The sequence below is a fragment of the Halostagnicola alkaliphila genome (assembly GCF_055379965.1).
In genome coordinates, this window is record NZ_AP043826.1 from 834,946 (window position 1) to 1,061,372 (window position 226,427).

At 59.6% G+C, this 226,427-nt stretch carries 208 protein-coding genes, 8 tRNA genes, 1 other RNA gene and 5 pseudogenes (2 of these 222 only partly in view); 114 read left to right on the forward strand and 108 right to left on the reverse strand.

Annotated features, from left to right (window positions below):
* The 3 genes from ACZ5C7_RS09300 to ACZ5C7_RS09310 all read left to right on the forward strand — a co-directional run.
* On the forward strand, positions 1-143 hold the end of the coding sequence (locus ACZ5C7_RS09300) for a hypothetical protein (protein ID WP_464376043.1). The gene continues 616 nt to the left of window position 1, outside the view; 143 of the gene's 759 nt are visible here — the last part of the coding sequence; its start codon lies off the left edge, out of view; it ends in the stop codon at positions 141-143.
* A gap of 434 nt (positions 144-577) precedes the next feature.
* Complete coding sequence (locus ACZ5C7_RS09305) at positions 578-1,015, forward strand: hypothetical protein (protein ID WP_464376044.1); 438 nt, start codon at positions 578-580, stop codon at positions 1,013-1,015.
* A 107-nt stretch (positions 1,016-1,122) separates the two neighbouring features.
* Positions 1,123-1,950 carry an IS5 family transposase gene (locus ACZ5C7_RS09310; protein WP_464376045.1) on the forward strand — a complete coding sequence of 276 codons (828 nt, stop codon included), beginning with the start codon at positions 1,123-1,125 and terminating at the stop codon, positions 1,948-1,950.
* A 90-nt stretch (positions 1,951-2,040) separates the two neighbouring features.
* Here ACZ5C7_RS09310 and ACZ5C7_RS09315 read toward each other — a convergent pair whose 3' ends face one another.
* From ACZ5C7_RS09315 to ACZ5C7_RS09325, 3 genes are all read right to left on the reverse strand, one after another.
* The gene (locus tag ACZ5C7_RS09315) at positions 2,041-2,334 is read right to left on the reverse strand and encodes a hypothetical protein (protein ID WP_464376046.1); all 294 of its coding nucleotides are present in this window, start codon (positions 2,332-2,334) and stop codon (positions 2,041-2,043) included.
* A gap of 14 nt (positions 2,335-2,348) precedes the next feature.
* Positions 2,349-2,528 carry a hypothetical protein gene (locus ACZ5C7_RS09320; protein WP_464376047.1) on the reverse strand — a complete coding sequence of 60 codons (180 nt, stop codon included), beginning with the start codon at positions 2,526-2,528 and terminating at the stop codon, positions 2,349-2,351.
* Positions 2,529-3,323: 795 nt separating this feature from the next.
* Positions 3,324-3,614, reverse strand: coding sequence for a DUF7692 domain-containing protein (locus tag ACZ5C7_RS09325; protein ID WP_464376048.1), 291 nt, complete (start codon positions 3,612-3,614; stop codon positions 3,324-3,326).
* A gap of 428 nt (positions 3,615-4,042) precedes the next feature.
* On the opposite strand from ACZ5C7_RS09325, the gene ACZ5C7_RS09330 reads away from it, so the two are divergent.
* Together ACZ5C7_RS09330 and ACZ5C7_RS09335 are read left to right on the forward strand one after the other, a co-directional pair.
* Positions 4,043-4,873, forward strand: a complete 831-nt coding sequence (locus tag ACZ5C7_RS09330; RefSeq protein ID WP_464376049.1) for an IS5 family transposase — start codon at positions 4,043-4,045, stop codon at positions 4,871-4,873.
* A 341-nt stretch (positions 4,874-5,214) separates the two neighbouring features.
* Positions 5,215-5,385: a hypothetical protein gene (locus tag ACZ5C7_RS09335; RefSeq protein ID WP_464376050.1), complete on the forward strand. Its 171-nt coding sequence runs from the start codon at positions 5,215-5,217 to the stop codon at positions 5,383-5,385.
* Positions 5,386-5,501: 116 nt separating this feature from the next.
* Here ACZ5C7_RS09335 and ACZ5C7_RS09340 read toward each other — a convergent pair.
* Positions 5,502-5,666, reverse strand: a pseudogene (locus ACZ5C7_RS09340) (VOC family protein); the annotation flags it as partial.
* A 234-nt stretch (positions 5,667-5,900) separates the two neighbouring features.
* Here ACZ5C7_RS09340 and ACZ5C7_RS09345 point away from each other — a divergent pair.
* A pseudogene (locus ACZ5C7_RS09345) lies at positions 5,901-6,534 on the forward strand (IS6 family transposase).
* A gap of 258 nt (positions 6,535-6,792) precedes the next feature.
* On the opposite strand, the gene ACZ5C7_RS09350 reads toward ACZ5C7_RS09345, so the two are convergent.
* Both ACZ5C7_RS09350 and ACZ5C7_RS09355 read right to left on the reverse strand, forming a co-directional pair.
* On the reverse strand, positions 6,793-7,926 hold the full coding sequence (locus ACZ5C7_RS09350; RefSeq protein WP_464378422.1) for a citrate synthase: 1,134 nt from the start codon (positions 7,924-7,926) through the stop codon (positions 6,793-6,795).
* A 242-nt stretch (positions 7,927-8,168) separates the two neighbouring features.
* Positions 8,169-9,614 (reverse strand): citrate/2-methylcitrate synthase, encoded by a 1,446-nt coding sequence (locus tag ACZ5C7_RS09355; protein ID WP_464376051.1) that lies wholly within the window; start codon positions 9,612-9,614, stop codon positions 8,169-8,171.
* Between the two features lie 163 nt (positions 9,615-9,777).
* Here ACZ5C7_RS09355 and ACZ5C7_RS09360 point away from each other — a divergent pair, with 163 nt between their 5' ends.
* Positions 9,778-10,437, forward strand: a complete 660-nt coding sequence (locus ACZ5C7_RS09360; protein ID WP_464376052.1) for a Cdc6/Cdc18 family protein — start codon at positions 9,778-9,780, stop codon at positions 10,435-10,437.
* A gap of 141 nt (positions 10,438-10,578) precedes the next feature.
* Positions 10,579-10,863, forward strand: coding sequence for a hypothetical protein (locus ACZ5C7_RS09365; RefSeq protein ID WP_464376053.1), 285 nt, complete (start codon positions 10,579-10,581; stop codon positions 10,861-10,863).
* A 5-nt stretch (positions 10,864-10,868) separates the two neighbouring features.
* On the opposite strand, the gene ACZ5C7_RS09370 is transcribed toward ACZ5C7_RS09365, so the two are convergent.
* Positions 10,869-11,135: a transcriptional regulator gene (locus tag ACZ5C7_RS09370; RefSeq protein WP_464376054.1), complete on the reverse strand. Its 267-nt coding sequence runs from the start codon at positions 11,133-11,135 to the stop codon at positions 10,869-10,871.
* A 234-nt stretch (positions 11,136-11,369) separates the two neighbouring features.
* Here ACZ5C7_RS09370 and ACZ5C7_RS09375 point away from each other — a divergent pair, with 234 nt between their 5' ends.
* The 6 genes from ACZ5C7_RS09375 to ACZ5C7_RS09400 all read left to right on the forward strand — a co-directional run bounded on the left by ACZ5C7_RS09375 (position 11,370) and on the right by ACZ5C7_RS09400 (position 16,634).
* Positions 11,370-11,792 carry a PadR family transcriptional regulator gene (locus ACZ5C7_RS09375; protein WP_464376055.1) on the forward strand — a complete coding sequence of 141 codons (423 nt, stop codon included), beginning with the start codon at positions 11,370-11,372 and terminating at the stop codon, positions 11,790-11,792.
* Positions 11,789-12,106, forward strand: coding sequence for a hypothetical protein (locus ACZ5C7_RS09380; RefSeq protein ID WP_464376056.1), 318 nt, complete (start codon positions 11,789-11,791; stop codon positions 12,104-12,106). The genes ACZ5C7_RS09375 and ACZ5C7_RS09380 overlap by 4 nt, the downstream gene beginning before the upstream one ends.
* A 14-nt stretch (positions 12,107-12,120) precedes the next feature.
* Positions 12,121-13,125: a tyrosine-type recombinase/integrase gene (locus tag ACZ5C7_RS09385; protein WP_464376057.1), complete on the forward strand. Its 1,005-nt coding sequence runs from the start codon at positions 12,121-12,123 to the stop codon at positions 13,123-13,125.
* A gap of 573 nt (positions 13,126-13,698) precedes the next feature.
* On the forward strand, positions 13,699-14,568 hold the full coding sequence (locus ACZ5C7_RS09390) for a lamin tail domain-containing protein (RefSeq protein ID WP_464376058.1): 870 nt from the start codon (positions 13,699-13,701) through the stop codon (positions 14,566-14,568).
* Positions 14,569-15,383: 815 nt separating this feature from the next.
* Positions 15,384-16,280, forward strand: a complete 897-nt coding sequence (locus ACZ5C7_RS09395; protein ID WP_464376059.1) for a universal stress protein — start codon at positions 15,384-15,386, stop codon at positions 16,278-16,280.
* A 123-nt stretch (positions 16,281-16,403) separates the two neighbouring features.
* Entirely contained in the window at positions 16,404-16,634 is a 231-nt protein-coding gene (locus ACZ5C7_RS09400; protein ID WP_464376060.1) for an Lrp/AsnC ligand binding domain-containing protein, read from the forward strand.
* A 25-nt stretch (positions 16,635-16,659) separates the two neighbouring features.
* On the opposite strand, the gene ACZ5C7_RS09405 is transcribed toward ACZ5C7_RS09400, so the two are convergent.
* Together ACZ5C7_RS09405 and ACZ5C7_RS09410 are read right to left on the reverse strand one after the other, a co-directional pair.
* A complete protein-coding gene (locus ACZ5C7_RS09405) occupies positions 16,660-17,547 on the reverse strand; it encodes a VOC family protein (protein WP_464376061.1) in 888 nt (295 codons plus the stop codon).
* A gap of 209 nt (positions 17,548-17,756) precedes the next feature.
* Positions 17,757-18,845 (reverse strand): S1C family serine protease, encoded by a 1,089-nt coding sequence (locus tag ACZ5C7_RS09410; RefSeq protein ID WP_464376062.1) that lies wholly within the window; start codon positions 18,843-18,845, stop codon positions 17,757-17,759.
* 153 nt (positions 18,846-18,998) lie between these two features.
* Between ACZ5C7_RS09410 and ACZ5C7_RS09415 the strand changes: the two genes are divergently transcribed.
* On the forward strand, positions 18,999-19,964 hold the full coding sequence (locus ACZ5C7_RS09415) for a metallophosphoesterase family protein (protein WP_464378423.1): 966 nt from the start codon (positions 18,999-19,001) through the stop codon (positions 19,962-19,964).
* 198 nt (positions 19,965-20,162) lie between these two features.
* Here the strand turns inward: ACZ5C7_RS09415 and ACZ5C7_RS09420 are convergent, their stop codons facing one another.
* Positions 20,163-20,924, reverse strand: a complete 762-nt coding sequence (locus ACZ5C7_RS09420) for an IclR family transcriptional regulator (RefSeq protein WP_464376063.1) — start codon at positions 20,922-20,924, stop codon at positions 20,163-20,165.
* Positions 20,925-21,070: 146 nt separating this feature from the next.
* Positions 21,071-22,234 (reverse strand): acyl-CoA dehydrogenase family protein, encoded by a 1,164-nt coding sequence (locus tag ACZ5C7_RS09425; RefSeq protein ID WP_464376064.1) that lies wholly within the window; start codon positions 22,232-22,234, stop codon positions 21,071-21,073.
* A gap of 249 nt (positions 22,235-22,483) precedes the next feature.
* Between ACZ5C7_RS09425 and ACZ5C7_RS09430 the strand changes: the two genes are divergently transcribed.
* From ACZ5C7_RS09430 to ACZ5C7_RS09455, 6 genes are all read left to right on the forward strand, one after another.
* Positions 22,484-23,455, forward strand: coding sequence for a TAXI family TRAP transporter solute-binding subunit (locus tag ACZ5C7_RS09430; RefSeq protein WP_464376065.1), 972 nt, complete (start codon positions 22,484-22,486; stop codon positions 23,453-23,455).
* Positions 23,456-23,463: 8 nt separating this feature from the next.
* Positions 23,464-25,698: a TRAP transporter permease gene (locus ACZ5C7_RS09435; RefSeq protein WP_464376066.1), complete on the forward strand. Its 2,235-nt coding sequence runs from the start codon at positions 23,464-23,466 to the stop codon at positions 25,696-25,698.
* Positions 25,699-25,854: 156 nt separating this feature from the next.
* Positions 25,855-27,477, forward strand: coding sequence for an AMP-binding protein (locus tag ACZ5C7_RS09440; RefSeq protein WP_464376067.1), 1,623 nt, complete (start codon positions 25,855-25,857; stop codon positions 27,475-27,477).
* 56 nt (positions 27,478-27,533) lie between these two features.
* On the forward strand, positions 27,534-28,673 hold the full coding sequence (locus ACZ5C7_RS09445; protein ID WP_464376068.1) for an acyl-CoA dehydrogenase family protein: 1,140 nt from the start codon (positions 27,534-27,536) through the stop codon (positions 28,671-28,673).
* A 108-nt stretch (positions 28,674-28,781) separates the two neighbouring features.
* Positions 28,782-30,449 (forward strand): thiamine pyrophosphate-binding protein, encoded by a 1,668-nt coding sequence (locus tag ACZ5C7_RS09450; RefSeq protein ID WP_464376069.1) that lies wholly within the window; start codon positions 28,782-28,784, stop codon positions 30,447-30,449.
* A gap of 93 nt (positions 30,450-30,542) precedes the next feature.
* Positions 30,543-31,433 carry a 3-hydroxyacyl-CoA dehydrogenase family protein gene (locus ACZ5C7_RS09455; protein WP_464376070.1) on the forward strand — a complete coding sequence of 297 codons (891 nt, stop codon included), beginning with the start codon at positions 30,543-30,545 and terminating at the stop codon, positions 31,431-31,433.
* Between the two features lie 616 nt (positions 31,434-32,049).
* Here the strand turns inward: ACZ5C7_RS09455 and ACZ5C7_RS09460 are convergent.
* From ACZ5C7_RS09460 to ACZ5C7_RS09505, 10 genes are all read right to left on the reverse strand, one after another.
* Complete coding sequence (locus ACZ5C7_RS09460) at positions 32,050-32,256, reverse strand: hypothetical protein (protein WP_464376071.1); 207 nt, start codon at positions 32,254-32,256, stop codon at positions 32,050-32,052.
* Between the two features lie 408 nt (positions 32,257-32,664).
* Positions 32,665-34,152, reverse strand: a complete 1,488-nt coding sequence (locus tag ACZ5C7_RS09465; RefSeq protein WP_464376072.1) for a VWA domain-containing protein — start codon at positions 34,150-34,152, stop codon at positions 32,665-32,667.
* Positions 34,149-35,084: an AAA family ATPase gene (locus ACZ5C7_RS09470; protein WP_464376073.1), complete on the reverse strand. Its 936-nt coding sequence runs from the start codon at positions 35,082-35,084 to the stop codon at positions 34,149-34,151. Before ACZ5C7_RS09470 ends, ACZ5C7_RS09465 begins: the two co-directional genes overlap by 4 nt.
* 217 nt (positions 35,085-35,301) lie before the next feature.
* The gene (locus tag ACZ5C7_RS09475; RefSeq protein ID WP_464376074.1) at positions 35,302-35,739 is read right to left on the reverse strand and encodes an SRPBCC family protein; all 438 of its coding nucleotides are present in this window, start codon (positions 35,737-35,739) and stop codon (positions 35,302-35,304) included.
* Between the two features lie 124 nt (positions 35,740-35,863).
* A complete protein-coding gene (locus ACZ5C7_RS09480; protein ID WP_464376075.1) occupies positions 35,864-36,535 on the reverse strand; it encodes a cyclase family protein in 672 nt (223 codons plus the stop codon).
* Positions 36,532-37,572 (reverse strand): xanthine dehydrogenase family protein molybdopterin-binding subunit, encoded by a 1,041-nt coding sequence (locus tag ACZ5C7_RS09485; RefSeq protein ID WP_464376076.1) that lies wholly within the window; start codon positions 37,570-37,572, stop codon positions 36,532-36,534. The genes ACZ5C7_RS09480 and ACZ5C7_RS09485 overlap by 4 nt, the downstream gene beginning before the upstream one ends.
* The gene (locus ACZ5C7_RS09490) at positions 37,565-38,914 is read right to left on the reverse strand and encodes a xanthine dehydrogenase family protein molybdopterin-binding subunit (protein WP_464376077.1); all 1,350 of its coding nucleotides are present in this window, start codon (positions 38,912-38,914) and stop codon (positions 37,565-37,567) included. The genes ACZ5C7_RS09485 and ACZ5C7_RS09490 overlap by 8 nt, the downstream gene beginning before the upstream one ends.
* On the reverse strand, positions 38,911-39,402 hold the full coding sequence (locus ACZ5C7_RS09495) for a (2Fe-2S)-binding protein (RefSeq protein WP_464376078.1): 492 nt from the start codon (positions 39,400-39,402) through the stop codon (positions 38,911-38,913). The genes ACZ5C7_RS09490 and ACZ5C7_RS09495 overlap by 4 nt, the downstream gene beginning before the upstream one ends.
* Positions 39,399-40,244 (reverse strand): FAD binding domain-containing protein, encoded by an 846-nt coding sequence (locus tag ACZ5C7_RS09500; RefSeq protein ID WP_464376079.1) that lies wholly within the window; start codon positions 40,242-40,244, stop codon positions 39,399-39,401. The genes ACZ5C7_RS09495 and ACZ5C7_RS09500 overlap by 4 nt, the downstream gene beginning before the upstream one ends.
* Positions 40,245-40,437: 193 nt before the next feature.
* Positions 40,438-40,860 carry a RidA family protein gene (locus ACZ5C7_RS09505; protein ID WP_464376080.1) on the reverse strand — a complete coding sequence of 141 codons (423 nt, stop codon included), beginning with the start codon at positions 40,858-40,860 and terminating at the stop codon, positions 40,438-40,440.
* A gap of 197 nt (positions 40,861-41,057) precedes the next feature.
* On the opposite strand from ACZ5C7_RS09505, the gene ACZ5C7_RS09510 reads away from it, so the two are divergent.
* From ACZ5C7_RS09510 to ACZ5C7_RS09540, 7 genes are all read left to right on the forward strand, one after another.
* The gene (locus tag ACZ5C7_RS09510; RefSeq protein WP_464376081.1) at positions 41,058-42,023 is read left to right on the forward strand and encodes a sugar phosphate isomerase/epimerase family protein; all 966 of its coding nucleotides are present in this window, start codon (positions 41,058-41,060) and stop codon (positions 42,021-42,023) included.
* Between the two features lie 943 nt (positions 42,024-42,966).
* A complete protein-coding gene (locus ACZ5C7_RS09515; RefSeq protein ID WP_464376082.1) occupies positions 42,967-47,040 on the forward strand; it encodes a PVC-type heme-binding CxxCH protein in 4,074 nt (1,357 codons plus the stop codon).
* Between the two features lie 205 nt (positions 47,041-47,245).
* A complete protein-coding gene (locus ACZ5C7_RS09520; protein ID WP_464376083.1) occupies positions 47,246-48,574 on the forward strand; it encodes an ABC transporter substrate-binding protein in 1,329 nt (442 codons plus the stop codon).
* A 44-nt stretch (positions 48,575-48,618) separates the two neighbouring features.
* The gene (locus ACZ5C7_RS09525) at positions 48,619-49,545 is read left to right on the forward strand and encodes a branched-chain amino acid ABC transporter permease (RefSeq protein ID WP_464376084.1); all 927 of its coding nucleotides are present in this window, start codon (positions 48,619-48,621) and stop codon (positions 49,543-49,545) included.
* Positions 49,542-50,642, forward strand: coding sequence for a branched-chain amino acid ABC transporter permease (locus tag ACZ5C7_RS09530; RefSeq protein ID WP_464376085.1), 1,101 nt, complete (start codon positions 49,542-49,544; stop codon positions 50,640-50,642). Before ACZ5C7_RS09525 ends, ACZ5C7_RS09530 begins: the two co-directional genes overlap by 4 nt.
* Positions 50,639-51,397 carry an ABC transporter ATP-binding protein gene (locus ACZ5C7_RS09535; RefSeq protein WP_464376086.1) on the forward strand — a complete coding sequence of 253 codons (759 nt, stop codon included), beginning with the start codon at positions 50,639-50,641 and terminating at the stop codon, positions 51,395-51,397. The genes ACZ5C7_RS09530 and ACZ5C7_RS09535 overlap by 4 nt, the downstream gene beginning before the upstream one ends.
* Positions 51,394-52,143, forward strand: a complete 750-nt coding sequence (locus ACZ5C7_RS09540; protein ID WP_464376087.1) for an ABC transporter ATP-binding protein — start codon at positions 51,394-51,396, stop codon at positions 52,141-52,143. The genes ACZ5C7_RS09535 and ACZ5C7_RS09540 overlap by 4 nt, the downstream gene beginning before the upstream one ends.
* Positions 52,144-52,248: 105 nt before the next feature.
* Here the strand turns inward: ACZ5C7_RS09540 and ACZ5C7_RS09545 are convergent, their stop codons facing one another.
* A complete protein-coding gene (locus tag ACZ5C7_RS09545; protein ID WP_464376088.1) occupies positions 52,249-55,245 on the reverse strand; it encodes an FAD-binding and (Fe-S)-binding domain-containing protein in 2,997 nt (998 codons plus the stop codon).
* Positions 55,246-55,526: 281 nt separating this feature from the next.
* On the opposite strand from ACZ5C7_RS09545, the gene ACZ5C7_RS09550 reads away from it, so the two are divergent.
* Positions 55,527-55,895 carry a VOC family protein gene (locus ACZ5C7_RS09550; RefSeq protein WP_464376089.1) on the forward strand — a complete coding sequence of 123 codons (369 nt, stop codon included), beginning with the start codon at positions 55,527-55,529 and terminating at the stop codon, positions 55,893-55,895.
* A gap of 89 nt (positions 55,896-55,984) precedes the next feature.
* Here ACZ5C7_RS09550 and ACZ5C7_RS09555 read toward each other — a convergent pair whose 3' ends face one another.
* On the reverse strand, positions 55,985-56,896 hold the full coding sequence (locus ACZ5C7_RS09555) for an HpcH/HpaI aldolase/citrate lyase family protein (RefSeq protein WP_464376090.1): 912 nt from the start codon (positions 56,894-56,896) through the stop codon (positions 55,985-55,987).
* A gap of 792 nt (positions 56,897-57,688) precedes the next feature.
* Here ACZ5C7_RS09555 and ACZ5C7_RS09560 point away from each other — a divergent pair.
* A complete protein-coding gene (locus ACZ5C7_RS09560) occupies positions 57,689-58,450 on the forward strand; it encodes an IclR family transcriptional regulator (RefSeq protein ID WP_464376091.1) in 762 nt (253 codons plus the stop codon).
* 94 nt (positions 58,451-58,544) lie between these two features.
* Here ACZ5C7_RS09560 and ACZ5C7_RS09565 read toward each other — a convergent pair whose 3' ends face one another.
* Positions 58,545-59,771 (reverse strand): Tm-1-like ATP-binding domain-containing protein, encoded by a 1,227-nt coding sequence (locus tag ACZ5C7_RS09565; protein WP_464376092.1) that lies wholly within the window; start codon positions 59,769-59,771, stop codon positions 58,545-58,547.
* Position 59,772: 1 nt separating this feature from the next.
* Positions 59,773-60,606 carry a phosphoenolpyruvate hydrolase family protein gene (locus tag ACZ5C7_RS09570; protein WP_464376093.1) on the reverse strand — a complete coding sequence of 278 codons (834 nt, stop codon included), beginning with the start codon at positions 60,604-60,606 and terminating at the stop codon, positions 59,773-59,775.
* 255 nt (positions 60,607-60,861) lie between these two features.
* Here ACZ5C7_RS09570 and ACZ5C7_RS09575 point away from each other — a divergent pair, with 255 nt between their 5' ends.
* On the forward strand, positions 60,862-61,275 hold the full coding sequence (locus ACZ5C7_RS09575) for a cupin domain-containing protein (protein ID WP_464376094.1): 414 nt from the start codon (positions 60,862-60,864) through the stop codon (positions 61,273-61,275).
* A 283-nt stretch (positions 61,276-61,558) separates the two neighbouring features.
* Here the strand turns inward: ACZ5C7_RS09575 and ACZ5C7_RS09580 are convergent, their stop codons facing one another.
* Entirely contained in the window at positions 61,559-63,358 is a 1,800-nt protein-coding gene (locus ACZ5C7_RS09580; RefSeq protein ID WP_464376095.1) for a multicopper oxidase domain-containing protein, read from the reverse strand.
* Positions 63,359-64,682: 1,324 nt separating this feature from the next.
* A pseudogene (locus ACZ5C7_RS09585) lies at positions 64,683-65,135 on the reverse strand (helix-turn-helix domain-containing protein); the annotation flags it as partial.
* A gap of 791 nt (positions 65,136-65,926) precedes the next feature.
* Here ACZ5C7_RS09585 and ACZ5C7_RS09590 point away from each other — a divergent pair.
* A complete protein-coding gene (locus ACZ5C7_RS09590) occupies positions 65,927-66,940 on the forward strand; it encodes a tyrosine-type recombinase/integrase (protein ID WP_464376096.1) in 1,014 nt (337 codons plus the stop codon).
* Positions 66,941-67,427: 487 nt separating this feature from the next.
* Here ACZ5C7_RS09590 and ACZ5C7_RS09595 read toward each other — a convergent pair.
* A pseudogene (locus tag ACZ5C7_RS09595) lies at positions 67,428-67,565 on the reverse strand (IS1595 family transposase); the annotation flags it as partial.
* A 153-nt stretch (positions 67,566-67,718) separates the two neighbouring features.
* On the opposite strand from ACZ5C7_RS09595, the gene ACZ5C7_RS09600 reads away from it, so the two are divergent.
* From ACZ5C7_RS09600 to ACZ5C7_RS09615, 4 genes are all read left to right on the forward strand, one after another.
* Positions 67,719-68,570 carry an ArsR/SmtB family transcription factor gene (locus tag ACZ5C7_RS09600; RefSeq protein ID WP_464376097.1) on the forward strand — a complete coding sequence of 284 codons (852 nt, stop codon included), beginning with the start codon at positions 67,719-67,721 and terminating at the stop codon, positions 68,568-68,570.
* 446 nt (positions 68,571-69,016) lie between these two features.
* Positions 69,017-69,712, forward strand: coding sequence for a class I SAM-dependent methyltransferase (locus tag ACZ5C7_RS09605; RefSeq protein ID WP_464376098.1), 696 nt, complete (start codon positions 69,017-69,019; stop codon positions 69,710-69,712).
* A gap of 1 nt (position 69,713) precedes the next feature.
* Positions 69,714-71,432 (forward strand): serine hydrolase domain-containing protein, encoded by a 1,719-nt coding sequence (locus tag ACZ5C7_RS09610; protein ID WP_464376099.1) that lies wholly within the window; start codon positions 69,714-69,716, stop codon positions 71,430-71,432.
* Positions 71,429-71,833, forward strand: a complete 405-nt coding sequence (locus ACZ5C7_RS09615) for a hypothetical protein (RefSeq protein ID WP_464376100.1) — start codon at positions 71,429-71,431, stop codon at positions 71,831-71,833. The genes ACZ5C7_RS09610 and ACZ5C7_RS09615 overlap by 4 nt, the downstream gene beginning before the upstream one ends.
* A 379-nt stretch (positions 71,834-72,212) precedes the next feature.
* Here the strand turns inward: ACZ5C7_RS09615 and ACZ5C7_RS09620 are convergent, their stop codons facing one another.
* The 5 genes from ACZ5C7_RS09620 to ACZ5C7_RS09640 form a co-directional block, all read right to left on the reverse strand.
* On the reverse strand, positions 72,213-72,641 hold the full coding sequence (locus ACZ5C7_RS09620; RefSeq protein ID WP_464376101.1) for a hypothetical protein: 429 nt from the start codon (positions 72,639-72,641) through the stop codon (positions 72,213-72,215).
* A gap of 1 nt (position 72,642) precedes the next feature.
* Positions 72,643-74,037, reverse strand: a complete 1,395-nt coding sequence (locus ACZ5C7_RS09625; protein ID WP_464376102.1) for a multicopper oxidase family protein — start codon at positions 74,035-74,037, stop codon at positions 72,643-72,645.
* A 273-nt stretch (positions 74,038-74,310) separates the two neighbouring features.
* A complete protein-coding gene (locus tag ACZ5C7_RS09630; protein WP_464376103.1) occupies positions 74,311-75,219 on the reverse strand; it encodes an ABC transporter ATP-binding protein in 909 nt (302 codons plus the stop codon).
* A 2-nt stretch (positions 75,220-75,221) separates the two neighbouring features.
* On the reverse strand, positions 75,222-76,070 hold the full coding sequence (locus tag ACZ5C7_RS09635; RefSeq protein WP_464378424.1) for an ABC transporter permease: 849 nt from the start codon (positions 76,068-76,070) through the stop codon (positions 75,222-75,224).
* A gap of 127 nt (positions 76,071-76,197) precedes the next feature.
* On the reverse strand, positions 76,198-77,070 hold the full coding sequence (locus tag ACZ5C7_RS09640) for a CPBP family intramembrane glutamic endopeptidase (RefSeq protein ID WP_464376104.1): 873 nt from the start codon (positions 77,068-77,070) through the stop codon (positions 76,198-76,200).
* Between the two features lie 202 nt (positions 77,071-77,272).
* Between ACZ5C7_RS09640 and ACZ5C7_RS09645 the strand changes: the two genes are divergently transcribed.
* Positions 77,273-77,683 carry a hypothetical protein gene (locus ACZ5C7_RS09645; protein ID WP_464376105.1) on the forward strand — a complete coding sequence of 137 codons (411 nt, stop codon included), beginning with the start codon at positions 77,273-77,275 and terminating at the stop codon, positions 77,681-77,683.
* A 75-nt stretch (positions 77,684-77,758) separates the two neighbouring features.
* Here ACZ5C7_RS09645 and ACZ5C7_RS09650 read toward each other — a convergent pair whose 3' ends face one another.
* The 8 genes from ACZ5C7_RS09650 to ACZ5C7_RS09685 form a co-directional block, all read right to left on the reverse strand.
* Positions 77,759-78,364, reverse strand: a complete 606-nt coding sequence (locus ACZ5C7_RS09650; protein WP_464376106.1) for a helix-turn-helix domain-containing protein — start codon at positions 78,362-78,364, stop codon at positions 77,759-77,761.
* Positions 78,365-78,478: 114 nt separating this feature from the next.
* Positions 78,479-79,714 carry an FAD-dependent oxidoreductase gene (locus tag ACZ5C7_RS09655; RefSeq protein ID WP_464376107.1) on the reverse strand — a complete coding sequence of 412 codons (1,236 nt, stop codon included), beginning with the start codon at positions 79,712-79,714 and terminating at the stop codon, positions 78,479-78,481.
* 304 nt (positions 79,715-80,018) lie between these two features.
* Positions 80,019-80,126: transfer RNA gene (locus ACZ5C7_RS09660), tRNA-Ile, on the reverse strand.
* A gap of 105 nt (positions 80,127-80,231) precedes the next feature.
* Positions 80,232-81,209, reverse strand: a complete 978-nt coding sequence (locus tag ACZ5C7_RS09665; protein ID WP_464376108.1) for a PGF-CTERM sorting domain-containing protein — start codon at positions 81,207-81,209, stop codon at positions 80,232-80,234.
* A 362-nt stretch (positions 81,210-81,571) separates the two neighbouring features.
* A complete protein-coding gene (locus ACZ5C7_RS09670; protein ID WP_464376109.1) occupies positions 81,572-82,474 on the reverse strand; it encodes a DUF7283 family protein in 903 nt (300 codons plus the stop codon).
* A gap of 138 nt (positions 82,475-82,612) precedes the next feature.
* A complete protein-coding gene (locus ACZ5C7_RS09675) occupies positions 82,613-84,319 on the reverse strand; it encodes a secretion system protein (RefSeq protein ID WP_464378425.1) in 1,707 nt (568 codons plus the stop codon).
* Positions 84,320-84,326: 7 nt separating this feature from the next.
* Positions 84,327-86,267: an ATPase, T2SS/T4P/T4SS family gene (locus ACZ5C7_RS09680; protein ID WP_464376110.1), complete on the reverse strand. Its 1,941-nt coding sequence runs from the start codon at positions 86,265-86,267 to the stop codon at positions 84,327-84,329.
* A 50-nt stretch (positions 86,268-86,317) separates the two neighbouring features.
* The gene (locus ACZ5C7_RS09685; protein WP_464376111.1) at positions 86,318-86,782 is read right to left on the reverse strand and encodes a DUF7311 family protein; all 465 of its coding nucleotides are present in this window, start codon (positions 86,780-86,782) and stop codon (positions 86,318-86,320) included.
* Between the two features lie 160 nt (positions 86,783-86,942).
* Here ACZ5C7_RS09685 and ACZ5C7_RS09690 point away from each other — a divergent pair, with 160 nt between their 5' ends.
* The 4 genes from ACZ5C7_RS09690 to ACZ5C7_RS09705 all read left to right on the forward strand — a co-directional run bounded on the left by ACZ5C7_RS09690 (position 86,943) and on the right by ACZ5C7_RS09705 (position 93,036).
* Complete coding sequence (locus tag ACZ5C7_RS09690; RefSeq protein WP_464376112.1) at positions 86,943-87,998, forward strand: ATP-binding protein; 1,056 nt, start codon at positions 86,943-86,945, stop codon at positions 87,996-87,998.
* A 411-nt stretch (positions 87,999-88,409) separates the two neighbouring features.
* A complete protein-coding gene (locus ACZ5C7_RS09695; RefSeq protein WP_464376113.1) occupies positions 88,410-88,877 on the forward strand; it encodes a DUF7285 family protein in 468 nt (155 codons plus the stop codon).
* Positions 88,877-89,941 carry a DUF7284 family protein gene (locus ACZ5C7_RS09700; RefSeq protein ID WP_464376114.1) on the forward strand — a complete coding sequence of 355 codons (1,065 nt, stop codon included), beginning with the start codon at positions 88,877-88,879 and terminating at the stop codon, positions 89,939-89,941. Before ACZ5C7_RS09695 ends, ACZ5C7_RS09700 begins: the two co-directional genes overlap by 1 nt.
* Positions 89,938-93,036, forward strand: a complete 3,099-nt coding sequence (locus ACZ5C7_RS09705; RefSeq protein WP_464376115.1) for a DUF7286 family protein — start codon at positions 89,938-89,940, stop codon at positions 93,034-93,036. The genes ACZ5C7_RS09700 and ACZ5C7_RS09705 overlap by 4 nt, the downstream gene beginning before the upstream one ends.
* Before the next feature lie 220 nt (positions 93,037-93,256).
* On the opposite strand, the gene ACZ5C7_RS09710 is transcribed toward ACZ5C7_RS09705, so the two are convergent.
* Positions 93,257-94,474: an outer membrane protein assembly factor BamB family protein gene (locus ACZ5C7_RS09710; protein ID WP_464376116.1), complete on the reverse strand. Its 1,218-nt coding sequence runs from the start codon at positions 94,472-94,474 to the stop codon at positions 93,257-93,259.
* 265 nt (positions 94,475-94,739) lie between these two features.
* Positions 94,740-94,934 (reverse strand): cold-shock protein, encoded by a 195-nt coding sequence (locus ACZ5C7_RS09715; protein WP_283834922.1) that lies wholly within the window; start codon positions 94,932-94,934, stop codon positions 94,740-94,742.
* A 306-nt stretch (positions 94,935-95,240) separates the two neighbouring features.
* On the opposite strand from ACZ5C7_RS09715, the gene ACZ5C7_RS09720 reads away from it, so the two are divergent.
* The 3 genes from ACZ5C7_RS09720 to ACZ5C7_RS09730 all read left to right on the forward strand — a co-directional run bounded on the left by ACZ5C7_RS09720 (position 95,241) and on the right by ACZ5C7_RS09730 (position 98,557).
* The gene (locus tag ACZ5C7_RS09720; RefSeq protein ID WP_464376117.1) at positions 95,241-95,963 is read left to right on the forward strand and encodes a queuosine precursor transporter; all 723 of its coding nucleotides are present in this window, start codon (positions 95,241-95,243) and stop codon (positions 95,961-95,963) included.
* Between the two features lie 92 nt (positions 95,964-96,055).
* Positions 96,056-97,153, forward strand: coding sequence for an aminopeptidase (locus ACZ5C7_RS09725; RefSeq protein ID WP_464376118.1), 1,098 nt, complete (start codon positions 96,056-96,058; stop codon positions 97,151-97,153).
* Between the two features lie 789 nt (positions 97,154-97,942).
* Positions 97,943-98,557, forward strand: coding sequence for a DUF309 domain-containing protein (locus tag ACZ5C7_RS09730; RefSeq protein WP_464376119.1), 615 nt, complete (start codon positions 97,943-97,945; stop codon positions 98,555-98,557).
* Positions 98,558-98,605: 48 nt separating this feature from the next.
* Here the strand turns inward: ACZ5C7_RS09730 and ACZ5C7_RS09735 are convergent, their stop codons facing one another.
* Both ACZ5C7_RS09735 and azf read right to left on the reverse strand, forming a co-directional pair.
* Positions 98,606-98,911: a hypothetical protein gene (locus ACZ5C7_RS09735; protein ID WP_464376120.1), complete on the reverse strand. Its 306-nt coding sequence runs from the start codon at positions 98,909-98,911 to the stop codon at positions 98,606-98,608.
* Between the two features lie 213 nt (positions 98,912-99,124).
* The gene (gene azf, locus ACZ5C7_RS09740) at positions 99,125-99,868 is read right to left on the reverse strand and encodes an NAD-dependent glucose-6-phosphate dehydrogenase Azf (RefSeq protein ID WP_464376121.1); all 744 of its coding nucleotides are present in this window, start codon (positions 99,866-99,868) and stop codon (positions 99,125-99,127) included.
* 164 nt (positions 99,869-100,032) lie between these two features.
* On the opposite strand from azf, the gene ACZ5C7_RS09745 reads away from it, so the two are divergent.
* Both ACZ5C7_RS09745 and ACZ5C7_RS09750 read left to right on the forward strand, forming a co-directional pair.
* Positions 100,033-100,416, forward strand: coding sequence for a dihydroneopterin aldolase family protein (locus ACZ5C7_RS09745; protein WP_464376122.1), 384 nt, complete (start codon positions 100,033-100,035; stop codon positions 100,414-100,416).
* Between the two features lie 156 nt (positions 100,417-100,572).
* Entirely contained in the window at positions 100,573-100,989 is a 417-nt protein-coding gene (locus ACZ5C7_RS09750; RefSeq protein WP_464376123.1) for a DUF5790 family protein, read from the forward strand.
* A gap of 146 nt (positions 100,990-101,135) precedes the next feature.
* Here ACZ5C7_RS09750 and ACZ5C7_RS09755 read toward each other — a convergent pair whose 3' ends face one another.
* On the reverse strand, positions 101,136-101,891 hold the full coding sequence (locus ACZ5C7_RS09755; RefSeq protein ID WP_464376124.1) for a creatininase family protein: 756 nt from the start codon (positions 101,889-101,891) through the stop codon (positions 101,136-101,138).
* A 143-nt stretch (positions 101,892-102,034) separates the two neighbouring features.
* Between ACZ5C7_RS09755 and ACZ5C7_RS09760 the strand changes: the two genes are divergently transcribed.
* Positions 102,035-102,379, forward strand: a complete 345-nt coding sequence (locus ACZ5C7_RS09760; protein ID WP_464376125.1) for a DUF5789 family protein — start codon at positions 102,035-102,037, stop codon at positions 102,377-102,379.
* Between the two features lie 120 nt (positions 102,380-102,499).
* On the opposite strand, the gene ACZ5C7_RS09765 is transcribed toward ACZ5C7_RS09760, so the two are convergent.
* Positions 102,500-104,509 carry an ABC transporter ATP-binding protein gene (locus tag ACZ5C7_RS09765; RefSeq protein WP_464376126.1) on the reverse strand — a complete coding sequence of 670 codons (2,010 nt, stop codon included), beginning with the start codon at positions 104,507-104,509 and terminating at the stop codon, positions 102,500-102,502.
* A gap of 92 nt (positions 104,510-104,601) precedes the next feature.
* Complete coding sequence (locus ACZ5C7_RS09770) at positions 104,602-105,093, reverse strand: DUF192 domain-containing protein (RefSeq protein WP_464376127.1); 492 nt, start codon at positions 105,091-105,093, stop codon at positions 104,602-104,604.
* 62 nt (positions 105,094-105,155) lie between these two features.
* Between ACZ5C7_RS09770 and ACZ5C7_RS09775 the strand changes: the two genes are divergently transcribed.
* Positions 105,156-105,229 (forward strand) — tRNA-Val (locus ACZ5C7_RS09775).
* 271 nt (positions 105,230-105,500) lie between these two features.
* Positions 105,501-105,670: pseudogene (locus ACZ5C7_RS09780) on the forward strand (IS4 family transposase); the annotation flags it as partial.
* A 580-nt stretch (positions 105,671-106,250) separates the two neighbouring features.
* Here the strand turns inward: ACZ5C7_RS09780 and ACZ5C7_RS09785 are convergent.
* Entirely contained in the window at positions 106,251-106,697 is a 447-nt protein-coding gene (locus ACZ5C7_RS09785; protein ID WP_464376128.1) for a DUF7344 domain-containing protein, read from the reverse strand.
* A gap of 208 nt (positions 106,698-106,905) precedes the next feature.
* On the opposite strand from ACZ5C7_RS09785, the gene ACZ5C7_RS09790 reads away from it, so the two are divergent.
* The 4 genes from ACZ5C7_RS09790 (at position 106,906) to ACZ5C7_RS09805 (ending at position 110,730) form a co-directional block, all read left to right on the forward strand.
* Positions 106,906-106,979: transfer RNA gene (locus ACZ5C7_RS09790), tRNA-Phe, on the forward strand.
* A gap of 662 nt (positions 106,980-107,641) precedes the next feature.
* Positions 107,642-108,763, forward strand: coding sequence for an ABC transporter ATP-binding protein (locus tag ACZ5C7_RS09795; RefSeq protein ID WP_464376129.1), 1,122 nt, complete (start codon positions 107,642-107,644; stop codon positions 108,761-108,763).
* 23 nt (positions 108,764-108,786) lie between these two features.
* On the forward strand, positions 108,787-109,746 hold the full coding sequence (locus ACZ5C7_RS09800; protein WP_464376130.1) for a carbohydrate ABC transporter permease: 960 nt from the start codon (positions 108,787-108,789) through the stop codon (positions 109,744-109,746).
* A 6-nt stretch (positions 109,747-109,752) separates the two neighbouring features.
* A complete protein-coding gene (locus ACZ5C7_RS09805; protein ID WP_464376131.1) occupies positions 109,753-110,730 on the forward strand; it encodes a carbohydrate ABC transporter permease in 978 nt (325 codons plus the stop codon).
* Between the two features lie 45 nt (positions 110,731-110,775).
* Here ACZ5C7_RS09805 and ACZ5C7_RS09810 read toward each other — a convergent pair whose 3' ends face one another.
* The 3 genes from ACZ5C7_RS09810 to ACZ5C7_RS09820 form a co-directional block, all read right to left on the reverse strand.
* Entirely contained in the window at positions 110,776-111,135 is a 360-nt protein-coding gene (locus ACZ5C7_RS09810; protein WP_464376132.1) for a hypothetical protein, read from the reverse strand.
* 4 nt (positions 111,136-111,139) lie between these two features.
* The gene (locus ACZ5C7_RS09815; RefSeq protein WP_464376133.1) at positions 111,140-112,393 is read right to left on the reverse strand and encodes an ABC transporter substrate-binding protein; all 1,254 of its coding nucleotides are present in this window, start codon (positions 112,391-112,393) and stop codon (positions 111,140-111,142) included.
* 344 nt (positions 112,394-112,737) lie between these two features.
* The gene (locus ACZ5C7_RS09820) at positions 112,738-113,493 is read right to left on the reverse strand and encodes a hypothetical protein (protein ID WP_464376134.1); all 756 of its coding nucleotides are present in this window, start codon (positions 113,491-113,493) and stop codon (positions 112,738-112,740) included.
* A 745-nt stretch (positions 113,494-114,238) separates the two neighbouring features.
* On the opposite strand from ACZ5C7_RS09820, the gene ACZ5C7_RS09825 reads away from it, so the two are divergent.
* Positions 114,239-114,637 carry a hypothetical protein gene (locus ACZ5C7_RS09825; RefSeq protein ID WP_464376135.1) on the forward strand — a complete coding sequence of 133 codons (399 nt, stop codon included), beginning with the start codon at positions 114,239-114,241 and terminating at the stop codon, positions 114,635-114,637.
* 331 nt (positions 114,638-114,968) lie between these two features.
* Here ACZ5C7_RS09825 and ACZ5C7_RS09830 read toward each other — a convergent pair whose 3' ends face one another.
* Entirely contained in the window at positions 114,969-115,544 is a 576-nt protein-coding gene (locus ACZ5C7_RS09830; protein WP_464376136.1) for a carboxymuconolactone decarboxylase family protein, read from the reverse strand.
* 370 nt (positions 115,545-115,914) lie between these two features.
* Between ACZ5C7_RS09830 and ACZ5C7_RS09835 the strand changes: the two genes are divergently transcribed.
* From ACZ5C7_RS09835 to ACZ5C7_RS09850, 4 genes are all read left to right on the forward strand, one after another.
* Positions 115,915-116,835, forward strand: a complete 921-nt coding sequence (locus tag ACZ5C7_RS09835) for a DMT family transporter (protein WP_464376137.1) — start codon at positions 115,915-115,917, stop codon at positions 116,833-116,835.
* A gap of 49 nt (positions 116,836-116,884) precedes the next feature.
* Complete coding sequence (locus ACZ5C7_RS09840; protein ID WP_464376138.1) at positions 116,885-117,676, forward strand: HFX_2341 family transcriptional regulator domain-containing protein; 792 nt, start codon at positions 116,885-116,887, stop codon at positions 117,674-117,676.
* Between the two features lie 259 nt (positions 117,677-117,935).
* A complete protein-coding gene (locus ACZ5C7_RS09845; RefSeq protein ID WP_464376139.1) occupies positions 117,936-118,742 on the forward strand; it encodes a DNA-directed RNA polymerase subunit epsilon in 807 nt (268 codons plus the stop codon).
* A gap of 189 nt (positions 118,743-118,931) precedes the next feature.
* Positions 118,932-119,558, forward strand: coding sequence for a DsbA family oxidoreductase (locus ACZ5C7_RS09850; protein WP_464376140.1), 627 nt, complete (start codon positions 118,932-118,934; stop codon positions 119,556-119,558).
* A gap of 28 nt (positions 119,559-119,586) precedes the next feature.
* Here ACZ5C7_RS09850 and ACZ5C7_RS09855 read toward each other — a convergent pair whose 3' ends face one another.
* Positions 119,587-120,429: an NAD(+)/NADH kinase gene (locus tag ACZ5C7_RS09855; RefSeq protein ID WP_464376141.1), complete on the reverse strand. Its 843-nt coding sequence runs from the start codon at positions 120,427-120,429 to the stop codon at positions 119,587-119,589.
* 238 nt (positions 120,430-120,667) lie between these two features.
* Here ACZ5C7_RS09855 and ACZ5C7_RS09860 point away from each other — a divergent pair, with 238 nt between their 5' ends.
* From ACZ5C7_RS09860 to ACZ5C7_RS09870, 3 genes are all read left to right on the forward strand, one after another.
* On the forward strand, positions 120,668-120,913 hold the full coding sequence (locus ACZ5C7_RS09860) for an amphi-Trp domain-containing protein (protein WP_464376142.1): 246 nt from the start codon (positions 120,668-120,670) through the stop codon (positions 120,911-120,913).
* Between the two features lie 107 nt (positions 120,914-121,020).
* Entirely contained in the window at positions 121,021-121,449 is a 429-nt protein-coding gene (locus ACZ5C7_RS09865) for a universal stress protein (protein WP_464376143.1), read from the forward strand.
* 95 nt (positions 121,450-121,544) lie between these two features.
* Positions 121,545-122,849 (forward strand): YrzE family protein, encoded by a 1,305-nt coding sequence (locus ACZ5C7_RS09870; RefSeq protein WP_464376144.1) that lies wholly within the window; start codon positions 121,545-121,547, stop codon positions 122,847-122,849.
* Positions 122,850-123,056: 207 nt separating this feature from the next.
* Here ACZ5C7_RS09870 and ACZ5C7_RS09875 read toward each other — a convergent pair whose 3' ends face one another.
* Together ACZ5C7_RS09875 and ACZ5C7_RS09880 are read right to left on the reverse strand one after the other, a co-directional pair.
* Positions 123,057-123,710, reverse strand: coding sequence for an HVO_0476 family zinc finger protein (locus ACZ5C7_RS09875; RefSeq protein ID WP_464376145.1), 654 nt, complete (start codon positions 123,708-123,710; stop codon positions 123,057-123,059).
* A 178-nt stretch (positions 123,711-123,888) separates the two neighbouring features.
* Complete coding sequence (locus tag ACZ5C7_RS09880) at positions 123,889-124,845, reverse strand: aminopeptidase (RefSeq protein WP_464376146.1); 957 nt, start codon at positions 124,843-124,845, stop codon at positions 123,889-123,891.
* Between the two features lie 271 nt (positions 124,846-125,116).
* On the opposite strand from ACZ5C7_RS09880, the gene ACZ5C7_RS09885 reads away from it, so the two are divergent.
* Together ACZ5C7_RS09885 and ACZ5C7_RS09890 are read left to right on the forward strand one after the other, a co-directional pair.
* Positions 125,117-126,130: a type II glyceraldehyde-3-phosphate dehydrogenase gene (locus ACZ5C7_RS09885; RefSeq protein ID WP_464376147.1), complete on the forward strand. Its 1,014-nt coding sequence runs from the start codon at positions 125,117-125,119 to the stop codon at positions 126,128-126,130.
* Between the two features lie 72 nt (positions 126,131-126,202).
* Positions 126,203-126,598 (forward strand): Hsp20/alpha crystallin family protein, encoded by a 396-nt coding sequence (locus ACZ5C7_RS09890; protein ID WP_464376148.1) that lies wholly within the window; start codon positions 126,203-126,205, stop codon positions 126,596-126,598.
* Between the two features lie 80 nt (positions 126,599-126,678).
* On the opposite strand, the gene ACZ5C7_RS09895 is transcribed toward ACZ5C7_RS09890, so the two are convergent.
* From ACZ5C7_RS09895 to ACZ5C7_RS09905, 3 genes are all read right to left on the reverse strand, one after another.
* Positions 126,679-127,566 (reverse strand): ATP-grasp domain-containing protein, encoded by an 888-nt coding sequence (locus tag ACZ5C7_RS09895; RefSeq protein WP_464376149.1) that lies wholly within the window; start codon positions 127,564-127,566, stop codon positions 126,679-126,681.
* A gap of 144 nt (positions 127,567-127,710) precedes the next feature.
* Positions 127,711-128,241 carry a 50S ribosomal protein L16 gene (locus ACZ5C7_RS09900; protein ID WP_464376150.1) on the reverse strand — a complete coding sequence of 177 codons (531 nt, stop codon included), beginning with the start codon at positions 128,239-128,241 and terminating at the stop codon, positions 127,711-127,713.
* A 292-nt stretch (positions 128,242-128,533) separates the two neighbouring features.
* The gene (locus ACZ5C7_RS09905) at positions 128,534-128,770 is read right to left on the reverse strand and encodes a MarR family transcriptional regulator (protein WP_464376151.1); all 237 of its coding nucleotides are present in this window, start codon (positions 128,768-128,770) and stop codon (positions 128,534-128,536) included.
* Positions 128,771-129,222: 452 nt separating this feature from the next.
* On the opposite strand from ACZ5C7_RS09905, the gene ACZ5C7_RS09910 reads away from it, so the two are divergent.
* Positions 129,223-130,509 (forward strand): site-2 protease family protein, encoded by a 1,287-nt coding sequence (locus tag ACZ5C7_RS09910; RefSeq protein ID WP_464376152.1) that lies wholly within the window; start codon positions 129,223-129,225, stop codon positions 130,507-130,509.
* A 3-nt stretch (positions 130,510-130,512) separates the two neighbouring features.
* Here the strand turns inward: ACZ5C7_RS09910 and ACZ5C7_RS09915 are convergent, their stop codons facing one another.
* Entirely contained in the window at positions 130,513-131,592 is a 1,080-nt protein-coding gene (locus ACZ5C7_RS09915) for a Vms1/Ankzf1 family peptidyl-tRNA hydrolase (RefSeq protein WP_464378426.1), read from the reverse strand.
* A 449-nt stretch (positions 131,593-132,041) separates the two neighbouring features.
* Between ACZ5C7_RS09915 and ACZ5C7_RS09920 the strand changes: the two genes are divergently transcribed.
* On the forward strand, positions 132,042-133,391 hold the full coding sequence (locus tag ACZ5C7_RS09920) for an MFS transporter (RefSeq protein WP_464376153.1): 1,350 nt from the start codon (positions 132,042-132,044) through the stop codon (positions 133,389-133,391).
* A gap of 355 nt (positions 133,392-133,746) precedes the next feature.
* Here ACZ5C7_RS09920 and ACZ5C7_RS09925 read toward each other — a convergent pair.
* Positions 133,747-133,819, reverse strand: a tRNA-His gene (locus tag ACZ5C7_RS09925).
* Between the two features lie 140 nt (positions 133,820-133,959).
* Here ACZ5C7_RS09925 and ACZ5C7_RS09930 point away from each other — a divergent pair.
* Positions 133,960-134,415 carry a DUF5814 domain-containing protein gene (locus ACZ5C7_RS09930; protein WP_464376154.1) on the forward strand — a complete coding sequence of 152 codons (456 nt, stop codon included), beginning with the start codon at positions 133,960-133,962 and terminating at the stop codon, positions 134,413-134,415.
* 117 nt (positions 134,416-134,532) lie between these two features.
* Here the strand turns inward: ACZ5C7_RS09930 and ACZ5C7_RS09935 are convergent, their stop codons facing one another.
* From ACZ5C7_RS09935 to ACZ5C7_RS09950, 4 genes are all read right to left on the reverse strand, one after another.
* Positions 134,533-135,807 (reverse strand): RNA-guided endonuclease InsQ/TnpB family protein, encoded by a 1,275-nt coding sequence (locus ACZ5C7_RS09935; RefSeq protein ID WP_464376155.1) that lies wholly within the window; start codon positions 135,805-135,807, stop codon positions 134,533-134,535.
* A 176-nt stretch (positions 135,808-135,983) separates the two neighbouring features.
* Positions 135,984-136,388, reverse strand: a complete 405-nt coding sequence (locus ACZ5C7_RS09940) for a DUF8146 domain-containing protein (protein ID WP_464376156.1) — start codon at positions 136,386-136,388, stop codon at positions 135,984-135,986.
* A gap of 139 nt (positions 136,389-136,527) precedes the next feature.
* Positions 136,528-137,154 (reverse strand): RPA family protein, encoded by a 627-nt coding sequence (locus tag ACZ5C7_RS09945; protein WP_464376157.1) that lies wholly within the window; start codon positions 137,152-137,154, stop codon positions 136,528-136,530.
* A 1-nt stretch (position 137,155) separates the two neighbouring features.
* Positions 137,156-138,085, reverse strand: coding sequence for a replication factor A (locus ACZ5C7_RS09950; RefSeq protein WP_464376158.1), 930 nt, complete (start codon positions 138,083-138,085; stop codon positions 137,156-137,158).
* Between the two features lie 155 nt (positions 138,086-138,240).
* Here ACZ5C7_RS09950 and ACZ5C7_RS09955 point away from each other — a divergent pair, with 155 nt between their 5' ends.
* On the forward strand, positions 138,241-138,552 hold the full coding sequence (locus ACZ5C7_RS09955) for a DUF7091 family protein (protein ID WP_464378427.1): 312 nt from the start codon (positions 138,241-138,243) through the stop codon (positions 138,550-138,552).
* A gap of 123 nt (positions 138,553-138,675) precedes the next feature.
* Here ACZ5C7_RS09955 and ACZ5C7_RS09960 read toward each other — a convergent pair whose 3' ends face one another.
* The 6 genes from ACZ5C7_RS09960 to ACZ5C7_RS09985 all read right to left on the reverse strand — a co-directional run bounded on the left by ACZ5C7_RS09960 (position 138,676) and on the right by ACZ5C7_RS09985 (position 143,063).
* On the reverse strand, positions 138,676-139,863 hold the full coding sequence (locus ACZ5C7_RS09960; RefSeq protein WP_464376159.1) for an MFS transporter: 1,188 nt from the start codon (positions 139,861-139,863) through the stop codon (positions 138,676-138,678).
* Positions 139,864-139,997: 134 nt separating this feature from the next.
* Positions 139,998-140,234: a CDGSH iron-sulfur domain-containing protein gene (locus ACZ5C7_RS09965; RefSeq protein WP_464376160.1), complete on the reverse strand. Its 237-nt coding sequence runs from the start codon at positions 140,232-140,234 to the stop codon at positions 139,998-140,000.
* 75 nt (positions 140,235-140,309) lie between these two features.
* Positions 140,310-141,104 (reverse strand): YqcI/YcgG family protein, encoded by a 795-nt coding sequence (locus ACZ5C7_RS09970; protein ID WP_464376161.1) that lies wholly within the window; start codon positions 141,102-141,104, stop codon positions 140,310-140,312.
* Between the two features lie 199 nt (positions 141,105-141,303).
* Complete coding sequence (locus ACZ5C7_RS09975; RefSeq protein WP_464376162.1) at positions 141,304-141,768, reverse strand: MOSC domain-containing protein; 465 nt, start codon at positions 141,766-141,768, stop codon at positions 141,304-141,306.
* A gap of 95 nt (positions 141,769-141,863) precedes the next feature.
* Positions 141,864-142,421 (reverse strand): DUF7978 family protein, encoded by a 558-nt coding sequence (locus ACZ5C7_RS09980; protein WP_464376163.1) that lies wholly within the window; start codon positions 142,419-142,421, stop codon positions 141,864-141,866.
* Positions 142,422-142,502: 81 nt separating this feature from the next.
* Positions 142,503-143,063 carry a DUF7978 family protein gene (locus tag ACZ5C7_RS09985; RefSeq protein WP_464376164.1) on the reverse strand — a complete coding sequence of 187 codons (561 nt, stop codon included), beginning with the start codon at positions 143,061-143,063 and terminating at the stop codon, positions 142,503-142,505.
* 341 nt (positions 143,064-143,404) lie between these two features.
* On the opposite strand from ACZ5C7_RS09985, the gene ACZ5C7_RS09990 reads away from it, so the two are divergent.
* The 5 genes from ACZ5C7_RS09990 (at position 143,405) to ACZ5C7_RS10010 (ending at position 147,257) form a co-directional block, all read left to right on the forward strand.
* Positions 143,405-143,782, forward strand: coding sequence for a hypothetical protein (locus tag ACZ5C7_RS09990; RefSeq protein ID WP_464376165.1), 378 nt, complete (start codon positions 143,405-143,407; stop codon positions 143,780-143,782).
* A 102-nt stretch (positions 143,783-143,884) separates the two neighbouring features.
* A complete protein-coding gene (locus ACZ5C7_RS09995) occupies positions 143,885-146,092 on the forward strand; it encodes a bacterio-opsin activator domain-containing protein (protein ID WP_464376166.1) in 2,208 nt (735 codons plus the stop codon).
* Positions 146,093-146,243: 151 nt separating this feature from the next.
* Complete coding sequence (locus tag ACZ5C7_RS10000) at positions 146,244-146,546, forward strand: HalOD1 output domain-containing protein (RefSeq protein WP_464376167.1); 303 nt, start codon at positions 146,244-146,246, stop codon at positions 146,544-146,546.
* Between the two features lie 7 nt (positions 146,547-146,553).
* Complete coding sequence (locus ACZ5C7_RS10005) at positions 146,554-146,730, forward strand: DUF7576 family protein (protein ID WP_464376168.1); 177 nt, start codon at positions 146,554-146,556, stop codon at positions 146,728-146,730.
* 125 nt (positions 146,731-146,855) lie between these two features.
* Complete coding sequence (locus ACZ5C7_RS10010; RefSeq protein WP_464376169.1) at positions 146,856-147,257, forward strand: hypothetical protein; 402 nt, start codon at positions 146,856-146,858, stop codon at positions 147,255-147,257.
* A gap of 322 nt (positions 147,258-147,579) precedes the next feature.
* Here ACZ5C7_RS10010 and ACZ5C7_RS10015 read toward each other — a convergent pair.
* A tRNA-Thr gene (locus tag ACZ5C7_RS10015) sits at positions 147,580-147,651 on the reverse strand.
* A gap of 145 nt (positions 147,652-147,796) precedes the next feature.
* On the reverse strand, positions 147,797-148,465 hold the full coding sequence (locus ACZ5C7_RS10020; protein WP_464376170.1) for a DUF7114 family protein: 669 nt from the start codon (positions 148,463-148,465) through the stop codon (positions 147,797-147,799).
* A gap of 60 nt (positions 148,466-148,525) precedes the next feature.
* On the opposite strand from ACZ5C7_RS10020, the gene ACZ5C7_RS10025 reads away from it, so the two are divergent.
* A complete protein-coding gene (locus ACZ5C7_RS10025; protein ID WP_464376171.1) occupies positions 148,526-149,224 on the forward strand; it encodes an enoyl-CoA hydratase/isomerase family protein in 699 nt (232 codons plus the stop codon).
* A 58-nt stretch (positions 149,225-149,282) separates the two neighbouring features.
* On the opposite strand, the gene ACZ5C7_RS10030 is transcribed toward ACZ5C7_RS10025, so the two are convergent.
* The 3 genes from ACZ5C7_RS10030 to ACZ5C7_RS10040 all read right to left on the reverse strand — a co-directional run bounded on the left by ACZ5C7_RS10030 (position 149,283) and on the right by ACZ5C7_RS10040 (position 150,959).
* On the reverse strand, positions 149,283-150,077 hold the full coding sequence (locus tag ACZ5C7_RS10030) for an NAD+ synthase (protein ID WP_464376172.1): 795 nt from the start codon (positions 150,075-150,077) through the stop codon (positions 149,283-149,285).
* Positions 150,078-150,186: 109 nt separating this feature from the next.
* The gene (crcB, locus tag ACZ5C7_RS10035) at positions 150,187-150,573 is read right to left on the reverse strand and encodes a fluoride efflux transporter CrcB (protein ID WP_464376173.1); all 387 of its coding nucleotides are present in this window, start codon (positions 150,571-150,573) and stop codon (positions 150,187-150,189) included.
* Positions 150,570-150,959: a fluoride efflux transporter FluC gene (locus ACZ5C7_RS10040; RefSeq protein WP_464376174.1), complete on the reverse strand. Its 390-nt coding sequence runs from the start codon at positions 150,957-150,959 to the stop codon at positions 150,570-150,572. The genes crcB and ACZ5C7_RS10040 overlap by 4 nt, the downstream gene beginning before the upstream one ends.
* 249 nt (positions 150,960-151,208) lie before the next feature.
* On the opposite strand from ACZ5C7_RS10040, the gene ACZ5C7_RS10045 reads away from it, so the two are divergent.
* Positions 151,209-152,129, forward strand: a complete 921-nt coding sequence (locus ACZ5C7_RS10045; protein ID WP_464376175.1) for a cation diffusion facilitator family transporter — start codon at positions 151,209-151,211, stop codon at positions 152,127-152,129.
* A gap of 21 nt (positions 152,130-152,150) precedes the next feature.
* On the opposite strand, the gene ACZ5C7_RS10050 is transcribed toward ACZ5C7_RS10045, so the two are convergent.
* Positions 152,151-152,726, reverse strand: a complete 576-nt coding sequence (locus ACZ5C7_RS10050; protein ID WP_464376176.1) for a cysteine hydrolase family protein — start codon at positions 152,724-152,726, stop codon at positions 152,151-152,153.
* Positions 152,727-152,847: 121 nt separating this feature from the next.
* On the opposite strand from ACZ5C7_RS10050, the gene ACZ5C7_RS10055 reads away from it, so the two are divergent.
* The 3 genes from ACZ5C7_RS10055 (at position 152,848) to ACZ5C7_RS10065 (ending at position 157,339) form a co-directional block, all read left to right on the forward strand.
* Positions 152,848-154,500: an Hvo_1808 family surface protein gene (locus ACZ5C7_RS10055; RefSeq protein ID WP_464376177.1), complete on the forward strand. Its 1,653-nt coding sequence runs from the start codon at positions 152,848-152,850 to the stop codon at positions 154,498-154,500.
* On the forward strand, positions 154,497-156,053 hold the full coding sequence (locus tag ACZ5C7_RS10060; protein ID WP_464376178.1) for an Hvo_1808 family surface protein: 1,557 nt from the start codon (positions 154,497-154,499) through the stop codon (positions 156,051-156,053). Before ACZ5C7_RS10055 ends, ACZ5C7_RS10060 begins: the two co-directional genes overlap by 4 nt.
* Positions 156,054-156,178: 125 nt before the next feature.
* Positions 156,179-157,339: a nicotinate phosphoribosyltransferase gene (locus tag ACZ5C7_RS10065; RefSeq protein ID WP_464376179.1), complete on the forward strand. Its 1,161-nt coding sequence runs from the start codon at positions 156,179-156,181 to the stop codon at positions 157,337-157,339.
* Between the two features lie 137 nt (positions 157,340-157,476).
* Here the strand turns inward: ACZ5C7_RS10065 and ACZ5C7_RS10070 are convergent, their stop codons facing one another.
* Positions 157,477-158,079, reverse strand: coding sequence for a TIGR00296 family protein (locus tag ACZ5C7_RS10070; protein ID WP_464376180.1), 603 nt, complete (start codon positions 158,077-158,079; stop codon positions 157,477-157,479).
* Positions 158,080-158,181: 102 nt separating this feature from the next.
* On the opposite strand from ACZ5C7_RS10070, the gene rnpB reads away from it, so the two are divergent.
* An RNA gene (gene rnpB / locus ACZ5C7_RS10075) (RNase P RNA component) lies at positions 158,182-158,618 on the forward strand.
* A gap of 74 nt (positions 158,619-158,692) precedes the next feature.
* Here rnpB and ACZ5C7_RS10080 read toward each other — a convergent pair.
* The 3 genes from ACZ5C7_RS10080 to ACZ5C7_RS10090 form a co-directional block, all read right to left on the reverse strand.
* Entirely contained in the window at positions 158,693-159,595 is a 903-nt protein-coding gene (locus tag ACZ5C7_RS10080; protein WP_464376181.1) for an esterase/lipase family protein, read from the reverse strand.
* Between the two features lie 275 nt (positions 159,596-159,870).
* The gene (locus ACZ5C7_RS10085; protein ID WP_464376182.1) at positions 159,871-161,070 is read right to left on the reverse strand and encodes a type I restriction enzyme HsdR N-terminal domain-containing protein; all 1,200 of its coding nucleotides are present in this window, start codon (positions 161,068-161,070) and stop codon (positions 159,871-159,873) included.
* A gap of 981 nt (positions 161,071-162,051) precedes the next feature.
* Positions 162,052-162,124, reverse strand: a tRNA-Arg gene (locus ACZ5C7_RS10090).
* A 292-nt stretch (positions 162,125-162,416) separates the two neighbouring features.
* Between ACZ5C7_RS10090 and ACZ5C7_RS10095 the strand changes: the two genes are divergently transcribed.
* From ACZ5C7_RS10095 to ACZ5C7_RS10105, 3 genes are all read left to right on the forward strand, one after another.
* Positions 162,417-163,865 carry a single-stranded DNA binding protein gene (locus tag ACZ5C7_RS10095; RefSeq protein ID WP_464376183.1) on the forward strand — a complete coding sequence of 483 codons (1,449 nt, stop codon included), beginning with the start codon at positions 162,417-162,419 and terminating at the stop codon, positions 163,863-163,865.
* Positions 163,866-163,929: 64 nt separating this feature from the next.
* A complete protein-coding gene (locus ACZ5C7_RS10100) occupies positions 163,930-164,361 on the forward strand; it encodes a histone (protein WP_464376184.1) in 432 nt (143 codons plus the stop codon).
* Positions 164,362-164,364: 3 nt separating this feature from the next.
* Positions 164,365-165,378, forward strand: a complete 1,014-nt coding sequence (locus ACZ5C7_RS10105; RefSeq protein ID WP_464376185.1) for a histone deacetylase family protein — start codon at positions 164,365-164,367, stop codon at positions 165,376-165,378.
* Between the two features lie 91 nt (positions 165,379-165,469).
* Here the strand turns inward: ACZ5C7_RS10105 and ACZ5C7_RS10110 are convergent, their stop codons facing one another.
* Together ACZ5C7_RS10110 and cca are read right to left on the reverse strand one after the other, a co-directional pair.
* Positions 165,470-165,928: a DUF4395 domain-containing protein gene (locus ACZ5C7_RS10110; RefSeq protein ID WP_464376186.1), complete on the reverse strand. Its 459-nt coding sequence runs from the start codon at positions 165,926-165,928 to the stop codon at positions 165,470-165,472.
* Between the two features lie 44 nt (positions 165,929-165,972).
* Positions 165,973-167,475, reverse strand: a complete 1,503-nt coding sequence (gene cca / locus ACZ5C7_RS10115) for a CCA tRNA nucleotidyltransferase (RefSeq protein WP_464376187.1) — start codon at positions 167,473-167,475, stop codon at positions 165,973-165,975.
* Positions 167,476-167,570: 95 nt separating this feature from the next.
* Between cca and ACZ5C7_RS10120 the strand changes: the two genes are divergently transcribed.
* The 3 genes from ACZ5C7_RS10120 to ACZ5C7_RS10130 all read left to right on the forward strand — a co-directional run bounded on the left by ACZ5C7_RS10120 (position 167,571) and on the right by ACZ5C7_RS10130 (position 171,408).
* A tRNA-Asn gene (locus ACZ5C7_RS10120) sits at positions 167,571-167,674 on the forward strand.
* A 392-nt stretch (positions 167,675-168,066) separates the two neighbouring features.
* The gene (locus tag ACZ5C7_RS10125; RefSeq protein WP_464376188.1) at positions 168,067-170,100 is read left to right on the forward strand and encodes a copper resistance CopC/CopD family protein; all 2,034 of its coding nucleotides are present in this window, start codon (positions 168,067-168,069) and stop codon (positions 170,098-170,100) included.
* A gap of 96 nt (positions 170,101-170,196) precedes the next feature.
* Positions 170,197-171,408: a YncE family protein gene (locus ACZ5C7_RS10130; protein WP_464376189.1), complete on the forward strand. Its 1,212-nt coding sequence runs from the start codon at positions 170,197-170,199 to the stop codon at positions 171,406-171,408.
* Between the two features lie 153 nt (positions 171,409-171,561).
* On the opposite strand, the gene ACZ5C7_RS10135 is transcribed toward ACZ5C7_RS10130, so the two are convergent.
* Both ACZ5C7_RS10135 and ACZ5C7_RS10140 read right to left on the reverse strand, forming a co-directional pair.
* On the reverse strand, positions 171,562-172,842 hold the full coding sequence (locus tag ACZ5C7_RS10135; protein WP_464376190.1) for a cation:proton antiporter: 1,281 nt from the start codon (positions 172,840-172,842) through the stop codon (positions 171,562-171,564).
* A 122-nt stretch (positions 172,843-172,964) separates the two neighbouring features.
* Positions 172,965-173,399, reverse strand: a complete 435-nt coding sequence (locus tag ACZ5C7_RS10140) for a CopG family ribbon-helix-helix protein (protein ID WP_464376191.1) — start codon at positions 173,397-173,399, stop codon at positions 172,965-172,967.
* 102 nt (positions 173,400-173,501) lie between these two features.
* On the opposite strand from ACZ5C7_RS10140, the gene ACZ5C7_RS10145 reads away from it, so the two are divergent.
* From ACZ5C7_RS10145 to ACZ5C7_RS10160, 4 genes are all read left to right on the forward strand, one after another.
* Positions 173,502-174,710, forward strand: a complete 1,209-nt coding sequence (locus tag ACZ5C7_RS10145) for a GTP-binding protein (protein ID WP_464376192.1) — start codon at positions 173,502-173,504, stop codon at positions 174,708-174,710.
* Positions 174,711-176,024 (forward strand): CobW family GTP-binding protein, encoded by a 1,314-nt coding sequence (locus ACZ5C7_RS10150; RefSeq protein WP_464376193.1) that lies wholly within the window; start codon positions 174,711-174,713, stop codon positions 176,022-176,024.
* A 72-nt stretch (positions 176,025-176,096) separates the two neighbouring features.
* The gene (locus tag ACZ5C7_RS10155) at positions 176,097-176,594 is read left to right on the forward strand and encodes a TspO/MBR family protein (RefSeq protein WP_464376194.1); all 498 of its coding nucleotides are present in this window, start codon (positions 176,097-176,099) and stop codon (positions 176,592-176,594) included.
* 149 nt (positions 176,595-176,743) lie between these two features.
* Positions 176,744-178,381, forward strand: a complete 1,638-nt coding sequence (locus ACZ5C7_RS10160; protein ID WP_464376195.1) for a hypothetical protein — start codon at positions 176,744-176,746, stop codon at positions 178,379-178,381.
* Between the two features lie 129 nt (positions 178,382-178,510).
* On the opposite strand, the gene ACZ5C7_RS10165 is transcribed toward ACZ5C7_RS10160, so the two are convergent.
* From ACZ5C7_RS10165 to ACZ5C7_RS10195, 7 genes are all read right to left on the reverse strand, one after another.
* Positions 178,511-180,190 carry an aldehyde ferredoxin oxidoreductase family protein gene (locus tag ACZ5C7_RS10165; RefSeq protein ID WP_464376196.1) on the reverse strand — a complete coding sequence of 560 codons (1,680 nt, stop codon included), beginning with the start codon at positions 180,188-180,190 and terminating at the stop codon, positions 178,511-178,513.
* Between the two features lie 91 nt (positions 180,191-180,281).
* On the reverse strand, positions 180,282-180,590 hold the full coding sequence (locus ACZ5C7_RS10170) for a HalOD1 output domain-containing protein (protein ID WP_464376197.1): 309 nt from the start codon (positions 180,588-180,590) through the stop codon (positions 180,282-180,284).
* 122 nt (positions 180,591-180,712) lie between these two features.
* Positions 180,713-181,381, reverse strand: a complete 669-nt coding sequence (locus ACZ5C7_RS10175) for a helix-turn-helix domain-containing protein (RefSeq protein WP_464376198.1) — start codon at positions 181,379-181,381, stop codon at positions 180,713-180,715.
* A 146-nt stretch (positions 181,382-181,527) separates the two neighbouring features.
* Positions 181,528-183,486 (reverse strand): AMP-dependent synthetase/ligase, encoded by a 1,959-nt coding sequence (locus tag ACZ5C7_RS10180; RefSeq protein ID WP_464376199.1) that lies wholly within the window; start codon positions 183,484-183,486, stop codon positions 181,528-181,530.
* Positions 183,487-183,731: 245 nt separating this feature from the next.
* Positions 183,732-184,652: an MBL fold metallo-hydrolase gene (locus ACZ5C7_RS10185; protein ID WP_464376200.1), complete on the reverse strand. Its 921-nt coding sequence runs from the start codon at positions 184,650-184,652 to the stop codon at positions 183,732-183,734.
* Between the two features lie 60 nt (positions 184,653-184,712).
* Complete coding sequence (locus ACZ5C7_RS10190; protein ID WP_464376201.1) at positions 184,713-184,928, reverse strand: hypothetical protein; 216 nt, start codon at positions 184,926-184,928, stop codon at positions 184,713-184,715.
* A gap of 70 nt (positions 184,929-184,998) precedes the next feature.
* On the reverse strand, positions 184,999-185,682 hold the full coding sequence (locus tag ACZ5C7_RS10195; protein WP_464376202.1) for a helix-turn-helix domain-containing protein: 684 nt from the start codon (positions 185,680-185,682) through the stop codon (positions 184,999-185,001).
* Between the two features lie 156 nt (positions 185,683-185,838).
* Between ACZ5C7_RS10195 and ACZ5C7_RS10200 the strand changes: the two genes are divergently transcribed.
* Positions 185,839-186,381 (forward strand): DUF7529 family protein, encoded by a 543-nt coding sequence (locus ACZ5C7_RS10200; protein WP_464376203.1) that lies wholly within the window; start codon positions 185,839-185,841, stop codon positions 186,379-186,381.
* A gap of 50 nt (positions 186,382-186,431) precedes the next feature.
* Here ACZ5C7_RS10200 and ACZ5C7_RS10205 read toward each other — a convergent pair whose 3' ends face one another.
* Entirely contained in the window at positions 186,432-187,196 is a 765-nt protein-coding gene (locus ACZ5C7_RS10205; RefSeq protein ID WP_464376204.1) for a DUF5806 family protein, read from the reverse strand.
* A gap of 183 nt (positions 187,197-187,379) precedes the next feature.
* Between ACZ5C7_RS10205 and ACZ5C7_RS10210 the strand changes: the two genes are divergently transcribed.
* The 5 genes from ACZ5C7_RS10210 (at position 187,380) to ACZ5C7_RS10230 (ending at position 190,697) form a co-directional block, all read left to right on the forward strand.
* Positions 187,380-187,949: a cupredoxin domain-containing protein gene (locus tag ACZ5C7_RS10210; protein WP_464376205.1), complete on the forward strand. Its 570-nt coding sequence runs from the start codon at positions 187,380-187,382 to the stop codon at positions 187,947-187,949.
* A 103-nt stretch (positions 187,950-188,052) separates the two neighbouring features.
* Entirely contained in the window at positions 188,053-189,189 is a 1,137-nt protein-coding gene (locus ACZ5C7_RS10215) for a thiolase family protein (RefSeq protein WP_464376206.1), read from the forward strand.
* A 201-nt stretch (positions 189,190-189,390) separates the two neighbouring features.
* On the forward strand, positions 189,391-189,723 hold the full coding sequence (locus ACZ5C7_RS10220; protein WP_464376207.1) for a hypothetical protein: 333 nt from the start codon (positions 189,391-189,393) through the stop codon (positions 189,721-189,723).
* A gap of 63 nt (positions 189,724-189,786) precedes the next feature.
* Positions 189,787-190,395: a MogA/MoaB family molybdenum cofactor biosynthesis protein gene (locus ACZ5C7_RS10225; RefSeq protein WP_464376208.1), complete on the forward strand. Its 609-nt coding sequence runs from the start codon at positions 189,787-189,789 to the stop codon at positions 190,393-190,395.
* Between the two features lie 98 nt (positions 190,396-190,493).
* Positions 190,494-190,697 (forward strand): hypothetical protein, encoded by a 204-nt coding sequence (locus tag ACZ5C7_RS10230; RefSeq protein WP_464376209.1) that lies wholly within the window; start codon positions 190,494-190,496, stop codon positions 190,695-190,697.
* Positions 190,698-190,712: 15 nt separating this feature from the next.
* Here ACZ5C7_RS10230 and ACZ5C7_RS10235 read toward each other — a convergent pair whose 3' ends face one another.
* On the reverse strand, positions 190,713-191,153 hold the full coding sequence (locus ACZ5C7_RS10235; protein ID WP_464378428.1) for a PaaI family thioesterase: 441 nt from the start codon (positions 191,151-191,153) through the stop codon (positions 190,713-190,715).
* 278 nt (positions 191,154-191,431) lie between these two features.
* Between ACZ5C7_RS10235 and ACZ5C7_RS10240 the strand changes: the two genes are divergently transcribed.
* Both ACZ5C7_RS10240 and ACZ5C7_RS10245 read left to right on the forward strand, forming a co-directional pair.
* Positions 191,432-192,475, forward strand: coding sequence for a phosphatase PAP2 family protein (locus tag ACZ5C7_RS10240; protein ID WP_464376210.1), 1,044 nt, complete (start codon positions 191,432-191,434; stop codon positions 192,473-192,475).
* Positions 192,476-192,546: 71 nt separating this feature from the next.
* The gene (locus ACZ5C7_RS10245; RefSeq protein ID WP_464376211.1) at positions 192,547-193,191 is read left to right on the forward strand and encodes an SDR family oxidoreductase; all 645 of its coding nucleotides are present in this window, start codon (positions 192,547-192,549) and stop codon (positions 193,189-193,191) included.
* 54 nt (positions 193,192-193,245) lie between these two features.
* On the opposite strand, the gene ACZ5C7_RS10250 is transcribed toward ACZ5C7_RS10245, so the two are convergent.
* The gene (locus tag ACZ5C7_RS10250) at positions 193,246-194,181 is read right to left on the reverse strand and encodes a DUF8155 domain-containing protein (RefSeq protein ID WP_464376212.1); all 936 of its coding nucleotides are present in this window, start codon (positions 194,179-194,181) and stop codon (positions 193,246-193,248) included.
* Positions 194,182-194,256: 75 nt separating this feature from the next.
* Here ACZ5C7_RS10250 and ACZ5C7_RS10255 point away from each other — a divergent pair, with 75 nt between their 5' ends.
* From ACZ5C7_RS10255 to ACZ5C7_RS10265, 3 genes are all read left to right on the forward strand, one after another.
* Positions 194,257-194,997, forward strand: a complete 741-nt coding sequence (locus ACZ5C7_RS10255) for a lipoyl protein ligase domain-containing protein (RefSeq protein ID WP_464378429.1) — start codon at positions 194,257-194,259, stop codon at positions 194,995-194,997.
* A 66-nt stretch (positions 194,998-195,063) separates the two neighbouring features.
* Complete coding sequence (locus ACZ5C7_RS10260) at positions 195,064-198,192, forward strand: FAD-binding and (Fe-S)-binding domain-containing protein (RefSeq protein WP_464376213.1); 3,129 nt, start codon at positions 195,064-195,066, stop codon at positions 198,190-198,192.
* Between the two features lie 223 nt (positions 198,193-198,415).
* The gene (locus tag ACZ5C7_RS10265; RefSeq protein ID WP_076581923.1) at positions 198,416-198,622 is read left to right on the forward strand and encodes a cold-shock protein; all 207 of its coding nucleotides are present in this window, start codon (positions 198,416-198,418) and stop codon (positions 198,620-198,622) included.
* A gap of 229 nt (positions 198,623-198,851) precedes the next feature.
* On the opposite strand, the gene ahbB is transcribed toward ACZ5C7_RS10265, so the two are convergent.
* Positions 198,852-199,919: a siroheme decarboxylase subunit beta gene (ahbB, locus tag ACZ5C7_RS10270; protein WP_464376214.1), complete on the reverse strand. Its 1,068-nt coding sequence runs from the start codon at positions 199,917-199,919 to the stop codon at positions 198,852-198,854.
* 168 nt (positions 199,920-200,087) lie between these two features.
* On the opposite strand from ahbB, the gene ACZ5C7_RS10275 reads away from it, so the two are divergent.
* The 3 genes from ACZ5C7_RS10275 to ACZ5C7_RS10285 all read left to right on the forward strand — a co-directional run bounded on the left by ACZ5C7_RS10275 (position 200,088) and on the right by ACZ5C7_RS10285 (position 202,924).
* Positions 200,088-201,158 (forward strand): anthranilate phosphoribosyltransferase, encoded by a 1,071-nt coding sequence (locus ACZ5C7_RS10275; protein WP_464376215.1) that lies wholly within the window; start codon positions 200,088-200,090, stop codon positions 201,156-201,158.
* Between the two features lie 230 nt (positions 201,159-201,388).
* On the forward strand, positions 201,389-202,150 hold the full coding sequence (locus ACZ5C7_RS10280; protein WP_464376216.1) for an SDR family NAD(P)-dependent oxidoreductase: 762 nt from the start codon (positions 201,389-201,391) through the stop codon (positions 202,148-202,150).
* A gap of 54 nt (positions 202,151-202,204) precedes the next feature.
* The gene (locus tag ACZ5C7_RS10285; RefSeq protein WP_464376217.1) at positions 202,205-202,924 is read left to right on the forward strand and encodes a hypothetical protein; all 720 of its coding nucleotides are present in this window, start codon (positions 202,205-202,207) and stop codon (positions 202,922-202,924) included.
* Between the two features lie 39 nt (positions 202,925-202,963).
* Here the strand turns inward: ACZ5C7_RS10285 and ACZ5C7_RS10290 are convergent, their stop codons facing one another.
* Positions 202,964-203,950, reverse strand: a complete 987-nt coding sequence (locus ACZ5C7_RS10290) for a succinylglutamate desuccinylase/aspartoacylase family protein (protein WP_464376218.1) — start codon at positions 203,948-203,950, stop codon at positions 202,964-202,966.
* A 94-nt stretch (positions 203,951-204,044) separates the two neighbouring features.
* Here ACZ5C7_RS10290 and ACZ5C7_RS10295 point away from each other — a divergent pair, with 94 nt between their 5' ends.
* Positions 204,045-204,563, forward strand: coding sequence for a peptidylprolyl isomerase (locus ACZ5C7_RS10295; RefSeq protein ID WP_464376219.1), 519 nt, complete (start codon positions 204,045-204,047; stop codon positions 204,561-204,563).
* Between the two features lie 274 nt (positions 204,564-204,837).
* Positions 204,838-205,407 carry a peptidylprolyl isomerase gene (locus ACZ5C7_RS10300; RefSeq protein ID WP_464378430.1) on the forward strand — a complete coding sequence of 190 codons (570 nt, stop codon included), beginning with the start codon at positions 204,838-204,840 and terminating at the stop codon, positions 205,405-205,407.
* A 194-nt stretch (positions 205,408-205,601) separates the two neighbouring features.
* Here ACZ5C7_RS10300 and ACZ5C7_RS10305 read toward each other — a convergent pair whose 3' ends face one another.
* Positions 205,602-206,375, reverse strand: coding sequence for a hypothetical protein (locus ACZ5C7_RS10305; protein ID WP_464376220.1), 774 nt, complete (start codon positions 206,373-206,375; stop codon positions 205,602-205,604).
* Between the two features lie 185 nt (positions 206,376-206,560).
* Here ACZ5C7_RS10305 and ACZ5C7_RS10310 point away from each other — a divergent pair, with 185 nt between their 5' ends.
* From ACZ5C7_RS10310 to ACZ5C7_RS10320, 3 genes are all read left to right on the forward strand, one after another.
* On the forward strand, positions 206,561-206,899 hold the full coding sequence (locus ACZ5C7_RS10310) for a ferredoxin (protein WP_464376221.1): 339 nt from the start codon (positions 206,561-206,563) through the stop codon (positions 206,897-206,899).
* A 410-nt stretch (positions 206,900-207,309) separates the two neighbouring features.
* Positions 207,310-207,393, forward strand: a tRNA-Leu gene (locus ACZ5C7_RS10315).
* A 229-nt stretch (positions 207,394-207,622) separates the two neighbouring features.
* Positions 207,623-208,606 carry a DUF7972 family membrane protein gene (locus tag ACZ5C7_RS10320; RefSeq protein WP_464376222.1) on the forward strand — a complete coding sequence of 328 codons (984 nt, stop codon included), beginning with the start codon at positions 207,623-207,625 and terminating at the stop codon, positions 208,604-208,606.
* Positions 208,607-208,679: 73 nt separating this feature from the next.
* Here ACZ5C7_RS10320 and ACZ5C7_RS10325 read toward each other — a convergent pair whose 3' ends face one another.
* The 4 genes from ACZ5C7_RS10325 to nadA form a co-directional block, all read right to left on the reverse strand.
* Positions 208,680-209,108, reverse strand: coding sequence for a hypothetical protein (locus tag ACZ5C7_RS10325; protein WP_464376223.1), 429 nt, complete (start codon positions 209,106-209,108; stop codon positions 208,680-208,682).
* Between the two features lie 64 nt (positions 209,109-209,172).
* Positions 209,173-209,988 carry a carboxylating nicotinate-nucleotide diphosphorylase gene (nadC, locus tag ACZ5C7_RS10330; protein WP_464376224.1) on the reverse strand — a complete coding sequence of 272 codons (816 nt, stop codon included), beginning with the start codon at positions 209,986-209,988 and terminating at the stop codon, positions 209,173-209,175.
* 15 nt (positions 209,989-210,003) lie between these two features.
* Positions 210,004-211,671 carry an L-aspartate oxidase gene (locus ACZ5C7_RS10335; protein WP_464376225.1) on the reverse strand — a complete coding sequence of 556 codons (1,668 nt, stop codon included), beginning with the start codon at positions 211,669-211,671 and terminating at the stop codon, positions 210,004-210,006.
* A gap of 2 nt (positions 211,672-211,673) precedes the next feature.
* The gene (nadA, locus tag ACZ5C7_RS10340; protein WP_464376226.1) at positions 211,674-212,807 is read right to left on the reverse strand and encodes a quinolinate synthase NadA; all 1,134 of its coding nucleotides are present in this window, start codon (positions 212,805-212,807) and stop codon (positions 211,674-211,676) included.
* A gap of 192 nt (positions 212,808-212,999) precedes the next feature.
* Here nadA and gfo6 point away from each other — a divergent pair, with 192 nt between their 5' ends.
* On the forward strand, positions 213,000-214,073 hold the full coding sequence (gene gfo6 / locus ACZ5C7_RS10345) for a D-xylose 1-dehydrogenase Gfo6 (protein WP_464376227.1): 1,074 nt from the start codon (positions 213,000-213,002) through the stop codon (positions 214,071-214,073).
* A gap of 72 nt (positions 214,074-214,145) precedes the next feature.
* Here the strand turns inward: gfo6 and ACZ5C7_RS10350 are convergent, their stop codons facing one another.
* On the reverse strand, positions 214,146-215,129 hold the full coding sequence (locus tag ACZ5C7_RS10350; RefSeq protein WP_464376228.1) for an LLM class flavin-dependent oxidoreductase: 984 nt from the start codon (positions 215,127-215,129) through the stop codon (positions 214,146-214,148).
* A gap of 198 nt (positions 215,130-215,327) precedes the next feature.
* On the opposite strand from ACZ5C7_RS10350, the gene ACZ5C7_RS10355 reads away from it, so the two are divergent.
* On the forward strand, positions 215,328-215,486 hold the full coding sequence (locus ACZ5C7_RS10355; protein WP_464376229.1) for a hypothetical protein: 159 nt from the start codon (positions 215,328-215,330) through the stop codon (positions 215,484-215,486).
* 290 nt (positions 215,487-215,776) lie between these two features.
* On the forward strand, positions 215,777-217,342 hold the full coding sequence (locus tag ACZ5C7_RS10360) for a methyl-accepting chemotaxis protein (RefSeq protein ID WP_464376230.1): 1,566 nt from the start codon (positions 215,777-215,779) through the stop codon (positions 217,340-217,342).
* A 288-nt stretch (positions 217,343-217,630) separates the two neighbouring features.
* On the opposite strand, the gene ACZ5C7_RS10365 is transcribed toward ACZ5C7_RS10360, so the two are convergent.
* Positions 217,631-219,388, reverse strand: coding sequence for an outer membrane protein assembly factor BamB family protein (locus ACZ5C7_RS10365; protein WP_464376231.1), 1,758 nt, complete (start codon positions 219,386-219,388; stop codon positions 217,631-217,633).
* Between the two features lie 233 nt (positions 219,389-219,621).
* Complete coding sequence (locus tag ACZ5C7_RS10370; protein WP_464376232.1) at positions 219,622-221,187, reverse strand: amidohydrolase; 1,566 nt, start codon at positions 221,185-221,187, stop codon at positions 219,622-219,624.
* A 137-nt stretch (positions 221,188-221,324) separates the two neighbouring features.
* Between ACZ5C7_RS10370 and hmgA the strand changes: the two genes are divergently transcribed.
* On the forward strand, positions 221,325-222,584 hold the full coding sequence (hmgA, locus tag ACZ5C7_RS10375) for a hydroxymethylglutaryl-CoA reductase (NADPH) (RefSeq protein WP_464376233.1): 1,260 nt from the start codon (positions 221,325-221,327) through the stop codon (positions 222,582-222,584).
* 288 nt (positions 222,585-222,872) lie between these two features.
* Positions 222,873-223,061 (forward strand): hypothetical protein, encoded by a 189-nt coding sequence (locus tag ACZ5C7_RS10380; protein WP_464376234.1) that lies wholly within the window; start codon positions 222,873-222,875, stop codon positions 223,059-223,061.
* On the opposite strand, the gene ACZ5C7_RS10385 is transcribed toward ACZ5C7_RS10380, so the two are convergent.
* The 3 genes from ACZ5C7_RS10385 to ACZ5C7_RS10395 form a co-directional block, all read right to left on the reverse strand.
* A complete protein-coding gene (locus ACZ5C7_RS10385) occupies positions 223,058-223,423 on the reverse strand; it encodes a hypothetical protein (RefSeq protein WP_464376235.1) in 366 nt (121 codons plus the stop codon). The genes ACZ5C7_RS10380 and ACZ5C7_RS10385 overlap by 4 nt on opposite strands.
* 225 nt (positions 223,424-223,648) lie before the next feature.
* Positions 223,649-223,792, reverse strand: coding sequence for a hypothetical protein (locus tag ACZ5C7_RS10390; RefSeq protein ID WP_464376236.1), 144 nt, complete (start codon positions 223,790-223,792; stop codon positions 223,649-223,651).
* Between the two features lie 68 nt (positions 223,793-223,860).
* Positions 223,861-224,385: a DUF5817 domain-containing protein gene (locus tag ACZ5C7_RS10395; protein ID WP_464376237.1), complete on the reverse strand. Its 525-nt coding sequence runs from the start codon at positions 224,383-224,385 to the stop codon at positions 223,861-223,863.
* 454 nt (positions 224,386-224,839) lie between these two features.
* Between ACZ5C7_RS10395 and ACZ5C7_RS10400 the strand changes: the two genes are divergently transcribed.
* Both ACZ5C7_RS10400 and ACZ5C7_RS10405 read left to right on the forward strand, forming a co-directional pair.
* A complete protein-coding gene (locus tag ACZ5C7_RS10400; RefSeq protein WP_464376238.1) occupies positions 224,840-226,195 on the forward strand; it encodes an NRAMP family divalent metal transporter in 1,356 nt (451 codons plus the stop codon).
* A 56-nt stretch (positions 226,196-226,251) separates the two neighbouring features.
* Positions 226,252-226,427 carry the start of an SDR family NAD(P)-dependent oxidoreductase gene (locus ACZ5C7_RS10405; protein ID WP_464376239.1) on the forward strand. The gene runs 559 nt beyond the window's last position, so the window shows 176 of its 735 coding nt (coding positions 1-176); it begins with the start codon at positions 226,252-226,254; its stop codon lies off the right edge, out of view.

The following is a 226,427-nucleotide window of genomic DNA, read 5'->3' on the forward strand; positions in this document are numbered from 1 at the left end:
TTGGAGTGTTGAAAGAGTACGAACGTGCGCTTCAACACACACCGATTCCAAATTTACTTGAGGAAGAGTTTGAGACGACTGCTGAACAGGCATACTTTGTTTTCCCGTACGAAGTCCCGGTCTTTCTCCACGAGTATCTTTGAGGTGCCCGACTTTCCCGAATGTCGGCCAACAATTGCCCCTAAGGGGGCAGGGTAATCTTGCGGCGCGCAGAGCGCGCGCCGCGCTCGAGGAAAGACGAATCTGCAGAAACCACGCGGCTGAGTGCTCGAGAGAGACTGTTTCAGATGGTGGGACCGTGATAACAGGGGCTAGCGGAGAGCCTTAGGACGGGAGAAATTAGGGGCGATCGAGGGCATTACAGCGATCTGTAGATAGTAATACGGATTATTTACTTAAAGTGTACTATAAAAAGTGCACCGAATACAGGGGAGTTACACGTCGTTTGTCTATATTAAACGGTGTATGTGATTGTGGTTATTTAATAGATGGTAGTCGAGAGAGATGTACCAAATACAGGAGATCATATATTATTGTTATGGATAGAACCAATAGGATTGAGTGAACATGAACACATATGGAATACTATTTCGAAAACAACGATCCTATAGCAAACACTAGCACCAATGAAGCCGATATAACGATGAGTTACATGGATAGAGGAGCGGAGCATGGAATGGGTCAGTACACCTTTTCACGCTATGTCCGGGCAAATATAGTGGATGATGACGATGACGAAGACGTTGTAATCGAAATTAATGCAATCGACAACTGCAATGGTGGTATGTTCGCAATCGGGGACATTTTGACGAATGCACCAGGAGGAACCCATATTGAATTCACCGACACGATACGTGTCCCCGTAAAGGAGATAGAAGACAGAAAGTTTGAAGACACAGTTGATATCCGCTCTCTATCGGATCTTGTGATTCAAGATATTAAAGAATGGAGCAACAAAACCGCATTTAAATCAGAGCCAAAACCTATCCCTGAAAAGTTTAAACTTGATCTATAGATGATGCAGAATTGGTTATTACTTTAACCGGCTCTGGTGAATCGCCATACTGCGTCGGCTTCGACCGTTAGAACTAGGAAGATGAAGCGGGAAACCGCCGATGCTCTATGTCGAAGATCTCCCGCTTCACGAGCAAAGTGGTTCAGTTAGCTAAAAATGCTGTTGGTGGTCGAGGCGAAGTCGCCGCCCCCGAAGGGGGTGGCGGCTTCGCCGATTACGCTGTTGTGTCGCTGCACTGTCTGCGGGTTTACCTAGAGAAATCGTATCGAGAAGCGCTAGATTTGCTGAGCGAGATGCCACATATTCTCGGGGAGATCGGCCTTGAACCGTCCGATCTCCCCGACCACTCCACGCTAGTCAAGTGGTTTGATAAGATTAAGACAGCACTCTGGCGAGTGCTACTGCGCCTGTCGGCGCAGTTGCACGAGCCGAGCGGACACGCCGCCATCGACGCGACGTTTTTCGACCGCGAAAACGCGAGCAAACACTACTGCCGTCGGACGAATTACCGCGTGCAGACGCTCAAAACAACAGCTCTCGTCGATACAGAAACCCAAGCCATTCTGGACGTTCACTGTACGACAGAGAAACGCCACGACACACAGCTCGGCTGGCAGGTCGCCCGCCGCAACGCGGGCGACCTCGCCAGCCTCGCCGCCGACAAAGGCTACGATTGGATGGAATTACGCGAAAAGCTCCGCGACAATGGCGTGAGACCGTTGATCAAGCATCGTGAGTTCCGGCCCATCGATCACGCGCACAACGCGCGGATCGATGGACCTCGCTACCGGCAACGAGCGATGTGTGAGACCGTCTTCTCGACGATCAAGCGCACGCTCGGCGACGCCGTGCGTGCGCGATCCTGGTACGGTGAATTTCGTGAACTCGTCCTGATGTGTACGGTTCATAACATCAAGCAGGCGGTGAAACAGTGAAATAACGCTCCGTCTGGCGATTCACCACGGCCCTTTAACCTATATCCTTGGGGACCAATACTGAAGAAAGAGTTTGGCTACTCTCGACTGCTATTGTTCGAGATAGCCGTGCTGTTCACACCAGTCGTCGAGATCGTCGTACACGGCATCCTGATCGTGGACAGAGCCTTTACTAAGCATTCGGTAGCCGTCTCGCCGTTCGTTTTCGACGACCGCGAAGGCGTTTTTCTCCGTGAGCAAGAAGAACGCCGGAATCACCGGAGAGGTGCTCCCATTGGCGTACCTCGAGGCAACGACTTCGGGATGAAGTTCGCGAATCACGTTCGATCGGCTGAAGTGATCTGCCATGACGGGCGTAAGCGGATGTGGGATTGAGTTGATCATATTTGAATAGATCCTCAGAGATTGTCCGGGTCAACTTGTCGTACTAAATACTCGCCCTCGTCAACGCGATCGATCGTCACGTACGCGTTCAGAACTTCGCCGTCCGAACTAACCATTCCATCGCGGCGAAGATCGTCTTTTGGGAGTGTGACGCCGCCAGAGCCGTCAATATCTCTGATTTTTCGAATTGCCATGCTGTAACTGACCGGAGTAACCACCCCAGTGTTAAAAGGTGGTGTTGGCACAGGGGTTTGGTAACCGAAACCACCCTGTTATTCTCCGTAAACGGGCTCAACATACATCCACAGTATTCATTGAGTAGATCGGAAACCAGATACCTCTCTGAATTTTTAAACAAGGGGTAGTATTCCGATTGCAAAACAAATCCTGGATCGTGGCTCACTCTGGCTGATCGGCGAAATACGCGCGCACGTATTCAGATAGGAGCGGACCCCTCCCCCCGGGTATGTGCGTACACATTATACGCAAACGCACAGACGCATAGAACCAGTCAACTCCCATAAATGAAGGCAGGATATCGGCTTTGTAATCTTGGAGAATGCTGTTATCAGGTCGGTGTCAACGTGAGTTTGATTATCCGCTGTTGTGGACTGCAGGTGCCTCGTTCAGAAAGCACGGTTGATATGAGAATCTGTAATGAGTAGTATTCTCGATGTCGTCCGCGCGACAGGCGCGGACGTAGAGGCGTAAGGCGGGTGACGTGCAGGCGTCGTATGCGCATCGTGTAGGCGACAGACGCGTACGTGTGGGCGTCGTGTACGCATCGTGCAGGCGATGGGCGGGCGACGTATACCCGTCGGGCGGACGTTAGGCGTAGGCGTTGCGTGCGCATCGTACGGGCGGAAGAACGCGTTGTGCGGGCGTCGTGTGCATATCACGTGGGTAACGTACAGGTGCGCGGACACGTCGTGTAGGCGTCGTCCGGGTGATGCGCAGGTGTACGTCCGCATCACGCGCAACGTCGAGAGTTAGCCGGTCGGTGTTTCGGTGACGATCTCAGTCTCGACGTTGAAAGAGACTTTCCCACCAGAAAGTGTGTTTGCGATCTCCTGGCGTTGCTCGAGCGTGAGATCGGATCGCTCGAGAACTGTTTCAATTCGCTCGACCAGCTCGACAATATCGTGACAGACGAAGGCAACAGAGTCAGATCGATTGCGGTCGTAGAAGTCTGCGGCTTTTTGAATTTGATCGTAGCGCCATGCATTCCCGTCATCGGTTCGGATACGAACGGAGCCAGGAACGGAGTGGTTTCGAGCCATGTTCGTGAACACGAGTCGGATATCCTAGTTTTTTCGGGTGAGCGAAACGGCTTCTGTATATAAAGAGGGTGTTGGGGTGGCCGGTGATCGGCGCGGTCGGTGTCGCGATTGTGCTCGCGATCGGCGAAATATGAACACGCGCTGACTCAGTTCGTGTTCATATTCGGGAAATCGTTTCTCGAGACGTGCGACCCCTTACCGCCGTGGCCTCTTTTGCCGTGTGTTTGTGTGGTTAGTCTAAGTACCTCACAAAGCGTCCTCAGCTAACTGACGTTGAAACGCGGGTTCACTGACGAACTAGAGACGGACATGTGTTCCGAGGATTCAGTACTACGACCATACGTTCTATAGGGCTGTGTTGAATCACTAGGCGGCGTCGGGATAGGTCGGTAAATCAAAGGAGTTGAAGCGGGAGACTGCGAGTGTCTATGACGCAAATTTCCCGCTTCATTGGGGAAGTTGTGCCGGTCGCTCAAAACGTTACTGGCGATGGAGGCGAATCCGCCGCCCCGGAAGGAGGCGGCGGATTCGCCGACTATGCCCTCGTTTCACTCCACTGTCTGCGGATTTACCTCGATACATCCTATCGGATGACGATCGACCTGCTCAAAGAGATGCCACAAATAACCGGGGAGATTGGCCTCAGCGCGGCCAATCTCCCCAGTCCATCCACGTTGTGTAAAGCGTTCGACCGGATCAGTATGAGCGTCTGTCGAGTGCTGCTGCGCCAGTCGGCGCAGCTGCACGATCCCTCGAAACACGGCGCTATCGACGCCACATTCTACGAACGATCAGCCGCGAGCCGCCACTACTGCCAGCGAATCAGCTACCGCGTCCAGAAGCTCAAAGTCACGAAACTCGTCGATACAGAGTCGCAAGCCGTCCTCGACATCCACTGCTCGACGAACCGTGAGGGAAGCGACGCAGACCTCGCCGAGCAGATCGCCCGCCGAAACGCGGGCGATCTGCGGTCACTGGCCGCCGATAAGGGCTACGACAAGCAATCGCTCCGCGAAGCACTCCGTGAACTCGGCATCAGACCGCTGATCAAGCATCGCATCTTCGCTCCGTACGACCACGCGCACAACGCCAGAATCGACGAAGAACGCTACAACCAGCGCTCGATGACCGAAACGGTGAATTCGGCTGTCAAGCGCTCGCTCGGCTTCGCCGTGCGAGCGCGATCCTGGTTTCGTGAGTTTCGAGAAATCGCCCTGATGTGTGTCGTCTACAACATCAAGCGTGCCGTCAAACAGTGAATTCCGATGCCGTATGGCGATTCAACACGGCCTTCTATAGGGATCAGCGTAGATATTCGGGGTTCCCACGAGGAAAACGATGCACTAGGAGAACCACAGGACAAAAGAGCATATAAACCGTTCTACAGATCCCCATAGTTTGAGCGGTTGGATCGGCGCGGTAGAATGTATTGGTTCGTGGGTTACGCATTTTCGGTCGAGTTCAGAACCTCTAGGTAGTGTGGAGGGTGTCATAGAACGGGTCTCACACCGACTATGTAGGCACCAGATTCGATAAGTACAGGAGAACCACGTATCATTTTATCTGTACACTTATCTCCCCGAAAATCGAAGGAGAACATATGTCCGAAGAAGAAAATGACCAGTTGGATTCAAACAAGATGGGTGCAGGGATAGCGGTCGGGCTTGCAATGGGAGCCGCTTTTGGAGTTATGATGGACAATATCGGAATGGGGATCGCTATCGGCATGGCAATCGGTGTCGCTTTCGGTGCAGCATGGAGTCAAGCGTAGGGAGATACCACGCCAATTCGTATCTTGATGCTACGTTAGGTTCGCACACCTACTTATCGGCCAATTCATCGTAGAAGTAGGTGTAATCAAATCGTGGGAAGACTTCTATGACACCCTCAGTGTGGGTTGTACATAATGCCCAGAATATTCCCAAATGGATCGGCCACGGAAGCAGTGATGAACCCCTCCTCGCGGTCTGTAGGTGGCTGATACTCTTTTGCACCCATTGACAGCAGCTTCTCGAATGTTGCTGTCACATCGTCGACGTGCCAGTATATGACAGCACCGCCCGGGTCTGTTGCCGACCCTCGGGCGCGTAGCTGCTGTTGATCACGCCCAGCTCGTGCTGGTAGTCACCGAGGCGAAACTCTATATTCCGGCGGCCTCCCCTTTGGGCGCTCGAAGTATGGGTTGATGCCCAGTAGGTCAGTGTACCACTTCTTGGCCGCCGCCATATCATCGGCGGTGTTCAGATAAGGTTGAAGGAGTGAGGCGTGGCGTTTTCGAAGTGTTCTATGCCAGAAAACGCACGCTCAGTCATAGTATCAGCCAGTTCGACTTGGACTTTGTGGAGCGTGAAGCAACACCGCGACTGTTGATGAAGCTCAGTATTCAGCTCCATCTTGCTGAGCTCTCGCTTTCAAATACTGTTCGAATTCTCGAGATATTAGGTGTTGAACGAGCTCGATCGACCGTTCATAACTGGGTTCATAAATCCGATCTACAGCCCGATTCCTGCCAAAGTCCGGATCACGTCGCGGTTGACGAGACAGTGATACGACTCAACGATGAGCAGTACTGGCTGTATACTGCTGTCGATCCAGAGTCGAAAAATCACTCCATACAAAGCTCGAGCCGATTAGAACCAAGGTTGTCGCAAATTTGTTCGTCACGGAACTGCGCGAGAAACACGACGTCGATGATGCCGTGTTTCTCGTTGATGGCGACAAGGCACTGAACTATGCCTGTCAACGACATGATCTCGATTTCAGATACGAACAACATGGAAATCGGAATAGCGTCGAACGTGTCTTTCGAGAGGTAAAGCGGAGATCTTCCTCATTTTCAAACTTCTTCAGCACCGCTCACGCAGAAACTTTCAATCAGTGGCTCAAATCATTCGCTTTCGCATGGAATCAGCTTATCTGAACACGACCGGTTCGATAGCTCTGGCCCGTCACTTCCCGATAGAGGAATAGTTTGAGCATTCCATGGAACTGGTATGGGGCAGGATGCCAGTCTAGGTAACCATCAGTGAGTTTGTCGAACGGCCCGTCAAGAGAACTAAGCCCTCCCCGAGGGTACGCTGCTTGCGGAGATGGCTACGGAGCTCAATTCCAACGATGTATGCATCAGTCAGATAGCTCGCTCGGAGGATCATTTGTCTATTAAATGGTGTGATGTTAGCTAGCGGTTATCTGCTGGAGTCCAGGACCGGTCATGGTCACCAACGTAGATAGACACAGGGCGAATTATCTTGTTATCTGCTGTCTGCTCAAGGCAATGAGCCACCCAACCACCGACTCGTGACACGGCGAAGGTGGTCGTAAACAACTCCTGTGGGATGCCAACTCCATACAGAAGCACAGCCGTGTAGAACTCAACGTTTGTTTCGAGTTTTCGGTCGGGCTTGTAGTCAGCCAGTTGACTGACTGCAGTCTCTTCGAATTCTTCGACAAATCCGAAGAACGCTCTGTCACCCGTTCCAGAATAGAACCGTTCAGCGGCGCGGGAGAGGACCTCTGCACGTGGATCGCGCGTGCGATATACTCGGTGTCCAAAGCCCATAAGCCGCTCACCGGAATCGAGTTTCTCCTGCACATAACCCTCGGAGTCGCCAGATTCGTGAACTGCGAGGAGCATCTCCAAAACCGGTCCAGGCGCTCCACCGTGAAGCGGTCCCTTTAGTGACCCTACTGAACCCGTTACTGCTGAAATGAGGTCTGAATCGGACGACGCGATAGACCGAGCGACGAAGGTGGATGCGTTCAATCCGTGGTCAACAACCGTATTAAGGTAGGTTTCGAGCCCTCTCACCGCTGCAGGGTCGGGCTCTTCGCCGGACAGCATATAGAGGTAGTTCGCGGTGTGGCCGAGATCGTCGCGTGGATCCACCGGCTCTTCACCCGAGCGATATCGCCAATAGGTCGTGACGATAGTTGGGATCACACTCACCAGTCGCTTGGCGTGGTCCGCCGATTCCGTCAAGTCGAAACCAAGATTGGCTGCGGCCACACCCATTCGCAGAGCATCCATCGCATCCGCGTTTTCTCGTGCCGCTTGTCGAAGTACCTGTTTGACTTCCCCGGAGATTTTCCGATAACCAGCGAGTTCCGTGCAGAACGATTCGAGTTCCGATTTAGTTGGAAGTCGGCCGTTAAACAACAGGAAAACGCTTTCCTCGTAGATCGCGTTTTTGGCAAGTTCCCCAATAGGGTATCCCCCGATGATGAGTTCACCAGCCATGCCGTCGATAGTACTGAGCTGTGTTTCCACGACAGCGATGTCTTCTAATCCTCGGTGGAGTTCTTGGTCAACCATGCTAATCCGTATAGAGAGAAGGAAGAACTGGAGATAGGGCTTTGGAGAAGACCATTTCTCCTCCAATGCCAATCACCATCCAACACAGGAACATGATCAGGCATTGATTGATTGTTCTCGTGGTTCCCTATCCCTTCAGAAGATGGTCAGAGACAATTTTATCGGGGTTTTCGAGCAGTTATCAGGCTATGAAATAGTCTCAATACTACAGGGTAAATCTGCTTCCCCCATCCATGATTCATCTATCCGATTGTTTGTGCGAGCAATTGATCGTCATCAACGAGCATCTCAACGATTTTCCGACCCGTATCAGACAATGAATAACCAGCATCTGTATTCGTGATATAGATGCTACGAAGTTTTCGGAGATGATAGTTGAACCGTCCCTTATCCTCGATCGAACTCTGCGCTCGAATCGACGAGTACGAAAGTGGCTTCGCTGACTCATACAGAATCAATAACAGCTCCAACCGATCGGGTTCTGAAAGAGTGCCAAGAGTTGAGGAAATCCCTTTCAGACGGTTGGATGAAGGCGGACTCGAATCGCCAGCGACGTATCTATCCGAGCTCGAAATCCACGACCGTTCCTCTGGACCGATGTATCGCGTCCGAGGACGAAGTAGTGTCTCGCTTTCGAGCTGTTCGATATAATGAGCCATCCAGCCGGGGGAGCGTCCGATAGCGAAGATCGCGGTGAACAATTCCGGTGGAATGTCAAGTTCGTAAAGGAGAACTGCCGCGTAGTAATCGACGGTTGCGTGCATTTGTCGTTTGGGATAGTGTTCAGTGAAATACTCCTCAGCGGCGGCTTCAAGCTGTTGTGCGTTCTTAAGCAACGATGTTGAATCTTGCTTCTCGCCAACGCGTTCTGCCGCTTGTTCGATGATTTTCGCTCGCGGGTCTCGGGTATTATAGAGAATATGGCCGAATCCGGGCAACGACCTGTCGTCTTCCAGTCGCTCTCGAACATACGTTGTGGGATCCATCCCGTCATCAAGGCCAGTGAGCATCTCAAAAATTCGTTCGAGTGCTCCACCGTGTCGTGGTCCCTTGAGTGCCCCTACGGAACCGGTGGCCGCCGAAAGTGGATCGGACCCGGTTGATCCGATAATCCGAGCGGCGAACGTCGAGGCATTAAGCCCATGTTCGATAATAGTTGTCAGATACGTCTCTAGCTTTTCCACAATCGATTCAGCTGGTTCTACCCCAGAGAGCATATATAAAAAATTCTCTGTGTGAGTTAGGTCGTCACGTGGCGGTATGGGTTCTAACCCTCGCCGATACCGCCAGTAGGCAGCGATGATTGTCGGGCATATTGCGACGACGCGTCGGGTAGCCATGAGGGTGTCCTCACTATCAAAATAGAGGTTCCCCGCTGCCAGCCCCATCCGGAGTACGTCTATTGCCGGTACACCTTCTTCTGCTCCTGCCTGAATCAGACTATAGACATTCTCTGTGAGGCTTCGAGCGGACGAGAGTTCGTTCGTGAACTCAGTTAACTCTTTGTCGGTTGGGAGTCGCCCGTTGAACAACAACCACGCTACCTCTTCATAGGCCGCATTCTCAGCAAGGTCTTCGATTGAGAACCCCTGGATTCGCAATTCGCCGGTGTCGCTGTCGATTTCGCTGAGGCCAGTCTCAGCGACTGCGGTGAAGGAGAGACCAGGATCGAAGACGGAGGGAGACACAGTGTCTTAGATATTTCCACACGTCATCAACAGTGTTACGGAGGAAGTCCCCCTGCATATCAGATAGAGGGAATCAACTTTACTGGAAAAGCCTCGACTGAGGTCGGGCGAAATGAGACATCGTTAGGTGTAGCCGTCATTTTCCTCGTCGGGGTCTCCTCCGGTGAACTGCTCGCCGACGAGTGCGTTCATTGATCGACTCCGCGAAAGCGATCGGCGCGTCGTGGCGGTTATCGACGAGGTCGACGTGCTCGAGGACGACACAACACTCCAGGCGCTCTACGACGTGCCGAACGTGACGATCGTCGCAATCACGATCAACGAGGACGATCTATTCGCACACATCGATAGTCGGGTCAGTAGTCGACTCCGGAGTGCTGGGACGATCCGGCTTGCGCGATTCACGCACGCGCAATTGGTCGACATCCTCCGGGCTCGTATTCGAGCTGGACTACGACCGGGAACGATCAGTAGCGAGGCGATCGGGATCCTCCGGAGTGGTGCACGATCGGTCTCGAGGGACGACGACCGATCACAGATCGTTCCCAGTGTCGTCGACGAGATCCGCGCCGCTGCACTCGAGGAAATTCAACTCGAGCGCGTCGAAGACCTTGGGACGCACAAACGGCTACTGTACGATATCATCGAAGCCGCGAGAGAGGTTCCCACAACTGAGTTGCATGGGACGTACGAAGAACGGGCGCAGAATCCGAAGGCGAAAAGCACCCGTCGACGCTACCTATCGAATCTCGAGGAGAAGTACGGACTGATCGAATCGAGCGGAAACGGAAAGGGGAAGGTCTACGCCATCCCCGAGTTTTGAGTTTTCCGCTCATTTTGGCGGTTTTCCGCTCTCCGGAATAGAGCGTTTCTCTGTATTGATATCGGCCTCGAGAGCCGATATTGATTGTTTTCCGTTCATCTCCGCTCTGGGCTTATCTACACCACGGATCACCGCTCGAGTATGTCGATTCGAACAATTGACTCGAGCGCGACAGAACCGCGGTTACGAACTGAACTGAACGACGGCCGCTCTATCGACGTGGAGATCACCGGCTCCCCGGATAACAAGCGGCGGATCGATATCCGCATCGAGCACGGGCGACACTGGGTGTTTGCGGTACAGGATCAGACCGCTGGCTTGCTCTTGACGCTCAACGAGAACAGCCAGCGGACCGACCACGAATTGCCATCGTGGATTGAACCGATGCTACAGCGGCTGGGTCTCAAAGGGGTTGAGAAACCGTGAGTGGATTAGTGCTCTCCCGGCTCGAGGTCGCTGGCGTCGAGATCTCCAGCAAGATATCGTTCGCCTGGGTCAGCAATTTCGTAGTAACCCCGTTCAACTCGAGTAGCAAAGCCATAGTCAACGAGGACAGTCAGACGGCGAGTGACCTCCTCTCGACTCCGATCAATATTCTTCGCGATTACTGCTGGCGACAAAATCATGTCCGACGATTGCAGTGCTTCGAGAATTCTCTCGTCGGTGGGCATCTGCATCCAATCGCCGGGATAACGCATGGTTATAGGAAGCTAAAGGAAGGCAATACGGGTATCGATACACTATATGGTTGTCAATTATCATTGAGCCATATCTCAACGACTAGTGAGAGAATTTATTACGATGGACTCGAGAGTGATCAGGTAACGCGAGTTTCACGCGGGTCTGACTGTCCGTCGGACCCATTTGGAAAATGCGGTCCGGTGCTAGGGACACCGGGTCCGCGCGGCTCGCGTAGGATTGGTACGCAAGCCATGTACGACGACAGCACGCGGGGTATTGAATGCCCCGAACGACCAGCGGAATCGACGACAACTAACCAGCGACTTCTCGCCGACGGCGGCAGTACGTGGGGGAACCTTTCCGGATTCCAGCGCGATTGCCTCGAGACGATCGCCCGGCTCGAGCGCAACGACGAGACACCGTACGGTCTCGAGATCAAACGCCAGCTCGAGCCCCAGCACGGCGAGGTGAACCACGGGCGGCTGTACCCGAACCTCGATAAACTCGTTCAGCTCGAACTCGTCGAGAAGTCTGAACTCGACAAGCGCACGAACGAGTACGCGCTGACACGCGACGGGCGCGGGCTCTTAATCCAGCGCGTCGAGCGCATGGCGGCCGCGTGCGGTATGACAACCGCTGTTGCCGACGATTCCAACGCGGGTGATCGCGAATGATCGACATCGACGAACTCTCCGACGAGGAAGTCGAGGCGGTCGTCAACACGCGCGGGTTCCAGAAGATGCTCGCCTACCGGCGGCTTTCGGACGGAATCGAAGTACTCGAGGACGAAGACCAAATTTTCGAGTCGATGGTCTCGTCGATCACGAAACAGCATTCGCAGGTTCGGTCGGAAGACAGCACTCGAGAGTTCTTCCGGCTGTTCCGTGACGAAGTGGAGACGTTCACCGAAGGACTCGCCGACGAGGAAAACGGCGCGGACCAGGGCGATCTCGAAGACCTCTACGTCGACGATGGTGATCTCGAGTGATCACACCGAAGGAAATGACGCCACGCGAGGCATGGCACCGATATCTCGATGGGCGGCGCACGGAGCTCACTGAAGAGACGGCGTCGACGTACCACTACCGACTGAAGCTGTTCGTCGAGTGGTGCGAAGAAAAAGAGATTGAGAACGTATCGGAGTTTGACGGGTGGTTGCTCGATCAATACAAGAGTGCCCGCGCTGGCCAAGGTCTCGCTGCGACGACGCTCCACAACGAGATGGAGACTATCGAGAAGTTCGTGGAGTATCTCGAGCGGATCGAAGCCGTCGACGATGGTCTCACGGACCGGGTAAATATCCCTACAGTCCCTGACGATCAAAAATCTCGAGAAACGAAACTCGACCCCGATCGTGCACTCGCGCTTATCCGGCACTACCGCTCGAGCGAGCAAGCAGGTTGGCGCACTCACGCATTGCTCGAGGTCGCGTGGCATACGGGCGCGCGTTTGGGAGGACTCCGATCGTTAGACTTGCGGGACTTTGACGCCAGTGAACAGACCATCGAATTCGTTCATAGGGCGGAGACTGATACGCCGTTGAAGAACAAGCAGAACGGGGAACGGATTGTGGGGGTACGAGACGGTGTCGCGAAGGCATTGCGGAAGTTCATCCAGACTGAGCGGTTGAACAAGCACGACGATCATGGTCGACAGCCACTCTTTGCATCTCTCCAGGGTCGGCCATCGACGAACACGATGCGTGCCTGGATGTACATCGCGACGTTCCCCTGTGTTCACGGTCCGTGTCCTCACGGACACGATCTCGAAACCTGCGAGTTTCGAAGCCATACGCACGCGAGCAAGTGTCCATCATCGCGTGCACCGCATCACGTTCGGACAGGGTCGATCACTTGGCACCGTGATTGCGGCGTGCCTCGGGAAGTGACGGCCGATCGCGTGAACGCTTCGCAGGACGTGATTGACCAGTACTACGACAAGGCGACCAAGCGCGAGCGGATGGAGCATCGGCGACGACCACACCTCGAGAAACTTGAAATCGAATGAGAGACATGTACACGAAATTAAGAATTTTGACCGTAGCGCAGTCCGTCGATTATGGGTCTAGATCAATGCCGGGCGATCCCATGTTACTTTGCGCCGAACAAACCGTGAGGCGCAACTTCATTATATCGACTGGATTTAAATTACGCGAGCCGCAGCCCGGGAAGCGAACGAAGTGAGCGACCCGGAACGTCTCGAGGTGGTCAAATCCGGTCGATCCCACTCACTTCTGTCGCGAGCAAATCCGCGAGCGATGAATGCGTGCTGATCGACCGGATTTGAGGGAGACCGCACACGACACCGTCGCGCCGAAGCGGGAGCAACGGTGTCGTTCGTAGCCGTCGTCCGAATCAGGGGAACACTTCGATCAAGTCCCTGTCCATCAACAGCAACGAGCGAACTCCTCGTTACTGGAAGTTACGACTGGATAGGATGAGCGTCCCGACGAAGAATTTCGTCGAGTCGCCAACAGCAGTCGGCCCATCTTACGGTCTCATACCGTGTTGGATGTTGAGTCCTTGATTAAATACACGCCAGTTCACAAATAATATATATGATGGATGAGTAGAAATAGGTATGAAGATAAATCGACGGAAGTTCGTTGCTGGAGCTGGAACAGCAATTGGTGGAGCTGCTTTCAGTACAACAGCGCTCGCGGAGTCGATTCCAGTCAAGATCGCGGAGGTATACCCAGTCGAGGACGTCGTCATCCTCGAAAACACAGGCGATGAGGACGTTGATCTCGGCGGGTATGTGATGGACTGGAAGTACGGAAGCGATCCAGAGCAAGTTGACGAGATCCCGTCAGGGACCACAATCGGTGCTGGCGAGCAGCTGTCAATCTGGTCGGGCTTTCAACCGACGCAGGTCTCGGATGTCGAGGCTGACGTCCAACTTGACGATTACGGCAACGGTCGTATCAACGCGGAAGAGGTTGATAGCGTCGCACTACTGATTCCCGCTGGTGATGTCGTTGATCAAACTGAGGATACGATCAATGGTGATCGGGTTTACGACGCTAACGACTACAACGACGATGATAGCGAGGCTGATCCAGAGCTCGTCGACATCGAATTCGAATACAAATATAGGGCCGATAATTTTAGGGAAGATGACATCGACCTTGAATCGAAGCTTGAAGTCTCATCGGCTGAGTACTTCGTTAAAGAAAACGTGGATCCTTATTTCGAGTCATCTCCTGACTCCGGCTGGGTCACGTTCGATGTCGTGAACCTGACCGACGACGAAGAGATAACGATACGCCTCTTCAGTATCGTGATGAGCGATGACGGGGAAATTGAGTCCACGCGTGAGGTCGAAGAGACTATCGAGCCAGGAGACACAATCTCTGTACGTCAATGGTTCTCACGAGCCATCGATGCAGACAGGGGTGAGGTCAGAGCGAGGGCAACTCGCATTGGTGATTGTAAGAGGAGGATCCGATAGACGACGTCCATGATGAACCGGACAAGGACGCAGACAACGGTGACGACGAGTTGGGTGACGAGGATGACGAGTCGGGGTCGGGAGACGACGATCATCTCGAAGACTGCTAATACGTAGCTACTCAAGTTGATTCAGTTCGCCTTTTGTTTTTACCGTTTGAATGAGGGTTTCATAGCTGTGCGCTCGAAGTTTGGATTCAGCGAGCAATCGATCACGTGGCTGATTCGAAAGTCAGCACGCCGACACTCGAGGGTAAGTTGGGATGGCTTCAAGGGAAGTTCGGTACGATCGACATGGCGGATGAAGACGATGGTTGTGGATAATGATAAGAAAAAATTCAAAACTTAATATCTGTTTATACAGGCCGTGATGTGGATCCCCCGTTGTCTCGAATCTTTTCAGGCTATCTAGAAGTAGCTTGGAATTTGGATGGATACGTTATTATTACGATTCTATGAGAAAATAATCGATTATATTGTATATATTGTGTACAAATGTCGGAATGGGGCGAATCATTGATGGCAGTCAACCTTTTTCATCCGATCCAGGTCATCGTTGTACCATAGTACGGCTTCGCCTATCGAAGCGTGCTATTAGGTGCTTCCGTCACTCGAGACGAGCACTCCTGTTCAGCGTGTATCCTCTCGGATAAACCATCAACCAATCTTTCGGCATCCATTTTGGACCGATATCCGGTCTTTAAACACATATCGGGTTTATTATATATTGGTCCACTGATCCTCCCTTTGTGTGAGGGAGATCTGAACGGTAACTTATACCAAATCTATTCAGTACTACACGTCGTGGTCTCGAGTATGTCCCAGCCAACAACGAACCGACCGGTCCTCGTTGCGGTTGGTTCTCCCTCTCACGTCGAGCAACTGGTCCGAACGGCCGGCGATCTCGCCAGGCTCGAGGATGGCGTCGTTCGAATCGTTTCGATCACCGTCAAACCCCACAGTTCGCCGTTTTCGCTGTACACGGACGAGACGATCATCGAGGAGTACCCCGGAAACAGTCGGGAGATCCTCGAGCGGGCGATCGAAGTGGCACCCGAAGACGTGGCGGTCGAAAGCGAGGTAATCGTCGCTCGCTCGGTCGTCGAGGGAATCATGTCGGCGGTGACGGATTCGCAGGCGCATGCACTCGTCGCCGGATGGCGAGAGCGTCGGGGCCGAACGAACGCCGTCCTCGGAACGACGGTCGACCAGCTGATCGAGCGCGTTCCCTGCGATCTCTACGTCGAGCGGATCGGTCACGAAGCAGACGGTGTCGATTCGATCCTCTTCCCGGTCGCTGGCGGGCCCCACGTCGGACCGGCGGCGAAAGTGGCGACGGCTATCGCGGCCGCCAACGACGCGTCTATCACGGTTCTCTCGGTCGCCGACACCGATAGCGGTCCCGAAATTGCTCGCGGCTACGTTACCGATGCGGAATTCGCACTCGAGGAGACGGCTACCCCGTCCGTTCAAATCGATGCCAGGGTCGAGCAGGGGGAAGACGTTACGGACGTAATCGTCGGAAACGTTCCCGATCACGACGTCCTCGTGTTCGGCGCGACTCGCCAGAGCGCGCTCCACCGTCGATTCGTGGGGTCGATTCCGCGGGCAGTGGTCCGGCGAACCGACCAAACGGTGATCCTCTCTCGGGCCGGCGATGCGGTAGATGGGCCGGTTCTCCGGCAATTTCGGCAGTTCCTGACACCGTCGTAGTGAAAAGCCGTTCTGGTACCGGGAAACCGTCTGGTGCTACCGACGACGGTGCTCCCGTCGAATTGAGCGGACGAGTAACGGAACCCTCGAGAGTAATGGGGGTCGAGCGCGTCCCTTCGGATAATGGTACAGACTTACACACTCCTCGCGTGCGCTGCTGGAACGGCTGAACGGGTATGCAGGGACCTCTCCGAGGTTGATGGTGTGGCCGGGGCGCACGTCGTCGCCGGCGATTTCGACGTGATCCTCGAACTCGACGGACCGGACGTGCAGTCGTTACTCGCACTCCTCAGCACGGAAATTCGTGCTCGCGAGGGTGTCGGGACGACGAGAACGTACGTCTGCCTGGATTGAGGTCGTCGATGGATCGGGCGAGCTTTCAGGTCGACGAGTCGGTTTCGTTCTCGAGCCGAACGCGGACTTCGATTCCGTCCGGATCGGTGACATCGAACCCGTTGTCGTACGCCGAGACGGTTTTGTCGGTAGCGAGCACTCGGTCACGAACCGTCGTCAACGCCGATTCGTCCGGAACGAGGACTTCGAACCAGCCTAACCCACATCCCGAGGCGGGAGCCGACCGCCGGTTCCAGGTGTTCACGGCGACGTGGTGGTGGTATCCGCCCGCAGCGAAAAACAGTACCGAGGGGGTTGGATCGACCGCGATCTCGAAGCCGAGTTCGTCTTCGTAGAACGCGCGAGCATCGTCGATAGCGGTCACTTCGAGGTGGATGTGGCCTACCGTCGTCTCCGGATCGATTACGTTCTCGAATTCGGTGTGGTCCCCTTCCGGCACTCCGCTCGAGGCCGCTACTACCGACTCGAGGTCGAGCGGTTTCGATCCCATTTGAATCGTTCCATCGCTCGTCGGCCACCGGTCTCGCGATCGGTCGCGGTAGATCTCAACGCCGTTGCCCGCGGGGTCGGTGAGGTAGAGCGCTTCGCTGACGTCGTGGTCGGATGCCCCCTCGAGGCTCCACTGCGCTCGGATTCGTTTCAGCGCTTCACCCAATGCAGATCGAGACGAGACTCTGAACGCAGTGTGATAGAGACCGGCTTCCGCTCGGTCGCGCGGGGCGGCGTTTCGCTCTTCGTCTATTACGAGCAACGTCTGTCCACCGGCACCGAGTGTCGTTTTTTCGGAGTCCCGGGAATGCACCTCGAGTCCGACGACATCTCGGTAGAAGTCGACCAGTTCCGGGCGGTCGGACGCGAGAAGCGAAACCCGTCCGATCTGCGTGCCGGATGGAAGCGCGCTGGCCCGTGTCATACCCGATTTTAGGGAGCGCCACTTGTAAGTATACCCATGTTATGAATCCTCATCGATCGTCGGTGCCATGAAATCGACTGTTTCGGACCGCGGCTAGATATCGGACACCGAACGAAAGCGATAATCTCCGCGTCGTTCGTACTGCTTCCCATTACAATCATATCTGCGTAACAGTCCTCGAGACTGTCCTTGCAGACGTGCGGTCCCGTTCACGGTTCGTCTCGAGTCGCGAGCGTCACCTCGAGTTCGGTTCGCTCGCCGTCGCGAATAACTTCGATGCTGATCGTTTCATCGGGCGACGTCTCGAGTGCGAGCTGTGCGGACAGGAGGTCCTGGTTCGGTATCTCCGCATCGGCGAGTTCGACGATCACGTCGCCACCGACGGGAACGAATTCGTCCTCGACGAGCGCCGTCTGGTCGGCCGCTTCGAACACGCCGTCGGCGGGAGAGCCGGGGGCGATTTCGGCGACCAGAACGCCGCCCGGTTCGTCGATGTTATTCGCTTCTGCGATGCGGGGTGTCAGCGGGACGACGCTGACGCCCAGATACGGATGATCGTAGGTCCCATCCTCGATCAGTGATGGGACGACCCGCTCGGCGAGCGGCGTCGAGATCGCAAAACCGATATTCAGCCCCGGTCCGGCACCCGCGAAGACGACCCCGACGACATCCCCCTCGAGCGTGACGAGCGGGCCGCCGCTGTTCCCCGGATTCACCGGAGCATCGGTCTGAATCGCCGCCGGAATGCTGAACCCGGTCGGACTGGGGAGCGAGCGGTTGATCCCGCTCACGATCCCTTGCGACGCCGACGCATCGAGTCCGAGCGGGTTGCCCAGTGCGACGACTTCTTGTCCGATATCCGGAGTCGCTTCGGCGACGGACAACGATTCGACATAGCCGGGCAACTCGTCCGCCTCCAGAACCGCCAGATCGCTATAGGGATCGGCTCCGACGACCGACGCCCGCCGCCAATCCTCCTCGACGAACTGGATATCGAGTTCGTCGGCGGTGCTGACGACGTGTTCGTTCGTAACGATGTACTCGTCCTCGTATACGAACCCCGATCCAATCCCGTCCTCTTGATCGGTTCCTGAGGCCTGAACGAGAACCACGCCGTCGATCGCCTCCTCGTAGAGCGTCGCGTACTCGCTCTCCTCGGGCGCGTCTTCCTGATCAGCCGAGTCATCGTCGTCGCCGTCGTCTTGAGCGGCACCGCTCAGGCTAGCGAAACTTCCGGTAGCGATCGTTCCACCGAACAATTTCACAACCGTTCGCCGTGTCGCTCGTGGCTGTTTCATAGTCCATTGTCCACCACAAACTGTTTAAAATGCCGTTCTACAGAATTGACCGGTTCCGTGACCGACGGGTTCCTGATCCGAAGCGACCGCCGTCGCGTGCTGATAGCGATCGGGGGAGCTTTACACCGCTCGAGCCCGTCAATCGGTTCGAAGATGCCCCGACCGCACGCCGGCCAACTCCTCGCACGCCTCGAGCGACCGACGACGACCGACCCGACGACGCTCGCAGTGCTTTCGGACGTTCACCTCGCGACGGACGCCTCCGGAACGTGGAAAGTGCTTCATCGAACGGAACGTCACCTTCGAGCCGTCGTCGAGTGCGTAAACGACCGAACTATCGACGGCGTCGTCGTCGCGGGGGACCTCTCGCGGGACGGAACGCCCGAACAGTTCGATCGCTTCGACGAACTCGTCGATTTCGACCCGCCGATGGTCGCGGTCCCCGGTAACCACGACTTGCCGACGACGTTCGACGACCACGAATCGGCGTCGATCGAGGCGTTCGAACGCCGATACACGCCGGAAGGATTACCGTTTCGGACCCGATTCGGCGATCTCGAGGTGATCGGGCTCAACAGCCACGCCGCAAGACCAGCCGTACCTGCAGAGACGTGGGACGGGCGTATTAGCGCCGAGCAGTTGATGTGGCTCGACGAGACGCTCGCCGACGTCGACACCGACTCGACGGTCGTCACGGTTCATCACAATCTCCCTGCGACGGGCGACCTGTACGAGCGCTACCGAGCCGAACTGCCGGTCGGCGGATCCGTGCCCGGCTTTTCGAATCCGGAGCCGCTGGTCGAACTGCTCGCGTCCCGCGACGTGGGACTCGTGGTAACCGGCCACCTCCACTTCCCCGCAATCGAAGAAACGAACGGCGTTCGTGAACTCACGGTCCCTGCGGTATCGTCGTTTCCGCACGCGCTGTTGGTCCTCGAAATCGACGAGCGCGGGACGACCGTCCGATCCGTTCCGTTGACCGACGGCGACGGCATGGTCGAGTCGATCGCGCACGGATACGAAAAGGACCGCGTGTTGCTGTCGGCGGCCCAACTCGGCACGTTTCCGCTCGTGGACGAGTTCGAATCTGAGCTTGAACCCGCATTCGAATCCGAGTAACTCGTTTCGCCGGGTGGAACGTTCTGCTCATCGACATCTCCTCGGGGACATTTTCAATTTCGGCTCCAGAATCGATCGTTTCGACGGCCACGGATACGGCGCTCGGTAATATCGGGCCGCCTGCGTCGCGTCTGTCGTCCGTTTTTCGTCGAACAGCCGCGTTTCATTCCCCGGAACTCGCGCTTATGATGGTAGCGCTCAGTTGTACGCCAACGTCACTCGAATCTCTCCCGCTTTGTCCCGAAGTCGACTCGGCAGGTCCTCGTGTACGTATTCCTCCCCGAACCGGCTCGTCGGGCCGAACACGCCGAGCCCGCCGAGACATTCGTCGTCCGGCGTGTACACCGGAACGGCGACGCCGGCGAGCCCGTCCATATACTCCTGTTCGTTGACCGCATAGCCCCGGTCGCGAATCGTCTCGAGTTCCTCGAACAGCGCTTCGGGGTCCGTAACCGTGTTGTCGGTGTGTTTCTCGAGCCCGGTTTCCTCGACGTATTCCTCGATTTCGTCGTCCGATTTCGCCGCGAGGATCGTCTTTCCGCAGGCGAGTGAATGCAGCGGCCGACGTTTCCCGATCATGGGATTCGAGATGTCACCGGTCCTGTGGACGTAGACGCCTTCTCCCTGTTCTTCGACGAGCAACAGTGCGCGCTCGTCGGTTTCTTGCCCGAGCTCGAACACCTTCTCCTTGGCCGCGGTGTAGCCAACCTCTCGAGTTCGGGCCTGTTCGCTGAACTCGAGGAACCGAAAACTGAGGTACTGTTCGCCGTCGATATCGACGACGTATCCGAGTGAGTTCAGCGTTTTCACGTGCCGGAAGACGGTGCTCTTGGGAAGGTCCGTTCGCCCGGCGAGTTCGCTGATCGTCGATCCGTCGTGGTCGCGAAGGGTCTCGAGTATCGTGAACGTCCTGTGAGTCGTCTCGATCCCGCCGTCCTCGTCGTTCTGGCTGTCGTTCATACCATTCGTTTCAGCGTATTTTCCAATCAATGTTCCGGAGAGTGAAACGGCAGGGGTGCGCTGGAGCAAAACGACCGAGGAAGACGGGAAATACGATCGAGGAAGACGGAGTGGAGTGCTCGGTGAACCCCCGTTTCACTTTCCGTTCACTTATAGGCCGGAATTCCGGTCAACTCCTCGCCGAGGACGAGCGTGTGAATGTCGTGAGTGCCCTCGTAGGTGTATACCGTCTCGAGGTTAGCCATGTGACGCATCGGCGAGTAATCGGTGGTAATGCCGTTCCCGCCGAGCATCTCGCGGGCGATTCGAGACTGATCGCGGGCTGCGCGGACGTTGTTTCGCTTGGCCATCGAGACGTGGGCCGGACGCATGTCGCCGCGTTCTTTCAGCTTCGCGAGCCGATGGGCGAGGAGTTGCGCGAGCGTGATCTGGGTCGACATCTCCGCCAGCTTCCGTTGTTGGAGCTGAAACTGCGCGATCGGGCCGCCGAACTGCTCGCGGTCGGTCGCGTACTGCCGTGCGACCTCGAAACAGTCTCGAGCCGCGCCGACGGCTCCCCAGGCGATGCCGAATCGAGCCTGGGTCAGACACGAGAGCGGCCCTTTCATCCCCTCGACGCCGGGGAGAACGTTCGCTTCCGGGACGAAGACGTCGTTCAGGCCGATTTCGCCCGTGATCGAGGCCCGAAGCGAGAGCTTCTCGGAGATCTTGTTGGTGCTAACGCCGTCTCGGTCCGTTTCGACGAGAAAGCCCCGGACGGGGTTGTCCTCGACAGAGCGGTCTCGCGCCCAGACGACGGCGACGTCGGCGATGGGCGAGTTCGTGATCCACGTTTTCGAGCCGTCGAGCCGGAAGCCGTCGTCAGTCCGCTCAGCGGTCGTTTCCATCGCCGTCGGGTTCGATCCGTGTTCGGGTTCGGTGAGCCCGAAACAGCCGACCGCCTCGCCCGTTCCGAGTTTCGGGAGCCATTCGTCTTTCTGCGCTTCGCTCCCGTAGGCGTGAATGGGATACATGACTAAGGCCCCCTGTACGGAGGCCATGGATCGAAGCCCCGAGTCTCCGGCCTCGAGTTCCTGCATCAACAGCCCGTAGGCCGTTTCGGAGACGTTCGGCGAGCCGTATCCCTCGAGGTTAGGAGCGTAAAATCCCATCTCTCCCATCTTCGGGATCAGCTCTTTCGGAAACGTGCCGGCTTCGAAGTGCTCGCCGATTTCGGGTTTGACGTGTTCCTCGACGAACTCTCTGGCCGTATCCCGGATCATCCGTTCTTCCTGATCGAGATCTTCCTCGAGGCTGACGAAATCCAGCATACGTGATAACATTCAAACAGCGCTATAGGCATTGCGGTCGCTATTGTTATCGACGGCGCACTGGTCGTTTCGTTAGCCGAATTGTTCTCCGCTCACCACTGCGTCGGATGAATCCGAACCTGCCGAAACTGCCCGTCGATCGTATCGTTCTCTTCGAGAACAGAAGTATTATATGAACGTCGTATGCAATGGTATGACATGGCGAATGGAAGAACCACCAGCAATAGAGGTAGGTCACGTCGATCGCTAATGGCCACAGCCGGTCTAACTGCGGCGACGGCACTCGCCGGCTGTCTCGGCGGGGACGACGACGCGATTCGGATGCGGACGTCGCAATCGACGACGACGGCATACAACGCGAACGAGGCGCTGGCAACGTCGATGAACGGTGCGACGGACGAGTTCACCGTAGACGCACAGACGAGCGACGGAACGGAAGCCAATATCGGCTCGCTCATGAACGAGGAATCGGAGATGGTCTACATCCAGAACTGGTCCGCTCGAGAGGCTAGCGAAGGCGAGGGAGCGTACGACGAGGTCGACTTCGAGCTGACGCAGGTGTTTCACTTCTATAATCTCCCGTGGTTCTTCGTTACGGCAAACGAAGAGATGGAAACGATTTCGGACATCACCGAGGAGATGGAACTCTCCCCGACGCCGGAAGGATCCGGAACGGCACCGGCGCTCGAGAGCGCACTCGAACACGCACTCGACGGCTACGAACGAGTCAGTCACGGCTACGGCGATCAGGGTGGGGCGATGAACGAGGGTCGCCTCGACGTCGGCGTCGGGACGTACATGAACTACGAATTCGTCCCCGGCTGGATGCAGGAGATGATGGGAACCGTCGATCTTCGAATTCTCGGGATCGACGACGACGTGCTCGAAGCGTGGGAGGATGACGACGACCTCCTCGTCGAGTCGTTCGACGGCGACGAGATCGAGGAAGCCGACTACGCGCCGGCGGAAGTCCACACTCCGGCGTTCGAGTACAATTTCGTCTGTCGAGGCGATCTCGATTACGATACCGTCTACGAGTTCCTCGAGGTGATGCACGACCAGCGAGACGACCTCGACCACGACTTGCTGGAGTCGTTTCAGGACGAAGCGTTCTGGTACGAAAGCCTGTACGACGATATCCCGGTCCACGCCGCCGCGGCGGATTTCTACGATGACATCGGCCTCTGGGACGACCGCTTCGAACGCGCAGACGAACCGTAGTGGTTGCCATGCAGCCACTCGCCTCTCCTTCGCGACGGCTCGCGGCGCTTGGGTCCCGGATCAGGGCGCGGTTCACGATCCGATCGATCCTGAACGGTGCCGTCTCCGTGCTTGCGGTCTCGTTTACGCTCTATACGATCTACTACGCGTACACGCTCATGTGGGTCCAGTTGCGGTACTCGAATACCTTTCTCGGCCTCGGTTTAGCTCTCTTTTATCTCGAGGCGGTTCGCTCGCAGTACGAAGCCCGACTCGAGTCTGACACGAGCGGAGGAAACGACGGTAACGAAACTCGGCTCGACCGGGTAAAGCGCGCGTATACGCGTCTCGATCCGTTCGTTGCGTTGTCTGGTGCGGTTCTGGCGCTCGTTGCAACCGGCTACATCGAATACCACTTCGATCGGCTCGATCAGGACGTCCACCTCGCGGGATTTACGTCGGTCGATATTCTCGTGGGATCGATACTGATTCTCCTCGCAATCGATGCGACGCGACGAGCGTTCGGGAACGTCATCGCGGGCGTCGCGGTGGCGTCGGTCGTTTACGCTCACGACGTTGTCGGGCCGATGATGCCCGGCGTCTTCTATCATTCCGGATTCGATTGGAATCGGATCGTTCGCGAAGGGGCGATTAGTCTCAGCGGCGTCTACGACAGCACGCTGATGGGGATCGGGTCGACCTGGGTCGCGATATTCATCATGTTCGCCGGTATCGCCAAAGGGTACGGCCTGATGGATTTCGTGCTCGATGTCGGCCGTGAGCTTGGGAAAAGTCTCCGAACCGGCGTCGTCCAGATCGCGGTCGTCTCGAGTATGATCATGGGATCGATCACCGGAAGTGCGGCTGCCAACACGGCGACAACGGGGAGTTTTACGATTCCAATGTTAAAAGAGCAAGGCGTCAGGGACGATTTCGCCGCCGCGATAGAGGCGGTCGCCTCGGCCGGCGGACAGATGTTGCCGCCGGTGATGGGCGTCGCGGCGTTTCTGATGGTCGATATGATCGGTATCAGCTACGTCGAGGTGATTCAGGCGGGCGTCATCCCCGCAGCGCTGTTTTACTTTAGCGTCTGCGTCGCGGTTCACTTCTCGGTTCTCAAGTTTGGGTGGACCTCGCCGAACACGGGATCGTTCGACGCTCGAATGCTTCTTCGAGGCGTCCACTTTGCCGTCCCCCTCGTGGTGTTACTCGTCGCCCTCGTCGTGTTGCAGTACACACCGCTGTACGCCGGGTTGTACGCGATCGGTACGATCGTCCTCGTCGGATCGGTGAAAACGATCGTCGTGGATTGCTATAGCTACGTTAGCAATTTGGGTGCCGAACGTTCCGGAAAAGCCGGTGAAGCTTCCGAAAGAGCTGGTGAATCCGTCGAGGATCGGTCGCCGCCGCTCGAGGAGCGCTCCGGTACTCGATCCAGCATTCGGGGCCGCGTCAGCTCGCTGGTGGATTCTCCAAATCCAGCAGTTGAAACCCTCAAAACCTTATTTACGCAGCTTTTCGTCGGCTTGAAGAAGGGCGGTCTCGAGATGGCACCGCTGGTGGGCGTGCTCGCGGCGATGGGGCTCATCGTCGAGATGCTGACTGAGACGGGACTCGCCCAGAGCGTGAGTACGAATCTCGTCGGACTCGGCGGCGGCGTGTTGATCGTCGTTCTGGTACTGGCGATGATCGCGAGTATCATGTTCGGCCTCGGAATGCCGACACCCGCGGCGTACGTTCTCGTCGTTCTGTTAGTCGCGCCCGGTATCACCGAAATGGGGGTCCCGGAACTGACGACTCACATGTTCGTCTTCTACTTCGCGATGCTCTCCGCGATCACGCCCCCGGTCGCGATTTCCGTCGCTATCGGTTCCCGTATCGCCGGGACGAGCTTCGTCACCGCCTGCGTGCAGGCGCTTCGAATCGGCGCACCGGGCTTTCTGATCCCGTTTGCCTTCGTCACAAACAATAGTCTCATCACCTGGACGCGGGCGACGGCGATCACGTTCCCGGTCGTCCTCGCGGGAACGGTCGCGCTTATCGTGGCGACGGTCGGGTTCGACGGCGCTCGAGACCTCTCGTTTCCGGTTCGAACGCTCTACGGTATCGCCGCGTTCGGTGCGATGTTCGGATCGGTCGTCCACATCGGCGTCCAGATCGTCGCGGCCGCCGCTATCGTCGGCGCGCTCGTTCACGCGAAATTCGTCGTCGGCTACGATTTCGGCTCTCGGACGAACCCGGAGGAGCCGACCGCGGCCGAGTGAGCGACCGTTTCGCGACTGAGTGAACGACCGCTTCGCGTCCGATCGGCGTGTGCGGGTCAGCAACCGCTCGATTTCACGGTCGACCGCCGACTTCGAATCGGTTTCCGATCGCGAGTAACAATTCTTTTGTAATATTCGTGCTATTCTCACGCAAGGATGACGAATCTCGTTACTGACGTCGCAGCGACCGTCGAATCGGTACCCGAGTCGGTCGCAATCGCGTTCGATGGGACGGAACTAACCTACGAACAGTTCTGGCAGCGGGCGGGACAGTTTGCGCGGGCCCTCGAGAACCGCGGAATCGGCGAAGGTGATCGCGTCGGGATCTATCTCCCGAACCTTCCGCAGTTCGTGACAGCGTTCTACGGAACGCTTCGCGCCGGCGCCGTTGTCGTCCCGATGAACCCGCAGTACAAGGCTCGCGAGATCAGCCACCTGCTCGCCGACAGCGGCGCGAAGGCAGTCGTGAGCCTCGCGAGCAACGTTCCCGAAATAACCGAGGTGATTGACGACACCGATATCCGAGACGTCGTCAGCGTCGGTGGCGTCGCCGACGATGTTGATCCGATCCCGTTCGAAAACTTTCTCACCGAAGACGCCCTCGAAATCGTCGACCGTGCCGACGACGATATCGCGGTTCAACCCTACACCTCGGGTACGACGGGGACGCCGAAGGGCGTCCTCTTGACCCATCACAATTTGGCGTGGACGACGCGAGCGAACGCCGACGTGCCGCCGGGCGGGTTCCAGTCTTCGGATCGACTGATCGGGACGCTCCCGCTGTTTCACATCTATGGGATGTCCGTCGTCATGAACGGCACGATGTATAGCGGCGGGACTTACTACCCCGTCCCGGAGTGGGACGCTCCGACCGTAATGAACCTGATCGACGCCGAAGCGATCACGGTTATGTTCGGCGTTCCCGCGATGTTCAACGATATGATCAACCAGCCCGACGCCGAAACGGGAAACTTCGCTTCGCTCCGGTTCGTCAACTCCGGCGGCTCGAGTCTTCCCCTCGAGGTGCTTGAGCGCTTCGAGGACCTGTTCGAGACCCAACTCAACGAGGGGTACGGGCTCACCGAGACGAGTCCGGTTACCCACGCGAACCTTCCGGATGCGCGTCGAAAGGGGAGTATCGGGAAGCCGCTCGAGGGCGTCGACGCGAAAATCGTCGATAGCGCGGAACGGAATTCCGCTGACCGTTCGGACGGCGACGAGCCGTCCGAAGACGGACCCTTCGAGGAGATTCCACCGGTCGAAGCAGGTCCCATCGACGAGAGCGACGAATCCGTCTCGCTCGACGAAATAACGGGCGAACTCGTCGTCTCGGGGCCGAACGTCATGAAAGGGTACTACGAGTTGCCCGAAGCGAACGAGAGAGCGTTCACCGAGGCGGACGGCACTCGGTGGTTCCACACGGGTGACATCGGATATCGCGACGAAGACGACTTCTTCTACGTCGTCGACCGAGAAAAGCATATGATCGTCACCGGCGGCTACAACGTCTACCCGCGTGAGATCGAGGAGTTGCTCTTCGAGCACGAGGCCGTCGCCGACGCGGCCGTCGTCGGCGTGGACGACGACCGCCGCGGCGAAACCGTCAAGGCGCTGGTGGTCCCTGCCCCCGACGCCGAGTCGACGCCCGCGGAGATCAAAGCGTACTGCCTTGAGGCACTCGCCGCGTACAAACACCCTCGAGAGGTCCGGTTCGTCGAGGAATTGCCGCGAACGACCACTGGAAAAGTCCAGAAGTTCAAGCTTCGAGACGACGCGTAACCGTGGGTGAAACCGACTAACAAAGCTTTTTTCTCGGCCGGAACGTAACGAAACGCATGGCATTCCAGCTGAGTGACCAGCATCGCGCAATCCGCGATGCCGTTCGCGAGTTCGGCGAGAACAAGATCGAACCGGTCGCCGAGGAGTACGACCGAGAACAAACGTATCCCGAGGAAATCCGCAAGGAGGCGGCGAAATACGATTTCGTCGCGCCGAACATTCCGATCGACTACGGCGGTGCGGGTATGGACAAGCTCTCGAGCGTCCTCGTCACCGAGGAACTCTGGCGGGCCGATCCCGGAATCGGCTCCGCGGTCGGTAGCGCGGGTTTCGGGACGGACATGATCATCGAGTTCGGCGAGGAGTGGATGAAAGAAGAGTGGTTGCCGAAAATCGCGGCGGGCGAAACGGCTTCGGCCTCCGCGATCAGCGAACCCGCACACGGCTCGAACGTCGCCGGCATCGAGACCGTCGCCGAGAAAGAAGGTGACGAGTACGTTCTTAACGGCAACAAGATGTGGATCACGAACGGGACCGTCGCCGACGTCGCCGTCGTGATGGCGAAGACGAGTCCCGACGAGGGCCACCGCGGAATCACCGCTTTCCTCGTCCCGACCGACTCGGACGGGCTCTCCGCCGAAAAGATCACCAACAAACTCGGGATTCACGCGTCGGACCTCGCCGAACTGGTCCTCGACGACGTTCGGGTCCCCGAGGAGAACGTCATCGGCGACGTCGACGAGGGATTCTACCAGCTGATGGAGTTTTTCGCCTCCGGTCGAACCAGCGTCGCCGCCCAGGCCGTCGGTGCCGCACAGGGCGCGCTCGATTCGGCCCTCGAGTACGCGGACGAACGCGAGCAGTTCGACCAACCGATCGCGGACTTCCAGGCGATTCAGCACAAACTCGCCGAGATGGCGACCAACGTCGAGGCCGCCCGCTCGCTCACCTACCGCGCGGCGACCGCCGTCGAGGAGAACGATCAGGACACCGCCGCTCAGTTCTCGAGCATGGCGAAGCTGTTCGCGAGCGAACGCGCGGTCGACGTCGCCGACGAGGCGATCCAGGTCCACGGCGGCTCCGGCTACGTCTCCGATTATCCCGCCGAGCGATACTACCGAGACGCCCGGATCACGAAAATCTACGAGGGGACCTCCGAAATCCAGAAGAACATCATCTCCGACCAGCTTCTGTAGCTCGGTTGATTCCCAGGTCCGAGCAGTTGCTGTCGACTCGAGGCCGCTCTTCCTCGTACTGGGTCACTCGGCAGAGACGCTAAGTGGTTCGTTCACAAGGGTAGACGTATGAACGTCAGTCGAGCCGTCGTCGATCGCCTGGTCGCGAACGGGGTCGATACCGTCTTCGGTATCCCCGGCAAGCAGACGCTTCCACTGAACGAGACGATCGACGGCCGGGACGATATTCGCTTCGTGATGGCCCGACACGAAACCGCGGTTACCCACCAGGCGTGGGGGTACGCGGAGGCGGGCGGCGACCTCGCCGCGACCGTCGTCGTCCCCGGACCGGGCGATATGAACGCCATGAATGGCTTGAAAAACGCGTTCAACGACTGCACGCCCCTGATTCACTTCGCCGTCGAGACGGGCCCCGAACTGCGAGGGGGCGACGGAATCCACGAGACGCCACCGGACACGTACGATACCGTCGTCAAAGCGAACGTCTTGGTCGACCAGCCGGAAAGTACGGCGGCCGTCGTCGAAGAAGCCATCGCGATCGCGATGACGCCGCCGTACGGCCCGGTCCGAGTCGGTATCCCGAAACCGTTTCTTCCGCAGGACGTTCCGGTCGCAACGCCCGGCGAGTACAGTCGCGAGCATCTCGAGGGCGTTTCCGAGTCCGATATCGAGGCCGCACGGAACGCGCTCGGAGAGAGCCAGTCGCCGGTTATCCTCGCCGGCGGCGGCGTTCGGACGGCGAACGCGAGTCAGGAACTCAAGCGCGTCGCGGAGATTCTCGATGCGCCGGCCGTCACCACCTACAAAGGAAAGGGCGTTGTCCCCGAGGACTGGGAATTTTCCGCGGGAACGCTTTCCGGGAGCGCGTCTCCAGAACTGCTCGAGTGCCTCGCGGCGGCCGACGCAGTGCTCGCGGTCGGCACGGACCTCGATGCACACGCGACTCGAGGGTGGAGCGTCGACCTTCCCGACACCATCGTCCACGTCACGCTCGATCCCGGCGATCTGGGCAACGGGTACGAACCGACGGTGGGGATCGTTGCCGACGCGACCGTCGCGCTCTCGGAACTCGCCGGGGCTCTCGAGGGGAGCGAGTTCGTCGGAACGCGCGTGGAGACGGCCGAGGCGAGCCGGAGCGGCGCGGAACGTGCAACCGCGGTTCGAGAGGCGACGAGCGATTGGATCGACGAACTTCGCGTATCGACGCCGCCGCTGACGTCGGTAAGTGCACTCGAGGCCGTCAGGAGTGCCGTTCCGCGGGAGGCCGTCGTGACGGCTGACGCCGGCGGTTCTCGCGTCTGGGCTCTCAACGTGTTCGAGGCGTACGGCCCTCGATCGTACGTCAACCCCGGCTCGTGGGCGTCGATGGGACTCGCGCTTCCGTCGGGAATCGGTGCACAACTCTCGAACCCCGAGGGGGACGTCGTCGTGTTGATCGGCGACGGCGGCCTCATGATGTGCGTTCACGAACTTCATACTGCCGTCGCCGAGGAACTCCCGATCACCGTCGTCGTGTTCAGAAACGAAGATTACGCGATCATCAGCGAGGAAGCCGGTCGATCGTACGGACTCGAGGACGACGCGTACGCCTGGCCCGACGCGCCGATCGATTTCGTCTCGCTGGCGAACAGTCTCGGAATGACCGCTCGCCGCGCAGAGACGCCGGCGGAGATTCGAACGGCGGTCGCCGACTCCGTTAACGCGGACGAACCGACGCTCGTCGAGGTTCCAACCGACCCGCGGGAACCGCAAGCGAGCGAGTGGATGGCCGAATGAGTGTGGCGGTTATCGGGCAAGAATAGGCCGCATCACCGCTCTATCAACTCGAGAAGGAGAACGTTTTTGATCGTGCTCCGAGTCCACGTCCACATGAAAATCGCTGTGCTCGGAGCCGGGAGTATGGGCCACGGAATCGCGCAGGTCTCGGCGATGGCGGGCCACGAGGCCGTCCTCAGGGACATCAAACCGGAATTCGTCGAGGACGGGATCGAGGGGATCCGTTCGAACCTCGAGGGTGGAGTCGACCGCGGAAAGGTATCTGCCGAGGAGATGGAAGCGACCCTCGAGCGAATCGACGGGACCACGGATCTCGAGGCGGCAGTCGAGGATGCCGACCTCGTCGTCGAAGCCGTTCCCGAAGAGATGGACCTCAAGAAGGACGTCTTCGCGGACGTCGAGGACGCCGCGAACGATGACGCCGTTATCGCGTCGAACACCTCCTCGCTGTCGGTGACAGAGATGGCCAGCGCGCTCGAGCGCCCCAAGCGAGCCGTCGGTCTCCACTTTTTCAACCCGCCGCACATCATGGATCTCGTCGAAATCGTCGTCGCCGAACAGACCGACGATCGAACCGAAGCATTCGCCGTCGACTACGTCCGCGATATCGAGAAGGAGGACGTCGTCGTCCGCGATAGCGCCGGCTTTGCCTCCTCGAGGCTCGGCGTCGCGACGGGCCTCGAAGCGATCCGAATGGTCGAAGAGGGCGTCGCCAGCCCCGTGGATATCGACGAGGCGATGAAAATAGGCTACGGCTATCCGATGGGACCGCTCGAGCTGACCGACCACGTCGGCCTCGACGTCCGCTTACACATCGCCGAACACCTTCGCGAGGAACTCGGCGAGCGATTCAGGCCTCCGCAGACGTTGCGCCGAAAGGTCCGGGCGGGAAATCTCGGGAAGAAGTCCGGCGAGGGATTCTACGTCTGGGAGGACGGCGAGCGCGTCGGCACGAGCGGTGATCGGGAAGATAACTCCGATTGAACGCTCGAGCGGATCGTACAAAAACCAAACAAAACGATACTAACAAATGCGACACGAACCAATCTAATCGGCTATACTCTGACTGATATCGACGTCTTACGCCCCGTTTTCGACCGTAGAACCCGAACGTTCGAGCGACTGCTGAACGAACGCCGTCGTGAAGCGTTCGATATCGATGTTCGCAGCGATCTCTTCGTATACGCCGTCGAAGCGACGACGCTTAATTGAGTGTGTATCAATACTGACCCTATTGCATCTTCTCTCTCTGAATACTTTGGCCTCCTCCGGGAGAACGGGCAGTCACGGACATTCGAACGGATCTATGATGAAAACAGGCAGAGTGCCCCGGGCCACCGCGCCCGCGGTCGTTTACTACTCTCGAAGACACCGTTCATCACGTGGTCGCCCGCCAAGTCCTCCGTTCCGAATCGTCTCCGAATTCAGTCGGCGACAGTTACGCGTCATCGCGAAAACGACGTTCCGATTCCGTCCGCGGTACCTTCAGAACTGGCTACTCGAATTACTTGGCCTCTCGCCTGCGACCTTCGGTAACGACCCGAACAGTTCGACGCTCAGTCGCTCACTCCCGACCGCTCACACGAGACCGCCTACGATGTCATCCATCGGCCGCCGCGTCTCGTGTGGTCCATCGGCCGCCGCGTCTCGTGTGGTCCTCCGGCGCGTCAGTTCGGCTGTGGAACCGTGGATTTTCCCGTGCCGGTTCGTAACCCAGCCCCGCTTCTTTCGTCAGTCGTCGACAGCTCGAAATCGAACACTCCGCGTCGTCCGTCTCCTCGAGATACTGTCGAGTCAGTTCGGGCATCCAGTCCGAGGCGTCGTACCCGATCGCCGTCGGTGGTTCGCGTCCCGTCCGCTCGAACTGCTCGTGCTGTGCTTCGGATCGCTTTCGAGGCCGTCCGGATCGATCCGCATCGGTGACGGTCTGCGTGAGCGACTCCGACTCGAGGCGCTTGAACCGACCGTAGATCGTTCGACGTTCGGCGTCGTATCACTCGTCGAGTTCCGTCTTGTCATCCCGTCTTTGTACGCGATCGCCGCCAATGGCCGCTCCGTCGGTTTTTCCCTCGACCTCCTCCGGAGGCTCTCGGAAATCCTCGAGCGGTATCTCGTTCAGATGTTCCGGTGATGTTCCGTCCTCAACACGGGAAGTAACTTCTAATGGATTATTCGCGAGTCCTCGAGGTATACTGGTGTTCCCGGTTGCTATTCTTCAGGAGCCGTCCACTGCTCGATCGTTTCGACGCCGCTGGTCGTGCTGGTACCCCAGTTTCGTCCCCGGATTACGAATCCGCAACTGGCGACCTATCTCTTCTACGTCTTCGATATCGGTAAACGCGAACAGCCCGTCCAGATATGGCAGCGATACGGCCATCCCTTCCACGGTGGGCTCGTAGGAGGGTGACGCAGCCAGCGGGTTCAACCACAGGAGTGCGCTCGATAGCCGTGCGAGCCACGCTATTCCTTCCTCGAGGAGATCGATCTCGCCGACTTCCAAGCCGTCGCTGATCACGAAAACCGTTGTCGATCGGTCGACTGCGTACGGTGACGTTCGCCGTATCGATTCGATCGCATGTCCGATCCGGGTACCGCCTCCCCATTCGGTCTCCGCACGCTGTAACGCTCGGACGGCGTCGGCCGCTGACGCCGCTTCGAACTGCTCGGTAACCTCTCGAGCGCTGGTGTCGAAAACGAATATTCGAACGCTGTGGAAGACCTCTGACACCGAACGGAGAAACCGAATGAGGAATCCTCGGTTGATGGTATCGAGGACGGATCGACTAACGTCGACCAGTAGCAAGCACTGTACCCTCGTCGTTCGCCGGGTCTGGCGCGGAACTTCGGTGACCGTTCCTCCCGTGGCGAACGCCCGGCGAAGCGCTCGTCGCATATCGATTCGGTTGCCCGTGGTATTTCGAGTCCACCGATTGTGTTGTACTGTAGAAAGCGAACGCCTAACCTTCTCTACGGCCTCGTCCAATCTCTCGGCGTCAGTTACGTCACCGACGTCTACCGGCGTAGAGCTACCGATCCGACTGTACGCCGACGCCGTCGATTGTCCGGTATCGTCTCCACCGTCGTCACTATCGACACCCTCTCCAACATCGGTCCGGCGGCGATCAATGTTCGAGTCCGACGGCGGACTGGATCGGGACTCGATCCCGTTGGGCTCGGTATCGCTTCGTTCGACCGTCCGTTCTGTTGGCGATTCCTGGGACCCGTCGTCGGAATGCCGGTTTGGTGCCGACTTCGATAGCTCCGTCCGATTGGTCGACGACCCCGAATCGGACGACCCCGAATCGGACGACCGAACGTCGCGTGTCTCGTCGGAGTGGGCCGATCGTGTCGCTGCTGCAGCGGTCGCCCGTCCATCCTGCCCTCGAGTGCGATCCCGTTCCTCGTCCCTCGTGCCTACTCTCTCCCGTAAGGTGTCCCAGAACGGTGGAAAAAGCCGGTCAAAGAGCTCCGAATCCGCCTGGCTGGAGACGAGCGTCGTCCGGAGTGCGACCTGAACTCGGCGTCGGTCCTCGATCCCGACGACCGTAAGCGCCTCCATCGCGTCGACACCCGCGTTCGCCGGGACGTCCGCTCCGGCGCGGCGCAGGTCTCGAACAAAGGTCGTCACGCGCGTCACAATATGATGTCGGGTCACAACGGCATCCAGCTTCGAATCTGCGGTTTCGGCGCGTTCGTCGTTCACAGCTCTCCACCGGTCGTTCGCGTGCGTTCGCCGGCCGCCAAGAGCGTTTCGAGGAGTTCGTCGTCGACTCGGTTCGTGTCCGCTCCCTCTTTGAGCAAGCATCCGAGCGTCCGTTCGATATCGGATTGGGAAAGCGAGCCGTCGCCCCCGTTCTTGAGTTCGGCGACGGCTCGAGCCCAGTCGAGCGTTTCGGCTATCCCCGGCTGCTTGAGTAGCGTCTCGTCGCGCAATCGTTGCGTGACGCCCACGATCTCGTCCGCGAAGTCTCCCTCGAGCGTCTCGACTTTTCGACGGACGATCTCTCGTTCCTTCTCGAAGCTCGGCATCCCGATATGGAGGAAGAGACACCGGCGCTTTAACGCGTCGCTCAGTCCTCGAGTTCTGTTCGAGGTGATGATGACTATCGGCGGCGTCTCGGCACGGACGGTCCCGTATTCGGGAATCGTCAGCTGAAAGTCCGAGAGGAGTTCCAAAAGCAGTGCCTCGAATTCTTCGTCGGCTCGATCGATCTCGTCGATGAGCAGGACAGGAGGCGTTTCACCGTCGTGATTGACCGCGCGCAACAACGGCCGTTCCAGCAAGTACGCGTCGTCGAAGACGGTCTCGCCGTCGGTCACACCGCGTTCGTCCGCCTGGACGGAGAGGAGCTGCTTCGTGTAGTTCCACTCGAAGAGCGCGTTCTCGGCCGTCAGGCCTTCGTAACACTGGAGCCGGATGAGCTCCGTGTCGAACCCCTCCGCGAGCACCTTTCCCAGCTCCGTCTTGCCGCCCCCCGGCTCGCCTTCGACGAGAAGGGGTTTCCCGAGACGGAGCGTGAGCAAAAGCGTCGTCACGACATCGTCTTCTGCGACGTAATCCGTCTCGTCGAGAACCGTTCGAAGAGCCTGCTCCGTGAGATCGGTAAACGCCGATGATCGCTCGTGAGAACCCATTTTCCGTAGTAACAACCCCGACCATCAAAAATACTATGACCGGCGAAAGTTGCAGTCGTATCGATCCGACCGCTCGCCCGTTTACGTCTCTGAGAAGTCGTCTCTCCCGGAGGAGGAACTCCCCGTTACCGAAATTTTCGATCTTCCGTAACCGATCGTCAGCCAGTCAGTTACGAATTTTACTTTTCGTCGCTGGGTTCTCAGCGAACGCGTTCGATCAGGAGAACTGTTCCTGAAGGTTGTTCAACCCCCCCGTGAAGACGGGAGTGAGATTTTCCTTCGCGTCGTCCATGTTACCGTCTTCGACGTCGAAGTACCCGACCCACTTCGCGAGCGTCCGATCGGTTTCGGTGATCGGGATCAGCCGCAACTCGCTGTGATAGTTGGTCTTGGCTCCGCCACCCTCGAGAATGGTGTACTGATAGAATCGATCCGCATCCGAATGCGCAACGAGGCGTTCGCGAACGGTCTTCTCTCCCGCTTGGAAATTCCGGATCGACCCGACACGGTCGCCCGGACCGTCTTCCTCGAGCGTGCAGTCGGTGATGACCGGATGCCACTCGTCGATACTACCGAAATCGCGGACCGTCCCCCAGACGTCTTCCGTCGACCCTGGAATCACTTGGGAAACGACTACCCTCGGTTGATACGTCATGTTGTGCTTGTTATTATATAACAAGACGGATATTAAAGATGGCGGTGCAACGGCGGTCGTTCCAATTCGTATCCTTCGCGACGGTGAATCTCACGGCGGTAACCCGATTACCGAAGCCGAGCGCTCACGATTCGAGCACGGCGAAAAACCGGGCGGGCGAGCCTTCCCCGCCTTCGACCGTAATGAACGGCCCATAGAACGGTACTCGAGTGTCCGTCGGAAGTTCGGACAGATTCGTGAGGTGTTGCATGAGTATCGCACCGTTCTCGAGGATGACCTTGTGGACTTGGAAATCCTCCGAGTCGAAGTCCGGAAGGCGAGCCGGATACTCGCTGAAACAATCGAATCCGACAGCTTTCGCGCCGTTGTCGACGAGCCATTCGGCCGCTTCCGGCGCGCAGTAGGGTGACTCGTCGTAATAGGTCGGATACTCTCCCCACGCTTGATCAGTCCAATCGGTTCGAATCAGCACGATGTCGCCGTCGCGAACGTCGGCCGCCCGCTCCATCACGGCCGCTTTCGTAATTTCGTCGTTCGAACCGACCTCGCTCAGGTCGACGACGAAGGCGTCGCCACAAACTCGGTTTAGCGAAACGTCCGCCGCCGTCTCTCCATCTTTTACCGTGTGTCGCTCGAAATCGACGTGCGAGCCCGTGTGAAGGAGCATGTCCACTTCGCTACTCTGCCAGTGCCCGGGTCCTTTCGTGTGCGTGGTCAACTCGAGATCTTTGTCTACGGACGGCGGGCTCAGCGTTTCTTCCCCGATAGGGACCGACAGATCGACGATTCTCGTCACGGTTCGTCCCCTCCGTCTTGACACTCCGCGACGGGGGGTTCTTCTTCGTCCTCCAGCGCGCGGAGTATCACCTCAGGAGTCACCGGTATCTCCGTGATCTGAACGCCGATGGCGTCCTTGATCGCATTGACGATCGCCGGGATCGGTGGAGTCGCGGACATTTCCCCGATTCCTTTCACCCCGTACGGGCCGGTCTGTGACGGTATCTCCAACACCTCGTACTCGATATCGGGGACTTCGCTGGGTCCCGGAAGGCTGTACTCGTCGAAGCTTCCCGGCTTGTGATCGATATCGGGATAGTACGGGTCCGTGGTTTCGTACAGCGCGTGTGCCATCCCCATCCAAGCGCCGCCGATAATCTGTCCGTCAACCAGCGCGGGATTCACCATCTGTCCGATCTCGTAGACGGCCTTCACCGTGAGGATGTCCACTTCGCCGGTCTCGGTATCCACCTCGACTTCCGTCACCACGGTCGCGTGAGCTTCGGTCGAGTCGGGATCCATCTCGCCGGTTTCGGGGTCGACGTCGCTCTTCGGTTTGAATCCGATCCCTCGCCCCGAGATGGTTCGACCCTGCTCGAAGTGGGCGGCCATCGCCGCGTCCATGACGCTGATCGAGCGATCCGGCGCACCCAAGACGTGGATGTTTCCGTCGCCGTCGGGTTCGAGATCGCTCGGCGCCGCTTCTAACTCCTCGGCCGCGACCTCCATGAGAACTTCTTGAGCCTCGTCAGCGGCGTCGATGACGGCGTTTCCGGCTCGGTGCGTCCCGCGGCTGGCGAACGTCCCCATACAGTGTGGGCCGGTATCCGTATCTCCGGTGTCGACGATGATGTTGTCGACCGGGACGCCCATCGCGTCCGCGGCGATTTGTGCCATCGCCGTCTTCAATCCCTGACCCAGATCGGTGCTCGAAAGGGTGACGACGAAGTTTCCCGTGGTGGTGCTGTGGATCAGCGCTTGCGTCGGGTCGCCCCCCAGGTTCATGCCGGTGGGGTAGTTGACCGTCGCGAGACCGGTTCCACGGCGTTTAGACACGGCTATCCTCCTCGTTTTCTCGTTCTTTAAACGAACTCATGGTAGCGTACTCCGGCGGTAGATCGCGGCCAACCATCTCAGCCGCCGATTGCATCGTTTCGATGAGCGTTGCATCTTCGACTTCCTTTCGGTGGGGCGTGACGTCGCCGTTCTGATAGGCGTTCTTGAAGCGCACTTCCCACCGATCCAGTCCGAGCTCGTCGGCGATTTTATCCATCTGTCCTTCCACGGCGAACGAGGCTGGAGTGACGCCGAACCCTCGCATGGCGCTGCTCGGCTGTTTGGTCGTGTACACGCAATAGCAGTCGAACTTGGCGTTCGGAATGTCGTAGGGTCCGCCGACGTTGGCGGCGTGTTTCGTTACGGCGTAGGGAGTGTGACGATTGTACGCACCGGCGTCGGCGTAGCTGGTGACCTGTCGGGCGACGATTTCGCCGTCGTCGGTGACGCCGTCCTTGTAGTACATGCGCCACGCTCCGCGGGGTGAGGAGACCTGCATCTCCTCCTCTCTCGTGAACTTGTATTGGACCGGATAGCCGGTTTTCTTGGCGGCCAACGTCGCCAGCGGTTCGACGATCACGTCGACCTTCCCGCCGAACCCGCCGCCGACCGTTCCGCCGACGAACTGGAGTTTGCTGAACGGAACGTCGACGATCATCGCCGTGTTGTCCAGCGAGAAATAGAGCGCCTGCGTGTTCGTATAAACCGTAAAGCGGCCGTTGGATTCGGGTTTCGCGATTGCGGCGGTCGTTTCGGTTGGGGCTTGCTCGATGGGACTGGTCTGATAGCTCTCTTCGATGATGTGATCTGCTTGCTCGAACCCCTTCTCGACGTCACCGTATCGAACCCGCCGACACTCGTGTCCGTCGTACTCGAAGTAGTTCGTCCCCCACTCCTTCAAGGTCGGTGCGTCGGGTTCTAAAGCCTCCTCGACGTCGAAGACAGCCGGAAGTTCAGTCAGGTCCACCTCGACCTTCGACGCGGCTTCCATCGCGGCGCGTTTGGTGTCGGCGACGATCGCGGCGATGGGTTCTCCCTCGTACCGCACGCTGTCTTCGGCGAGGAGCGGCTCTTCGTTCGGACCGATGTCGATCAGTCGCAAAATGGTGTAGATGTTGTTGGGAACGTCTTCGTGAGTCAGCGCGGTGACGAACCCGGAAACCTCCTCGGCCTGGGAAGTGTCCACCGCCTCGATCTCGGCGTGTGGAACCGGACTGCGGACGACGTGAAGGTGCTTCAAATCCGGAAACGACCGGTCGTCGACGAATTCGGTCTGGCCGGTTACGTGGCCGTCTCCGTCTCGACGGCGAACCGACGTTCCGACCGAGCGCAGTTCCTTCATGCTCCGTCATCCCCCTGGCCGATCGTCGACTCGGAAGCCGCTTCGATGGCATCCACGATCGGGTCGTATCCCGTACACCGGCAGATATTCCCCGAAATCGCGTCTTCGATTTCCGCTCGAGACGGGTCCGGATTTCGCTCTAAGAGCGCCTCGGCCGTCATGATCATTCCGGGGGTACAGTACCCACACTGCATGGCGAAGTGATCGCGGAACGCTTCCTGAATGGGTGCTAACCCGTCGTCCGGAGTCACCCCTTCGAGCGTGGTGATCTCTTTTCCGACCGCGGCTTCGGCCGGAAGTAAACAGGACACGACGGGTTCGCCGTCCACGAGAACGGTACAGCTCCCGCAGCCGCCCTGTTTGCAGCCGGTTTTCGTCGCCGTGTGTCCGAGCTTATCTCTGAGGACGGACTGAAGCGGTTCCATCGGCTCGACGATTTCTTCGACTGTTCGTCCGTTAACCGTTAATTCAACGATCGTTCCGTTCATGGTGCGTTCTCCTGGGTGATGAGGTCACAAAGCGCGTCCGAGAGCTGATGGCGTATCATCTTTCGGCGGTACCACGCGCTGGCGACGGGGCCTACGGGCGGATCAGCCGCCTCGGCGGCCGTTTCGGCGGCCCGTTCGATCACGGCGCGTTCGAGACGCTCTCCCTCGAGAACGCCCTCCGCGCCGTGCATCCGTACCGGATGCGGTCCGGCACCGTTCAAGGCGATACGAGCCGTTTCGACGATTCTGTCTCGCCGTTCGATGGTCGCGGCGACCGTAACTATCGACCGCGCCGGCTCCTGGCTTCGGGTGTATTTCGTGTACGTCGTCTCGCCGTCGGGTAACGGAAATCGAATCTCCGTGACCAACTCGTCGGGCTCTATTGCGGTTGATTTCGGTCCTTCGTAGAACGCCGGTAACGCGATCCACCGATGCCCGTCTCGCCGTTGAATTTTGACCTCGGCGTCGAGAGCCAACAGCGCGACGGCGAAATCACCGAGCGGCGGCGGAGAAAACAGATTTCCGCCCACGGTTCCCATGTTTCGAATCGACCACCCGGCCGTATGACGTGCAGCGTCTCGAAGAAACGGCTCGTCGACCCGCTCGAGAACCCCCGTTAAGGTGAGGGTCGCGCCGAGCGTTCGGGTTCCGTTCGACGAGTCCACGAAATCGAGGCCGACGTCGCGAATGTCCATCACGCGGTCCGGAAACGACCGACCGTCGTTGATCTCGACCATCGCGATAGTCCCTCCCGAAACCACTTCGAGGGACGATCGATGCTCCGCCGACAGATCGAGCGCCTCCTCGAGCGTTTTTGGGCGATAATACGCCTCGATGGCCATTTCACCACCACCGGTTGTCTGTGACCACTATGGTAATTGCAAACACTACACAGGTGGTCAACCCCGTGCTAATTAAATCTTGCGTGCACTCGAGACCAGTCGAACGACTCGATATCTCCGTTCAGCAGTCGTCTGCGCTGCTCTCCCGCTGGAACTACGAAGCGGTTTCGCGGATTTACTGGAGACATGTCGCTTATATCGTTTCGGTCTCCCACTCCGTGTCGGGAATAATCGCATCCGCGTCGATTTCGATCAAGGATGCGTCGTCCACCAGACCTTCGACTTCGACGAGCGTACTTGCGGGGTAGTGCTCCTGGACGAAGAACTCGTTGCGGACGTCGTGTACCGTCTCCAGATTCGCTTCGTCCATGTGGGGCTCCTTGAGATAGACCCGAACGCGGACGACGTCTTTCATGCTCCCATCGAACTTCGCGAGGACGGCTTCTATGGCGTTCAACACGTCCCTGGTCTGGGCCTCGAGGCCCGGCTCGCTCGAGATCATCCCCGAGACGAGCACGCGTGTGTGCGAGGGGGCTTCGATCGCAACGCCGTCCGAATAGGCGACGTCGTGGTCTGCCCACTCGCCGGTTTCCGGATTAACAGCTGTCTTTTTCATCGTCGCTCGGAGGAACGTTGCCCGCCCGTATATAATTTGACTGACCAGTGTGACCGCTGATTCGACTCAAATACCAGATCGGCGATATGGCGGTATTTACTTGCGAGAGGATTGAACGTGCCCGTTTTCGGATTACTGTCGCCGGATCCGTGCAGAACGGTGCCAATCTTTTTATAGGCTTTCGAGTAGTATCCCCTATGGACGTAGGTGTCCTGACAGTTGCACTCGCTGATGAATCGCTCGACGATTGTTTGGCATACCTCGCTGATCGCGATGTCGGCGCCGTCGAACTCGGTTGCGGCGGGTTCGTCGGCGACGATCATCTCTCGCCTGAGGAGTATCTCGACGACTCGGACGCGCAAGCGACCCTGCAGTCACAACTCGAGGAACACGAATTATCCATCTCCGCGTTAGCCACGCACAACAATCCACTCCACCCGGACGAAGACCGGGCACGGGAGGCCGACGACGAACTCCGAAACGCGATTCGGCTGGCCGGCCAACTCGACGTCGACACGGTTACGACGTTTTCGGGACTCCCTGCCGGCGGGCCGGAAGATTCCGTTCCGAACTGGATCACGGCTCCGTGGCCCGGAGAACACCTCGACGCGCTCGAGTATCAGTGGGAGGTAGCCGACTCCTACTGGACCGACATAGCGGCCTACGCCGACGAGCACGGCGTCGATATCGGGCTCGAAATGCATCCAAATATGTTCGTCTACGAACCGGACGGGTTGCTCGAACTCCGCGAGCGAACGAACGATCGGATCGGCGCGAACCTCGATCCGTCGCACCTGATCTGGCAGGGGATCGATATCGAGACCGCGATTCGAAACCTGGGACGGGCGGATGCAATCCATCACTTCCACGCCAAGGATACCAAGGTGTACGACGACAACGTCCGCGAAAAGGGGGTTCTCGATACCACCCCGTACACCGAAGAGATCGACCGATCGTGGCTGTTTCGATCGATCGGCTACGGCCACGGCGAAGCGTTCTGGAAAGATATCGTCTCGACGCTTCGGATGGTCGGCTACGACGGCGCACTGTCCATCGAACACGAGGATTCGCTCACGTCTTCGCGCGAAGGCCTCGAGAAAGCGATCGACGTCTTGAATCGCGCCGTGTTCGAAACGAGTCCGGGTGACGTATACTGGGCGTAATACAGAACGAACGCGTTCGCTCTGCGCCGAGTCACCTTCACCGTGTCCCTCGGTTCAACAGGACTGCTGAACTACTGGGAATCGTTCGTTCGGCGTAGAACCTGTGCTCGCGCGGATACAAGTCGATCCGACGGCGTGTTCTGTATTAGAGAACTATTGTACTAGTAATTTCGCTCACATGGCACCATAGAAGGTAAGCATCGGTCAAAATCAACGGGAATTCCCTCTGATGATGACGTTTTGCTATTCAAGAACGTCTGTTCGGGTGTGCCGTGAATATAATTACAGTAGTATGGATGTAACCGATAATGCAGTATGGAACGTTTCAGAAATGACAGAGTCTGCTCATCGCACCGACAACGGAGGTTTGGGATAACTTCACGTCGGCACCTCGGCGATGATTTTCCCGTCAATTGGCCGATTCGTGCAGGAATTGTACGAAGTATGCAAATCGACACTCGAAATCGATTAGTAGACTCACAGCAATTGTTGAAAGGTCAGTTCTGAATCGGTCAACGACGATCCGCGTTTCAGTTCCAGCCGATCGATCGCCGTTGGTCCACGAGTTTGTTTCCTATTTCAGATATCACGTACATTGCGTAATAGAAGAGAACAACGAACGGATGAGTGATTGAATTGGTAATATTTGTTGAGAACGTTGCGAACGGGAATATATCTGAACCTTTCGGTGCTAATCGGTACTATTATTCGTTCTTACTATTCCTGGGTGGCGTAATGGAAGACGCTCTGTGAAGGGGACCTCCAAAATAGGTTGTTGTTCGTGTCGAGACTACCGTTTCGCTAGCGGTCTCGAGTAAACAAATCGGTTCATTCCGGCGCATTTCCTTCGGTTGAATTAGAGAAAATATAGTGAAAATCACTAACTCAGTAATTTTCGGTAATTATTTATATTCCTGCATGGATGGGTGCGGTGTGTGTTGACATGACAGACACTGATAGCGGCGAACTACCGGTTAGTCTCAACAGACGGCTGTTCATGCGAGCGACAGGCGGACTCGGTCTCGCTGGACTCACCGGTTTCACCGGCCAGGTCGGTGCACAGGGCGGACACGAAATCACACTCGAGGCTGTAAAAAAGGAGAACGGATGTCTCGGCGGTCCGCCGGATCATGCTGGCCCGCCGGACCACGCAAACGGAGAAGGACCGCCGGATCACGCCGGTCCGCCGGACCACGCAAACGGAGAAGGGCCGCCGGACCACGCTGGACCGCCGACAGGCAAAGATCACACCTATCGGTGGATCGGCGTCTCGCCGACTGAGATCGAAGACGAGGAGAATCCAACCCTTTCGCTGATCGCTGGTGAAGAGTACACCCTCGAGTGGACGAACACCGACGGGTCTCATCACAATTTCACGATTCGCGACGACGAGGGGTGCGAGCTACTCGCGTCCGAGGGGACCGCAGAAGCGGGCGAAACGGAGACCGTCGAGTTCACGGCGACCGCGGAGATGGCCGAATATCACTGCGGTTCTCACCCCGACGAGATGCGCGGGACCATAGAGATCGGCGAACCCGAAGACCCGATCGACGACGATTGGATTCAGGTCCTCTACCTCGGCGGGGTCGAAGACGGTGCCACACACTATTCGGAAGACCTCGTCGTCGAGCTCACGCCGTACCTGTTGAATCGTGGGATCAAAGCCGTCTACACTGAGCGACAGGACGACCTCAATGCGGAGACGCTCAGCAATTACGACGCGCTGATGGTGTACGGAAACCGCCTCGAGATGACCGACGAGCAAGAGGATGCCGTAATCGACTTCGTCGAAGACGGTGGCGGCTTCGTTCCCGTACACAGCGCATCCGCTTCCTTCACCGGGTCGGACCGGTTCATCGAACTCGTCGGCGGTCAGTTCGAGTGGCACGGTCACGAGGAGATGACCACCGATCGCATTCGGCCGGACCATCCGGTCTTTGACGGCGTCGAGGAAATCGAAGCCGTCGAGGAAACGTACAGGCACATGAACTTGAACGACGATATCGAGGTCCTCGCCCACGGTGCCGGCGGAGACTACGAGGACGACGAGGAAGAGCCCTTTACCTGGGTTCGCGAGCAGGGGGACGGTCGGGTCTTCTACACCGCCTGGGGACACGACGACGGCGTGTGGTCGACGAACGGCTTCAAGCAGAAGGTCGAAAACGCGATTCGCTGGACGACGGGCAACGAAGACACGATCGCCGACGACACCCGCGTTCTGGACGAACTGGAATTCGTCGAGGCGGACGTTCCGTTCTACGGACCCGGCGAGCCGCCGGAAGAAGTCCTCGAAGACGATTCGTGGGCTCGAATGCAACACCCGCTCGACGTTTCGGAGTCGCTCTCTCATACGATCACGAACGCCGAGTTCGATATCGACCATTACGTGAGCGAAGAAACGCTCCCCGAGGATTTGGAAGGAAACATCCTGGATATGGCCTTCGACGCTCGAGGACGCTGTTGGATCTCGCTCACCGCCGATTATCCGAATAATGCGGGCGGTGGTGAAGACAAAATCCTCGTCTGCGACGACACCGACGGCGACGGTGAGCCCGACCAATTCACCGTTTTCAAGGACGGCCTCTCTATCCCCCTGAGTCTGACACCGTACGAAGACGGCGTGATCGTCTCGGAGATAGAGGACAACCACGACGAAGGTCGAGTGGTCTACTTCGGGGACACGGACGGAGACGGCGTTGCCGACGTCGAGGAAACGTTGCTCACCGGGTTCGGAACCTGGGACACGCACGCCTCGCTCAACCAGATCACCTACGGTCTCGATAACTGGGTGTACGGCGCCGTCGGCTACGCGGGATTCGACGGCACCGTCGGCGACGAAGACCATTCCTTCGATCAGTCGATCTTCCGATTCAGACCCGACGGCTCCGAACTCGAGCACATCGGTGACTTGCCGACGAACACGGCCGGGCTCGATTTCAGCGAGGAGGGACTCCTCTTCGTCTCCGCTGCGACCAGCGGGACGCATCCGACCGCGTACTCGGCTATTCCGGAGCGGTACTACGACCTGGTCAACGGGTTTTCGGCGAACGACATCCCCAGTATCCTCGGCGAAAACTACAGCAGAACCGACGACGACAATCGAATCCTGCCGATTCACGACCGAGTACGGCAAGTCGACCAGCAGGGCGGCTTCACGGCGGCGACGGATCACGAAATATACACCGCACGCGAGTATCCCGAGCAGTACTGGAACCGGACCGGCTTTGTCGGCGAAGGGACAGGTCAACTGCTGGGAACCTTCTTCTTAGAACAGGACGGCGCGGGGTATACGGCTGTCAACCACAACAACCTCGTAAGCAGTAACGACGAGTGGGTTTCTCCGACGTATGCAAACGTCGGTCCCGACGGAATGGTGTGGTACATCGACTGGTACAATTACGTCTTCCAACACAATCCGACGCCGGACGGGTACGAGACGGGTGATGGCAACGCCTACGAGACCGATCTGCGCGACCATTCCCACTCTCGGCTCTACCGCGTTACCCACGGCGACGACGTCGAAACCCAGCCCCAGGATTTGAGCGACGCCGATCCGGGCGAACTGGTCGACGCCTTGACCGACGACAACATGTTCTGGCGACTCACCGCCCAGCGGCTCCTGGTCGAACGCGGCGAGGACGACGTCGTCGACGACCTCCTCGAGCTGATCGACGACGACGCACAGGACGAACTGGGGCTCACCCCCGGCGCAATTCACGCGCTCTGGACGCTTCACGGGCTCGGTCTTCTCGAGGAAGGGACGGATACCGAGGCGCTGGCCGCCGCGAAGGATGCCCTAACCCATCCGTCGGATGGGGTCCGCCTGAACGCGGTACGGGTCCTGCCGGGCTCGGAAGCGACGCGCGAGGCTATCCTCGAGAACGACGTATTGAACGACGACGATCAACGCGTGCGGATGTGGGCGCTCCTCAAACTCGCGGAGGTGCCGGAGTCGTTCGAGGTTGGTGAGCAGATCTTCGACGTGCTTAGCACGGACGACAATGCCGAAGATACGCTGCTGGTCGATGCGGCGTCGTCCGGCGGTTCCCAGCACGCTGACGGGTTCGTTACCACGTACGAAGCGGAGGTGGGTGACGACGACGAAGACGATGAAGACGACGAGGACGATATGCCGAACCTGCTCAGCAACCCGTCCTTCGAGGATGCTGACAACGACAGTCCCGACGACTGGGAAACGAACACCTGGGGCGGAAGCGGTGAGTTCTCGCACGACGACTCGACGGCCAACACCGGCGACTACAGCGCTCGAATCGACTCCGACGACGGAGCCGACATCTCGTGGAGTCAGACGGTTTCCGTCGAGCCAAACACCGAGTACACCCTCAGCGGCTGGATCAGAACCGAAGACCTCGATGCGGGGACGGGGTACGGTGCCCAGTTCAACGTCCACGAAATCGGCCAAGATTCGTTGACCGACGCGGTCGACGGCGATACCGATTGGACGGAAGTCGAGGGAACGTTCGATAGCGGGAACAACGAGGAGCTGACCATCAACGCCCTGTTCGGCGGCTGGGGCGAATCGACCGGAACCGCCTGGTTCGACGACGTGTCGCTCGTTCAGTCCGGTGATGCCGCGGAGGGCGGGCTCGAGTTGGTCTACAATCGCATCGTTCAACACCTCGAACTGGAAGACGAGGACGACGAAGAGGACGTTCCGGCGGATGTGCTCGACCCCGATGAGGTGATCGAACTCGAGGGCGAGTTCGATCACTGGGTCGGCGTCGCTCCGGAGGAAATCGACGGCGAGGAGAACCCGACTCTCACACTGGCAGCGGACGACGAGTACACCGTCGAATGGACCAACACCGACGGGGTATTCCACAACTTCGCAGTTCTCGACGACGACAGGGAGTCGATCGTGTCGACCGACGGGATAACTGACGAGGGCGAGACGGAGACGGTCGAGTTCGTCGCAAGCGAGGAGATGACCGAGTATCTCTGTGAACCACATCCCGACACGATGTCGGGAGACGTCGTCGTCGAAAGCGACGAGTAGGTAAGCGAGCACCCGTCGTTACAATTTTCACGTTTCAGTATTGGTTCGTCGAATGTCCCTCGGCTAACGGATTCCGTTCGCTCACCCTCGATGCCTCAAAAAATTATACTACTCCATCACACATTCCGATATTTGTATTTAATCTAAGGCACAAAGCACACGATACACCCATACAATTATATTTGATGGTTCCCTTATCATTGGTATGCGGAATGAGAACACAGACTCGAGTAGACGAGAGATTCTACGAAAGACCGGTGCTGTCGGCACTGCCGGCGTCGTCGGGATGGCCGGCTGTTTGGGGGACGAGGATCCAGATCTCGGAAATTATCCACCAGAAGGAGATACCGTTACGTTCGGTTTAAACGCGCCACAGAGCGGGATTCTCGCACCCGACGGCGTCGTCCAGTTCGACGCCTTCGAGATGGCGCTCGATCATCTCAACGAGGGAGGCGGATGGGTCGATATGTGGGACGACCTCTCCGGTGATGGGGTCCTCGACTACGAAGTCGAGGGAACGACGGCCGATAGCGCCGGCGACGGTGAAACGTCCAGAGAAAACATCCAGCGGATGGTCGAGCAAGACAACATTCAGATGTGGACCGGCGGCGTCTCGAGCGGCGTTGCCGAGACGCTCCAAGAGGTGGCCCAACAGGAACGCGTTCCGTACATGGTCAACCTGTCCACGTCGAACTTGATCACCGGAGAGCACGCGACCCGATACAGCTTTCGGACGGCCGCACCCACCTATATGCTCGGCGCTGGTGTGGCGGACGTTCTCCCCGACGAGCTGGGTGACGATTTGGACTTTTATCAAATCTACCTCGACTATTCGTTCGGCATCACCGGGCGGGAGTCGATGTTAGAAAACCTCGAAGAGGCAGGGTGGACGGAAGTCGGCGCACAGTCGATTCCGGAGGGCGAGACCGATTACAGCGCACACCTCAGTAGCGCGATGGATTCGGATGCGGACGTCGTTATCCTCTCGACGTTCGGTGACGCGCTGACGAACGCGCTGTCACAGGCCTCGGATATGGGACTGAAAGACGAGATGGAGATCGTCGTGACGACGATGAGCAACTTCTCGCTCGAGCCGGCGAGCGACCACATCGAGGGAGTCTACGGCACCACCGACTGGAACGCCGAACGGGACGACGAGTACTCACAGGCGTTCGTCGAGGAGTACGAAGACCGGTTCGACGAGACGCCCGGGTTCGCCGCGAAGTTGGTGTACGAGAACGTCCTTCTGTACGCGGAGGCGGTCGAGCGAGCCGATACGTTCAATCCACCGGAGGTCATTCGCGAACTGGAGGACTACGAGTACGACCATACGGGAGTCGGCGACGCTCATATGCGAGAGTGTGACCACCAGGCCCATCGGATGGTTCCGGTGGTACGTGGTCTCTCCGAGGAAGAACAGGACGAAACCGGCCTGTACGTCGAACTCGTCGAGGAGGCTCCCCAAGAGGTTACCACGTACGGCTGTGACGAAGGTCCGGCAGCGGACGTCGATCTGGGGGATCACGGTGACTGATGAACATTGTCCGCTGTCTCGACTAACAACATGTTACTAAGGCTATGATCGAATCAGCACTCACGTTCCTGTTTCTGACGTTGAGCGTCGCAGCGGTGTACATCCTGGTCGCGACGGGACTCTCGATCACGATGGGAACGCTCGATTTTGCCAATATGACGCACGCAGCGTTGTATCTCTTCGGAGCGTACATCGCTCTCGTCATCATCGGCAAACCGGAGGTCGGCGGTGCACTCGAGTCTGCAGGATTCTCCACCTTCGGCCTCGGCTGGGGGCTCGTTCCGGCGATAATACTGACGCCGATCATCGTCTTCGGAATCGGACTAGTACTCGAGAAGTACGTGGTTCGACCGCTTTCCGATCGCGACGTCGTCGATCAGATACTGATCACGTTCGGCCTCCTCTTTATGGCCCAAGAGTTGATGGCGATCCTCTTTGGCACCGGGGGCCAAACCATCTCGAGACCGGGCTGGGCCAGCGGACCGTTGGCCTTACCGGGTATCGGAACCGTTTCGCGGTGGCGGTTTTACGTAATACTCATTACGGCCGTCCTGATGATCGGCTTACTGCTGTTCTATAAAAAGACGGACTTCGGACTCGTCGTCCGAGGGGCGACCCAAGACGCTCAGATGGTGCAACTGCTCGGTATCAAGGTAAACCGTCCGTACGCGTTCGTCTTTGGAATCGGCGCGGCGTACGCGGGAATCGCGGGACTGCTCGGCGGAACGATATTCGCGATCAACCACGAACTCGGCGTCGAGATCCTTATTCCCGCGCTTCTCGTCGTCGTCGCCGGCGGAATGGGAAGTATCAAGGGAACGATCGTAGCGGGCACGCTCTTCGGGTTAGCGTGGGCGACCGCCAACTCCGTCTATCCGCAGGGAATGGAAGCTAGCATATACCTCGTCGCGATCGTGATAATCATGCTTCGGCCGGAGGGACTATTCGGCTCGACGGGGGTGGAAATGTGAGCCTCCGCGACGTAACCGGACGTCTCAACATCGGGAAACCGACCCTGAGTTGGGAGTACTGGGACGAGATCAAAGGGACGGAATCGTTCATTTTCGTCGCGACGACCGTCTTCGTGCTCCTCTGGTCGTGGCTCTTCGCTCGCGCCCCGATTACGAGTGCAGTCGGCGGCTACCAGTCGTTGGCCGTCACCGTCCTCATCTGGGGAATATTCGCGATCGGATTCGACCTGCTTCTGGGCCAGACCGGGCTGTTGTCGTTCGGACACGCGATATTCTGGGGCGGCGGCGCGTACGCAGCGGGGCTGTTCAGCTACCACGTAACGGGCGATCCGATCCTGGTGGTCGTAGCCGGCGTCGTCTTCGCGCTCGGCCTCGCAGCGGTCGTCGGCTTCATCGCGCTTCGGCGCCACGCGGTTTACTTCGCGATCCTGACGCTCGCGATCGGCCAGTTCGTCTACTTCCTCGCCGTATCTCCGTTACAGGAGATCACCGGCGGCTACAACGGGTTCATCTACGTTCAGGTCGAACCGGTAGCGGGATTCATCAATCTCGGCCAACCGCTCCCCGGAGTACTCGGAACGCTGTGGTACGATCACCTCTACCTCTTCGTCGCGGTCTTCTTCATCTTTGCCGTCGTTCTCGCGACGCGAATCGTGAAATCCCCGTACGGACTGGTGTTTCGATCGCTTCGTGAAAACGAACAGCGAGCGGCGTTCATCGGCATCAACGTCTGGCGGTACAAGTTCATGGCCTTCATCCTCTCCGCCCTGTTCGCCGGGATAGCGGGTAGCCTGTACACGATTCATACGGTGTTCGTCTCCGTCGAATCGCTCTACTGGCTAATCAGCGGCGAGGTCGTTATTATGACCGTCCTCGGCGGATTGGGATCAGTGTTCGGACCGATCCTCGGCGCGATCCTCTACGTGTACGTCCGCGGGGTCGTCGACGGATTCCCGATCGTCGGCCCGTACTGGTTCCTGATACTCACGACCCTGTTTACCGTCGTCGTCTGGGTCTTCCCGCAGGGGCTGTGGGGAATCGTCGGAAAGATCGGCCAATCACTCCGCGGACTCACTCGCAGGTGGAACGAACCATGACATTCTTCGAAACGAGAGAACTGACGAAATCGTTCAACGGATTGACCGCGGTCGACAACGTTTCCGTCTCGATACGTGAAGGTGAACTGGTCTGTGTTATCGGACCGAACGGAGCCGGGAAAACGACCTTCGTGAACCTCATCACGGGAATGCTCGAGCCGACCTCGGGCGAAGTCCTGTTCGAGGGAACCGACGTAACCGGCGCTGATCCACACGAGATAACCCAAGCCGGTATCAGTCGATCCTTCCAGACGGCATCGTTGTTCTCGAACCTCACGGTCGAAGAAAACGTGAAGGTCGCGACGATCGCGGCCGAACAGGGATCGTTCCGGCTGAATTTCTTTCGGCGTCTCGACGGCTATTCGACGATAACCGATCGAACCCAAACGTTGCTCGAGCGGTTCAATCTCGTTTCAGACCGGGATATGGACACCGGCTCGCTCTCGTACGGAGATAAACGACGACTGGAAATCGCGGTCGCCATGGCCAACGAACCGCGGTTGATCTTTATGGACGAACCGACGGCAGGGATGTCTCCGGAGGAGACGCAGGCGACGACGGAGTTGATCAAGTCCGTTCAGGAGGAACGATCGATGGGAGCCGTGATGATCGAACACGATATGGACCTCGTCTTCGACCTCGCCGATCGAATCGTCGTGTTGAACAGGGGCGAAATAATCGCCAGGGGAACCCCGGACGAGATACAGGAACACCCGGAGGTACAGGAAGCGTACCTCGGCGGGGTGGAACAATGACGCTGCTCGAACTGGACGACGTCCATTCGCACTACGGCCCGAGCCACATCCTTCGAGGCGTCTCGCTGACGGTCGAGCAGGGAGAGGTCGTAACGCTCCTGGGCCGTAACGGCGCGGGGAAAACCACGACGCTGCGAAGTATTATCGGTGCCGCGCCGCCGGAGATATCGGCGGGGAGCGTCGTCTTTCGGGGCGAAGACGTCGCCGGAAACGAACCGGAAGACATCGTCATGAACGGGATCGCTATCGTTCCCGAAGAGCGTCGCGTGTTCGGCGATTTCACCGTCGAAGAAAATCTACGGATGCCGGACATCTCCCGACAGGACTGGAACACGGTCCTCCGCGATATGCCGGTCGATAACGAGCCGGGGATGGACAACGACGAGATATACGAACTCTTCCCGCGGCTCGAGGAACGACGCGAACAGAGAGCCGGAACGCTTTCGGGCGGTGAACAGCAGATGCTCTCTATCGCCCGGACGCTGAAGCTCCCGAACGTCGATCTGTTGTTGATGGACGAACCGACGGAAGGCCTGGCTCCGCAGATCGTCGAGTCCGTCCTCGAGTCGATCGAACGGATCGCGGAGACTGGAACGACTATTTTACTGGTCGAACAGAACTCGACCGCCGCGCTCACCGTTGCCGAACGGTGTTATATTCTCGACGACGGAGCGATCGTGTACGAAGGAACGGCGGACGAACTCGTCGCGGACGACGACGTCCGTCATCGGTATCTCGCCGTCTGATCGCGCCGTCGCCCAACTCTCATCCTTCAATCGAACGAACGAGGGTATCAGTCTATTTCGGTGCCGCTAGTGAAGCCAAAACTCGAATCCCCGAAACGGCCCGGATTACTGCCGGGAAGCGGTCACCGCGTCGTTCACTTTTTCGATCGGATGGGGCGGATTCTCGGCTTGACCGCTTCGTTCGCCGATCTGACTTCGACACGAGCCACCGGGCGCAACGGGTCTCCCGTCGCTCGAGTCGATCTTCTCGTATAGCTGTTCGGCGATCGTTTTCGAGAGATCGTAGTGTTCGGCTTCGTATCCGAACGAACCCGCCATCCCGCAGCAACTCGAGTCGAGCGGGTCGACCTCGTACCCTGCGCGGCGGAGAACGCCGACGGCGTGGTGATCTTTCCCCGTCGCCTTCTGATGGCAGTGGCCGTGGTAGGCGAGGATCTCTTCTGGCTCCTCGAGGGGCAATTTCTCGACGAGTCTGTACGTGTCGAGGTACTCACATACCCCGTACGAGTGATCGGCGACCGTCCGTGCTCCCGACGTATCGACGAGATCTACGTACTCGTCCTGAAACACCACCGCGTCGGACGGTTCGACGGCGACGATCTCGTAGCCGTCGTCGATGTACTCGTCGAACTGATCGATGTTCGCACGAGCGCGTTCTTCGGCGGCGTCGAGCAGCCCGACCGAGTACGCCGCTCGGCCGCTCGGGCCGATATCGTCCGGAATTGTGACGTGTACTCCCGCCGACTCGAGGACGCGGACAGCAGCTTTTCCCGGCGTGGGATAGCTATAATTGGTGTAGGTGTCGGGGAACAACACTACTTTCCTGTCCGCTTCCGACTCGCTCACCCGCGAACCGCGGTTGCGGTACCATTCCCGGAGCGACTCTTGACGGAAGGGAGGAAGGTCCCGTTCTGGAGCGATGCCAGCAACCTTCTCCAGTACGAGACGGTTACCCGGAATTTTCTGGGCCATATTCGAAACGGGGGCGAGCGCGCTCCCGATTTTCGAGAGCGTATCGATGTTCCCGAACAATCGGGAGCGCAGCCCGACGCCCGCTTGCTGGTGATACTGGTGTTTGGTTTCGGTTTTGAGCTTCGCCAGATCGACCCCAGTCGGACAGTCGCTTTTGCAACCCTTACAGCCGATACAGAGGTCCAGAACCTCCTCTTGGAAGCGCTCGGAGAACAGTTCTTCTTCGGGGATCTCGCCCGAAATCGCCGCGCGGAGCATGTTCGCACGCCCGCGGGTCGTCGCGATTTCGTCGTTCATTCCCCGATATGTCGGACACATCACGTCGTCGCTCTGTCGACAGGTACCACAGCCGTTACAGAGCTCGACGAGGTGTGCGAATCCACCCTCGTCGGAAAAATCCAGTTTCGTCTGCGGTTCGATCGAGGTATACCCGTCGCCGTATCGTAAGTTCTCGCGCATGTCGGTCGGATTCTCGTCGGTGTACACGACCTTCCCCGGGTTCATCAGCCAGTCGGGATCGAAGACCGACTTGACCGACTTGAACGCCTCCCAGAGATCCTCACCGTACATTTTCGGATTGAACGCGGTTCGTGCGAGCCCGTCGCCGTGTTCGCCGGAGAACGCCCCGTCGTGCTCGAGGACGAGATCGGTCACGTCCTCGGTGATCGATTGCATCGTCTGAATTCCGTCGTCTTCTTTCAAGCTGAGAACGGGCCGGATGTGAAGCGTCCCGCTTCCGGCGTGAGCGAAATACGCGGCGGACGTCTCGTGATCGTCGAGGACGGCCATGAACTTCTCGACGTACTCGGCGAGTTCTTCGGGCGGGACGGTCGCATCCTCGATGAAAGGATACGGTTTCGCGTCCCCCTCGAGCCCCATCAGTAATGGAATCGCTGCCTTTCGGAGCTTCCAGAGCGATGTCTGTTCCTCGTCACTGTACGCTTCGAGAACCTCGAAGGCATAGCCGTCGTCGACGAAGTGTTCGTTCGTCTCCCTGATCGGCTTCTCGAGATCGTCGTGGAGTTCGGAGTCGAACTCCAACAGCAGCGCCGCGTTCGTTCCGTCGGGAATGGGTTCTTCGTATCGAGCGAACTGTTCGGACTCTCGTGCGAGCCTGAACACCTCGCTGTCCATCAGCTCGACCGCACTCGGATCGAACTCGAGGGCTTCAGGGACGGCCTCGAGGGCATCGAGTAAATCTTCGAAACAATAGAGCGCGAGAGACGTCCGTTCGGGGAGCGTTACGAGTTCTATCTCCGCCTCGACGACGACGCCGAGGGTGGACTCCGCGCCGACGAGCAGTTTCGAGAGGTTGATCACCCGTTCGCCGTCCGCGTTTTCGAAGAGTACCTTGTTGAGGTTGTAACCGGAGACGTTCCGCTTGAGGTCCGAATACCGATCCGCTATTTCGTCGGCGTTGTTCTCGACGAGCGCACGCACCGTCCGATAGATTTCCGCTTCCCGATCGTCCTTCGAAACGATCGTCTCCCATTCGTCGGAGTCGAGGACGACCTCGCGAGTGTGGATACGCGAACCGTCCGCGAGAACGACCTTCAGCTCCTCCGTATAGGCGTCCGTGATCCCGTACCGAACCGAGTGTGCGCCGGTCGAATTGTTCCCGATTCCGCCACCGATCGTCGCGCGGTTCGAAGAAGCCGGATCCGGTGCGAATTTGAGGCCGTACTGTTCGACGTGCTCGTCGAAATGATCCTGAACGACGCCCGGTTGGACCGTCGCCCGTTGGTGTTCGGTGTCTATTGAAATGATGTCGTCCATGTACACCGTCATGTCGAGTACGACGCAGCCGGGACCGACGGCCTGTCCGCCGAGGGACGACCCTGCTCCGCGGGCCATAATCGGGATGCCGTGCTCGGATGCGATACGAACGGCGTTTTGCACGTCCTCGGTATCACGAGGAAGGACGACACCGGCAGGACGGGCCTGATAGATGCTTCCGTCCGTCGCGTAGAGCACCTGCGCGTACTCGTCGAAACGAACCTCCCCCTTCGTCGCCGCACGGAGATCGTCTGCGAGCACACTGTACTCGCCGACGGCCTCCGATTCGTCGTCGCGATTCGGCTGGAATTCTTCGTCCGTGCTTCGCTCGACATGGGAGTCATTAACAGCCATTATTCATGTCTCATCACCAGTAATAATAAACCCTGCGCTTATCCTCCTCTCTTTCGGAGACAATACTGCTACTAAATCGGTTCCGGGTACGGTCACTACAGTCGAATCGGGATCTCCACTGCAGTAGTGTCCGCCGAGAGAGCCGTACACAAAACGCGAGTTACCCCCCGAACTGGGACTAGCTGATTCGAATCACCCTGGAGGCTAACGGAACGTCTCGACGACGGGCACTTCGCGGGACAAACCCCGGATTTAAGAGGTTAGTTATCACAACGGTTAGTATGGAACTTATCCATATCAACATCAACGTCGCGGATGCCGAGGAAACGATCTCGTTTTACGAGCAGTTCGGATTCGAGGAGAGTTGGGAATTCGAAACGGCCGATGGTGAGACGACGAATCGATACATCGCGGACGACAACGGAACCGAACTACAGCTTTCGGATACGAACGGCGATACGGAGTTTTCAGCCGGAACCTCGTGGGACCACCTCGCGATCGGCGTCGACGACGTCGATCAGGTCTTCGAAGAACTGGATCACTACGGCGTCGTGGAGGAACCGGGCGACCAACCAGAAGCCGGTGCTCGAACGGCGTTCGTTCGAGATCCTGACGGTCGGACGGTCGAACTCGTCGAACCGCTAGAATAACGTCGCTTCAGTACTCGTTTCGCAAAAATGGAGTCGGGTCGCTGGTATGACTCGTCATCGCGTCGCTGCATCGGAACGGCCGATTCGTCTCAGAGTATGTTGGCGGCTTCAGCCTGATCGACGATCTCTTGTGCCATTTTGTTCGTGGCTTCGTCGACCATTTGACCGTCCACTTTGACGGCTCCTTTGCCCGACTCCATCGCCTCGCCGTAGGCGTCGACGATCCGTCGAGCACGGTCTGCGACCTCGGAATCGGGAGCGAAGACTTCGTTGGCGATTTCGATCTGGGACGGATGAATGGCCCACTTGCCGTCGCAGCCGATCATATTCGCCTGGTTAGCTGACTCTCGGAATCCGTCCTCGTCTTCGATATCGGCGTACGGACCATCGAGACAAGGGACTCCAGCACTTTTCGCAGCCGCATTGATGTGGGACAGCGCGTAGTGCCAGTAGTGGCCGGGATAATCGGGGAACTGGCCGATGTCGAGCCCGGGCGTTCCCATCGCAGCGGAGTAATCTCCAGGGCCGAAAATAACGCTCGAGAGCCGGTCTGAGGCGTGGGCTATTTCGTAGACGTTGTGCATTCCCTGGCCGTCTTCGATCTGGGGCTCGAGTCCGATTGAGCCGACATCGAGACCGGCATTGACCTCGACTTGTCTCAGCACGTTCTCGACGGTGTGGATGTCGCTCGCGGATTTCACCTTCGGAACGATGATATCGTCGATGTGTTCTCCCGCGTTACCGATGACTTCGATGAGGTCATCGTACCACCACTGGGTGTCGATACCGTTGATGCGGTAAGACAGGACTTTACCGCTCCAGTCGTGGTCTTTTGCGGCATCGATGAGCGGGTCACGGGTATCGGCCTTTGCGTTGGGAGCAACCGAGTCCTCGAGATCGAGGAAAACCTCGTCAGCGTCGCTGCTCGCTGCTCGCTCCATCATTTTCACGTCACTGGCTGGCGTTGCTAATTGGGTTCGACGAAGTGTCAAATCGGGCATTTCGTACCTCCACCTACACTATTCTCGAGATATCTAATAAGTGTACCTCTTCACACACCGCTGGGACAATTGGCCATCAGTTCCTCGTCACTACGCTGGAACGTCCCTTCCTCGGCCACGTTCGGGTGCGCTAACCGATCGTTTGAACACTGCGTTGTGGTAATCGACTTGCGGCGGAATCTCGACGGTCATACGCGTGTAGAACGCGCACACCCTCGGAGATGCTTACAGCGCGCTCGCCGGATACACGCCCTATTTGGGTGGTATCGACCGCCTTTATCCGTTCTCCATATTAGAACACTTCGTACGTTGGTTTCGCACCCGCTACCGGTCAGTTTTCGTTGCTCCTCCCTTTTACAACTATATGGGTGTCACGGATAGCTCGCTAATCCAAACTCTCCTCGCCAACAGCTGCAAAGATATCGCTATTGGATATCGTTGTTCTCTATTTCGAAAAGAGTTACCGCAAAGACCTAAATCCAACGTACCCTGCACGGTAAGACTCCCCTCGCGTTCTCACCTTGACGGACGGTGGTGCTGTGAAATTGAAAATTGGTCGGGGAATCACAGATGGCCGATATCCCTTGGCGGATTCTATATCGCACTCGAGGAAGTATGGAAGTCGTCCTCTCGGGTTGGGGCGCTCCGTTTGCGGGGATTACTCGATATCTCCTCGCCTTCTGATTTCGGTAGTAAATGCAGTTGCTCGACCAGCATCCTATCTCCGGACGGAGCGTATCGTTTTCTAAAATAGAATAAGGTTTAATGTCTTTGAGGGTGAGTGTGTGGAACATGGGAGAGAGAGCCAAACACCCCGTACGTACCACTGCAAAATCACTCCAAGTTATCGAAGAGTTGAATCGGCTAGGTGGTGCTCGAGTGACGGAATTAGCGAACGAACTGAATATGGGAAAAAGTGCGGTCCACAATCACCTTAGTACGCTCGAGGAACACGGATACGTCGTCCAAGAGTCGAAAACGTATCGTCTGAGCCTCAAATTCTTAGATATCGGCGGCCAGATCCGAAACAGAACGACAATTTACAAAGTTGCCGAGCCAAAAGTAAGAGAGCTAGCCGATACGTCCGGAGAGTTAGTGCATCTAGCGGTCGAGGAAGATGGAAAGGGCGTCTACTTGGCTCGAGCGAAGGGCGAACAGGCTGTCGATCTCGATACGTATATTGGGTGTAGCCACCACATGCACAACTCCGCTTTCGGGAAAGCTATTTTAGCGCATCTGTCGTCCGAGCGCGTCAACGAAATAATCGACCAGCGAGGCCTCCCGCCGACAACACAACAGACGATAACGACGAGGGGGGAACTCTTCGATGAGCTAGACCGAACGCGAAAGCGCGGGTTTGCAGTCGACGACGAAGAACGAATCGAAGGATTACGGTGTATCGCTGCACCGATCAGATTCAATTCGGACGTTATCGGTGCGATCAGTATTTCGGCGCCGACGGCACGAATGGACGAAAACTGGGGGACGAACGAATTCGTCGACCAACTCTGTAACACGGCGAACGTAATCGAGCTCAACAAGTACCACGTTTGACGCTCGCCGTCCGTCATACGGTCCGCTGTAACGAGTTACTGAAGACCGCAGGACGGGTCGCAGCCGCTCCGGAAATGACCGACACCAGACCGTCTCAGTCGATCGGCGATTTGCCCGTTTCGGTCAAGTACTGGTCGAGCTTTTTCGCCATGGCCAGTGCAAACGCTTCGTCGTTGATGTCGGTTTCGCGCTCGACGAGTTCGATCTCCTCGGTGACCGTCTCTCGAATCGCGTCGAAAAGCGCCTCGTCCGCCGCTGGATCGTGGAACTCCTCGTCTTCGACGTCGATCGCTGAGACGCCCTCGAGTGGAAGATACAGGGCTGTTGGTGCCGTCGTTTGTTGGAGTTTTTCACCGATAATCGCGCCTAACTCGGCGTTTTCCTCGGGAGTTGTTCGCATCAGTGTCACCTCCGGATTGTGTTCGACGAATTGCCGTTCCTCGAATACATCTGGAACCGTCTCGCGCGGCCCGAAGTTAACCATATCGAGCGCACCGGTCGAGACGACTTGCGGCGTTCCCGTTTCGGCTGCGGCATCGAGTCGCCCCGATCCGGCGCTCAGGACGCCGCCGACCAGTTCGTCCGCCCACTCCGTAGTCGTAATGTCTAGAACGCCATCGATTATGCCCTGGCGAACGAGGTTCTCCATCGCGCGACCACCGGTTCCCGTCGCGTGAAACACGATCGTCTCGTAGCCCCGATCCTCGAGGTACGCTCGAGCGGTCTGTGCGCAGGGTGTGGTGACCCCAAACATCGTGATCCCGATAGTCGGGCCACCGGTCCGTTCGATGTCGGGGTCGTTCCTCACCATGCCGACCATCGCGAGGGCCGCGTTGGCAATGACTCGTTGTGAGAGTTGATTGAGGCCTTCGATATCGGCGACGGAGTACAGCATCATCACGTCCATCGCGCCGACGTACGGTTCGATGTCGCCCGAGGCCATCGTCGAAACCATCAGTTTGGGGACGCCGACGGGGAGCGCTCGCATCGCCGTCGTTGCGATCGAGGTGTTCCCCGATCCACCGAGACCGAGAACGCCATCGAGATCGCCCGCCTCGTGGAGGCGTTGCACGACTGCAGCACAACCCTCGCCCATCGCCTCCATCGCTTCGCCGCGGTCGACAGAATTTCGCAGTTGCTCGAGGCTGGTGTCGGCTGCCTCAGCGACGTCGCTGGCCGAGGTATCCGGTTCGATTCGTGGCTCCCCCATGACGCCAGCATCAATCACGTGAACGGTACCGCCCTGAGATTCGATGACGCCTTTGGCAAACTCGATCTCTTCGCCTTTCGTGTCCAGCGTTCCGACGATGACGATTGCCATGCTAAATCTCGATATCTTTAAATTCGCGAGTTTGGTCCTGTATCGCGTCCTCCGTCGCGAGCCGCTCGATACTCGACGCACCGAAGAATCCGGCGACTCCCTCGGTATTGTCCAGGACGTACTGGGCATCGTCCGGCCAGGCGATTGGCCCCCCGTGGCAGATGACGATGACGTCCTCGTTGATACCCGTGGCCGCGTCGTGATGAGCCTGAACCCGATCAGCGGCTTCGTCGAGACTGAGCGAGGTTTCGGCACCGATGTCACCGGAGGTCGTCAGTCCCATATGCGACACGATGACGTCGGCTCCGGCCTCGGTCATTTCACGGGCCTGTTCGGTCGTGAAGACGTACGGGCACGTCAGCATATCCTGGGATGCGGCTTCCCGAATCATGTCGACCTCCTTGTCGTACCCCATCCCGGTTTCTTCGATATTTTGACGGAATCGACTCTCTTCCTCGAAGAGGCCGACGGTCGGGAAGTTCTGTACGCCCGAAAAGCCCCGACGCTTGAGGTCCTCGATGAAAACGTCCATCTGGCGGAATGGATCGGTCCCGTTAACGCCAGCTAACACCGGGGTGTCCTCAACGACTGGAATGACCTCGTGTCCCATCTCGAGGACGATTTCGTTTGCATCACCGTACGGAAGCAGTCCCGCTAGGGACCCTCGTCCGTTCATTCGGTACCGACCGGAGTTGTAGATGATCAGCAGGTCGACACCACCGCGCTCGGCGAACTTTGCCGAAATGCCGGTTCCAGCACCCGCGCCGATTATCGGCTCGTTATCAGCGACCGTCGCTCGCAATCGCGAAAGGGATTTTTCTCGAGTAAACGCCATAATTCATCTCTATGAATCATGTGAACTCACATCAATGTTTGGGTTAGAGAACGGTTCGGTACTCCCCGAATCAGTCGGCACGCCGGTCGTCCAAAGTCGTCCCTCGAGCGGTAATCGGTTGATTCACCGCTGGCCTACCGAGATTCCTTTCCTTCTAGCGTGAGTTCCGATGATATCCATTCTAGCCACGACGAGCCGATACGCTGCGTCCGGGGGATACAATTAAGATATTGCGTTGTCTATCTATGCGTGTAAATGGCTGACAAGCACTTCATCAGCAGCGAGGATGTTTCGACACAGGTACTCGACTGGGGAACGCTCAAATGGATGGCAACACCCGACGTGAACGACTCGGAACGGTTTAGCGCAGGTGTCGTTCAACTCGAGCCCGGAAAGGGACACGATCTCCACACGCATCCAGACAGCGAAGAAATCCTCTACGTCATAGGTGGGAACGGTGAACAAACCGTCGACGGTGACAAACAGGACGTGGGCCCGGGAGACATGATTCACATTCCGAAGGGTGTCGAACACGGGACACAAAACACTGGCTGGGAAACGCTCCAATTGCTGGCTGTCTATTCGCCGTCCGGCCCCGAAGAGCTCCTGACCGAAATGCCCGACTGTGAGATCGTTCCGGCCGGGGAAGTACCCGTTCGGAACGAATAAAAAAGCCGGTTGGTTCGGCGTTTGGCATTCCAACGGTTGGGTTGCTCGAGGTCATTAACACGCGTTGAAACCAGCCCGATGAGTGTTCTGTTCGCTTCGTGAGTCCGGGAATTCGCTCGAACGGTCGCACACCCTCTTTGATACCACTCAATTGAGATTCAACCAAGACGGCGACACGATGAGATCAGAAACCCACACCTCATTGCAAATCGTGTAGGGTCTGTTTCGACCGCTTCGTTCTACTTGCGTCCTATTTCGTTCGCGTCGTTCGGCGGGCTTCGTTCTACTTGCGTCCTATTTCGTTCGCGTCGTTCGGCGGGCTTCGTTCGCCCGCGTGGTCTGGAGGTCCCCGTTCACTCGCGTGGTTGGGTGGTCCTCGTTCGCCCGCGTGGTCCGGCGGCCCCTCACCGCTAGCGTGATCAGGTGGTCCCGGTTGGTTCTCGTCTTCGTCATCCCCAGGGACGACCTCGAACGGAAGCATCATATCGTGGTCTTCGTGCTCGAGGACGTGACAGTGCCAGGGATATCGCCCCGTGAAGTTCTCGAAACGAGTGATGATTCGCACCGTTTCACCCGGATCGACTCGAACGACGTCTTTCTCCCCTCGTTCGTTCGGCTCCGGCTCGTCGGTTCCGTCCGGTCCACGTCCGAGTACTTCGAACCCGACTAGATGAAGATGAATGGGATGCGTGTGGCCGGTTTCGTTCTCGAGTTCCCATATTTCGGTCGTTCCGATCTCCGGTTTCACGACCGCGTCTTCGTCGAACATCCGTGAATCGTTCAGTAGGTTCACTCCCGTTCCGTCTTCGATACTCATGCTCATGGTCATACGGCGGGTTTCCTCGACGGTGCTTTCGTCGAACCCGTCGAAGCCGGGGAGGTCCATCTCCGTTGGCTCTGCGCTCGTGTCCGCCGGTGGTTCGCTCGGATCGGCGACGCGAATTTGCAGGAGTTCGCTGAGATCGCTTCCATCGTTCCGTCCCGTATACGGCCACTCGGCATCGTTCGTTACGGTGAACGTTTCTCCTGCGTGATCGGTGAAATCGACGACGATATCGGCGCGCTCGAACGCGGTCAGGAGGAGCGAATCGAGAGAACCGCTCGGTCCGATCGACACGACGGATTCCAAAAACCCTTGATCGGGGGCGATCTGATGCAGAGTCGGGATATCCCCTCCGGATTCGTGCTCGAGTCGGAGGTTGAACGCGCGCCCGTTCGATCCGTTAACCACTCGGAAGCGGTACCGACGCGGTTCGACCTCCAGTTCCGGCCAGACGGCTCCGTTGACGACAGCGGTGTCACCAGCGAAATCCGCAACGAACCTGGACGGGTACTGTAACGCCCCGTCCTCGTCGAACGACCGGTCTTGCAGGAGGAGCGGGATGTCGTACTCGCCGCTTGGCAGGTTGAGTTCTTCCTCTGCTTGGCTCTCGATGAAATAAAAGCCGACCAGTCCGGCGTAGACGTTGAGTCGGGTGATACCGAGTGCGTGATCGTGGTACACCCCCGACAGTCTCGATTGGTGATTCGGAACTTCCTGGACCTCTTTCGTGAAGGTTGGTCCCGTGACCCCACCGGGAGACGTCCAGGCCGTCGACTGGCCGTCGCTTTCGGGTTCGATGTTGAGCCCGTGGAGATGGGTCGACGTGCGAACGTCCGGAACTTCTGAGACGTCGTAGCCCGACGGATAATCTTCCGGGTCCGTTCCGTCGATCCGTTCGTCGACCTCGAAGAGGTGCTCGTCCGGGAGCCGGCAATTGTCGAACCGAACGTTCACCGGTTCATCCTGCTGGGCCTTGATGATCGGTCCGGGGAAGCTGCCGTCGAACCCCCAGAGGGTAGTTTCCGGGAGATCTGGGTGGAGGCTCTGTGAAAACTCCGTCACCGGAATGTCGTAATAATCGACGCCATCTCGTTGTCCGTCGGGTTCTCTTCGCTCTGGAATCGGGAGAGAGTGAACGTATTTCTCGAGCGTCGGCGACGAGGACGCGTCCGCAGCTACCGCTGAACGCTGGGGGATGGCCCCCACGATTCCAACGGCTGTACCGGTCCGAAGCAGGTGGCGTCTGGTCAGTCTATTCATCGCCGACCACTGTTCCGTCTGGTTCGGTTCGATCTTTCGATCGGTAATTCGTTGTCGTCCCCGAGTTATGAGTTGATTTTCGTCTCGGTTCTCGCTGACGCTGTTTAGTACCGTTCGACTCGTCTTTCGCTCTCTCTTCCTTCTGTAACATTTGCGAACACTCAACAAGCCATTTATGTCCCTACCAAAATAAAACCGTATGATCTTAGGAATATATACTTTATTGCGTATTTATCGAACCCATTCGCGCTATCGAAGACAGGGCCGTAATTTCCGTGTCTCGTGTCGCCAAGCAACTACTCGAAGGTCCACCCGTGTTCTTCGAGGGAGGCCATCGACTCGCTGGCGGTCTCCTGAGCGGTTTCTTCGTACAAATAGTCTCGAGGTGGCGTTCGGAACCGGTCCGCCGGGGGTGATCGAGATGTGGTCCGCCCCGAGGGTTTGCCGTCTCGAGGGCGTTTTCTAGCGTGTTCGATGCGTCCACGGCGGTCGGCTGGATCGGGTTCGATGAAGGATGGATGCTGAAATCCTGTTTTTCGTGGTCGTACTCTGCAGCTTTGCTCTCGCGTCCCCTTGGAATGGGGTCCTCCAATGATCGGCGAATCGGAGACCCGCTTCGACAGGAGAACGCGTTGTGTTCTGCGGACAGTGAAGCCATCAACGGTCGTCAGTAATACTCTTTGTGAGAGTATGTGCTGTTTAGTTTTGTATATATAATACAATACACGGGGCCGATTCGAACTCACGAGTATCCTCTCTGAAATATTGGGATACAGAATCAACTACCATACTTGTACTTATTGGATAAATACTTCTTCATATTCGATGATAATTCGAAGTAGCGGAAGAAAATCTCAACATCTCATCTTTCGAGTCGGAATACGAAGTTAGCTCCGTATCCTATCTATACCTGGTTAAAACGGGTTAAGACTTAATATTTGAGTTGATTGCTCCACTAACTCGTCGGTAGGATATTAGGTAAGTACCAGCAATTAAATTGCGATATTAGAACAATACCATATCTCAAAACGATCAACTTGTAAATCGTATATAGATCCGCTGTTGAGTGTGCTCCTTCTCGAACTTGTTCGTATACGACTATGTTCGATTACCCAAGGCACAGTTTCAAACCGGATTCTCTCTATTCAGAACTAGTTACTCGAGCGACTCTCCCGATCGCTCTTGGTCGGATAGGGGTTCGATCAGTTCAGCCTCGGTCGTTTGGAATTCTGACTCACAACGAGTCGTTCACTCTGACAGCCTACGACGGCGTCCATTTACCACCACGTTCCGGAGGACTCTCCGACGTGTTGTCTCCGCCGTGGGTTTGTGAATTCGTTCGTCGTGCCGGCTCGTAGCGCAGTCCTGCCTCTTTCATCAGCCGCCGACAGCTCGGGATCGAGTACTCGACATCGTAGGTCTCCTCGAGATACCGTTGAGTCAGTTCGGGCGTCCAGGCCGAATCGTTGTATCCGACCGCTGTCGGTGGTTCGTGTACCGTTCGCTCGAACTGTTCACGTTGTGCTTCGGTCAGCTTTCGAGGCCGACCGGATCGATCCGCATCGATGACGGCCTGGGTGAGCGACTCCGATTCCAGGCGCTTGAGCCAACTGTAGATCGTCCGACGTTCGACGTCGTACCACTCGGCCAGTTCCGTCTGCGTCACCCCGTTTTTGTACGCGATCGCCGCCAACAACCGCTTCGTCGGCTTCTTCCCCTCGACTTCCTCGAGCGCCTCCTGAAGTTCCTCGAGCGAAATTTCGTCCAGGTGTTCCATGAGTGTGTACTACTCGAGATGGGTAGTAAGTTCTAATGGTTTTGCGGACTGCTTCTCGGGCATTCCTGTCATCTATAAAATACAACCGCGTGGCGTTCTATTAGTTAGCTGTGAGACTCGTCATATCCATTTACATTCACTAAAAACGGCTTTTCACGGCCTCTATCGGTGACTCGAGCCAAAAGAGATATAATACGATCTTTGCGATAATTGCATATGGTTCGCTATTCGGATGTGCGATGTGCCGATTGTGGTGGCAAGCAAAAGGTTCGGGCCGACGAATCCGTCTGGTGTCCCAACTGTTCGCTATTTCGTCCCGCTGGAATCGAATCTTGACACTCGGGTTCGAAGTGGAATACCGACATAGCGATGCGAATGTCGTGTCGGTCCTCCGGTTTCGACTACTCCGTTCGCAAGTGGCCGACCACCCGAAGCCAGTGGGTAGTTCAGTGCCGGCCCGACCACTCGCTTTTCCAAGGTCGGAAACAAACGTTTTACACCCCCTTTGTCTCATTTCGATCGAAATGGGGTCGTTTCACTGTGGACTCCCCTCAGATGGACCTGACGGATTCGAACCTCGTCCAGACGTGCTCGCTTCGCTGCGCGCGACTGGCCTGATTCGAATCCGGAAGCGGTCCATTCCACGAGCCTCGCGAATTGCTCGGCTCGCTTCATGGGCCCTGACGGGGAACGTCCAGAATCTTCGAGAGTCTCAGCCAGCTGTTAGTGCGGGTGAGAAGCGCCTATGATGGTGTTTAGAACTCGCTGTCTTCGGCCTTCAGTGAGAGACAATGACAGAAAACCTCGAACCCCTCGCACCAGCGGAGGCCATGCAGATGTATCTCGACGAACGACGTCACAAACTCGCGGACGCGACGATCCAATCACACCGCTATCGGCTCAAGCAGTTCGTCCAGTGGTGTGAACAGGATGGCATCGACAATCTCAACGAGTTCACAGGACGAGACATCCATCGTTTCCGCATCAAACGCAGAAACGAAGACGAGCTCGCAACTGCCAGTATGAAAGGACAGCTGGCGACCCTGCGGATGTTCTTCCGATTCTGTGCGACGATCGATGCAGTCGAACCAGGGCTCGACGAAAAAATCATTCTCCCGACGACGACTGAAGACGATGCTCGCACCGAATTACTGAACCCAGATCGTGCCCAGCAGATCTTAGAATTTCTCAATCAATATCGCTACGCGCGCTTAGAACACGCGCTAATGGAGGTCCTCTGGCACACCGGACTTCGAATCGGCGCAGCGATTGGGCTTGATATTGAGGATTACAATAGCGACGAACAGTACCTGACGCTTGTCCACCGATCCGAGGAAGGTACCTCGCTCAAGAATGGACGGAAGAGCGAACGGCTCGTCGCACTGAGTGAGCCGGTCTGTGACGTGCTTGATGACTGGCTCTCGGTCAATCATCCTGGCGTCGCTGATCAGCACAACCGGGAGCCACTATTTGCGACGAAAATCGATCGGTTGAGCCGAACCCGTGGCCGAACGATAGTTTATCAGTACACGCGTCCGTGCGTATACACCGATAACTGTCCTCACGACAGAGAACCTGATGAGTGTGACGCGGTACCTACCGAGCGTTCACATGCGTGCCCATCTTCGTTGAGCCCACACCCAGTCCGACGTGGCGCGATCACTCATTTTCTAAAATCTGACGTTCCCGAGAACGTCGTGAGCGATCGGATGGACGCCAGCGAGGCGGTTCTTGACCGTCACTATGACCAGCGGTCAGAGCGCGAAAAGCTTCGGCAGCGACGCCGCTACCTTCCTGGAAATTGAGTCTATAGACTGAGTCGATTCAATGCCCACTCTCCGACTTCACCAATTTGCGATTTTGCTGATCGGTGTGGCGCTATTTACAGTGGGTGTGCTGGGCATTACCAGCAGTCTCTTGACACAGACTGTGTTGATGGTGCTGATCCTCACTGCCGTGTCACTGGTGTCGTTTTATTTGGGGCAAATTTCTGCGGCCTAATACCGCAAGTGATCAGAACTATCCGTTATGTGCAAATGCGTATTGACCGATGAGAAATCTACTAATCAGAGTACAGCTTCAAAGAGACGTGATGAATAGAGGGCGCGAATGTGGCACGAGATCGTGACCGATCTCCGAAAGTGGTGATCACTCAGTACAGGCGAAGGCGTTACCGGAGCAGCTACCCACCTCTCGGATAGACGTCAGAAACGACCTGCTGAATATAGAGGATGTATCCAGCACAGTGGGTCCTTTATTGCTCGTACGATCTTGTGTAGCACTTTGTTGATTCTACAGCGTAGCTTTGATGGCGTGTTTGAGGAGTTCTTTTCCTAATTTCCGCAGTAATTCTCGTCGGAGTTGGATGGTTCGAAGATACTGTGTGAGTTTGTCCTTTGAGATGCTCCGGTGTGGCGAGAGCCACGGTCGCAGAAAAACGCAGTGTCCATGTGATCTTCGATTCCAGAGCGACAGCTCAACGGTATCAACAATCTCCTACAGAAGAGCGGAGGAGGAAAGTACTACGGTAGAATCAACCGGGGATTCAATACTGTTGGCGGTGCTAGTCTAAAAGTGACTAAGATGGGTGTAAAGGAACCCGCCGATGCAGTCTTCGGACTCCTATCGGATGAAACAAGAGTCGAAATTCTTCGGGCAATCGCTATAGCGGAAAGCGAACACGAAAATGCCGATCCAAGCCCAGCTGAACTTTCCTTTTCGGAAATCTACGAACGTATCAACGTTGATAACACCTCCAAATTATCGTACCATCTCGGCGAACTCACTGAAACGTTTCTTCGAAAGAGTAGCGATGGGTATTCATTCACACACGCAGGTGAACAGATCGTTCGATTCCTCTTATCAGGGAATTACGAGAAACCGGCTGATTTCGATCCACAACCGACCTCTGGAACGTGTATTTACTGTGGGGAAACAGCACTCATAGCACGACTCCACCATCAATATTTTCAAATCGAGTGTGGGTCCTGCGAGCGCCCTGTCTCAGCATTCCCGATCACACCTGCACAAGCGAGATCATGGACTGATAACGACCTAGTAGACAATGTCAAACAGAAGCAAGCGATCGATTACGAACAGATTCGACGTGGCACGTGTCCGGAATGTGCTGGTGGTCTCTCGACTGAGGTAGCGCGTCTTCCAGAGTCACAACGGACTGAAACAATTCGTCACCTCGTCATTGACCGATGTCGAGAATGTTTGCGGCGGTACAACTCACCGCTGACGTACAGAGTCGCGTATCATCCTGCTTCGGTTGCGTTTCATTGGGACCGCGGGATCGACATAACTTCAAAGGGCTTTGGTGAATCGCCATATTGCGTCGAGTTCTACTGTCTTGCTGTCTTTGGAAAGACGTCTAGTCGGTTCGTCATCGTTGGATTCCTCGAGATTGCACTTCAAATCGTTCCAGCATGATGCCTCGAGGGTCGTTATTTCCCACCGAAGTCGCCGTCGTCTAGTGATTCACCAGAGCCCTTCAAAGGGATTGTGGGAATTGCACGGCCACGTCTATGAGGGGCGTTGGATCTCTGAACGAATCTCGACTGATCCCGCTGAGTACGAGATTGTGCTGCGTTACGACGGTGACATATTACGTGTTCGTCTTGATTCATGTGCTACTATTACACATACAGAACGCGCCCGAGGACGACGCGTCGCCGATCAGGAATAGCAACAGATAGATAACAAAACCGTTGTTGACCAGATTCGAGTAGAATTGTGATTGAGGCCTTCTTTCCCTTGTGAGATGATCTATTAGTGGGTAAAGCGCTCAACTGTGGTTTTGCAACGAACTTGATAGAATGTCAATTCTCCTATACTATTTATGGTGTTCCAGTGCAACCACCGGAGTAGGAAGAAGAATGACTCAGACCACAAACCCGGACGATACTACGGAACGTCATCGGAACGGCAGTGACGATTCAGCTAATCTCGCCTACGACCGGCCAATGTCGATCAAGGATATTCAGACAGCGTATGCTAAGTACGCAGATCTGGTCGATCGAATGGAGTGGTTCGACCAATTACTCACCGGTCGGTACCGTCGCAAGCAGTTCGAGAATATTGATGGGCGCATTCTTGACGTGGCCTGTGGGACCGGAACGAACTTTCGGTACCTCCCTGAAACAATCGAACTCGTCGGGATTGACATCAGTCCTGAGATGTTGGCGAAGGCGCGAGAGAGACGCGACCAGTTTAACTTGGATGGGGAGCTCCGCTGTATGGATGCGCAGGCCCTTGAATTCCCTGATGACAGTTTCGATGCTGTCATTTCGACCCTCTCTACCTGCACGTTCCCTGATCCCGTCGCTGCGTTGCAGGAGATGGAAAGAGTCTGCAAGCCAACCGGCCAGATTCTGCTCGTCGAACACGGTCGAAGCAGCGTCGAATTGATCGCACGCTTCCAGGAGTGGCGAGCCGATGCCCACTACAACAAAATGGGTTGTCGTTCAACTCAGGAGCCGCTCGAACACGTATCGAAAGCCGGACTACCGATTCTGAAGACTGAGTCCGGAATGTTCGGGATTATCACCACGATCGAGGCACAGCCTAACTGACATGTTGGAATCGACAAGACGCACGTTTCTCACAACGTTTGGCACTCTCGGATTCATTGGCCTCGGGGCCGGAACTGGGACGGCGATGACTAGCGATGGTCACTCCAATAAATCCACAATTTCGGCCAATCCCACATTTACCGAGCTAGATGGAATCGAATCGTTCATCGATGCAGTGATGGCCGAGCGAATCGGCACCGAAATCCCCGGCGCAAGCGTCGCTATCGTTGAGGGCAGTGATCTCGTTCTCACAAAGGGATACGGCTACGCCGACATGAACTCTGAAACACCGGTGCGGGCGGGTGAAACGACGTTCGAAGCCGGGTCGGTTGGGAAGCTCGTAACGTGGACAGCCGTGATGCAAGGAGTTCAAGACGGCTTACTTGACCTCGATGAAGACGTCAACACGTACCTTGACGGCTCCGACGTTCAGGTCCCGGACACCTACGAGGACCCGATCACACTCAGACACCTTGGGACCCATACATCTGGTTTAGAATCAGCTCTCGCTCCTGCGGTGGTTGATACACCGGATCAGCTCACGTCACTGGAAACAGTACTCGTTGAGAGACAACCCGAGCGCGTTAGACCGCCAGGTGAAGCGGTGGGGTACTCCAATTACGGAGCTGCACTCGCCGGGCATATCGTTGCGGAAACGTATGACACATCGTTCGAAGAGTACGTTCAATCAGCGATCTTCGAACCACTCGACATGACTCATAGCACGTTCGCCCAACCGGTACCAGAGGAGCATCCCGGGACACTGGCAGCACCTCACAGGCGAGACGGCAGTGAATTCATCACCACTGAACCGGTCTATATTAATATGTGGCCAGCGGGGTCAATGACTGCAACTGCCACGGACATGGCGACGTTCATGAGCGCCCACCTCGGAGACGGTGCGATTGACGATACGAGGATTCTTGAATCGGATACGGTAGCCACAATGTATAGTCAACACTACGAGCGGCATCCAGCAGTCAACAACTGGCGGTACGGGTTTTACGAGTACGGCCATCCCGATGGCGATGTAATCGCGCACTCTGGCGGTACGATATATCAAGAGAGTCAACTCGTGCTCGCACCCCAGCATGACGTCGGTATATTCGTGAATTACAACTTGCGAACTGATGACGAAGAATCGCTAGCTGTTATCGATAAAATTCTAGAGGAGTACAACCTCCAACCTGATTCTACTACTCCGATCTCAACGAGTGAATCAGGAGGCAAGCAGCGGGCCGAAACCGTTACCGATGAATATGGGCTTACAATGTTACCTCAGAGTGGGCCATTGAAATCACTGGATTTCTTGGCACGCGTGTCCGTTGAGGCGACCGATGATGGAAGACTTCTCAGTAAAACGTTAGATGGGAGTCGAGAGTGGGTTGAAATTGATCCGTACGTGTATCAAGAGCAGGATGGAAACGATGTTCTAGCGTTCGATGTCATTGATGGGGAGGTCACAGCGATGCACGAAAGTAGTCTCCCACAGAACACCTATAGACCGGTCCCATTTCACGAACGCCAACTCGTCACGGGTGGCGTGCTCGGTGTCTCTTTGTCGGGATTCGTGCTCTCGATACTCGGATGGGGTGGACATTACGCATACCGTCAGTGGCGTTACGATCGTACTGTAACTGGTGCGAACACAATGGAACCTTCGGCAGGGAAGCGAGCTCAGGCCACTGAAAGTAGGAATGACGAGGAGGGGTGTACATGACCGAACTGTCCACCAATCCAGAGGAGGAGCGACTAAACAGAGTCGGCAGACTCGTCGCAGCGATCACTCGCAAAGGCAGGCAGCGGATCTGTAATCCAGCATGGCTCGCACGGGCATCTAGTGTCGGTCTATGTGTGAGCTCGATAGGGTTTATCGTCACCTTCGCTTTCGTCCTCGAAAGCAGTGGAGAACTCGCACTCATCACGAACCCGACCCCGATGCAACTTGCGCTCGTTCTCCCCTACTTCGTCCTAATCTCTACCATCGGCACGGTCGCCGGTACCGGGCTGGGTTGGTGGAATCATTACTGGTCGCTGACTGCGCGCATCCATCAGACGATACTAGCCATACTCGGTATCGGCTTTACTTGGCAACTCTTCGTGCTTGGTTTTCTCGGTTGATGGACGCACCCATTGTACTAGGTACGTATTTGTTTCTATTTCACATTTATTGAGGACCGATGTGACATATCCTCCGCCGATACTGAACGGCTACGACTTCTACTCGATCAGTCTTCGGCTCGTGCCACATTCGCGCTGTGTATCTTGCACGACGATCAGAACATCTGTTGCATCTGGTAGGTTATCCGGCGATACATTCGCATATCTACAGAACGGCTGGTTCATTAGATTGGGCGTGAAACAAACGGGGTCATCGTACTGAACTTATACTCTGTATTCAGCGCGCGATTCTCGACAGCCAGCAGATAGATCGACGGCTCTGCTGGTAACGCTCTCACCTGCACATAACGCGGAATCTTCTTGATGTGATTTACTACAGTTAGTTCGAATTCTTCCGCATCCATATCAAGGACAGTAGCAGTAAGAGCACTAGTACCATCACAATGTATTCGAGGCTGTCAACAGGGGTTCGAACAGCAATGATCCACACTGGAAATATTGTCCCAATGACACGGGCGATGACCCAGAACACGAGAAGGCCAGCGTTGAATAGAACTCCCAGTCTGAACGTCCACCGACCGGGGTCAAACAACAGACCGACAGCCAGCAGGCCTTGTCCGATAGCAAGCGCCGCAAAGAACGCCCCGTGTACTGGCCAGAATAACAGCGCCTCCGCCGCTACCCAGAGATAAAGCAGTTCTACCACGAATGCAAGACCAGCTGTGAGATATTGCGGTCGAGTAACCGACTCACCGGAGAGAGAGCCAAGTAGTGATCTCTCCGACTTCGGTTGGGGATCCAGACTCACGTCAGACCACCTCGAAGTTCGCCATCATCATCATATCTTCGTGTTCGAGGTTGTGGCAATGGAAGACGTACTTCCCACGGTACGGCCCGAATCGAGCAATGATCTCGGCGGTATCTCCGTGTAAAAACACCGTATCTTTCCACCCCGCATCGTACGGTCCCGGGGGGCCGCCGTTTCGGGAGAGGACTTTGAAGTGAACCAGATGCAGATGAACGGGATGGTCAGGGTCACTATCGAACTCCCAGATTTCTACTGTGTCAAGTTTCGGGTTAGCGTCGATTCGCTCCGAGTCGAACGATTGGAGGTTGATCGTTGACCTTCCTCCTTCCATACCCGCGAGAAAATTGAACCGTCGAGTTTCAATAGCATCGTCGGGATCAGGGAACTCTAATGGAGGGGCAATCGTCGATGGGATTTCACTTCCCTCGGATTCCTCGCGGGTCACCTCAAACTGCATGACATCGGCCGTCCTTCCCGATCCGCGCCGGTTCGTGAGGGTTACTTCCGTCCCGATCGAATAGTTCGAGAAATCGATGACGACGTCGAATCGCTCCGCTGGTGAGATCCGTAGACGATCGTGTGAGAGTGGTGTCTCAAGCAGACCACCATCGCTTCCAATTTGTATGAACGCATCGCCGTTGGGTGGTGCCGGGTTGAGTTCGAGGTCGTAAACCCGCGCGTTCGATCCGTTGAGCATTCGGAAGCGGTACTTCGTATTCGAGACGTCCAATTTGGGCCATGGTGCCCCGTTTACGAGTATCGTATCGCCGTACCAGCCGTCGCTCGCAGTCGGGAGGACCCCATGCTCGCCGAGAAGCGATGGGTCGAGTGACGGGTAATACAGTTCGCCGTCCTCTCGGAAGGTCCGATCACAGATCAAGAGTGGAATCTCTTTCTCGCCCGATGGGAGCGGAAGGTCGTCTTCGGTTTCGTCGCGGATGATGTAGAAGCCTGCCAGGCCCTTGTACACCTGTGGTCCGGTGAAATCCATCCGGTGATCGTGGTACCAGAGCGTTGCCGCCCGCTGTTCGTTCGGATACGTGTACTCTTTGGATCCGTGGGAAACCCCATCAACGGTGCCAGCAGTGTGATGACCAGGCAGTTCATCATGATCGAGATCAGGTGGAAAGACGAGATCCGTCGGGTATCCATCACTCTCCGGAGGTGTGACGCCGCCGTGGAGGTGTACAGCGACGGGGACTGATAACTCGTTTTGTTGTTCGATCACGACCTCGCGTCCGCTTCGTGCTTCGATCGTTGGACCGGGGAATAGCCCGTCGTATCCCCATATCGTCGTTTCGTATCCGGGGAGAATTTCGACCGTTTCCTCTCGCTGTGTGATTTCATAATAGTCGGTCGTTTCATCGGTACGGATCGGTTCCGCCGACGGTGGCACGGGAAGTGATACCTCGAATCGTTCGACTTCAGGACTTGCAACTCGACTCGCTTCAAGAAGGCGCGCAACGGGACGCGAGAGTGCACCGACTGGGAGGACGACTCCTGCTCCGGCTGTCAATCCGAGCTTCGTCAGCCGCCTGCGGGTAAATTCCATGTGATACTTGGATCTGGATTCGGATTCCGTTCAAGACGCTGGTGAACATGTTGCTCTTGACCAGAAAACAGAACCCGGTGTGGGTTCGCGGAGTTTGGCTCTGCGAGTGGCAGCCAACTATTGCTCGACGACGGACGAAATTTCCTCTGTTGCCGACGGTTCGAGGTAGGTGTAGTAGTTGAACATATCTGTATAGGATGCCCGGTCAATTTCGACGAGTGCGTCCTCGTACCCTGCGCCCAGTACGCTCTTCGCGTCGTCGAGCGAGGTTCCCTCTGGGAGGAACCCACGAACTTCGTCGCCGCGGTGGAACGCACGCCCACCAACGAGTAACTCTTCGGGAGGCACGCCGCCGCGAACCCGAAGAATGGATGGAAGCGTTTCGAGTAGCGCGTCTGGTGCGCTAGTTTTGACGATGCGTCCATTCTGAACGAAGGCGATACGATCGGCGATCTGCGCATCGAGTGGCGTGTGGCTGGTTATGAGGAACGCAGCTCCGGCTTCCCGACGTTCGAGGATCATGTCATGCAGCACCCGAATCATCGATAGATCGAGTTCTGCGACAGGTTCGTCAAGAAGATACAATGGAACGTCTACCGACAGTGCGATTGCAACTTCGATCTTCCGTTTCATTCCGCCGGAGTACGTCCGAACGAGTCGATCGGCGTCGTCTTCTATTTCGAGTCGTTTGAGTATACGTTCGACGTCACCAGCCCCGCGCGGATGGAGGCGACGGTAGAACTCAACGTTCTCTCGACCGGTGAGGTCTGGATCGGTCATCTGTCCCTGTTTCATCACGCTCATCATCGATTGCGCTTCGACGGGATCGTACGAGTCGAACAGCGTGATACTTCCATCCGTAATCTGGGAACTCCCTGCAAGACAGGACATGAAGACCGACTTTCCGACACCGTTCGGGCCCATTAAGAGGACGATTTCTCCCTCTTCGACGAGCATGTCGATGCCCCGGAGAACCTGTTCATCACCGAATCGCTTGTGTAGGTTTGTAGCTTCGAGTACAGTCATATTCACACCCTCCGATAGGCAACCTGCCGAATCACGACGACGGACGCAGCGAGCAGCACGAGACAATATCCGACGAGCAGTCCTAGGTGTTCGACTCCATCAGGCATCGCTGGCGGCGTCAATCCCCAGTGAGCGAAATCGGCGTCGGTCAGGTAGAAAATCTGAACGCGGGCTGCGAGCGCATTCGGAACGTAGTTGACGAGCGCTTGATTTTCAGACAGCATCGCTGGCTGGACGCCGTTGAATCCCGTGAGGAAAAATGACATGATGACGATGACGACCGCGAGCGTCGTGATATACTCCGGTTTCGAGATCAACAATGCGAGTCCCATCGAAAGCGCCATCGCAATGAGACAGAACACGAGGAGCGCCAGGAACGCAACCGGAATCGAAAGGATCCCACGCGGACTATAGGTTGCACCGTGGACGTACCCTGCGCCGATCGTCACGAGAAACGACGGAACCGCGACCGCCAGCCCGGCGAGAAATCGACCCGTCAGATCTGCGGTCGGCGAGATCGGAAGCGATCGAAACATACGGGAGCGACCGGATTCGAGATCACCCGCGAACGCGCCCGCGAAGACCGCGACGGTGACGGTAAATGCGCCGAAGAGACCGAACGAAATCGCGTTGTTTGCCTTAATAACCCCTACCTGTTCTTCCGGCGGAATGAAGAACTCCATCGTGAGGAGGTACCACGCTACTGGCCAAGCAATTGCGAGAGCGAGTATGAGTTTACTTCGGGAGAGACTCCGAAGATACCGTTGCGTGAACGCACCGACTTGGTGCGTCCAACGTGCAGTGGTTGGTTTTGGGTACACGAAAGGAAGTCCCCCATCAATATGTCTCACTATTGTGGTGAACATGTAGCCGTGAACTACGCCATTTTCTGATTCGGGCTGCTCGAATCGGTCTAGAGAAAGAGAGATTTGTGTACTCCAAAATGTGTGGCTGGCGCATTATCCGACTACGACTCCTCTACCGCACTGTTCGAAGGGGTGGGTGTGGTACTTCCTCCGCGTTCGACAGGGTGTTTGGTCCCCATATCACCGCGAGAATTATCGCCAGCAGCACCCAATTCGGGTAATAGAATATCTCCGCGACCTCGATCGTTTCGGCGGTGAAATTAATCCACCCGTGCAACAGAATAATACCAAGGATGCTGCGTGCCGTATGGTTGTACACCCACGTGAACGCTACCGAGAGTGCGACGATTCCGATCATAAATAGCCAGAACCCCATCGTTCCGAATCCAATCGATTCGGCCTGAAACGATCCTTCGACGAAGAACAACGGGAGGTGCCAAACCGCCCAGACGACCCCTAAAATCAAACTGGCACTGAATGCGGACCAGTTCAGTTGCAACCGATCCAGCGCATAGCCTCGCCAGCCCAACTCTTCGAGGAGGGGCGGGAGCGTTGCGAAGAAGAGCGCCGGAAGGATTGCTACTGGGTTCACGCCGAATTCTTGCACGCCTTCGCCCCATACTGCACCCGACCCACCCAACAACAGATCTACGACTGCTGCGGTGATGGTCACGATCAGCGGAAGTAAGAGAATAACGAGAAACCACCGGATACCGATTCGGCGAACCCCTTTGACGCGATCCCAGAAATCCGCTCGACCGCGTTCGTCATACACGAGGTATACGAACCCGATCCCAGCAACCCCGGGGCCGAGAAGCCCCAGCAATAATAATGCGACACCCGCACCGCTGCTAAAACTGAGCCCGAGAACGATAGTCGACAGCCAGAATGACCAGGTGAGAACGAATGTTACGGCGAAGAACAGCCACGGATTCCCGACGGAGGGGAAGATATTACCGACCGTATGACCCGACGTTTCGCTCATAGCACCCGTAGCGGTGGCACGCGGTTAACGTTTAGTGGTATTTTCGTTCGCACGTATTTCATACTGGCTGAATAAAAGCGAGGGAGAGAGTTCCGTTACCGTAATTACCGCATCTGCGGACGATCTTCGATGAACCTCTACGCACGGGAAGTGAACATGTGGCCGTCAATTCTCAACCGTCTGTGCGGACATCATCTACCTGATGACGGAGTTAACAAATGTGCAATGGAAACGGATCATCGCTGGTGGAATCGCTCCCCACGCGCTCTCGATCGGCCTACTAATCGTAGCGATCGTCGCCTACACATTCCTCCTCGCGTTCGGAACTGGTGGCGAACCTGACCAGGGATCACTGGATCAATTTAACACGGTAGTCGGGACGCAGCTGTTTCCCATCGTGACGATTCTGCTTACAATTCCAGCCGCAGCATGGGTCGCCAACAAGGCCAATCCGAAGGAGGCTACGATGCACGGGTTCGCCGTCGGATTTCTCGTCGCTGCAATTGGACTCGCCTTCGGTGCACTCGATTTACTGATGGGAGTTCAGTTCGTGATCACCATCATCGCCGGGATTCTCGGTGCGAAACTGGAACCGGCGATTTTCAGCCGGTAGCAGAATCCAGTTTTCAGCCGGTAGCAGAATCCAGGATTGAAGATCGTAAGACTCTATTTTGCATTTGATACACCGTTACGGGTGAGGGGCTGTCTCGGCGTCTCGTGGATCTCCGATAGCATCTTTGATGATCTCCCCTTCTGCCCGATGGAGGACACCGCTGATGACCGATTTATTGACGTTGAGTTCGTCGGCAAGATCAGTGAGTGAACACCTGTGCGGGTTATCGTAATACCCTCGCTCGATAGCAACAGTCAATATTTCGCGCTGGCGGGCTGTGAGCGAATCGACGACGTCGTACCCTTCCGTGATAGATAACACGTCATAATTGACGTCTCGCTCATCCAGAGACTGCCACAAGTCATCCATCTTTGATTCTGGCATAACGAACTCGATGAACAGGTAGCCGTCACGAGCGACGACGGGAGATGTTGGATGGTATCCGATGTCTTCAGAAACGAAATACCCCTCGGGTGGTTCCCCTTCTAACATGACGACCACCGTCTCGTCGTCACTGTGCAATATCTCTACAGTCTCCGTGTCCCAGTACTTCATCGTTTCTTTGAACCGTTCTGTTTCATCCGTTCGAACTTCCAGTACGCTACAAACGTCCTCATCTTTCGGATAGTTCGCTAAAAATCGGAGAGAAATATCTGGAAATTCCTCGGCTAATGTTATCATATCCGGCATTGGTCCAACTTTCAGACGGACTCGTGGCATACGCACTCTTGGAGGTCTGACCTATTGGGGGCGCGGGTGAACATGTTGGCGTTCTCGCGGCGGAACGTTTCAAACTTATTTTACTAGTTCAATCGGTTCGTCCCACCCGACTCGATATGAGTAGATCTGCTCGAAGCGTTCGACTCCCCGCTTGAGGAAAAACGGAAGGACGAGGTCACGGAATTTTCGAGTTATCACGTTCGATGGTGCCTTCTGATTTCCCGTCTCCCGAGACATCTCGACGATCGCTTCCACTCGTTCTCTCCGAAGTTCTTCGAACACTGCGAAGGCATCAGACACTCCCTCCACGTCTCGGAGACACTTTGCTAGTACAATTGCATCTTCCATCGCCAGTGACGCTCCTTGGCCAACATGTGGAGACGTCGCGTGAGCAGCGTCACCGATCAGACAGACCGTATCTTGGTGCCACACCGGGAGCGACGGCAGGTCGTATACTGGCCACTTGCCGATGTCTCCTTCAGTCGAGCGAATGATGTCGGTAATTGGCTCGGAATCAGGTTCGTGTAGTGTGAGCAGTTTGTCTTTCCACTGGCTCTGAGAGATTTCGTCCAGCTCTCCGCGACTAGGTGCGTGCGACTGCTCGTGGTTTTCGAACCAATAGATCTCCCCGGTCGGGACCTTCTGGTAGCCGAAAAACCCGTTCACGCCGAACGTCATCCGCATGATCCCATCGGACGGAGGGACCGACTCATTTCGCGTGAACGCACCGGAATCAATTATCCCGGTGTACTCCGGTTCAAGTGCGTCTGGGAAGATTGAGTTCCGGGTCTGTGAGTGGATGCCGTCGCAACCGACAAGGAAATTCCCGTGGGCTTCTGTTCCATCGTCAAAGTATGCGATGGCCATGTCTTCGTGCGGGATCTCGACGTCAGTGAGTCGCTTTCCGAACTCGATGGTGATTCCACGTTCGAGCGCTTCTTCTCGGAGCGCCTTCGTAAGGTGCCCGCGCTTGATGAGTACGGTTTCCTGCTGATTTTCACCAAGTCGTTTGTTTACGTGATTCTGAAAAACCAGTTTCTCCGATCGGTGGCCATGTTCGAGAACATGCTCTTCGATTCCAAGCGTTTCGAGTACGTCGGTCCCGTTCGCCGCCAGATTGAGGAAGAAACCCGCATCGTCTCGCGGTTCGGGTTTCCCTTCGAAAATAACCGGTTTGACTCCAATCCGTTGGAGAAACATCGCAAGGACTGGTCCTGCGACCCCACACCCGATGAGTAGTGCTTTTTGATCTGAGACCTCTGATTGATTGCTAGTCGTTTGTTTAGCGCTACGGTTATTTTGTCGGTTCATCAATAGGTGATAGCATTTAATCCAGATTCAAGATTCAGATGAACATGTAGACCAAAACTCTGGACCCGTCGTTCCTTCGAATATTGATGGCTCAGAACCCCGCAAATTTTGGATGATCCCCTCGCCCGAAAATGAGTGAAATGCCAAATTTAGTCGCTTCAGTGCCTCAAAGGCGGTTTTACGGGTGACATGGGCCCTGACGGATTCGTAACCACGCCGACGGCTCGCTTCGCTCGCCGTCGTCTAGCTCGAACCGTCAGGGCGTGATCGATTCGCTCCTCACATTCGTTCGTCGCAGAATCGATGGGCCCTGACGGATTCGAACCATCGACCACTCGGTATCCCCCAAACCCGGCGATCCACCGGCGTTTGTTATGAGCCGAGCGCTCTAACCAGACTGAGCTAAGGGCCCTCGTGTCACCGATAACAGGGTGTGAAGTTAACGCTTACTCTTGGCTCTCGAGTTCCGCCTTCGAAAACAGCTCCCAGTCACTCGAGCAAACGCCGACCGGGCAACTTATCGCCGGAGTCGCAGGAGGGTAACGGCGATAAGCGCGGCGAGTGCGGTCAGGATTCCGAGACCGGGAATCGTTTCGGCGGCGTCATCGCCTTCGCTTCCACCACTACTATCGTCTGAACTGTTCTGCGAGCCGTCGCTCGACTCTGAGCTATCGTCTGTATTCGACTCTCCGTTTTCGTCCGTCCCACCGTCGGCTCCATCGAGTTGTAAGACGACGACGACTTGCCCGTGCGAACCGTCGGGGTAGTACGTCCAGCCACCGCCGGCTTCTTCGTACGACTCGGCGTCTGCTATCGGATCGACATCGGTATCCCAGGCCTCGTTCGCCCGCTGGATGTAGCCGACGACTTCGACATCGGAAGCATGCTCGCCGCTGAGAGATGCTTCGCCGTATTCGATCGTTCCGTCCTCGGGCATTCCGTGGATTTCCATGCAGTGGCTGTCCATGTAGCCGTCACCCTGTGCGAGATCGGGGGACGTACCGAACTGGTCAGAGTCAAGCGGGCGCTCGTAGTGGTCGGTTAGCGGGTAGTCGACCGTGAACGGATCGGCGTGTGTGTGCCATTGGAGTGACTCTCCAGTGGGCACTTCGACCGTCGTATCGGGGATGCTTTGGCCCTCGACGAACTCACCTTCTTCGTTGACCAACGTGACACAGATTTTTCCGGACCCGTCACCGAGGTACGGGCTTCGATACTTGTCACGCGGATTAATGTAGCTCACCCAGTCTCCGTCGGGGTCAGCCGCCTCGAAGTACTGGTCGTCCGGCCCCGGAGCCGGCTCTTCGTACGCCTCCTCCGAGACGTTATCTGTTGCCGGTGTCGTCGCGTACTGCTGTGAGTGAGCGCCGTCAGTAGCTGTCACGCCAGCGCCCGCCAGCGCGACGACCGCAACGATGCAACCGGCGACGATGAGACTCAGCGCCGTGATCTGTACCGTGTTTCGATCGGGAATCGTGAACGTTAACCTAGCCATGGGTGGGAATTATGGATGGCCCTCGATACTGAGGGAATTAACCATGAGAAGTGACTCTACAAACCCCGTTGTAGATATGTGGCCGTTACCATGCGGTATGGAGCTGGTACCACTCGACGAACCGACTGACCAACTTCCGAACGAAAACACAGAGTCGATTTAGTGCCGATTCCTCCGACGGACGCCGAGTCGGCACAGAAGGCCAAAACACTCCGTTGATCGCCGTGGATTCAGAACGTAGTCTTCGCGGTAACGAGGTCCTACTCGACCGACCCAACGACCCTCCCCCGTCTTCAGCGCCGTTGGCTGTCAGTAGTCGGCTTGAGGTGAACACGAGATCCGAACTATTCTGGATCTTTTCGTCACGTATCGACGAGCGTTACGCGGTATTCTCCTGTCTCGTCGTCCAGCTCGACCCAATTCATTCCCTCGGTCGCGTCGATATCTCCTTCGTTCTCGCCGCAGACCGCCACCGTCTGCCCGTGGTCGTCCGCTGTAATCGTCTCTCGACAGACCTGATTCCCGTCAATCTCGATATCGATATCGAACGGGTAGTGAATTTGATTCTGAGCGCTATCTCCCTCGTAGATAGTGTACCGTGACATGCTCGAGGATTCGTCGGCCTCCACGAGTTGCTCCTCAGTGCGAGGTTCGTCTTCCGCCCAGAAGATGCCCGTCGTCTGGATCCGTACCTCTGTCTCCGTGTTCGCCTCGTAGAAGAACCTCATGCTTCGGATTGTGTCTCCATTCCCCCACTCCTCCGGCTCTACCGAGACGTCGACCGATGGCGAGACTGTACCGATCGATCGAACCCGCATCTCTCCCGTTGCTGAGACCCACTCTCCTGCGTTCTCTGCTCGAGCGTCTTCGATGTCGTCGAAAAACGCCTCGGTCGCGCCTGTACTCGGATCGGCGATCTCCTCCGCGTACTCGGTTTCGAAGGACGTTCCGGACGTAACGTTCTCGAGTCGTTCGTTCCCCATTACGGGGACGACGGTCCCGTATGAGAGGCTCGAGTGGGTGGTTCCGTGCTCGTTTCGGATCGAAACCGTCGGTCCGTCGATTCTGATCTCGTCGGCGTCGTGTTCGTAGGCCGAACTCGTTTCGTAGACACTTCCGGCAGTTCGTTCGATCGTATTCGCGGCTTCGTTGGCGTCCGGCGGTGGCCCAGTCGGAAGCCCGAGGACGATGCCGACCAACGCGATGCTAACGATACTGACCGCGAGCCAGACGTACCACGCGTCTACGGGTGCCTCTATATCCATGTCGACTGTGGCCGCCTGTTCCTATATAAACTCACAGACGGCCCAGCTTTCGGGGAACGGTATTAAAGGAAGTCAAAACTCGGCGCATAGAATTGGTTGCTCGCTCTCGAGGAAGACGAGCACGGAAATTGAGCGATATCAGAACGCGATGTCGATCGCGACGATCGCAAACACGTAGACGAGCGTCGCTGACGTAAGCGCCCGGCCGACGTGATAGCCGATAAGTGCCTGGTCGAGCCCGTGTCGAAGTGCTAACGAGAGCGGAAGTAAGATGAAACACAATGTGAGCACGAACATGCCGATCGAGAGCGCTAACTGTTCGGTCGGGAACGCAGTTGCATCGTTCAGTGATGTGAGATCCATCTCGGCCATCATATTCGCCAATCCAACGGTTGCCCCCGCAACGAGCGGCCCGAAGTACGCGGCCGTGCTGTCGAGGGTGCCCGTTACCTCCTCGAGATTGCGCTTAGTTTCGCTCTCGAGTTCTTCGAGTTCCTCGAGGTGGTCGGCCATCGAGACGATCGCGCGTCCGGCGGGTCGTCCCTCGTCGGCGGCGATAGCGAGCAGGGCCGCGGTGCCGCGTGCTCGAGGGCTCGGTATCGATTCGAGCGCGCCGTGCTCGCCGAGAAACGCCTCCTCGACGCTGAGATGTAGTCGCCGCTGGAGCCCGGTCGCCCGTGCGAAGACCTCGCCGGTTTCAGCGGGAACGCGGTTTCCAGCGAGTTCGATCGCCGATTCGACGGATTCTCCCTCCGCGACTTGCCGACCGACGAGATAGAGCGCGTCGGTCAGGTATGCTTCGACGTCTCGTACGTAGTTCCGCACACGCAAGATGGGGCCGTAGACTGCGAGTAAACTAATCCCGGCTCCGAGGCCGAGGCCAATGATCGGCGCGAGTTCGGCGTAGCCAACCGCTCTCGCCCCGACGTAGGTGCCAGATCCGATAGCGACGCCACACAGCGCTCGAGTCCACAACCGATCGGGGACATCCGGGTGCGTGCGATCGATTTGCGGCGGTGGAAACGCAACCGGTCGTCGGACGAGCAACCAGAGGCTGGCGGCGACGAGAGCGGCCGGGAGGACGATGTTGTAGAGCAGGACGACCATCCAGATGTTGACCGGGATCCCAACCATCGGGACCGACGGGACGAGTGCGACGAGTGCGAGCGGAAGCATGACGCCGAACGCGAACAAGGCAGTCGTCGGGCCGCGAATCGCGGCCGTAAAATCTGCCATCTGGTTGCGAGTGCCGTTGAGAATCGCTGACAGTGCCCGGTCGAGCGTTCTGGTTCGTTCGGCTTCGGGCGCTTCCTGTGCGGTCGCGAGCAGGTGGGCCGAGCGCCGAAGTGCCGGGAACCACTCGGCCCACTCGTCGGCGAACGACAGGAGACCCGTTCGTGGCGTTCCCATCGACCGATCGATGTGCGCCGACAAGTTCTCCGATAGCGGGCCCCGTCCCGTCGACGCGGCGAACCGAACTGCGCTCTCGAGAGCCGGTTGGACTTGCATTCGGAGGACCGCACGTCCGATCAGATTCGGCGTGTCGCCCAGGGCTTCGGTTCGGCGAAATGCCGCGAGGAGGTGGGGGATCGAGTGGACGGAGTGGACGGCAACTATCGGCGTTACGAGCATGAAAAACAGGATAATCGGGAGCGGAATCGAAAGGGCGAACAGGGGGATCAGGACCCCTATCGAACAGATTCCAGCACCGTACCCTGCTCTGACGACCGTCTCCGCACGAAGTGACGAGTCGATAAACGAAAGCGAATCACTGAGTTCGTCGCTCGCACTGACATCCCAGGGGTACGCTTTTGCGAGCGATTCGAAGAAGGCAGCAATTGTCATCATTGAACTATGCGACGTGGCGGCTCGCGTAGGCCGCGGCTACCTCCTGGGGATTCGTTCGCCCGTCCGTGGCCAGCGACGAGATGAGGTTCGTTCGCGAATCGATCGCTGCTCGAACGTCAGCGTACGCGGCTGTTGGGCCGGCTAGTCGATCGACGAGTCGACTCTCTCCGCGGCCAATTCGACCGGTCGAGGCCGCCTGCTCTCCCTCGAGCGCGTACAGCGGTTCGAATCGAATATCGTCGCCGCTTCCGATAACCTCCTCTATTTTGGCGAGACGCCGCTTTTTCCCCTCACCGGTCCGATAGCTCTGTACAGTTACGACGAGGTCGGTTGCACCGAAGGATGATGGTTCGACCTTTAGGTCGGAAACGACCCGTTCGTAGACGTCAGCGGCACCGTCGCCGTGAATCGTCCCGAGGACGGCGTTGGCGTTCGCGCCGACGCGCATCGCCTCGTACAGGACGCGAGCTTCTTCGCCTCGGATTTCGCCGACGACGAGTGCACCGTCGCCGAGTCGAAGCGCGGTTCGAAGCGCCTCGGCGGGTGATATTTCGGGCCCATCCCCCAGACCCGTTCGGAGCGCTTGCACGTCGCGGTCGACGGACTGGAGCGGCTCGACAGGCAATTCCGGTGTATCCTCGATGATTACTGTCCTCGTGTCCGGCGTCAGCTCGTAGAGCAACGTCCCGAGGAGCGTCGTCTTTCCGGACCCCCGAGTTCCCGCGATGAGCGTCGCTGCGTTGCGTTCGATCGCGATAGAGAGAAACGCCGCCACTGATGCGGACATTGTTCCGTTTTCGACGAGCGCCGGCAGCGTGAACGTCTCGTCAGCTTGCTCGCGGAACGCGAACGCGATTCCGTCCGCAACCGGGTCCGTGACGCCCGCGATCCGGACACCCATTCCGTTTTCGAGATCGGCCGTTGCATCCACCGTCGGTGCCGCTCGAGAAAAGGGGCGCCCGCTGGTTCGGCGAACGCGGGAGGCGAGCGCTTTCGATCCGTTGTTGGTCAGATAGATGTTCGTCGCCATCGATTCTCCGTCAGCCACGACCCGAATCGGGTTGTCTGAGACTGGTGACGTAGCGTAGACGTCGGTGATTCGCGGGTCCGAGAATAGGTCCTCGAGAATACCGTACCCGCTCGTGTGCTTCCTGAGAACGCTGGTCAACAGCGGATCGACCGGCTCGTCGCTCACCGATTCGACCGCCCTCGACGGAGCGCGGTCGCCATCGACGTTGCCGTCCGCGATCGCTTCGTACCCCTTCAGAAGGATCTTCGTTTGTTCTTCCAGGGAAAGATCGACGACCTCGAGGTCGTACAACGGAACACTGTCGTCTCTCGAATAAATCCGTGCCGTAGTACCCGTCTCGAGCGTTCGGACGTCCCGAAGTCGGGCTGAGTCGCTGATCGACGGATCGACGAAATAGTGTGCGATCGACGGCCCGATCAACGGCGTCAGAATCTCGTCGTAGCTATCGATCCCTCTCGAGCTCTCGAGGAGTCCTGCTTCGATACCGATATCCGCGATTTCGCCGACGCGGCCCTCGAGTTCTGCGGCGACGGTGAGCGGATCTTCGGCCGCGGTCTCGACCAATCGATCGTCGCGCTCGCCGAGGAGTTCGATGAATCGGCCCGCCGCGACGAGTACTGCGACCCCACGCTCGGAATACCGGTACTCGAGGCCGTTCGAGTGGACGATGATCGACACCACCTCGCGATCCTCGAGCGCTTCGATGACGGTTCGTCTGCAGGCGCTCGATTCGGCGAGTTCGCCCGAGCAGTTGTCCGCATCGACGAGTAGCGTTCGACCGTCGAACTGAACGTCACAGCAACAGGCTGGCGAGTCGCTTCTCGAAGTGGAGAAAACGTCAGCTAGCCCGACTGCGTCTGCGAGAGACGCTGCGGAAAGAGATCGAACGGAAGGCAGTGCCGCGTTCTTTGACATGTTCCGGTCTCCTTCGGCTTTTGTTTTAAACCCACGGACGGCTGAACTCGTCAGGGATGGCCGAGCGTAACGACAGGGTCTCCCGCGGCATCCTCCTCGAGTCGGAGGACGATCGTCATTTCCTCGTCACTACCGTCGAGTTCGACCGTCTCGTTTTTCGCTTGGTCACGGGGGACGAGGGGTGCCTCGATCGTTTGCTGGCGCTCGCTCTGACCTTCGGCTCTGTAGGACCCGATACTCGACTCATCGTGGAAGCGGTCGATACGGACGTAGTCGACGGGAACCGTTGTCAACGAATCACCCGGGAACGAGAGCGTGACCGTTCGTTGTGGAGGGGGTGTGCCGTCGTGGGACACCTCTTCGTTCTCGTAGAGCGAGACCGTTGCGTCCTCGAGATCGCTCACGTCCGACTCGAGTTGTCGCTCGGTCTGGATGCCGGCAACGAGGTCGATCACCGGAACCGCCAGGACGAGCAACGCGACGGTCAGGATCACCGCAAGAACGTACCTGATCATCCCTATTTCGCGTCGTGGATTTTAGTGCAGTTGATCGGACGGCTACTCCCGGTCATGCTGATTGTGGCCGCGCTTTTTTACTTAAACTCCCACAACATTCTGAGAAATTGTCGGGTTACGAGCGCGACAGTTCATAACGGAGAAGTCGGCAACGTCCGGTATGACCTTCGTGATTGGCCGTGGTACGGATATCGAGAACGGTCCTGTCGGCCGTCTCGGGACCTATCGCGCCCTCGATGGTAGTTCCGGTGCGGATATCCACCTGGATCTGGATGGCCCGCACGCGATGTTGATCGTCGGGAAACGCGGCTACGGGAAGTCGTACACGCTCGGTGTCGTCGCAGAGGCGCTCTCGCGGGCATCCGGTGTCGCACCCGTACTTATCGATCCGATGGGCGTTTTCAAGACTCTCGAGGAGCCGTCTGACGGTGATACTGTTCGTGCAACCGTTCTCGAGCGTCCTGCCGTCGATCCGTCGATGCTCGATCCGAAATCGTGGTGTTCGTTGGTCGGGCTTCGTCCCGAAAGCGGCGCTGGCGGATTACTCTGGCGGGCTGCACAGGAACGAACCACCATCGACGGCATGCAGAATCATATCGACGACGCGGACGCTCCGCGTTCTGACGTGCGTGCGGCGAACAATCACCTCGGCCTCGCATCGTCGTGGGGCGTGTTCGATAGTGATGGAATCACGGCAACGGACCTCAGCAGCTCCGAGGTAACCGTCATCGATGTTTCTGGACTCGATTCCGCACCGATGAACGCCGTCTGTCGCGGCGCCGCCGAGGCCCTGTACGCGGCTCGAGTTTCCGAATCGATTTCCCGGTTACCGTGGCTCATGATCGACGAGGCCCACACGTTTTTCGACGGTGTGGCTGGCCCGGCACTCGAGACGATACTGACGCGCGGTCGAGCACCCGGTGTGAGCATCGTCTCGGCGACCCAGCGGCCGAGTTCCGTTCCCGAAGTTGGCATCTCTCAGTCCGATATCATCGTCTCTCACCGACTTACGTCACGAACAGATCTCGAAGCGCTCGAACACGCTCAGCCGACGTACATGAACGCCACGCTCGAAGAACGAATGCCCGAAGCTCCGGGCGAAGTCGTCGTAATCGACGATGCAACTGAGACCACCCACGCCGCGAAGATACGCCCTCGAGAAACCCCACATGGCGGAGACAGCCCGCGTGCAAGTCGCGTATTCTTGGGAAACTGAATTAATACGGACTATTGTCGATCATTACCGCCATACCCTCGACCCGCCCGCAAGTGCGTCGGTAAACGGTTACACCAGGCCGTCTGAGAGACACCGGGCCGTATGAGAGGACGGCGTTTTGCAGGTCAATAACGGGGCAACGCCGGCCGTCGTAATTCTGTTCGACGCTATAGTTTAAGTACCAAACCGGAACCAACGCCGGTATGAATTGGGATCTCGCTGACGTTGTAAACGGTGTCTTATCGACCGCCACGATAGCCGATCTCGCACCACCGACGTGTTCCTCGAGTCGTTTGCCAACCCGAGTGGTTGTCGACAACTCAACTCTCCCGAAGGACGCGGCAACGAACGGCGTCGGCGATAGTGCTATTCTCGTTCCCGATGATCAAAACACCCTCTCGAGAGGTAACTATGCTATTCCCCCGATCGAATAGGGGCCAGACTGAGCCCCTCGCTGCCCTCGTCGCCGTTACCGCGTTCATCGTGGGAGTCGGAATTTACGGCGCGTACGTCACCGACGCGCTACCTGGGACGAGCGATCGAACGCAGGAAGAGACAGCTATCGATCGAGTTTGGGCTGACCTCGAGGAAAGCGGCGTGTTCTACGCGCACGACTCCCCTCGAGATATCTCGACCGAAGTCGAGACAGGCTCGATTCCGAATGGGAAAAACATCGACATTTCCGTCGACGTCTACACCGATGGAACTCCGGAGACGATTGCTCGAGCGCGGTTCGATCCCGATGGAAACGCACGTTCGCTCGAGAGCGTCGACGAACCGCCGAAAGATGCCGGTGTGGCTGAACGAGCGATTCCGGTAACGGTTACCCGTCAGGCGGCGGTCCGATCAGGAACGCTCCGGGTCGAGGTGTGGTCTTGATGAGAGACGGCTCAAATCGCGGCGTTAGTACCGTCGTGGACATCACACTCGCGTTACTCCTGATTAGTGCGAGCGTGTTATTGATCGGCTTTCATCTCGACAGTTCCGGTGAACCCGTACCGGATGATCGTGCCGATCGGGTTCTTCAGAGTCTGGGCGCGACGACTAGCTCCATTCTGTACGATATCGGCGAGGAGAACAGCGCAGGTGTTTCGACGCTCGAGAGCGAGAACTTCGATCCTCCCGGAGACCTCGATTCGGCGGAACGCGAATCGGCCTACGAAGTAACTACCTACGGCTCTTCTATCGGTCTTCTCACGGACGCAGCACTCACGAATCTTCATATCGACGGGAGCCAACGCTTCGCCTACGGAAATGCTTACGAAGACGCCGTCGACCACTCGATTCGGGGAACACACGTTGGCGGGGAACATCACTTCTACGCGGTAGCGACGTGGAGCCCCTACGACGGCTCATCGCTCAACGGAACTGCGACGGCTGGACAACAACCACCACCCACCGGTGACGTCTCGAGCGCGAGTACGACGGTTACGAGTGGCGTTCCAGCACTCGATCCCGAGGAACTGGCGCGTGAATTCGAACGCGAAGAAACGAGTGATATCGGGACATCGTTCATCGACGATGCCGACACCGATGGTTTCGACGCCGTTGCAACCGTCGTCGCCGAGTCGATCGTCGAGGGGTATTTCCCCTTCGAGGAGACCCAGTATTCTCTCGAGTCCTCGCTCACAGAGCGATCAGTTACAGTCTACAACTACAAACAATTGGCAGACTCTGTTGCTGTCGATGTCGACGACCACGTTGGTGGCACCTCGCCCGATACAGCGACAGCAAACGAAACCATCGTCGGCGGTATCGACGCCGACGACGGACTTGGCGATTGGATCGCGGCAGATATGCGAAACGGACCGGTCGGCGAGCAGATTACCCAGACCTGGAACGACTCGAGCGCTGACAACGTCGTCGACCGCCTCGAAACGGTCTTCGAGGAAGTCATCTCGCCGGAGACGGTCGACGTGACGGTTCAAGTGTGGGATCCATGACTGGTCGCAGACGAAATCGTCGATCGGTTTCGGTAGATTTCGATGAACGCGGGCGAGTCCCCTTCGCGCTGATCGCCGTGTTACTCCTCCTGTCGAGTACACTGCTCGTTGCAACCCTCGAGACCCGATCCGAGCCAACGACCGATCGTGACACGAAGATTGCGATGGATCGCGCCGTGGCGGAGACGCAGGGCGAGCTTCGAACTGCCGTTCTCGAGGCCAGTTATCAGGCCGGGACAGCACCGATTAACACTTCCGAACGGAGCGATGTCGACGCGATCGCCGACGCGGACGATCGGGACGAACGATTCGAGAACTATGTCAAACTGCTCGTTTATCTGGAAGCGACGGACACGCTATCGAACGCCGGTGGCGACGTTCGGTCGGATGTCACGGCGAACGTGTCGATCCCCGCTGTCACATCATCCGGAGATGACGAGTCCATCGATCCGGACGAAGCGATCGATCGAGTGGATCTCGAAATCGGCCATTTCGATGCTGATGTCGAGACGGGAACCGTCGCGGCGACGATCGATGCCGTCGAATTCACCGTTTCTCGAGACGATAGTAATTCGCTCGAACAGAGCCGTCCGGTTTCGGTAAGTGTCGGAACGCCAGTGTTCGAGTTACACGAGCAACTGACCGAGTACGAAACGCAACTGAACAGCGGCTTCTTCGACGAATCGATCGGCTCGAGTGTGGATGGTCTTGGTCAGCATCTGGGCGCTCGCCTTTATCCGTTCGCCTACTTCAAAGCTGGCTGGGATCGGATGCAACCCACGCGATCGCCCGATCAGCACGATTTCGAGGAGGTAATCGATGTCAAACACACCGAAGTTCTTGCCAATCACGCGATATTCGACGTCCAGAACGATGTCTTCGGGACCCAAGACCCGTATGCGGACCGAACGATGCGACCCGGATTCGTCTGTCTGGCTACGCAGATCGGCAACGATCTCGCGGGCGGCGATAGTTCTGACGGAACCGAACAGCTCGTCGATCGGGCCGAGGCCGACATCGGCACCGATGCCGAGGAGGTCGAAGATGGGACGGTACTAGACGACGTCGAAGAACAGCTCTGTGACGGCGGCGAAGTACAGGAGTGGCTGTTCGGGGACGAAGCGACCGGTGAACTCCCCGATATGCCAGATCTGTCCGACCTTCTCGTCGAGGGGCTCGGTGAAATGGACGTGATGGACGGGACGCAAGCGGTGCCACTCGAGGATGTCGCTCAGGCGGCGTACATGGAATATTCCGTCGAAGAAGCCCAAGACATCGTCGGGTGGATGGAAGACCGGACGAGCGATGAGGTGGCTGAAGGGAATCTCGCGCCCGAAACTGACATGGACGACGGGGATCTCCCGGACGGAGACGACGAGTACGATCGAAGCGTCCGGGATATCGTCGAGGAACTCTATCGGATCGACCTCGAGCGTGAAACCGAATCAGCCCACGTTTCGGGTGGCATGCCAGATACCGATTCTCCCGATGACCGAGCCAACTACACCGAATCCGACGATACGACCGTCGTCGATTCCGTTTCGGACATCCACATCGACCACGACACGTTTGAAGACGGCGACTCGAGCGATCGAACTCTCCACGAAGTTAGTGCAACGGCCGAACTCGATCTCGAACGCTCTCAAACGTGGGAATCCGACGACCCGGAGAACGTGACACCACGGATGAATACCTTCAATAATGATAGAACAGTGTCGCTCAGCGTGGATATCGTCGTCGATGGCGAGTACGGGTTCGATCGGCAGGGCGAGTACTACGACCGCGACGAGTTCCCGGTCGAGGACCGTCCGATCGAGAGCGATTACGAGTCGGGGTACACCGGCGATGACATCTGGCGAGATAATTTCGAGGAAGGATTCAGATCCGGAATAACGGCGTTGACGACGGCGGAGACTAACGAATCGGTACGCGCCGACTTCACCGATGACCTCGAGTCGCTCGAAGACGAGACGATTTCCTCGACAGACACGATCGAAGACGACACGGAAGCGACACTGTTAGACGGCGGTTCGTCGGAGACGATCGAGCTCGACGACCTCAAACCGGATTCAGAAGATGCGCTCATCGAGGAGGTTCGAACCGATCTCGAGGAGACGCACCACGAATTTCTCGAGGCCATCGACGAACACCCCTTCGAGGTCGAACGAACCGAGATGATGGAGACGCCGACGCCGCCCGAGCGAGCGATCGAGCACGTACAGAACGAATACGAAGACGACTTCGTCTACGACGAACTCGAGGGCGAAACCTACGAAACGCCGGCGGAAGAGACCACAGCACAGGTGCGAAAGGCGTACTTCGATCGGCTCTATTACTGGCTCGAACTCGTCGCAGAGCCCTACGAAGACAGCTTAGACGAGATGGGTGACCACGTCGACGACGCCGGTGGGAGCGGGATGGACGCACTCGACGACGTCCTCGGCTTCGCACAGGATGCGTTGAACGCCGACGTGGATTACGATCCGGACGATATCGAGGGATCGGCGGTGCTCGAGGATGCCCAGTTCGAAGTCGCTGGCTCGCCGACGTATCTGACCGCGGAAAACATTAGCGAGGACAGGGATCCGGCAGTACGTCCGGAAGACGATACGATCACCGACGTTGGTGGCGAAACCGAACACGCCTCCATGGCGATACGCACGGACAATCGTGTCGGATGGCCCGGCGTGCCGCTTATTCCGTACCCGCCGGCACTATACCTCGCACAGCTGAACAGCTGGAACGTCGATGTTCGCGGCGAATACGCCCGATTCGAGGTGAGTGCGACCGTCGGCGACGCCTCGAGTGGCGACCGGCTGTCGTTCATCCGTGAACACCGCCCGATCGAACTGGAACTCGAGGACGGTGAGAAGGTTACTGTCGGAGCGAACGATCCGGTTGATTTTGAGAGTGGTCTCGAAGTTGTTGTGATGATGCCCGGCGGTGTGATGGCAAGTGGTGGAATTCCTAGTGTGGCGGATATTGGCGGTTCTATAGATGATGGGACTGAGCACTGTTCGCAGACATGGGACTTTATTGGTCCCGATTTTGACGCAGATTACAAATCCGATCTGGATTGTCACCCTAATGGTTGATGTGATTGAATTAACTAGATCAATAAGATACTTGGGCTTATGTAGGGTTTCTCGTAGATTTGGTAACCTGATCTCTAATCCAAGCTCTTTGCAGTTGTATCAAAATAATCAGGCAGCTTAGAATCTTTAGACCTCCCTCAGAGTACAAATGTATTTGTGGCATATGTTGCTATTTCAACACCCTGATCCTACATGGAGAACCCAAAATCATCCTCACATCTTACTTATACATGACAACTGTATTGTCTGAATCATCCGAATAAAGGAACGAGTCCTTAAGAACTATTGGACCGACTGGAACTCCTGTCAACGTAGACTCTACTTCCCAGTTTTTTTCGCCTGTCTCTGGATTCAGAGCGTTAATAATTCCTGGTGAGTTTATTGTCCCTGGTGTCCAAATATACAGAATTTTCCCAGAAATTGGCATTCTCCAACCTGTTCTTCCGTTCAGTGCATTTTCATTCCAATCTGAAGCCTGTTCACCAGTTTCAGTATCTAAAGCAGGTATTTCTGGAAGCTCTGTAGGAATATATGCCCTCTCATCATAGACTGTTGGCTGGGCAGGCCTCGTGTTCGGTTCTGAATAGTCGCCTAACACCTCAACATCACCAGACTCCGTCTCAATTGAGATAACTTCCAAACCATTCACAGTGTATATCGCTCCATCAACAATACGAAGATCTGGTTCTGCACCACGAACGTCGTCAATTGATTGACTCCATAGATACTCTCCTGAATCTTTTTCATACCCTTCTAGTAGGAAATCTTCGTCCCCTTGGCGAGTTGCTACGAATACCCGTTCTCCATCGATAGCTATGGTTTCAATTTCACCAGAAGCTTCAATTTCAAGAACCTCTTCTCCTGTCTCTTTATCAAGTCCATAGAGGTATTCTCCTGTTCGGCCATAGATTGTTTCTTCGTGAATGCGCAAACTGAACAATGTGTCGTGATTGCTCACCCATAGTTTTTCTCCACTATGTTCTAGTGCTTCCACACCATCTCCGGAGACATAGACTGCACTACTGGAAACAGCAGGCGTAAAGATGGTCTTTGCTTCTCCACGAAGATCTCCCCAATTATCCGGCTCATGCTCCCATAATATGTCCCCGTTTTCAAAATCTATTCCGTGATATTTCCCGATGCGCTCACCAACGAAAACAGTCCCATGTGCCGCAACTGGAACTGAAGGAGTGCTTTCGATTTGTACTGACCATTCTTTTTCTGGTTCACTATTGGGTCCGCTGTTCGGGGCAACTGCAGTATTAGCCGCATCGTAGTGAGCCATCGGCCAGGCACCGTACTCTGAATTCTCCTCGTCAACCTCATTGGGACTATCACCGTTCTCATCGTCGACCTTCTCGTTCTCATCGTTCTCATCATCAGTCGCACACCCGGCGAGAGTAGCTACTCCAGCCGTCGCTCCGGCGCAGGCTGTCAACAAGCGACGCCGAGTTTGCGTCGATCGACCGTCCATTATGTTTCTCTGGTATCACCTATGGCAAATAATCTTTCCGGGATGGAATTGGAATATTGATATCATCCGTCCGCCGCTTTTCTCGAGTAGCACCTCTTTCCGACCAATTGAGCGAGTCGAGATCGCCGTACTAGTCGCTGAGCTCGTCGTTGCTCGAGTGTTCAAAAAATAAACCCGTCGGTAGAAGGGTTGTGAAAGTTAAAAATCCGGCTACTGAACGCGGACTCGTTTACAAACGAGTGACGTTGGTTGCGCGGGGGCCTTTCGGTGCTTGTTCGATGTCGAATTCGATGTCTGTGCCTTCTTCGAGGTCCGGGCCGCCAACGTCTTCCATGTGGAAGAACACGTCGTCGTCCGCGTCGTCTGTCTCGATGAAACCGTAGCCGCCTGTGTCGTTGAAGAAATCAACGTTGCCTTGCGCCATTACGATTATACCAAACCACACTATCCGTATAACAGTTGCGTTATAGTATTCCCTTTGAATCGGAGATGATTCCCTCTCAAAACCCGTAAAAACTCAAAAATGACTCGTCTCCCCTTCCATTCATGTACTATTTACTTTCTGATAGTAGTTCCTTCAGAAACCAGATTCTTACTCTCGAAACCTCCCTCGAGGCTCCTCCGTTCGCTGAAGATTCTTCCTCCGGTAATACTCCGGGAGGGATGAAGACCTCTCCACGTGCACACCGAATAGTATCGCTTAGGTAGCTTGACTGGATAGCCGACGAGCATGACAACGACTCGAGCCACCCCAACGATCGCACAGGTGGCACTGATCGGTCTCTTCGTCACCGCGCTCGTGACCGCGCAGTTGACCGCGTCGAAAATCCTCGCGTTCGAACTCCCGTTTGCCGTTCCGATTACGGGTGCCGAACTCTTGCTTCCTGGTGCGGCACTCGCCTACGCGTTGACGTTCCTCGCGAGCGATTGCTATGCCGAACTGTACGGCCGGAAAGCGGCACAGATCGTCGTCAACGTCGCGTTCGCGATGAACTTTGTCGTTCTTCTGCTCGTCTGGTCGACGATCGTCGCTCCAGCATCGGAAACCTCGCCCGTCGCCGCCGGCGAGTTCGCTGCGGTTCTCGGTCCCGCAGCCAATATCGTCGCGGGAAGCCTGCTCGCGTATCTCGTGAGCCAGAACTGGGACGTTATCGTCTTCCATCGGATTCGTGAGTACACCGACGGCGAACGCCTCTGGGTTCGAAACATCGGATCGACGGCGAGCAGTCAGGCGATCGACACCGTCATTTTCGTCTCGGTCGCCTTCGCGATCGCACCCCGTCTGTTCGGTGTTGGCGACGCTATTCCGCTCGAGGCCGTACTCGGTCTAATGGTCGGTCAGTACCTCCTCAAACTGGCGATTGCCGTCGTCGATACGCCGATCGTCTACGCTATCGTTGCGCTCGTCCGCTCGCGCGACGGTGATGGCGTCGAGGAACCGGCTTCGGCGTAACGCATCTGCTTTTCGGGATTCAGCTGAACCCTGCAAATGATTCGTCTCGAGTCGATCCGTACGATTTAGTGACTCCCGGTCAACGCACGGCTATGGACGAACGCATACGCGACCACGCCGAAGTGCTGGTCGATTGGAGTGCTCGAGTGGAGGCCGGGGACGACGTCATCGTCTCGGTCGGTTCCGAAGCCCACGACCTAGCCGTCGCGGTCGCGGAGAAGCTCGGAGAACGCGGCGCAAACCTGTGTACGACCTACAGCTCCGGTGAGGTAGACCGGGCGTATCTCCGCGCTCACGACGACGAGTTCGACGAGAATTCGGACCACGAACTGGCCCTGTTCGAAAACGCCGACGTTTACCTCTCGCTCGGCGGCGGTCGAAACACGAGTGCGACCGCGGACGTGCCCGGCGAAACGCATCAGGCTCACAGGCAGGCGCGACAGGACGTTCGGGAAGCGCGGTTCGACACTCGCTGGGTATCGACGGTTCATCCGACGCGGTCCCTCGCACAGCAGGCAAACATGTCCTACGAGGAGTACCAGGCGTTCGCATACGATGCGATCTGTCGGGACTGGGAGTCGCTGGCCGAGGAGATGGGCAACCTGAAGACGATTCTCGACGAGGGCGAGGAAGTCCGACTCGTCTCGAGTGGCACCGATCTCACGATGAATATCGACGATCGGACGGCGGTCAACAGCGCGGCGTCGGTTGCCTACGACTCGCACAACCTTCCCAGCGGCGAGGTGTTTACGGCACCCTACGCCACTACGGGGGAGGTAACGTTCGACGTTCCGATGACGCTTCGGGGGGAACCGGTTCGAAACGTTCGCTTCGAGTTTGCAGACGGCGAAGTCGCCGATTACGACGCCGAGCAAGGCGAAGGCGTTCTCGGCGACATCCTCGAGACCGACGAGGGGGCCCGTCGTCTGGGCGAACTCGGAATCGGGATGAACCGCGGCATCGACCGGTATACGGATAATATCCTCTTCGACGAGAAGATGGGCGAAACCGTCCACCTCGCCGTCGGGCGAGCTTACGATGCGTGCCTTCCGGACGGAGAGTCCGGTAACGAGTCCGCTGTCCACGTCGACCTGATTACCGATGTCAGTGAGGACTCGAGACTCGAGGTCGACGGGGAGGTCGTTCAGCGAAACGGGCGGTTCCGATGGGAAGACGGGTTTTCCGGCTAACGGGTTTCGGCTATGCGAGTCTGTACGGCGTTCGATTTGAGAGCCGTGTTCCGTTGTGGCGTCGGTTAGACCGCTCCTACTGTGGCCCCGTCCTGACATCCTCCCCGTCCGCGAAAAGCGGAGCTTTTCGGTTGTGGTTCGAGACCTCCGGTCTCGCGGACAGCGAGGGATCTTCGATCCCTCGAGCAGTCGGCGTAAAGCGCCGACGACCTCGCGGAGCGAAGCTCCGCTCAGTCACGAGAGACGTGCGTCTCTCGAACGACAGCGAGAGCTTTGCTCTCGCCATGCCGCTGAAGCGCGAGGCGTTCCCCTCGATTCTCCGTAAGTCTCCCAATCGAGCGGTGTTGCCAACTGCGGTTCACTGGTGCTCCAACCGTGTTTGTGGGGGTCTAACTACGTTTAGCCGCGGCCAACTATCTGGAAGTACCGAGAAATGACCTCATAGTAATATTCGATCGTCGCTTCTCACGGAGTACCGCCCGACCGGTGGCGGCCAGTAACCGGTGGGACGGCCGTACAGTCGTCTCTTCCCGCGTTCGACAGTTGTCTACCCGCCTTGCCGGAGGCGGTACATATCCGGCAGTACCCCTTCTGTGGATTGCATCCGGATGTCGACGGCGAGCGCTCTCTTACGCTCGAGTGGAGCATGTTGCGACCCGAGCGGCGGCTCTCGAGCGAACCGCTCGGCGGGGATCGTCGGTCTCCTCGCTCGTCTGTATCCGCCTGTCGTTGGATTCGAGTCCCGCATCGTTATCGGTATCTGGAACCAACAACGGAACAGGGACGAATATGCGAGAGTCACTCCGTGCCGGGATCGCCATCTACAACGACGGCGAGTTTCACGCCGCACACGACGCCTGGGAAGCACACTGGCTCGACCTCGAGTCCGGGACCGAGGACGAGCAACTGCTTCACGGATTGATTCAGTTCACCGCGGCGGTCCATCACGCCTATAACGGGAACTGGAAGGGATGTATCGGGGTAGCGCGGAGTGCAAACGAGTACCTCGAGTCGCTCACGGGGGAGTATCGCGGCGTCGCTCTGGAGGAACTTCGACCGTTTCTCGACGATCTCGCCGCGGATCCGGAGCTCATCGAGCGGCGACCGCCGCTAGATATCGTCCACGCGGACTCCGTTCCTCGAGTTGCCGACCTCGAGCCCGGAGAACTCGCTATCGCGGCACCCGTGCTGGCCGAAGAGTGGGGGTACGACGAGGCGATTCTCGAGCAGGCGAGTTCGTACGCGGTGACTGATCTCGAGCGGGGCCGTGACGACAGCCGATTCATCTCCCTGGTGTACGATTTCGTTCGCGAGGACGAGAACAGGGGTATCATCTTCCGGCGGCTCTCCGGACACGTGGAGCGTAGAGCGGCGAAAGAATCCGATGTCGAAGGACTGTTCTGAGCCCGAATCCGTCTTGCGCTGTTGGTTGAGTCCGTCTGGAGCCGTCGACTACTCTTCCGCCTCGACGTCCTCGCTCATCCATCGAATCGTCTCCTCGAGCATCTCCTGCAACGCCCGAGCATCCTCGAGTGTGAGTGCGACGTCCGCGTGACCCGTGGCGTGGTCGCCCGCCATCGCGTCGACCGTAACCAGGAGACAGCCGTCATCTGCTGGCCGGACCGCGATGTCGGCGCGATCGGGGTGTTCCCGGGGTCCGCCGATCTCGAGGTCGTATTCGCCGCGTGTGACGCCGAGTTGTACGCGACCGGGATTCGACAGATCGAACGAATCCGTTGAATCGCCGTCGTCGTTCATGGTCGGCACTTTGCGTTCTCGAGGCATAGCTGTATGCGTCGACTGTGTGTTCTGAAAATCCATGACCGTAACTCGTCGGGGTCGAGATAAGCGTCGTTCTGCGGGTCGAGCAGTCATCTTTCTCGAGTTGCTCTCCCTTTCGAAACTACCCGTTTATCAACGCCTTCCTTCTCGAGTTCGTCTCCGTCTATAGGTGGAGCAGGCCGGGGCGGTTCACTTGTGTTCGGCGGAGTTGTCCTGTGGCTCGTAGTCGAGGACCTCTCGAGCGCGCTCGAGCGAGTAGTATTTGCGATCGTTGTCGGAGATGCCGTAGACGATTTCGTAGTCGTAGTCGGCCTGAATACACCGATCGAAGAGGTGGGCGCAGTCGCGATAAGAGAGCCACATCGCCTGACCGCGCTCGTAGTCGATCGGCGGGTGCCCTTCGGTGAGGTTCCCGATGCGAACCGAGACGACGGAGAGGTCGTGTTCATCGTGGTAGTATCGTCCGAGGGTCTCGCCGGCGGCTTTCGAAACCCCGTAGAGGTTGGTCGGGCGGGGGAGTTCCGTGCCGTCGAGCAGGAATCCGTCGTCCGGGCGGTACATATCTGGCGTCCGCTCGTCGGTCTCGTAGGCCCCGACGGCGTGGTTCGAAGAGGCGAAGACGACCTTTTCGACGCCAGTCTCGACGGCGGCTTCGTAGACCGTCCGCGTTCCGTCGATGTTGTTCGTCAGGACGCTGTTCCACGGCGCTTCCGGACGCGGGTCGCCGGCCAGGTGGACGACGACGTCTATCCCCTCCATCGCTTCGCGAACCGCTTCGTCGTCGGTGATGTCGGCGACGACGAACTCACCCGGGAGATCTTCGGTTGGCGGGTCGCGATCGAGCAAGCGCCACTCGTAGGCCTCGGCGAGGTCGCCGAGGATCGCCTGCCCGACGCGCCCCGATGCCCCCGTTAGCAGGACGGACTGTGCCATTCGTTTGGTGTGAAACACAGCGCCGATAAGTACCATGCGGTTCTGCTCGCGGCTCCCTCGTGTTGGTGACTGTCGAAACGCACCGTGTGCTCTCGAACGTGACCGGTTCAATTGCGTGGATGCCCACCGGAACGTCCTTCCTCCCGGCACTCGAGTGACGAGATATGACCGCTGATAACGAGACGAATTCGGGAGCCAGAGCTCCGATCGACACCGAGGCCGCCTGTTTCGAAGCGGGCATCAAGTTCGGGTCGTTGTACCACCAGTTCGCCGGAACGCCGGTGTCGCCCGACAGCGCACCGAGTCTCGCGCGGGCGATGGAGGAGTCGATCGAAAACCAACCGCACTGCCGAGCGGTAACCGTCGACGTCCAGACCGAAGCGCTCGAGGAAGAACTCGACGAATCAACCGCGGACTACACCGAACTGACGGGGCGCTTTCTCGAGGTCGAAATCGTCGTCGACTACGAAGGCTGTGTGGTCGTGACCCGCATGGAGATGGAAGACGGCTATCCGTTGATGGCACTCGAGTCGGTTCGAGAACGCTGAGAGGGGGAGGTATCGGTCGGATGGCTTTCACCGTGGAAGGATACGACGTTCGTTTCGAATTTCGGTTGCTATTTCGGCAGTATCGGATTTCTTTCTCCGATCTTCACTTTCACTTTCGGGCTACCTTTTAACCCCGGTGGTCGCAAACGTGGTGGCATGAGCCAAGCCTCGCTCGACGACGACGAACTGTTCGGCGAAGCCGCGACCGAAATGCGCGACGACGTTGAAGCCTCCCTCGAGGAAGCCTGGGCCGCCCTGCCCGACGCCGACGACGTCTGGGAGAGCGACGCCGACAACGTTCTCGGCACGCTCAACGGACTCAAGTCCGCGCTCGACGCGGGCGACGCCGAGGATCACCTTCGCGACGCCAAAAAGTGGTTCACGATGGGCCAGCGCGCCGACGCCTTCGACGACGCCGACGACCTCGAGGAGGAGATTGCAGACGTCGAGTCGACAATCGAGGACATCTCGGAAGCGGGCGAACAGGTCGGCGAACTCACGTCGACGATCCCCGCCCTTCGGAGTCGTTTAGAGAGTGCGGGCGATGACGCGGAAGAGGACGCCGAAGACTGATACGGATTACTGTATCGATTTACCGGCGCAACCGCAGGACTGGACACGGTTGCGCCGGAAATGACTTACAGTAAACCGTATGAAGCGCCAATCAGGGCAGAACACTGAATCCAGCGCGACTTCTCCGAATCGGTTGCTTCGAACGCTTAGTTCGTCGACTGAAGCGACCGGTTTTCGGGACGCGATACGTCCCGCTCGTCGACCGCCTCGAGCAGGCGTTCGAGGCTCGATCCCGCGAGTTCGAGCAGTTCCGTCCCCAGTTGCTCGTTGGCCTCGCCGGGGTCGCCGACGACCCCGTTTTCGCTGAACTCCGCGGAGTCGTGAGCCAGATTCGTGTGGCTCACCCACTCACCCCAGGATTCGGCGGCCTCGACTCGAGCCTCTTCGAGCCGATCGTCGCGGACGAGTTCTGGGGCGATGTGAGACAACAGTGCCGTCTCGAGCGGTCCCCCGTGGCCCATCTTGCTGGCGTGCTCGCCGACGGACTCGAACCAGGTGAACGAGACGGCGTAGGCGTCCTCGTTCCGTGAAATGTCGCTCGCGACTTCTCTGAGCGCGTCGACGTTGCCGCCGTGGCCGTTGACGAAGACGACACGATCGAACCCGTGCGATGCCAGACTCGTCGCCGACTCGCGAACGTAGGCTCGGAACGTGTCCGGCGAGACCCACATCGTGCCCGAAAAGTGGCGGTGTTCTTCCGCGATTCCAACCGGAACCGGCGGGGCGAGGACGACCTCTCCGTCGAAGCGTTCGAGACCTGCCTCGGCGACCGACTCGGCCGTGATGAAATCGGTTCCCAGCGGTGCGTGCGGGCCGTGCTGTTCCGTGCTCCCGACCGGGATGATCGCGAGGTCCGTCTCGCACTCGGCGAGATCCGTCCAGGTGGCCGACCTGAGTTTCATGCTCGTCTCGAGGAGCGGTCGACCCTTGTATGCACCGCCCGATTAGCGCCATCGACACCGCTCAAACCGCCGCGAGCGTAGCGAATTCCGCATCGAGCTGGCAGGCCAAAACGGTTTCCGAATGTACGGCGTATATTCACGCTATGACTGACGATAACCGCGAACTCGGCGTCGAACTGGGCGATCTCGGCGATCAGCTCGAGGACCGCGAGTACCCGGTCAGCCAGGACGAACTTCTCGAAGAGCATGGCGACGCGGAACTCGATATGAGCGAAGAGACTGCGACGTTAGCAGAGATTCTCGAGCCGCTCAACGAAGACGAGTACGAATCCGCCAACGAGGTCGAGCAGGCGATCATGAACATGGTCGGCGACGAAGCGATCGGGCGCAAGAACTACAGCGACCGAACGCCGCCCGCGCCGGGAGAGGATCGACAGGACGAGGGCGGCCCGGATCAGGAGGGCCAGCAAGGACAGGAATCGTTCTGAACACCGCTTTCGAGGGTCGTCGTGGCCTATAAGAGTCGTGAGCGCTGGCCGTGACCTCCGTGAGGTCGTCGCGAAAACGTGTTTTTGTCGCCCGATTCAGTTCCTTCTCGTGCTTCGGACTCAATCGTCGGTATTCTGCGCTTGCGTTCGAGCGGTCCGACGCTGGGCGCGTTCGATGAACTCCTGTGGGAGTTCGTCGATTTCGCCGGCCTGAACGCCCCAGAGGTGAGCGTACAGTCCATCGTTCTCGAGCAGTTCTCCGTGGGTGCCGCGTTCGATGATCTGTCCGCCCTCGAGAACGACGATCTTGTCGGCGTCTTTGATCGTCGAGAGGCGGTGTGCGATGGCGAACGTGGTTCGGTCTTCGGTGAGTTCGTCGATCGATCGCTGGATCAGCATCTCCGTCTCGGTGTCGACGTCGCTCGTCGCCTCGTCCAGAATGAGAATATCCGGATCTTTCAGCACCGCGCGGGCGATGGCGACTCGTTGGCGCTGACCGCCGGAGAGCTTGACGCCGCGTTCGCCGACCATCGTGTCGTAGCCCTCGGGTAAGTTCTGGATGAACTCGTGAGCCTCTGCGGCTTTCGCGGCCTCGACGATCTCCTCCCGGTCGGCGTCGAAGGTGCCGTAGGTGATGTTCTCCTCGACGGTGCCATAGAAGAGGAACGACTCCTGACCGACGTATCCCATGGACTGGCGAAGGCTCGCCAGCGAAGCCTCGCGGACGTCCTGTCCGTCGATTCGGATCTCTCCCTCATCGACATCGTAAAGCCGAAGTAACAGCTTCAGAACGGTAGATTTCCCGGCCCCCGTCGGACCGACGAGCGCGACCGTTTCGCCGCCCGGAACCTCGAAGGAGATGTCGTCGATAATCTGTTCGTTGTCCGGCGTCTGACCGGTTTCTTCGACCTGTTCAGTCCGTTCGCTCGACTCGGTTTGCTCCGGGGCGTCGTCCTCGTAACTGAAGCTGACGTGGTCGTACTCGACGCGTCCCTCGCTGACGTCGAGTTCGGTCGCGTCGTCGTCGCGTTCGATCCGCCCCTGCTCGTCCATCAGCCCGAAGATGCGCTCGCTCGAGGCCTCGGCGCGCTGGTACATGTTGATGACCTGTCCGAACTGGGCCATCGGCCAGACGAGTTGCTGAGTGTACATGATGAAGACGACGAACGTCCCGATTTCGAGAGTCCCGGTGAACGGTCCGGGTGCGCTGCCCATGAACACCCAGTAGCCGCCGACCACGAACGTGAGGACGAACCCGATACCCGAGATGAGTTGCAGTCCGGGGAAGAACTTGATCCGCAGCCAAATGGCTCCCCAGTTGGTGTCGTAGTACTTCCGCGAAACGTCGTTGACGCGGTCGGATTCGTACCCTTCCGTGTTCGAGGATTTGATCACGTTGATACCGCCGAGGTTGTTCTCGAGTCGAGAGTTTACCTTCCCGACCGACGAACGGACGGCGGCGTACTTCGGCTGGATCTTCTTGACGAAGACGTAGGTGAAGACGGCGATCAATGGGACGGGTGCTAACGAAACCAGCGCCAGCTGCGGGTTGAGCCAGAACAGTAAGAACGTGATCCCGACGACCATCACGATCAGCCGAGTGGCCGAGTTCATGCCCTCGTTCAGAAACCGCTCGAGCTGGTTCACGTCGTTCGAGAGGACCGACATCATCTCGCCGGTCTGCTTGTTCGCGAAGAACTCCATATCCAACCGTTGCATCTTGTCGTAGGTCGCGGTTCGCACGTCGTGTTGGACGTCCTGCGAGAAGGAGTTGAATCCCCAGTTTCGAAGCCAGTGGAACATTGCCCCCAGTGCAAACGAGCCGGCGATTACTGCGACGACGAACACGAACTGTTCGTACTCCCCCGTCGGAAGCCACCCCTCCGGCAGGACGACGAGCGGGATCTGCTCGTGAAACGCCTGCTCGCCGAAGATCGAGTCTATCGCGACCGCAAGAAGCAACGCTGGGAGCAGATCGAGCGCCCGTGCGAACACGCTCGAGATGAGACCGACCGTCATCGAGAACCAGTACGGACGGCCGAAGTCGAAGAGCAACCGTCGCATGGGACTGTCGGCTTGCTCCCGTTGTTCTTCGAAGGGATCGTCGTCCTCCCAGTCGACACTGCTCATTGAATTCGCTGAATGGTCCGCCGGCAATAAGCGTTACCTACGAATCGAAACACCAGTTACCGAGACGGACCGATCATCTGGACGTTCTCGGCTCACTCGTACGCGATATCGACGTCGTCGCCGACATCGATTCCGTGTTCGTCCGCGTACCCGCTTCGAACCTCGAGGACCCACTGAGCCTGACCCGAATACTCGAGATCCTCACCGTCTTCGTCGGCCTCCGGCGCTCGCGCCTCGTGGATCGTCGTAACCACGCCGTCGTCGTCGACGAAGATGATATCGATATCGAAATCCATCTCTCGCATCACGTAGGTTCGGTCGCCCTCGCGTTCGTGCACGAACAGCATTCCGTCGTCGCCCTCGAGCGAATCGTGGTCGCTGAGCCCAGTGTAGCGCTCCTCCCAGGTGTCTGCGACCTCGGCGTCGACGGTCGCTCGCGGCTCGCCACTCTCGTCGGTGATCGTCACCGTCGCGTGATCGCTCGCCCAGGGAACGGCGAGGATTCCGATCTGGACGAGGACGAATCCGACGACGAGTGCGAGCGCGACCACCAGAAGGAGTCGCGACGCACGATCCGTATCCATCACTGTCCTTTGCGCGACGAGAAAGTAAAGGTTATTCGCACGGACCGGTTTCGAGTACGTACGGGCTCGTGGTCTAGCTGGTTATGACGCGGCCTTTACAAGGCCGAGGTCGGTGGTTCGAACCCGCCCGAGCCCACTTCCTGCTGCGAGCAACTTCGCGAGCAGCAGGTATGTGGAACGAGGGCGGTTCGAACCAGACCAGTCGCAGCGGGCGAACGAAGTGAGCCCGAACGTCTGGGCGAGGTTCGAACCCGCCCGAGCCCACTACGATTTTGCGACGAACAGACGTGGGCGACAGCATCGCGTTGGTCGAACCCGCCCGAGACCTCATCCAATACAGCCATCACAATGGAGGTGTCAGTTGAGTCCACTAGAGGCGACCTCTAGACGGCTTTGGGACGGGACAGACCTTCCGGTCGTACGCCCAGCTTATCCTCTACGAACTGGGAGAGTATCTCGGCTACTCACCGCCACCACTGCTAGAGCGTCTGGTCGAAGATGCTCAGAAAATCATACGCAACGACCGATCCTCCAAGAGAGGCTCGCTACCCCAATCCAACCGACTGCTGAGGCTTAGCTAAAGACCAATGGTTGGAGAAGTAACCTTACTATACGTTCTAGATAGAGTGAACAATCGGCGCTGGTCACTGTGCTCAGGATACTCAAGAACAATAGCACTATTTATATGACACTGAGGTAACATACTGGTCATGACATCCCACGCGTTCATAGGAATCGAGGTCCTGATATTTACAGGGATTGTTCTAATTAACCTTGCTATTATTTACTTCCTATACAAAATATTTGAGCATGTGTCTTCTCTCTCCAGTTAGTGATATCAATCATGCACTCGAGAAATATAGGATCTTCGTCGGCATACGCAAAAGCGTGCACGACTTTCGTGCTGACTTCCGTACGGGACGCTCTCGGAACCTGTTGGCGCCGCAGAAGTCACGATCGAGTGTCGAGCAAGAACTGAATATCGACAACCTCGAGACCGGTCTCTGTTAGAGGAGTCTTAGCGTGGCAACTGCTCGAACTTCGGTTCGAAGGTGGACGGGGCCGGAGCTTGCGGCCGGTGGATCTACAAATTTCGGCGAACGGCGTGACAAATGTGGCAAACCAAAGACATGTAATACAATCCGTAGCACGAGTAGTCAGTGCTTGAGCCTGGCGACGTTCTCTCGGATTTGGGTAATAAGTCCATCTTCCGCTTCGGCCTGGAGCGCCGCGTTGAGGGTCGAATTTTCGGGTTCGTCTTTGACCACGAGTCGAAGGTACGTCTCGAGTTGCTCGAAGTTGTCGTCGAGGACGACCGTGTGGTTGCTCTCGTCGTGGTCGACGACGCCTGCATCGTCGAGTTTCGGAACGTGGCACTGCACGGACGAGACGTAGACGCTCTTGTACTGGTTTTTCGCGACCTCGTCTGGCGGAAGGTCGTGTTCCCAGCCGGCGACCTGTTCGGCGAGTCTGGAGAGTTCGATAGGGTCTTCCCGTCCACGGAGCGCGTAGAGAAGATATCGACGTCGGCGATTTGCCAACAGCTCCAGTATGGTGTCTGCAGACAGGTCGGTGTCTTCTTGGTTCGTGGTAAGGCCCTCCATAACAAGATATTACCACCCAGTCCGGAAAAGGGTGTCTTGAATATCTAAAAATCCGACAGACAGCGACCTGATTGACTGCTTCTCGAGGACGTTCAATCAATGGCTACTATCGGATCGAACTACCACCTGATGGAATTGAATGTCGCACCGTAACACGGCAGACGGGATTCGAAATCCTTTTTTGTACCATCGACGGAGTGTGAGTCGGGCCGCCTTAGCTCAGACTGGGAGAGCACTCGACTGAAGATCGAGCTGTCCCCGGTTCAAATCCGGGAGGCGGCATACTTTTGCGGCGAGCAACACTGCGAGCCGCAAATATGCATTCTGATCGGATTTGAACGAGACCAGAAAGGCGCAGCGAAGCGAGCATTTCTGGGCGTAGTTCACAATCCGGGAGGCGGCACTTCTCGCGGCGAACAAATTCATGAGCCGCGGGTGTGCGATCCAAGCAATTTGAATTAGACCGAACTTCTGCGAGCGAAGTCGTTCGAAACGGCGAGCTGTTTCGTGATGACGAGAGAGCTGGGCGCGCTCTCTCTCGGACCACAAGCAGGTTCTCGGGCGTCGGTCACAATCCGGGAGGCAGATCCCGATTCGACATGGTTCCCGTTAGAAACCTGTCCGCTCGAGTAAAACCCGAGCACTTGGCGTTGAGTCCAGCGAAACGAGCGAGACGTTCACCTTTTGGAAGCGGTACCAGCGTTTTCTCTCGAGCCTGTACTCGATCGTTCTCACGTCGATGCGTCGGTGACAGGTACCGCTTCACGGGCTGTGACTGTCGCTCTGGAGTAGTCACTGAGAGACGAACAACGGGAGGAGTCGAAGCGAAACCGGTCTCTCTTTGACTCGATACGGTGGCGAAATTCGTATCAACAAATCTGGCGGTATGGGCGGGTTTGATGGAGTGATTCGACGTTATTCCGCATTGCATGACATCTGTTTCCATGAAGGATGTTAGCAAGTACTTCGACGGGGGAAACACCGTCGCGAACTATCGCCTCAACCTCGACGTTGCCGACGGCGAGTTCCTCGTCATGTTGGGGCCCTCGGGCTGTGGCAAGACGACGGCACTTCGTCTCATCGCGGGGCTCGAGGAGCCGTCGGACGGCGAGATATACTTCGGCGAGGAGCGGGTCAACAGCCGCTCACCCAGCGATCGAAACGTCGCGATGGTCTTCCAAAATTACGCACTGTACCCCCACTTGACGGTCGCACAGAACATCGGCTATCCGTTGAAAGTCCGCGGGATACCGCCCGACGATCGAGACCGGAAGGTCGAGGAGATCACGGAGCTGCTCCACATCGAAGATCAGGTCGACAAGAAACCGGGGGCGTTGAGCGGTGGGCAACGACAACGGGTGGCGCTCGCGCGCGCTATCGTCAGGGAGCCGTCGGTATTTCTCTTAGACGAGCCGCTGTCGAACTTAGACGCCAAGCTCCGCCAGGAGATGCGCATCGAGTTGAAGCGTCTCCAGAACGAGCTCGAGATCACGACGATCTACGTGACCCACAACCAGGAGGAGGCGATGAGCATGGCCGACACGGTCGTGGTCATGAATCAGGGAACGATTCAGCAGATTGCACCGCCTCAGGAGCTATACGAACGACCTCGAACGGCGTGGGTTGCCCGGTTTATCGGATCGCCGCCGATGAATTTGTTCCAGGGGACCCGCCGCAACGGATCGATCGACCTTGGCGAGGCAGGTACCGTCGAACTGGACGGCGTGATGGATGCCGATGAAGCGGTTGTGGAAACGGCTAGTCAGGACGACGCGAGTGCGGCCAGCGTGCTGGCGAACAGCGCTCGGGGTGATGTCGCAGTCGGCATTCGACCGGAGGACCTGACCCTTTCGACTACGCAACCGTCGTCGGGAAACGTAATCGAAGGGACGGTAGACACTATCGAACCGATGGGCGAGTACATCCTCGTCAACATTTCCGTCAACGACCAAATCGTGAACGCAAAGGTGTCGGAGTGGACCGTCTCGACGGATGAGCGAGTCTACCTGACCTTTGAGGACGACGACGCCTACCTGTACGACGACAACGGCGAGTTGGTGGGCTGAACCAGGATCAGAAGTCACAGACCATGAGCTTACGAGATCACATCGACGGCTTCACTGGCGATCACGAGCTGGGCGAGGACCTGACTGTCGACCGCGAGAAGGCGATTGCCATCGCGGTGTTTCTCGTTCCCGGGTTGACCCTCTTCGCGATCTTCTCCGTCGGCCCGATCGTCTACTCGGCGATCGGGAGTTTCTACGCCTGGGATACCTTCACGATGCAGGACTTCGTCGGGCTGGACAACTGGATCCGGTCACTTACCGATCCGCTCATCATCCACTGGCCCAATATACGGGAGTTTCAGTACCCGATGGGCGCGCTCACCCACAATCTCCTCTGGGTCGTCGTTCACGTGCCTGCGAGTACGTTCCTCGGTCTCGCACTGGCATTGCTGTTCGCCGATTTGAAAGGGCGCCGGATCCTCCGCTCGATGGTTTTCGCGGGCTTTACCGTCCCGCCGATAGTCATCGGGCTGGTCCTCATGTTCGTCTACGATCCCCAGGCCGGGATCTTCAACGAGTTGCTCCGGGTACTCGATCAGGAGCAGTGGGTCCGCAACTGGACGCAGTCGCCCCAGGTGGCGATCTACGCCCTCATCGCAGGCGGAATCTGGGTCCATACCGGATTCAGCATGTTGTTGTACAGTTCGGCGCTTTCTGCTATCGATCCGTCCCTGATCGAGTCGGCCAAAGTCGACGGTGCCGGCCCGTGGCGACGGTTCTGGGACATCATCTGGCCGCTGGTCAAGCCGGTGACCGCCGTGGTCGTCATCATGGGGATCATCTGGGTGATGCGAATGTTCGACATCGTCTACGCCGCCGGAGGCGCTGCAGGCGGACCGAACCACGCGTACTCGGTGCTGGGTATCGAGGTGTATCGGGCCGCATTCCGACCGGAGATCGACTACGGGATGGCGATGGTGGTAGCGCTGATTCAACTGTTCATCGTCGCCCCGCTCGCGCTGTACATCGCTCGAATGAACTGATCACACATGGTTGAAGACAACGCACCCGATTCCCGGACCGATCGTGACGCGGACACCGAAGCGAAACCCGACGGCGGACGGTACCTGTCGGTCGAGGAGATACCGGAAACGGCGCCAACGGCCGACCTCACGTGGCAAGAGCGGATCGCAAACGCCGTTCCGTCGAAGCGTCGAGGGCTCAAGTACGTCGTCGCGATCACCATCGCTCTCCTCTGGATCGTCCCCTTCGTCGGCCTGTTCATGGCGTCGATCCGCCCGCTTTCGGAGATCATCGGCGGCTGGTGGCATCTCGAGGGAATGACGATCACGTTCGAGAACTATTATCAGGCGTGGAATCACTCGACCGCACCGATGAGCGTGGCGCTTCGCAACACGTTCCTCGTGACGATCCCGGCTGTGTTGGTCGTAATGTTACTCGGGGTGATGGCGGCGTATCCCTTTGCTCGATTCGAATTCCCGCTGAAGACGACGCTGTTCTTCCTGATACTGCTAATCATGGCTGCACCACCGGAGCTCGTCGCGATGGGCAATTACAACGCCCTCCAGCGGTTCGGTCTGTTCGACACGTACATGGGGTTGATCCTGATCCACATCGGCTGGGGGCTCGGGTGGGTCGTGCTGTTCCTGCGAAACTACTTGCTCGGCATCCCGAAAGAACTCGAGGAGGCCGCACGTATCGACGGGGCCTCACGATACCAGATCTTCAGGACGATTATTCTCCCGCTCTCGACGCCCGCGCTCGTTTCGGTAGCGGTCATCCAGTTCACCTGGGTCTGGAACGCCTTTTTCTTCCCGCTGGTGTTCATGCGCTCGCCCGAACTCTACCTCGCGCCGCAGGCGCTCCCGTTGATGCGCGGACGCGTTCAGGTCGAGTGGGGTATCATCGCCGCCGGATCGATCATGACGATGGCTGTACCGGTGATTCTATTCCTCTTGCTCGAGCGGTACTACAAGCGTGGAATGGTCGCTGCCGTCGCGGACTGAACGGCGACCCCATTCGATCGACTTTCTAAATCGGCGAGACGCCAATCACAGCGGTACGATCCCTGCCCGCGTCGCGCCAACGGTCGCGACGATCACGAGGAGGTTCGCGAGGAAGAACAGTCGCGACGACATCCAGGCGAACGACAGGAGGACTGCGATGGGGAGTGCAGCGATGATCGCCGGCCAGAATCCGCGAATCGCGAGCGTGGCGAAAAACGCCATCGTGAACACGTACAGGACGTCGACGGCGACGGCGTTAGCGCTACTTCGTCGAATCTCCTGACCGACGACAACGAGCGACTCGAAAACGCCGCCGTCGCCGTCGCTATCGCCGCTGCCAACGCCGATATCGCTACCCGTGCCACCGTTTCCGTCGCCGTCATCATCGTCGCTAACTGCAGCCACGTTGCTATTGGTCCCCGACAGTTTCCTGTAACACGCCGTCGAGCGATTCCACGATCGGCTCGATATCCTGATCCGGTTCCGCCCAGAGGCCGAGCAGCTGCGACCAGAACTCCGCCTGGAACGGGTCGCCCAGCGCGTCGTCTAGGTCGGGCACGAGCTCGACCTCGTCCGTATGCTCCGAGATTTCCTGCATCACCTCGAGGTCGAAGGCGTCGTCCGGAACGTCGAGGGCGGTGGGGATGAAGCCCCCGCGTTCGGTCCAGACCTCTTGTCCGTCAGGCGAGATAGTCGCCTCGACCGCGTCCCGCGCCACATCGACATCCGGTGCGTACGTCGGGACGGTAAACCAGTTGATGCTCGTCACCATCGCCTCCGTGCCCGGAAGCATGAAGTAATCCAGGTCTTCGGGATCCTCGATCGCGCCGAACGCCGGCGTCCACGACCCCATGAAGTAAAGTGGCGTCTCGTTCTCCCAGAAGAACTCGTACTGGATTCCGAAATCCCGAACCTCGCTGAAGTAGCCCGCCTGCAGCAGTTCCTGCAGTTCCTCGAAGGCGGTGACGACGCGGTCGTCGGTGAACTCGGCGTCGCCGTCGATGAGATCCTGCTGGAGCTGGGCTCCGTCGTCCTGCCGAAGGATGAACGCTTCCGTCACGTCGCTCAGTGGCCAGCCGTCGCCGTTGCCCGAGGCCAGCGGCGCTTCGACGCCGTCGATGCCGTCTATTTCGTCGAGCAGACCGAGGAACGCGTCGTAGTCGTCCGGTTCTTCTAAGCCGTGCTCGTCGAAAAACGACGGTCGGTACCAGAACCCGGGTTTGATGTCTCCGCCGAACGGAGCGCCGTAGACCTCGCCGTCGACTTCCACCGTCGCGTGGTCAGTGGTGTACTCGTCTTCGTCCCACAGGTCGCCCAGCGGCTCGAGGTGGCCCGCTTCTCCGTCTCTTCGAACCCGCCCTTCGGTCGGCAACACGACGATGTCCGCCGGCGCGATCCCCGTCTCGTAGTCTATCAAGGTCTCCGTCAGGATGGTCTCGGTGTCTCGCGGCTCGTACGTGATGTCGAGCCCGGTTTCCCCTTCGACGTAGTCGACCACGGCGAGAAAGTCTTCCTCCTCGTCGTCGGTCCAGACGGCGGTTACCGTAATCGCTTCCTGTGCGCTCGCCTCGCCAACGCTTCCTAGTCCAACCAGTACGACGGCTCCGCCGCCCATACCGCGGAGTACTCTGCGGCGGTCGACATATATGGTATTGTCTCCCATAGGGGTTGTAGACCGATCGTAATCTTAATAGTTTTCCACATGTTGGTGTAATTACCCTTGGGTGAACAATCGATTTCGAATACAGGTTGCTTGGCCGAGTGTTATGGTATCATCACTTCCCTCTTCACCTCACTAGGGGCTACGATACCGTGTCGAATCGATCACCACTGACGGACGTAAGGCGGTTGTTCTTCAGGGACTACTCGAGAAGATCGCCAATTAGCACAATCATCAGTCAAACGACCACTCTTCGCAGAGACGCGGTTGTTACTCTCGCCTAGTAGAGACGTGAACATGGCACGAAAAAAGTCGATACGAACTCGCGGAAACGGAGTTAGTTACCGCTAGCAGTCTTCGTCGTCTTCGTCGGCATCGCTGACAGCGCCGTCATCAGCGGTGGTGTCGTCGCTGTCGTCTTCGGTTGTGTCATCGTCTTCGGTTGTGTCATCGTCGGCGTCGACAGCATCGTCGCTGGTGTCGTCGGACGCATTGTCGTCATCGCTCGTCACGTCCTCGTCTTCAGAACTGTCTTCGGCGTCTTCATCGCTGTCTGAGATGTCGTCGGCACCCTCGTCGCTATCGGTGACGTTGTCGGCACCCTCGTCGCTATCGGTGACGTTGTCAGCGTCGTCGCCATCTGAGACATTGTCGGCGTCCTCGGAGACGTTGTCAGCGTCGTCGCCATCTGAGACATTGTCGGCGTCCTCGTCCTCGGAGACGTTGTCAGCGTCCTCGTCGTCACTGTCGCTGACGGTCTCGGAGCTTTCTTCGCTATCGTCGAAGATGGTATCTGAGTCGGAGCTGCTATCGTCGGTAGCGTTGTCGTCATCGCCCAGCACGTCTCGTTCTTCGGGACAGTCTCCGCTCATGTACTCGTCGCTGTCGATGCCGCTGCTGAAGGCGTCGTCAGCGTCGTCGTCTTCGTCGGTAGCGTTGTCGGACGTCTCTTCGGCACCGTCGTCATCGCTTTCGTTTGCTTCTTCCTCGTCTACCTCTTCGCCGTCTTCGATGGTTTCACCGTCCTCATCGAAGTCTTCGTTCGTATCCGTTGCAATAACACCGGCACCGCTAACCACTGCCAGCGCCATCATCAGCGTCATCGTAATCGCAATCGCACGTGTTGATATATTTACCATTTTGTTGACCTTGGTTGTGTACACCTGCGAGTGAACTGCCGACTGCCAGTGGGTGTACATTCGTCTTCGAAGAGAGAGCGGGCTGTAACTATCTGTCAGATAAGTCGCTTTCCGTTCATCAAACGCTGTTTCTCACTTGCTCCGTATCAATTATCGAGAGACATACATTGTTCAGGATATTGCAACGGTCAAAGCGCTCGAGGAACGATGCCCTATACGCGCTGTTTCGTGTGAACGTTTCAAATACGTTCAATAGCGGCTCTCAACGCTGCCAACCCGATTTAGGGGGCAGTCGATTGAGTTTCGAGACCGGAACCGGTCCGGCGGCACAACCCGACTACTACCACTGAGATGACTCATAGTTCTTGGCTGGAAACGATTCTCGTCCACTGCTGCCATCCCAAACTGGGCTCAAACTGTGGTCCAGACCGGTTCGATTCCCAATCGATGGTGCGCTCAACAACGATTGGCTGACACGACAAACGAATCTCGGAAATCGAGTTCAGTGGAGTGGCTCGTTCGATCACGGTTTGGTGAACGTTATCATAGTAAGGGGTCAGCAGTATACCCATTCAGTGCCAGATGACACTAATGAACGTTGATACCTTCGGTTCTTCAAAAACTTCGGAACTCGTTCAGGCCGATTCACGGAATCATGGCGATCGCGTTCGCTAATGCGATTCTTGCCGGCCTATTCATCACCGGGTAGGTGGGTCTCGTCTCATTCGTTGCGCTGCTCAATTTCACTGCCGGACTGTGGGTCGCTCACTCGATCCACTCGCTCGGCAACGTCGCGACCGACGACGAGTACAACGGGATCATCAACGAGGTACTCGACATCGGAGACAACGAATCCAGCGACGGGATCGACTCCGGTCGGATCGGCCGGGTTTTAGCGCTTATCGCGGCCGTAACCGCAGTTTCGCTTTTGACCTCGGCACAGGTCCTCTCGGGAGCGATCCTTTCGGTCGCCGTCGTCGCAGTCGGGGCAGTTGCGCTCGTAACGGCTCTCGTCGGATTCCTGATTGCACTCGGTGACTCCGACGACGAATCCCAGCGACGGACGATTGCGGCGGTCGAACGGAATCGGGAGCGGACCAACCGATGAACAGACCGAGTCATAGGCGATGTCTGCTCTCAGAGCCAGACGTTCCACCGACCTGTGATCTGGTATCGGGCTCGTTCTCGCTACGGCGTGCTACTCGAGTCGAGTTAGTTTGGAGACAGACACGCTACGAGTTGGTCGGCGACCAGACGGTCGTCTCGAGAGGTAATCTGTCATCCAGAAGATGGGGATACGCAGGCAGGAAGATGCTTTGTGCATACCGCGATGATGATGTGGCTTCCTGCCGTATCTTTCTATACTAACCCGGCGCTCATATCGGTGTTCCCAAACTGCTTTGGGACTCGTACTCGGATCTGATTGGGAATCGAACAGATCACGACAAATTCTCGAGGTCCCAGCCGACGAACTCCCGTTCGGTTTCGACCTCGAGCGCCTCGAGCACGTGCGCGAGCCCGAGGTAATTCCCTGCGAGTACTCCGATGCCTAAGATCACCTCGTCGGCGTAGTGAGTCGCGACCTTCTCGTGGGTGGGGTCCTCGACCTGTCCGTCGACGAACTGTTCGACGTACTCGACGAGCGCGCCGTGTCCGTCCTCGAGCGCGTCGTGACGCCCGCGCGAAACGGCGAGTATCGTTTCGGGCGACATTCCTTCGTCAAGAGCGACTCGGACGTGCTGGTGCCACTCGTAGGCGGATTCGGTCTGTGCCGCCGTCGTCAGAATAACGAGTTCCCGCTCGTGGGGGGTGAGACCGCTCTGGTGCCAGACGGTCGAGAGGTACTCGCGGAAACCTTCGAGGAGGTCGACGTTTCTTCCCAGCGTTCGGTAAACGTTCAACGTTCCCCCCGAAAGGGAGTGATCCGCCTCGGCGTCCGAATTCGAGAACGTCTCGAGTAGCGATCGTTTCTCAGCTGGAAACTCGTCGGGGTCGACCGGGTCGAATCGCGTCATACCGGTCACACTCGGTCATCGGACAAATACGCGGTGGTCGGTTAGGAGGTGGCCGGTCAGGCGGTGGTCGGTTCGACTCGAGGCTCGGTCTGCCAACTCGTCAACTGTGGGGAACCGCCGCCGCATTTCTTTAAGTGCTTCTCGTCATAAGGTGAAGATACGAACGGCGTTCCTCCTTCGTTTTCGTTTTATCGTTGAACTAGACTCTCCTTCGTGCGGTCGATATGTCCACTGTACGACGGTCGTATAGTCTCGGAGACCGAGGAACGTCCCCGAACTCGAGGAATCCGTCGACGATGATCCCTGCGATTCGATAGTAACGATAGTAACGGATGTACTGTTACCGTCGTGTGTCTCCAGTCATTTCTCGATGGGAAATCAGCCAGGGAGTGAGTATCACATTTCAGTTCCGTTCGCCTCGAGACGGACTCGAGCCGTTCTGGAAGCGCTACTGGTTACCGTTCTCTGGTCGTCCTCGTACGTTCTGATCACGATCGGCCTCGAAGAGATTCCGGCGGTGACCTTTGCAGGGTTGCGCTACGGTATTGCAGCGATCGTCTTGTTTCCGTTCTTTCTACGCGGGGGCGGATATCAGTCCGTTCGTGCTCTCGAACGGAGGGATGTCGGTGTACTTCTGGTTCTCGGCATCTTTATGTACGCCGTCACGCAGGGTGCACAGTTCGTTGCCCTCCAGTATCTGAACGCAGCGACCGTCAGCCTCCTTTTGACGTTCACGCCCGTCGTCGTCGCTCTCCTGAGTGTCCCGTTCCTTGGCGAGCGAACCTCGAGTCAGCAGTGGTTGTGGCTGTGCCTGTTATTCGTCGGCGTTGCGTTCTATTTCTGGCCGTTCGCGTTCGAAACGCTCACGTTGGTCGGTCTGGGTATCATGGTGGTCGGTCTCTTTTCGAACTCGATTGCGGCAATCCTCGGCCGAGACGCAAACCGGGACGGGGGGCTCTCGGCGCTCGCCGTCACAACCGTCAGTATGGGTTTCGGGGCGGGGATCCTTCTCGGAACCGGCGTCGTCGTGCAGGGACTCCCGCCCTTGAGTTTCCACAATTGGCTCATCGTTCTGTGGCTCGCCGTCATCAATACGGCGTTCGCGTTCACGCTCTGGAACCGAACGCTTCAGACCCTCTCTGCGACGGAATCGAGCGTAATCGCGAACACGATGCTCGCACAGATCGCCGTTTTCGGGTGGATATTTCTCGACGAGACGCTCACGCTGACGGATAGTATCGGATTGGGCGTCGTGATGATCGGCGCGTTGCTCGTGCAATTGGCGGACTAACAGTAACGGGTATCCGATACTATACGCATCCTCGACCGTAACTACGACCATGAGTCACGACTCACCCGTCCGCAGCCGAGTTCACGTCGTCCCGATCGGGTTCGAGTATGCACGGTTGAAAGAGCCCATTATTCGGTGGAACGCCGATATCGTCGTCCCGGTAGAATATCCGGGAAGCGATCACGAGATTGCGTTTATTCAGGCGTTTATAGAGGAGTTGGCGGAAAACGACCGACTCGAGGTCGACCGACGAACGTGCGACATCTTCGATCTGTACGACACGCTCGGGACGATTTCGAAGGCGATTACGGATTACTCCGAAGCGGAGGTGTTCGTTAATCTCTCCGGCGGGAGCAAGATCACCGCCGTCGCGGGAATGATCGCCTGCATGGCCACCGGGGCACGGCCGATTTACGCTCGGCCGTCGTACGAACCGGAGGCGGAGAAGTTTCCCGACGAGCCGCTTCACGACGAGGTCGACGAAATCTTCGAACTGCCACAGTATCCCATCGATCGACCGTCGGACGTTCATCTCGCTTTCTTGGAGTATATCGACACGAACACGACCGAAGACGCCAACGGACGCTATCGAGGCGTCAACAAAGGGGAACTCATCGAATTTGCGCTGGCTCTCGAGTTCCCGTTCATCGCCGAATCCGAAGCGACGACGCGGAAAGGCTACTACAGACTTCTGGACCGTCACGTGGTAGACCCGCTTCTGGCCCAGGAGTATCTCACTCTCGAGAAGATCGGCCGGAAGAAGTACGCGACGCTATCGGACGGCGGACGGAACGTTCTTCGAGCGTTTCGATTTCGCATTGCGCACCTTCGTATCGAGTAGCGCCCAGAAGTGGGCGGACGAGTACGCATTCTTCGAGAGTCGTTTGCTGTCCACCCGAGCGAGCGCGAGTTCCTTTAAGTGCTTCTCGTCACAAAGTGAAGATACGAGGAGCTTTTCACGGATCTCAATCCTCGAGCAGTTGCGCTATGGAGCCGCTTTACCGTCTTCGAACAATTGTCAGTGGTTCATCCAACACGGGTGACGTGTTCGCCGATTCGAGCGAGGGTTTTTCCCTCTCTACGTGTGAGCCACGAACGAGATGCACGAAGGTGACTCCGGGACGCGCCTCGAGCAGGCCGGGTCCGTCGAGCACGCCCCACAACGCCACCTCGAGAGCCGCGCCGGTGCGGGGTCGGTTTCTCGAGCGGCCCTCCAGCGCGACGCGTCGGTGCGCCAGTGGGGCGTCGTCACGCCGAGTGCGACCGTCATCGGCCGCGCGGAGTCTCCCGAAGCGGAGCTCTCGGATCGCGTTCGTCGACTCCACGACGAACAACACGGAGCGACGCCCGGATACAGCGAACGCGCCCACCGCCTCGATCGACTGCGGACGACGCAGGCGCTGTGTAACGCCCTCGAGGTGACGCCGTGGCAGCGAGACCTCGCGCTCGGCGTGATGGACGAAATCGACCTGACGGAGTTCGGCAGCCAGCGCGCGATCCCGAAGGTCGCACTCGTCACCATTCGCCACGTCGTCGACCTCGACCGCCAGGCCTATTTCGGACTGGACGACCTCGACGCGTCGGAGCTCTCGGCCGAACGGATGGACGAACTGTTCGGCCAGTATCGCGCTCACGACATCACCGACGAATCGACGTTCGAGCGTCTGGCCGCCGAACACGGCCTCGATACGACCAGTCTCAACCGGCTTCGCCGGGTTCTCAAGAGCCAGCTCGAGGGGGATCTTCCAGCCTACGGTCGAAACCCGTGGCGGGACCCGAACCTACCCGAAACGACTTCGGACGCCGACGAGCCGGGCGAGCCGGCTGACGGCGACGACGGAACGGATCGATCGGCGGATACTGGCGAATCGATCGACCCAAGCGATCCTGACTCCGATCGAGATTGATGCGTTTTGTGTACCGCCACTGGTAAGACTGCTGCGTTGTTTCTCGCGACGCCGAACGGTTTCCTCCCCGCCACCGGAGTTCCAGTTGTTGACTTCTCTTCCGCTCGAGCGGTTTTGGAACACGGAAACCACAACCGAACCGGCTCCGAGAGCTATCGACTTTTCCGTGGCGGGTCGCTAACAACGGATATGTCCGACACTGCGGATCGAGTGACCGTCTACTCCGATTACGTCTGCCCGTTCTGTTATCTCGGGAAGGCTTCCCTCGAGCGGTACCGCGAGCGCCGCGAGGCTCCACTCGAGATCGAGTGGCATCCGTTCGACCTCCGCCGGGACAAACGCAACCCCGACGGCTCGATCGATCACTCGGCCGACGACGGGAAGGACGACGCGTACTTCGAACAGGCCAAACAGAACGTTCGGCGGCTTCAGGACGAGTACGACGTCGAGATGGCACAGGAACTCGCGATCGAAGTCGACTCGCTGCCGGCACAGATGGCGTCGTGGTACGTCCAGGAGGAGTACCCCGAGCAGTGGGAGGCGTTCGATCGGGCCGTCTTCGACGCGCTCTGGAAGGACGAACGCGACATCGGCGACGTAACCGTTCTCGCGGCCCTCGCAGAAGACGTCGACCTCCCTCCCGACGAAATTCGTGCCGCGGTCGACGACGACGAACTGGGGGCCGAACTCGAGGATCGGTTCGACCAGGCGTACCAGCAACGGATCACCGGCGTTCCGACGTTCGTCGCCGACGGAAACGCGGCGAGCGGTGCGCTTCCGCCGGAACGCCTCGCTCAACTCGTCGAAGAAACGTAACTAGTTATCCAGTTTCCGGAACTCCCTGCTACCCGAGCTTCTCGAGTGCTTCGAAGAAGTTCACGGGCGGGCCAGCGAGCGTCACCGGATCGTCGGCGGTGGTCACCGTAACCGACGCCGGCGGCTCGAGTTGTTGTCTGTTGCGCCCGTCGCTGATCGCGTAGGCCGTCTCGGCGTCGCGAACGGTGAGCGTGAGTTCGCTCGTGTTATCGATCACCAGCGGCGGCATCGGCTCGGTCGCGGCCATCTGGGTGACGACGAGGGCGTCGACCGACGGCCGAATCAGGGGCCCGCCCTCGCTCAGGTTGTAGGCGGTCGACCCCGTCGGGGTCGCGACGAGGACGCCGTCGGCGTGGCTTCGGGCGTACTGCTCCCCGTCGACGCGAATATCGATCGTCGCCCCGCCGCCGTTCCCTCGTTTCGGGCCGTGAACCACCACTTCGTTGAGCGCCGGCTCGAGCGTCCATCCCTCGCCGCTGGCTCGGAGCCGTTTCACGTCCCGACCGTTGACCGATTCCGTCTCCTGGCGCTCGGCGACGAGAGATGTAACCGCTTCGACCGCGTTCTCCGGGGGAACGGCGTTGAGAAAGCCGACCTCGCCGAGGTTGACGCCGACGATGGGTGCGCCACCGGCTTCGCGGGCGACGAACAGGAGCGTTCCGTCGCCGCCGATGCTGACGACCAGATCGAACGCGTTCATCTCCGCGACTGCCACGCAGTTTTCGTCGATCGCCTGCCCAGTTTCGTCGTCGACGACGACGCGGACGTCGTCGCTCTCGAGCGCCTCGACGAGCTGTGCCGCGAGCGACTGCGCTCGGTCGTTATCCCGCTGGGCGACGATCCCGACCGCGACTTCGTCCTCGACCTCCATTGTAGCCGGCTATCCGCCCCGTGGTCAAAAACCCACTCGTTCCGCCTCGAGTCGGGGAGGACGAACTGGCCGTCAGCGGCGACTGGCGTCTCGATCGTTCGCCGATCGTCGCCAAATCTCAGTTTCGTTCGCTCGGAGTCGCTTTCGTTCACTCGGGCTCAGTTCCGATCACTCGTAATCCGCTATTAGCTGTCTGTTCGCGCTCCATACTTTTGCTGAACCCGTCTGATGGCAGGACATGGCTCAGCGAACGACGGCCGACGAGACGATGTCACGACAGGAGATTGGAACGTACCTCGCCGAACTCGCCGAAGAGTTCGAACAGGGGGACGAAGACATCGCAGTCAGCGTCGGAAACAAGACGGTAACCCTTCACCCGCCCGAGGACGTCTCCGTCTCGATCGACGTGGTCGAACAATCGTCGATGCTTCGCGGCCAGCGAGAGACCGTCGACGTTCAACTCAGCTGGAAACCGGAACGCTGAGGCGGCCGTTTCGATCCTGTCGTCGATCGTCCCAACCCAGAGAGGAAACTCGTCCCAGCAAACCGGATGGAGAAGTTCTTTTTCCTCCCGCCCCAGAGAGTCACCTGATGTACGAGACGATCCTCTTTCCAACCGACGGAAGCGCTCACAGTGCGACCGTCGCCGAGCACGCCGTCGACATCGCCCAAACGCGCAACGCCGCGCTTCACGTCTTCTCGGTCGTCGACGATCGAGCCTTTCTGGTCCTCGACGACGACCGGGTCGAGGGTGTGCGCACGGATCTCGAGGAAAACGCGCTCGAGGCAGTCGATCGAGCGGCGACGCTCGCGACCGACCGCGGTCTCGAGACCGAGACGGCCATCGAAACCGGACACCCTGCCGAACGCATTCTTGAATACGCCGACCAGCACGAGATTGACCTCGTCGTAATGGGGACGAGCGGCGACGACTACGAGAACAACGTCGTCGGGAGCGTCTCCCAGCGCGTCGTCCGTTCGGCGACCACACCGGTGCTGACAGTCGGTCCGAACGTCTGACTGCTGGCTCATCTATCCGTTTAGTCACATCTGGGTGTCTCTGCTGACACGATCGACGAGTACATTGATGTGTGCCGACGCCAAACGCAGGATAGATGCGTCGTTCGCTCGTTATCGGAATAGTACTGATCGCTGTCGCGTTTCTGTTCCTCGGTGGTCCTTCGCTGTTGTTCTCTCCTTCGACCAGCGACATCGCTCCCGAGGAGGAAGACCAGCCGCGACCCGAGGTTCACTCCTTCGAGGACGCAGACAGCGGCATCTGGCCGTACCTGAGTTCGCGAGAACACCACGATAAGCGAAGCCCGCTCAATATCATCGTTCGCGGTGACAGCGATGACGTCGTCCAGTTGCTGACCGAACAGTCCGACGGCGACTGGGAAGAGGTAGACGAAGACGAGATGGTCGGCGAGGACGAACCCTACGCGTTCCTCGAGGACGATCACCACCACGCCACGGGGACCGAGTGGGGCGAGGCCACAGGAACGACTCGCTACGCCTGGGTCGACCCGGGTGAGGATGAGGACCCGTACTGGACGACCGAAACGCTCCAGCTCGACGACGGGGACTACTACGGCGAGCGAATGCACATTCGGCTCTACGAGTCGCCGAACGGTGACGACAACTGGGTCGCGATGCAGGCCCACACCGAGCACTTCGACTGGTTCACGCTTCGCCACCGGGTCGACGGCGTCGAACGGGCCCAACTCGAGATCGAGTCGGAGTTCATGGAACTGCCCGGCGTCGACAACCAGGAAGACGTACAGCGGATCAATCTGGACAACTCCGGTCCGTCGGACGCCGACGGCTGGGCGACCGTCGTCGATCTGTTCGGAATGGCCCTGACACCGGTTGCACTCGGACTCGCCAGTCAACAGCGCGTTCGCGAGCGGACGCCCGACAGTATCGACGAGCGCCTGACCGACGTCGACCGCCGACGGCTCGCAGCCGCCTACGATCGGGTCGAGGCCGATCACCTCGTGCTCTCGATGAGCATCCTCGCGATGTTCCTCGGCGTCCGAATCGTCGGAATCGCCTTCGAGCGATCCGTCGACGTCCTGACGATGCACATGATCGCGGCGTTGCTCTATCCGGTCATCGCCGTCGGCATCCCCCTCGTGACGTACCTCGTCGCACGCGGACTCACTCGCCGGCTCGACGCCGCGGTCGCCGCCTCGGGGTCGTTAATCTTGGCGATCTGGCTCGATTACGGTCTGATGAGCGTCGACTCGCTTCCGGTCGACGTCGTCGCCCAGCGAATGCTCGTCGTCGTCGCGCTGGGATTGATCGCGGGCGGTGCCGCCAAACGCGCGACTCGAGGATCGTGGCTGAACGACCTGCTCGTCGCCGGCGTCGCCATGTGGGTGCTGGTGTTAGGCGGGACGCTGTTTGGCTACTTCTGACTCCTCGAGAACGCGTTTGCTACTCGTATCGATTCTCCCCCGAGCGCTCTGCCGGCGCTCAAATACGTTCGCCACTCGAAAAATACTCTCCGTATCGCCCGTGTTCACCGAACCGCTCCCTACGTCGCCTAACCGACGATAAGCAACAGTCGTCGGAACGCTGGAAGACTCCGCGGCACTCGATGCCGTCGGACGTAGCAGTCGACCCTACCAGGCGGACCAGGCGGTCGTCGTCTCGTCGTAGGCGTAGACGCGCTTTGCGTCCTTCGCGAGGACCATGTCGCCGTCGAGTTCGTTGCGGTCGCGCTGGTAGCCGCTGGCGTCGCTCCGGACGACGAAGGCGTCGATCTCGAACTCGTTGTCGCCGAACGTCTCGACCTCGCCGACTTTGAACTCGTAGTCGCCGGGGACGTGGACGGTGATGCTTTCGCTGTCGTCGTGGGAGCCGTCCTGAGGGTGGACCGTGATGTCGACCGACACGTTGTCCACCTCTCGCGTCCAGACGGTTTCGACGTCTTTCGCATCTGCGGCCTCTCTGCGGCGTTGCTCGGGGAGTTCGATGCTGGTCACGCGAACCGTCGAGAGCACTTCGTCGGTCTCGAGGATGAACTCGTCGCCGGTCTCGATGGTCTCGTCTTCGGGCGTCGTGACGTTCGCCGTGAAGGATTCGCCGTCCTGAGAGACGACGACGTCGAGGGTGACTTCGCGCTCCGGTTCGGGCTGAATCTTGTGGACGTGGCCACACTCACCACAGCGGACGGTGATGCTGCCACCGCCCGGCGAGAGAACCTCGTGGACCGTCTCGAGTTCCGGGGAACACGAGGGACAGGCCGTCGGGAGTCGATCGGGTATATCGCTCATGGATCGACGTAGGAGCCAGCGACCTAAAAGGTGCGTGAACCTGTGTGCGTAGAGCGCAGACCTGACTGTGGAACGCAAACCCGGGTCTCGAAGGTGCACCTGAGTGTGGAGTTGAACCGGTCGCGGCTGAGTGTGGGGCTGAACCGGTCGCGGATTGGATTGTGGGCGCGGCTTTCCGTCAGCTCGATTCTGCCGTCGGAAGCGCGACTTCGACACCGTCGGCGAACACCGTCGGTTCGCGGAGGATACCGTCCAGATGAATCGGCGCGTCGATGTCGCCACCGATTCCCGCATCGTCGCCGACGGCGATGTGGACGGTCCCGCCGGCCTTCTCGTCGAGCAACACCGAGCCGACCAGTTCGGTGACCGCGACGTTGGTTCCGATGCCCAGCTCCGCCAGATTGTACGCCGCGTCGCCGACCTCCTCGGCGGCGGTCTCGATCGTCTCCCGGATCTCGTCGTCGGAGATATCGGTTACGAGGCCGTCTTCAACGTCGAACCGCAGCGTCTCGCCCTCCTCGAGGAGCCCGTGTGGCATCATCGTGCCGTCGACGACGAACGTTCCGTCGGCCGTCTCGGGGCTGACGAACACCTCGCCCGCGGGTAGGTTCGACATTTCGCCCGGCTCGTGGACGATTCCGGTATCCGAGAGGAACTTCCGGTCGCCGATGCCGAACGTGATATCGGTTCCGGCGTCGGTCGCCACCCGAACTGCCTCGGCGTCGTCGACCTGCTCGCGGACGGCTTCGCAGTGAGCGGCGATGGAGTCGTAATCGGCCTCGAGGCCGGCGACGAACACGTCCTCGGTGATCCCCGGAAGCGTCGCGACTCGAGCGCCGGCCTCGTTCGCGTCGGTGCGGGCTCGCGTGTGGCTCAGGCTCTTCGTCGTCGGAGCCAGGACGACGTCGGCTCCAGCCATGGCCGCCGAGACGGGTTCGGGCGGTTCCGACCCGTGCGTCTCTCCGGGCGGGTACCGGACGAACGCGACATCGTCGGTTCGCTCACTTGCGGCCTCGTAGAGCGCGTTTCCGATCGGCTCGCGCTTTTCGTCGGTGACGATTGCACAGGATTCTTCGGACTGCACGTCGAGACATTGTCGAATCGCCGTTTCGGCGGGTTCTCGAAGATCGGACATACCTGTGAGTGGGCCAGTACGGCGAAAGGTCTTGCTCTCTCGACGTCCCTGACAGTGACCCTCGACCTGTGAGCACGATATTCGAGACGTGACAGTAGGGGCACCTCGAGTACGACTCCGTGCTCTCGAGCCGTGACGGCCGGACCCAAATTGGACCGTCGATCGTTCGGACAGTCCGGAACGTGATAGCTCGCGTAAAAACTCTCAACCGAGTAAAAACCGGTGGAGAAGGCTCGAAACGGTTATCCGATTCGACAGTGGAGTCGGGTACATGATACAGGTCGCGATCAACGGCTACGGGACGATCGGCAAACGCGTCGCAGACGCCGTTCGGGAACAGCCCGACATGGAGGTACTCGGCGTCGCCAAGACGCGCCCGAACTTCGAGGCCGAGACCGCCATCGAGAAGGGATACCCGCTCTACGCCGCCATCGAAGAACGCGCCGACCAGTTCGCCGAGGCAGGACTCGAGATCGCCGGCCCGGTCGAGGATCTCGTCGAGAAGGCAGACGTCGTCGTCGACGCGACGCCGTCGGGGATCGGTGCCGAGAACAAGGCGCTCTACGAGGAGTACGACACGCCCGCCCTCTACCAGGGCGGCGAGGATGCCGAGATCGCGGACGTGAGCTTCAACGCGCGCTCGAACTTCGCCGACGCCGTCGACGCGGACCACGTCAGGGTCGTCTCCTGTAACACGACGGGACTCTCGCGGGTCATCGCGCCGATTCGAGAGGCCTACGGCGTCGAGAAAGTTCGCGCGACGCTGGTTCGACGCGGCGGCGACCCCGGCCAGACAACTCGGGGCCCGATCAACGACATTCTCCCGAACCCGGTCACGATTCCGTCCCACCACGGGCCCGACGTCGAGACGATCTTCCCGGACCTCGACATCGACACGCTCGGCATGAAGGTCCCGGCCACGCTGATGCACATGCACAGCTTGAACCTCACGCTCGAGTCGGACGTCGAGGCGGCCGAGGTTCGCGAACTGCTCGCCGACGAGTCTCGGCTCTTCTTGATCCCCGAGACGATGTCGATCGACGGCAGCGGCAAGTTAAAAGAGTACGCCCACGACGTGGGCCGCCCGCGCGGAGACCTCTGGGAGAACTGCATCTGGGAAGAATCCATCTCGACCGTTGGACGGGACCTCTATCTCTTCCAGGGAATTCACCAGGAGTCCGACGTGGTTCCCGAAAACGTCGACGCGATCCGCGCCGTGCTCGGCGCGAGCGACGCCGAGGGCAGTATCGCGACGACGAACGAGCACATGGGAATCGGTTTCTAAACGGCATCTCGGTCGTCCCGAACAATTAGGGTCGACAGAAAGTTTTTGCCACGTGCCCCACTAGAGTATTCCATGCGCCGAGATGATCGCGACGAACCCTTCGACGACCTCTTTCGTGAAATCGAGCGAATGATGAACGAAATGATGAACGGTGCAGATGTCGATTTCGAATCCTCTAGCTCCGTCGACAACGGCTTCGGATCTGACACCCATATCGACATTCACGAGACCGATGACGAACTTCGCGTCATTGCCGACCTTCCGGGTGTCGAAAAGAACAATATCGATCTCGAGTGCGACGGCAAGTCGCTCACGATATCCGCACAGAGTCAGCACCGTCAGTACGACGAGCGCGTTTCGCTCCCACAGCGTGTCAACGAACACACCGCCGAGGCGACGTACAACAACGGTATCCTCGAGGTCGTCTTCGAATCGGCCGAGAAGTCCTCGGATATCAGCCTCGAATAGTTACGTCACGACGCCGATCACGCTCGCGTTCCGTCCGGATCGAATGCGCTTGCCGCCCGAATCAGTCACCGGTTTCTCAGTTAGGATTCTTTCGTCTCACTGCTCGCTCGCGAACGTATCGCCTGCGCGAGCCGGTCGTAAAATCCCGCCTCGTATTTCGTTTCGTCGTCGATCGTCGGGCGCGCGTTCGTCTCGTTGACGACGACGCGGTCGCCGCTTACGAGCAGGTCGACACCGAGAAACGGGATTTCGAGCGTCTGGGCGACCGACTCGGCGAGTTCGCGAATCGATTCCGGAAGATCAACGCCGGTCGCCGTCGCCCCGCGGTGGACGTTGTGCTTCCACTGGCCCTGCGCGATCGCGTCCTCGGGAAGCGTCCGTTCGACCGCTCCGACACACTCGCCTTCGAGAACCATGACCCGGTAATCGACCGCTTCGGGGAGGTACTCCTGGACGAGGAACGACTGGTCGCCGGTGGCCCGATAATCGTGGACTAGCGAGAGGTAATCACAGATTCCGAGAAAGGAATCGAGATCGTGGGCTTTCGCGACGCCGGCCCCCCGGGTCGTCGAGTTTGGCTTGACGACCACCGGTGGCTCGAACCGGTCGAAGACGGTCGCGAGCGCTGACTCGTCGACTTCGTTCGAGACGTACACCGAATCCGGAACGGGAATATCGGCCCGTCCGAGTCTGGCCAGTACCTCTCCTTTGTTTCGCGACGTCAACACGCTCGAGTGGCCGTTCAGCCACGGGACGTCTAAGAGCGCATCCGCGACGCCACCTTCCATCAACCGACCGGGGTAGACGAACCCGACATCGTACTCGCCTTCAGACCACGGTGCGTCTGCTCCGATCGGTACCGTCCGCTCGCGGACGGGCACGTGGTGCACTCGAATCCCCCGTTGCTCGAGCGGATCGCCCATTCGCTGGAAGGTCTCTTGATTGTTCGCGACCGCGAGGTCGATCATACTCGGGGATGGGCGCCGAGACAAAAAACAGTAGAGTATTCGCCGTCGCTGTTCGGGGGCTGGCGATATCGTCGTCGCTTCGACTAACACGCCGAAGACGAAGCCGCCGCTCACTGTATCGATCCGAAACGCGAAAATGCGGGTTTACGCGATCAGTTCTTCCTCGCCACGCTCGACGACGACGCGACATGGCGGCGAGATCTTGTTGTAGGATCGGCGAAGTGCGTCTTTCGCGAACTCGGCGTCTTCGACGTCACACCAGATCGTAAAGATGCGTTCGCCCTGCTGGATTCGGGCTGCCGTTCCGACGATCTTGCCGAACGACTGGCGCATTCCGTCGGAAACACGGTCCGCACCGGCACCGGTTGCCTGCTTGTTCTCCCGGATGACGTGGTGGGGGAACTTGCGGAGGATCATCTTGTACTGGTGTTCGCCCGCGCTTTTCAGCATGTGGCGATTCGCCGATAGTCGGGAGGCCTCGAGCGATCCGTGGCGGATCTGACACTCCTCTTCGGTGATCAGACTGATCTGAACGGGGTAGTCTTCGGGCTCGGCCGCGGTGTCTCCCATCTTGTGCTGTGCGACCTTCGAACCCGGAATGCCAGTAATATACTCCCGGCGCGTGTAGGCCGGCTTACTGATCTCCCGGTACATAGAGGCGGGTTTCTCTGACATGGCTGTAGTTACTTACAAAAACGGAGTGCTACCGTGCGGATAAAGGCTTCGAAGCCGTCGCCATCGACGTGTGCGTCGTTCGCATTGGTAGACACCTGCATTGGTAGATACCTCGAGTAATCCCGCCGCCCTAACGGTTTCGAACGAACTGTCCCGTTCGATAGCGCTTCGATTGTTTCGTCGAACCCACTCGAGGTCACAGTCTGCTCGAGTCGATGCACTTGCGGTGTGGAATTCTCGAGGAATTGGCGCATGCATCAGGAGCGGCTCCCGGCTCGAGATGGGGTGTGAGTCAGTTACGGGGGACGTATTCGTTGTCGGCTTTTTCGACCAGTCCCTGGGTCGAAAGGGAGTTCATAACGCTCAGCGTCGCCATTTTCTTCATGGACAACGTTTCGCTTACCTCTCCGACAGTTGCGCCGCCGGTCGTTTCGAGGTAGAGGTACACGAGTTTCGCCTGCGGCGAGTTCAGTTCGGCTGGGAGCGGGCTTCGGTCGGCGGTCGTCGTGGCGGTGAGTTGGGCTTTCATCAGTATGGAGACATCGTCCACGAACTCGGGTATAAGTCTATGGTGGTGTGGATATATACTGGCTAATAGATAATAATGTGATTATATGTATTGGTGGGGGGTGACACATCTATGGCGTGATGAATCTTTTGAGGCGAAGTACGAAATATTTGTCTAATAGACGCTCCCCGTAAACATCCCTCGATCAACTGTACGCTCATCTCGTCCATCGCCGATCTGGAACAAGTGACAATTTTTGCTATAAACTTGAAGAAACGGTGAGGGAGATGTGTGTCGCGTTAAAGTCGATCGCTCGAGCAGTATCGAGAAAATTCGCATTCCTACCCATAACCTTACATAGTTTCCAAAGGATCTCGGTCGTGAACAACTCCCTCGAGTTTCCACATCGGTTCTGACTCAAAAACCTCCCGACCGTCGGCGTGTTTAAGGGTCTTCCACCGATATGAAAGGGTATGTGGAAGAGTTTCCGGATCGGGTCGCTGTTTGGCATTCCTATCAAGCTTGATCTGACGTTCTTGCTGGTTCTTCCCCTGTTTGCGTATCTCATCGGGTTCCAGATCGAACTGGTCGCGGACCTCCTCAACGAGACGCTGGGTGCGGGGATCGATACCGCAACGATAACCAGCGGGACGATGCCGTGGATACTCGGTTTCGCCGCCGCGATCGGACTGTTCGTCGGCGTCGTCTTGCACGAACTGGGGCACTCGCTCACCGCACAGCGATACGGGTTCCCGATCGATTCGATTACGCTCTGGCTGTTAGGCGGGATCGCCGCCCTCTCGGAAATGCCCGAAGACTGGAAGCAGGAACTCAACATCGCAATTGCGGGCCCCATCGTCTCTATTCTGGTTGGTGTCGGATCCTACGCCCTCTTTGTCGTCACACCGGAGAACCTCGACGGTGCTCGGTTCGTCTTTGGCTACCTCGCCGTCCTCAATATCGCGCTCGCGGCGTTCAATATGCTCCCTGCGTTCCCGATGGACGGCGGTCGGGTGCTCCGGGCGCTACTCGCCCGAAGCAAGCCGTACGCGAAAGCGACTCAACAGGCTGCGAGCGTCGGGAAGTTCTTTGCGCTATTGATGGGTCTCTTCGGACTGATTCCGCCGTTTAATATCATCCTCATCGGTGTCGCGTTCTTTATCTACATCGCCGCCTCGGGCGAGTCCCAGCAGGTAACGATGAAAGCCGCGTTTCAGGATGTCACGGTCAGCGACATCATGACGCCCGCTCGAGACCTCCACACGGTCGATCCCGACACCAGCGTCGAGGAACTCATCCAGCGGATGTTTTCCGAACGTCATACGGGGTATCCGGTGCTCGATAACGGGTACCTCGTCGGACTCGTTACGCTCTCGGACGCACAGGAGATCAAACCCGTCGAACGGGGCGCGTTTACCGTTTCGGACGTGATGACGACCGATCTTCAGACGATCACGGCCGACTCCGACGCAATGACCGCGCTCGAGCGGATGCAATCGGAACGGATCGGCCGTCTCCTCGTCGTCGAAGGACAGGCATCGGCGTCGATGGATCGTCCGGAAGATTCCCTTCACAGCGAGAGCGTCTACGATGACGGCGGGTTCGGTGACGCGGCCCTCGACGAAGCGAGAACCGATGAGGCTTCTCAGGACGGCGACCTCGTCGGCCTGATCTCGAGAACCGATATGATGACCGCACTGGATATCGTCCAGAAGAGCGGCGAGGTGAACCGCTCGCCACAATCGCAGGTTTCGGACTGAGCGTTACTCGATCGGGAACCGAAGCAGCGCTCCAACCCCGTCGAACGCCTCGACGAATCGCACCCCGTCCGGGAAGTCGTCGGGGACGACGACTGTTTCGCCGCCTTGGTCGATCGCTCGGTCGCCGAACGTCTGGAGGCGCTGTCCGTCCACCGCCGTCGAAAGGAGGAGCGTTTCGACCGCGTCGTACTCGAGCGCGTCGTCGACCTCGTCGATCCCGTAAGCGACGCTGTCCCCGTCCGTTCGAATCTCGTCGAAAAACGACTCGAGCGTCTCGCGAGCCGCCTGCCGATCTCGTTCCGTGAGGGTTTCTTCGGCTTTCTCTGCGAGCTGTCTGATTCCCTGCTCGGTAGCGTACTCGACCGCGAACTCGTCGAGTATTCGATCCTCGAGCCGATGGTCGAGCGTCGCTTCCGCTTGGAACTCCTCGATCGTTCCCGTCGTCCCGCCGAGGACGACACCCTCAACCGCGTTGTCGCCGAGAAACTCACGTTCCGCTCGCTCTGCGACTTCATCGAAGAACTCTCGTTTCTTTCGTTCCCGATCGCGTTCGAACCGCTCGGCGGATTGACCACCCGCGCTCGACTTTCCCGGCACGTTGCTCTCGAACGTATCGATCACCTCGATCGTCCCATCTTCGAGTCGACCCAGTGCACCCCCACCGCGTTCGACGACGAGTAGGCCGTAGTTCGAGGACTGTTCGGTGAGCTCCTCGAGTGGCTCGAGATCGAATTCGTTCGCGTGTTCGTACGTCTGTTCACCGACTGGCACGGGAAGGTCGTCGAACGCTGCCGTCCGGAGGTCGCCATCGACCACGCCAGCGTAGATGGCGAGTCCGTTTTCCGGAAGTTCGTCGTACTCGTTGAGCAATCGTTTGGCTTCCTCGAGAGCTTCGACGAGCGGTTTCGGAAACGACCGCTCGTCGAGTTGTGTCGCCTCAGCGTAGTCGGTTTCGATGGGCTGTCGTGCTTCGCCGATCGACCCGTCGGGCGGGACGGTACGGCTGAGGAGAACGTCTCGATCTACTTCGGCGTCGGCGAGTCTATCGAGCCGCTCGTGGAGTTCGTAATCTTCGAGTGACATAATGATCTCGTGATCGATGGTATCGATCTTGCATCTGTCTTCGAGAGTGGGACAAGTGAGGTGTCTGCTGGCGTTCGCAACCATTGTTTGCGAGGTCGGCACTCTATTTGATAATAGTTAGCAGCTAACGCGAAGGTCTGTGGACGCCCGTCCGATTGGAGCCGTCTCACGATACTATTACGACCTTATATCGTTCTAATCTATTTACAGACTGGCAAAATCACTTCTCTGAAGCAGAAAATTACATAAAATGTAAACGATTATCGTTTAGTACCTTCCTGTGTTTTCTATTTCCATGATTCAGTACGCGGATTTGAACCGAAGCACCGAAAATGGTGGTGTTTCGTGATTGGACCACTCTCAGATACACTCCCGAAAGTGATGTCGAATTCACGAGGAACGTGTCGGTTCGGCCGGTATCTGCGTATCGAAGACCACACCAGCGACGAATGAGCGAGCAAGTATCGCAGGAGTCGTCCGTCGGCGGTTCGGACATTCGCGGCAGTCCTCGACAGGCGGTCGCGGTTTCGACGTTCGGGTATTTCGTCGGATTCGCCGGCGTCGTCGTCTACGGGCCGGTCGCAACCGAGTTCGAGGAAGTGCTCGGACTGTCGGGTCTGTTGCTCGGATTGCTTGTCGCCGCACCGCAGTTAACCGGTTCCTTGCTTCGGATCCCCTTCGGTGCGTGGGTCGAAGACGTCGGTGCGAAGAAACCGTTCGCTATCTTGCTCGGATTGTCGGCGGTTGGAATGGGCGGATTACTAGTGATCCTTCTGACGGCGTATCCGGACGGCCTGACGATTGTACACTACCCGCTCATCTTCTTCTTCGGCTCGCTGAGCGGCTGTGGGATCGCCGCGTTCTCCGTCGGGGCCGTCGACACCTCCTACTGGTACAAATCCGACCGGCGGGGCACGATGCTCGCGGTGTTCGCAGGTCTAGGAACCACGTCCCCAGGGCTGTTTACGATCGTCTCTCCGTTTGCTCTGCTCGCGTTCGGGCTAACGGGAACGTACGCCGCGTGGTTCGCCTTCCTCCTCGTCGGAACGATCGTCTTCGTAATTTTCGCCGTGGACGCGCCGTACTTCCAGTATCGAAAACGAGGATTCGACGAGGACGAAGCGAAGTCGCGCGCCGAGGAGGCCGGTCAGGAACTGTTTCCCACCGGCGATGCGATGGAATCGATCCGCAAGGCAGCTACCATTCGCCGATCGTGGATGCTCACATCGCTGTTTTTCGTTTCCTTTGGCGGCTATCTCGCGCTCACGGTCTGGTATCCGTCGTACTGGGCCAACCTTCACGGATTCGACGTACAGACCGCTGGTATCGTCACCGCGGTCACGTTTACCCTTCTCTCGCCGCTCTGTCGAATCGGCGGCGGCGTGATCAGCGATCGGCGCGGCGGAGAGGAGACGGCTTTGATGAGTTTCGGAACGATCACGCTCGCGACGCTCGTCCTCGTACTCACTCGAGATCCGTACACCGCAGTCGTCGCCACGATCGTCCTTGGAGCGGGGATGGGAATCGCCAGCGCCGCGATCTACCAATTACTCCCGAAGTACGTCCCCGAAGCTGTCGGTGGCGCGTCGGGACTCGTCGGCGGCATCGGCGGCTTCGGTGGATTCGTCGTCCCGCCGATACTCGGCCTCTTCGTCGATATTCAGGGCGTCTCCGGGTATGCGACCGGCTTCGTCATCTACCTCATCCTCGGCGTCGCCGGTATCGGTCTCGCGAGCGCACTTTATCGATCGCGGTCGACGACCGTCCGCTCGGGAACTGGCGTTCCCGCCGACGACTGACTTCGCTTGCGCTACTCGTTTCGTCGTTTGCTATCGTTCAGGGCCGAAAAGGCGACGGAGCGATTCGAGAGGTGACGTGACTGCGTGACTCGAGGGGGCGTCTCGAGTTTCGGCGTTTTCACTCTCGGAGTGTCGTCACGAAGCAGTCTAGGTGTGAAACGGTCCAGGTGCGAGAATTGAACCACAGTCGTTTCACTCCCTGATCAGACGTTCCGCTCCTCCGTATTGTCGTCGCGAAAAGGTCCAGGTGCGAGAATTGAACTCAGGTCAGACGTGCTCGCTCCGTTGTGCGCGACTGACACAGTTCAATTCTCTGTTGGCGTTTTCACTCCTCACGTCCGTTCGTCGCGAAAAGGTCCAGGTGCGAGAATTGAACCCGCGTCTCAGCCTCCACAAGGCTGAAGGATAGTCCACTACCCCAACCCGGACACGCGTGCACTTCTATGTAATCGCGGAGTACCTGAAATACGTTACGCTCTTGGAGACGCCGTGTCACAGCGTGTCGTCCCCTGATTGCGCCCGCTTCCGAGTCGTTTTTGGCGCTCGCTCGCCTACGTTCGCTCAACGCGTGGCCATCACCGACAAAATCTACGTCAAAAACCATCGCCAGTTGAGCTCCCAGCTCGAGACGAACATTCCGAAAGGGGCGTTCAAGGGAGCGACTCTCGACATGCTCTTCCAGGGCAAGGGCCTCGAGAAGTTAGACGACGCGACCAGAGAGCGAGTGCTCGATTTCGCGGGCGACTTTCTGGACTGTAACTGCGACAACAACCCTTACTGTGGTTGCCCGGAGCGGAAGTTCATTCAGTACCTGCTCGAGTTACGCGCACAGGGATTGGGTCCGGACGCCATCGTCGACGTGATGAGCGACGACTACATGGTCTACGCCTACTCCGGCGATGTTCTCTCCTTTCTCGATAACGGCATTCGAACGCTCGAGGCGGCCGAAGGGCTGGCTCGAGTCGACGGACACGACGAGAAACGAGACGAGATTCGGCAGGTCAAGAACGATCTGGCGCGGTAAAGTGAGACGTTGACATCCTCCCCGCCCTGAAGGGGCATGACGAGACGCAATGCGTCTCGTTGCACCCGAAAACGCGTCGCGTTTTCGAGGACGAGGATTCCCGACCGCGTTGGGATATTACGGTTCGCGGTTCACGACCTGTTCTCGTGGGGCGAAAACGCCCTCACTACGGTCGAACAGGTGAACCGCTGGCTGTGCCAACCAGCCGTTATCCCTATCGCCGCCATCCGTGGCGAGACTCGGGAGTACCTTTTGTCGAATGTTCTCAGCACCATTCACGTCCGCGTTCGCTACTGTACCGCACTCATCGCAGACATACAGGCCACGTTCGACACGCTGACTGTCATCTGTATGGTCGCACGCCGAACACGACTTCGACGTATCGCGTTCCGACACCAACTCCACGTCGATGCCTTCGGCTTCCGCCTTGTAGTCGAGTAGCGTTGTGAAGCGGTCGAAAGCCCACCCGTGCAAGTCGAGATTGCCGTGGTCGCCCCAATTCCGAGAGTCACCGTTCTTGTTGTCTTCTCGGATACCGCCAAGATTGCCAACGACAACCGTTCCGACACCTCGTTCGATACACTCCTCGACGATGGATTTCGAGAGTGCGTGCAAGAAGTGCGTCCGACGACCCGTTCGCTTGCGGTCGAGACGAGTGGCTTCACGGGACGAGGAATCGTCGCATTTGGCTTTTTGTTTCGTGAAGTAGTACTCGTCCTCTTTGAGTGCGCCACCGGGATACAACACGGATTCACCGCCGAAGGAGACGGCGGCAAAGTTGCATATCCCGAGGTCAACACCAGCCACCTCGTCTCCCGGCGGTTCCGGGTCGATGGTGGTGCGACAGACGAATTGTAGTCGCCACTCGTCGCGTTTGTAGACGGCGCGAACCTGCTGAATGTCCCACTCGGTCAGGTCAATATCCGGGCGAGTCTGGTACTCGCATAGGATGAAGTCTGACCGGTGTTGTTTGAGGTTGCGGCCTTTTGAGAGGCGGACGCGGGTAAACTGTGCGTCGTGTTTGAAGCCAGCCGCTTTGAACGACACGGTTGAACGCGGGTGGGAGTCTCCGTTTTTCCGGTAGCCGGGCGGTCGGGCACGGTCGTCGCCGTTCCGACGCTTACCGAACCAGCCGTTGAACGCTTCAGCGAGTTCTTCGAGAACGCGCTGACTGGATTGAGAATGCAAGTCCGTATAGCGTTCGTGGCTTTTGAGTTCGGCTTTGAGTTCCCCGTCATCGGGGATCTCGCCCGTTTCGTCCCACTGTTCTTGTGCGTAGTAGCGACCGACGTTCCAGAGTTTTGAGGTGGCCCATCCGAGCTGATCGAGGTCGCCACGAACCTGTTGCTGGTTCGTAATCGTGGCCTCGAAGGTTCGGATGGTTCGACTCATTTTCTGGCTTCATAACTGGTTATGAACGGAGTTCTGTTAATAGCGTCGGTTAGCGTGGAATATCCCGCCTTGCTACCGACAGTGGATTGTGTAGGAGTTGTCGGCTGTATCCCCGCCCTGAAGGGCGGGGTTTTAGCCTTGTAACTTCCATAACTCACTGGAGACGCCCGCAAAGATCATCGAAGCGGATACTGCTCGTCGTCCTCGTCCAGATCGTCGAGCAACAACACTTCGTCCTCTTCCCCTTCGAGGCGACTCCGGAGCTCCGAGACGTACGATTTGTGCTCCTCGAGTTGCTCACGGAGGTGCTCGGCCTCGAGTTCGAGGCGTTCGTGTTCGCGGACGAAGCTCTTCGGAACCTCGACGGTCGGCGGATAGGTCGGCTCGTCGTCGCCACTTTGTCGGCTGGCGAGTTCCGACTCGGGAACGACCTCGATCTGTCCGTCGTGTTCGACCAGCAAATCGACGTAGTCCCGAAACACCGCAGACAACGAGATATCGCGCTCCTCGGCGATATCCTGTAGCGACTTGAACGCGTCCTCGTTCACCCGGAACGAGATCGTTTTGTTCTTGTTGCCCATTGGTACCGTTTCCGTCTTCGATTCACTTAACGATTTGTCAGACGTTCTCGGCGTGGTAACTGCCAATTATGAACTGCTACAATGCCTCTCAGTCGAAAATACGCAAAAATGTGTGGAATACGTCGGTATCGGCGTGGATTCAGGCGGGCGCCTCGAGATCCTCGAGACTCTCCAAGGCCTGAATCACGTCGCGACGGTAGTTCTCGACCGGCGAGTCGTACCGTTCGCGAGCCATCTGGGCGTACTCGTTGCCGGGTGCCGTCGAACCGCTTTCGGGGGCCTCCTGTTCGGCTTCCCACTCCTCGAAGGCCTCGATTCGCTCGACGGTGCGTTCGGCGGTTTCGACGACCCAGCGGTTGCGGGTCGCGTCGTCGACGATCGAGATGGATTCGGGGCGAACGGAGACGTTGACGCTCCCGTCTTCGGTCTCGTACGTTCGCGGTTTGCCGACGATCGCCACGTACGCCGGCGGTTCCGTATCTCGGAGGACGGCGGCGGCTTCGGGCTGGTACTGGCCGGCGTAGACGAAAAAGGTCCCCGTCGGATCGACGACGCGGCCGCGCCAGTACTCGCTCTCGTCGCCCACGTCTTCGGTTTCGGTGAGCGTGCCGACGATGAACGCGCGGTTCGCGCGGTCTCCGGTCGGGAGCAACGCGTAGTTGGGCGCGCGTTCGTCGTCGCTTTCTTTGAAGGTGTACGTCGAGTCGTTGAATTCGGAGGCGAAGACGCGACGCGCGACTTCGCGGGTGAGTTCTGCCTGAGACATGTTACATCGACCTCGCTTTGATCAGCAGCTGTTCGGCATCGACCGGTCCGTCGAGTTCTTCGACGTCGTCCGCGAGGACGTACCGCCCGAAGGTCGGCCCCTCGATGCGGTAGTACGTCCCGATGATCTTGTCGCGGATTTCGTCGGCGACGACCGTCGTATCGAGGGCGTCCATCGCCATCTCCTTGCCCTCCTCGAGGCTGATCCCGGTCAGGGATTCGGTCGCTTCGGCGTCGAAGATGACCTCGTGGGCGTCGATCCCGTCGTCGACGACGCCTTTGATGCGGAGATCGAATTCGCCTTCGACCTCGCCGTGTTCGTTACAGCGGCCGTTCTGGAGGACGCGCGTACAGTCCTCTTTCGGACAGCGTTTGATGAGGCCGCTGCCGCTTTGCATGTCGACGAGCGCACCTTCGATTTCGGAGGTGTCGTCGCCGACCTCGATGTCGTCCTCGAGTTCCTCGACGACCGTCGTGCTGTTGAGTTTGACCGAGTACCGACCCTGGTACTCGTCGGTGACGACATTCTTGAGCTCGTAGACGCCGCCTTCATCGAGTGCCGGAAGGTCGGACTTCGCCCACTTGGTGAACTTGATCGTTCCCGTCGGATCGCCGAGCAGACCCACCTGTGCGACGGAGTCGCTTCGGGGGTCCCAGAGCTCGATGACTTTCGCGGTGATGTCGACCCACTGCTCTTCTTCGTCGATATCTTCGACGTTGACCGCTTCACTGCCGCCGCTTGCGATGTCTTCGCGCTCGAGGCCCGCCTCCTCGAGGTAGTGGTTCGTGACGCTCCGGCGACCTTCGTCGATCGGGACTTTGTACTCGTCGACGAGGGTCGTCAGGCGCTCCTCGACGTCGTCGACCGTGACGTCGAGATGGTCTGAAAACTGGTCGTGTATGTCTTCGGCGTGTTGTCGTACGTCGCTCATGGTTTCTCGCCTCCTCCTGTGTATCAATGGGAGGCATACCGAATTTCGTGCCCAATACTATTTAAACTGCCGCCACCGGAGCGAAAGTGAACAGCGAATCGTCTTTCGGCCGGCGACGAACCTATGTGGCCGGCTCTCGAACCATCATCGAAGCCATGCCAGACAGGCGACGCCTCGAGCGATTCGTTCGCACGACACTCCAGCAGGCGGGCGAGCAGTACGAAGGGTTGCGTCGGTCGACCGACGAGCAACTCGAGGAGGCTCGAAAGGCCTACGAAGGGGCGAAACACGCTCGCGAACTGCCGACCGACGAGGCGGGCCGAGCGAAAATCGTCTGTCGGCGCTACGCCGAACAGCGGGCGGCCAAGCTAGACGACGAGTACCGTCCCGCGTGTTACGAACCGGACCATCCGGACTGTGAGGGCTGCGTGGAGGACGTTCGATCGGGCCGGATCGAGACGTGGTAGGCTGTTTCGCTCGTTGATGTTGTCGTCCGTTACGCTCGAGCATCGCCGGGTTGGACTCGAGAACGCTGGCTCAAGGCTGCAGACCGGTGGGTGAGAGGGTCGCCATCGAGAAGCGTCCGGCTGTCAGGCCGTTCGGGAACCGGCGCCAACGGCCCAGATCGCCCCGACCAGCGCGAGAACGGTGAGTAAGACGACGATGGTGTAGGAACCGGTGTATGCAACGGTTGCGGTTCCGATGGGTGGTACTGCGAGCGAGAACGTTCCGATCCCCACGTTGAAGATCCCGATGACGGCGGTATCCTTTGTCCGGCTGTAAGTCTGCATAAGCACGGGAATATACAGCGTCGCGGAGCCGCCGAGCCCGATACCGAGGAAGAAGATGGCCAGTACCATGAACGCCGAATGCGGGACGAGCAACAGCGAGGCACCGATCGCCGCACTGGCCAGCGACGCGAGGAACGTTCGTCTGAATCCAGCTTTGTCGGCGACGAGCCCGCCCCCGATCCGCGAGATGATACTGAACCCGCCCACGAACCCGAACGCGAGCGAAGCGCCGGCCGCGGTCAGTCCTCGAGCCGTGAACAGATCGATCGCGTACGCCGCGAGGAGCTGATACCACGCGAAGGAAAGCCCGATTCCGACAAACAGCAGTCGGAACGTTCGGGCTTTGGCTAGCTCGCGTAACCACTCGAGGATTTCTCCGGCAGAGGCCGTCGATCGATCGGCCCACCGGGGTCGTCGACACGTGATTCCGGCGACGAAAAACGCGGCCGCCGTGATCGACATGATGAGGAGGAATCCCTCTCGAACGCCACGGTAATCGATCGCGTACTGCCAAGCTGGCGGCAGGATGAACAGACCGAGCCCGTTGCCGGTGAAAATGAGCCCCGTCGCGGCCCCGCGGTACGACTCGAACCAGCGGGGAACGATCGATGCGAGAACGACGAACACCGTTCCGAGCGAGAGACCCACCAGTCCGAAGACGACGACCAGCCCGACGTAGCCGTCGACGACGTACAGTGATGGTGCCAGCAGCCCCGAAATCCCGGCGCAGACAAGTAGTATCGTTCGGGACGGAACGTGTGCGGCAAAGACGCCGACGACTCCGGCACCGATGTAGAACGCGAAAAGCATGATCGCAAACACGGTCGAGAGGGCGACCGGATCGATGGCGAACGTTTCGCTGAACGGCGTCAAGAACACGCCGTAGGAAAATCCCGTTCCGAACGTGAATATCATCGCTATCGCGCCGGTGAACGCCACGATCCAGCTTCGGCGCCCATCGGGAGATTCACCAGTAGAGAGACTCACAACGGAATCGTCGTCACCGGGGGAGAGAAAGTGTTCTGATATCCACCGATCGAGCCCGCTTTCGCCGCGGTACCGGTAGTGCTCGAGAAATCGGGCGATCAATCGCTGTCGATCCGGTATGGTTCGGGCGGTCGCTACTTCGGGTCGTCGGTGCGGACGACCCGTTCGACAAGGTCCCGAGAGCCGTCGTCGTCGTAGACGTACCGTTCGTCCGCCGCTTCGCCCTCGGTTTGTCGGTGACTGCCGTCACAGAACGGAAACGACTCCGAAAGTCCGCACTGACAGATGGCAACGTCGCCTTTCTCCTCGTCGATGTCGTCCGCGGTGAGTCTTCGCGGTCCCTTCGCCTCGAGTTCCACGAGTCGTGTCATCGCCTTCGACTCGAGGGCGTATCACCGAAAGCGTAGCGGTGGGCAACCCCGATTAACGACGACGGAAAAGCGTCTTCAGTCGCCGATGACGACGGGGCCTTTCGGGTGTTGTCGGGAGACGTTCATCGGGCAGGTATCGGGTGCCTGCGAGTCGTCCGAGGTGAGCATGTACTGGGGCCACTCGCGGTCGCCCTCGACGCCCCAGTCGCCCAGGTCGGCGTGGGGACAGACGCCGTCGTAGTCCTCGATCCGGTCCTGAATAACGTCTCGAGCCCGCTGACCGGCCTCGGTGTCGGCGGTGATGCCGTCGAACAGCGACCGGGGCTGGAACGTGATCTCGAGTCCGATCGGACAGTATCGGCTTTTTCGCGTGTCGTAAAAGGGCGCTCGGCAGGTGGGAAACATCGGCTCGCCGCCGAAACAGAACTCCCAGTACTCGCTGTCGGGGTTCGTCGGAATGTCTTCCGGCCAGGGCTCGGGGTCGTGTGCGTGTAACACCTGCAAAACGTGCCACAGCGCGTCGTGGTATTCGGCTTCGGTCAACGCTCGTTCCGGCGGTCGAAAGAACGTCACGAGCGAGGCCTGTTCGCTGTGGTCTTCGTAGACCTCGAAGTACTCGAGGAGCGTTTCGCCCAGCGAAAAGAGCGCCTCGCTGTCGGTCATCGACGAGACGCAGGTGTACAGCGGCTGGCCCTTCTCGACGGATTCGACGCCGAAGTAACAAGGAAATGGACTCCCATTTCGCTCGCCTAGAATGCCGCCGGTAAAGCTCTCGAAGTGGTCGACGACCCACTCCGGGGCGGCTCCCGACTCGACGCGCTGGGCGATCGTCTCCTGGTCCATCAGCACCGCTACGCCGGGCTCGTTCATACTGCAGTCTTACAAACTGAGTCGCTATGTGTTTTTCTCTTTCTCGATACGTTCGACGTTTGTACTACTCGAGTGGTCACCTATCCGTGCACAGCTTGTACATTCTCGCCACAGATCAGTCAGTTGCCGCCTTATTTTGGTATTTGGTTCCAAACCCCGTCGGTGTACGAGTCACGACGTCGATATGCCCGACCGCTAGTTACGGGTCGATCTCGAGTTCGCTTCCCACCTCGATGGTGCCGCCCTCGAGTATTCGCGCCCGCAATCCGCCACGGTGAACCAGCGCGTCGCGAATCCCTCGTTTCTCGAGGTGGCTCTCGAGGTACGAACACGGTTCGCAGCGTTCGACGCCAAGACAGAGCACGTTTCCGACGCGAAACTCCTCGCCGACGAGGTGGTTCAGGGCGACGCCCGTCGTCGTCACGTTCCGGCGATGTGCACCCGTCTCGAGCGAGATGTCGTAGTCGTCCTCGACGGCCTCGAGCGCCTCCCGTTCGATGAGCGTGAGGTCGCTTCCGTCGCGGTCGCCGAACGTCCCGTCGTCGTCGAAGTACCGGTCCCCGATGAGCCCCGCGTTCGCGACGGCCTCGACCCGTTCGTGCGACTCGATCGGTTCCCCCTGTTCAGCCGCAATCCCGATCGAGACGATGCGTCCGGATTCCATTGAGACGTTTTGCAACTCGAGGCCCGTAGCTTTCTCGATTCTGTTCGACGATCAGCGATCGCGTTCGATGAAGAGATATCGTCGTTCGTTGACCGTTACTGCTTCGCCAGATACCCACCGAGCGCACCGAACGCCAGCGGTAGGAGCAACCCAACGAGGACGATTGCGGGCAGGGTTTCCGGTGCGAGCGTCACCGATCCGCCGAACAGTCCGCCCTCGGTGGTCTCTTCGAACACGATGGTTCCGAGGAACGCGAGCGGAAGATAGCCGACGACGATCGACGCGCCGAGTTTGGTCCCTGCTTCGGTCGTCTGCCGGTTCTCGATAACGCGCGTCGCGAGAACGTACCCGCCAGCAACGAGAAGCGCGATCGGGACCACATTGTAGACGAGCTCCGGTATCTGCGTCGACTCCTCCGAGAGGATATTGAACGTCTCTGTGCCGTTGAGACCTGAGAGTTCCATATCGACGAATTGAGCGTTGTAGAACAGCAGGCCGATCATTTCGAACGTGCTTTCTTCCTCGCCGAGTTCGATCTCGCTATCGACCGTCGCGAGGACGTACGTTGCAATGTACCCCGAAATAAAGGTCACAGCACCGACGATTGCACCCTGCTTGAGCGGTACCCCATCTCCGTCGTCTGTTCTCGACATACGATTTGCAATCCGACAGAACCGTATAAAATTGTTGAACTGTCTTCGAACGCCCCCTTTTCGCCATCGATTTTACTCGTTTCACTCTGAAGAGATGATCCCGCCAACTGCGCCGAACACGAGCGGAAAGACGAGCCCCGCGAGCAGGATGGCGGTCGCCGTCTCCGGCTCCGCGCTGCCGAACGATCCGTTGACGGCGAAGACGTACGCGCTCGTCGCTGCGAGCGGGAGATATCCGACGACGACCGTCGCACCGGCCTTGACGCCGTCTTCGACCGATGCACCCGCTCCGAGCGCCCCTCGCCCGACGAGGTAACCCGCTACAATGAGGAGCAAGATTGGGACGATGTGGTAGACGAATTCGGGAAGGCCAGTTTCGGCCTGTGCGAACATCGTCGTCGTGGTGTCCAGTCCGACGACGTTCACTTCGATATCGACGAAGTGGGTGTTAAAGAACAACATACCGGCCGCTTCGAACGCGTTCTCCGAGGCGATCTCGGCGATCCAGTCCGAGTCGAACTCGAGGTCCGTCTCGAGGAGGAAAAACGAAACGAGGTAGCCGGCCACGAACGCAACCGCTCCGTAGATTCCGCCCTGTACCACTGGAACGTTCTCGAGCAGTCCGTCCGATTGTGTGGACATACCGGGAACGACGTTAGTAGAAACACATAAGCTTCGTGGTCATACACGCTGTCTGGTATGTAATCTCATCGAGCGTCTTCTTCCGGCTATTGCGGCCAACCGGTGCATCGATTTCGTGACTCCGGGGTGATTGGACTTGGCAGGTCGAACAGTTCGGTAGCACGTTCGGGCCGCGAGAACGTCGCCGCCGTCGGCCGTTCCGTACGACTGTATCAATCTAGCGCCGTCGGCTGTGATCGGGCCTAGGGTCATAGCCGATTCGCACTTTCTCCCTCGGCCGTTCTAGTCCTTCGTATGGCTGAGACAGATCAGATCACGATTTCGATCGAGGTGGACGAGTAATGGCCTGGCAAGACTTCGTCTTTCTCGCCGGCAGTCTCCTCTCGGTCGTCTTCCTGGCCCCAACGCTTCGGGACGCGGCCGCACGCGTTCCGCGGGCGACGAGCGTTCCGTCGATGGTGATTGGCGGCGTCTACTCGCTGACGTTTTTAACTCTCGATATGACGTTCTCGGCGTTCGGCGCGTTCGCCGCCTGTACGATGTGGTCGCTGATCGTTTGTTTCCGCGGGCCCGACGAGGGAATCAGAGAGTCGATACGGAACCGATATCGGGGCCGGCAGTGGTGGCTCGTCGCCGACGATTGCTACCGGTGGTTGCACCGCCTCGCGGGCTCTCGACGTTCCGCCGAAAATCGGTACCTCGAGTCACTCGAGCACTGAACGCGTAGTCTCTTTCCGGACGGCCATTCTCTCTTTGGTTTTTCGAGTAGGTTCCCGTCTCGCCGGGAAACACACAAACGTGTCGCCGTTGGATCCCCAGTAGTGCCACCGTCGATTCCAGATCCCGAACAGCACCTCGAGACGATCGCCCGACGCGCCCGGGACGGGATTATCACGATCACGTCCGACGGGACGATTCAGTACGCGAACCCCGCCATCGAAGACATCTTCGGACAGTCGCCCGAGGAACTCCTCGGGCAGTCGCTCGACGAGTTGATGTCGACGGAGCAGGCTCGACGGTTTCGGGAGGGTGTCGATCGATACCTCCGGACGAACGAGGCGGCCCTCGACTGGGACGACATCCGATTTTCGGGGCAACACCGAGACGGCAAGGAGATCCCGCTTAGTATCTCCCTGAGCGAGTTCGAACACGACGGAACCCGGTACTTCAGCGGTATCGTTCGCGACGTCACCGACCACCAGCGACGGGAAGCCCAACTCGCAGGACTCAATAATTTCGCACAGGAGTTGACCGAGGCCGAATCGCGCGACGGCGTCTGTGAACGGACCGTCTCGGCTGCTCAGTCGACGCTCGAGCAGCCGATCGCCTCGATACTGCTGTACGACGAGGAGGACGGTCGACTCGACCCGTGTTCGTGGACGCCGGCCGTGGACGCACTCTCGATCGCGGACGACGGATCGCTGTTTGCGACGGATCGATCGATCCCGTGGGACGTTTTCGTCCGCCAGGAGAGTCGCGTGTTCACCGACCTCCTCGCGGAGACGACCGTCGAAGCCGACGAGACCAATCTCCGGAGCGCGATTTTGCACCCGATCGGGACCCACGGCGTGTTCGTCGTCGGGGCGACCGAAAGCGGAACGTTCGTCGATTCGGATATCGACATCGCGAGCATACTCGTCGCGAACGCGTATTCGGCGATCGAGCGCGTTGACCGGGAGCAGGCGTTGCGCGACCGAAAGAACCAGCTCGAGGAGAAAACTGAGACGCTCGAGCGCGTTCGGCGAATCAACGACATCATTCGAGATCTCACGAAGGCGCTCCGCCGGGCCACCGAGCGCGACGAAATCACGTCCGATATCTGCTCACAGCTCGTCTCGCTGGAACCGTACCGATTCGCGTGGTTCGGCTCGGTCGATCCGGCGAGCGACGAACTCGTTTCGGAGGCGGCAGCCGGCGTCGAAGACGGATACCTCGAGTCGATCGTCGAGCTGGCGGACGGACAATCGGCGGACCAGGATCGTGTCAGCGGACAATCGGCGGACCGAGATCGTGTCAGCGGGGATTCTGTAGGCGATACATCGGCGGACGAAGCGGACGGGGACGACGACTCGACTCGGCCGCCCCTCGAGCGTGCGATCCGGACGCGGACCCCGCAGGTCCAAAACACGATCTACAAGGAGCCGCCGTTCGAGTCCTGGCGTCAGGAGGCGATTCGACGGGACTACCGATCGAACCTCGCCATCCCGGTCGTCTACCGAGACACGTTCTACGGCGTCCTCGACCTCTATGCGGCGACGGAGAACGCGTTCAATCAACTGGAAATCGCGGTCCTTCGAGAACTCGGCGAGACGATCGGCTACGCGTTGAACGCCGACGAGCGCAAGCAGGCGTTTACGAGCGAACGGTCCGTCGAACTCGCGTTCGACGTTCGCGACCGCGGCGACTCGATCCTCGGCCTGGTCGAGCAAACCGGCGGCCGGATCGAAATCGAGAACCTCCTCGAGCGTCGCGATGGTGCGACGACGATGTTTTTCGCTGCTCGCGAGCAGGATCCGGACGAGATCGAAGCGTGGGCGAACGAGTCGACGCAGGTTCGGGATATCCGACTGTTGACGGATCGGTCGGATGAGTCTCTGTTCGAGTGCGTTCTCGACGATACGACCGTCTGGGCGCAGTTGCTCCAGCGCGGGGCCGTCGTTCGCGAGGTCGTCGCGACGGATGAAAGCGCACGAATCGTGATCCGAATTCCGCAAAGTTCGGACCCGAGAGCGTTCGACGCAGTGCTCTCGGATCGGCTCGGCGAAGCCGAACTCGTCGCGCGACGGGAGTACGAGGAGCCGGTAATGACGCCGGAAGAATTCGAGGCCGAGTTCCGAGACCGGCTGACCGAACGCCAGAACGAGGTCCTCGAGACGGCCTACTATGCGGGCTTTTTCGAGTGGCCGCGCGAAACCCAATCGGACGAACTGGCCGACATTCTCGACATCGCACAGCCGACGGCGAGCCGTCACATCCGCTCGAGCGAGCAGAAGTTCCTCTCGATGCTGTACGAAGATTCGAGGGAGTGAGTTTCCGAGGGACTCCGTCTGGTTCGTAGACGGCGTTCGGCTGAGTGGGAGTACCGACGAGGGGGCTAGCTTGATAGCCCCCTCCCGCGAGGAATGATATCGTGATACTGGCAACAACTATCCGGCGAGGCTCCTAACCGAATACTGTTCAATGAGTCCCTTCGAATCTTCGACGACCGACTCGCCGCCAGTTAGTCAGCGAGTCGTTCAGGCGGTTGCCGAAGAAAAGAACACCGACCCCCTCGAGCTCGAGCCGATCTTTGACGCGATCGATCCGGAGAGTTTGGACACGCTGTTCGAACCGACGAAATCCGGCAGCCGACGAGCGGCGGGTTCGGTTACGTTCTCGTACGCCGAGTGCACGGTAACGGTCGATGCGGACGGATCGATCGACGTCGCTCGAGACGCGCCGGCCCGGTCGTCCCCACAGGCCGAACCCACGAGCGTCGACTAACCTCGAGATGAGTACGCCTCCCGCAGCCGAATCGATCGCGAGGTGTAACCACTGCGGTAGCGTCATCGATACGGCCGAGTGGCATCCCGCCGTCATCGAGTCGGACGGCGACACTCGAGTCCACCTATTCTGCGGACCGACCTGTCGGCAACGGTGGGAACGGTCGTCGGTCACGCGTTCGTGAGCCGGGATGTAGCAAACGAACTGCAACTGTAGAAGTGTATATTTGTCAATTATTATCGTGGCTCGTCACGAATTGGTCGAACGCACACCACAAAGCATGTACCAAACGGGTAATTCTTCCCGTGTATGATTCACCGAAGGAAGTTCTTAGCTGGTGTGGGGGCGGCGACTGCAGTCTCGCTCGCGGGCTGTACGAGCGAAGCGGTCGGCGATTCGTGCGAGGAGGAAACGTTCGTCGACGAATACGACACGTACAGGGCTGGAGAAAGCATCACGTGGCGTGCTGAGATGGAAGCGGAGCAGACGCTCGCGATCGAAGCGGTCCAGACCGGCGACGGCGCTCGACCGAAACTCGAGGTCGAGAATCCGAACGGAACGCTCGTCGCGGAGGTCGGTCCGTCGGAGAATATCGACCGAACGGTGACGGCGCAGACCGACGGGACGCACTACGTTCGATTCGTCAACGAGGCGATGGTGACCAGCGGCCAGTGGGATATCACGATTACCCATCGCTCCGCCGGCTGTTAGCTGGCTCGATACCCGTTCTCGTCTCGAGTGCTCGCTGAGGTCCACCGGTACTGCGCCACGTTGTAACTCCGGCTTGGAGTCGTTCGTACCGTCTGCGTTCCAACATCACGGGAGCCAAACATCGGACTCTCCATCGAGAATAGGTGACGAAACCGAGAACGGGAAAAGCTGAGGTTGGAGAACGGGGAAAGCCGAGGCCGGAATTTGAATCCGATGGCGAGACAGTCCTGCTCGCCTCACTTCGTTCGACTGTGCGGGCTGTGACTCGCGTGTTTCACATTCCGGGTCTGGCGTTCGCTCCTCACGAAAGTTCGTCGCAGAAAGCCTAGGCCGGAATTTGAATCCGGGCTCTCGTCCTTACCAAGGACGCGCTTTACCGCTAAGCTACCCAGGCACGCATGTGTTGGTTGATTCGAGTCGTCTTTATGCGTTTCGATTCACCGCAGGGCGTGGGTACGGTTGACTCGAGTCGTGGAGTCATCGAAAATCCGAGCCGTGGAACCCGTACAACTCGAGTCGCCGAACGCCGTCGAAACCCGTTACGAATCCGTCGCCGACGCCGCTGGATCCGGACTGTGGCCGTCCTCGGGGGTCGCTTCGGCTGGATCCGGATCGTGTCTCGGAACGCACTCCGCCGCGGGCGGGAACCTCGAGTCGGCCGAACCAGCGATTTCGGTCGCGGTCTCGAGAAGCGCCGGCGTCGGCGTTTTGCCGACGGCCGACGCGCCGGTGAGCGCCGCGAGCTCGAGGACGTTTTGCTCTAACTGTGCGCCGGTGTCGCCTTCGGACGGCTCGCGGTCCGATTCGGCTCGCCTGGTTTCGTTCCGACCGAACTCCTGGACGGTTCTGACGGCCTTTCCGGCCGCGTCGGTACGCGCCAGCAGGTAGAATCCGCGAGCGACGAGGATGTCGGCGGCGAGAATCTCGAGGTCGCCGGCGTCGCCGTCGCTCTCGGTCCAGGGTTCGTCGTGGGCGAGCGCTCGAGTCAGTCGAAGCCCTTCGTAAATCAACTGGACGCCCGCGGCGTGGTGGTCGATCTCCTCGAGGTCGCTCTCGGGGTCGAGTTCGCGCGCACTCTCGAGCGTCAAGACGCCGGGGACCATCGAGGCGTCTTCGAGCGTCTCTTCGATGAAGTCGTACAATCTGGGTGGCTCGACGTCCGAGACTGCATCGCGGGCGGCACGCCGACAGCTGTCGGCCCTATCCATTGACAGTGGGTTACGACGGACCAGCCAAAGACCTTTGGAAACGGACGGGAGAGACCGAACATGATTGCATCCGAGCGGGACGGGCAGATCCGGCGGATCGCCTTCGACAGGCCGGCGGCTCGCAACGCGCTCACGACCGAGGCGCTCGAGGACCTCGAGTCGGCGCTCGAGACCGCCGAGGAGCCGGTGATCCTGCTGGAGGGGAACGGTTCGGCGTTCTGTGCCGGTGCGGATCTCTCCGTCGTGGGGGACCTCGACCGCGAGGGGGCGGAGGCGTTCGCCCGTCGAGGGCAGCGCGTCGCTCGAACTATCGAGGAGTCGCCCGCCGTGGTCGTCGCCGGAATCGACGGGCCGGCCAGAGGTGGCGGCCTCGAGTTGGCGCTTGCCTGTGACGTTCGCGTCGGAACGCCCTCGTCGACGTTCGGCGAACCCGGCGTCACGTTCGGCCTTTTCGGTGCGTGGGGAGGTACCGTTCGGCTCCCGCGGATTCTCGGCGAGGGCGACGCCCTCGAGTTGGTGCTCTCCGGTCGCGTCGTCGACGCCGAGGAGGCGCTTCGAACCGGATTGATCTCTCGAATCGAAGCCGAACCGCGGGTGGTCGCCGAGGAAATCGCCGAAAACGCCCCCGATGCGCTCGCGGTCCTCAAACAGCGAGTTCGAGACGATCGCGAACGAGCGACGCAGGAACGGGCGGAGGCGGAGGCCTTCGGCGAACTGCTCGAGGCGCACGCGGCGGACGTACAGTCGTTACTCGAGTAATTCGTTGCTGAGTACGGCAAGTGAAGCGACACTGACGCAAAACGAAAATCGACGCCGTTCACTCGAGCGGTTCGGGCGCGGGCGGGACGTTACGCTTGTGCTCGCTGGCTTCGTACATCCCGCGGACTTCTTCGACAGTTTCCTCGTCGATGTCGAGGTGTCGGCTGGTCGCCGTCACCGAGAGTGGGCCGTCAACGTGGGTCGCCAGGATCGAATCGAGCGTGTCGTAGCCAAAGCCCATCTCCGATTCGTCGGTCTGGTCCTCCCAGAGTTCCGCTGTGGGCGTCTTTTGGACCAGATCTTCCGGAACGCCGAGACTGCTCGCAACCTGTCGGACCTGCTGTTTGTAGAGGTTCCCGATTGGGTGGCAGTCGACGGCTCCGTCGCCGTACTTGGTGAAGTAACCCACCGCGGCCTCGCTCCGGTTTCCGGTCCCCAGCACGAGGCGGTCCTCGTGATTGGCGACGAGATAGTTTAGTACCGCACGCACTCGCGCCCGTGCGTTGCCGACGGCGACGTGGTCGCCCTCGGCTTCCGGATAGGCCGACAGGAGCGCGTCGATGATCGGCTCGACCTCGATCACGTCGTAGGAAATCTCGAGGTCGACCGCGACGCGTTCGGCGTCGCTCATGTTCTCGTCGCTGCTGACTCGAGCCGGGAGGACGAGTCCGTGGACGTTCTCCGATCCGAGCGTTTCGACCGCCAGGTTCGCGACCGTCGTGCTGTCGATGCCGCCCGAAAGCCCGAGGACCGCGCCGTCGGCTCCCGCGGCGTCGACTTGCGCTCGAATGAACGCCTGGATGTGCTCGCGTCGTCGCTTCAGCTCCCCCTCCGAAAAGCGAAGGTCGATCATGCGGCTGTCTACGGCGGGTGACTCCTAATAGGCTCCCCCGAACGAAAAAAACTGTATGAATGTCCGGTTCTCGAGGCTGAACGCGACTCGGGCCGCCGCGGGTCGTCGGTCACACGACCGAAACGAGAACCCATGCGAGACCGATAGCGGCGAGCGAAACCAGGAGATTCGCGACGGCGTTGATAACCGCGAGTCGTCGGTCGCCGCGCTCCCAAAGTTGTACGGTTTCGACCGAAAACGACGAGAACGTCGTAAACGACCCGCAGATTCCGATCCCGATCAGCTGAACGAGCGACTCGCTCGCGCCCGCGAAGGTCGCCAGCGCGAAGACGAAACTCCCGACCACGTTCACGGTCAGCGTCGCCGCCGGGAACTCTTCCCAGGAGGCGTGCAGATAGACCCAGTGTCGCAAGAGCGCACCGATTGCGCCGCCGGTGCCGACGATGTGAGCGGGTTCCGGATCGAGGGCGAACGCGGGTTCGATGAGCCAGCTCACGACTCTTCACCCCGGACCAGCCGCGCGAGTTCGCGGCCGCCGAGGACGCCGACGAACCCGATCCCGTAGTTTCCGGCGACGATTCCGATCATCACCAGCGGCTCGCTCGCCATCGCCGTCTGGAGGGCGAACGTGCTGTAGGTCGTCAGCGACGAGAGAAACCCGGTCGTAAACAGCATCCGCGATCGCTGGTCGACGAGCCCCGAGTACTTCGCCTCGTACAGTAAAAACCCGAGCGCGAGGCTTCCGAGGACGTTGACGAGCAGGACCGCCTGTACATCCGAGAGCTGTCCGAGGGCGAAAAACCGGAGGTTCGAGCCGGCGAAGCCGCCGATGCCGATCAGTGCGAGCGTCTCGAGTCGAACGAGTGGGTGATCCGTTGCCATGGCTGAGTGATCGAAACAGGGACCGTCAGCCGGCAGTCGGTGTCGTCGACGTGCGCCGAGATCGTCGGTGTCTCGTTCGCGAGTACGACCGGCGGTTGGATCAGGCGGGCCCCATCGCCCGGTTGTTCCGGCATTCTCAGGGGGATACAAAGAGATTTGTGGAAAGAAACCGGCCGGTGGGTTGCACCTCTTCCAACGTCCGGCACGACGAACGGAAAGACCCAAGTTTAGACTGGCTCTAAACCGAGTATGGACGGCGACTCGGACCGTCGCGGATTCACGAGAGCCTCGTGGGCCAACGTCCTCGGCAACGCGGTGAAGATCGTCGTTGAGGGCGCCGCAGGCCTGCTGTTCGGGAGCATCGCGTTGATCGCCGACGCCGCCCACTCGATCGCGGATCTCATCGCGAGCGTCGTCGTGCTCATCTGGGGTCGAAGCTCGTTCGACGAACCCGACGACACCCACCCCCACGGACACGAACGGATCGAGCCGCTCACGGCGCTGTTCGTCGGCGCGGTGATCGCCTTGCTCGGGCTCAATCTACTCTATAGCTCCCTCGAGGGCATCATTAACTGGCGAGCTGACGTCACGTTCAGTTACTTGCTGTTCGGCGCGCTCCTCTTTGCGATCGCCGATATGTACCTCGTCTATCGGTATACCGAATACATCAACGCCGACATCGGGTCGACGGCCCTTGCGGCGCTGGCGACTGATTGTCTCAACGACATCTACACCTCCATCGCCGCGCTCGTCGGCGTCGTCGGCATTCTGTTCGGCTTCCCCATGCTCGACCCCATCGCCGGCGGACTCGTGAGCATACTCGTTATCTCACAGGGTGTCAGTATCGGCCGCGAAAACCTCGGGTATCTCGTCGGCGCGGCGGGAACGCCCGAACAGCGCGAGCGGATCACCGAAACCCTGCGCGCTCACCCCGACGTCGAGGGCGTCCACGATCTGACCGTCTACTACGACGGCACCGTCCTCGAGGTCGAAGTCCACGTCGAGGTCGACGGCAACATGCCGTTTCGACAGGCCCACGATATCGAGTCGGATCTCGTCGACGACCTTCGGAATCTCGAGGATGTCGGGGACGCACACGTCCACCTCGATCCGTCGGGTATCGGCGAGTGGAAAGACCAGTCGGATCGGCGGCACGCCAACGGAACGTAAGCGCCGAAAACGGAATAGGAGTTACCGCCCGAACTCGAGTTCGTCGCTCTCGATAACTTCTCCGAACAGCCACTCGGCGTGATCTAACGTGTACTCGCGGTGGTCTTCTTCGATCGCGCCGATACAATCTTCGACCATGATCGGACGGAAGTCTCGAAGCCCGGCGCTGCCGCCCGTGTGGAGCACGCAGACGTTCGCGAGCGTGCCACAGAGTACCAGGTCGTCGATTCCGTGGGCGTTCAACCAGCCTTCGAGTTCGGTCCGGTGGAACGCGTCGTAGGTGTGTTTTTCGACGACGTGATCGCCGTCCTCGACCGCGAGTTCGTCGACGAGTTCGGCGTCCCACGATCCCTCGAGGACGTGCTCTCCCCACTGCTCGAACTCGTCGTAGTAGTGGGCGTCTTCGAACTGTTCGGGAGGGTGAACGTCGCGCGTGTAGACGATCTGTGTGTTCGCCTCGCGGGCCCGCGAAACCAAATTCACGATGGGCTCGATAACCGATTCGCTCCCCGGCGCGTACAACGAACCGTCGGGGTGACAGAACGCGTTTTGCATGTCGACCACGACAACCGCGGTGCTGTCTGGCTCGAGATTCATACTCGGTTCTAGGCGAATGGTCGTAAAAACGTTCACGCCGGTTCTGTTCTGGCTCCGGTGCGCTCGCTCTGACCATCGTGCTTTTCACACTCGCTTGCTAACGACAGTGTATCTGTCTCGAATGAAGCCGACGCGAACGCGGGTGCTCGGTGTCGTCCTCGTCCTTTCGATAGTCTCGCTGTTAGTTGTGGTCGCCGGTGCGGGATTCCCCCTCCTGTCGATCGGCGACAATCCGACACAGGACCGGCCCGACAATCCGTCGACGGAAGACACCGTCGGGTACGTCGACGGCTACTGGTACGACGACGAGCTTTCCGTCGACGAGAGCGACGATGCGACGGTCGCCGACGACGACCTCGACGACGTTATCAGCCGATCGATGGCTCGAGTAGAGACGATTCGCGGGTTGACGTTCCAGGACGATGTCTCGGTCGAGGTCATCTCCCGCGAGGAGTTTCAGAACCAAGACGACGCGATGATGGCCGATCCCGATGCTGACGAACAACTCCACGAGAACGTTCGACTCGAGGCGCTGTTCATGGCCGACCGCCAGACCGACGCCATCGGCGAACACGAGGCCCTGTACGACGGCTCGGTCGCCGGCTACTACGATCCAGAGACGGACGAAATCGTCATCGTCTCCGACAACCCCGACGAGCCCGAGTTGAACGAGATCACGCTCGGTCACGAACTGCTCCACGCCCTGCAGGATCAACACTTCGACCTGACGAGTTACGACCGCGAGACGCAGGATCAGGATAACGCGAAGAACGGCCTGATCGAAGGTGACGCGGTCTGGGTCGAGACCGAATACGAGGACCGCTGCGGGGAGGAATGGGTGTGTACCCTTCCATCCGACGGCCAACCCGAGGAGCCGCCAGCGATCAACTGGGGACTCTACCTCACGACGTTTTTCCCCTACGACGATGGTCCCGACTACGTCGACTCGCTCCTCGAGGAACGCGACGGGAGCGAGGGAGCGTACGATTGGGACGCAGTCGACGTCGCGTACGACGATCCGCCGGCGAGTACGTCCGAAGTGATCCGCCCCGGCGAGGAACGTGAGCCGCGGAATATCGAGATCGAGGATCGCTCGAGCGGAAACTGGAGCCAGCACGAGGCCGACGGCGAAGTCGCCAACGATTCCGTCGGCGAGGCGACGCTGGTCGCGATGTTCGCCGCCGACGGACTCGACGGCGGGGAGTCGGTGATCGACGTCAACGAGTTACTCCCCGACGGGCCGTTCGGCGAAATCGCGGGGATCGAGTACGATCACGACTACACCGACGGCTGGGCCGGCGACGAACTCGTCACCTACGTCGGCGAAAACGACTCGATCGAGGACAGCGGTTACGTCTGGCAGACCGAGTGGGAGTCCGAGACCGACGCCGAGCAGTTCCTCGACGGGTACCTCGAACTCCTCGATATCCACGATGCGGAGGCGGTCGACGACTATCAGGATACGTTCGAGATCGACGACGAAACCGGCTATCCGGGAGCCTACTTCGTCGACCACGACGGCGAGAGCGTGACTATCGTCCGTGCTCCGTCCGTCGGGGAACTCTCGGAACTCGACGCCGAGGCCGCTCCGACGGGCGAGGATACGCTCGACTTCGACGAAAATACGACCGACGCGGAGACGGATAACGAATCCGACGCGGAGGACTCGGACGAAAACGAGACGAGTAGCGCCGAGCCGGTACCCGGATTCGGCGTCGCTGTGGTACTGGTGGCGTTACTGGTCGGTGTGCTCGTCGCTCGTGTTTCTCGATGACTGAACTGACGGGAGCAGGGCGGTCGTCACGCTCGAGATCTCCCTCACGTTCGCGGCGACTCGGATTGGTCGCGATAGCCGTCTTGGTCGTTCTCTCCGGCTGTACGCTCCCGTTCGGATCCAGCGGACCCGAGGAGTTCGACACGGATCGAGACCTGGGATACGTCGGGGAGTACGCTCACGACGACATCCTCGAGATCGGCGATCCGGCGGCGCTCACTGAAGACGAACTCGAGTCCGTCACGTACCGATCGATGGCCCGGATAGAGGTCGTTCGAGAACACAAGTTCGAACACGACGTCGAGGTCGAGGTCCTCAGTCGCGAGGAGTTCCGCGAGCGATCCAGTGTGATCGGCACCTCGGAGCCCGCGTCCCCCGCGACCAACGAACTCTGGCGCGGCGCGTTCGTCGTCGGCGGGGAGACAGATGTCAACGACGCGCTTGACGACCTCTACGGGGACTCCGTGCAAGGCTATTACAGCGCCGACCGGATCGTCATCGTCACCGACGACACCGACGAAATCGAGATCGATCGAACGACGCTGGTCCACGAACTCGTCCACGCCTTGCAGGACCAACAGTTCGGACTCGAGCGGGAGGCTGAAACCGTCGACGAGCAACGAGCCGAAAACGCGCTCATCGAGGGTGAGGCCAACTACGTTCCGCACCTGTACGACCAGCGCTGTGGCTCGGAATGGGAGTGTCTCCCCGATAGGACTCCGTCCGACCAGCCCGACGGGCCGGACGAACCGGCCGGCCACCCCTCGAATCTCGGGCTCTTTCTCTCGATATACGCGCCGTACTCCGAGGGCCCGACGTTCGTCGAGTCCCTCCACGAACGCCACGGCTGGGAAGCCGTCGACGAAGCCTACGAAAATCGTCCCGCGAGCACGTCGCAGGTTATCCATCCCGAACTGTATCCCGACATCGAGCCGGTCGATCTCGAGGTTCCGGACCGCTCGAGTGCGAACTGGGAGCCAGCGACGGACGACGACGGCGAACCCCGCGTCGAGACCGTCGGCGAAGCGACGCTATTCGCCTCGCTGTGGGCTAACGGCGTTATCGATCGTCCGCTCGACGAGGGTGTCGGAAGTGGCGTGCGAGATGCGGAGAGTGACGGAACCACGCCTCTCTCACCGTACAACTATTCCCACCCGGCGACCGACGGCTGGGCCGGCGACAGCTTCGTCGCGTATCAGGACCGAGACGCCGATGAGGACCGACTCGGCCACGTCTGGCACCTCGAGTGGGAGAGCAGCGACGACGCCGAGCGCTTCGCCGACGCCTATGTCGAACTCCTCGAGAACCACGACGCGGTGGAGACCGGTACGGAAGAATCACCGGTAGTGGAACCCGCCGGTCAAACGTACCAGATTGACGACGGGCCATTCGAGGGCGCGTATCACGTCACCGTCGTCGACGAACGGGTCGAAATCGTCGCCGCGCCGACTGTCGGCGAACTCGTTGAAGTACACGATGTCGGTTCGGTCTCGAGTGCCGCGATATCACCCGCTGTTCAATCGTCGTTGGCAGTCGTGCCATCTCCGGGATAACTTGGCCGTATCGGAATCGCCCCCCTTCTCACAAGGTCGCCGGACTTCACGCACGATCGGCGAATCGCTCTCCGACGGCACCGACAGACGGGTAGCTTTTTCGCCTTCCGTCGGAAAGCGAGGGTATGTCGAATCCGTTCGAGACCGTCACAGCGGAGGCGATTCTCGAGGGCACTGCGACCGACGCCTACTTCGACCGGACGCAGACCACCCTCGAACACGCGGGAAAAAATCCCCGCGTCGTCGCCGAAGTGACCGCAGATCAATTCCCGACCGGTGACTTTTCGGTCCTCACCGGCATCGCCGACGTTGCAACGCTGTTCGAGGGACGAGCCGTCGATATCGACGCCCTGTCTGACGGACAGCTCTTCGACGGCGGTCCCGTCGCCCGAATCGAAGGCCCCTACCTCGAGTTCGCCGAACTCGAGACCGCACTGCTCGGCTTTCTCTCCCAGCCGAGCGGCTTCGCGACCGCGGCGCTCGAGGCTCGATTCGCCGCACCCGATTCGACGCTGCTCTCCTTCGGCGCTCGTCACGTTCACCCATCGATCGCGACCACGGTCGAACGCGCCGCGTTGCTCGCCGGCTTCGACGGCTTTTCGCATGTCGCCGCGGGGGAATTGCTCGAGCGCGAAGCCAGCGGAACGATGCCCCACGCGCTCATGTTCGCCTTTGGCGAAGGGAATCAGGCCGACGCGTGGGAAGCCTTCGACGAGGCGGTCCCCGAAGACGTTCCTCGAATCGCGCTGACGGATACCTTCTGGGACGAAAAGAGCGAAACGCTGCTCGCCGCGGACACGCTCGGCGACCGACTCGACGGCGTCCGCCTCGATACCACCGGTTCCCGCCGCGGCGACTTCCGACACATCGTTCGCGAGATCCGCTGGGAACTCGACGCTCGAGGCTTCGAAGATGTCGACATCTTCTGTAGCGGCGGCATCGGTCCGGCTTCGATCCGAAACCTCCGCGACGTCGCCGACGGATTCGGCGTCGGAAGCCACATCACGAACAGGGATCCGCTCGATTTCAGCCTCGATATCGTCGAACTCGAGGGTGAACCCGTCTCGAAGCGGGGCAAGCTCTCGGGCGTCAAAGACGTCTATCGGACCCCGGAGGGTGGCCACCACGTCTCGCTCGCGGACGGCGACGCTCCCGAGGACGGCAACGCGCTCCTCGAGCCGCTCGTTCGAGACGGCGAGATCGTCCGAGAACCCGATCTCGAGGCGGCGAGCGAACGCTGTCTCGAGGATGCGGAGGCGGTCGGGTTCGGAGAGCCAGCGGAGTAACACGGCTGTCAGTGGTTGTCTTTCTTACCGCATCACTCTCGCTTTCAGTGTCGTCCACCGTTATGCGATTTCACTCGAGCGGAACCGAGAAGCCGCCGGCTCCCGAGGCGGGATTTCGCTGAGAATTCGGTCGCCGATTATACCTGCTCGACGCTTCCGTCGGCTTCGCGCTCGCGGAAGACTTGGCCTTCGAAGAGCGTGACGACGATGTCGTCGTCCTGCCACGCCGTCGGCGGGAGTCGGGCTTTCCGACACGCTCGGTCGAGGTACTCGCGCTCGCTCCAGTCGTTCTGGACGGGAACGGTCGGGTAGAGCCAGCCGCTTTTACCGCCGCCGTCGACGGCGACGCCGTGGCTTCCGAGCTCGATATCGGCGAGCGGATCGTCAGTGAGCAGTACGTTTTTGACGGTACACACCGAAACGGTGAGGTTGTCGAGTTCGGAGGGAGTAACCTCGGACCCGCACGAATCGTCGCTCGCAGCTTCGATCGCCGCGTCGACGATGACGTGTCCGAGCTGATCATCAGATCGGTAGCCGCCGGCACAGCCGCGGAGGCTTCCGCGGCCTCGAGTCGACTCGAGGCGGACGAACGCGCCCGTTCGCTCATAGAACGCTTCTCGCATGCTACCTGGATGTTCTCGTTGACCGTTGAGTACGAAAGACTCGACGGATTCTCGTGCGAGTTCGGCCGCACGTGCACCGTCTTCGTAGGAAAGGTCGACGCCCTGTCGCTGGGACATACAAATGTACATGTATGTTGAGCCCCTAAAGCGCTTCCATTCAGAAATCCGGTGATTGTTGCCAACCGAGGGACTTATTCGGCCCCCACTCCTACGATACGTGGGAGAGAGAGCCTGGCTGCCGCGGCGGCCGACCCGGCGACGAGTCGGCTGTCCAACGCGATCCGTCCCTCGAGGTCGGGTCGCGCCCGCGAGGAAAGTCCCCCCACCGTTCGGGCGGGTGACCGGATGCAAATCCGGAGCGGGAGACCGCTGGCTCTGGAACAGAAACGACACGTCTCGGCCCGACCGATGATGCGTGCGAACCCGACCGAGAGGAAGGGGAGCGAACCCGCAGAGGGTAGACAGCTGGTAAATGCGATTCGAAATCGCAGATCGCTCGATGCGATCGGCTGTCGACGGCCGAGGAGCGATGGAACGGCGAATCCTCACCGGTGCAAGTTCGCGTCGCTGGTAGCCCGAACGCGCCGCGAGAGCGGGCGACGCGAACGCTCAGCCGAATGCCGGGATGAACAGAAGGGGGCTTATTCCTCTCACCCAATTTTGTACCTTCGAGTGACGACATTGCACAGTTTCGAGACGGTGCGATCTGCCGACGGCGGCGGATCGCTCATCACTCGAAGCCGTCGACGATCCGAGAAACGCAGCCGCTCTCGGGTTTCGTGTACGCACAGTGGTCGTCGACCTCGTCGGTCACGTCCACGTCAGTGTAGTTCTCCGGCGTCGAACCGCTGTCGTCGCCGAGCAGGCCGCCGCTACAGTCGGCACCGCCACAGCCGAGGCCGCTCGAGAGCGATTGGAGGTCGTAGCCGTAGCAGACGCTGTCGTCGTTTTCGGAGTGGTAGTTGGAGACGTCTTCTGCGCTGGCGTCGATGCCGTAGGCGTACGAGCCGTCCGTACAGACCGAATCGTCGTCCGCGGCGGTGCCGACGAGTGCGACGGTCTCGACGGTCGCCTCGCCACCTAACGCGGTGAGCGTCTCGAGACAGACCCGCCCGCCGAGTGAGTGACCCACCAGCCGAACCGTCGTCTCCTCGAGATCCACGCGACCGGTCTCGAGCCACGATACGAGGCGCTGGCCGGCCGTCTCGGTCCTGTTCTCCGCGCGCCAGTAGTTTCGCGTGTCCGCCTCCCACGACGCCGCGACCACCGGTGCGTCGTACTCGTTCTCTTCGAAGGCTTGCTCGAGCGTGTACGCCTGGTCCGTGCTCGTCTCGAGACCGAGCCAGCCGTGGACGAAAACCACGAGTTCCGACTCGTCCTCGAGGTCGTCGAAGTTCGCCGCCGTCGGGTTCCCGGTAGTGAGATCGATTTCGGGGTACTCCGCGGGTGCTTCTTCCCAATCGTCACATCCCGTGAACCCGGTCGCAGAGGCGGATCCAGTCGTCCCGGCGAGTCCGATTGCACCGGTCGTCGCGATCGTTGTTGCTCGAAGCATCCGTCGTCGATTCGTCGCCACCGATCCCGATTCGTTTCCGTCCGTTTCGCCCGCTGTGTCCGAATTATCGTTGCTCATGTGCTCACCCGATCACAGTACTGACCGGTTGAGCGTCGGAACCGAACACAGGTACGCTCCCTGCAGGCACGTTCCGGTCTCGTATCTAAAATGCGATTACAACGAGATCGGGGACTCTGTTCCTTCACATCCCGAGTTTCCTCGGTTTTCATGATTTACCAAGAGTGTTTTGAGACCAGCCCTAAGGAAGCGATTGTCCGCTGATCAGATCTTCTCATAAAATTCAGAACCGCTATTTTCCGGGCTACCCAAACCGAAACTCACACTCTACGTGACTAAAAAAGGTCGTCAGTTGTTTCTGCCTCTCTCACCTTACCAAGGGTTGTATCACGACGAGACTGTGGATACTTCGACTCGTACGGTATCGGGTCTTCCAGTTCATAGAACGTATCATCTTGGAATTCGATCACTTTCTTTCCTTCTCCAACGTAATCTCTATCCAGATAATCTAACGGATCGCGCTCTAAGTCTGCCTCCTCCGGATCTACAATCTCATCAACCTCTGCGAAGTATTTGACGACGCTCTCACCGCCTGTGATATACATCGCAATGTAATCCATATCTCGTCCCACCCTGACGAAGGCCCATGCTGCGTTCTCCTTTAAAAAAGTGAGACCAGATTCTTTAGAAGCATAGATTGCGACTGTTGCATCTTCGTCACCATCGATCTCGTCACGAGAAATAGTTCCGACGACGCTGTTCTGACGAGGCTGTAGTTCATCATCCTCATTAGGTTCTACCCTTGGTGGACTCGTTGGTGGTTCATCAGCTCCTGTTCCTGTCGGAGGATCTTCGCTAACGAACTGACGTTGTTCTCGAAGCGCCGAAACCAAATTCTGAACGAAATCTCGAGACTGTTCTTCCAGATCCAGAGGAACATCTCCGAGTTCGTGTTTTACTGCCGAACTCACCGTCTCTGTTACGTCGTCCTCGTTCTGGTTGAGATACCGGATCGCCTCGTTCGTCTGTGCTACCTGACCAGCAATCTCGTCTGCCTTCCCGGATCGGATCGCCTCCTTCGAAAGCAACTCCAGCACATCCGGGTTCTCGGCGAGATCGTCGAGATCGAATTGAACCACCGACACCTCCTCGCCACCGTTGCTGTGTTGGTCTTTGGTGAGGACCTCGAACTCCTTCCCGTTCGTGAGAATACCCCAGTCCACGTCGAGTTCCTGTCGCATGTAGCTCTTGAGTTGCGTGACATGCTGCGAGCTGAGGCTTGCGTTGGCCGCCTTTGCTTCGACAAAAACCACTGGAGAGTCACCGACGAGAAGGGCGTAGTCAACATGTGTACTTCGAGATGCCATCGGAACCGTGTACTCGAGTTCAACCTCTGTTGAGTACAGATCCCATCCGAGAAGTTCGAGCAGCGGTTGAACGAGTCGAACTTTGGTGTTTTGCTCGTTCATTTGTGGAGAGGCCTCGAGCAACTGTTGTGATCGCTCGACGTACTCCGCCACCTTATTCGAGTCCATATGTGTCAGTGGTTGGAATACCAAATACATATAATCAGGTGGGATCCGAAATGGTCGTCTGTAGCAAGTAATAACGATAGAATCCATGATGAACATAGAAGAAAATGAGATCAAATCCTTTGAGGAGGACTGGAGGCTCTGACTGTCACTGGCGACGAACAGGTGTATGTTAGCGAATCATCACACATGTTCCATCTATCTCTGGAATGCGCTGGAGAACGACGAGACGTAATGTCGCTTCGTCAAGCAGCAAGTACCTACGAGCCTTGTTGGAATTGTGTGGGTGGTGCTGTTCAGACATACATGAGAGAGGAGTGGAACGTTTGACGTGGTATTGCGCCTGCTCCGTATATAACAAGTTTCAAGCTTGGAAGTGTTTCGCAACCATGCTGAATCTCTGACGTGGCTGCCAAACAAAAGGGTCAGCCCTAGTCTCTCTCATATTTAACCTCCTCAGGATTGAACCGCGTCTCGTTCGATGTGTCTGGTGTCGGAATTGGTTCTGGTTGGCTCTCGTCATATTCTATGGTAGTACTAATTGTCTTAATCGTGATCGGACCGGGAATAGCCCGTAGCGTCCTGACGGAGATTTGAACAGGTGAGAGACGGTCCTGCTCACCTCGCTTCGCTCGGTTGTGCGGGCTGCGACTCCCGTGTTCAAATCTCCGCATTGGAGTTTCGTCGACACCAGCCGCTCGCTTCGCTCGTCATGTTGTGCTACAGAGAAACGTCCTGACGGAGTCTTACGCGAGCATAGCGAGCGTAAGGCACGTCAGGACCGAACGCAAGAGCGGGCGCTGAGCAATGCGAAGCGCCCGTGATAAGTGAGCGTCCTGACGGAGATTTGAACAGGTGAGAGACGGTCCTGCTCACCTCGCTTCGCTCGGTTGTGCGGGCTGCGACTCCCGTGTTCAAATCTCCGCATTGGAGTTTCGTCGACACCAGCCGCTCGCTTCGCTCACGGTTTGGTGTCGACAGAAACGTCCTGACGGAGATTTGAACTCCGGTCCCTGGCTCCGCAAGCCAAGAGGATAGTCCACTACCCTACCAGGACTCAACTCAACGTACCGCCGTGTAAGTTAAAGCCCTTTCGAAACCCCGCTCTCTGCGCCAGATTCTCGAGAACACATCACACGCCCTGCTGAACACGCTGCCGTTCGACGCCGCGATCAGCCGCCGGAGGTTTATATACTATCCCGAACCAGAACCGAGCATGACCGCAGAACCGATCCCCTTGAGTTGGGATCCAGCGCTCCGGAAAGACGCGGTTTCCACCAGCAGCGACGGCGCCGTGACCGGGCGAATGGACAACGCTTATGCGCGGGCTATGCATGGTTCAGAGTAGAATGAGCGACATCGAGGGGGTTTACGAAGACCTCGAGGCGGACGTCTCGCTCGAGGAGTTTCGCGAGGCTGTCGAGGAGAAAGTCGAGCAGATGGGTGGGCTCGCGGACGAGGAGACGGCAGCGATGCTCATCGCTCACGAGGTCGGCGAAAGCGAGGTCGGCGGCGTCGCGGATATCGAACCGGGAATGGAGGAAGCGAAGTTCGTCGCCAAGGTAACGAGCATCGGCGAACTGCGGACGTTCGAACGCGACGGCGAGGACGAGGACGGTCGCGTCGTCAACGTCGACGTCGCGGACGAAACCGGAGCCGTCAGAGCCTCGTTATGGGACGACCACGCCGAGGCCGCGATCGAGCAACTCGAGGAGGGACAGGTGCTTCGAATCAAAGGCCGACCGAAGGAAGGGTTCAACGGCGTCGAAATCAGCGTCGACGATCTCGAGCCGGACGACGACACCGAAGTCGACGTGCAAGTTTCGGATGTCCATACCGTCGAAAACCTCTCTCTCGGGATCTCGAACGTCAATCTCGTCGGGAAGGTTCTCGACACGGACACCGTGCGCACGTTCGACCGCGACGACGGCTCCGAAGGAAAAGTCTCGAATCTCACGCTCGGCGACGAAACCGGACGTATTCGCATTACGCTCTGGGACGAGCAAGCGGACCGTGCGGACGAACTCGAGGCGGATGATACGGTTGAGGTCGTCGATGGCTACGTTCGCGAACGTGACGGCAATCTCGAACTCCACGTCGGAAACCGCGGGGCGCTCGAGGAGGTCGACGAGGATGTCGAGTACGTCCCCGAAACCACGTCGATCGAATCGCTCGAGATCGACCAGGTGGTCGACATTGCGGGCGTCGTTCGCTCCGCGGATCCAAAGCGGACGTTCGATCGGGACGACGGCTCCGAGGGCCAGGTTCGAAATATCCGCGTTCAAGATGCGACGGGCGACATTCGAGTCGCGATGTGGGGCGACAAAGCGGACCTTGACATCGGACCAGGCGACGAAGTCGCGCTCGCGGATGTCGAAATTCAGGACGGCTGGCAGGACGACCTCGAGGCGTCGGCCGGCTGGCGGTCGACGATAACCGTGCTCGACTCCAGCGAGGGAGGGTCGGATTCGGCCGAATCGACCGACGCCGAGTCGGCCGGTCTGTCGTCGTTCGCTGATGCCGGGGATGACAGCTCGGACGAGAGCGAGACGGGGAGCGAAAGCGGCGGTGAGGAAATTACTGAAACGCCCGAATCCAAAACTGCTGACGCCGAGAGCGGCGAGGGTGAGGAGACGGAGTTCACTGGCGTCGTCGTGCAGGCCGGAAGTCCCGTCGTTCTCGATGACGGCGAAACGACAATGAGCGTCGAGACAAACACCGATGTGGGTCTCGGTGAAGAAGTTACTGCCCGAGGTGTGATCCGTGATGGCCGTCTCGAGGCGAGCGACGTATTCTGAGGGGTCGAGAGTGTCTCGGGCCGGTAGGAAAAGCGTTAAGGGAGTTACCTTCGGGTATGAAAACATGAACGTCGAACTCCCGTTCGCTCCGGTTGATACGATCATCCGGCGGAACGCGGGTGATCTTCGGGTGAGCGCTGACGCGTCGAAGGAACTCGCAAAGCGGATTCAGGAACACGGGAGCGAACTCGCGATCGGCGCCGCCGAGCGGGCGATTGCAGATGGACGCAAAACACTCATGGCATCCGATTTCGAGGTTGAGACGGTGATCGATAAGGACGATCTCGAGCTACCGGTCGCGCCGGTCGACCGCATCGCCAGAATCGAGATCGACGACAAGTACCGCGTCTCGATGGACGCCCGGATCGCGCTCGCCGATATCCTCGAGGACTTCGCCGATAACGTTGCGCGCGCGGCGGCGATTCTCGCTCACCACGCCGATCGGCGGACGATCATCGAGGACGACATCGAGACGTACTTCTCGCTGTTCGAGTAAACGATGCAATTTGGCTACAGCGAGGATTGTCTCGCACACGACCCTGGTCCGCGTCACCCAGAGACACCCGACCGTCTCCGGGCGATTCGAGAGCGCCTGAAGAAAAAACACGGCGTCAAGTACGTCGAACCGGATCCGGCGACAATCGAAACGATCGCCGCGGTTCACGATCGAGAATACGTCGAATCGGTCGACGAGTTCTGTGCGGACGGCGGCGGTAACTGGGACCCGGATACGACCGCCGTCGAAGAGAGTTGGAACGCGATCTGTCGAAGTGCCGGCTCGGCGTGTTGGGCGGCGGATGCAGCCCTCGAGGGTGCAGACGGTCGGGAAACGCCGTTTTCGATCGGCCGTCCGCCGGGCCATCACGCGGTCTCCGACGACGCCATGGGCTTTTGTTTCGCCAACAACGTCGCCGTCGCCGCCCAGTACGCTATCGACTCGAACGACGACGTCGAGCGCGTCGCGGTTTTCGACTGGGACGTCCACCACGGAAACGGCACGCAGGATATCTTCTACGACGACGGCGACGTCTTCTTCGGGTCGATCCACGAGAAAGGGTTGTATCCCGGTACCGGCGAAATCGACGAAACCGGGACGGGAGACGGCAGTGGAACGACGATGAACATTCCGATGCCCGCGGGGACGGATGAACTGGACTATCTCGCGGCCCTCGACGGGCCCGTAACCGAGGCGCTCGAGGCGTTCGATCCCGATCTGGTGCTCATCAGCGCCGGATTCGACGCCCACCGTCACGATCCGATTTCTCGAATTCGACTCCCGACAGAGGCCTACGCGCTCATGACCGACCGATTCCGAACCATCGCCGCCGGCGCCGGTGCGGCGCTTGCGTTCGTTCTCGAGGGCGGCTACGGGCTCGAGGTGCTCGCCGACAGCGTGGCCCTCGTCCACGAGACGTTCGACGGGCGAGAGCCCATCGAACCGGGCGGAGAAGTGAGCGACGACGCGGCGTCGGTGATCGAGGACGTTCGCGTCGCACACGGGCTGGACGACTGATCGAGCCGCGTTCTATTTCGCACGCGTCGTTTCCGAACTATTTCACCGCTGTTGGTTCAAGACGGTGGTAGTCCGACCCAATTTCAATTTCTCATTCACTCGGCGAGGAGAGGACTCCGAGATCCCTAACGAACGCCACCTGACGGTACATTCGACAGCCGAGACAGAATCCGGTTGTCGCACCGAGCGCCGCGAACAACCCGACGGCGGTCGTCAGTCCGTAAGCAAGGATGCCGGCCGATGCGAGATCGGCCGCTGTTGCGACGACGAATAGGATAGCTGCCGACCCCGTCAATCCCGCGCCGACGACTCGAGCGAATCGATGCGGGAGGGGGGATTCGGTCGTTTTCGGTGGCCCGACGAGAGAGCGGGCAATTCGTTTCCAGAGAAACCCGTAGGGATCGATTCGCCAACTCGAGAGAGCGGGAACGAGCAGCAACGTTGCAACGACGTACACGAGCGCGGGTTCTTGAAGGAGGACGGCACCGAGCGAAAGTGCTGCGGTTATCGCCTGGCCGAATCGTGGCGCTCGCGGATCGATTTCTGACACGATCTGTTCAACGTCGTAACGGGATCGAACGGTATAAGAATTCCTCAGGGACGGGGGTCGTAGTACCGCGAAAGTTCTCTATCGAACTCCGCCAACAGTCCGACAATTTCCTCGCCGACGAGCACGTCGTATTCGTCTTCGAGGGCCGTCTCGACGTGTGCGCCCAGGCCCACGTCGAGCAGCCGGTCGCTCTCGAGAAACTCCAGGGCGGTGGTGAACTCCCGCTTGCGTTCCGTGACGTAGCGATTTCCCTCGACGAACGGGCCGTAGGCGTCCGGGTCGTCCGCGTAGGCTTCGAAAAACCCCTCGGCGTGGGAGCGGACGTGTACCGGCGGGCCGTCGTGGCGCTCGAGCGCCGGTCGTTCGGTGACGGCGAGTTCGACGAACACGACGGCGGTTTCGTCGGCGAACGTCGTTGCGCGAAACACGTCGAATCCGTGAGCGTCGAGTTTGTCGGTAATCCCCTCGAGTGATTTCCGGAGTTGCGGGTAGAGTTGGTCCTCGACGAGATCCGGGGCGTCGAATCGGACGGCGACCGGGGTCGTTCCGCGCTTGGCCATATGTTCTTCGAGGAGTTCCACCCCGAGTGGTGCGGGTTCGTGGGGTTCGAACAGCGAGAGTCGGGGCGACTCGAGCGCTTCCCGGGCGTAGTGTTGAAACCGGGCGACGTTTTCGGTCGAACAGACGGCGGCGACGTTGCGCTCGGGGTCGGTGGGATCGATGACGACGAGCGGGTCGTCGAACGGAAAGTCGATATCGCCGGCAGCCTTGTTCCGGGACTGCGACCCCGTCTCGTGCGTCTTTCCGTGGTCTTCGGGATCGAGCTGAACCGGCGGGTTCCAGTCGCTGGCGGCCTCGAGAAGCGGTCGAAAACCGCCGTACTCGCAGACGAGCAGTTCGGTGAGGTAGCCGCTAAAGCCGCGCGTTCGGAGGTCGCTCCCGTAGACACCGATGCCTTTGGCGAACTGTTTCGTGACTCGAACCTCGTCGGCGAGTTCGTCGTCGAGCCGTTCGTTCAAGTACTGCGTGTGAAACGGCGTTCGGTCTACTGCGGACCGGATTTCAGTCGCCGACTCGAGTCGGAAACAGGGGACGACGTCGACGTCGAACCCCTCGAACGTACCCTTGACGTAGGGGTGTTCGGCGTACTCTTCGTGGCCTTCCGGGAGCGTCTCGTGGCCGACCTCGAGCCCGTACTCCTCGAGCGTGTCGCGTTCGAGGTCGGGTGGAAACCGGACGAAGATGTCGATGTCTCGGTCGCCGCTGATCCAGGTATCTCGAGCCGTCGAGCCGACCTGCAGAACGTCCGCGTCGGGACAGCGCTCGGTCGCCGCCGATTCAGCTCGTTCGATGAGCGTGTCGGCGGCTTCGCGGAGCGCTTCCCGCTCGTCGTCGTCGGGGTCGACCCGTTCGTCGACTCGAGCGACGACGGTCTCGAGGGTCGAATCACCCGAACCGGGCCCCGAGTCGCCGCTCTCGGTCGCATCTGGGTCCGACTCGAGGCGTTCGGGATCCGTGCCGTCCCGGTCGGCGTCCTCGGCTGTCATCACGATGGGGTACTCAATCACCGCGTGAAAGGGTGTCGAACTCGGGGCGGGCAAAACGAAAGCCATATCAAATGCCCGCCGGTACGTAAAGATGAGCCGAAGTAGCTCAGTTGGTAGAGCACCTCGCTGTTACGGCGATTCAGGTTTCCTGTTCGCCGCAGATACGAGGTTGTCCCAGGTTCGAGTCCTGGCTTTGGCGCTTCTTCTTTCGAATCTTTTCGAAGAGCTGCTGTGCTGTTCTTGAGACTCTGCTCTCCTCGAGGAGTTTACACCGCCCGAGCGTTTTCCGTTCCGAAGACCTGAAACCGGCTCCGTTCTCGACCGGTTCAGTTCGTGACTCGAAAGAGGGGAGCAATTTGCTGCTCGATGCGTCCGACTCGAGCGACGTCGTACCGCGCGTCGGTCGGCAGTTTCGACCGAGCGACTCAGAGGCACGATTTCGAGAAACGAACCAGAACAGGAAGTGTTGTCGGGAACGAACCGTACCCGCATGGACATTTATCGAACGCAACGTCGCGACGACGGGAGCTCCACCTCTGGACGGGGATCGTCGCGACTGCGTGCGGACGCGCTTCGAACGCGAGGTGGCGGATGAGAGGAATCCCGACGAGCCGCGGGGTCGTCGTTTTCGCGCTGGTGATCGTTCTCGCGGTCGGACTCTTCGCGCCGGCGGTGAGCGCTCACGCGTACCTGTCCGAAACGACCCCCGGCGAGGGCGAACAACTCGAGGACGTTCCCGACGACATCGAGTTAGTCTACACGGGCGACGGCATCCAGAACGCCGAGGTCTCGATCACCGGCCCCGACGGTTCGGATGTTAGCGGCGATGCGTCGGTCGATCCCGAAGACACTCGGGAGGTCACGGTTCCGCTCGAGGTCGACGCCGAGAATGGTGAGTCCGAATCGGATTCGGACCACGACGGCATGTACATCGTCGAGTGGGAGGTCCTCGCCGACGACGGACACACGACCACGGGCACGTTCTTCTTTGCCGTCGGCGACGAGGAACTCGATCGAGACGCGGTTATCGAGATTCACGAAGAGGACGGCGGCGGCGACGACGATGTCTCCCCGATCGAGTTCGGTTCGAACGCGCTCGTCCTCCTTTCGCTGGTCGGACTCGTCGGCGTTCCGGTGACGATGTGGGCGAGCGTCTATCCCGCGATCGGCTCGAGCGGCGTTTCCTCGAGCGTCGTCGACCGGCGCGCACGGTGGCTCCTCGCGGGAGCGAGCGTCCTCATGCTCGCCGGCGTGCTCGGAATCGGGCTCGATCAGAGCATCGACGCCGAGGGATCGCTCTCGGCGGCGGCGCTCGAGCAGTTCCTCGAGACGGGTCTCGGATCGATCTGGGTGGGACAGCTCGTTCTCGCGGCGCTTCTCGTCGGCGTGCTTCTGGGCGCGTTCCGCTGGGGACTCGGCCGTCGCAGCTGGCTCGCGACTGCGGCTGTCGGCGGCACGGTCGTCGCCCTCTCGGTGAGTTGGACGAGCCATTCGGCGACGATGATCGGGAGGCTACAAGGTGTCGTCACCGACGGCGGCCACATCGGCGGCGCGGCGCTGTGGGTCGGCGGGCTCGTGACGCTGGGCGTCGTCGTTCCCGTCGCGCTCGCTCGAGCGCCAGTCGACCAACGAAAACGAATCGCGACGACGGCGATCGAACGCTTCTCGATCGTCGCGCTGGTCGGGGTCACCCTCGCGATTGCGAGCGGCCTGTTGCTCGCCGCCTGGCACGTTCCCGACCTCGAGTCGCTCCGGGAGACGCTGTACGGGACGGCGCTTTCGGCGAAAACGCTCCTGGTTGCGCTGGCGCTCGGACTCGGCGGATTCGCCAGGTTCGTCGTCCTCAAGCGATTGCGGCCGGACTCCGAATCGGCGGCATCCGGCGACGACGACCGAACGCTCAGAACGTTCGTCCGCGGCGTCCGTTTCGAGATGGGGGTCCTCTTGCTGGTGATCGTCCTCTCCGGACTGCTGACGACGGCGCCGACGGCAGCGCTTGCCGGCGGTGACGACGGCCCCGATGAGGCGACGATCGAGATCGAGGGTGACGATGTCGACCTCGAACTGGCAGTGCTCCCGGGTCAGGAGGCGGCCAGCATGATTCAACTCGAGGAGAACGAACCGGTCGTCTTCGACGTCGCGTTTCTCGAGGCTGGCGGTGGCGGGGACGACGGTGGCGGAGATGACGCCGGAGACGACAGACAGCCTGCTTCCGCGGAGGATCCCACGCTGACGTTCCACAGCGACGAGCAGACGGTCGAAATCGACCTCGAGGAGAACGACGACGGGACGTACTCGGCCGTTCAGGCGTTGCCCGACCCACACGAGTGGGAGCTACGGATCGACGCGTGGGTCGGCGACGCCTACGTCAGCGAGTGGATCGACGTGTACGTCGTTCCCGATGGGGAAGGCGGTGGAGAGGACGAGCACGCCGGTGGTGGTAGCGACCACGATCACGATGACGCCGACCACGCAGATAACGAGGAACACGCGGATCACGACCACGACGAACCTAGTGACGAAGCGGGGCCGCTCACCGTCTTCTTCCAGTTCGGTGCCGTGGCGGTTGCGGTCGTCGGAAGTGTCGCGGTCGCAATCGAGTCAACCCGATTCGGTGAGAATTGAAGCTGAACCAACGAAAATTCGAGCTATGTCAATTGTTCGCTCGAATTCGATTATTGCACCAGAACCGGCAATAAGAGTCCGTTACAATGGATGGACATGGTGACTCCAACCACTCGACGGCGACTCGTACAGGCTTTTGGCGGCGGACTCGTCGTCGCCCTGGCAGGATGCGCTGGCGATAGCGACGACGAAAACGGAGATGACGGCGACCACAACGGCCACGATAACGGGGACGACGAGAACGGCGACGGACCGGGAAGCGACGAACTCGTCTACGCCTTCGGGCCGGATACGATCGGCATCATCGACCCCGAGGAGGGAGAACTCCTCGAGGAGCTAACCGACGACGACCTCGACGGCTCCGAGTGGGGAGATCCGCGAATATCCCGAAATCACGAACGCATCTTCGTCAACGAAGGGAGCCGAGATCAGGTCCTCGTCGTCAACACCGAGAATCGGGAGATCGAAGAGTGGATCGACGTCGGCGGCGATCCGACGCACATCTACAACCCGGTCGAGGGCGAGATCTGGACCCACGCCGACGACGAGGGGACGTTCTACGTCGTCGACTCGGAGGAACTCTCCGTGATCGACGAAGTCGACATCGCCGACGGCGGCCACGGGAAACTCCTTCACCACGACGATTTGGACGACGACGCTTATGCCATGAACGTCACTGAAGCGGCGGCGATCGGCGTGGATCTCGAGGCTCGCGAGGTCACCGACCCCGTCGAACTCGAGGACGCCGGTGGAACGCACTACAAGGCCTACGCGCCCGAGACGGGCTATCTGTACGCCGAGCAGACCGAGGGCGGGACGGCCGTTATCGATACTGAGACCGACGACGTGGTCGACGTGCTGGATTTCGACGGCGGAATGTACCTCTCGCCGGACGACGAGTTGCTCGGGTTCATCCTCGAGGACGAGATTCGATTCGTCGACGCGACGAGCGAGGAGAGCGAGGTCGTCGATTCCGTCGAAATCGACGGCGAACCCGCGGCGCTTCGCTTCCACGAGTCCGACGACGGCCTGTACGCGTTCACCGCGAACATCGAATCGGCCGACGTGGTCGTGATCGACGTCGACGAAATGGCGGAAGTCGATCGCATCGACGCGGGCGAGGTCGAGGGCGAGTATCGCGCGGGCGTCGCCGGCGGGGAGTACTTCATCACGCCGTCGGACACCGACGGAACGGTTACAGTCGTCGACATGGAAACCCAAGAGCTCGTCGAGACCGTCGAAGTCGACGACGGCGTGGACACCGTCCAATACGTCGGCGATTCTGGGGTGGGGTACTCGAGCGAGTAAAGATCTGAATTGGTTCCGACCGTCTTCGGAACCAGCGCAGTCCGAACGGAGGAACTTTCGTGCCAACGACGTACCGACCGCCACCCTCCGTTCGACGCCGGGCCGTCATCGCCCTCTCGGCGACGCGAGTGCGGTCGGCCTCCCCGTTTCCGGTCACGCCCTTTCTCGACGCCGTTCGATCGCGCTCATCACCGGACTCGCGGTCACGCCGTGGACGACGATCGAGGTCAACACCACGAGTCCCACGATCGCCCACAGGCGCTCCGCGGCGACGACGAACTCGAGTTCCGCGAACGAAACGTGTGCCAGCGCGAACGCCAGGTAGTAGAACGAGCCGATGCCGCGAATCCCGAAGAATCCCACCGCCACTCGATCGCTCCACGGCGCACCGGAGCCGACGAATCCGAGGAGCCCGGCGAGGGGTCTGACGAGAAGCACTATCGCGAGCCCGACCGCGACGTCGATCCGCGTCAACGGTGCGAGCAGCCCACCCGCGATCGCGGCTCCGAACAGGACGAGAACGGTCGCCATCAACAATCGCTCGACGAGTGCGGCGAAATCGTGTAACTCCCGGTAGTATTCGTGTTCCCACTCGTAGCGACGGAGTTCGAGCGCCGCGACGAACACCGCGATGAATCCGTACCCGCCGAGCAGTTCCGCGACTCCGTACGCGAGCAACGTCGTTGCCAGCGCTTCGGCTCCCGACATGATCTCCGCTCGACGGGACGGTGTCGGCGACTGAAACACGACTCGAGCCATCAGATGGCCGATGACGTACCCGAAGACGAGCCCCGCGCCGATCCTGTAGAAGACGTCGACGAGGACCCAGTCCGTGAGCCACGTCCAGTTCGACGCTCCATTCGCCGCGGCGACGGCCATCGCCAGGTACGTAAACGGAAACGCGAGGCCGTCGTTGAGGCCGCCCTCCGACGTCAGTGAAAACCGGATCGACCCCCACCGGTTGACGGAAGCGCGCTCTTTCTCGAGTTCCGTCAGCGGTGCACCGGCTTCGACATCCGAAGCCAGAACGGGATCGGTCGGAGCGATCACCGCGCCCAGCAGGATCGCCGTCGCCGGGTGAAGCCCGAGCACACTCCAGCCGAGTATCGCGATGGCAGCGATCGTCACCGGCATCGTGATCCCGAGCAACCGCCAAGTTGCACTCCAGGTGCGCCACTCGAACGGTCGGTCGATTTTCAGCCCTGCACCCATCAGCGCGACGATGACGACCAGTTCGGTCAGGTGCTCGGTCACCGTCGAGTTAGCAACGGGATCGACCGTCGGGGCGCTCGGCACTACCGTAAAAAGTGCAACGCCGAGGCCGACGTAGAACATCGGCAACGAAAGCGGCTTTTCGGCCAGAAGACGCGGTAAGAGGATCGCACCCAACAGTCCGATGGCCACGATAATAAGGGCGACCTCGTACGCGCTCATCACGAGTCAGTGCACCACCCAGCGCGTAAACGAAGCTGCTTGCGTATCGATTAGTCTCCCATCGGTCGGTTTCCTACGGGGCAGACCCGCTCCTGAAGACGCGAGCGTCCGCTTGCCAGATATTAATCGCGTAACTCCGGCTCGCCGATCGTATCGACCGCACCGAGTGGCACGAGCGAGTACTCGACCGTTTTGACGCGCTCGATCGAGCGAATTCGGCCGACGAACGTCGAAACATCCTCGAGATCGGTCTCGAGGACGAAGCAGTCGAGACAGTAGTCGTCGACGTGACTGTGATCCGTCGAGGCGATCGACGCTTCGTACTCGTGTCGGAGATCCGTGACGCGGCGTTCGACGTGTTGGGTGTCGAAATCGTACAGAACGGTGACGACGGCGGCGAGTTCGCGACCCGAGAGCTGTTCGTTTTCGAACTCCGAGAGGAGGGTTCGCGCGCTCTGGCGAACGACTTCGCTTCGACCGGTGTACTCGTGGTCCGCAGCGAACTCGTCGAGTCGATCGATCAGTTCGTCGGGCATCGAGACGCTAACGACGGCCATATATCAACTACCGTCTCTAGTTTAATAGAATTTATTATTACCTGTCCGATTATAGGGCAATAACTAGTATTAAGTCACCCATAGATCATACTAGATCACACTATGAGTGACGACCGAATTCCGGTAACAGTTCTGAGTGGGAGTCTCGGTGCGGGGAAAACGACGGTTCTCAACCACGTCTTGACCGCGGATCACGGGATGGATGCGGCGGTCGTGGTCAACGACATGGGGGAGGTAAACGTAGACGCGGAGGCGGTCACCCAGCAATCGGATCTGGGTGGCGACGAGGAAATCGTCGAACTCTCGAACGGCTGTATCTGCTGTCGCCTTCGTGGGGACATGTTAGACGAGGTCGGCCGCCTGGCAGACCAGCGCGAGTTCGATTACCTGCTCGTCGAGTCCTCGGGTATTTCGGAGCCGATCCCCGTCGCCCAGACGTTTGCGATGGGTTTCGAGGACGCGACGTTCGATCCGACCGACACCTACGAGCTCGATACGATGGTCACCGTCGTCAACGCCCACAGCTTCTGGGAGTCGTTCGACTCCGGGTCGGCGCTCTCGGAGGGCGAGATCGACGCCGAATCGGGTCGCGTCCCGGAGGAAGTGTTGCTCGATCAGATCGAGTTCTGCGACATCATCCTGCTCAACAAGTGCGACCTCGTCCCCGACGACGCGTTGGAGGAGATCGAAGCCGTCCTCGAGGTGCTCCAACCCCGAGCCGAGATCCGCCGGACGGAGTTCGGAGACGTCGAGACGGCCGATATCCTCGACACCGGACGATTCGACTTCGAAGCCGCCCAGAACTCGGCGGGCTGGAAGCACGAACTCAAACACGAACACCACCACGATCCGCAGGAAGAACACGGCGTCACCTCCTTTTCCTACGAACGGGCCAGGCCGTTTCACCCCGAACGGATCGCTGCGCTCCTGCCCGAACTTCCAGACCAGATCATCCGCGCGAAGGGCTTCTTCTGGAGCGCGGGCCGCGAAGACGTCGCGATGGGGATCGACAAGGCGGGTACCTCCGTTCGTGCGGGGCCCTCGGGCCAGTGGCTCGCGACGCTTCCGGAGCAACAACGCGAGCAGTATTTCGACGCAAGGCCCGGCTTGGAGGACGATTGGGACGAGGAGTGGGGCGACCGGATGACCCGCCTCGTCTTCATCGGCCGCGAGTTCGACCCGGAGCCCCTCGTGGATCGACTCGACGACTGTCTGCTCACCGACGAGGAGTACGCCGACGAGAACTGGGATCGGTACGCCGATCCGTTCGAACCGGAAGAACGACGTGAACTCGCGCTCGCGGATCAGTAAATGTCCGTTCCGGTTACCATCCTCTGTGGCGGGCTCGGCGCAGGCAAGACGACGCTGCTCTCGCAGTTGCTCGAGTCCGACGACCGCGATATCGCCGTCCTCGTCAACGACGTCGGCGAGGTGAACGTCGACGCGGACCTCGTCGAAGCGCGCACCGACCTCGAAACCGGCGACGAAGTCGTCGCCCTCGAGAACGGCTGCATCTGCTGTAGCCTCGGGGGCGAACTCTCGCGATCGGTGATCCAGCTCTGGAAGGAACACGACTTCGATTACCTCGTCGTCGAAGCCTCCGGCGTCGGCGAACCGGAGCCGATCGCGCGACAGTTCGTCCGCGGACCCGCGGGCGGCCCCTACGACCTGGACGCGGTCGTCACCGTCGCCGACGCTCGCCTCTTCTACGACACGTTCGTGGACGGGAACGAGAAGCCGGTCAGGCAGGGTCCCGACGAGAGCGGGTCCCGTCCGATCGCGGATCTCCTTCTCGAGCAAGTCGAGTTCTGCGACCTTCTCGTCCTCAACAAGTGCGATCTGGTGAGCGAGACCGAACGGGACCGGGTCGTCGCCGTCCTCGAGACGCTGCAGCCGCGAGCCGACATCTTGACGACGGAGTACGGTTCCGTCAGCCCCGATGAACTGCTCGAGAGCGGTCGATTCGACCTCGAGGCCGCACAGGAGGCCGCGGGCTGGAAACGAGCGGTCAAAGAGAGCGACGATTCGCACGGGCACGATCGCGCAGATCACGATCCCGCCGACCACGACGAACACGATCACGCTGATCACAGCGACGGACACGATCACGCCGACCACGGCGGACACGACCACGCCGACCACGTCCATCCCCCCGAACGCTACGGAATCGAGGTCACGACCTTCCACCGAACCCGCCCCTTCCACCCTCGGCGACTCCTCGAGTTTCTTGCGGACGTTCCGGAGGGTCTCGTCCGCGCGAAAGGGCTCTGCTGGATCGCCGGCCGCGAACGGGCGGCGATCACGATGAGCTACGCCGGAACCGAGACGACCCTCGAGGTCACCGGGCGATGGATCGCGAGCTTCTCCGAGGAACGACAGGAAGCCTACCGCCGCGGCCAGCCCGACATGCCGTGGGACGAGCAGTGGGGCGACCGTGAAGTCCGTCTCGCACTCATCGGTCGGAATCTGGATTTCGAGGCCCTCGAGTCGCGACTCGAGGAGTGTCTGCTCACCGACGCCGAGATGGATGCCGACTGGGGCGCGTACGACAACGACGCCCCGACGGGGATGGGCGATATGGTGACAATTTCGACCGGAACCGCTCCCAACCCGTCGAACCCGTAGAGCGGGTGGACCAGTATAGGGGTCGCCAGTTGTACACTTTAGCTATAATACCCTCGATCATGTCCGTTCACTATGGCATACGGCTTTCGTTCGCTCGACCTCGAGCCCCGTCCGATAGCCGAACTCGTCGGCTTCGTCCTGCTCGTCAACGTCGTCGGAAGCGCGCCGGCGCTCGTCACCTCGACGGAGACGACGTGGTTCCAGAACCTCGCGAAACCCTGGTTCTATCCGCCTTCGATCGCGTTTTCGCTCGTCTGGACCGTCCTGTTCACGCTGCTCGGGATAGCGCTGTGGCTCGTCTGGCGAGCCGACGGCTCCGGACGGCGATTCGCGTTCGCCCTCTTTGGAGTCCAGATGGTCTTCAACGTCGCCTGGACGCCGACCTTCTTCACGCTACAACAGCCGCTACTCGCACTCGGCGTTATCGCCGTTCTTCTCCTGCTCGTCGTCGCCACGATCGCCGCGTTTCGACGCGTCGACCGAACGGCGGCGGCGTTGCTGATCCCGTATCTCCTCTGGGTGGCGTTCGCGACCGTTCTCACGTTCGAAATCTGGCGATTGAACGCCTGACGAAGATGTCGCTTGGCCCCTCAGCCGTGTCTCCGCTCGAGGAGCCGGCATCTCCATCGAGAAACCGTTAACACGCACTCACGAAAACGGACGCCTATGAACGCGATCGTCCTCGCTATCGAAACCACTGTGGGCCCACTCGAGCAACCGTGATCGGCGTCCTCCGGCGAATCGCACTCGTCACCGCCGTCCGACATCGAGTCGAGGTGCGGCGACGGCTCCGCCATCCGCAAATACTCGTTGCGCTCTCGGTCGGGATCGTCGTCGGGACGATAGCCGTCGTCGGCTCGCTCCCGCTGGGTGCCTACGAGCACGTCTGGCCCCAACCCGGCGCGTACCACTACGGCGCGCTCACGGGCGAGAACGGATCTGCGGTCCTCGAGCGAGCGCGCGAAATCGGCGCGATCGGTGTCGTTGCGATCACCGCACTCACCGCCCTCAACGCGGTCACGAGCGACGCCTGGGAGGTGGCCCCGATCGGCCTCGCGACGGCGATCTCGATCCCGGAAGCAATCCTCGGCGTGCTGGGGGACGAACTCCTCGAGAGCAGCTGGTTCGTCGTCCCCGTCGTCGGTGCGGGCGCGCTGGCGTTCGCGGCTGGAACGGGATCTCCAACGGCACTCATCGGTGCGACCGCGGGTGCGACCGCCATCGCCCTCTCCGGACTGCTCCTCGGTGCCAGTTTGGGACTGGGCGTTCGCGCCGGGCTCCGTCGCTCGCCGCGGCTCGACGCCGCTCGGTACGCGATCGGAATGCTCGCTCTCTTTCTCACGTTCCTCGTTCTCGCGTTCAGTCGGCAGGTTGGGAACAGCCTCGCCGCGACGCCGCTTGGCTGGTACGGCGACGTGCTGGTCGCGACGACGCCCGGCGTCGCCTCGAGTCCCCTCCGTGTCGGTGGCGCGCTCGCGATGCTGGGTCTCGTCTTCGCGGGCTGTCTTCCGCTGACGATTCTGGCCGGTCGAACGCTCTGGTTCGACGAAACGGCTCGGACTGACGAGGAGACGGAACGAGACGACGAGAAGGGAGAGCCGGGCGATGACGGGACCCAATCGATGGGGAGAGGGCTGCTGGGCCGCTCGCTCGATCGGTTCGTCGGTCGTCCCACTTCGGGAGTCGCACAGGCGACCTGGCGACGGATGCGACGGTCGCCGCGGGCGATGACCTACGTCCTCCTGCCGATCGGTCTGCTCTGGCCGGCCGTCATCCAGTTGTCGTGGGTGTTTCCCGGGACCGTCCCCGTCCTCGTCGTAACCTACGTCGCCGTCGCCGTCGGTCTCGGAACGACCCTCAACCCGATCGGTAACGCGCGGGTCGCGTTGCCGACGATCCTCACGACGCCCGGCGGGCGGCGATCGGTGCTTCACGGACACGCCGTGGCCGCGCTCGTTCCGGGCGTCCTGCTGGTCGTAACCGTCGCGCTGATTGCGGGCGTCGCGAGCGGCTATTCGCCGACCGAACTGACCGCGCTGGTTCTGGTCGCGGCCGCGCTCACGATCGGCGGCGTCGGCGTCTCGCTCGGAATCGGGGCGTGGCTCCCGAACCTCGAGGGGCCGACGACGTCGGCGACGCTGACGCCGCCCGAACTGTACGCGATGGTCTCGTACCTGTTCGCGATGAGCGTCCTCGCCAGCCCGGCAATTTTCGGTCTCGGGTTCGTTGAGATCACGCCGAGTCAACTTGGCGGTGCGGCGTTCGCGGTCGTCGCAACCGGCGTCTGTAGCGCCGGCGCTGGATGGCTCGGCTACCGATACGCCCGGCGGTCGCTCGAGGCCTACGAAACGACGTGACTCGAGAACTGAACCGAACTCGAGAATAGAGCCTCTCTCGAGGGCTGAACCGCCTGCAGAGATTCAACGCGACTCGAGTGGCAACTCGATCCGAAACCCACTGAAGGAACTCGAAAACCGGCTCCGCGATCAGTCGTCCGCGGGCGTGCCGCCGTCGACTCGCTCGCTCGGAACGGTGCCGTCGTCGTTCCAGCCGCGCTCGCCGTAGTACTCCTCGAGGGCGTTCTCGAAGTCGGGGAGTTCGTACGGAAGGGTGTCCTCGTCCGTATCGAAGCCGCGCTGGTTGTTGAAGTGACGCTCGAGAGTGACGATTCGGCCGCCGGTCTCGAGGAGCGTCTCGTAGTCGGTGTCGAGCAACGTTTCGAACCGCTCGTCGGTCATGAAGTCCCGCGAGAACTTGCAGATGACGCCGCTGTCTTTGATCGCGTTCATGTTCTCCTTCTCGATGACCTTCGGGGGCTTGCCCTCGAGGCCCTCCTTCTCGAACGCTTTGTCGGCGTCGACGAGCGGGTACTCGAGCGAGTAGAACTCGGCGTACATGTGATCCGCGCCGCGGTTCGAGGTCGCAAAGGAGAGCCCCTGTCCGTTGAGCGTTCGGCCGTCGTGGGCCGGGAACTCCATCCCTTTGACGCTCCAGTTCTCGACGCCGAGGTCGTCGTGGAATCGGTCGACGCCCTCTGCGAGCGTATCGCCGACTCCCTCTCGGTGGGCGATCTTCTCGACGAGTTCGTGGATCAACTCGACGTTGCCGAACTCGTCTTCGCTCTCGAGGTAGGCCGCGACGACGTCGCCACAGGAGATGGTGTCCAGCCCGAGTTCGTCACAGAGCTTGTTCGATTTCATCACGTCGACGATGTCGTCGACGCCCGAGTTCGAGCCGAAGGCCATGACGGTTTCGTACTCCGGACCCTCGGTTTCGAGGCCGCTTTCTTCGTCTCTGGTCGGAAGCTTGCAGGCGAACGCACACGCCGAACAGGTTCCTTTCTGATACTTCTTTTCCGCGACCGCGTCGCCGCTGATTCCCTCGGCACCGTCGAAGGTGAGTTCGGAGAAGTAGTGCGTCGGCAGGGCCCCGACCATGTTCGCGTACTCGGTCACCGAGGTCGTCCCCTGCTCTTTCATGATGTGGTCGGACTGGGCGGCCTCGCGGTGAACGTCCATCTGTAGGGGCGGAATCTCGACTTCTCGAGTCGAATCGCCGTCGAAAGTGATCGCCTTGACGTTCTTCGAGCCGAGCACCGCGCCGAGGCCGCCGCGGCCGAACGCCCGCTCTCGCGAGGTCATGATCGAGGCGAATCGAACGAGGTTCTCGCCGGCGGGTCCGATCGTGATCGTGTTTTCGGCGTCGAGGTCGTGCTCGTCGGCGATGTACTCGCACGTCTCGGTGGTTTCTGCCCCCTCGAGTTCGGGGACTTCCTCGAACTCGACGCCGTCGTCGGTTACGTGGACGACGAGCAGGTCGTCGCTCTCGCCGGTGATCTCGACGGCGCCGTAGCCCGTCGCGGTGAAGTTCCGCGAGAGGAAGCCGCCGGCGTTCGAGGAGAGCAATCCGTCGGTTAGTGGCGAAACGGCCGTCGCGGACATTCGCCCGGTAAAGCTCATCGTCGAATGTTGCATCGGGCCTGTCGCAAGATACAGGCTGTTTTCCGGACCGAACGGGTCGGCATCGAAGGGGACCCGATCGTGGGCCAGCTTCGTGCCGACGCCGCGACCACCGATGAACGACTCGAGCACGTCGTCGATCGATTCGGTTTCGGCCGTTCGATCGCTAAGGTCTATCGAACACAACGGTCCCCGTGCATTTTTCATGTGGGTTTGTGAGACGTGAAGTCGCAAAACGCTACCGGTTCGAGCGACTCACGATGGCACGCTATGGCCCTCGTCTGCTTCTCACCAGCACCTAGGTTCGGGTCGTATCGGGGACCCGAATTTCGACCCGATCGCTGTCTCGAACGACTATCTGGTGGTCACCGATCGTCACCGTCGCCGTTCCCTCTCGAGGGGCCGAGTTCGTGTTCGCGAACAGCTGATCGAGCGCTTCGGGATCGACGTGCTCGTAGAGCGGGCTCACCTCCTCGTAACTGCCGTTTGGAATCTTCTCGAGGAGACGGACGATCGCACCGGTCGTTCCCTCGTTCGTCTGAATCGTCGTCTTGTACGTGACCGTTTCCCCGGCCGTATGCGACTGGGTTCCAGATGAATCTGACATGAAATCCCTATTTTCGACGTCGATTCGCTGACTCTGTTTTGTGGTACGGGCTTTCGCTCCCTCACTGTCGCCCTTAACATGTTGAAGCGCTTTTCCGTCACCCGATCGGGGTGCCGTCCCCGTTACGTCGGTCCCTCCTCTCGTTCGCCGCGCATCACCGTCTGTGAGAGCACCGTCGTCAATCCGCGACGCAATCTTCCGGTGACGGCCGCACCGGAGACGTCGAGCTCGTCGCCGATCTCTTCGAGCGTCGCTTCCTTCGGATTCTCAAAGTAGCCCTCCTCGACGGCGGTTACCAGCGTTTCGTACTGTTTATCGGTGAGGTCATATTTCATACTCGTCGAAACTTCGAGTTCCGCGCGCAACCGTTCGAGTTCGAGGGCGATATCGTACTCGTGGACGCGCTCTTGAAACGTTTCGACCTGTTCCTGTTCGCGAAACCTAATCTCGAAGGTCCAGCCGTCGTCGGTCCCGATCCCCTCGACCAGCGTCGCGCGGGATTCGAGCAGCGCGTCCGCGAGTCCGGGAACCGAATCGGACCACACTACCTTGTACAGCCGGCCGTCGTCGAACCGGTCGACTTCGGTTATCGTTTCGACGCCTTGGTCCGATCGAATCGAGGACTCGATCTCGTCGTAGTTGCCGTCGCTCCAGACGAAGATAAACGGCATGAGCCCGTGGTGGGTCGGAACGACGCTTTCGAACTCGATGGCGAGTCCGGGAAATTCCCGCAGGACGTTTCCGAAGGAGAACTCTTCAGGAGATATCGTAAACTCAGCGACGAACGTCATTCCGTAGGGGCTACTTCGAGCCCCGGTATAGTCTTTCTGTCAAAATCAGCCGCCGAGTCGCCCGATCGCCTCTTGAAGTCGCACACGTCAACGGTGAAACGTTCGATGGAACGAGACGAATCCTCGATCGAATCGGTTGTCGGTGATCACTCCTCCTCGTAAATCTCGTCAACCCGGTCGTCGAAGCGCTCGAGGATCACGCGGCGCTTTTTCTTCATCGTCGGCGTGAGCATGTCGTTTTCCTCGGTGAACTCCTGTGGGACGAGCCGGAACCGCTTGATCGTTTCGTGCTTCTCGAAGTTCTCGTTGACGCGGTCGACTTCCTCCTGAACGTACGTCTGTACCCGGTCGTCGTCGACGATCGCTTCTGGGTCGTCGGGAAGGTCGATCCCTTCTTCCTCGGCCCACTCGAGGACGTGAGCCGTGTTGGGCACGAGCAGCGCGCCGACGAATTTCTCGCCGTCGCCGACGACCATACACTGTTCGACGACCTCGCTCGCGGCGAACGAATCCTCGATCGGTGCGGGTGCGACGTTCTTGCCGGTCGAGAGGACGAGAATCTGTTTGGCCCGTTCGCGGAACTCGATGTAGTCGTCGGGGCGTAGGTGAACGATATCGCCCGTTCGGAACCACCGTTTGTCGTCCTCGTCTTCGGTGAATGCCCGATCGGTTGCGCCGGGTTTGTTCCAGTAGCCCTGCGTGACGTTCTCCCCGTTGACGAGCAGTTCGCCGACCTCACCCGGATCGCTGTCGAAGGTCTCGTCATCGGTGACGGACTCGTCGATCTTGACATCGACGCCCGGGACGGCGGGGCCGATCGTTCCGACCTTCGGCTCCTCCATCGGGTTACAGGAGACGACGGGGGCGGTTTCGGTGAGCCCGTACCCTTCGTAGATCGGCAGCCCCATTCCGTGATAGAGCGTCGCCAGATCTGGCGAGAGGCTCCCGCCGCCGCTGATCAGCATTTCGATATCGCCGCCCAAGGCCTCCCGGACGGTCGAGAACACCAGTTTGTCCGCGATCGAGTGCTTGAGATTCAGGATCGGGCCCGGCGAGTCGGCTTCGTAGTACTCCCGGCCGACGCCGGTCGACCAGTTGAAGATGCGCTCTTTGACGGGCGATTCGCTCGCCTGCTCGCGGATGGCGTCGTAGATTTTCTCGTACACGCGAGGGACGCTCGTCGCGCTCTGGGGCTGGACGAGTCCGAAGTCCTCCTGAAGCGACTCCGTGTCCTCCGCGTAGGCGACGCAAGCACCGCTGGCGAACATCAAGAAGTGCCCCGCCGTTCGCTCGAAGACGTGTGCGAGGGGCAGGAACGAGACGACGGTCGTCTCCTCGTCGATCGCCGACACGTCCTCGTCCTTGTCCGGACGGGGGCCGTAGCGCTTTCGTACCTGATTGACGTTCGCCCGGAAGTTCCTGTGCGTGAGTTGGACGCCCTTCGGCTTGCCGGTCGTTCCGCTGGTGTAGATCAGGCTCGCCAGGTCGTCCATCGCGGGTTCGTCGACCCACCCCTCGTAGGCCTCGAGATCGAAGGCGTCCTCGCCGCGGTCGTGGACCTCGGCGAGGGTCATGATATCCTCCCGGTCGTCGTACCCATCGAGGCGGTCGATCGAGACGATGAACTCCAGATCGAGTTCGTCTTCGACCTCGAGAACGCGCTCTACGAGCTCCTCGTTCTCGACGACGACGCCCGACGCGTTCGGGTCGTCGAGTAAGTATCGGACCTGCTCCGGCGAGGAACTGGTGTAGACCGTCGTGACGACGCCACCGATGCCGAGGAGGGCGAAGTCGGTCTGTGCCCACTCCATCCGGGTGTTCGAGAAGATGCCGACCCGGTCGCGGGTCTCGACGCCGAGTTCGCGAAAGCCCGCGGCGAGGTTTCGAACGATGTTTCGCATCTCCGCGTAGGAAATCGTCCGGAACCGTCCGGCGTCGGCCGCGGGAAGGACCGACTCGGTGAGCGAACGATCGTATATCCCGCCCTTGTACTGCTGGGCCGGCCGGTTCGAGTGCCGTTCGGCACCGTTCTCGAACATTCTGCCGAGCGTCGTCTCCCCGATTACCTCGTCGTCGTACTCTCGTTCAGCATCCCGCCAGTTCATATGCGTGTGACAGACGGTCCCGAGCGATAAAACATGTTGAAACGAGTTTCACATGTTTTTCGGTTTATCTGCTCGCTTATCTCCGCTGGGGCCGATCGAAACCGCCTGAAAGCCCGACATCCGATGACCACACGTGCTGAGGGAATAGTCCGGCGGTCGCTACCACTGTTAATCGACGAGTCGATGTTCCCTTCCAAAACTCGGCAGGGTAACACTCGGATTCGTGAATACCGATCGCCGAATGTTCACTCTCGGTGGTCGAGATAGCCGAGCACGCCGCGGGTGTTCATCGTCGCCTCGGCTCGAGCGGCTCGATCGCCCCAGGCTCCGACCGAGGCCGCCTGCTCTGCGAAGTGGTCGATAACCGCTTGATCGTCCTCGAGGTCCTCGCGTTTGTCCTCGACATCGTTCACCCACTCGCGAAGAACCGCCGCGTACTCCTCGAGCGCGGCGTCGGCGTCGTCGCCGACCTCGCGCGGCCCGAAGTGTGTGTACAGAAGCACGTCCGGGTCGATCGTCTTTAGCGTCTCGACGTCCTCGAGACACTGCTCGAGGTCGAAGTTCGAGGGCGGCGAAGTCTCGTGGATCTCCTCGAGTTCCGGTACCCAGATCCCCGCGGCGTCCGCGGTGAACGCCGCGTTGTTTTCGGGGTCCTCGAAGACGACCTGATGTGGTGCGTGTCCGGGTGCCGCGTGGACGTGCAGTTCGTGTTCCCCCAGATCGACGGTGTCGCCGTCCTCGAGTTCGACGATTCGTGATTCGGGAACCGGCTCCGGTTCGGCGTAGAACTCCCACCGGTCTCCGACTGCCCGTTTCGTCCCCTCGACCAATCGGGACGGGTCGACGAGGTGGCCCGCGCCGACCGAGGGGACGTAGACATCCGCGTTCGGACACGCTTCGGCGAGGAGGCCCGCGCCACCGGCGTGATCGAGGTGGATGTGCGTAACCGCGATCACCTCGAGGTCCATTCGGTCGATCCCGACCGCTTCCATCGCCGCGAGGATGCGCTCGTAGTTCGTTCCAACGCCGGTTTCGACGACCGCCGGCCGTTCGCTGTCGAGCAGGTATGCCGCGCCGTACTCGTCCGTGCCGAACATTCCGGTGTCGACGTAGTAGAGGTCCGCACAATCCCCGGCCGTGACTTCGTGGACGTCGCTCGTTCCCATATCGGTAGCCCCGTCGCCGGATCGAATAAAAGCTGGTATCCCGGTCGACTCCGCTCGATTTCAGTTCGGAGCTTCGGTTCCGATCGCTTCGAACGTTCCGACGCCGCACCGACAGCCGTCTTTCCGGCCGATCGGTCGGACCTCGCCGTCCGACAGCTGCTCGGCGGCGTAGATTTCACCGCAAGACGTACACACGGCGGCAACCTTCGTCTTCCCCGCTTCGTTCTCGTCGGATACCGAATCGGCGGAGGCCTTCGAACGCGTACTCTTACTCATCACCTGAACAATGGTCTCCGAGGGACATACGGATCGTGCTTTGAACTCGAGACTGTTTATAAGCGGACGGCTATTCTGACGAGTTCGTTTCGTCGGAAACCGACTTCGGCGTCGAGACGGTGAGAATATTTCCCGTAAGGTTCCCGGTCGCTCGACGGAGTCGCTGAGAGACGGCGTTCGTCGATATTCCGAGCTCCTCGGCGATGTCGCCGATCTGCGCATCGCGAGGAACCTCGAAATAGCCCATCTCGAGTGCAGTCACGAGCACCTCGCGCTGGGCCGGTGTTAGATCGTACTCGCGTTCCTTCGGGGCGGTTCCGTCGTACAATCTGTCTAACTCGAGCGAATACTCCTGTTCCTGAAAGTACTGCTGGAACTCCTTTAAGGTCTCCTGGTCGACGAACTGGAGTTTGAGATGCCAGTACCCGTCCGACGCCTCGGCTTCCTGGACGATTCCGTGCTGGTCGACGATCTGATCGACCATGCTCTGAACCTCCTCGCTCCACGTCACGTTGAAATAGCCGATTTTCCCGTCGACATCTATCAGCTTGAGGTCAGTGATCGTCGGATCGTTCCGAAGCGCCTCTTCGACGGCCTCGATCTCGTCGCTGGTCGCCCAGAGAAACGGCATCACCCACTCCCGGCTGTGGGTCGCTAATCGTTCGATTTCGATCGTCATTCCCGGGACGTCCTCGAACGCCTGCTCGAGCGCGAAGGCCTCCGCCGGAATCGTGAACTCGGTGATAACACTCACATACGGAGCAAGCGGTGAACGGGGAAAACTCGTGGTATTAGCAGAACGGACAGTCGAGCTCACGCACCGATTGCTGTCGGGGACAATACTTTTCCTCGAGACCGTTGGTGCATCACGTATGGACGGAAACCGCTACGACCCGTGGGTGGCTCGCTGATGACCGACGGAACGACCTCAGAACCGACGCCCGACGAGGCCGATCCGTGGCAGGAGTTACTCGAGGACGCGGCGGCCATTGAGGGCGAGTTCCAGACCGCGGGCTGGGAGACGACCTTCGTCGAACCGGAGGCGGTCACGCCGGTCGATACCGCCGACCGAGTCGGCCTTCGAGCGGCCGTCTCGGGAGAGCAGTACACCGCTGTCGAGGAGCTGATCGGCCGCGACGACGTCGCGTTCGCCGCGGTCGACGTCTACTACCAGACCGAGGGCCAAACGACGTTCGTCCTCGCCGTCGAACGCGACGACTCGAGCGAACACGCCGTATTATTGCCGCTGTACTACGATCTGCCCGACGCACGGTCGATGCTCGAAGCCTCGCTCGCGGAGGGACACCTCTTCGTTTATCTCGAGGCGGCGGCCGACGAAACCGACGAGACCGACGGGACGGACGAGACCGAAGAAGGCGACGACCAGTGGATCGTCTTCTCCCACGACGAGCCGTCGCTGTTCGTCGACTCCGTGGAAGAACTTGAGGGGTAACGCTCGAATCAGACCGCCCGAGCCGGAACGCTCCTACCGATTGGTTTCGCTCAGGCTTCGTCTTCTCGCAGCTCTTGGCTCGCGTCGCGAACGTCGCGCATCACCGACGAAATGCGCTCTTCGGCCTCGAGTTCCTCTTCGACCGAGAGGTCGACACCCTCGACCTCGAGGAGGAACTTCGCGACCTCGGTCGACTCGTACATCACGTCGTCGAGCTCTTCGGCGGTGAAAAAGTCACACATCGCGCCGTAGAGGAAGGTCGCGCCGGCGGTTCGAATCTTGTCCTCGAAGGAGCTTCGAGCCTGGTTGACGGCTTGGGGGGTGTAGGTGTCCGTCATGAAGGGGACGAGTTCGGGCAGGTTCTCGCCGATTTTGGTCATCTCGACGCCGGTCTCGGTCCGGAAGTCAGAACAGAGCCGGGCGATGGCCCACTCGCGGGCCGTAATGTAGGTCCGATCGCGGAGGAACTCGTTGACGCGGTCGTACTGCGCCCCGTCCATCTTCTGGAAGCGGGCGTACTTCTGGACGTCCGTCGGCACGTCGCTTTCGTCGGCTTCGTCGGGATTCGGAACCCCCGGCATCGAGTCCTCGGCGGACGACGCGGAGTCGGCGACAGTAGCGTTCGCGTCGGTGGACTCGCCCGAGGGGCCGTCTCGAGGTGCTGGCTCGCTCGAGTCACCGTTTCGTTCGGGTGTGCCGTCTCGTTCGGGCGTGTCTTCGCGTCCCGACGTACCGTTTTGAACCGCGGTCGATTCGGACCCCGCCGATTCCGTCGGCTCCATCTCTTGCTCGTCCTGCGAATTGTCCTCGTTCATAGCACGGTATTCCCAAGGACCGGAGATAAGGATTGTTCTCGATGGCGTCCGTGCGATGGCATCCGTTCGACGCGTTCTAAAGACGGACAGATTCGATACCGAGTCCGTCGAACTCGGCCGTCGGTTACAAAGGTTGGAAAACCAGAATGATTTTATATCTAATCTTTAAACGACCGAACGATAATGAAACGGAGAGACATAATAGTTGGACTGACAGTATCGACGACTGCTGCGGGATGTCTCGGCGGCGACGACGAGCCGGACGACGGCGGAGGGAACGCGGAGAACCGCACCGACGAGGGTTCTGACGACGATTCGAACGGCGACGGCCGTGTCGAAGACGAATCGAACGATACCGGTGGTTCTGACGCGGAAGACGATACGGACGGCGACGATTCGAACGGATCCGACGACGAGGAGTCGGGCCCCGATTGGGAACAACGCGTCGAGGAGGCCGTCGAATCGTCCGATCACACGGTCACCGTCGGCGGCGACGAGGACGTGTTCGATCCGGACGAACTCGAGGTCACCGCAGGCGAGTCGGTCGCGTTCGTCTGGAACGGGAACAATTACGATCTCAGCGTCACGGACATACCGGACGAGGCGTACTGGCAAGGGTATTCGGCTATTAGGCACGAGCCCTTCGTCCACACGAACACGTTTCAGGTCGAAGGCGTTTACGAGTACGAGAGCGTCGCACAGCAGGAGATGGGGGACGATATGTCCGGGACAATTATCGTCGACGGCGATTGAACCGCAATCGTCGGCTCCAAGACCGTGTCGTTCGTTGATAAACTCTCATTACATTTCGAGTGGTTCTGTGTGTTTTAAGATGATAAAGACCGTCCGGTAGGGTATGTCACAAACGCCTGTTATCGCAGCCGCGTATCGTACTCCGCAAGGGAAAGAAGACGGCGTGTACGCCGACCTGCGAAGCGAAGACCTCTCCATTCCGCTCATCAACGAAATCCTCGCGGACAGCGGCCTCTCGAGCGACGATATCGACGATCTGATGTGGGGCTGTGCCCAGCAACGCGGCGAACAGGACAACAACGTCGCCCGCATCATCGCGCTGCTCTCTGATCTCGGCGAGAGCGTTCCGGCGACGACGATCAACCGCTGGTGTGCCTCCTCCATGCAGGCGGTCATCTCCGCGTCGGACGCCGTCGCCGCGGGTAACCGCGACGCGATCATCGCCGGCGGCGTCGAGTCGATGACCCGCGTACCGATGGGCGAGAACACGATGGAGGTCCACCCGCGGATGGCCGCCGAGTACAACGTCGGCGAACTCCAGATGGGGATGACCGCAGAGAAGGTCGCCGAAGAGTTCGGGGTCACTCGAGAGCAACAGGACGAGTACGCCGCCAAGAGTCAACAGCGAGCCGTCGAAGCGACCGAAGAGGGCCGCTTCGAGGACGAAATCGTTCCGATCGATACTGAGGACGGGACGATCACCGAAGACGAAGGACTCCGTCCGGGAACGACCCCCGAGAAACTCGGCGAGTTGCCGACGGTCTTCAAATCCGACGGCAGCGTCACCCCCGGAAACGCCTCCCAGATCTCAGACGGCGCCTCCGCGCTGCTCGTGACGAGCGAGGCGTTCGCCGAGGAAAACGACCTCGAGATCCTCGCGGAGGTCGGCATGAACAACGTCGCTGGCGTCGACCCGACCATCATGGGCGTTGGTCCGGTGCCAGCCACGAGAGGACTCCTCGAGCGGAACGGCCGCGACATCGAGGACTACGATCTGGTCGAACTCAACGAGGCCTTCGCCAGCCAGAGTCTCTACTCGCGTGACGAACTCGGTATCGATCCCGACATCTTCAACGTCAACGGCGGCGCGATCGCGATCGGTCACCCGCTCGGTGCCTCCGGCGCTCGCCTTCCCGTTACGCTGATTCACGAACTCCAAAAGCGCGGCGGCGGCCGCGGACTGGCGACGCTCTGTGTCGGCTTCGGTCAGGGTGCGGCGATCGAGTTCGAGGTCAACTAAGCGGCGGTATCTTTCACTTTTTAGCCCAGATTTTGCGAGGCCGCGAGCGAGCGAAGCGAGCGAGTCGGCCGAGACAAAAGGTGGTCGCGTCAGGGTGCGGCGATCGAGTTCGAGGTCAACTAAGCGGCGCTAGTCGCTGATTATCGTTTCTAGGGTCGGGTTGACGGAGCGATTTACAAGTTCGGAGCCCGAATTATCGCCATGAGCAACATCCTCCTGTTCGCGCTCGTCTTCATCCCGTTAAGTCTTCATCTCGGGGTCGTTGCCCTCGTCTACTACGATACCGGACGGGTGCCACTCGAGCGCAAACGATGGCTGTTGCTCGTCGGATTGATTCCGATCTTTGGGTTTTTCATGTACCTCTTCGAGCGCAGCGAACTCGAGTACGACCCGTCGGAGGACCCCTACGCGGGCGGCGGGTACAACGTCCATCCCTCCCGAGCGGACGATTTCCCGTTCTCGAGTTCAGAGGATGATGAGGCCGCTCGCGAAGGAGAGGATGAACGCGGCGACGACGAGCAGTGGGGAAGATAACGCGGGCGGACGACGCGGCGTGTCGGGGGAGCTATTATCGCCCTCGAGCATAGAGACACCCACATGACGACAGACGAGACTCGACGCACGACGGACGAGCACGGCCACGACATCATCGACCCGCTGTACGTCGCGATCGTGACGGTGTCGTCCTCTCGAGCGGCCGCGGCCCAGACGGAAGCCGACGAGCCGGAAACGCTCGAGGACCCCGGCGGCGACACGGTTGCGGCGTGTTTCGAGAACGAGGGTCACGAGGTGCGCGAGCGCGTCTTGGTCCGGGACGATTACGCCGCGATTCGAACCGCCGTTCGGCGCTTGGTCGCCAAACGCGAGATCGACATCGTGGTGACGACCGGCGGGACGGGCGTCACCGCCGACGACGTCTCGCCCGAAGCGACCGCCTCGCTGTTCGAACGCGAACTGCCCGGATTCGGCGAGTTGTTCCGTTCCCTTTCCTGGGACGAAGTCGGAACCCGCGCGATGGCTTCTCGAGCAACGGCGGGCATCGCCGTCGACACGCCGGTTTTCACCCTGCCGGGGAGCACGAACGCCTGTCAAACTGCCTGCGAGAAGCTCATCGTTCCCGAAGCGCCACACCTCGCCGGACTCGCGACGAGCCACCGAACCGAGGCCACCGACCAGTCGCTCGAGGCGTTTCGCTCCGACGAGTGATCCGGTAATTGTCCGATCACTGACTCTCTAGACTGTTCGAAACTCCTGTCAATCACGGTTTCCTGAACGGTTCGGACCCGGTTATAGTATCCAACGCTGTGAAGGCGCGATTTGAAACCCTTCGAGTCGAATTCGAGACTGTGATCGAACCGGTTCTCGCCGACGCGGCTTCGCTCGGGATGGTTCCCAGATACCTCGAGGCGGCGATCTATCTCTACCTCGTCGCGGTAGCACTGATCGGGCTTTACCTTCACCGACGAATTTGGCGCGGCTACCGACGGACCAAGCGCTCGGAAAACTGATCAGGTGTCGACGATTCAGTTGCTGTTCCCGCGGAAGATCCGGTAGGAGCCCTGTCCGGTCGCGACCGCCTTCGTCTCGCCGTCCGCGGTCGTGCTCTCGACAGTTATCTCGCTCACGCCGACGCTCGAGCCGACCCGGATCACGTTCGCCGTCGCGCTCAGGTCACCCGTTGCTGGCCGGAGATAGTTGACGTTGAGGTTGATGGTCGCGATACTCGCGGCGAAGGGATCTTCGAGTTCCGTCCGCAGAGCCAGCCCACCCGCGGTGTCGATGAGCGTCGCGGCGACGCCGCCGTGCATGTCCGGTCGCCGATCCGGGCCCGCTTCCGGACGGACGTTCGTGAGTTTCTCGTCGTACGGAATCGAGAGGGTCATCGTCCCCTCGCCGATGTGGTCCACCGAGGTTCCGATCCACGAGAGAAACTCCTGGTACTCGTCGATATATCCCTGTAGCATCTCTCCGAGATCGTTCGGGTCCTCGACTGCCTCCGGGATCCCGATCGGCTCTGCTGTCTCCTCGCTCATGCCCCCTTGTCCGTGAGCGGCCGCCTTGGTCTCTGCGCTTTCGCACTTTCACGTTGACAACCGTTTATTCGATCGAGGTGGCCGAACAGTTCGTCGACTCGACTTGCGTTTGCGGAGCCGCGTCCGTGTGTTGAAACGGCTCATTCACTCCGATCGAGAGATCGTCGCAACATAGAGAGTTTTTTGTCTCAAGTTACTAACTGTCTTGTATGTCGCGGGGTATTGGCGAACTCGAGCCGATTCAAGAATTCGTTCCCGAGTGGTTGGCGGTCGTCGTCGCCTTGCTCACCCAGTTGGGAGATATCTGGTTTTTGGCGCTCGTTCTCGCGGCGTTTTACTGGTTCGATACGCCACGACGGGACGATATCGCAACCGTCGCCGGAGCGTGGCTGGCGGGAATGGGGATGTACAAGGGATTAAAGGAAATATTCGAATTTCCGAGACCGGACGAACCCTTGCTCGACCCCGAACTGCTTCCGTGGGCCATCCAACCGGTGTACGAAGCAACGGCGCTGGCGACCGGATACGGATTTCCGAGCGGCCACGCGGTCAACACGACTATCGTTTACTTCGGGTTGGCGTCCGTCCTCACGGTTAGTACGCCGCGGCGGCGCTTTGCCGGAGCGGCGGCGATAGTCGCCACCGTCTGTTTCACCCGTCTCGCCCTCGGCGTTCACTACCTCGTCGACGTTGTCGTCGGCGTTGGGGTCGGGTTGGCCCTGCTTTTGGCCGCTCGAGCGCTTATCAATCGTCGTCTCAGCGATCCGGCAACGATCACGTTCGGCCTGGCGGTGCTCTTCGGCGTCTTTTTCGTCGCGACGAGCGACATCGATCGAGACGCCATTTTCATCTTGGCGGGTTCGGTCGGCGCGTTTGCCGGCTGGCAACTCGTTATGCTCGGCCGCGAACTGGTCGCGACTTCGCGTCCCTCCCAGGCTCTGGGTCCGATCGCGGTGCGGGGCGGACTCGCGTCGCTGGCTCTGGCGTCGTTGGTCGCGACGTTCGAGTATTTCCCGCTCCTGTCGCCGTATACGGCCGGCGGGACGATCGGACTCGCGACGGCGGTGATCGTCACGATTCCGGTGATGCGCCACTCCGAACACGCACACCGCGTCGGAAGCGCGATACGATTTTGGCTCTTGATGGGGCTTCGGGGTCTCCGATACCTGCTCAGGCCGAGCACCTGGCGGCGAGCATTCGCGGTGCTTCGTGAATACGGGCAGCGGCTTCTCGAGTGGATTCGAACCCGGTAACGACCCGGGTCTGTCGGAGAGTCGGCTGACCGTAGCACCTATTGAGATCGCCGTGTTGAAAGAGAGGTACAATGAACGTCGCAGTGATCGGCGCGAACGGCGGAATCGGCCGCGAGTTACTCCCCCGACTCGAGGAGGCAGGGCACCACCCGATCGGGATCGTCCGGGACGAGTCGCAGTTCGACGCGATCCGCGAGCGCGGCGGCGAACCGCGCCTCGGCGATCTTGAGGGCGAGTTCGAATCCACACTGGAGGGGGCCGACGCCGTCGTGTTCACGGCCGGCGCCGGCGGCGACACCGGCTGGGATAAGACGCTGCTGATCGACCTCTGGGGAGCGAGACGGGCCGTCGACGCGTGTGTCGATCGCGGAATCGACCGGTTCGTCATGATAAGCGCCTACAGCGCGAGCGAGCCGTTGGCCGACCCGGAGGCGATTCGCCCGTATCGGGTTGCCAAACGGGCCGCCGACGACTTCCTCGAGCGCTCGTCGCTCGAGTCCACGATCCTCCGGCCGACGGCGCTCACCGACGACGGGGGGACGGGACGCGTGTCGGCGACCTTCGAGTACCGCGGCGAGGGCGGCGAGGAAATCCCGCGGGCCGATGTCGCCCAGGCGGTCGTCACCTCCCTCGAGAGCGACGAGACGGTCGGCGAGACGATCAGGCTCTTCGGCGGCGATACCGAAATCGAGGAGGCAATTCGTCCCGAACGCTGAGTTGACCCCTCTCGCCGAAGGGTTCGAACGAGGCGGTCGAACACGTGAGCTGTTTCACTTTCGTCTATTCTGCACGCCAACGCGGACCCGACGACCGACCTTGAGCGACCGATCCGGACAGATGAGTTTGGCACCGAAAGAAGCGTCTCGAGCGCAAAATAGCGAGAGGCCGGTGATCGGCTCGCCGTCGACGATGACGGTGACGTCGTCCCAGATAATCGTCCGATCCGTGGCGACGCCGAGCCGGTCGCCGTTGAGCGAGACCGCGGCCGATTCGCCGATCGCCGACTCGAGCGTCGAGTTCCCCGAATTGATGCCACCTCCCCGCTCGAGAATCCCGCCGCCATCGTAGTGGGGAATCCCGCCGTCGAGGATCCCGCCGCCGTCGGCTCGAATACCCGCGAACGCATTGCCCGGATTCGGATGGGTCGGGCTGTCGAGGATCGCGTAGGTGTCGCCGGTCTCGACGACCGTCCCCGTTCCGTCCCACTCGAGGGGCGTTAGCTCGACGTCCGGCCCGATCTCGAGCGGGAGCGAGCCCGACGCGCGATGGTGGTTCTGATCGGGACGACGAAAGCCGACGTGGAGGTGGTTGTCGACCCACGGCGCGAAAAAGCCCGCACGGACGAGCGTGCCGAGGGAGTCGCCCGCGGAGACGGTATCGCCAGCCTCGACGGTGGGATCGACGTGGAGGATTCGGGCGATGAGGCGGTCGGTGTCATCCTCTGGGTTACCAGCGCTCGAGGGATCCATCTCGAGCAAGATGAGGTGATCGTGCTCGGGCGCGTAGGGTTTCGACGGTGCGCGGACGGTTTTCGTCTCGAGGACGGTTCCCGAGACGGGGCTGGGCGCGTCGGTCGTCCGGCCGTCTCGGAGGGTTCCGGGATAGAGATCGATCGCACGGCCGCCGTCGTGGGCCGGATACGGCGAGTTGTACAGCGAGAACCGCTCGTACCGGGCGAGCATCGACTCGGTGAGGGTGACGGCCATCTATTCGTCTTCCCCTGTGCGCCACGAAGGTTTAGGCGCGTCGGCACGTAGCCCGTCGCAGTACGACAAATGTCCGTGAGTGTCCTTCGGGGGCGTGCGGAGACCATCGAGGCAGACCGTGAGGTGAGCCAGCGACTCCTCGAGATCGCAACCGGTGGAACCCCGGCGGTTCGCGTTTGGCGTCCCCACAGACAGGTCGCCTTCGGCCGGCGGGACGCCAGACTCGAGGGGTACGAGGACGCTCGAGCGGTCGCGCGAACGTACGGGTTCCAGCCGGTCGAGCGAAGCGTCGGCGGTCGCGCGGTCGCCTACGACGGGGAAACGACGCTCGCGTTCGCCCGCGCCGAGCCGGTCGAAGACTTTCGGCGGGGAACGGACGACCGGTACGAACGATTGACGACGGATCTCGAGCGGGCCGTAGAGCGCCTCGGCGTCGACGCGGTTCGCGGCGAACCCGGCGATTCGTTCTGTCCGGGCGCGCACTCGCTCTCGGTCGCGGACTCGAGCAGTGACGTCGATTCGCCGTCGTCCGCGGAGCTTCGGAAGATAGTCGGCATCGCCCAGCGCGTTCAGCAGGAGGCCGCGCTCGTTTCGGGGATCATCATCGTCGCGAACAGGGACGAACTCGCGACCCTCCTCGAGGGGGTGTACGGCGCGCTCGAGGTACCGTTCGATCCCGCGTCCGTCGGTGCGGTCGCCGATTGGGTCAAGGCGGACTCACGGACGGACGGTCGGCTCGACACCGAGCGCGTTCGGCGCGTTCTCGAGGAGACGTTAGTCGGTAATCGGCCGGTAGAGCCCGTCAACATGAACTAATCTCGCCGGATTTCGGGTCGCGTCCGATGCCCCACGCTTTATGCTGACGACGCCGAAGAATGAGGTATGGCCACGGAGCCGAGCGACGATCCGGCCGCCGACGCACGTGCGAGTTACGACTACGCGAGCACCAATGTCGACCGGCCGGGGTTGGTTCGCGACCTCGAGAATCTGGTCGACTGTTCGGTTCGGTTCGATTCGTACTCGCGAGAGCTGTACGCGACCGACGCCAGCGCCTACGAGATGACGCCCGTCGGCGTCGTTTTCCCCGAATCGACGAGCGACGTCGTCGGCGTCCTCGAATACTGCGCGCGACGCGGCATTCCGGTTCTGCCCCGCGGCGGCGGAACGAGTCTCGCCGGGCAGACGGTCAACCGCGCCGTCGTCCTCGATTTTACTCGGCACATGAACGAAATCCTCGAGGTCAATCCCGACGGCCGGACCGCGACGGTCCAGCCCGGGACGATCCTCGGGACGCTAAACGAGGCGCTCGATCCCCACGAGCTCAAGTTCGCCCCCGACCCCGCCTGGGGCGACAAGAGCGCTATCGGCGGCGCGATCGGGAACAACTCGACGGGCGCACACTCCCTGCAGTACGGCAAGACCGACGCCTACATCGAATCCTGCGAGGTCGTCCTCGCGGATGGAACGGTCACTCAATTCGGCGAGGTGACCCTCGAGGAGATCGACGAGCGCGGCGATCCGAACGGCTCGCTCGAGGAGCGGATCTACGCCGAAATCGGGCGGATCCTCGAGGAGGACGCCGATTCGATTGCCGAGGCGTACCCCGACCTCAAGCGAAACGTCTCGGGGTACAACCTCGACAGACTGGTTGCGGAAGCCCGGGGAGCCCCCCTTCCCGGTGGTGAAGAGACCGGCGAGCCGGGAACTGTCAACCTCGCACGGGTGCTCGCCGGAAGCGAAGGAACGCTGGCAATCGTAACGGAGGCGACCGTCTCGCTCGAGCCGGTTCCGGAAACGAAGTCCGTCGCCTTGCTGTGTTATCCGGACCTTCACGACGCGATGACGGACGTCGCGCCGATCATAGAGCACGATCCCGCCGCGGTCGAGGTCCTCGACGACGTGTTGATCGACCTCGCACGCGGCACCGCGGAGTTCGCTCCCGTCACGGAGATGCTCCCCGAGGGCACGAACGCGACGCTTTTGGTCGAGTTCTACGCCGAAGACGAGAAGGAAGGCCGCGAGCGGGTCGCCCAACTGCTCGCCGATCGGTGCCCGTCCGTCACGCCGGCTGGGACGCCCGACGGCGGCGTTTCAGAGATTGATTCGGGCGCGATACCCCCGAACGGGGCGGACCCGGTCGCGATCGACGCGCTCGAGGCCTACGAGAAGACCGAGCGAGCACAGCTCTGGAAGCTCCGCAAGTCGGGGCTCCCGATCTTGCTCTCGAGAACCACCGACGAGAAGCACGTTTCCTTCATCGAGGATACGGCGATTCCGCCGGAGAACCTGCCCGAGTTCGTCGAATCGTTCGAGGCGATTCTCGAGTCCCACGATACGTATGCGACCTTTTACGCCCACGCCGGACCAGGCGTGTTGCACGTCCGGCCACTGGTGAACACGAAGACCGATATCGGGATCAATCAGCTCCAGGGCATCGCCGACGACGTGACGGACCTCGTGGTCGACCTCGGCGGTTCGGTCTCGGGCGAACACGGCGACGGCCGCGCCCGAACGCAATGGAATCGGAAACTCTACGGTGAGGACCTCTGGGAGACGTTCAAAGACCTCAAAACAGCGTTCGATCCCGACTGGCTCCTGAATCCGGGACAGGTCGTCTTCCGCGAGGGCGAGCCGACCGACCTCCGGGAGAACCTCCGATTCGACCCCGACTACGAGTACGAGGCCGGCTTCGAGCCCGAACTCGAGTGGGAGAACGATAACGGCATGCAGGGGATGGTCGAGCTCTGTCACGGCTGTGGCGGCTGTCGCGGCGAGCAGTCCACGACCGGCGGCGTGATGTGTCCGACCTATCGGGCTTCCCGCGAAGAGATCACGAGTACCCGCGGGCGGGCAAACGCCCTTCGACAGGCGATGAGCGGCGACCTCCCGCCGGGCGAGCATTTCTCCGACGAGTTCACGGAGGAGGTCATGGACCTCTGTATCGGCTGTAAGGGCTGTGCCATCGACTGTCCGAGCGAGGTCGACATGGCGAAGCTGAAAGCCGAAGTGACCCACGAGTACCACCAGCGAAACGGCTCGTCGTTGCGCGACCGACTGTTCGCGAACGTTTCGAACCTCTCCCGGTGGGGGAGTCGCTTCGCGCCGCTGTCGAACGTCCTCCCGAAGATTCCAGGATCGCGCTGGCTCCTCGAGAAAACGGTCGGGATCGCCGCGGATCGGCCCCTTCCGACGTTCCACAGCGACACCTTCTCGGACTGGTTCGAACGTCGCGGCGGGGCGAACGTCACGGAAGCCGACGCCGCCCGCGAGGTCGTCCTCTACCCGGATACCTACACCAACTACAACCACCCCGAGGCCGGCAAATCGGCGGTTCGCGTCCTCGAGGCCGCGGACGTCCACGTCACGGTGCCCAACGGCGTCGGCGATACGGGCCGCCCGGCGTTTTCGAAGGGCTTTCTCGAGAAGGCTCGTGAAACCGCTCGAGAAAACGTCGCGGAACTCACACCTCACCTCGAGGACGGCCGGGATATCGTCCTCGTCGAGCCCTCCGACGCCGTCATGTTGCAGTCGGACTATCTGGATCTGCTCGGCGACGACGCTCGAGCGCTGGCGAACAATACGTATGGCATCTGCGAGTACCTCGATACGTTCCGGCTCGACGAGTCGATCTCGTTCCTTTCGCCGTCGGATGTCAATCCGGACTCGGATACGGATATCGATGCCCTCGAGCGCCTCACCTACCACGGCCACTGCCACCAGAAGGCGACGGCGAAAGACCACCACGCCGTCGGCCTCCTCCGACGGGCGGGGTACGCCGTCGATCCGCTCGACTCGGGCTGTTGTGGCATGGCCGGCAGTTTCGGGTACGAGGCCGAACACGCCTCGATGAGCAACGCGATCGCCGACGTGCTCTACGACCAGGTCGACTTGAGCGACGGGGAACGCGTCGTCGCACCCGGTGCCTCCTGTCGGAGCCAGCTCGAGGGCCACCCCGAAGCCGAGGAGGAACCGCCGACGCCGATCGAGTTGGTTGCGAACGCGCTCGAGTAAATCTGGCCTTATCTCAATTAGATTCGTAGTGAATACGTGGGTGCTGGCCGCCTCAACGCTACTAGTAGGTAGTAGCGCGATTGATTCATTTAGCTGAATTGAGAATCGTACCGAAAACTGAATCGGACAGTTCGGTCACTACACGTGCGAATGTAGTGTGGAGAGTCGTGGTACCGCGACCCTCGGAAGGGTTATACCCCATCCACCCCTCTGTTTGTTTGTAATGGCAAACGGCAAGGTTGATTTCTTCAACGACACTGGCGGCTACGGTTTCATTTCGACTGATGACGGCGACCTCGACGACGACGAAGACGTTTTCTTCCACATGGAGGATGTCGGCGGCGAAGACCTCACGGAAGGTACTGAGGTCGAGTTCGACATCGAATCCTCGCCCAAGGGGCCTCGTGCGACGAACGTCGTCCGACAGTAATTACCGAGACACAACTGTCGTTCACAGCGACAGACAACAATCTCGATTTTCTGAAGGCTACACGTTCGAGCTGCTGCTATCTGTACGTTCTGTACTGAATGCGAGTGCTCTGGCAACTCTATCTGAACGAAGTGAGATATCCGTCAGATCACTCGCGACCTCACCTCGCCCGTTCATTCCGCCAGGGCCTGCAATACCTGCCCGTCCCCGTTGAGCGAACGCGACGCGTTCAGTCCCCGACTAACTCTTCGTACTGCGCGCCGGTCTGTTTCAACGTTTTCGTCGAGTACAGCCGCTCGTGATCTACGGGGAGGTACTCCGAAGCAAGTTCGTCGATCTTCTCGTCGACGGCCGCCGGATCGCGGCCGTGGATCATCGTAAAGAGGTTGTAGGGCCACTCGAGGTCCTCGCGGCGAGGCCGGTGATAACACAGCGTGACGTAGGACAGATCGCCCGCGCGAACGCCGCGTTCGTCGAGTTCGTCGTCGGGCACGTCCCAAACGACCATGCAGTTCGCGTCGAAGCCGGTTACGAGATGGTTGACGACGCAGCCGATCCGCTTGATACAGCCGTTCTCGCTGAGTCGCTCGATCGCCTCGAGCACGTCCGAAACGTCGGCATCGAGCGCTGTTGCCAGATCTCGGTACGGCGTTTCCGAAAGCGGGAAGCCGTCCTGGACCTCGAGCAGGAGGTCGGCTTCGAACGAGGAGAGGTCTGTCGCCGCGTCCTCGCTAATTCGGGTGGGCGAAGCCTCGCTTTGCTCGACGGTTTCGGAGGGTCGAGCGCCCGGCTCGAGGCTCTGGCGAGCGAAGCTGTCGGCGTTGACGACAGGGAACTCGAGGTCGATGTAGTAATCGGTCAGCATCGGCAGGTTGAGAACGGCACAGCCGGTTCGGCTTTCGATTTCCGCGAGGATCTCATCTCTGGTCTCGCGAGAGCCGGCGGTCACGACGAACCACATGTTCCACTCGTGATCGCGGGCATAGTTATGGTTGACCTGCCGGTAGTCGTTGATGACCGCTGCGATCTCCTCGAAGCGGTCCTCGGGTGCGCGGACCGCGGCCAGCGTCGACGAGCCGATCACGGGCGGGTTAAGAACCGGTCCGAAGCGCCGGAAGATCCCCTCCTCGTGAAGCCGCCGAACCCGCTCGAGGGCGTCCGATTCGGCGATCTCGAGTGCGTCGCCGAGTCGACGAAATGGCCGTTCCGCGACCGGGAAGCCGCTCTGGTAGCTGTCGATGATCGCGGCGTCGACGTCGTCGACCGTCTCGAGCCAGGCACCCGACTGGGTACTCATTGGCTGGTCTAGGGACGAGCCAAAGGTAGTGGTTTCGGATCTCGGAGCACGTTTCGGGGTGGTTTCTTTCGTTCGGAATCGAACCTCGAGCACAGAACGAGCGGTTTTTCGTGTCAGCCGATACCCGGAAGCGGGAGGCTTTTGCGCCGCCCGTCCGAACTGCAAAACATGGCGCAAGCAACCCAAGAGTTCGGCGACTGGCCCGTGAAACGGCTGATGACCGAAGTCGTCGGGACCGGCACGAAATCGGCGGAGGACATGTCTCGAGAGCAGGCTCGAGAGGCGTTCCAGCGCATCCTCGCCGGCGAACCGGACCATACGACACTCGGTGCGTTCTGGCTCGCGAATCGGTGGAAGCACAACAACGCCGAGGAACTCTCGGCGTTTACCGACGTGATGATAGAGGAGGGCGTCGTCGGCGCGGAACCCGACTGCGATCCCGTCGACTGCGGCGCGAACTACGACGGCAAACACACCTCGGCGATTCTGGGCGTCGGTGCGGGCCTCGTCGCCGCCGCCGCGGGAACGCCGGTCGTCGTTCACTCCGGCGACCGCGTCCCGACCCAAAAAGAGACCGCGTACAAACACGTCCTCGACGAACTCGGCGTTCGAACGGCAATCGACCCCGAGCAGAGCGCCGAGATGGTCGACGAAACCGGCTTCGGCTTCTACTACCAGCCCGAGTTCAACCCCGCCATCGACTCGCTGCACGACCGTCGCGACCAGATGGGCGTCCGGACGTTCGTCAACACCATCGAGACGGTCGCGAACCCGGCCAACGCCGACGTGCATCTGGGCTCGTTCTACCACCTCGCGTTCGCGAAGAAGATGACCGACCTGATCAAGGGCAGCGAGCACCTCGAGTACTCGCGCGTGATCATGTTCCAGGGGATGGAAGGCTACGACGACATCCGTCCCGGCTACACGAAGGTCGCCGAATGGGACGAGGCCGACGGCACGTTCGAAGATTTCGAGATCGAAACCGCCGAGTACGGGATGGAGATGGAAAGCGAGGATCTCGAGGTCGATGACGTCCAGGCCGACTCGGCGACGGTCACCGAGGAAGTGCTTGCCGGCGAGCGCGATGATCACTTCGCCGACGCAATTGCCCTCAACGGCGCGTTTCGGATCTACGCCCGCGGCGACGTCGACTCGCTCGAGGACGGCCTGGAGGCGGCTCGAGACGTTATCGACGACGGAAGCGCACAGGCAGTCCTCGAAGACCTTCAGTCGTTCTAAGGGACACAACGACGCGAACTAACTCGGTTTCTGTACTCGCCGTTTCGTATTCTTCACGCTTCGTTCCCGCTCTCTCCGCATCCGCCGAGTCCCAATTGTGGCGAATCGATCGGACTCTCGAGCGACCTTGTTACCAGTGTTCGCCTGAGACCACAAAACGCTGAACGAGATCGAAAATCCTGTGGAAAATCATGAACGAATTTATATGGTATCCGTCCGATTACAACCGTATGCGACTCGAAGACAAGACAGTTGTTGTCACCGGTGCGGCCGCGGGAATCGGACGCTCGACAGCCGAACGGTGCGCCGAAGAAGGGGCACACGTCATCGTCACCGATATTGACTCGAGCGGCGGTGATGAGGTCGTCGCGTCGATTGAGGACGCCGGCGGCGACGCGGCGTTTTACGAACTCGACGTCACCGATAGCGAGCAGTTCCACGCGGTCATCGACGCTGTCGCCGAAGAAGACGGTCTCGACGTGCTCGTCAACAACGCCGGAACGGGCCATCCGTCGTCGCGAATGGAAGAGACCGACGAGTCGATTCGCGATTTCGTCATGGATATCAACGTCAACGGCGTCTGGAACGGCTGTCACGCAGCGCTTCCCCACCTCAAAGAGCAGGGTCACGGCGCGATCGTCAACGTCGGCTCGCTCGCGAGCATCCTCGGGCTCCCGAAACAGGCCGCCTACTCGCTGAGCAAGGGCGCGGTGTTGAACTTCACTCGAGCGATCGCCGCCGAGGCGGGGCCCTACGGCGTTCGGGCGAATACGGTTTGTCCGGGCTTTACGAACACCCAACTGGTCGAACAGTACCTCGAGGGACAGGGCGATCCCGAAGCCGCACGGAAGGAGATGGAAGCGGAGTATCCCCTCAAGCGACTTGCCGAACCCGAGGAGATCGCCGACGCAATTCTGTTTCTCGCAAGCGATGAGGCATCGTTCGTGAGCGGTCACGGGCTGGTCGTCGACGGCGGCTTTTCGACCTGCTGAAATCGTTGTTTCACCTTGCGGAAACGATTTACAGATCGACAATAACGATCTGACATGAATCGCCGAACGCTTCTCGCCGCGACGGGTGTCACCGCTACTGCTCCCCTCGCGGGCTGTCTCGATGGAGACGATAATTCCGAAAACGACCCGGAACAAAACGGTAGCGAGGGGAATTCCACTCCTGAAGACGGATCGGAAGGAACGTCCGAAAACCGAAAGTACGAGGAATGTCACCACGTCTCGATCGACTACGAGCGGTTGCCGGACGAAATTCAACGGGAGGTCGACGCCGCAATCGACGATGGGACGTACGAATCGGACACCATCCGATTCGACGAAGCAGTCGATCCCGATCGTTCGTACGTGGTTCTCGAGGATACTCCCTACGACCCGGTGGTCGAAACGGACGGTACTTCCCGGACGCTCGAACTTCACGAAGCCGATGTCGTCAGGTTACCCGAGCCTCGAGCTATCACCGTCAGGAACTCCGATACTCGAGATCACGAAGTGCACCTCGAGATGACCAACGGCGACACGATCATCGACGAAACGATCGCGATCGAAGCGGGCAAAGAGCGCGAGCTCGAGGCGACGGACGAGTTTGGAGCGTACGAGTTGACCGTTCGATCGCTCACCGGTCACGAGGATGCTGATAGTTTCGGGTTCCGAGTCGGTGACGCGTCCTTCGACGGGTTGGTTGACGTGTCTGCCGAGGAGGTATTCGTCACACAGGAAGTAGCCGACATCGGTCCGTGCCCGTGGGAACATCCATAGGCCGGATCTGGAATACGTTTCCCACCAGTAGCGTGACGTTCACTCGCGAATCGCAACACTGGCGAGCTTACTCCCTGCAGTCACCGTTGCCTCTTGCGTGAGTGTATAGAGGATCCCCTCGCGATCGGTCACGGCCTCCTGGACCGGTTCGTAGGTCGTCGGGTGATAGATGGTGCCAAGATCGACGCCTACCGAGACGGGCTGGCCGAGTTCGAGTTCGGGGTTCGGCCGAAACAGCCCCGACGCCTCCGCGGTGACCTGTCCGAGGTGGTTTCGCGCGACGGTCGGCTCAGTCGTTCGATTCGGATCGTGATCGCGGGCATACACCGGCGGAAGCATTTCGAGGTGGCTCAAGACGCTCAACAGTCCGTCCACGCCGTCTTCAACGACATCCTCGAGGATCTGCTTACTGTGTGCCAGCTCGGGCGTTATCGACGGAACGTTTTCTTTGGTGGCGACGACCCGGAGCTTCCCAGCGAACCCGCGCCGATGCCACTCGTCGGGTGCGTCCTCGTTGGCTTCCTCCGCGAGGAGAAGGTCGGAGCCGAACGCCCGTGCGAGGTCGGCGGATGCGTCGTCGTCATCGAGGTAGACGACGTGGGGGAGCATGTCCGGACTCCCCGTGTGAAGGTCGACGACGGCGTCTGCGTCCTCGATGTACTCCCAGAGGCGAGCGGCCATGCGCTGGTGGAGGCTCCCGTCCTCGTCGCCGGGCCAAACGCGATTCATGTTGGGGTTGACGCTATCGAGCGCTTCTGGCGTCGTGTAGGAGACTCGGTCGAAGGTTAGCGGGTTCGCGACCGGAACGGCGACGATCGTTCCCGAAAGCGACTCGAGTGGAAGTCGATCGTGGAACCGACGCAAGACCTCCGTACCGTTGATTTCGCGCCCGTGCTGGGCCGCCTGCACGTACAGCGTCGGTCCCGGTTCGTCACCGCGATAGGTGTGGACCGTGGTCGGTAGTTCCACGCCCGAGGGCAACCGGGCGAGAGTTACCTGATCGGCCGTGTGCGTGCCGTCACTCATAGACGATCGTTTCACGTCCAGCGGTATGTACCTGCGGCCGCCGATGCCAACGAAGACCACTACCGTTTTCACTCGGCCGACCGTCCCGGTGACTATGGGAGACGTTACTGCGACGCTGCACACGAACCGTGGCGATATCGATGTCGAACTCTACGACGACCGCGCGCCGCGGACCGTCGACAACTTCGTCGGGTTGGCTACGGGCGGCAAAACCTGGACCGACCCCGAGTCGGGCGAGGAAGTCGAGGGTGAGCCGCTGTACGACGACGTGGCGTTCCATCGCATCATCGAGGACTTCATGATTCAGGGCGGCGACCCGACCGAGACCGGTCGCGGCGGTCCCGGCTACCAGTTCGACGACGAGTTCCACGATGATCTGCGCCACGACGACGCGGGTATCCTGAGCATGGCCAACTCCGGTCCGGATACGAACGGTTCGCAGTTCTTCATCACGCTCGGCGCCCAGCCCCACCTCGACGACCGCCACGCCGTCTTCGGAAAAGTCACCGACGGAATGGATGTCGTCAACGAGATCGGTGACGTCGACACCGACACGAACGACCAGCCGAACGAAGACATCGTCCTCGAGTCAGTTTCAGTCGACTACGAGTAAAATACGGTCGAACGCGGCCGTTTGCGATCTGTTTTGCGCCGATTCGCGCTCGAGCCGAGCGCGACCCGAGATCGGTCACCGACAGTAAATCCGATAGCGTTAGGTCATCGTCGCCCCCACGAGCGGTATCGACCGCTATCGACGACCGTTACTGGCCGGAATCCCCTCGAGTCTCGGAGTGTTTCTCGCTGGCTGTGCGAACAACTCGAACGAGACGGACGGAGAGACGGGCCCCGATGCCGACAGTTCGGGGACGGGTCCGACTGACGAGCGTTTGATCGCGACGCTGCACACGAACCGTGGCGATATCGATGTCGAACTCTACGACGACCGCGCGCCGCGGACCGTCGACAACTTCGTCGGCCTCGCGACCGGCGGCAAAACCTGGACCGACCCCGAGTCGGGCGAGGAAGTCGAGGGCGAGCCGCTGTACGACGACGTGGCGTTCCATCGCATCATCGAGGACTTCATGATTCAGGGCGGCGACCCGACCGAGACCGGCCGCGGCGGCCCCGGTTACCAGTTCGACGACGAGTTCCACGACGATCTGCGCCACGACGACGCGGGTATCCTGAGCATGGCCAACTCCGGTCCGGACACGAACGGTTCGCAGTTCTTCATCACGCTCGGTGTCCAGCCCCACCTCGACGGCCATCATTCGATCTTCGGATCGGTCATCGACGGCTCCGCAAGTGGCGCAAGCGGAGGCTTAGAAGACGAGCAAAGCGGGGCTTCCAGTGGAATGGACGTCGTCCACGACATCGGGACGGTCGAAACCGACGCGAACGACCGGCCGACGGAGGAAATCCTTCTCGAGTCCGTGACCGTTCACGACGACGAGTAACCGGCGCCCGACGCCTAACGTTTTCCAGTTCACCACTCGAGAAGTCGCGAATAGTCGTCGAGGTACAGTACGCAGCAGCGGCAGTATCGTTGCCTCCTGTTGTATCGTCACCACCCGCCGGTCACTCGACGGGTGCATCGAAACCCACGGTCGCGATTCATTCGTCTATTCCCGAACCGGTCTGTTCCCGAACGCTACGTGGGCCTAGCCCAGTCGTCCTCGAGCGTGACGACGCCTTCGCCGGCGGCGAAATTAACGCGCGTATCGGGATCGCCCGTTAGACTGACCACGCCGGACTCGAGTTCGTCGGGTCGGTCGACGCGGGCGACGGTCGTTCGATAGGTGTAATCCATCGTCATCAGACACGGACGGCGATAACAGCCGACGGCGTGGATCCCGTCCTCGGTTTCCTCGATCCGTTTGATGAACGGCGTTTCCGCGCTCGAGCCCCAGCCGGTCTGGGCGATCAGAACCACGTCTTCGTCGAAATCGGCATCTTCGATCAACGCCGTCGCCGGGGTGTCGGCCTCGAGGTCGATCCGTTCGAGGTCGTCCTCGTCGGTAAGGAGGGTTGCGTACAGCTGCGGATCGCCGTCGCCGTCCTCGTCGGCACCGAGTCCTTCGTCGATCAATATTGACCGGGCCGTTTCCTCGTGTTCGAACGGAAGCGACGGCTCGGCGGGCATCTCGGTGCTAAGATAGAGCGGGTCGCGCTCCGAGTCGGAACTGCAACGTTCCCGTTCGATGGGGTACGGCGGGGCGTCGATTCGATCGAACTCGTCCGGGAGTTCGTCAGTTCGTTCACCACCGTCGCTATCACCAGGTCCGTCCGGATCCGCACCCGGCGAGGATCCGGAAGCTGGCGTTCTCTCCACACCGTTCCCGGATAGACAGCCGGCGACGAGAGCGGTCGAGAGCGATCCACCTGTGAGCAGGAGGGCTTGCCGTCGGTTGTACTTCATAGGCATATTAATAGTTGACTGGTAGGCAATAAACAACTTTTGCTAGCTAAAATAATTTTTTCAACAGTAGTATTAATATCAGCAAATGGCGGTGCGATGAACCCTCTCGACGGCCATTTGGATGATTCACTCATCACATCCGCCCCGCTCGACCGTAACGTGAAAGTCTCCCGACTCCCGATACTCGAGTAATGAGTGACGACGAAGTCATGCGCCCGAGCGACGTCGGTTCGGCCGACGCCCCGTCAGTCGAAGAGAAACCGTATAAAATCATCTTCGAGGCGAACAAGTGCTTCGGCGCGGGCAAGTGCGCCGAGGTCGCGGACAACTGGACGATGGATATCAAATCCGGATTGGCACAGCCCGAATCGTACTTCTTCGGCGAGGAGGATCTCGAGGAAAACGTCCGTGCGGCGGAAGTCTGCCCGGCGAAGAAAGACGACGGCTGTATTCACGTCGTCGACCGCCGAACCGACGAGGAGATTGCGCCAGACCCACACGGTGACGGCACGCTCAGCGTCGATTGGTAGCGCAGGTTGTGGCTGAGATAGATCAATACATACTCGAGGCCACACCGAAACGCACATCCCAAGCGGTGGCAACGAGCAAGTACGTTTTGTGCGAGGGTAGCCAAGCAGGCCAACGGCGGTGGGCTTACCACGCCGGGACCTTTTGCTGCGTTTCGCTCGCGGCTCACGGACGCTGTCCGTTCGCCCAGTAGCGGCGCAAGCGCCGCACTTCGCTCGCTTCACTGGCAAAATCTCCACCAAAAGTCTTCTCACCCCTGCTCGCGGTTTCACCGCTCGCAATTCGCGGCGAACGTGCCGCGAACTTCGGGGATTCGTCGACCCGTTCGCTCCCGATGGTCGCTCACGGTTTGACCCAAGGCCACACCGAAACGCACATCCCAAGGCGGGGGTAACGAGCAAGTACGTTTTGTGCGAGGGTAGCCAAGCAGGCCAACGGCGGTGGGCTTAAGACCCGCTCCCGTAGGGGTCCTTGGGTTCAAATCCCAACCCTCGCACTCGTCACGAACAATCCGTGAGTGACGAGTGCGCGAAGCGGGATTTTAACTATGCAAGTCGCAGCGCGAACGAAGTGAGTGAGAACGTCCGACCATGGTTCAAATCCCAACTCTCGCATTGTAATCGCTCGTGTCACACTCGAGACCGCGCTGATACCGAAGCGAACCTCGAGTCGTTTCTCTCGCCGGTAGCACCTTCACAATGGCGGCGCTGGTAGCAAGACCGGCTATGGCCAACGAATCGGGTACTCGGGCGAATCCGGTTTTCCGGTGGGCGATCATCGAGGGGAACCGACTCACGGTCGCGGGACTCCTGCTCGGCGGGATTTTTGGCTTGCTGTGCGTGCTTCTCGCCACGAACCTGTTCCCTCGAGAACCCGGTGAACCGCTGTACCTGCTGTTTAGTGCGTTTCTCGGCGGAAATCTTACGCTGATCACGGTCGTCATCGCGATCAACCAGTTGGTCTTCTCGAGGGAACTGGGATCGCCGGGGAACCTCGAGCAACGAACGCGAAACGCAGTCGAGTACAGAAACGAAGTTCAATCGGTGATGGATCGGGAGGTAAGTCCCGTAATGCCGGGGGCGTTCTTGCGAGTGCTCCACGAGAACCTCGGCAATCGGGCGCAGCGACTTCGCGAATCGAGCACGGACGCGGCGAGCGGCGAGTTGGCGGCGGAGTTCGACGACCTCGCGGGCGCGCTCCGTCGGGACGTCCGAACCGTCACGAAGGCGCTCGATACGCCCGCCGCCGACGAGGAGATTTTCGGTGCCATCGCGGCGACGCTCGGGACGACACAGGCCGAACAGTTGTACGAACTCTCCCGAATCGAGACCGAATACGCGGACCGGCTTTCGGAGTCCCAGCGCGAAGTAGTCGAGTCGATCCGCGAACATCTGCTTCACATCGACGTCGCTCGGAAGTACTTTCGAACCGTCTATATCACGAAGGAGTTGTCCTTCCTCTCGAGAATCTTGCTGTTCGTCGGACTTCCGGCGCAGTTTCTCACCGCCGCGACGCTCGCGGTTTACGATCTCGCGGCGATCGAGGCGCTTCCGGCGACCGCTATCGTCGGCGCGACGCTGGTCGCGTTGGTGGCCTGCTTCGCGCCGCTGGCGATCCTCGCGTCGTTCGTCCTCCGGCTCTCGTGGGTCGCTCAGCGAAACGCGACCGTCATGCCGTTTGCCGCCTCGGAGACCGATTATACGCTTTAAGTAAATTCGTTCGAGCGTACTCGCTGTCGGCTCGAGTCGTGACGAAACCGGCCCACTCGATGGTGCGGTCGCTCTACTCTCGTACTGACGCATTAGGGAACGCGAATCCGGCGCCGAGATACACCGCGGCACCGGCGACGAGCGCCGCCGGCACGCCGACTAAGAGCTCGAACTCGGCGAACCCCACCGCGAAAAAGACGAGGCCCGCAACGGACAATCCGTAGCCGCCTGCGAGTCGGTGGTATCCGCGGACCGGATTACCGGAGGCAGAGTCCTCACTTGACTCGAGGCCGTCCGGTTGCATCATCAGGGGCAGGAACTGGTAGATACCGAGGCCGACCAGAAGGCCGGAAACGGCGCCGAGTGCAGGATCTTCGAGTACGAGATAGCCGATGAAAGTGAAAGCGACGACGTCGAAAACTGCGGCGACCGCTCCGAGCCGTGTCGGCGTCAACGGCGTGTTTTCGAACCCTTCCGCCTCAGAGTCGTGTGTTCCGTCCATACCTTCGCATCTCTCATATTGAATTTATATGTATTATGGTTTGACAACCTCATCCATCGAATCGCTACCCGGACGTTCGAAAGGAGAGGTTAAGCGTCGGCGCGGAGTGGGTGAGCGCGCCCATCGAAACGATGTCGACTCCCGTCGCGGCGTACTCGGGGACCGTCTCGAGCGTAATCCCTCCGCTCGCTTCGGCGAGAGTCTTCTCGTACGTCTCGAGTTCCGAAACGGCCGCCTCGACCGCCGCGGGGTCCATGTTATCGAGCAGAACGATGTCAGCGCCGGCTTCGGCCGCTCGCGGCGCGTCCTTGACCGTCTCCACCTCGACTTCGATCTTCGTCGCGAACGAGATTCGCTCTCGGAACTCGGAAACGGCTTCCTCGAGGCCCATTTCGGCGACGTGGTTCTCTTTGACCATGACCATGTGCGAAAGGTCGAGTCGGTGCGTGTCGCCGCCGCCAGCGACGACGGCTCGCTTCTCGAGGCCGCGGAGTCCGGGCGTCGTCTTTCTGGTCCCCGCGATCCGAACGGCGTCGGATTCGCCTCGGGCGCGATCGACCGCCGCGCGCGTCTTTGTCGCGATCCCCGAGGCGTGGCCGGCGAGGTTGACGGCGACGCGCTCGCCCCGAAGCACGTCGCGTGCGGGTCCCTCGACTCGGAGGAGGCTCTCGCCGGCGGCGACTCGAGATCCCGGTTCGACCGACTCGAGCACGTCGACGCCGAGGTACTCGAAGACGGCACGAGCCGCCTCGAGGCCGGCGGCAGTGCCGGGCTCTTTGGCGACGAGACGCCCCGTCGTCTCGCCGGGAACCTGATTGGTTACGTCGTGGTGACCGATATCTTCGCGAAGCCAGCGTTCGATCTGTGTGTCAGTAATCATCGCTATCTCTCGGTATCAATCGTCTGCCGCGGTGCTCGTCTGCGATTCGTCGCTCTCGTCGACGACGTAGTGACAGCCCTTCGAGGTCGGGTTCTCGCCCGCCGCGCGGGCGATCAACAGCGCCGTCACGCTCGCGTTCCGGAGTTCGTAGAGGTCTCGAGCGGTGCGCGTGCGAATGTAGGCGTCGAGTTCGCCTTTGAGTCGCCGGAGCACCGCGCTCGCACGCCCGATATCGTCGGTGTCGCGTCGCAACCCGAGGTACTCGTCCATCGTTCGCTCGAGCCGGTGTGATTTTTCCGCGGCGAAGCGTTCGGGGAGTTCGGGGTCGCGATTCAATAGATCGGGGGCCTCGACGCGCTCGGGTTCGGGCTCGTACCCCGTTGCATCTTCACCGGCGCGGAGTCCCCAGACGAGCCCCTCGAGCAGGCTCGTACTCGCCAATCGGTTCGCCCCGTGGACGCCCGTCCGAGCGCACTCGCCGACGGCGTAGAGGCGGTCGAGCGACGTTCGCCCGTCCTCGTCGACGTCGATGCCGCCACAGAGGAAGTGTTCACAGGGTGCGACGGGAATCTCTTCGCCCGAAATCCCCCGGTTTCGGCACTTCTCGGCGAGTGCCGGATACTCAGTTTCGAACTCGAGCGGGCTCACGTCGAGGACGACCTCGCCGGTCGCTTCGCGTTCGTCGGCCACCGCGCGGGCCACGATGTCCCGCGGGGCGAGGTCACCCTGCGGGTGGTACTCCGTCATGAACCGTTCACCATCTCCGTTTCGTAGGACGGCTCCCTCGCCTCGCAACGCTTCGGAGAGTAAGAACGGATCGTCCCGCTCGGGGGCGTCGCAGCCTCCGTCGTCGCGTCCTGCTCTCGAGTCGCGTCTCGTCTCGCTCCCGTCGTAGGCGGTCGGGTGGAATTGGACGTACTCCATATCCGCCACGTCGGCTCCCGCGAGGGCGGCCATCGCGATGCCGTCTCCCGTGGCGTCGTCGGGGTTGGTCGATCGACTGTACAGCGCGCCGATACCGCCGGTCGCGAGAATTGTCGCGCCCGCGTAGATCGGTTTTCCGCTTGCTTCCTCGTCGCTGACGACGCCGTGGACTCGCCCCTCGTGGGTGAGCAACTCGAGTGCGGCGGTATCCTCACGGATCTCGATGCCGTCGTGTGCGTCGAGGTAGTTCAGAAACGGCCGCAGGATGTGCGTCCCAGTCGAGGCGTCGACGTGGAGGATTCGGTGTTCGGAGTGTGCGGCCTCTCGAGTGTAGTCGAAGGGGGTCTCCGCTGCTTGTTCGCGTTCGCTCGCGACGGATGTCTCGCCGTCTCTTTTCGAAGACTCGTCAAATTCTATTTCGAGTGTTGAAAGCAAAACGTCTTCAATCGCTTCGTCCGCATCCTCGACTAGTACGTCGACGGCGTCGGGGTCGGCGGTGTAGTCGCTGGCCGTGAGGATATCTGCCTTGAGACTCTCCGGATCGCCTCGCGTCGTCGAGATACCTCCCTGGGCCCAGTCGGTGCTCGCCCCGTCGGGCCGACTCGCTTTCGTGATGAGGAGAACGTCTGTGCCCGTTCGAGCGGCCGATAGCGCCGCCGCACAGCCCGCGATGCCGCTTCCGACGACGAGCACGTCCGCGGCCGCCGCGGTGTCCGCGCGGTCGCGATCAGTTGCGGAAGTGGTGGATTCGCCCGTCATGATTAGATCTCAAGCATTCGATCGAGAGCGACGCCGGCCAGCTCTTTTTCGTCGGGTGCGACCTCGATGACGTTCCGTTCGCGTCCCTCGAGCAGTTCCTCGAGGACCCAGGTGAGGTAGTTGGGATCGATCTGGCGCATCGCGTTGCAGTCCATACACGCGTCGCCACAGAGCGCCAGGACGTTCACTTCGGGATGCCAGCGCTGGAGGTGGTTCGTGAGGTGGATTTCGGTGCCGATCGCCCACGTCTCGCCCGGATCTGCGTTTTCGACCGTCTCGCAGATCGTCGCCGTCGAGCCGGCTTTATCGGCGGCTTCGACAACCTCGCGGCGACATTCGGGGTGGACGATGACCTTCGCGTCCGGCTCCGACTCGCGGATTTTCTCGATGTGGTCGACCCGGAACCGTTCGTGAACCTGGCAGTAGCCATCCCAGAGGATGATGTCGCTGTCGGCGACCGCGTCTGCATCCTTTCCCTCGGGATCCCAGGGATCCCACTCGGCGATTTCGTCTTCCATGCCGAGTCTGTGAGCGGTGTTTTCGCCGAGGTGTTTATCGGGCAAAAACAGGACTTTGTCACCCTTCTCGAAGGCGTACTCGAACGCCTTATGCGCGTTCGAGGAGGTACAGACGAGGCCGCCCTGACTCGCACAGAACGCCTTGAGATCCGCGTAGGAGTTCATGTACGTGATCGGGATGATGTCCTCGTCAGGCGCGGCGTCGGTGATCTCCGCCCAGGCGGCGTCGACCTGCAACGCTTCGGCCATCCCTGCCATCGGACAGGAGGCTTCCATCGACGGGAGAATCACCGTTTGGTCGTCGTCCGTGATGATGTCCGCGGACTCGGCCATGAACGTCACGCCGCCGAAGATAACGTACTCGGCGTCCGCGTCTGCAGCCTCCTTCGACAACTGATAGGAGTCGCCGATGAAATCGGCGTGTTCGACGATCTCCCGGCGTTGATAGTTGTGCCCGAGAATCACCACGTCCTCGCCTAACGCCTCGAGCGCGGACTCGATACGTTGTGTTCGCTCGTCTTCTTCGAGATCCCGGTATCTGGGCGGAAGCTGTTCGAGGGTGTCGTATTTGAACAAACTTAAATCGGTATCGAGTTCTGCGGTTTCCATTGTTACCATTGCGGTCACCTGTGGGTGATTCTAGTCCACAATCTCCTATTGAATAACTTTTTCCTTCAATCACAGTGTTTGACTGATTGTTATTGACTAACAATGTAGATGAGATCATAGCCAATTCTGAAACCATCATTCCTCTCGAACTGTCCTCAAACCCTGAATTGAAGTCTTTTGGGTCGGTGTCGTAGCAGTCGTATGACCCTCGAGGATACCTTCACGAACTTCAGACGACGAGATTGGGAACGGGAACCGATCGATGGCACGGTTCGAATTGCGGTACTCGGTATCGGCGGCTTCGCACGGAATCGTGCGCTCCCCGGGATTCACGACGGAAGCTACTGTGAGGCAACTGTTCTCGTCACAAGATCCTCGCATCGAACCCGCGAAGTTGCGGACGAGTTCGGCGTCGAACACGTCATCGATTACGACGCGTATCTCACTGGTGAACTCGAAGATGAATACGATGCCGTCTACATTTCGACGCCAAACACCTACCACGGCCGGTATGCGATTGCAGCCGCTCGCCGAGAAAAGCACGTCATCTGTGAGAAGCCACTCGAGATAACCGTCGAGCGGGCGCGCGACGTTGTCGACGCCTGTTCGGAGACGGACGTCACGCTGATGACCGCGTATCGACTCCAACTCGAGCCGACGGTTCGTCGATCTAGGGAACTCATCTCAGATGGCGTTATCGGCGACGTCGTGCAGGTACACGGCGGTTTTTCCCATCCATTACTCGAGTACGCGGGAGCGGATTCCTGGCGGTTGGATCCGGAACTCGCCGGCGGCGGGGCGCTCGTCGACCTCGGCATCTACCCGATTAACACCAGCCGATACCTCCTCGACGCGGATCCCGTCTCGGTGTACGCATCGACCCACTCGAGCGGCGAGCCCTTCGATCGCGTCGACGAACACGTCTCAGTTCAACTCGAGTTCCCGAGGGGAGCGACTGCGGCCTGTACGGCGAGCTTCGACGCCCACGCCAGTAGTCAGCTCCAGCTCGTCGGTACCAACGGAATGATCTCGATCGCTTCGCCGTTCGGTGGCGTCGTTCCGCAGGAAATCGTCGTCGAGAGCGGCGAAATGCGGATGGAGTACACCGGCCCGCCCGTGGACGAGGTTTGCGAGGAATTCGACTACTTCAGCTACTGCGTGCAAACGGGGACGCGACCGGAACCCGACGGGATGGACGGGATCACCGATCTTCGCGTTATCGAGGCCGCCTACGAGTCCGCCGAGGCGGGCCGCCGCGTTGATCTGGATACGTAACAACCAGCTATAATGTGCCACAACCGGTCATCGACCGTAAACGACCACGGGTCGGGTGACCCGTGGCTTTTTTTAGAACCGTTCCGGCGCTGCTTCTCGGATCGTTTCCTCGCGAAGGTCCGCCGTCGCCGGTTCGGGGACGACCACGATCGGTCGGTCGATGATCGTCTCCTCGGATAGTTTTCGGAGCCGTTTTCGAACCGCTTCGGGTTCGCCGGCGACGCCGAGGTCATCGACCATCTCGTCGGTAACCATTCCCGTCGCCTCGTCTCGAGCACCTTTCCGCCAGGCGTTGGCGATCCGTTCGGCGGTATCCTCGTATTCCGTCGCGACGGCCTTTCGATACCCCTCGCCGCTGCCGACGTAGTAGGCGATATGCTGTTGCATCGTTTCTCGGGCCAGTTTCGAGTCCTCGCTTGCCGCCGTCGGAACGTAGGGCGCGACGGTGATCTCGTCGGGATCTCTATCCCGCTCCCGCGCGGCCTCAGCGATGGTCTCGAAGGCTTCTTCGAGTCGCGAAAACGGGATGTTGTGGGGGATCCACCCATCGCATAGTCGTCCGACCACGCGCCGGTTCGCGGGGCCGAGTCCGGCGTGATAGATCGGCACGTCCGCCTCGAGTGCGGGGAAATCGGCGACCTCGATGAGTTCGCCCTCGTACCGGACACGCTCCCCGTCACCGGCTGTGAACCGCTGGACGAGTTCGATGGTCTCGTGGGCGCGCCGAACGGGTCGGTCGAACGACTCCCCGTGGAGGTCCTCGATCACCTTCTTCGTGCTCACGCCGGTTCCGAGCACGAACCGACCGTCGGACGCTCGCTCGAGCGAGTTCGCAGTCATCGCGAGTACGGCCGGGGAGCGAGAATAGACGTTGACGATCGCCGTACCGAGACCGATTTCGTTCGTCGCCGATGCCATTTCTGTGAGCTGGACGACGGTGTTTTCGCCCCAGAGTTCGGTCAACCAGAGCCCCTTGTAGCCGAGCGACTCGGCATTCCTCGCGAGATCGGCGGGTTCCTCCCCGTGGAGTTCCGAAACGATGAGATCGAGTTCCATGCCATCCCTTTTACGCCGCGGTGCAAAAACCTCGGTACCGTCTCGTCTCATATCGGCCCTGATTCGTCTCGTCTCGTTTATGCCAAACCACTGATGCGGGCTGTCGTAGCTGTCTACCCGTTGATCAGACAGGATGCTAACCAACACAATCTATCGTCTCGAAAATACTTATGGGCGTCACGCAACAATTACTCATGTATGAGTAAACTACTAATCCTCACGACTCGAATCGCCCGACGAGGTGCGAGAATCCGTCGAACGATCCGCCACTCGCCGGAGTTCGGAACCGAACCGGCAACGACCGAGGACGGCCGGCCGGCGAAACACTGTCCGCCAGGCGGCTTTATCACTGGATAACCGAATTCCCGCTTTCTCTCGCGTCGTCTCTGTTTTATCACCTTCCCTCTCCACTGACTACGCCGATCGAACTCACCTTCGAAACTCCTCTGTTCACCATCTTGCTCGAGGCGACGAGATGCGAGTCGGATAGAAGAACGCGTTCTGGATGAACCCCTCGCCGTTTTTGAGTGGGACTGTAACTCCTTTCTTTCGATACCAGGCCCCGCGAGGACGATAGCTGTGCCAGTGACTGCCACAAAGAATAAACCCGCTCTCGGTCCTTCTCTTTACGGGACACGTTATCACAAATGACAGGAAACCGTTCGTCACTCACTGAGAGGGGGAAGCAGGAACCGACGGGATCGGACGTGTCGAATGAGTCCGCACCCGCTGTGGACGGTGACGCCGACGCAGGTGCAGGGTCGACCGATGTCGACCGGGAGACGTTGACTCGAGCCGGGTATACGCAGCTGTTTAACGGTATCGAGACGCCGACGTTCGTGCTCGACGCCGACGGGGTGATCGTCGAGTGGAGTCAGACACTCGCCGAGTTAACCGGTGCAACTCGGGAGGAGGCGGTCGGTCACGATCGGGCCTCGGAGATGTTCTACCCCGACGGTCGCCGCGCGAAGACGCTCGCGGATAAGGTTCTCGAGACGCCGGAGCGGGCACACGTCGAACACGACGTGGAACTTCGCGACCCGTCGTCAAACCGCGTCGGCGATACGAGTACGATGACCGACCAACACGGCGACGAACGCCATATCGACTTCTCCGCGACGCCGCTGTACGACGACGGCGAACTGGTCGGAGTCGTCGAAGTCGTCATCGATCGTACGGAAACGATCACCGAACGGGACGCGACGACCGCCCTGATTTCGGAGGTCCAGCAAACCACCGATTCGATCAAACAGGGCAATCTGTCGGCTCGAGCCGAGCGACGATCGACGTTTTCCTCGCTCGATTCTGACCTAGTCGAGGTCGTCGATTCGATCAACGAAATGGCCCAGAACCTGGCGGATATCACCGGTCAAGTGAACGAACACGCAGGGCAGATGGACGAGGCGACCGACGAGGCGAACGCGGCGGCGACCGAAATCGCCAAAAACGTCTCCCAGCAGAACGAGCTGGTCGAAGACGCGACGACCGAAATTCAGTCGTTCGCCGCGGAAATCGAGGAAGTCGCCGCCGAGGCGAACGAAGTGAGCGCGGCTGCCGAAGCCTCGCTCGAGACCGCCGAAGACGGTCTCGAGGCCGGCGATTCAACGCGGGAGGCGACCGAAGAGGTCGTCGAGATCGGGAACGAACTCTCCGAGAGCGTTCAGGAACTGTCGGACCAGATCAGCGACATCGACGAGGTGATCGAGGTGATCTCGGACATCGCCGACGAGACGAACCTGCTCGCGATCAATGCGACCATCGAAGCCGCGGGCTCCGAGCAGGGCGGCGAGCGATTCGCCGTCGTTGCGGATCACGTCAAGGAACTCGCCGACGAGACGAACGAGCACGCAGACGAGATCACCAAGAACATCTCCGAACTGCAAGCGCAATCCGAGAAGACGGCCGACGCGGTCGACCGCTCGCAGGACCGCATTCAGCACGCGGACGAACAGATCGAGGCGATGCACAGTTCGCTCGAGGAGATCAGCGAGTCCGTCGAGGAGGCCGCCCACGGAATTTCGGAAGTCGCCCGCGTGACCGACGAACAGGCCTCGACAGTCGAAGGGCTCACCGGAACGCTACAGACGGTCAGGGATCGGTCGGATCGCTCGGAGGAGGCGACCCAGCGGATCGTCGAGACCACCGCCGAACAAGAGGAAATCATGACGACGCTCATCGACCGCGTCGACGAGTTGACCGAAGCGGATCACTGAGACGGGCTGACTTTTGGAACCGAATTTGTAGTCTCTCTCGAGGCTCGTGCCGGTGAGTTTTCAGTCCCCTCGAGGATCGAGCGAACGGGTGCTGAAATTTTGTTGGCCGCGAATTCACGGTAAGGACGTGTACGCGACTAACGTGATCGATTGTGACCGCCCAGAACCTGTCGAGACCGGAGGCGGGATATCCGGGAGCGATGAACGTGACGAAAACGCACTCGGCGGACCGGCGGTCACGGTTAGTCGTCGACGTTCTCGTCCCGTTCGCCACATTCGGAGAAGCCGTTACTCGGCCGGTTCGTCCACGTCGGTCGATTCGTCGACAGCGGCACTTCGGCGCAGCCACTCGAGGGTGGCCGCGCCGCCGAGGATACCGGCACCGGCCGTGAATCCGGGCATACCGTCGTCATCGTCCGTCTCAGTTGCGTCCTCGTTCGAAGCGTTATCGTCGTCTCCACCGTTCGAACCACCGTCGTCTTCGATGCCACCGTTCTCGTCGCTGGCGTCGTCACCGTTTCCGTCGCCTCCGTTGCTTTCGTCACCGCCACTTCCGTCGTCCCCGCCGCCGCTTCCATCGTCGCTGTTTCCGTCGTCCCCGCCGCCGCTTCCATCGTCGCTGTTTCCACTGTCTTCGTCGCTATCGCCGTTACCGTCGTCGTTTCCGTCTTCACACTCACAGTCGTCGCCTTCGTCGCCCTCGTCGTTGTCTCCGTCGCCCTCATCGTCGTTATCATTTCCGTCGTCCGATGTGGCGTCGGACGCACGCAGCGCGATGAGTTCGGAATTGGCCACGACATAGAGCGTATTTCCGTCGACGGCGGCGATCTCGAGCGGTCCATCGACTTCCAGATTCCACTTCGTTGACCCGTCTTCTAGATCGAACGCGATGATCGAACTGTCGGGATACTCTGAGTCTTCCCACTCTTCTCGCAGTCGGTGGGAGACCAGTAGCGTGTCTCCGGCGATGATCGGAACGGCCCAGCCGTACTCGGCGGTGGAGATAGTCCAATCCTCCCCGGAGCCGGACGTGTGGGCACTGATAGTGCCGCGGCTGGGAAATGTCGTGATTCGAACGTCGGACATTCCGGCTACCGTGCGATCTGAATCTCCTAGGTGCTCACCCGTGTCGGGGTCGAGCAAGGGCCCGGTCTCGTTAAACCCGCTCGAGTGCAAGTACGGGGCGTAGACGAACTCATCAGCCGCGATGGGGGATCTGGGAATTCCGTCCTCGAACGCGATCGCCCACTCTGGTTCGCCCGTCGCCGATTCAATCGCGGCGATCCCACCGGGGAACTCGGTCTCGCGAGAGTCGTCGTCGCCGAACTGGACCCGATCCGTTCTCGCATAGACGGACCCGTCCATAACGGCAACCGTGTCCGTTTCGAACGATGCCGGAACGGGATCGCCCACACCCTCGTTATTCGGTCGCACTTCGATCTCGTCGCGTTCCCACCGACTCGACCCGTCGTCGCCGTCGAGCGCGTAGAGCGTTCCGGAAGCGGTGACGTAGATCGATCCGTCGGAAGCCGCGGGACTGTGAATTTGGCCGTCGGTATCGAACTCCCGATCCCACCGGACCGAACCGTCCGCCACGTCGAACGCGGTGACGCGGCCCTGACTGCCGACGTAAACCGTGTCGTCGGCGACGGTCGGTCGATTCTCGGACGAAATCTCGCTCTCCCAGACGAACTCGCCGTCGTCGGCGTCGAGCGCGAAGAGTTCGGTCTCCGTCTGGACGTAGATCTGACCGTCGGCGACGGCGACTCGACCCTCTGTGGCGTGGGTGGTTCCTGGTAGTTCGTACCGCCAGGCTTCGGTGTCCAACTCCGGGAACCCGTCCTCGAGCGGCAGGGAGCGAGAGTTCGTAGCGTTCCCCCGAGCCGAGGACCAGCCCGCCGGGTCGTCGGCCGAAACGGAACTCGATGCCGTTCCCGCCGAATCTGCTGGAGTCTCAGCGGCCACAGCACTGATCGACGCGAGCGCGCCGGTAGTCGAAAGCGTTGCACAGGTTGCCAGTATCGATCGTCGTCCCCACTGAGCCATACGAGTCAACAACAGAACCAGTCATAATATTATCTAATCTATAATCGGTATTTCTCTCTGAAAAACTGTTTTAGATCGGTTGGAACTGACGCTCAGACCCAACTGAGTGAAACTCTCGGCATCTCCATTCGAGGAGATTGTTGTCGCTCAGTTCGTGGGCCTGCGTATCGATCTTTCCGTTCGACCGACCGTCGAGTTGACCTCGAGAGCCCCTTCTGCGCTATTCGTGTTTTTCACCGTTCGAAGATAACTTCTCCGTCGACGGCGGTCATCGATACGTCTATCTCCTCGATCCGATCCGATTGTTCCCACGGCGACGCCTCGAGCACCACCAGATCAGCCCGTTTCCCGACCTCGAGGGTCCCGAGTCGATCCTCGTCGAATCCGGCGTAGGCCCCGCCGAGCGTGTACGCGCGGAGCGCTTCGGTGACCGACAGCCGCTGGGCGTCGGCGGGCGCGTTCACGGCGTGGTGGACGCCGAGCAACGGATCGAGAGGCATGCAGTCCGAACCGAACGCGAGCGCAACGCCCGCCTCGAGCATCGTCCGGAGCCGGTTCGATCGCCGTCGCCGCGACTGACCGAGCCGCTGATCGTAGAGGCCGCCCTCGTCCGCCCACTGGTGGAAGTTCGGTTGCATCGAGGCGACGATGTCGGCGTCTGCCATGCGTTCGATCACCTCGTCGCTGGCGAGTTCGGCGTGCTCGATCCGATGGCGCGACCCGGAGGGATTGGCCGTTGTCTCGAGCACCGCAATCGTCTCCTCGATCGCCTCGTCGCCGATCGCGTGCACCGAGAGCTGAAAGCCCGCCTCATCGGCTCGAGTCGCGAGGCTGTCGAGTTCGGCAGGATCGACGACCCACTGCCCTCGGTTTCGTTCTCCATCGTGACCGTTGGTTGCTCTGTCGATCGAACCGTCCGCGTACGGCTCGCTCACCTTCGCCGTCCGACCGCCGATACTGCCGTCCGTGAACGTCTTTATCGCCCCCGTCCGAACGAACTCGCTGCCAGCGTTCGTCGCGAGTCCGACGTCGACGGCGCTTTCGAGGTGGTCGCTCCAGTAGTTCAACCGGACCCGACAGTCGAGTTCCCCCGCTTGCTCGAGGTCGCGGTATACTCGCGGCGATTTCGATTGCCTGACCATGTCGTGGACGCCGGTGACGCCCAGTTCTGTCGCGTGGTCGATCGCGGCGGCGATGAGTTCCTGTGTCTCCGCGTAGTCGGGTTCGATCGCCTCCCAGAGGGCGTCGGTGGCGTCTTCGACGACAACTCCCGTCGGCTCCCCGTCGGCGGTTTCGATGTCCGCCTCGGGCATCGACTCGACGAGTTTCTCGAGGGCGACCGCGTTCAACGAGGCGGTGTGCATGTCGACTCGAACCGCGACCACGGGCCGCTCGTCGCTGACGGTGTCGAGGTCTTTGCGGGTGAGATACCGGGACTCATTCCAGTCGCTTTCGTCGTAGCCGAAGCCGAGAATCCATTCCCGGTCGTTGGCCGTCGCCTGGTCTCTCAGCCGCTCGAGCGCCGATTCGCGCGTGTCTGCCGCCGCGAGGTCGGCGTGAACTAGGGATCTGCCGAGGTTCTCCATGTGCGTATGGGCGTCGACGAATCCCGGGAGCACGACTCGCCCCGCACAGTCGATTACGTCGGTTTCGACCCCCTTGAGAAACTCGATATCGCGCGTGGGGCCGAGCCGAACGATTTCGCCGTCGCGAACGGCCATCGCCTCGTGTGTTTCGGACGGCCGTGCGAGCGTGTGTATCTCCCCGTCGACGAACAGCCGGTCGGCGGCCTCGGTCATGATCTTATCCGAGTGGGCGTCGGCGAGTGCCAAAACCGTTTGGCTCTTCGCCACTCCCCTCGGTCCGTTCTCGACGCTGTGCGCTCCTTCGAGGAGAATCAACAACTGTTAGGTCCGAGGGCTGTGACTGCTGACTCATGACAGATGCAGATTCCCTCGCTCGGCGCGTCCGCGAGGGCGACCTTCGCCTGCACGAACTCGAGGACCACGCCGACCACGACACCGCCGCGACCGCACGGCGGCTCCTTCTCGAGGAAGACACCGACGCGGACCTCGAGGCGATCGGCTCCTACGGCTTCGACGCCGAAGCGGCCGAGTCGGCGATCGAGAACATGATCGGTGCCGCCCAGATTCCGATGGGGATAACCGGACCGGTGTCGATCGACGGCGGCGCGGCCTCGGGCAAGTATTATCTCCCCCTCGCCACCACCGAAGGTGCGCTTTTAGCTTCCGTCAATCGCGGGCTCTCGGTGCTCGACGACGCCGGCGGCGTCACCGCGCGCGTGACCAAACACGGGATGACTCGAGCGCCGGTCTTTCGAGTTTCGGGCGTCGCCGACGCCGCGGAGACGGTCGAGTGGGTCGAGGCAAACGGCGACCGACTCGCCGAAGCTGCCGAGGAGACCACGAGCCACGGCGAGGTAATCGGCATCGAACCCTACGTCGTCGGCGACTCCGTGTTCCTTCGGTTCGCCTACGACACGAAAGACGCGATGGGGATGAACATGGCGACCATCGCGACTGAGGCCGCCTGTCGCATCGTCGAGGACGAAACGCCCGCGTCGCTCGTCGCCCTCTCCGGAAATCTTTGTTCGGACAAGAAACCCGCCGCGATCAACGCCGTCGAGGGTCGCGGGCGATCCGTCACCGCGGACGTCGTCATCCCCGGTGAACTCCTCGAGGAGCGACTTCACACGACCGCCTCGGCGATCGTGGAGGCCAACACCCGAAAGAACCTGATCGGAAGCGCCAAGGCGGGTAGTCTGGGCTTTAACGCCCACGCCGCGAACGTCGTCGCCGCGGCCTTCCTCGCGACCGGACAGGACGAGGCGCAGGTCGTCGAGGCGGCTAACGCCATCACGACGATGGATACTCGAGAACGGGAGCAGGCGGCCGCGGCATCCGAGTCCGGCGGCTCAGAGACCGTGACCGATCTGTACGCGAGCGTCTCGCTCGCCTCCCTCGAGGTCGGAACCGTCGGCGGCGGCACGAAACTCCCTACGCAGGCCGAAGCCTTGGACATCGTCGGCATCCGCGGAGGCGGTGACCCCGCGGGCTCAAATGCGGACACGCTCGCGGAAGTGATCGCCGCCGGAGCGCTCGCGGGTGAACTCTCTTTGCTCGCCGCCCTGGCCTCGAATCACCTCGCCAGCGCCCACGAAGACCTCGGCCGGTAGTGGCCGTCGCGAGATCGGCCGGTAGCGGTCGCTGATGCTTCGGATAGCTAGGCCCCGAAACGGTCGCAGGACAGCACCCGCCGTCGAACGTGCTCGACCGGTTTACTTTCAGTTTCCCTTTGAGTACCGTTCCGTACTACCGTCTCCGCTGTGGGCAACATACAGGTATAGTAGTCTCTCACAGCCACTTTCACTTTCACCACGCGCTGTTGGCTTCGGTATTTTCCCGTGGATCCTGTAGTTGACAATGCGTCCGTTCGGCGAGCACCGGCGGGCGTTCCACCGCATATGAGTTGTGACTGTTCCCACCCGGACCCGGAGCCGGATCCCGACTCGGCTCCGGACCCAGATCCGGGCACGTCCGTTCACCCGTTGCTCGAGTTGCATCGCACCCACCGATTCCTCGTGGTGGTCGAATTCCTCCTTTCGGTCGCGACGTTCGGTCTTTCGCTGGCCGTTGCGCTCGGGTGGCTCTAGGTCGGCGTCCTGGCTCCATCGCGTCGGAGCCGAAGCGTTACGAGGACGATGTAGGCTCCCGAGAGGAGGAGCAAGAAGAGTCCGATTCCCACCTGCAATCCAGTGGTTCCGAGAAGGATGAACAGCCAACCGGCCGCCGCGCCACCGTGGCCCCACGCGAGGTTTCCGTGTCCGTAGGCGGCGTGGAGCGTTCCGACGGCGAGGAAGGTTGCGGCGAACACCCACATTGCTATCGCCGTCGTGTCGATCCCGACGATCGTCTGGCTGACGACCGTTCCGTACACCAGACAGGCCATCGCGATCACGGTTCCGACACCGATAGCGGTCCCCTGAACGTCGACCGTTTCGACCGTCTCTCCCATAGCCGTCGTTTCGAGCGGGCGGGGATAGCCATGACGATTCGATATCATTCACTACCCGTGTCGGGGTTCACTCATGCGGTCTGCTGTAACGATTTGCCGGTGGTGAGTCGAACCGTGTGAGACGAGCATCGGTGGAGGAGCGAAGCGAGTCAACCGTTGCAACCGCAGGGCGGTCGCGGTTGCATCTGTAATGACTCACAGTAGTCCGTATCAGTCCGTCGCCGGCTACGTGAACAGATCCTGGAAGATATCCCCGAACAGTATCAGGAGTATCCCCGCAATGATAATGAGACTGAGGAAGACGAAGAAGATAATCGCCGCTTGCCGCCCGGTAAGCGCATCCCCCTCGAGGAACTCACTGAGATCCATACTGATTATTCACCGTCGGGTTGCTTAAATCGAGGGCATCGTTCTCAACTGTCTCATTCCCGCGGATATCACAGCGTCCGGTACTGTCCGCGCTGTTCGCTGACTTCGCCCTGTCTCGAGAGTTTTTTGAGCGCCTTTTGGGCGTACTCGGACGAAATTCCCCGGTTTCCAGCGTACTGGACGACTTCGTCCTCTGTGGGCTCCTCAAGTTCCTCGAGCGCTCGCCGGACGACATCTTTCTTGCTTCCGCGCCGGGTCGGGCCTCGAGGGTCGCGTTCGCCGGCGGCGTCGACTGCTTCGACGTCGAGACCGGACGCCTCGAGATACGCCGTGTCGTCGATGACGCCGCCGTCGACTCTGGTCTCGAGCGTGGCGAACGAGTCCATTTCGGCGAACGCTTCGCCCTCGCCCTGCCGATTGGCGAGCATGGACGCACGAACGTCTCGCGCGTGATCGGCGTCTTCGGTTTCGACGAACTTTTTGCGTTTCTCGTAGGCCCGGCGAGACCCACAACGCGGGCACTGGGTCGTCTCCGAGCGCCCCTCGAGAAGCCAGAGATGCGAGCACTCGCTACAGCCGACGACGGCATACATACCTCGACGGTCGTTCCCGTCGTAGTTTAACGTTCGGCAAGTGGAGTGAAAGTGAAGCTGCTGGGGATGATGAGTGTGTCTCGAGAAACGTCGATGGAGGCACGTCGACACCGAAGTTGGAAACGAAGCCTTCGTTATCGACCGCAAAGCGATCGTCTGTGAACCCGGTGGTTTTTCCGATTCACGGAGACCAGCCACACGCGGCGACGAACCACGGCGACGAAACTGTTCGTGGTGTGATTATTTCCAGCCGCTTCGGGAGAATCCGAGTCGGCAGGAATGAGTGTCGGGTTCGATATCCGCCAACTACCCGATTTATCGCCCGTTTGGACCACAATGGATCGATGCGTCGTCGAAAACTCTCTCTCGAGAACGCCGCCGTAAATGAATACTCGGCACCATAAACACGCCCAAATACCACGGAGTTATAAACTCCCTTTGGTAAAATGGGCCGATGGCAACGGAGTCGCGACAGGTACACGGTGGTCGTATCGAGACGTTCCTCAGACAGCTCGGGCCGACGTGGCTCGCCGGTGCGATCGCCGCGGGACCGGCGACGATGGCGAGTCTGCTCACTGCGGGTGCGAGTTTCGGCTACGCGCTCCTGTGGGTCGTCATCGTCGCTGCCGTCCTGGGCACGATCGGCCAGTATCTCGCGATGCGACTCGGATTGCTCACCGAGAAAGGAATCATCGCCGTCGTCGAGGAACACCTCGGCGAGTTCTGGGCGTGGGTGCTCCTCATCGACGCCGTCCTCGCCTCCGGGCTCGCACAACTGGTGATCATGCAGACGCTCGCCGACGTCAGTGCGACGATGGTCGGTAGTGCTGGATTCGCCGCCGCGGCCGACCCACGACTGTGGGGCGTCATCTGGGCGATTTTCCTCGCACTAACCCTCGCCGGCGGTGGCTACCGATTCGCAGAAATCGGCGTGAAAGTCATCGTCTCGCTGGTCGTGCTCGCGTTCCTCGCCGCCGCGTTCGTCGTCCCGATCGACACGAGCGCCGCAGTCTCGGGGCTTCAACCCGAGATTCCGGCGGGAGTCGGCGGCGCACTCGTCGCGGCGGGTGTCCTCGGCGGTGCCGTCCACATCACGCTCTTGACGATGCAGAGTTACACGATGCAGGCTCGAGGCTGGACTCGAGACGATATCTCGCTCGCCCGGTTCGATATCATTAGCTCGATGCTCGTCGCGTTCGGGATTTTCAGCCTCGCGATCTTCCTCGTCGCCGCGAGCGTGTTGCCCGAATCCGGGTTCGATCCGGCGACGATCACCGAAATTCAGGCCGCGGAGGCGCTCGGCCCGGTTGCAGGCGAATACGCCGTCTGGCTGTTCCTCCTCGGATTGTGGGGTGCCGCGATTTCGACGCTCGGCGGGAACACGATCGTTCCGCCGTACCTCCTCGCCGACAAACTGGGCTGGGAGCAGTCCGTCGAGGATCCTCGATTCCGCGCGATGATCGTCGTCGTCGCGCTCGTCTCCGCGCTCGGGGCGTTCCTCGGCGGTTCGTTCTTCCAGTTGCTCGTTCTCGTTCTCGCGTTCGGACTCGTCGGGACGCCGTTTGCACTCATCGTGATCCTCTACCTGTTGAACGATTCCGACGTCGTTCCCGAGACGAACTCGCTTCTCGAGAACGTCGGTGGGATTGCCCTGCTTCTCGTCGCGATCGTACTTGCGGGAGAATTCGTTCGCGGCGAACTCGCGACGGTCACGGAACCGGCCTCGGCGTTCGTCGTCGCATTCGCCGTCGCGATGGTGATCGCGATGCTCGGGCTTTGCGGTCGGTATGTCCGAGACAACGTTCTCTGACGGGGTCCCGGTTACAATTTCGGCAGCAGTAAGACCGACGGTCCCGATTTGTCTCTATGGCAGTCATCGTTACCGGTGGAAGCCGAGGAATCGGACGAGCGATCGCGACTCGACTGGCTCACGAACACGAGATCGTAGTCAACTACCGGTCCGACGAGGATGCGGCCGAAGAAACGGTCGAACGTGTCGAATCCTCCGGGTCTACCGCAACCGCTATCCAGGCGGACGTTTC

What these genes read in the sequence shown, in the direction of transcription:
- ACZ5C7_RS09305 (WP_464376044.1), top strand. Translation starts at nt 578, where the DNA reads ATGGAATACTATTTCGAAAACAACGATCCTATAGCAAACACTAGCACC.
- ACZ5C7_RS09310 (WP_464376045.1), top strand. Translation starts at nt 1,123, where the DNA reads ATGTCGAAGATCTCCCGCTTCACGAGCAAAGTGGTTCAGTTAGCTAAA.
- ACZ5C7_RS09315 (WP_464376046.1), bottom strand. Translation starts at nt 2,334, where the DNA reads ATGATCAACTCAATCCCACATCCGCTTACGCCCGTCATGGCAGATCAC.
- ACZ5C7_RS09320 (WP_464376047.1), bottom strand. Translation starts at nt 2,528, where the DNA reads ATGGCAATTCGAAAAATCAGAGATATTGACGGCTCTGGCGGCGTCACA.
- ACZ5C7_RS09325 (WP_464376048.1), bottom strand. Translation starts at nt 3,614, where the DNA reads ATGGCTCGAAACCACTCCGTTCCTGGCTCCGTTCGTATCCGAACCGAT.
- ACZ5C7_RS09330 (WP_464376049.1), top strand. Translation starts at nt 4,043, where the DNA reads ATGACGCAAATTTCCCGCTTCATTGGGGAAGTTGTGCCGGTCGCTCAA.
- ACZ5C7_RS09335 (WP_464376050.1), top strand. Translation starts at nt 5,215, where the DNA reads ATGTCCGAAGAAGAAAATGACCAGTTGGATTCAAACAAGATGGGTGCA.
- ACZ5C7_RS09350 (WP_464378422.1), bottom strand. Translation starts at nt 7,926, where the DNA reads ATGGTTGACCAAGAACTCCACCGAGGATTAGAAGACATCGCTGTCGTG.
- ACZ5C7_RS09365 (WP_464376053.1), top strand. Translation starts at nt 10,579, where the DNA reads ATGTCGATTCGAACAATTGACTCGAGCGCGACAGAACCGCGGTTACGA.
- ACZ5C7_RS09370 (WP_464376054.1), bottom strand. Translation starts at nt 11,135, where the DNA reads ATGCGTTATCCCGGCGATTGGATGCAGATGCCCACCGACGAGAGAATT.
- ACZ5C7_RS09375 (WP_464376055.1), top strand. Translation starts at nt 11,370, where the DNA reads ATGTACGACGACAGCACGCGGGGTATTGAATGCCCCGAACGACCAGCG.
- ACZ5C7_RS09380 (WP_464376056.1), top strand. Translation starts at nt 11,789, where the DNA reads ATGATCGACATCGACGAACTCTCCGACGAGGAAGTCGAGGCGGTCGTC.
- ACZ5C7_RS09385 (WP_464376057.1), top strand. Translation starts at nt 12,121, where the DNA reads ATGACGCCACGCGAGGCATGGCACCGATATCTCGATGGGCGGCGCACG.
- ACZ5C7_RS09390 (WP_464376058.1), top strand. Translation starts at nt 13,699, where the DNA reads ATGAAGATAAATCGACGGAAGTTCGTTGCTGGAGCTGGAACAGCAATT.
- ACZ5C7_RS09395 (WP_464376059.1), top strand. Translation starts at nt 15,384, where the DNA reads ATGTCCCAGCCAACAACGAACCGACCGGTCCTCGTTGCGGTTGGTTCT.
- ACZ5C7_RS09400 (WP_464376060.1), top strand. Translation starts at nt 16,404, where the DNA reads ATGGTACAGACTTACACACTCCTCGCGTGCGCTGCTGGAACGGCTGAA.
- ACZ5C7_RS09405 (WP_464376061.1), bottom strand. Translation starts at nt 17,547, where the DNA reads ATGACACGGGCCAGCGCGCTTCCATCCGGCACGCAGATCGGACGGGTT.
- ACZ5C7_RS09410 (WP_464376062.1), bottom strand. Translation starts at nt 18,845, where the DNA reads ATGAAACAGCCACGAGCGACACGGCGAACGGTTGTGAAATTGTTCGGT.
- ACZ5C7_RS09415 (WP_464378423.1), top strand. Translation starts at nt 18,999, where the DNA reads ATGCCCCGACCGCACGCCGGCCAACTCCTCGCACGCCTCGAGCGACCG.
- ACZ5C7_RS09420 (WP_464376063.1), bottom strand. Translation starts at nt 20,924, where the DNA reads ATGAACGACAGCCAGAACGACGAGGACGGCGGGATCGAGACGACTCAC.
- ACZ5C7_RS09425 (WP_464376064.1), bottom strand. Translation starts at nt 22,234, where the DNA reads ATGCTGGATTTCGTCAGCCTCGAGGAAGATCTCGATCAGGAAGAACGG.
- ACZ5C7_RS09430 (WP_464376065.1), top strand. Translation starts at nt 22,484, where the DNA reads ATGGCCACAGCCGGTCTAACTGCGGCGACGGCACTCGCCGGCTGTCTC.
- ACZ5C7_RS09435 (WP_464376066.1), top strand. Translation starts at nt 23,464, where the DNA reads ATGCAGCCACTCGCCTCTCCTTCGCGACGGCTCGCGGCGCTTGGGTCC.
- ACZ5C7_RS09440 (WP_464376067.1), top strand. Translation starts at nt 25,855, where the DNA reads ATGACGAATCTCGTTACTGACGTCGCAGCGACCGTCGAATCGGTACCC.
- ACZ5C7_RS09445 (WP_464376068.1), top strand. Translation starts at nt 27,534, where the DNA reads ATGGCATTCCAGCTGAGTGACCAGCATCGCGCAATCCGCGATGCCGTT.
- ACZ5C7_RS09450 (WP_464376069.1), top strand. Translation starts at nt 28,782, where the DNA reads ATGAACGTCAGTCGAGCCGTCGTCGATCGCCTGGTCGCGAACGGGGTC.
- ACZ5C7_RS09455 (WP_464376070.1), top strand. Translation starts at nt 30,543, where the DNA reads ATGAAAATCGCTGTGCTCGGAGCCGGGAGTATGGGCCACGGAATCGCG.
- ACZ5C7_RS09460 (WP_464376071.1), bottom strand. Translation starts at nt 32,256, where the DNA reads ATGCCCGAACTGACTCGACAGTATCTCGAGGAGACGGACGACGCGGAG.
- ACZ5C7_RS09470 (WP_464376073.1), bottom strand. Translation starts at nt 35,084, where the DNA reads ATGGGTTCTCACGAGCGATCATCGGCGTTTACCGATCTCACGGAGCAG.
- ACZ5C7_RS09475 (WP_464376074.1), bottom strand. Translation starts at nt 35,739, where the DNA reads ATGACGTATCAACCGAGGGTAGTCGTTTCCCAAGTGATTCCAGGGTCG.
- ACZ5C7_RS09490 (WP_464376077.1), bottom strand. Translation starts at nt 38,914, where the DNA reads ATGAAGGAACTGCGCTCGGTCGGAACGTCGGTTCGCCGTCGAGACGGA.
- ACZ5C7_RS09495 (WP_464376078.1), bottom strand. Translation starts at nt 39,402, where the DNA reads ATGAACGGAACGATCGTTGAATTAACGGTTAACGGACGAACAGTCGAA.
- ACZ5C7_RS09500 (WP_464376079.1), bottom strand. Translation starts at nt 40,244, where the DNA reads ATGGCCATCGAGGCGTATTATCGCCCAAAAACGCTCGAGGAGGCGCTC.
- ACZ5C7_RS09505 (WP_464376080.1), bottom strand. Translation starts at nt 40,860, where the DNA reads ATGAAAAAGACAGCTGTTAATCCGGAAACCGGCGAGTGGGCAGACCAC.
- ACZ5C7_RS09510 (WP_464376081.1), top strand. Translation starts at nt 41,058, where the DNA reads ATGGACGTAGGTGTCCTGACAGTTGCACTCGCTGATGAATCGCTCGAC.
- ACZ5C7_RS09515 (WP_464376082.1), top strand. Translation starts at nt 42,967, where the DNA reads ATGACAGACACTGATAGCGGCGAACTACCGGTTAGTCTCAACAGACGG.
- ACZ5C7_RS09520 (WP_464376083.1), top strand. Translation starts at nt 47,246, where the DNA reads ATGCGGAATGAGAACACAGACTCGAGTAGACGAGAGATTCTACGAAAG.
- ACZ5C7_RS09525 (WP_464376084.1), top strand. Translation starts at nt 48,619, where the DNA reads ATGATCGAATCAGCACTCACGTTCCTGTTTCTGACGTTGAGCGTCGCA.
- ACZ5C7_RS09535 (WP_464376086.1), top strand. Translation starts at nt 50,639, where the DNA reads ATGACATTCTTCGAAACGAGAGAACTGACGAAATCGTTCAACGGATTG.
- ACZ5C7_RS09540 (WP_464376087.1), top strand. Translation starts at nt 51,394, where the DNA reads ATGACGCTGCTCGAACTGGACGACGTCCATTCGCACTACGGCCCGAGC.
- ACZ5C7_RS09545 (WP_464376088.1), bottom strand. Translation starts at nt 55,245, where the DNA reads ATGGCTGTTAATGACTCCCATGTCGAGCGAAGCACGGACGAAGAATTC.
- ACZ5C7_RS09550 (WP_464376089.1), top strand. Translation starts at nt 55,527, where the DNA reads ATGGAACTTATCCATATCAACATCAACGTCGCGGATGCCGAGGAAACG.
- ACZ5C7_RS09555 (WP_464376090.1), bottom strand. Translation starts at nt 56,896, where the DNA reads ATGCCCGATTTGACACTTCGTCGAACCCAATTAGCAACGCCAGCCAGT.
- ACZ5C7_RS09560 (WP_464376091.1), top strand. Translation starts at nt 57,689, where the DNA reads ATGGGAGAGAGAGCCAAACACCCCGTACGTACCACTGCAAAATCACTC.
- ACZ5C7_RS09565 (WP_464376092.1), bottom strand. Translation starts at nt 59,771, where the DNA reads ATGGCAATCGTCATCGTCGGAACGCTGGACACGAAAGGCGAAGAGATC.
- ACZ5C7_RS09570 (WP_464376093.1), bottom strand. Translation starts at nt 60,606, where the DNA reads ATGGCGTTTACTCGAGAAAAATCCCTTTCGCGATTGCGAGCGACGGTC.
- ACZ5C7_RS09575 (WP_464376094.1), top strand. Translation starts at nt 60,862, where the DNA reads ATGGCTGACAAGCACTTCATCAGCAGCGAGGATGTTTCGACACAGGTA.
- ACZ5C7_RS09580 (WP_464376095.1), bottom strand. Translation starts at nt 63,358, where the DNA reads ATGAATAGACTGACCAGACGCCACCTGCTTCGGACCGGTACAGCCGTT.
- ACZ5C7_RS09590 (WP_464376096.1), top strand. Translation starts at nt 65,927, where the DNA reads ATGACAGAAAACCTCGAACCCCTCGCACCAGCGGAGGCCATGCAGATG.
- ACZ5C7_RS09600 (WP_464376097.1), top strand. Translation starts at nt 67,719, where the DNA reads ATGGGTGTAAAGGAACCCGCCGATGCAGTCTTCGGACTCCTATCGGAT.
- ACZ5C7_RS09605 (WP_464376098.1), top strand. Translation starts at nt 69,017, where the DNA reads ATGACTCAGACCACAAACCCGGACGATACTACGGAACGTCATCGGAAC.
- ACZ5C7_RS09610 (WP_464376099.1), top strand. Translation starts at nt 69,714, where the DNA reads ATGTTGGAATCGACAAGACGCACGTTTCTCACAACGTTTGGCACTCTC.
- ACZ5C7_RS09615 (WP_464376100.1), top strand. Translation starts at nt 71,429, where the DNA reads ATGACCGAACTGTCCACCAATCCAGAGGAGGAGCGACTAAACAGAGTC.
- ACZ5C7_RS09630 (WP_464376103.1), bottom strand. Translation starts at nt 75,219, where the DNA reads ATGACTGTACTCGAAGCTACAAACCTACACAAGCGATTCGGTGATGAA.
- ACZ5C7_RS09640 (WP_464376104.1), bottom strand. Translation starts at nt 77,070, where the DNA reads ATGAGCGAAACGTCGGGTCATACGGTCGGTAATATCTTCCCCTCCGTC.
- ACZ5C7_RS09645 (WP_464376105.1), top strand. Translation starts at nt 77,273, where the DNA reads ATGACGGAGTTAACAAATGTGCAATGGAAACGGATCATCGCTGGTGGA.
- ACZ5C7_RS09650 (WP_464376106.1), bottom strand. Translation starts at nt 78,364, where the DNA reads ATGATAACATTAGCCGAGGAATTTCCAGATATTTCTCTCCGATTTTTA.
- ACZ5C7_RS09655 (WP_464376107.1), bottom strand. Translation starts at nt 79,714, where the DNA reads ATGAACCGACAAAATAACCGTAGCGCTAAACAAACGACTAGCAATCAA.
- ACZ5C7_RS09665 (WP_464376108.1), bottom strand. Translation starts at nt 81,209, where the DNA reads ATGGCTAGGTTAACGTTCACGATTCCCGATCGAAACACGGTACAGATC.
- ACZ5C7_RS09670 (WP_464376109.1), bottom strand. Translation starts at nt 82,474, where the DNA reads ATGGATATAGAGGCACCCGTAGACGCGTGGTACGTCTGGCTCGCGGTC.
- ACZ5C7_RS09675 (WP_464378425.1), bottom strand. Translation starts at nt 84,319, where the DNA reads ATGACAATTGCTGCCTTCTTCGAATCGCTCGCAAAAGCGTACCCCTGG.
- ACZ5C7_RS09680 (WP_464376110.1), bottom strand. Translation starts at nt 86,267, where the DNA reads ATGTCAAAGAACGCGGCACTGCCTTCCGTTCGATCTCTTTCCGCAGCG.
- ACZ5C7_RS09685 (WP_464376111.1), bottom strand. Translation starts at nt 86,782, where the DNA reads ATGATCAGGTACGTTCTTGCGGTGATCCTGACCGTCGCGTTGCTCGTC.
- ACZ5C7_RS09690 (WP_464376112.1), top strand. Translation starts at nt 86,943, where the DNA reads ATGACCTTCGTGATTGGCCGTGGTACGGATATCGAGAACGGTCCTGTC.
- ACZ5C7_RS09695 (WP_464376113.1), top strand. Translation starts at nt 88,410, where the DNA reads ATGCTATTCCCCCGATCGAATAGGGGCCAGACTGAGCCCCTCGCTGCC.
- ACZ5C7_RS09700 (WP_464376114.1), top strand. Translation starts at nt 88,877, where the DNA reads ATGAGAGACGGCTCAAATCGCGGCGTTAGTACCGTCGTGGACATCACA.
- ACZ5C7_RS09705 (WP_464376115.1), top strand. Translation starts at nt 89,938, where the DNA reads ATGACTGGTCGCAGACGAAATCGTCGATCGGTTTCGGTAGATTTCGAT.
- ACZ5C7_RS09715 (WP_283834922.1), bottom strand. Translation starts at nt 94,934, where the DNA reads ATGGCGCAAGGCAACGTTGATTTCTTCAACGACACAGGCGGCTACGGT.
- ACZ5C7_RS09720 (WP_464376117.1), top strand. Translation starts at nt 95,241, where the DNA reads ATGACAACGACTCGAGCCACCCCAACGATCGCACAGGTGGCACTGATC.
- ACZ5C7_RS09725 (WP_464376118.1), top strand. Translation starts at nt 96,056, where the DNA reads ATGGACGAACGCATACGCGACCACGCCGAAGTGCTGGTCGATTGGAGT.
- ACZ5C7_RS09730 (WP_464376119.1), top strand. Translation starts at nt 97,943, where the DNA reads ATGCGAGAGTCACTCCGTGCCGGGATCGCCATCTACAACGACGGCGAG.
- ACZ5C7_RS09735 (WP_464376120.1), bottom strand. Translation starts at nt 98,911, where the DNA reads ATGAACGACGACGGCGATTCAACGGATTCGTTCGATCTGTCGAATCCC.
- azf (WP_464376121.1), bottom strand. Translation starts at nt 99,868, where the DNA reads ATGGCACAGTCCGTCCTGCTAACGGGGGCATCGGGGCGCGTCGGGCAG.
- ACZ5C7_RS09745 (WP_464376122.1), top strand. Translation starts at nt 100,033, where the DNA reads ATGACCGCTGATAACGAGACGAATTCGGGAGCCAGAGCTCCGATCGAC.
- ACZ5C7_RS09750 (WP_464376123.1), top strand. Translation starts at nt 100,573, where the DNA reads ATGAGCCAAGCCTCGCTCGACGACGACGAACTGTTCGGCGAAGCCGCG.
- ACZ5C7_RS09755 (WP_464376124.1), bottom strand. Translation starts at nt 101,891, where the DNA reads ATGAAACTCAGGTCGGCCACCTGGACGGATCTCGCCGAGTGCGAGACG.
- ACZ5C7_RS09760 (WP_464376125.1), top strand. Translation starts at nt 102,035, where the DNA reads ATGACTGACGATAACCGCGAACTCGGCGTCGAACTGGGCGATCTCGGC.
- ACZ5C7_RS09765 (WP_464376126.1), bottom strand. Translation starts at nt 104,509, where the DNA reads ATGAGCAGTGTCGACTGGGAGGACGACGATCCCTTCGAAGAACAACGG.
- ACZ5C7_RS09770 (WP_464376127.1), bottom strand. Translation starts at nt 105,093, where the DNA reads ATGGATACGGATCGTGCGTCGCGACTCCTTCTGGTGGTCGCGCTCGCA.
- ACZ5C7_RS09785 (WP_464376128.1), bottom strand. Translation starts at nt 106,697, where the DNA reads ATGGAGGGCCTTACCACGAACCAAGAAGACACCGACCTGTCTGCAGAC.
- ACZ5C7_RS09795 (WP_464376129.1), top strand. Translation starts at nt 107,642, where the DNA reads ATGAAGGATGTTAGCAAGTACTTCGACGGGGGAAACACCGTCGCGAAC.
- ACZ5C7_RS09800 (WP_464376130.1), top strand. Translation starts at nt 108,787, where the DNA reads ATGAGCTTACGAGATCACATCGACGGCTTCACTGGCGATCACGAGCTG.
- ACZ5C7_RS09805 (WP_464376131.1), top strand. Translation starts at nt 109,753, where the DNA reads ATGGTTGAAGACAACGCACCCGATTCCCGGACCGATCGTGACGCGGAC.
- ACZ5C7_RS09815 (WP_464376133.1), bottom strand. Translation starts at nt 112,393, where the DNA reads ATGGGAGACAATACCATATATGTCGACCGCCGCAGAGTACTCCGCGGT.
- ACZ5C7_RS09820 (WP_464376134.1), bottom strand. Translation starts at nt 113,493, where the DNA reads ATGACGCTGATGATGGCGCTGGCAGTGGTTAGCGGTGCCGGTGTTATT.
- ACZ5C7_RS09830 (WP_464376136.1), bottom strand. Translation starts at nt 115,544, where the DNA reads ATGACGCGATTCGACCCGGTCGACCCCGACGAGTTTCCAGCTGAGAAA.
- ACZ5C7_RS09835 (WP_464376137.1), top strand. Translation starts at nt 115,915, where the DNA reads ATGGGAAATCAGCCAGGGAGTGAGTATCACATTTCAGTTCCGTTCGCC.
- ACZ5C7_RS09840 (WP_464376138.1), top strand. Translation starts at nt 116,885, where the DNA reads ATGAGTCACGACTCACCCGTCCGCAGCCGAGTTCACGTCGTCCCGATC.
- ACZ5C7_RS09845 (WP_464376139.1), top strand. Translation starts at nt 117,936, where the DNA reads ATGCACGAAGGTGACTCCGGGACGCGCCTCGAGCAGGCCGGGTCCGTC.
- ACZ5C7_RS09850 (WP_464376140.1), top strand. Translation starts at nt 118,932, where the DNA reads ATGTCCGACACTGCGGATCGAGTGACCGTCTACTCCGATTACGTCTGC.
- ACZ5C7_RS09855 (WP_464376141.1), bottom strand. Translation starts at nt 120,429, where the DNA reads ATGGAGGTCGAGGACGAAGTCGCGGTCGGGATCGTCGCCCAGCGGGAT.
- ACZ5C7_RS09860 (WP_464376142.1), top strand. Translation starts at nt 120,668, where the DNA reads ATGGCTCAGCGAACGACGGCCGACGAGACGATGTCACGACAGGAGATT.
- ACZ5C7_RS09865 (WP_464376143.1), top strand. Translation starts at nt 121,021, where the DNA reads ATGTACGAGACGATCCTCTTTCCAACCGACGGAAGCGCTCACAGTGCG.
- ACZ5C7_RS09870 (WP_464376144.1), top strand. Translation starts at nt 121,545, where the DNA reads ATGCGTCGTTCGCTCGTTATCGGAATAGTACTGATCGCTGTCGCGTTT.
- ACZ5C7_RS09875 (WP_464376145.1), bottom strand. Translation starts at nt 123,710, where the DNA reads ATGAGCGATATACCCGATCGACTCCCGACGGCCTGTCCCTCGTGTTCC.
- ACZ5C7_RS09880 (WP_464376146.1), bottom strand. Translation starts at nt 124,845, where the DNA reads ATGTCCGATCTTCGAGAACCCGCCGAAACGGCGATTCGACAATGTCTC.
- ACZ5C7_RS09885 (WP_464376147.1), top strand. Translation starts at nt 125,117, where the DNA reads ATGATACAGGTCGCGATCAACGGCTACGGGACGATCGGCAAACGCGTC.
- ACZ5C7_RS09890 (WP_464376148.1), top strand. Translation starts at nt 126,203, where the DNA reads ATGCGCCGAGATGATCGCGACGAACCCTTCGACGACCTCTTTCGTGAA.
- ACZ5C7_RS09895 (WP_464376149.1), bottom strand. Translation starts at nt 127,566, where the DNA reads ATGATCGACCTCGCGGTCGCGAACAATCAAGAGACCTTCCAGCGAATG.
- ACZ5C7_RS09900 (WP_464376150.1), bottom strand. Translation starts at nt 128,241, where the DNA reads ATGTCAGAGAAACCCGCCTCTATGTACCGGGAGATCAGTAAGCCGGCC.
- ACZ5C7_RS09905 (WP_464376151.1), bottom strand. Translation starts at nt 128,770, where the DNA reads ATGAAAGCCCAACTCACCGCCACGACGACCGCCGACCGAAGCCCGCTC.
- ACZ5C7_RS09910 (WP_464376152.1), top strand. Translation starts at nt 129,223, where the DNA reads ATGTGGAAGAGTTTCCGGATCGGGTCGCTGTTTGGCATTCCTATCAAG.
- ACZ5C7_RS09915 (WP_464378426.1), bottom strand. Translation starts at nt 131,592, where the DNA reads ATGTCACTCGAAGATTACGAACTCCACGAGCGGCTCGATAGACTCGCC.
- ACZ5C7_RS09920 (WP_464376153.1), top strand. Translation starts at nt 132,042, where the DNA reads ATGAGCGAGCAAGTATCGCAGGAGTCGTCCGTCGGCGGTTCGGACATT.
- ACZ5C7_RS09935 (WP_464376155.1), bottom strand. Translation starts at nt 135,807, where the DNA reads ATGAGTCGAACCATCCGAACCTTCGAGGCCACGATTACGAACCAGCAA.
- ACZ5C7_RS09940 (WP_464376156.1), bottom strand. Translation starts at nt 136,388, where the DNA reads ATGGGCAACAAGAACAAAACGATCTCGTTCCGGGTGAACGAGGACGCG.
- ACZ5C7_RS09945 (WP_464376157.1), bottom strand. Translation starts at nt 137,154, where the DNA reads ATGTCTCAGGCAGAACTCACCCGCGAAGTCGCGCGTCGCGTCTTCGCC.
- ACZ5C7_RS09950 (WP_464376158.1), bottom strand. Translation starts at nt 138,085, where the DNA reads ATGAGCGACGTACGACAACACGCCGAAGACATACACGACCAGTTTTCA.
- ACZ5C7_RS09955 (WP_464378427.1), top strand. Translation starts at nt 138,241, where the DNA reads ATGCCAGACAGGCGACGCCTCGAGCGATTCGTTCGCACGACACTCCAG.
- ACZ5C7_RS09965 (WP_464376160.1), bottom strand. Translation starts at nt 140,234, where the DNA reads ATGACACGACTCGTGGAACTCGAGGCGAAGGGACCGCGAAGACTCACC.
- ACZ5C7_RS09970 (WP_464376161.1), bottom strand. Translation starts at nt 141,104, where the DNA reads ATGAACGAGCCCGGCGTAGCGGTGCTGATGGACCAGGAGACGATCGCC.
- ACZ5C7_RS09975 (WP_464376162.1), bottom strand. Translation starts at nt 141,768, where the DNA reads ATGGAATCCGGACGCATCGTCTCGATCGGGATTGCGGCTGAACAGGGG.
- ACZ5C7_RS09980 (WP_464376163.1), bottom strand. Translation starts at nt 142,421, where the DNA reads ATGTCGAGAACAGACGACGGAGATGGGGTACCGCTCAAGCAGGGTGCA.
- ACZ5C7_RS09985 (WP_464376164.1), bottom strand. Translation starts at nt 143,063, where the DNA reads ATGTCCACACAATCGGACGGACTGCTCGAGAACGTTCCAGTGGTACAG.
- ACZ5C7_RS09990 (WP_464376165.1), top strand. Translation starts at nt 143,405, where the DNA reads ATGGCCTGGCAAGACTTCGTCTTTCTCGCCGGCAGTCTCCTCTCGGTC.
- ACZ5C7_RS10000 (WP_464376167.1), top strand. Translation starts at nt 146,244, where the DNA reads ATGAGTCCCTTCGAATCTTCGACGACCGACTCGCCGCCAGTTAGTCAG.
- ACZ5C7_RS10005 (WP_464376168.1), top strand. Translation starts at nt 146,554, where the DNA reads ATGAGTACGCCTCCCGCAGCCGAATCGATCGCGAGGTGTAACCACTGC.
- ACZ5C7_RS10010 (WP_464376169.1), top strand. Translation starts at nt 146,856, where the DNA reads ATGATTCACCGAAGGAAGTTCTTAGCTGGTGTGGGGGCGGCGACTGCA.
- ACZ5C7_RS10020 (WP_464376170.1), bottom strand. Translation starts at nt 148,465, where the DNA reads ATGGATAGGGCCGACAGCTGTCGGCGTGCCGCCCGCGATGCAGTCTCG.
- ACZ5C7_RS10025 (WP_464376171.1), top strand. Translation starts at nt 148,526, where the DNA reads ATGATTGCATCCGAGCGGGACGGGCAGATCCGGCGGATCGCCTTCGAC.
- ACZ5C7_RS10030 (WP_464376172.1), bottom strand. Translation starts at nt 150,077, where the DNA reads ATGATCGACCTTCGCTTTTCGGAGGGGGAGCTGAAGCGACGACGCGAG.
- ACZ5C7_RS10040 (WP_464376174.1), bottom strand. Translation starts at nt 150,959, where the DNA reads ATGGCAACGGATCACCCACTCGTTCGACTCGAGACGCTCGCACTGATC.
- ACZ5C7_RS10045 (WP_464376175.1), top strand. Translation starts at nt 151,209, where the DNA reads ATGGACGGCGACTCGGACCGTCGCGGATTCACGAGAGCCTCGTGGGCC.
- ACZ5C7_RS10050 (WP_464376176.1), bottom strand. Translation starts at nt 152,726, where the DNA reads ATGAATCTCGAGCCAGACAGCACCGCGGTTGTCGTGGTCGACATGCAA.
- ACZ5C7_RS10055 (WP_464376177.1), top strand. Translation starts at nt 152,848, where the DNA reads ATGAAGCCGACGCGAACGCGGGTGCTCGGTGTCGTCCTCGTCCTTTCG.
- ACZ5C7_RS10060 (WP_464376178.1), top strand. Translation starts at nt 154,497, where the DNA reads ATGACTGAACTGACGGGAGCAGGGCGGTCGTCACGCTCGAGATCTCCC.
- ACZ5C7_RS10065 (WP_464376179.1), top strand. Translation starts at nt 156,179, where the DNA reads ATGTCGAATCCGTTCGAGACCGTCACAGCGGAGGCGATTCTCGAGGGC.
- ACZ5C7_RS10070 (WP_464376180.1), bottom strand. Translation starts at nt 158,079, where the DNA reads ATGTCCCAGCGACAGGGCGTCGACCTTTCCTACGAAGACGGTGCACGT.
- ACZ5C7_RS10080 (WP_464376181.1), bottom strand. Translation starts at nt 159,595, where the DNA reads ATGAGCAACGATAATTCGGACACAGCGGGCGAAACGGACGGAAACGAA.
- ACZ5C7_RS10085 (WP_464376182.1), bottom strand. Translation starts at nt 161,070, where the DNA reads ATGGACTCGAATAAGGTGGCGGAGTACGTCGAGCGATCACAACAGTTG.
- ACZ5C7_RS10095 (WP_464376183.1), top strand. Translation starts at nt 162,417, where the DNA reads ATGAGCGACATCGAGGGGGTTTACGAAGACCTCGAGGCGGACGTCTCG.
- ACZ5C7_RS10100 (WP_464376184.1), top strand. Translation starts at nt 163,930, where the DNA reads ATGAACGTCGAACTCCCGTTCGCTCCGGTTGATACGATCATCCGGCGG.
- ACZ5C7_RS10105 (WP_464376185.1), top strand. Translation starts at nt 164,365, where the DNA reads ATGCAATTTGGCTACAGCGAGGATTGTCTCGCACACGACCCTGGTCCG.
- cca (WP_464376187.1), bottom strand. Translation starts at nt 167,475, where the DNA reads ATGACAGCCGAGGACGCCGACCGGGACGGCACGGATCCCGAACGCCTC.
- ACZ5C7_RS10125 (WP_464376188.1), top strand. Translation starts at nt 168,067, where the DNA reads ATGAGAGGAATCCCGACGAGCCGCGGGGTCGTCGTTTTCGCGCTGGTG.
- ACZ5C7_RS10130 (WP_464376189.1), top strand. Translation starts at nt 170,197, where the DNA reads ATGGTGACTCCAACCACTCGACGGCGACTCGTACAGGCTTTTGGCGGC.
- ACZ5C7_RS10135 (WP_464376190.1), bottom strand. Translation starts at nt 172,842, where the DNA reads ATGAGCGCGTACGAGGTCGCCCTTATTATCGTGGCCATCGGACTGTTG.
- ACZ5C7_RS10140 (WP_464376191.1), bottom strand. Translation starts at nt 173,399, where the DNA reads ATGGCCGTCGTTAGCGTCTCGATGCCCGACGAACTGATCGATCGACTC.
- ACZ5C7_RS10145 (WP_464376192.1), top strand. Translation starts at nt 173,502, where the DNA reads ATGAGTGACGACCGAATTCCGGTAACAGTTCTGAGTGGGAGTCTCGGT.
- ACZ5C7_RS10150 (WP_464376193.1), top strand. Translation starts at nt 174,711, where the DNA reads ATGTCCGTTCCGGTTACCATCCTCTGTGGCGGGCTCGGCGCAGGCAAG.
- ACZ5C7_RS10155 (WP_464376194.1), top strand. Translation starts at nt 176,097, where the DNA reads ATGGCATACGGCTTTCGTTCGCTCGACCTCGAGCCCCGTCCGATAGCC.
- ACZ5C7_RS10165 (WP_464376196.1), bottom strand. Translation starts at nt 180,190, where the DNA reads ATGAAAAATGCACGGGGACCGTTGTGTTCGATAGACCTTAGCGATCGA.
- ACZ5C7_RS10170 (WP_464376197.1), bottom strand. Translation starts at nt 180,590, where the DNA reads ATGTCAGATTCATCTGGAACCCAGTCGCATACGGCCGGGGAAACGGTC.
- ACZ5C7_RS10175 (WP_464376198.1), bottom strand. Translation starts at nt 181,381, where the DNA reads ATGACGTTCGTCGCTGAGTTTACGATATCTCCTGAAGAGTTCTCCTTC.
- ACZ5C7_RS10180 (WP_464376199.1), bottom strand. Translation starts at nt 183,486, where the DNA reads ATGAACTGGCGGGATGCTGAACGAGAGTACGACGACGAGGTAATCGGG.
- ACZ5C7_RS10185 (WP_464376200.1), bottom strand. Translation starts at nt 184,652, where the DNA reads ATGGGAACGAGCGACGTCCACGAAGTCACGGCCGGGGATTGTGCGGAC.
- ACZ5C7_RS10190 (WP_464376201.1), bottom strand. Translation starts at nt 184,928, where the DNA reads ATGAGTAAGAGTACGCGTTCGAAGGCCTCCGCCGATTCGGTATCCGAC.
- ACZ5C7_RS10200 (WP_464376203.1), top strand. Translation starts at nt 185,839, where the DNA reads ATGACCGACGGAACGACCTCAGAACCGACGCCCGACGAGGCCGATCCG.
- ACZ5C7_RS10205 (WP_464376204.1), bottom strand. Translation starts at nt 187,196, where the DNA reads ATGAACGAGGACAATTCGCAGGACGAGCAAGAGATGGAGCCGACGGAA.
- ACZ5C7_RS10210 (WP_464376205.1), top strand. Translation starts at nt 187,380, where the DNA reads ATGAAACGGAGAGACATAATAGTTGGACTGACAGTATCGACGACTGCT.
- ACZ5C7_RS10215 (WP_464376206.1), top strand. Translation starts at nt 188,053, where the DNA reads ATGTCACAAACGCCTGTTATCGCAGCCGCGTATCGTACTCCGCAAGGG.
- ACZ5C7_RS10220 (WP_464376207.1), top strand. Translation starts at nt 189,391, where the DNA reads ATGAGCAACATCCTCCTGTTCGCGCTCGTCTTCATCCCGTTAAGTCTT.
- ACZ5C7_RS10225 (WP_464376208.1), top strand. Translation starts at nt 189,787, where the DNA reads ATGACGACAGACGAGACTCGACGCACGACGGACGAGCACGGCCACGAC.
- ACZ5C7_RS10235 (WP_464378428.1), bottom strand. Translation starts at nt 191,153, where the DNA reads ATGCTACAGGGATATATCGACGAGTACCAGGAGTTTCTCTCGTGGATC.
- ACZ5C7_RS10240 (WP_464376210.1), top strand. Translation starts at nt 191,432, where the DNA reads ATGTCGCGGGGTATTGGCGAACTCGAGCCGATTCAAGAATTCGTTCCC.
- ACZ5C7_RS10245 (WP_464376211.1), top strand. Translation starts at nt 192,547, where the DNA reads ATGAACGTCGCAGTGATCGGCGCGAACGGCGGAATCGGCCGCGAGTTA.
- ACZ5C7_RS10250 (WP_464376212.1), bottom strand. Translation starts at nt 194,181, where the DNA reads ATGGCCGTCACCCTCACCGAGTCGATGCTCGCCCGGTACGAGCGGTTC.
- ACZ5C7_RS10260 (WP_464376213.1), top strand. Translation starts at nt 195,064, where the DNA reads ATGGCCACGGAGCCGAGCGACGATCCGGCCGCCGACGCACGTGCGAGT.
- ACZ5C7_RS10265 (WP_076581923.1), top strand. Translation starts at nt 198,416, where the DNA reads ATGGCAAACGGCAAGGTTGATTTCTTCAACGACACTGGCGGCTACGGT.
- ahbB (WP_464376214.1), bottom strand. Translation starts at nt 199,919, where the DNA reads ATGAGTACCCAGTCGGGTGCCTGGCTCGAGACGGTCGACGACGTCGAC.
- ACZ5C7_RS10275 (WP_464376215.1), top strand. Translation starts at nt 200,088, where the DNA reads ATGGCGCAAGCAACCCAAGAGTTCGGCGACTGGCCCGTGAAACGGCTG.
- ACZ5C7_RS10280 (WP_464376216.1), top strand. Translation starts at nt 201,389, where the DNA reads ATGCGACTCGAAGACAAGACAGTTGTTGTCACCGGTGCGGCCGCGGGA.
- ACZ5C7_RS10285 (WP_464376217.1), top strand. Translation starts at nt 202,205, where the DNA reads ATGAATCGCCGAACGCTTCTCGCCGCGACGGGTGTCACCGCTACTGCT.
- ACZ5C7_RS10290 (WP_464376218.1), bottom strand. Translation starts at nt 203,950, where the DNA reads ATGAGTGACGGCACGCACACGGCCGATCAGGTAACTCTCGCCCGGTTG.
- ACZ5C7_RS10295 (WP_464376219.1), top strand. Translation starts at nt 204,045, where the DNA reads ATGGGAGACGTTACTGCGACGCTGCACACGAACCGTGGCGATATCGAT.
- ACZ5C7_RS10305 (WP_464376220.1), bottom strand. Translation starts at nt 206,375, where the DNA reads ATGCCTATGAAGTACAACCGACGGCAAGCCCTCCTGCTCACAGGTGGA.
- ACZ5C7_RS10310 (WP_464376221.1), top strand. Translation starts at nt 206,561, where the DNA reads ATGAGTGACGACGAAGTCATGCGCCCGAGCGACGTCGGTTCGGCCGAC.
- ACZ5C7_RS10320 (WP_464376222.1), top strand. Translation starts at nt 207,623, where the DNA reads ATGGCCAACGAATCGGGTACTCGGGCGAATCCGGTTTTCCGGTGGGCG.
- ACZ5C7_RS10325 (WP_464376223.1), bottom strand. Translation starts at nt 209,108, where the DNA reads ATGGACGGAACACACGACTCTGAGGCGGAAGGGTTCGAAAACACGCCG.
- nadC (WP_464376224.1), bottom strand. Translation starts at nt 209,988, where the DNA reads ATGATTACTGACACACAGATCGAACGCTGGCTTCGCGAAGATATCGGT.
- ACZ5C7_RS10335 (WP_464376225.1), bottom strand. Translation starts at nt 211,671, where the DNA reads ATGACGGGCGAATCCACCACTTCCGCAACTGATCGCGACCGCGCGGAC.
- nadA (WP_464376226.1), bottom strand. Translation starts at nt 212,807, where the DNA reads ATGGTAACAATGGAAACCGCAGAACTCGATACCGATTTAAGTTTGTTC.
- gfo6 (WP_464376227.1), top strand. Translation starts at nt 213,000, where the DNA reads ATGACCCTCGAGGATACCTTCACGAACTTCAGACGACGAGATTGGGAA.
- ACZ5C7_RS10350 (WP_464376228.1), bottom strand. Translation starts at nt 215,129, where the DNA reads ATGGAACTCGATCTCATCGTTTCGGAACTCCACGGGGAGGAACCCGCC.
- ACZ5C7_RS10355 (WP_464376229.1), top strand. Translation starts at nt 215,328, where the DNA reads ATGAGTAAACTACTAATCCTCACGACTCGAATCGCCCGACGAGGTGCG.
- ACZ5C7_RS10360 (WP_464376230.1), top strand. Translation starts at nt 215,777, where the DNA reads ATGACAGGAAACCGTTCGTCACTCACTGAGAGGGGGAAGCAGGAACCG.
- ACZ5C7_RS10365 (WP_464376231.1), bottom strand. Translation starts at nt 219,388, where the DNA reads ATGGCTCAGTGGGGACGACGATCGATACTGGCAACCTGTGCAACGCTT.
- ACZ5C7_RS10370 (WP_464376232.1), bottom strand. Translation starts at nt 221,187, where the DNA reads ATGACCGAGGCCGCCGACCGGCTGTTCGTCGACGGGGAGATACACACG.
- hmgA (WP_464376233.1), top strand. Translation starts at nt 221,325, where the DNA reads ATGACAGATGCAGATTCCCTCGCTCGGCGCGTCCGCGAGGGCGACCTT.
- ACZ5C7_RS10380 (WP_464376234.1), top strand. Translation starts at nt 222,873, where the DNA reads ATGAGTTGTGACTGTTCCCACCCGGACCCGGAGCCGGATCCCGACTCG.
- ACZ5C7_RS10385 (WP_464376235.1), bottom strand. Translation starts at nt 223,423, where the DNA reads ATGGGAGAGACGGTCGAAACGGTCGACGTTCAGGGGACCGCTATCGGT.
- ACZ5C7_RS10390 (WP_464376236.1), bottom strand. Translation starts at nt 223,792, where the DNA reads ATGGATCTCAGTGAGTTCCTCGAGGGGGATGCGCTTACCGGGCGGCAA.
- ACZ5C7_RS10395 (WP_464376237.1), bottom strand. Translation starts at nt 224,385, where the DNA reads ATGTATGCCGTCGTCGGCTGTAGCGAGTGCTCGCATCTCTGGCTTCTC.
- ACZ5C7_RS10400 (WP_464376238.1), top strand. Translation starts at nt 224,840, where the DNA reads ATGGCAACGGAGTCGCGACAGGTACACGGTGGTCGTATCGAGACGTTC.